The organism is Streptomyces sp. NPDC018610 (assembly GCF_044391765.1).
In the GTDB taxonomy this organism is placed as follows: Bacteria; Actinomycetota; Actinomycetes; order Streptomycetales; family Streptomycetaceae; genus Streptomyces.
Genome location: NZ_JBISAL010000005.1, coordinates 11112 through 237556 on the forward strand (window position 1 = coordinate 11112; position 226445 = coordinate 237556).

The 226445-nt window shown below is 73.9% G+C and carries 195 protein-coding genes and 1 pseudogene (1 of these 196 only partly in view); 92 read left to right on the forward strand and 104 right to left on the reverse strand.

The window, feature by feature from the left end; genetic code table 11:
* The 8 genes from ACH5A8_RS14215 to ACH5A8_RS14250 form a co-directional block, all read left to right on the forward strand.
* On the forward strand, positions 1 to 3564 hold a 3564-nt coding region (locus tag ACH5A8_RS14215), incomplete at its 5' end, for a HAMP domain-containing protein (RefSeq protein ID WP_399001552.1).
* 37 nt (positions 3565 to 3601) lie between these two features.
* The gene (locus ACH5A8_RS14220) at positions 3602 to 6046 is read left to right on the forward strand and encodes a SpoIIE family protein phosphatase (RefSeq protein ID WP_399001553.1); all 2445 of its coding nucleotides are present in this window, start codon (positions 3602 to 3604) and stop codon (positions 6044 to 6046) included.
* Positions 6047 to 6143: 97 nt separating this feature from the next.
* Positions 6144 to 7028 (forward strand): SDR family oxidoreductase, encoded by an 885-nt coding sequence (locus tag ACH5A8_RS14225; protein WP_399001555.1) that lies wholly within the window; start codon positions 6144 to 6146, stop codon positions 7026 to 7028.
* Positions 7029 to 7148: 120 nt separating this feature from the next.
* Complete coding sequence (locus tag ACH5A8_RS14230) at positions 7149 to 7580, forward strand: STAS domain-containing protein (protein ID WP_399001557.1); 432 nt, start codon at positions 7149 to 7151, stop codon at positions 7578 to 7580.
* Between the two features lie 828 nt (positions 7581 to 8408).
* The gene (locus ACH5A8_RS14235) at positions 8409 to 9551 is read left to right on the forward strand and encodes a SpoIIE family protein phosphatase (protein ID WP_399001559.1); all 1143 of its coding nucleotides are present in this window, start codon (positions 8409 to 8411) and stop codon (positions 9549 to 9551) included.
* The gene (locus ACH5A8_RS14240; protein ID WP_399001561.1) at positions 9548 to 11314 is read left to right on the forward strand and encodes a PP2C family protein-serine/threonine phosphatase; all 1767 of its coding nucleotides are present in this window, start codon (positions 9548 to 9550) and stop codon (positions 11312 to 11314) included. The genes ACH5A8_RS14235 and ACH5A8_RS14240 overlap by 4 nt, the downstream gene beginning before the upstream one ends.
* Before the next feature lie 320 nt (positions 11315 to 11634).
* Complete coding sequence (locus tag ACH5A8_RS14245) at positions 11635 to 13008, forward strand: NAD(P)/FAD-dependent oxidoreductase (RefSeq protein ID WP_399001563.1); 1374 nt, start codon at positions 11635 to 11637, stop codon at positions 13006 to 13008.
* Positions 13009 to 13153: 145 nt separating this feature from the next.
* Positions 13154 to 15376, forward strand: coding sequence for an FUSC family protein (locus tag ACH5A8_RS14250; RefSeq protein WP_399002376.1), 2223 nt, complete (start codon positions 13154 to 13156; stop codon positions 15374 to 15376).
* Between the two features lie 36 nt (positions 15377 to 15412).
* On the opposite strand, the gene ACH5A8_RS14255 is transcribed toward ACH5A8_RS14250, so the two are convergent.
* From ACH5A8_RS14255 to ACH5A8_RS14275, 5 genes are all read right to left on the reverse strand, one after another.
* Positions 15413 to 15853: a hypothetical protein gene (locus ACH5A8_RS14255; RefSeq protein ID WP_399001565.1), complete on the reverse strand. Its 441-nt coding sequence runs from the start codon at positions 15851 to 15853 to the stop codon at positions 15413 to 15415.
* Positions 15854 to 15881: 28 nt separating this feature from the next.
* Entirely contained in the window at positions 15882 to 16715 is an 834-nt protein-coding gene (locus tag ACH5A8_RS14260) for a DUF1206 domain-containing protein (RefSeq protein ID WP_399001567.1), read from the reverse strand.
* A gap of 171 nt (positions 16716 to 16886) precedes the next feature.
* Positions 16887 to 17156 (reverse strand): DUF5133 domain-containing protein, encoded by a 270-nt coding sequence (locus ACH5A8_RS14265; protein ID WP_399001569.1) that lies wholly within the window; start codon positions 17154 to 17156, stop codon positions 16887 to 16889.
* A gap of 42 nt (positions 17157 to 17198) precedes the next feature.
* Complete coding sequence (locus ACH5A8_RS14270) at positions 17199 to 18098, reverse strand: SigB/SigF/SigG family RNA polymerase sigma factor (RefSeq protein ID WP_399001571.1); 900 nt, start codon at positions 18096 to 18098, stop codon at positions 17199 to 17201.
* A gap of 252 nt (positions 18099 to 18350) precedes the next feature.
* Positions 18351 to 18797, reverse strand: a complete 447-nt coding sequence (locus ACH5A8_RS14275; RefSeq protein WP_399001573.1) for an ATP-binding protein — start codon at positions 18795 to 18797, stop codon at positions 18351 to 18353.
* Between the two features lie 236 nt (positions 18798 to 19033).
* On the opposite strand from ACH5A8_RS14275, the gene ACH5A8_RS14280 reads away from it, so the two are divergent.
* The 3 genes from ACH5A8_RS14280 to ACH5A8_RS14290 all read left to right on the forward strand — a co-directional run bounded on the left by ACH5A8_RS14280 (position 19034) and on the right by ACH5A8_RS14290 (position 21616).
* Positions 19034 to 19255 (forward strand): 3-deoxy-D-manno-octulosonic acid transferase, encoded by a 222-nt coding sequence (locus ACH5A8_RS14280; RefSeq protein WP_399001575.1) that lies wholly within the window; start codon positions 19034 to 19036, stop codon positions 19253 to 19255.
* Positions 19256 to 19338: 83 nt separating this feature from the next.
* A complete protein-coding gene (locus tag ACH5A8_RS14285) occupies positions 19339 to 20814 on the forward strand; it encodes an aminotransferase class I/II-fold pyridoxal phosphate-dependent enzyme (RefSeq protein ID WP_399001577.1) in 1476 nt (491 codons plus the stop codon).
* A 349-nt stretch (positions 20815 to 21163) separates the two neighbouring features.
* Positions 21164 to 21616 (forward strand): cyclic nucleotide-binding domain-containing protein, encoded by a 453-nt coding sequence (locus tag ACH5A8_RS14290; protein WP_399001579.1) that lies wholly within the window; start codon positions 21164 to 21166, stop codon positions 21614 to 21616.
* Positions 21617 to 21667: 51 nt separating this feature from the next.
* Here the strand turns inward: ACH5A8_RS14290 and ACH5A8_RS14295 are convergent, their stop codons facing one another.
* On the reverse strand, positions 21668 to 22975 hold the full coding sequence (locus ACH5A8_RS14295; RefSeq protein WP_399001581.1) for an MFS transporter: 1308 nt from the start codon (positions 22973 to 22975) through the stop codon (positions 21668 to 21670).
* A gap of 245 nt (positions 22976 to 23220) precedes the next feature.
* On the opposite strand from ACH5A8_RS14295, the gene ACH5A8_RS14300 reads away from it, so the two are divergent.
* On the forward strand, positions 23221 to 23475 hold the full coding sequence (locus ACH5A8_RS14300) for a WhiB family transcriptional regulator (RefSeq protein WP_399001583.1): 255 nt from the start codon (positions 23221 to 23223) through the stop codon (positions 23473 to 23475).
* 63 nt (positions 23476 to 23538) lie between these two features.
* Here ACH5A8_RS14300 and ACH5A8_RS14305 read toward each other — a convergent pair whose 3' ends face one another.
* The 5 genes from ACH5A8_RS14305 to ACH5A8_RS14325 form a co-directional block, all read right to left on the reverse strand.
* Positions 23539 to 25185, reverse strand: coding sequence for an IS1182 family transposase (locus tag ACH5A8_RS14305; RefSeq protein ID WP_399001585.1), 1647 nt, complete (start codon positions 25183 to 25185; stop codon positions 23539 to 23541).
* A gap of 172 nt (positions 25186 to 25357) precedes the next feature.
* Entirely contained in the window at positions 25358 to 25807 is a 450-nt protein-coding gene (locus ACH5A8_RS14310) for a DUF6098 family protein (RefSeq protein WP_399001587.1), read from the reverse strand.
* A 128-nt stretch (positions 25808 to 25935) separates the two neighbouring features.
* Positions 25936 to 27354, reverse strand: coding sequence for a M1 family metallopeptidase (locus ACH5A8_RS14315; protein WP_399002378.1), 1419 nt, complete (start codon positions 27352 to 27354; stop codon positions 25936 to 25938).
* A 330-nt stretch (positions 27355 to 27684) separates the two neighbouring features.
* A complete protein-coding gene (locus ACH5A8_RS14320) occupies positions 27685 to 29358 on the reverse strand; it encodes an FAD-binding dehydrogenase (RefSeq protein ID WP_399001589.1) in 1674 nt (557 codons plus the stop codon).
* Positions 29359 to 29375: 17 nt separating this feature from the next.
* Positions 29376 to 30077, reverse strand: a complete 702-nt coding sequence (locus ACH5A8_RS14325; RefSeq protein ID WP_399001592.1) for a TetR/AcrR family transcriptional regulator — start codon at positions 30075 to 30077, stop codon at positions 29376 to 29378.
* Positions 30078 to 30245: 168 nt separating this feature from the next.
* On the opposite strand from ACH5A8_RS14325, the gene ACH5A8_RS14330 reads away from it, so the two are divergent.
* The 3 genes from ACH5A8_RS14330 to ACH5A8_RS14340 all read left to right on the forward strand — a co-directional run bounded on the left by ACH5A8_RS14330 (position 30246) and on the right by ACH5A8_RS14340 (position 32982).
* Positions 30246 to 30878, forward strand: coding sequence for an alpha-ketoglutarate-dependent dioxygenase AlkB (locus ACH5A8_RS14330; protein WP_399001594.1), 633 nt, complete (start codon positions 30246 to 30248; stop codon positions 30876 to 30878).
* Between the two features lie 79 nt (positions 30879 to 30957).
* On the forward strand, positions 30958 to 31704 hold the full coding sequence (locus ACH5A8_RS14335; protein WP_399001596.1) for an MBL fold metallo-hydrolase: 747 nt from the start codon (positions 30958 to 30960) through the stop codon (positions 31702 to 31704).
* Between the two features lie 9 nt (positions 31705 to 31713).
* Entirely contained in the window at positions 31714 to 32982 is a 1269-nt protein-coding gene (locus ACH5A8_RS14340) for a DUF4032 domain-containing protein (protein ID WP_399001598.1), read from the forward strand.
* A gap of 13 nt (positions 32983 to 32995) precedes the next feature.
* Here the strand turns inward: ACH5A8_RS14340 and ACH5A8_RS14345 are convergent, their stop codons facing one another.
* Together ACH5A8_RS14345 and ACH5A8_RS14350 are read right to left on the reverse strand one after the other, a co-directional pair.
* Entirely contained in the window at positions 32996 to 33868 is an 873-nt protein-coding gene (locus tag ACH5A8_RS14345) for a universal stress protein (protein ID WP_399001600.1), read from the reverse strand.
* A gap of 203 nt (positions 33869 to 34071) precedes the next feature.
* Positions 34072 to 35868 carry a M4 family metallopeptidase gene (locus tag ACH5A8_RS14350; RefSeq protein ID WP_399001602.1) on the reverse strand — a complete coding sequence of 599 codons (1797 nt, stop codon included), beginning with the start codon at positions 35866 to 35868 and terminating at the stop codon, positions 34072 to 34074.
* Positions 35869 to 36178: 310 nt separating this feature from the next.
* Here ACH5A8_RS14350 and ACH5A8_RS14355 point away from each other — a divergent pair, with 310 nt between their 5' ends.
* The 6 genes from ACH5A8_RS14355 to ACH5A8_RS14380 all read left to right on the forward strand — a co-directional run bounded on the left by ACH5A8_RS14355 (position 36179) and on the right by ACH5A8_RS14380 (position 42659).
* Positions 36179 to 37492: a serine hydrolase domain-containing protein gene (locus ACH5A8_RS14355; protein WP_399001604.1), complete on the forward strand. Its 1314-nt coding sequence runs from the start codon at positions 36179 to 36181 to the stop codon at positions 37490 to 37492.
* Between the two features lie 38 nt (positions 37493 to 37530).
* Positions 37531 to 38208 (forward strand): AIM24 family protein, encoded by a 678-nt coding sequence (locus tag ACH5A8_RS14360; RefSeq protein WP_399001606.1) that lies wholly within the window; start codon positions 37531 to 37533, stop codon positions 38206 to 38208.
* Positions 38209 to 38290: 82 nt separating this feature from the next.
* Positions 38291 to 39250 (forward strand): threonine/serine dehydratase, encoded by a 960-nt coding sequence (locus ACH5A8_RS14365; RefSeq protein WP_399001609.1) that lies wholly within the window; start codon positions 38291 to 38293, stop codon positions 39248 to 39250.
* A gap of 107 nt (positions 39251 to 39357) precedes the next feature.
* On the forward strand, positions 39358 to 41040 hold the full coding sequence (locus ACH5A8_RS14370) for a serine/threonine-protein kinase (protein WP_399001611.1): 1683 nt from the start codon (positions 39358 to 39360) through the stop codon (positions 41038 to 41040).
* A 41-nt stretch (positions 41041 to 41081) separates the two neighbouring features.
* The gene (locus ACH5A8_RS14375) at positions 41082 to 42053 is read left to right on the forward strand and encodes an LLM class F420-dependent oxidoreductase (protein ID WP_399001613.1); all 972 of its coding nucleotides are present in this window, start codon (positions 41082 to 41084) and stop codon (positions 42051 to 42053) included.
* A 180-nt stretch (positions 42054 to 42233) separates the two neighbouring features.
* Entirely contained in the window at positions 42234 to 42659 is a 426-nt protein-coding gene (locus ACH5A8_RS14380) for an SsgA family sporulation/cell division regulator (protein WP_399001615.1), read from the forward strand.
* An 84-nt stretch (positions 42660 to 42743) separates the two neighbouring features.
* On the opposite strand, the gene ACH5A8_RS14385 is transcribed toward ACH5A8_RS14380, so the two are convergent.
* Complete coding sequence (locus ACH5A8_RS14385) at positions 42744 to 43169, reverse strand: DUF6328 family protein (protein ID WP_399002380.1); 426 nt, start codon at positions 43167 to 43169, stop codon at positions 42744 to 42746.
* 264 nt (positions 43170 to 43433) lie between these two features.
* Between ACH5A8_RS14385 and ACH5A8_RS14390 the strand changes: the two genes are divergently transcribed.
* Positions 43434 to 43796 (forward strand): hypothetical protein, encoded by a 363-nt coding sequence (locus tag ACH5A8_RS14390; protein ID WP_399001617.1) that lies wholly within the window; start codon positions 43434 to 43436, stop codon positions 43794 to 43796.
* Positions 43797 to 43829: 33 nt separating this feature from the next.
* Here ACH5A8_RS14390 and ACH5A8_RS14395 read toward each other — a convergent pair whose 3' ends face one another.
* From ACH5A8_RS14395 to ACH5A8_RS14420, 6 genes are all read right to left on the reverse strand, one after another.
* On the reverse strand, positions 43830 to 44813 hold the full coding sequence (locus tag ACH5A8_RS14395; protein WP_399001619.1) for an aldo/keto reductase: 984 nt from the start codon (positions 44811 to 44813) through the stop codon (positions 43830 to 43832).
* A 62-nt stretch (positions 44814 to 44875) separates the two neighbouring features.
* Positions 44876 to 45472, reverse strand: coding sequence for a TetR family transcriptional regulator (locus ACH5A8_RS14400; protein ID WP_399001621.1), 597 nt, complete (start codon positions 45470 to 45472; stop codon positions 44876 to 44878).
* A complete protein-coding gene (locus ACH5A8_RS14405) occupies positions 45469 to 46962 on the reverse strand; it encodes an MDR family MFS transporter (RefSeq protein WP_399001623.1) in 1494 nt (497 codons plus the stop codon). Before ACH5A8_RS14405 ends, ACH5A8_RS14400 begins: the two co-directional genes overlap by 4 nt.
* Positions 46963 to 47078: 116 nt before the next feature.
* The gene (locus ACH5A8_RS14410) at positions 47079 to 47780 is read right to left on the reverse strand and encodes a ribonuclease H (protein WP_399001624.1); all 702 of its coding nucleotides are present in this window, start codon (positions 47778 to 47780) and stop codon (positions 47079 to 47081) included.
* Positions 47781 to 48088: 308 nt separating this feature from the next.
* Positions 48089 to 48883, reverse strand: a complete 795-nt coding sequence (locus ACH5A8_RS14415) for a VOC family protein (protein WP_399001626.1) — start codon at positions 48881 to 48883, stop codon at positions 48089 to 48091.
* Between the two features lie 118 nt (positions 48884 to 49001).
* Positions 49002 to 49484: a VOC family protein gene (locus ACH5A8_RS14420; RefSeq protein WP_399001628.1), complete on the reverse strand. Its 483-nt coding sequence runs from the start codon at positions 49482 to 49484 to the stop codon at positions 49002 to 49004.
* Positions 49485 to 49707: 223 nt separating this feature from the next.
* Here ACH5A8_RS14420 and ACH5A8_RS14425 point away from each other — a divergent pair, with 223 nt between their 5' ends.
* Positions 49708 to 50346 (forward strand): ATP-dependent Clp protease proteolytic subunit, encoded by a 639-nt coding sequence (locus ACH5A8_RS14425; RefSeq protein WP_399001630.1) that lies wholly within the window; start codon positions 49708 to 49710, stop codon positions 50344 to 50346.
* A 1-nt stretch (position 50347) separates the two neighbouring features.
* Positions 50348 to 50950 carry a ClpP family protease gene (locus tag ACH5A8_RS14430; protein WP_399001632.1) on the forward strand — a complete coding sequence of 201 codons (603 nt, stop codon included), beginning with the start codon at positions 50348 to 50350 and terminating at the stop codon, positions 50948 to 50950.
* A 109-nt stretch (positions 50951 to 51059) separates the two neighbouring features.
* Here the strand turns inward: ACH5A8_RS14430 and ACH5A8_RS14435 are convergent, their stop codons facing one another.
* Positions 51060 to 51452, reverse strand: a complete 393-nt coding sequence (locus ACH5A8_RS14435; protein WP_399002382.1) for a helix-turn-helix domain-containing protein — start codon at positions 51450 to 51452, stop codon at positions 51060 to 51062.
* A gap of 719 nt (positions 51453 to 52171) precedes the next feature.
* On the opposite strand from ACH5A8_RS14435, the gene ACH5A8_RS14440 reads away from it, so the two are divergent.
* Complete coding sequence (locus tag ACH5A8_RS14440; protein WP_399001634.1) at positions 52172 to 53056, forward strand: RNA polymerase sigma factor SigF; 885 nt, start codon at positions 52172 to 52174, stop codon at positions 53054 to 53056.
* A 38-nt stretch (positions 53057 to 53094) separates the two neighbouring features.
* On the opposite strand, the gene ACH5A8_RS14445 is transcribed toward ACH5A8_RS14440, so the two are convergent.
* Entirely contained in the window at positions 53095 to 53550 is a 456-nt protein-coding gene (locus ACH5A8_RS14445; protein ID WP_399001637.1) for an ATP-binding protein, read from the reverse strand.
* Positions 53551 to 53696: 146 nt separating this feature from the next.
* Here ACH5A8_RS14445 and ACH5A8_RS14450 point away from each other — a divergent pair, with 146 nt between their 5' ends.
* The gene (locus ACH5A8_RS14450; RefSeq protein WP_399001639.1) at positions 53697 to 55004 is read left to right on the forward strand and encodes a streptophobe family protein; all 1308 of its coding nucleotides are present in this window, start codon (positions 53697 to 53699) and stop codon (positions 55002 to 55004) included.
* A gap of 22 nt (positions 55005 to 55026) precedes the next feature.
* On the opposite strand, the gene ACH5A8_RS14455 is transcribed toward ACH5A8_RS14450, so the two are convergent.
* Entirely contained in the window at positions 55027 to 55437 is a 411-nt protein-coding gene (locus tag ACH5A8_RS14455; protein WP_399001641.1) for a hypothetical protein, read from the reverse strand.
* Between the two features lie 313 nt (positions 55438 to 55750).
* Between ACH5A8_RS14455 and ACH5A8_RS14460 the strand changes: the two genes are divergently transcribed.
* Positions 55751 to 56134 carry a nuclear transport factor 2 family protein gene (locus ACH5A8_RS14460; RefSeq protein WP_399001643.1) on the forward strand — a complete coding sequence of 128 codons (384 nt, stop codon included), beginning with the start codon at positions 55751 to 55753 and terminating at the stop codon, positions 56132 to 56134.
* A 162-nt stretch (positions 56135 to 56296) separates the two neighbouring features.
* Here the strand turns inward: ACH5A8_RS14460 and mgrA are convergent, their stop codons facing one another.
* Entirely contained in the window at positions 56297 to 57289 is a 993-nt protein-coding gene (gene mgrA, locus ACH5A8_RS14465) for an L-glyceraldehyde 3-phosphate reductase (protein WP_399001645.1), read from the reverse strand.
* A 135-nt stretch (positions 57290 to 57424) separates the two neighbouring features.
* Here mgrA and ACH5A8_RS14470 point away from each other — a divergent pair, with 135 nt between their 5' ends.
* Positions 57425 to 58333 (forward strand): LysR family transcriptional regulator, encoded by a 909-nt coding sequence (locus ACH5A8_RS14470; protein WP_399001647.1) that lies wholly within the window; start codon positions 57425 to 57427, stop codon positions 58331 to 58333.
* Positions 58334 to 58419: 86 nt separating this feature from the next.
* Positions 58420 to 58935, forward strand: a complete 516-nt coding sequence (locus ACH5A8_RS14475; RefSeq protein WP_399001649.1) for a DinB family protein — start codon at positions 58420 to 58422, stop codon at positions 58933 to 58935.
* Here ACH5A8_RS14475 and ACH5A8_RS14480 read toward each other — a convergent pair.
* Both ACH5A8_RS14480 and ACH5A8_RS14485 read right to left on the reverse strand, forming a co-directional pair.
* Positions 58917 to 59987, reverse strand: a complete 1071-nt coding sequence (locus ACH5A8_RS14480; RefSeq protein ID WP_399001651.1) for an adenosine deaminase — start codon at positions 59985 to 59987, stop codon at positions 58917 to 58919. The genes ACH5A8_RS14475 and ACH5A8_RS14480 overlap by 19 nt on opposite strands.
* Before the next feature lie 26 nt (positions 59988 to 60013).
* A complete protein-coding gene (locus tag ACH5A8_RS14485) occupies positions 60014 to 60421 on the reverse strand; it encodes a VOC family protein (RefSeq protein WP_399001653.1) in 408 nt (135 codons plus the stop codon).
* Between the two features lie 239 nt (positions 60422 to 60660).
* Here ACH5A8_RS14485 and ACH5A8_RS14490 point away from each other — a divergent pair, with 239 nt between their 5' ends.
* A complete protein-coding gene (locus tag ACH5A8_RS14490) occupies positions 60661 to 61368 on the forward strand; it encodes a dienelactone hydrolase family protein (RefSeq protein WP_399001655.1) in 708 nt (235 codons plus the stop codon).
* Between the two features lie 451 nt (positions 61369 to 61819).
* On the opposite strand, the gene ssuE is transcribed toward ACH5A8_RS14490, so the two are convergent.
* The 6 genes and pseudogenes from ssuE to ACH5A8_RS14520 all read right to left on the reverse strand — a co-directional run bounded on the left by ssuE (position 61820) and on the right by ACH5A8_RS14520 (position 65851).
* Positions 61820 to 62374: an NADPH-dependent FMN reductase gene (gene ssuE / locus ACH5A8_RS14495; RefSeq protein WP_399001658.1), complete on the reverse strand. Its 555-nt coding sequence runs from the start codon at positions 62372 to 62374 to the stop codon at positions 61820 to 61822.
* A 172-nt stretch (positions 62375 to 62546) separates the two neighbouring features.
* A pseudogene (locus tag ACH5A8_RS14500) lies at positions 62547 to 62681 on the reverse strand (dimethyl sulfone monooxygenase SfnG); the annotation flags it as partial.
* A gap of 210 nt (positions 62682 to 62891) precedes the next feature.
* A complete protein-coding gene (locus ACH5A8_RS14505) occupies positions 62892 to 62975 on the reverse strand; it encodes a putative leader peptide (protein WP_399002384.1) in 84 nt (27 codons plus the stop codon).
* Between the two features lie 513 nt (positions 62976 to 63488).
* On the reverse strand, positions 63489 to 63656 hold the full coding sequence (locus ACH5A8_RS14510) for a hypothetical protein (RefSeq protein ID WP_399001660.1): 168 nt from the start codon (positions 63654 to 63656) through the stop codon (positions 63489 to 63491).
* Between the two features lie 130 nt (positions 63657 to 63786).
* Positions 63787 to 64245, reverse strand: a complete 459-nt coding sequence (locus ACH5A8_RS14515) for an SRPBCC family protein (protein ID WP_399001662.1) — start codon at positions 64243 to 64245, stop codon at positions 63787 to 63789.
* A gap of 145 nt (positions 64246 to 64390) precedes the next feature.
* The gene (locus ACH5A8_RS14520; RefSeq protein WP_399001664.1) at positions 64391 to 65851 is read right to left on the reverse strand and encodes a hydrolase; all 1461 of its coding nucleotides are present in this window, start codon (positions 65849 to 65851) and stop codon (positions 64391 to 64393) included.
* A 220-nt stretch (positions 65852 to 66071) separates the two neighbouring features.
* Here ACH5A8_RS14520 and ACH5A8_RS14525 point away from each other — a divergent pair, with 220 nt between their 5' ends.
* Positions 66072 to 66338: a GlsB/YeaQ/YmgE family stress response membrane protein gene (locus ACH5A8_RS14525; protein ID WP_399002386.1), complete on the forward strand. Its 267-nt coding sequence runs from the start codon at positions 66072 to 66074 to the stop codon at positions 66336 to 66338.
* Between the two features lie 123 nt (positions 66339 to 66461).
* On the opposite strand, the gene ACH5A8_RS14530 is transcribed toward ACH5A8_RS14525, so the two are convergent.
* Both ACH5A8_RS14530 and ACH5A8_RS14535 read right to left on the reverse strand, forming a co-directional pair.
* Positions 66462 to 67241 (reverse strand): GNAT family N-acetyltransferase, encoded by a 780-nt coding sequence (locus tag ACH5A8_RS14530; RefSeq protein ID WP_399001666.1) that lies wholly within the window; start codon positions 67239 to 67241, stop codon positions 66462 to 66464.
* Between the two features lie 107 nt (positions 67242 to 67348).
* Complete coding sequence (locus ACH5A8_RS14535; protein ID WP_399001668.1) at positions 67349 to 68005, reverse strand: chaplin; 657 nt, start codon at positions 68003 to 68005, stop codon at positions 67349 to 67351.
* Positions 68006 to 68257: 252 nt separating this feature from the next.
* On the opposite strand from ACH5A8_RS14535, the gene ACH5A8_RS14540 reads away from it, so the two are divergent.
* A complete protein-coding gene (locus tag ACH5A8_RS14540) occupies positions 68258 to 69895 on the forward strand; it encodes an alpha/beta hydrolase (protein ID WP_399001671.1) in 1638 nt (545 codons plus the stop codon).
* 326 nt (positions 69896 to 70221) lie between these two features.
* Here the strand turns inward: ACH5A8_RS14540 and asnB are convergent, their stop codons facing one another.
* Positions 70222 to 72063, reverse strand: a complete 1842-nt coding sequence (gene asnB / locus ACH5A8_RS14545) for an asparagine synthase (glutamine-hydrolyzing) (protein ID WP_399001673.1) — start codon at positions 72061 to 72063, stop codon at positions 70222 to 70224.
* 429 nt (positions 72064 to 72492) lie between these two features.
* Here asnB and ACH5A8_RS14550 point away from each other — a divergent pair, with 429 nt between their 5' ends.
* Positions 72493 to 73593, forward strand: coding sequence for a chemotaxis protein (locus ACH5A8_RS14550; RefSeq protein WP_399001676.1), 1101 nt, complete (start codon positions 72493 to 72495; stop codon positions 73591 to 73593).
* An 82-nt stretch (positions 73594 to 73675) separates the two neighbouring features.
* Positions 73676 to 74701: a Gfo/Idh/MocA family protein gene (locus ACH5A8_RS14555; protein WP_399001678.1), complete on the forward strand. Its 1026-nt coding sequence runs from the start codon at positions 73676 to 73678 to the stop codon at positions 74699 to 74701.
* A 159-nt stretch (positions 74702 to 74860) separates the two neighbouring features.
* Here ACH5A8_RS14555 and ACH5A8_RS14560 read toward each other — a convergent pair whose 3' ends face one another.
* Positions 74861 to 75274 carry an SsgA family sporulation/cell division regulator gene (locus ACH5A8_RS14560; RefSeq protein ID WP_399001680.1) on the reverse strand — a complete coding sequence of 138 codons (414 nt, stop codon included), beginning with the start codon at positions 75272 to 75274 and terminating at the stop codon, positions 74861 to 74863.
* Positions 75275 to 75689: 415 nt separating this feature from the next.
* On the opposite strand from ACH5A8_RS14560, the gene ACH5A8_RS14565 reads away from it, so the two are divergent.
* Positions 75690 to 77162 (forward strand): SpoIIE family protein phosphatase, encoded by a 1473-nt coding sequence (locus tag ACH5A8_RS14565; protein ID WP_399001682.1) that lies wholly within the window; start codon positions 75690 to 75692, stop codon positions 77160 to 77162.
* Between the two features lie 42 nt (positions 77163 to 77204).
* Here ACH5A8_RS14565 and ACH5A8_RS14570 read toward each other — a convergent pair whose 3' ends face one another.
* Positions 77205 to 78698, reverse strand: coding sequence for a hypothetical protein (locus ACH5A8_RS14570; RefSeq protein WP_399001684.1), 1494 nt, complete (start codon positions 78696 to 78698; stop codon positions 77205 to 77207).
* 59 nt (positions 78699 to 78757) lie between these two features.
* Positions 78758 to 78934 (reverse strand): hypothetical protein, encoded by a 177-nt coding sequence (locus ACH5A8_RS14575; RefSeq protein ID WP_399001686.1) that lies wholly within the window; start codon positions 78932 to 78934, stop codon positions 78758 to 78760.
* On the opposite strand from ACH5A8_RS14575, the gene ACH5A8_RS14580 reads away from it, so the two are divergent.
* The gene (locus ACH5A8_RS14580) at positions 78933 to 80075 is read left to right on the forward strand and encodes an aminoglycoside phosphotransferase family protein (RefSeq protein ID WP_399001688.1); all 1143 of its coding nucleotides are present in this window, start codon (positions 78933 to 78935) and stop codon (positions 80073 to 80075) included. The genes ACH5A8_RS14575 and ACH5A8_RS14580 overlap by 2 nt on opposite strands.
* Before the next feature lie 300 nt (positions 80076 to 80375).
* Positions 80376 to 82388: an N-acetylmuramoyl-L-alanine amidase gene (locus ACH5A8_RS14585; protein ID WP_399001690.1), complete on the forward strand. Its 2013-nt coding sequence runs from the start codon at positions 80376 to 80378 to the stop codon at positions 82386 to 82388.
* Positions 82389 to 82442: 54 nt separating this feature from the next.
* Here ACH5A8_RS14585 and ACH5A8_RS14590 read toward each other — a convergent pair whose 3' ends face one another.
* From ACH5A8_RS14590 to ACH5A8_RS14600, 3 genes are all read right to left on the reverse strand, one after another.
* Positions 82443 to 82940, reverse strand: coding sequence for a hypothetical protein (locus ACH5A8_RS14590; RefSeq protein ID WP_399001692.1), 498 nt, complete (start codon positions 82938 to 82940; stop codon positions 82443 to 82445).
* A 424-nt stretch (positions 82941 to 83364) separates the two neighbouring features.
* Complete coding sequence (locus ACH5A8_RS14595) at positions 83365 to 84276, reverse strand: universal stress protein (protein ID WP_399001694.1); 912 nt, start codon at positions 84274 to 84276, stop codon at positions 83365 to 83367.
* Positions 84277 to 84411: 135 nt separating this feature from the next.
* Positions 84412 to 84654: a DUF397 domain-containing protein gene (locus ACH5A8_RS14600; RefSeq protein WP_399001696.1), complete on the reverse strand. Its 243-nt coding sequence runs from the start codon at positions 84652 to 84654 to the stop codon at positions 84412 to 84414.
* A 307-nt stretch (positions 84655 to 84961) separates the two neighbouring features.
* Here ACH5A8_RS14600 and paaK point away from each other — a divergent pair, with 307 nt between their 5' ends.
* Positions 84962 to 86254 (forward strand): phenylacetate--CoA ligase PaaK, encoded by a 1293-nt coding sequence (gene paaK / locus ACH5A8_RS14605; protein WP_399001698.1) that lies wholly within the window; start codon positions 84962 to 84964, stop codon positions 86252 to 86254.
* Here the strand turns inward: paaK and ACH5A8_RS14610 are convergent.
* From ACH5A8_RS14610 to ACH5A8_RS14635, 6 genes are all read right to left on the reverse strand, one after another.
* The gene (locus tag ACH5A8_RS14610) at positions 86226 to 86831 is read right to left on the reverse strand and encodes a GNAT family N-acetyltransferase (RefSeq protein WP_399001700.1); all 606 of its coding nucleotides are present in this window, start codon (positions 86829 to 86831) and stop codon (positions 86226 to 86228) included. The genes paaK and ACH5A8_RS14610 overlap by 29 nt on opposite strands.
* A 43-nt stretch (positions 86832 to 86874) precedes the next feature.
* The gene (locus ACH5A8_RS14615) at positions 86875 to 88377 is read right to left on the reverse strand and encodes an acyl-CoA synthetase (protein ID WP_399001702.1); all 1503 of its coding nucleotides are present in this window, start codon (positions 88375 to 88377) and stop codon (positions 86875 to 86877) included.
* A 152-nt stretch (positions 88378 to 88529) separates the two neighbouring features.
* Entirely contained in the window at positions 88530 to 88721 is a 192-nt protein-coding gene (locus ACH5A8_RS14620) for a DUF2795 domain-containing protein (protein ID WP_399001705.1), read from the reverse strand.
* Positions 88722 to 88820: 99 nt separating this feature from the next.
* Positions 88821 to 90422 (reverse strand): phytoene desaturase family protein, encoded by a 1602-nt coding sequence (locus ACH5A8_RS14625; RefSeq protein ID WP_399001707.1) that lies wholly within the window; start codon positions 90420 to 90422, stop codon positions 88821 to 88823.
* 53 nt (positions 90423 to 90475) lie between these two features.
* Positions 90476 to 91351 carry an oxygenase MpaB family protein gene (locus ACH5A8_RS14630; RefSeq protein ID WP_399001709.1) on the reverse strand — a complete coding sequence of 292 codons (876 nt, stop codon included), beginning with the start codon at positions 91349 to 91351 and terminating at the stop codon, positions 90476 to 90478.
* Between the two features lie 37 nt (positions 91352 to 91388).
* The gene (locus ACH5A8_RS14635; RefSeq protein ID WP_399001711.1) at positions 91389 to 91781 is read right to left on the reverse strand and encodes a ferredoxin; all 393 of its coding nucleotides are present in this window, start codon (positions 91779 to 91781) and stop codon (positions 91389 to 91391) included.
* A 125-nt stretch (positions 91782 to 91906) separates the two neighbouring features.
* Between ACH5A8_RS14635 and ACH5A8_RS14640 the strand changes: the two genes are divergently transcribed.
* Genes ACH5A8_RS14640 through ACH5A8_RS14655 form a run of 4 tightly spaced genes read left to right on the forward strand, consistent with a single transcriptional unit; the run spans position 91907 to position 94825 of the window.
* Positions 91907 to 92311: a ChaB family protein gene (locus ACH5A8_RS14640; protein ID WP_399001713.1), complete on the forward strand. Its 405-nt coding sequence runs from the start codon at positions 91907 to 91909 to the stop codon at positions 92309 to 92311.
* 60 nt (positions 92312 to 92371) lie between these two features.
* Complete coding sequence (locus ACH5A8_RS14645) at positions 92372 to 92737, forward strand: DUF6479 family protein (protein WP_399001715.1); 366 nt, start codon at positions 92372 to 92374, stop codon at positions 92735 to 92737.
* A gap of 57 nt (positions 92738 to 92794) precedes the next feature.
* A complete protein-coding gene (locus ACH5A8_RS14650) occupies positions 92795 to 93148 on the forward strand; it encodes a hypothetical protein (protein ID WP_399001717.1) in 354 nt (117 codons plus the stop codon).
* A 51-nt stretch (positions 93149 to 93199) separates the two neighbouring features.
* Positions 93200 to 94825, forward strand: coding sequence for a cytochrome bc complex cytochrome b subunit (locus ACH5A8_RS14655; protein ID WP_399001719.1), 1626 nt, complete (start codon positions 93200 to 93202; stop codon positions 94823 to 94825).
* Here the strand turns inward: ACH5A8_RS14655 and ACH5A8_RS14660 are convergent.
* Together ACH5A8_RS14660 and ctaD are read right to left on the reverse strand one after the other, a co-directional pair.
* Entirely contained in the window at positions 94774 to 95271 is a 498-nt protein-coding gene (locus ACH5A8_RS14660) for a cytochrome c oxidase subunit 4 (RefSeq protein ID WP_399001721.1), read from the reverse strand. The two genes, ACH5A8_RS14655 and ACH5A8_RS14660, sit on opposite strands and share 52 nt — an antisense overlap.
* 175 nt (positions 95272 to 95446) lie before the next feature.
* Positions 95447 to 97129, reverse strand: a complete 1683-nt coding sequence (gene ctaD, locus ACH5A8_RS14665) for a cytochrome c oxidase subunit I (RefSeq protein ID WP_399001723.1) — start codon at positions 97127 to 97129, stop codon at positions 95447 to 95449.
* A gap of 208 nt (positions 97130 to 97337) precedes the next feature.
* On the opposite strand from ctaD, the gene ACH5A8_RS14670 reads away from it, so the two are divergent.
* From ACH5A8_RS14670 to ACH5A8_RS14685, 4 genes are all read left to right on the forward strand, one after another.
* Positions 97338 to 97826 carry a DUF1360 domain-containing protein gene (locus tag ACH5A8_RS14670; protein ID WP_399001725.1) on the forward strand — a complete coding sequence of 163 codons (489 nt, stop codon included), beginning with the start codon at positions 97338 to 97340 and terminating at the stop codon, positions 97824 to 97826.
* Between the two features lie 313 nt (positions 97827 to 98139).
* Entirely contained in the window at positions 98140 to 99843 is a 1704-nt protein-coding gene (locus ACH5A8_RS14675; RefSeq protein ID WP_399001727.1) for a GMC oxidoreductase, read from the forward strand.
* Positions 99844 to 99911: 68 nt separating this feature from the next.
* Entirely contained in the window at positions 99912 to 100460 is a 549-nt protein-coding gene (locus tag ACH5A8_RS14680; RefSeq protein WP_399001729.1) for a gluconate 2-dehydrogenase subunit 3 family protein, read from the forward strand.
* 31 nt (positions 100461 to 100491) lie between these two features.
* Positions 100492 to 101424 (forward strand): ferritin-like protein, encoded by a 933-nt coding sequence (locus ACH5A8_RS14685; protein ID WP_399001731.1) that lies wholly within the window; start codon positions 100492 to 100494, stop codon positions 101422 to 101424.
* A 444-nt stretch (positions 101425 to 101868) separates the two neighbouring features.
* On the opposite strand, the gene ACH5A8_RS14690 is transcribed toward ACH5A8_RS14685, so the two are convergent.
* Positions 101869 to 102951: a ferritin-like protein gene (locus ACH5A8_RS14690; RefSeq protein ID WP_399001733.1), complete on the reverse strand. Its 1083-nt coding sequence runs from the start codon at positions 102949 to 102951 to the stop codon at positions 101869 to 101871.
* A 560-nt stretch (positions 102952 to 103511) separates the two neighbouring features.
* Between ACH5A8_RS14690 and ACH5A8_RS14695 the strand changes: the two genes are divergently transcribed.
* Positions 103512 to 104918 carry a Dyp-type peroxidase gene (locus ACH5A8_RS14695; RefSeq protein ID WP_399001735.1) on the forward strand — a complete coding sequence of 469 codons (1407 nt, stop codon included), beginning with the start codon at positions 103512 to 103514 and terminating at the stop codon, positions 104916 to 104918.
* A gap of 78 nt (positions 104919 to 104996) precedes the next feature.
* Here the strand turns inward: ACH5A8_RS14695 and ACH5A8_RS14700 are convergent, their stop codons facing one another.
* Positions 104997 to 106703 (reverse strand): M4 family metallopeptidase, encoded by a 1707-nt coding sequence (locus ACH5A8_RS14700; RefSeq protein WP_399001738.1) that lies wholly within the window; start codon positions 106701 to 106703, stop codon positions 104997 to 104999.
* Between the two features lie 878 nt (positions 106704 to 107581).
* Here ACH5A8_RS14700 and dhaK point away from each other — a divergent pair.
* The 3 genes from dhaK to ACH5A8_RS14715 are packed head-to-tail and all read left to right on the forward strand — an operon-like array spanning position 107582 to position 109641.
* A complete protein-coding gene (gene dhaK, locus ACH5A8_RS14705) occupies positions 107582 to 108574 on the forward strand; it encodes a dihydroxyacetone kinase subunit DhaK (protein WP_399001740.1) in 993 nt (330 codons plus the stop codon).
* Positions 108575 to 108620: 46 nt separating this feature from the next.
* The gene (gene dhaL / locus ACH5A8_RS14710) at positions 108621 to 109229 is read left to right on the forward strand and encodes a dihydroxyacetone kinase subunit DhaL (RefSeq protein WP_399001742.1); all 609 of its coding nucleotides are present in this window, start codon (positions 108621 to 108623) and stop codon (positions 109227 to 109229) included.
* A gap of 1 nt (position 109230) precedes the next feature.
* The gene (locus ACH5A8_RS14715) at positions 109231 to 109641 is read left to right on the forward strand and encodes a PTS-dependent dihydroxyacetone kinase phosphotransferase subunit DhaM (protein ID WP_399001744.1); all 411 of its coding nucleotides are present in this window, start codon (positions 109231 to 109233) and stop codon (positions 109639 to 109641) included.
* 387 nt (positions 109642 to 110028) lie between these two features.
* On the opposite strand, the gene ACH5A8_RS14720 is transcribed toward ACH5A8_RS14715, so the two are convergent.
* On the reverse strand, positions 110029 to 110751 hold the full coding sequence (locus ACH5A8_RS14720) for a glycoside hydrolase family 75 protein (protein ID WP_399001746.1): 723 nt from the start codon (positions 110749 to 110751) through the stop codon (positions 110029 to 110031).
* A gap of 454 nt (positions 110752 to 111205) precedes the next feature.
* Between ACH5A8_RS14720 and ACH5A8_RS14725 the strand changes: the two genes are divergently transcribed.
* Positions 111206 to 112153 carry a fibronectin type III domain-containing protein gene (locus ACH5A8_RS14725; protein WP_399002388.1) on the forward strand — a complete coding sequence of 316 codons (948 nt, stop codon included), beginning with the start codon at positions 111206 to 111208 and terminating at the stop codon, positions 112151 to 112153.
* 189 nt (positions 112154 to 112342) lie between these two features.
* A complete protein-coding gene (locus ACH5A8_RS14730; protein WP_399001747.1) occupies positions 112343 to 112876 on the forward strand; it encodes a hypothetical protein in 534 nt (177 codons plus the stop codon).
* A gap of 124 nt (positions 112877 to 113000) precedes the next feature.
* Here ACH5A8_RS14730 and ACH5A8_RS14735 read toward each other — a convergent pair whose 3' ends face one another.
* The 3 genes from ACH5A8_RS14735 to ACH5A8_RS14745 form a co-directional block, all read right to left on the reverse strand.
* A complete protein-coding gene (locus ACH5A8_RS14735; RefSeq protein WP_399001750.1) occupies positions 113001 to 113552 on the reverse strand; it encodes a PadR family transcriptional regulator in 552 nt (183 codons plus the stop codon).
* 36 nt (positions 113553 to 113588) lie between these two features.
* The gene (locus ACH5A8_RS14740) at positions 113589 to 115604 is read right to left on the reverse strand and encodes an FAD-dependent oxidoreductase (RefSeq protein WP_399001752.1); all 2016 of its coding nucleotides are present in this window, start codon (positions 115602 to 115604) and stop codon (positions 113589 to 113591) included.
* A gap of 185 nt (positions 115605 to 115789) precedes the next feature.
* Complete coding sequence (locus ACH5A8_RS14745) at positions 115790 to 116161, reverse strand: hypothetical protein (protein ID WP_399001754.1); 372 nt, start codon at positions 116159 to 116161, stop codon at positions 115790 to 115792.
* Between the two features lie 288 nt (positions 116162 to 116449).
* On the opposite strand from ACH5A8_RS14745, the gene ACH5A8_RS14750 reads away from it, so the two are divergent.
* Complete coding sequence (locus tag ACH5A8_RS14750; protein ID WP_399001756.1) at positions 116450 to 118528, forward strand: SpoIIE family protein phosphatase; 2079 nt, start codon at positions 116450 to 116452, stop codon at positions 118526 to 118528.
* Here ACH5A8_RS14750 and ACH5A8_RS14755 read toward each other — a convergent pair.
* Together ACH5A8_RS14755 and ACH5A8_RS14760 are read right to left on the reverse strand one after the other, a co-directional pair.
* On the reverse strand, positions 118521 to 119327 hold the full coding sequence (locus ACH5A8_RS14755; RefSeq protein ID WP_399001758.1) for a putative protein N(5)-glutamine methyltransferase: 807 nt from the start codon (positions 119325 to 119327) through the stop codon (positions 118521 to 118523). The genes ACH5A8_RS14750 and ACH5A8_RS14755 overlap by 8 nt on opposite strands.
* A gap of 199 nt (positions 119328 to 119526) precedes the next feature.
* Entirely contained in the window at positions 119527 to 120678 is a 1152-nt protein-coding gene (locus ACH5A8_RS14760; RefSeq protein WP_399001760.1) for a hypothetical protein, read from the reverse strand.
* A gap of 80 nt (positions 120679 to 120758) precedes the next feature.
* Between ACH5A8_RS14760 and ACH5A8_RS14765 the strand changes: the two genes are divergently transcribed.
* Complete coding sequence (locus tag ACH5A8_RS14765) at positions 120759 to 121265, forward strand: MarR family winged helix-turn-helix transcriptional regulator (RefSeq protein WP_399001762.1); 507 nt, start codon at positions 120759 to 120761, stop codon at positions 121263 to 121265.
* Positions 121266 to 121388: 123 nt separating this feature from the next.
* On the opposite strand, the gene ACH5A8_RS14770 is transcribed toward ACH5A8_RS14765, so the two are convergent.
* The gene (locus ACH5A8_RS14770) at positions 121389 to 122141 is read right to left on the reverse strand and encodes a GNAT family N-acetyltransferase (RefSeq protein WP_399001765.1); all 753 of its coding nucleotides are present in this window, start codon (positions 122139 to 122141) and stop codon (positions 121389 to 121391) included.
* On the reverse strand, positions 122138 to 122446 hold the full coding sequence (locus ACH5A8_RS14775) for a hypothetical protein (protein WP_399001767.1): 309 nt from the start codon (positions 122444 to 122446) through the stop codon (positions 122138 to 122140). The genes ACH5A8_RS14770 and ACH5A8_RS14775 overlap by 4 nt, the downstream gene beginning before the upstream one ends.
* Before the next feature lie 274 nt (positions 122447 to 122720).
* On the opposite strand from ACH5A8_RS14775, the gene ACH5A8_RS14780 reads away from it, so the two are divergent.
* From ACH5A8_RS14780 to ACH5A8_RS14790, 3 genes are all read left to right on the forward strand, one after another.
* Positions 122721 to 123326: a sulfite oxidase-like oxidoreductase gene (locus ACH5A8_RS14780; RefSeq protein WP_399001770.1), complete on the forward strand. Its 606-nt coding sequence runs from the start codon at positions 122721 to 122723 to the stop codon at positions 123324 to 123326.
* Positions 123319 to 124074, forward strand: coding sequence for a ferredoxin reductase (locus ACH5A8_RS14785; RefSeq protein ID WP_399001772.1), 756 nt, complete (start codon positions 123319 to 123321; stop codon positions 124072 to 124074). The genes ACH5A8_RS14780 and ACH5A8_RS14785 overlap by 8 nt, the downstream gene beginning before the upstream one ends.
* 202 nt (positions 124075 to 124276) lie before the next feature.
* On the forward strand, positions 124277 to 125032 hold the full coding sequence (locus ACH5A8_RS14790) for a GntR family transcriptional regulator (protein ID WP_399001774.1): 756 nt from the start codon (positions 124277 to 124279) through the stop codon (positions 125030 to 125032).
* 32 nt (positions 125033 to 125064) lie between these two features.
* On the opposite strand, the gene ACH5A8_RS14795 is transcribed toward ACH5A8_RS14790, so the two are convergent.
* Positions 125065 to 125787: a class I SAM-dependent methyltransferase gene (locus ACH5A8_RS14795; RefSeq protein WP_399001776.1), complete on the reverse strand. Its 723-nt coding sequence runs from the start codon at positions 125785 to 125787 to the stop codon at positions 125065 to 125067.
* A 348-nt stretch (positions 125788 to 126135) separates the two neighbouring features.
* Here ACH5A8_RS14795 and rho point away from each other — a divergent pair, with 348 nt between their 5' ends.
* Both rho and ACH5A8_RS14805 read left to right on the forward strand, forming a co-directional pair.
* Positions 126136 to 127284, forward strand: coding sequence for a transcription termination factor Rho (gene rho, locus ACH5A8_RS14800; protein ID WP_399001778.1), 1149 nt, complete (start codon positions 126136 to 126138; stop codon positions 127282 to 127284).
* 344 nt (positions 127285 to 127628) lie between these two features.
* Positions 127629 to 128834, forward strand: a complete 1206-nt coding sequence (locus ACH5A8_RS14805) for a D-alanyl-D-alanine carboxypeptidase family protein (RefSeq protein WP_399001780.1) — start codon at positions 127629 to 127631, stop codon at positions 128832 to 128834.
* A gap of 104 nt (positions 128835 to 128938) precedes the next feature.
* Here the strand turns inward: ACH5A8_RS14805 and ACH5A8_RS14810 are convergent, their stop codons facing one another.
* The 5 genes from ACH5A8_RS14810 to ACH5A8_RS14830 all read right to left on the reverse strand — a co-directional run bounded on the left by ACH5A8_RS14810 (position 128939) and on the right by ACH5A8_RS14830 (position 133759).
* A complete protein-coding gene (locus tag ACH5A8_RS14810; protein ID WP_399001782.1) occupies positions 128939 to 129862 on the reverse strand; it encodes a glutaminase in 924 nt (307 codons plus the stop codon).
* A gap of 329 nt (positions 129863 to 130191) precedes the next feature.
* Positions 130192 to 131211 carry an asparaginase gene (locus tag ACH5A8_RS14815; RefSeq protein WP_399001784.1) on the reverse strand — a complete coding sequence of 340 codons (1020 nt, stop codon included), beginning with the start codon at positions 131209 to 131211 and terminating at the stop codon, positions 130192 to 130194.
* A gap of 142 nt (positions 131212 to 131353) precedes the next feature.
* Positions 131354 to 132082 carry a FadR/GntR family transcriptional regulator gene (locus ACH5A8_RS14820; protein WP_399002390.1) on the reverse strand — a complete coding sequence of 243 codons (729 nt, stop codon included), beginning with the start codon at positions 132080 to 132082 and terminating at the stop codon, positions 131354 to 131356.
* Between the two features lie 191 nt (positions 132083 to 132273).
* Complete coding sequence (locus tag ACH5A8_RS14825) at positions 132274 to 133110, reverse strand: undecaprenyl-diphosphate phosphatase (protein WP_399001786.1); 837 nt, start codon at positions 133108 to 133110, stop codon at positions 132274 to 132276.
* Positions 133111 to 133468: 358 nt separating this feature from the next.
* The gene (locus ACH5A8_RS14830) at positions 133469 to 133759 is read right to left on the reverse strand and encodes an ArsR family transcriptional regulator (protein WP_399001788.1); all 291 of its coding nucleotides are present in this window, start codon (positions 133757 to 133759) and stop codon (positions 133469 to 133471) included.
* Between the two features lie 349 nt (positions 133760 to 134108).
* On the opposite strand from ACH5A8_RS14830, the gene ACH5A8_RS14835 reads away from it, so the two are divergent.
* Both ACH5A8_RS14835 and ACH5A8_RS14840 read left to right on the forward strand, forming a co-directional pair.
* A complete protein-coding gene (locus ACH5A8_RS14835) occupies positions 134109 to 134453 on the forward strand; it encodes a VOC family protein (protein WP_399001790.1) in 345 nt (114 codons plus the stop codon).
* Positions 134454 to 134630: 177 nt separating this feature from the next.
* A complete protein-coding gene (locus ACH5A8_RS14840) occupies positions 134631 to 135020 on the forward strand; it encodes a MarR family winged helix-turn-helix transcriptional regulator (RefSeq protein WP_399001792.1) in 390 nt (129 codons plus the stop codon).
* Positions 135021 to 135071: 51 nt separating this feature from the next.
* Here ACH5A8_RS14840 and ACH5A8_RS14845 read toward each other — a convergent pair whose 3' ends face one another.
* From ACH5A8_RS14845 to ACH5A8_RS14865, 5 genes are all read right to left on the reverse strand, one after another.
* Positions 135072 to 135476, reverse strand: coding sequence for an SseB family protein (locus ACH5A8_RS14845; protein ID WP_399001794.1), 405 nt, complete (start codon positions 135474 to 135476; stop codon positions 135072 to 135074).
* Between the two features lie 439 nt (positions 135477 to 135915).
* Complete coding sequence (locus tag ACH5A8_RS14850; protein ID WP_399002392.1) at positions 135916 to 136977, reverse strand: PP2C family protein-serine/threonine phosphatase; 1062 nt, start codon at positions 136975 to 136977, stop codon at positions 135916 to 135918.
* Positions 136978 to 137166: 189 nt separating this feature from the next.
* Positions 137167 to 137910 (reverse strand): GNAT family N-acetyltransferase, encoded by a 744-nt coding sequence (locus tag ACH5A8_RS14855; RefSeq protein WP_399001796.1) that lies wholly within the window; start codon positions 137908 to 137910, stop codon positions 137167 to 137169.
* A gap of 498 nt (positions 137911 to 138408) precedes the next feature.
* Positions 138409 to 139923, reverse strand: coding sequence for a glycerol kinase GlpK (gene glpK / locus ACH5A8_RS14860; RefSeq protein ID WP_399001798.1), 1515 nt, complete (start codon positions 139921 to 139923; stop codon positions 138409 to 138411).
* Positions 139924 to 139974: 51 nt separating this feature from the next.
* Positions 139975 to 140739, reverse strand: a complete 765-nt coding sequence (locus tag ACH5A8_RS14865; protein ID WP_399001800.1) for an IclR family transcriptional regulator — start codon at positions 140737 to 140739, stop codon at positions 139975 to 139977.
* 146 nt (positions 140740 to 140885) lie between these two features.
* On the opposite strand from ACH5A8_RS14865, the gene ACH5A8_RS14870 reads away from it, so the two are divergent.
* Entirely contained in the window at positions 140886 to 141329 is a 444-nt protein-coding gene (locus tag ACH5A8_RS14870) for an ATP-binding protein (RefSeq protein WP_399001802.1), read from the forward strand.
* Positions 141330 to 141458: 129 nt separating this feature from the next.
* Here the strand turns inward: ACH5A8_RS14870 and ACH5A8_RS14875 are convergent, their stop codons facing one another.
* Entirely contained in the window at positions 141459 to 141962 is a 504-nt protein-coding gene (locus ACH5A8_RS14875) for a GNAT family N-acetyltransferase (protein ID WP_399002394.1), read from the reverse strand.
* A gap of 295 nt (positions 141963 to 142257) precedes the next feature.
* On the opposite strand from ACH5A8_RS14875, the gene ACH5A8_RS14880 reads away from it, so the two are divergent.
* Complete coding sequence (locus ACH5A8_RS14880; protein ID WP_399001804.1) at positions 142258 to 143064, forward strand: thioesterase family protein; 807 nt, start codon at positions 142258 to 142260, stop codon at positions 143062 to 143064.
* 53 nt (positions 143065 to 143117) lie between these two features.
* On the opposite strand, the gene ACH5A8_RS14885 is transcribed toward ACH5A8_RS14880, so the two are convergent.
* Positions 143118 to 144083, reverse strand: coding sequence for a TIGR03943 family putative permease subunit (locus ACH5A8_RS14885; RefSeq protein ID WP_399001806.1), 966 nt, complete (start codon positions 144081 to 144083; stop codon positions 143118 to 143120).
* Positions 144080 to 145135, reverse strand: coding sequence for a permease (locus ACH5A8_RS14890; RefSeq protein WP_399001808.1), 1056 nt, complete (start codon positions 145133 to 145135; stop codon positions 144080 to 144082). The genes ACH5A8_RS14885 and ACH5A8_RS14890 overlap by 4 nt, the downstream gene beginning before the upstream one ends.
* A gap of 197 nt (positions 145136 to 145332) precedes the next feature.
* Here ACH5A8_RS14890 and ACH5A8_RS14895 point away from each other — a divergent pair, with 197 nt between their 5' ends.
* From ACH5A8_RS14895 to ACH5A8_RS14905, 3 genes are all read left to right on the forward strand, one after another.
* Positions 145333 to 146337 (forward strand): TIGR01777 family oxidoreductase, encoded by a 1005-nt coding sequence (locus ACH5A8_RS14895; RefSeq protein ID WP_399001810.1) that lies wholly within the window; start codon positions 145333 to 145335, stop codon positions 146335 to 146337.
* A gap of 116 nt (positions 146338 to 146453) precedes the next feature.
* A complete protein-coding gene (locus tag ACH5A8_RS14900; RefSeq protein WP_399001812.1) occupies positions 146454 to 147479 on the forward strand; it encodes an alcohol dehydrogenase in 1026 nt (341 codons plus the stop codon).
* A 228-nt stretch (positions 147480 to 147707) separates the two neighbouring features.
* Positions 147708 to 148199, forward strand: coding sequence for a lamin tail domain-containing protein (locus tag ACH5A8_RS14905; RefSeq protein ID WP_399001814.1), 492 nt, complete (start codon positions 147708 to 147710; stop codon positions 148197 to 148199).
* A 90-nt stretch (positions 148200 to 148289) separates the two neighbouring features.
* Here the strand turns inward: ACH5A8_RS14905 and ACH5A8_RS14910 are convergent, their stop codons facing one another.
* On the reverse strand, positions 148290 to 149228 hold the full coding sequence (locus ACH5A8_RS14910) for an MIP/aquaporin family protein (protein ID WP_399001816.1): 939 nt from the start codon (positions 149226 to 149228) through the stop codon (positions 148290 to 148292).
* 368 nt (positions 149229 to 149596) lie between these two features.
* On the opposite strand from ACH5A8_RS14910, the gene ACH5A8_RS14915 reads away from it, so the two are divergent.
* From ACH5A8_RS14915 to sbnA, 5 genes are read left to right on the forward strand one after another with little or no spacing between them, the layout of a single operon-like run.
* Complete coding sequence (locus ACH5A8_RS14915; RefSeq protein ID WP_399001818.1) at positions 149597 to 152119, forward strand: Pls/PosA family non-ribosomal peptide synthetase; 2523 nt, start codon at positions 149597 to 149599, stop codon at positions 152117 to 152119.
* Positions 152120 to 152133: 14 nt separating this feature from the next.
* The gene (locus ACH5A8_RS14920; protein WP_399001820.1) at positions 152134 to 155454 is read left to right on the forward strand and encodes an amino acid adenylation domain-containing protein; all 3321 of its coding nucleotides are present in this window, start codon (positions 152134 to 152136) and stop codon (positions 155452 to 155454) included.
* 37 nt (positions 155455 to 155491) lie between these two features.
* The gene (locus ACH5A8_RS14925) at positions 155492 to 156496 is read left to right on the forward strand and encodes a TauD/TfdA family dioxygenase (protein ID WP_399001822.1); all 1005 of its coding nucleotides are present in this window, start codon (positions 155492 to 155494) and stop codon (positions 156494 to 156496) included.
* Positions 156493 to 157572, forward strand: coding sequence for a 2,3-diaminopropionate biosynthesis protein SbnB (gene sbnB, locus ACH5A8_RS14930; protein ID WP_399001824.1), 1080 nt, complete (start codon positions 156493 to 156495; stop codon positions 157570 to 157572). The genes ACH5A8_RS14925 and sbnB overlap by 4 nt, the downstream gene beginning before the upstream one ends.
* Positions 157573 to 157624: 52 nt before the next feature.
* Positions 157625 to 158650, forward strand: a complete 1026-nt coding sequence (gene sbnA, locus ACH5A8_RS14935) for a 2,3-diaminopropionate biosynthesis protein SbnA (protein WP_399001826.1) — start codon at positions 157625 to 157627, stop codon at positions 158648 to 158650.
* A gap of 204 nt (positions 158651 to 158854) precedes the next feature.
* On the opposite strand, the gene ACH5A8_RS14940 is transcribed toward sbnA, so the two are convergent.
* From ACH5A8_RS14940 to ACH5A8_RS14960, 5 genes are all read right to left on the reverse strand, one after another.
* The gene (locus ACH5A8_RS14940) at positions 158855 to 160576 is read right to left on the reverse strand and encodes an MFS transporter (protein ID WP_399001828.1); all 1722 of its coding nucleotides are present in this window, start codon (positions 160574 to 160576) and stop codon (positions 158855 to 158857) included.
* Positions 160577 to 160667: 91 nt separating this feature from the next.
* Positions 160668 to 161129 carry a MarR family winged helix-turn-helix transcriptional regulator gene (locus ACH5A8_RS14945; RefSeq protein ID WP_399002396.1) on the reverse strand — a complete coding sequence of 154 codons (462 nt, stop codon included), beginning with the start codon at positions 161127 to 161129 and terminating at the stop codon, positions 160668 to 160670.
* A gap of 69 nt (positions 161130 to 161198) precedes the next feature.
* Positions 161199 to 163568, reverse strand: a complete 2370-nt coding sequence (locus ACH5A8_RS14950; protein WP_399001830.1) for a glycoside hydrolase family 65 protein — start codon at positions 163566 to 163568, stop codon at positions 161199 to 161201.
* Positions 163569 to 163572: 4 nt separating this feature from the next.
* Positions 163573 to 164463 carry a universal stress protein gene (locus tag ACH5A8_RS14955; protein WP_399001832.1) on the reverse strand — a complete coding sequence of 297 codons (891 nt, stop codon included), beginning with the start codon at positions 164461 to 164463 and terminating at the stop codon, positions 163573 to 163575.
* A gap of 123 nt (positions 164464 to 164586) precedes the next feature.
* Complete coding sequence (locus tag ACH5A8_RS14960; RefSeq protein WP_399001834.1) at positions 164587 to 165657, reverse strand: zinc-dependent alcohol dehydrogenase family protein; 1071 nt, start codon at positions 165655 to 165657, stop codon at positions 164587 to 164589.
* A 525-nt stretch (positions 165658 to 166182) separates the two neighbouring features.
* On the opposite strand from ACH5A8_RS14960, the gene ACH5A8_RS14965 reads away from it, so the two are divergent.
* Positions 166183 to 166584, forward strand: a complete 402-nt coding sequence (locus tag ACH5A8_RS14965) for an STAS domain-containing protein (RefSeq protein WP_399001836.1) — start codon at positions 166183 to 166185, stop codon at positions 166582 to 166584.
* A 580-nt stretch (positions 166585 to 167164) separates the two neighbouring features.
* A complete protein-coding gene (locus tag ACH5A8_RS14970; protein WP_399001838.1) occupies positions 167165 to 168313 on the forward strand; it encodes a glycosyltransferase family 4 protein in 1149 nt (382 codons plus the stop codon).
* Positions 168314 to 168393: 80 nt separating this feature from the next.
* Here the strand turns inward: ACH5A8_RS14970 and ACH5A8_RS14975 are convergent, their stop codons facing one another.
* Positions 168394 to 168822: a cold-shock protein gene (locus tag ACH5A8_RS14975; RefSeq protein WP_399001840.1), complete on the reverse strand. Its 429-nt coding sequence runs from the start codon at positions 168820 to 168822 to the stop codon at positions 168394 to 168396.
* Between the two features lie 260 nt (positions 168823 to 169082).
* On the opposite strand from ACH5A8_RS14975, the gene ACH5A8_RS14980 reads away from it, so the two are divergent.
* Complete coding sequence (locus ACH5A8_RS14980; RefSeq protein WP_399001842.1) at positions 169083 to 169961, forward strand: DUF305 domain-containing protein; 879 nt, start codon at positions 169083 to 169085, stop codon at positions 169959 to 169961.
* Positions 169945 to 170619: a class F sortase gene (locus ACH5A8_RS14985; RefSeq protein WP_399001844.1), complete on the forward strand. Its 675-nt coding sequence runs from the start codon at positions 169945 to 169947 to the stop codon at positions 170617 to 170619. The genes ACH5A8_RS14980 and ACH5A8_RS14985 overlap by 17 nt, the downstream gene beginning before the upstream one ends.
* Before the next feature lie 169 nt (positions 170620 to 170788).
* On the opposite strand, the gene ACH5A8_RS14990 is transcribed toward ACH5A8_RS14985, so the two are convergent.
* The 4 genes from ACH5A8_RS14990 to ACH5A8_RS15005 all read right to left on the reverse strand — a co-directional run bounded on the left by ACH5A8_RS14990 (position 170789) and on the right by ACH5A8_RS15005 (position 178951).
* Positions 170789 to 175321, reverse strand: a complete 4533-nt coding sequence (locus ACH5A8_RS14990; RefSeq protein WP_399001846.1) for an AAA family ATPase — start codon at positions 175319 to 175321, stop codon at positions 170789 to 170791.
* A gap of 27 nt (positions 175322 to 175348) precedes the next feature.
* The gene (locus tag ACH5A8_RS14995; protein ID WP_399001848.1) at positions 175349 to 176296 is read right to left on the reverse strand and encodes a hypothetical protein; all 948 of its coding nucleotides are present in this window, start codon (positions 176294 to 176296) and stop codon (positions 175349 to 175351) included.
* Positions 176297 to 176390: 94 nt separating this feature from the next.
* Positions 176391 to 177710, reverse strand: coding sequence for an aKG-HExxH-type peptide beta-hydroxylase (locus ACH5A8_RS15000; protein ID WP_399001850.1), 1320 nt, complete (start codon positions 177708 to 177710; stop codon positions 176391 to 176393).
* Positions 177701 to 178951, reverse strand: coding sequence for an FxsB family cyclophane-forming radical SAM/SPASM peptide maturase (locus tag ACH5A8_RS15005; protein WP_399001852.1), 1251 nt, complete (start codon positions 178949 to 178951; stop codon positions 177701 to 177703). The genes ACH5A8_RS15000 and ACH5A8_RS15005 overlap by 10 nt, the downstream gene beginning before the upstream one ends.
* 225 nt (positions 178952 to 179176) lie before the next feature.
* Here ACH5A8_RS15005 and ACH5A8_RS15010 point away from each other — a divergent pair, with 225 nt between their 5' ends.
* From ACH5A8_RS15010 to ACH5A8_RS15020, 3 genes are read left to right on the forward strand one after another with little or no spacing between them, the layout of a single operon-like run.
* Positions 179177 to 179386, forward strand: a complete 210-nt coding sequence (locus ACH5A8_RS15010; RefSeq protein ID WP_399001854.1) for a hypothetical protein — start codon at positions 179177 to 179179, stop codon at positions 179384 to 179386.
* 41 nt (positions 179387 to 179427) lie between these two features.
* Positions 179428 to 183114 (forward strand): FxSxx-COOH system tetratricopeptide repeat protein, encoded by a 3687-nt coding sequence (gene fxsT / locus ACH5A8_RS15015; RefSeq protein ID WP_399001856.1) that lies wholly within the window; start codon positions 179428 to 179430, stop codon positions 183112 to 183114.
* A gap of 52 nt (positions 183115 to 183166) precedes the next feature.
* Positions 183167 to 184147, forward strand: coding sequence for a hypothetical protein (locus ACH5A8_RS15020; protein WP_399001858.1), 981 nt, complete (start codon positions 183167 to 183169; stop codon positions 184145 to 184147).
* On the opposite strand, the gene ACH5A8_RS15025 is transcribed toward ACH5A8_RS15020, so the two are convergent.
* The 5 genes from ACH5A8_RS15025 to ACH5A8_RS15045 form a co-directional block, all read right to left on the reverse strand.
* Positions 184107 to 186449, reverse strand: coding sequence for a hypothetical protein (locus tag ACH5A8_RS15025; protein WP_399001860.1), 2343 nt, complete (start codon positions 186447 to 186449; stop codon positions 184107 to 184109). The genes ACH5A8_RS15020 and ACH5A8_RS15025 overlap by 41 nt on opposite strands.
* On the reverse strand, positions 186446 to 187573 hold the full coding sequence (locus tag ACH5A8_RS15030; protein ID WP_399001862.1) for an ATP-binding protein: 1128 nt from the start codon (positions 187571 to 187573) through the stop codon (positions 186446 to 186448). Before ACH5A8_RS15030 ends, ACH5A8_RS15025 begins: the two co-directional genes overlap by 4 nt.
* A 320-nt stretch (positions 187574 to 187893) precedes the next feature.
* Positions 187894 to 189201 carry a hypothetical protein gene (locus ACH5A8_RS15035; protein ID WP_399001864.1) on the reverse strand — a complete coding sequence of 436 codons (1308 nt, stop codon included), beginning with the start codon at positions 189199 to 189201 and terminating at the stop codon, positions 187894 to 187896.
* A 420-nt stretch (positions 189202 to 189621) separates the two neighbouring features.
* The gene (locus tag ACH5A8_RS15040) at positions 189622 to 190347 is read right to left on the reverse strand and encodes an alpha/beta fold hydrolase (protein ID WP_399001866.1); all 726 of its coding nucleotides are present in this window, start codon (positions 190345 to 190347) and stop codon (positions 189622 to 189624) included.
* 24 nt (positions 190348 to 190371) lie between these two features.
* Complete coding sequence (locus tag ACH5A8_RS15045) at positions 190372 to 191343, reverse strand: alpha/beta hydrolase (protein WP_399001868.1); 972 nt, start codon at positions 191341 to 191343, stop codon at positions 190372 to 190374.
* Between the two features lie 352 nt (positions 191344 to 191695).
* Between ACH5A8_RS15045 and ACH5A8_RS15050 the strand changes: the two genes are divergently transcribed.
* The 4 genes from ACH5A8_RS15050 (at position 191696) to ACH5A8_RS15065 (ending at position 195764) form a co-directional block, all read left to right on the forward strand.
* Positions 191696 to 193576: an amidohydrolase gene (locus ACH5A8_RS15050; RefSeq protein WP_399002398.1), complete on the forward strand. Its 1881-nt coding sequence runs from the start codon at positions 191696 to 191698 to the stop codon at positions 193574 to 193576.
* Between the two features lie 218 nt (positions 193577 to 193794).
* Positions 193795 to 194457 carry a hydrolase gene (locus tag ACH5A8_RS15055; protein WP_399001870.1) on the forward strand — a complete coding sequence of 221 codons (663 nt, stop codon included), beginning with the start codon at positions 193795 to 193797 and terminating at the stop codon, positions 194455 to 194457.
* A 64-nt stretch (positions 194458 to 194521) separates the two neighbouring features.
* Positions 194522 to 195046 carry a DoxX family protein gene (locus ACH5A8_RS15060; RefSeq protein ID WP_399001872.1) on the forward strand — a complete coding sequence of 175 codons (525 nt, stop codon included), beginning with the start codon at positions 194522 to 194524 and terminating at the stop codon, positions 195044 to 195046.
* Positions 195027 to 195764: a YoaK family protein gene (locus ACH5A8_RS15065; RefSeq protein WP_399001874.1), complete on the forward strand. Its 738-nt coding sequence runs from the start codon at positions 195027 to 195029 to the stop codon at positions 195762 to 195764. The genes ACH5A8_RS15060 and ACH5A8_RS15065 overlap by 20 nt, the downstream gene beginning before the upstream one ends.
* A 78-nt stretch (positions 195765 to 195842) precedes the next feature.
* Here ACH5A8_RS15065 and ACH5A8_RS15070 read toward each other — a convergent pair whose 3' ends face one another.
* Together ACH5A8_RS15070 and ACH5A8_RS15075 are read right to left on the reverse strand one after the other, a co-directional pair.
* Positions 195843 to 196184 carry a GNAT family N-acetyltransferase gene (locus tag ACH5A8_RS15070; RefSeq protein ID WP_399001876.1) on the reverse strand — a complete coding sequence of 114 codons (342 nt, stop codon included), beginning with the start codon at positions 196182 to 196184 and terminating at the stop codon, positions 195843 to 195845.
* Between the two features lie 27 nt (positions 196185 to 196211).
* Entirely contained in the window at positions 196212 to 197195 is a 984-nt protein-coding gene (locus ACH5A8_RS15075; RefSeq protein ID WP_399001878.1) for a pirin family protein, read from the reverse strand.
* An 87-nt stretch (positions 197196 to 197282) separates the two neighbouring features.
* Between ACH5A8_RS15075 and ACH5A8_RS15080 the strand changes: the two genes are divergently transcribed.
* The 4 genes from ACH5A8_RS15080 to ACH5A8_RS15095 all read left to right on the forward strand — a co-directional run bounded on the left by ACH5A8_RS15080 (position 197283) and on the right by ACH5A8_RS15095 (position 202542).
* Positions 197283 to 197765 carry a carboxymuconolactone decarboxylase family protein gene (locus ACH5A8_RS15080; RefSeq protein ID WP_399001880.1) on the forward strand — a complete coding sequence of 161 codons (483 nt, stop codon included), beginning with the start codon at positions 197283 to 197285 and terminating at the stop codon, positions 197763 to 197765.
* A gap of 426 nt (positions 197766 to 198191) precedes the next feature.
* Entirely contained in the window at positions 198192 to 198767 is a 576-nt protein-coding gene (locus tag ACH5A8_RS15085) for a Dps family protein (RefSeq protein WP_399001882.1), read from the forward strand.
* 105 nt (positions 198768 to 198872) lie between these two features.
* Positions 198873 to 201164: an ATP-binding protein gene (locus ACH5A8_RS15090; protein ID WP_399001885.1), complete on the forward strand. Its 2292-nt coding sequence runs from the start codon at positions 198873 to 198875 to the stop codon at positions 201162 to 201164.
* A 337-nt stretch (positions 201165 to 201501) separates the two neighbouring features.
* Positions 201502 to 202542: a helix-turn-helix domain-containing protein gene (locus ACH5A8_RS15095; RefSeq protein WP_399001886.1), complete on the forward strand. Its 1041-nt coding sequence runs from the start codon at positions 201502 to 201504 to the stop codon at positions 202540 to 202542.
* Here ACH5A8_RS15095 and ACH5A8_RS15100 read toward each other — a convergent pair.
* The 9 genes from ACH5A8_RS15100 to lnt all read right to left on the reverse strand — a co-directional run bounded on the left by ACH5A8_RS15100 (position 202491) and on the right by lnt (position 213715).
* Positions 202491 to 203147: a TMEM175 family protein gene (locus tag ACH5A8_RS15100; protein ID WP_399001888.1), complete on the reverse strand. Its 657-nt coding sequence runs from the start codon at positions 203145 to 203147 to the stop codon at positions 202491 to 202493. The two genes, ACH5A8_RS15095 and ACH5A8_RS15100, sit on opposite strands and share 52 nt — an antisense overlap.
* A gap of 182 nt (positions 203148 to 203329) precedes the next feature.
* Positions 203330 to 204145 carry a carbohydrate ABC transporter permease gene (locus tag ACH5A8_RS15105; RefSeq protein WP_399001890.1) on the reverse strand — a complete coding sequence of 272 codons (816 nt, stop codon included), beginning with the start codon at positions 204143 to 204145 and terminating at the stop codon, positions 203330 to 203332.
* A gap of 11 nt (positions 204146 to 204156) precedes the next feature.
* On the reverse strand, positions 204157 to 204717 hold the full coding sequence (locus ACH5A8_RS15110) for a carbohydrate ABC transporter permease (protein ID WP_399001892.1): 561 nt from the start codon (positions 204715 to 204717) through the stop codon (positions 204157 to 204159).
* On the reverse strand, positions 204606 to 205856 hold the full coding sequence (locus tag ACH5A8_RS15115) for an ABC transporter substrate-binding protein (RefSeq protein WP_399001894.1): 1251 nt from the start codon (positions 205854 to 205856) through the stop codon (positions 204606 to 204608). The genes ACH5A8_RS15110 and ACH5A8_RS15115 overlap by 112 nt, the downstream gene beginning before the upstream one ends.
* A gap of 202 nt (positions 205857 to 206058) precedes the next feature.
* Positions 206059 to 208803, reverse strand: a complete 2745-nt coding sequence (locus ACH5A8_RS15120; protein WP_399001896.1) for an AAA family ATPase — start codon at positions 208801 to 208803, stop codon at positions 206059 to 206061.
* Positions 208804 to 209174: 371 nt separating this feature from the next.
* Positions 209175 to 210296, reverse strand: a complete 1122-nt coding sequence (locus ACH5A8_RS15125; protein ID WP_399001898.1) for a helix-turn-helix domain-containing protein — start codon at positions 210294 to 210296, stop codon at positions 209175 to 209177.
* Positions 210297 to 210560: 264 nt separating this feature from the next.
* Entirely contained in the window at positions 210561 to 211361 is an 801-nt protein-coding gene (locus tag ACH5A8_RS15130) for a 3-hydroxybutyrate dehydrogenase (RefSeq protein ID WP_399001900.1), read from the reverse strand.
* Positions 211362 to 211415: 54 nt separating this feature from the next.
* Positions 211416 to 211895, reverse strand: a complete 480-nt coding sequence (locus ACH5A8_RS15135) for an NUDIX hydrolase (protein WP_399001902.1) — start codon at positions 211893 to 211895, stop codon at positions 211416 to 211418.
* A gap of 209 nt (positions 211896 to 212104) precedes the next feature.
* Entirely contained in the window at positions 212105 to 213715 is a 1611-nt protein-coding gene (lnt, locus tag ACH5A8_RS15140; RefSeq protein ID WP_399001904.1) for an apolipoprotein N-acyltransferase, read from the reverse strand.
* Between the two features lie 307 nt (positions 213716 to 214022).
* On the opposite strand from lnt, the gene ACH5A8_RS15145 reads away from it, so the two are divergent.
* Positions 214023 to 215069: an O-antigen ligase family protein gene (locus tag ACH5A8_RS15145; protein ID WP_399001906.1), complete on the forward strand. Its 1047-nt coding sequence runs from the start codon at positions 214023 to 214025 to the stop codon at positions 215067 to 215069.
* Positions 215070 to 215098: 29 nt separating this feature from the next.
* Here ACH5A8_RS15145 and ACH5A8_RS15150 read toward each other — a convergent pair whose 3' ends face one another.
* Both ACH5A8_RS15150 and ACH5A8_RS15155 read right to left on the reverse strand, forming a co-directional pair.
* Complete coding sequence (locus ACH5A8_RS15150; protein WP_399001908.1) at positions 215099 to 215638, reverse strand: hypothetical protein; 540 nt, start codon at positions 215636 to 215638, stop codon at positions 215099 to 215101.
* 56 nt (positions 215639 to 215694) lie between these two features.
* Positions 215695 to 216480: a glutamate racemase gene (locus ACH5A8_RS15155; RefSeq protein WP_399001910.1), complete on the reverse strand. Its 786-nt coding sequence runs from the start codon at positions 216478 to 216480 to the stop codon at positions 215695 to 215697.
* Positions 216481 to 216519: 39 nt separating this feature from the next.
* Between ACH5A8_RS15155 and ACH5A8_RS15160 the strand changes: the two genes are divergently transcribed.
* Positions 216520 to 217716 carry a glycosyltransferase gene (locus ACH5A8_RS15160; protein WP_399001912.1) on the forward strand — a complete coding sequence of 399 codons (1197 nt, stop codon included), beginning with the start codon at positions 216520 to 216522 and terminating at the stop codon, positions 217714 to 217716.
* A 19-nt stretch (positions 217717 to 217735) separates the two neighbouring features.
* Here the strand turns inward: ACH5A8_RS15160 and ACH5A8_RS15165 are convergent, their stop codons facing one another.
* Complete coding sequence (locus ACH5A8_RS15165) at positions 217736 to 219175, reverse strand: TerD family protein (RefSeq protein ID WP_399002400.1); 1440 nt, start codon at positions 219173 to 219175, stop codon at positions 217736 to 217738.
* Positions 219176 to 219474: 299 nt separating this feature from the next.
* On the opposite strand from ACH5A8_RS15165, the gene ACH5A8_RS15170 reads away from it, so the two are divergent.
* From ACH5A8_RS15170 to ACH5A8_RS15185, 4 genes are all read left to right on the forward strand, one after another.
* On the forward strand, positions 219475 to 219906 hold the full coding sequence (locus tag ACH5A8_RS15170; protein WP_399001914.1) for a DUF6643 family protein: 432 nt from the start codon (positions 219475 to 219477) through the stop codon (positions 219904 to 219906).
* Positions 219907 to 219947: 41 nt separating this feature from the next.
* Positions 219948 to 220772 (forward strand): MOSC domain-containing protein, encoded by an 825-nt coding sequence (locus ACH5A8_RS15175; protein ID WP_399001915.1) that lies wholly within the window; start codon positions 219948 to 219950, stop codon positions 220770 to 220772.
* Positions 220773 to 220933: 161 nt separating this feature from the next.
* Complete coding sequence (locus ACH5A8_RS15180; protein WP_399001917.1) at positions 220934 to 221539, forward strand: hypothetical protein; 606 nt, start codon at positions 220934 to 220936, stop codon at positions 221537 to 221539.
* A gap of 151 nt (positions 221540 to 221690) precedes the next feature.
* Positions 221691 to 224141: a right-handed parallel beta-helix repeat-containing protein gene (locus ACH5A8_RS15185; RefSeq protein ID WP_399001919.1), complete on the forward strand. Its 2451-nt coding sequence runs from the start codon at positions 221691 to 221693 to the stop codon at positions 224139 to 224141.
* Here ACH5A8_RS15185 and ACH5A8_RS15190 read toward each other — a convergent pair.
* A protein-coding gene (locus ACH5A8_RS15190; RefSeq protein ID WP_399001921.1) for a hypothetical protein crosses the window boundary here: on the reverse strand, positions 224111 to 226445 show its 3' portion. Its footprint extends 272 nt past the window's final position; only the last 2335 of its 2607 coding nucleotides appear in the window; its start codon lies off the right edge, out of view; the stop codon is at positions 224111 to 224113. The two genes, ACH5A8_RS15185 and ACH5A8_RS15190, sit on opposite strands and share 31 nt — an antisense overlap.

Here is a 226445-nt window from a genome sequence, read left to right on the forward strand (position 1 = left end):
AACACGATGGTCGACCAGCTCTCCGCCTTCGCCGACGAGGTCACCCGCGTCGCCCGCGAGGTCGGCACCGAAGGACGCCTCGGCGGCCAGGCCGACGTCAAGGGCGTCAAGGGCACCTGGCGGGACCTCACCGACTCGGTGAACTCGATGGCGGGCAACCTCACCAGCCAGGTCCGCAACGTCGCCCAGGTGGCGACCGCGGTGGCCGAGGGCGACCTGTCGCAGAAGATCACCGTGGACGCGCGCGGCGAGATCCTCGAGCTGAAGAACACCATGAACACGATGGTCGACCAGCTCTCCGCCTTCGCCGACGAGGTCACCCGCGTCGCCCGCGAGGTCGGCACCGAAGGACGCCTCGGCGGCCAGGCCGACGTGAAGGGCGTCTCCGGCACCTGGAAGGACCTCACCGACAACGTCAACGTGATGGCGTCGAACCTGACCGGTCAGGTCCGCTCCATCGCCCAGGTCGCCACCGCCGTGGCCCGCGGCGACCTGTCCCGCAAGATCACCGTGGAGGCCAAGGGCGAGGTCGCGGCCCTGGCCGACGTGATCAACACGATGGTGGACACGCTGTCCGCCTTCGCCGACGAGGTCACCCGCGTCGCCCGCGAGGTCGGCACCGAGGGACGCCTCGGCGGCCAGGCCCATGTGCCGAACGTGGCGGGCACGTGGAAGGACCTCACCGACAACGTCAACTCGATGGCGAACAACCTCACCGGCCAGGTCCGCAACATCGCGCTGGTGACGACCGCGGTGGCCCGGGGCGACCTGTCGAAGAAGATCGACGTCGACGCCCGCGGCGAGATCCTGGAGCTGAAGACCACCATCAACACGATGGTCGACCAGCTCTCCGCCTTCGCAGACGAGGTCACCCGCGTCGCCCGCGAGGTCGGCACCGAAGGACGCCTCGGCGGCCAGGCCGAGGTGGAGGGCGTCTCGGGCACCTGGAAGCGGCTCACCGAGAACGTCAACGAGCTGGCCGGCAACCTGACCCGCCAGGTGCGGGCGATCGGCGCGGTGGCCAGCGCCGTGGCGGAGGGCGACCTGACCCGGTCGATCACCGTCGAGGCCTCCGGCGAGGTCGCCGAGCTCAAGGACAACATCAACTCCATGGTGGAGTCCCTGCGCGAGACCACCCGGGCCAACCAGGAGCAGGACTGGCTCAAGACGAACCTGGCGCGGATCTCCGGCCTGATGCAGGGCCACCGCGACCTGCCGGTGGTCGCCGAGCTGATCATGGAGGAGCTGACGCCGCTGGTGTCGGCCCAGTACGGCGCGTTCTACCTCGCCGAGGACGGCGAGCGCGGCCCCGAGCTGCGCCTGGTCGGCTCCTACGGCAGGCCGGACGACGACGAGCGGCCCACCCGCTTCTCCTTCGGCCGCTCGCTGGTCGGCCAGGCCGCCCGCAGCCGCCGTACCATCACCGTCGACGAGCTGCCCCCGGGCTACGTCACCATCACCTCAGGGCTCGGCCGGGCCGTGCCCAGCGCGCTGGTGCTGCTGCCCATCCTCTTCGAGGACCAGGTCCTCGGCGTCATCGAACTGGCCTCGGTCACCGCGTTCACTCCGATCCACCGGGACTTCCTGGAGCAGCTGCGGGAGACCCTCGGCGTCAACGTCAACACGATCGTGGCGAACGCCCGTACCGACGAGCTGCTGGACGAGTCGCAGCGGCTGACGGCCGAACTCCAGGCCCGTTCGGCCGAACTCCAGGCCCAGCAGGACGAACTGCAGCGCTCCAACGCCGAGTTGGAGGACAAGGCCTCGCTGCTGGCGACCCAGAACCGCGACATCGAGGCGAAGAACCTGCAGATCGAGCAGGCGCGGCAGGAGCTGGAGGCCCGCGCCCAGCAGCTGTCGCTCGCCTCGAAGTACAAGTCGGAGTTCCTGGCGAACATGAGCCACGAGCTGCGCACCCCGCTCAACAGCCTGCTCATCCTCGCCCAGCTGCTCGCCCAGAACCCCTCGCGCAACCTCACCCCCAAGCAGGTCGAGTACGCGGGCATCATCCACTCGGCCGGCAGCGACCTGCTCCAGCTGATCAACGACATCCTGGACCTGTCGAAGGTCGAGGCCGGCAAGATGGACGTCACCCCGGAGCGGGTGCCGCTGAGCCGGCTCATCGAGTACGTCGAGGCCACGTTCCGGCCGATGACCACCCAGAAGGGCCTGGAGTTCGGCGTCCACACGGCGACCGGCGCCCCCGCCGATCTGTTCACCGACGACTCCCGGCTGCGGCAGATCCTGCGCAACCTGCTGTCCAACGCGGTGAAGTTCACCGAGCAGGGCTGTGTGGAGCTGTCCATCGAGCCCGCGGCGGACGAGGAGGTCCCCGAGGGGGTCGTGCGGGGCGGCGCGGTCGTGGCGTTCCGGGTGAAGGACACCGGCATCGGCATCCCCGAGCGGCACCTGGAGTCCATCTTCGGCGCGTTCCAGCAGGCGGACGGCACCACGAGCCGCAAGTACGGAGGCACCGGACTGGGCCTGTCCATCACCCGGGAGATCGCCCATCTGCTCGGCGGCGCCGTCGTGGTGGACAGCGCCCCCGGCCGGGGCAGCACCTTCACGTTGTTCCTCCCGGTGGCCCGCCCCGACTTCGAGCAGACGCTCCTCGCCGGGCGGTCCGCCGAGCGCATGCCGGCCGAACTGGCCGCCGCCGCGGACCCCGTCGCCGTCGCTCCGTCGGCGGGCCCGGCACGGCAGCGACCGCGCCGGCTGCTCGTCGTGGAGGAGCGCTCTCGCGGCCTGCTGACGCTGGTCGCCGAGAGCGTGGTCGCGGACCTGGCCCGGCACAGCCCGGACGACGGCGTCGCGCTGCCCGCGGTGGACGTCATCACCGCCGTGGGAGCCCAGGAGGCGGCGGGCGCGCTGGCCGCCGAGCCGTGCCACTGCGTGGTCCTGGACCTCGACATGCCCGAGGGCGAGGCGTCCCACTTCCTGCGGGCGCTCGCCGGCGACTCCGCCCTGGCCGGCGTGCCGGTGCTGATCCACAGCGGCAACCGGCCCGACGTGGCCCGCTCGGAGGCGCTGCGCTCGCACCGGGACGACGGCTCCCTGGAGTTCCTGTCCAGCCTGGACGAGCTGCGCGAGCGGATCGCCCTGCACCTGTCGGCCGAGGAGCCGGGCGACGTGCTGTCGCTGGTGCGCTCCGAGGAGCCGCAGGAGCTCGCGCCGCCGGTCGACGGCCTCTTCCAGGGCCGTACGGTCCTCGTCGTCGACGACGACGCGCGCAACCTCTTCGCGCTCAGCGGGATCCTGGAGCTGTACGGCTTCCGGGTGCTGCACGCGGAGAACGGCCGCAAGGGCATCGAGACGCTGCTGGCCCACCCCGACATCGCGCTGGTGCTGATGGACGTGATGATGCCGGAGATGGACGGGTACACGGCCACGGCCGAGATCCGCAAGCTGCCGCAGTACGCCGGGCTGCCCATCATCGCCGTCACCGCGAAGGCGATGCCGGGCGACCGGGAGAAGTCCCTGTCCTCAGGCGCGAGCGACTACGTCACCAAGCCCGTGGACACCCACGACCTGATCGCCTGCGTCCGGCGCTGGCTGTCCGCGTGAGCACACGAACGTCTTCCGGCCGAGGAGCAACCGCATCGTGAGCACGACCGAGCAGCCGCGCGAACCGGTTGGGGCCGAGCTGCGCCCGGAGCCGTCCGCGCACGTCGCACAGGCGGCGGCCGCGGACCCGGCGCACCCGGACCTGGCGGGCGTCTCCCCCACCTCGCCGGTGGGCAGGCTGGCCGCCACGGTGGACCGGCTTCGCCGCGAGGTGCGCACGGCGCAGGCGGAGGCCGAGGGCCGGGCCCTGGTCGAACTGGCCAAGGGCATCCTGGTCGAGCGCCTGGGCTGCGGCCCCGCCCACGCCGCCCGGCAGCTGGCGGAACTGGCCGAGCAGGCCGGCGTGTCGCCGCTGGAGTTCGCGGTCGAGGTCATCAACCAGGCGGCCCGCGACCGGGTGTCGGAGGTCACCGACGCCTTCCTCGCCGCCGCCGCGGGCGCGCCCGAACGCGACGCGGCCGCCGTACGGCTGCGCGCCGCCGAGAGCGGGGCGCTGGCCGCCGACGACACGCAGGCCGTGGCCGACTCGCTGCTGGAGCACGCGCTGCGCCCCCTCGGCGCGGTGGCCGTCGCCGTGTGGGCGGCGGGCGCGGACGGGTCGCTGACCCTGGCCGGCAGCGCCGGCTTCTCCCCTGCGGAGGCCGCCCGGTGGCGTTATGTGCCGCCGGAGGTGGCCACCGTGGCGCGCCGGGGGCTGACCGAGCGCACCGGCCAGTGGTTCGCGTCGCTGGCCGAGACCGGGCTGCCCACCATCGGCCGGCACGTGCACCCGGACGGAGGCCGGGTGGCGGTACCCGCGGGCACCGGGGGCCGCATCCACGGAGTGCTGGAGATCGCCTGGCCGGGACCGCTCGAGCCGCAGTCGCCGCAGGTCGTCCGTCAGGTCGACGCGCTGGCCGAGCTGTGCGCGCACACGCTGGAGACGTACGCCCCGCGTCATGACGTGGGGCACGAGCCGAGGGTCCTGCCGGACGCCGCCGAGCTGATGGACCTCGCCGACGGGCTGCACGACCCGGCGCTCGTCCTGGTGCCGCACATCGACGGCTCGGGCCAGCTGGTCGACTTCCGGATCCAGCACGTCAACAGCCGTTTCCTGGACCCGGCGGGCCGGTCCCGCGCGGTGGTCAGCGGCGCCCTGCTGCTGGAGGCCTACCCGATGGCCGCCGGCAAGAGCGAGTTGTTCCAGCGCGTGGAGCGGGTGTACGCCACCGGTGAGGCGTTCCGGGCGCACCGCATGCAGCTGACCGCGCTGGTGGACCAGGTGTCCCTGTCGGCGGTGGCGGACATCAGCATCAGCCGGCACGGCAACAGCGTGCTGCTGATCTGGCGCATCGAGGACGAGACGGCACGCCTGGCGAGCCTGCTCCAGCACGCCCAGCGCCTCGGCCGCATCGGCGGCTTCGAGGAGAACCTGCTGACCAGCGAGATCACCTGGAACGACCAGTTGTTCCACCTGTACGGGCGGGCGCCGACGAGCACGCCGGTGCCGCTGGAGGAGCTGCCCGCGCACGCCCACCCGGACGACGCGGTGGCCCTCGGCCGGTTCCTGCGCACGGTGCTGAACCAGCGCAGGCCGGCCTCGGCGGCGTTCCGGCTGCAGCGGCCCGACGGCGTGACCCGGCACATCCGCGTGGTCGCCGAGCCGGTGCTGGACACCGACGGCCGGCTGTTCGTGGTGCGCGGGGCCTATCAGGACATCTCCGCGCAGCACTGGACGGAGGTCGCGCTCGCCGCCACCCGGGACCAGCTCGCCCACACCGAGCAGCAGGCGACCGAGCGCAACCGGCTGACCCTTCAGCTGCAGCACGCCATCATGCCGCCGACGCAGGCGCCGCTGAAGGTGTCCGGCCTGGAGGTCGCGGTGCGCTACCGCCCGGCGGAGACCGAGCAGCTGGTGGGCGGCGACTGGTACGACACGGTGGTGCTGCCGTCCGGTCCGGTGCTGCTGTGCGTGGGCGACGTGGCCGGGCACGGCATCGAGGCCGCGACCAGCATGGTGGTGCTGCGCAACGCGCTGCGCGGGCTCGCCGTGACCGGCGCCGGTCCGGGCCAGCTGCTGTCGTGGCTGAACATCGTGGCGCACCATCTCACCGGCGCGGTCACCGCGACCGCGGTCTGCGCGCTGTACGACCCCGAGCGGCGCGTGCTGCGCTGGGCGCGGGCGGGTCATCTGCCGCCCGTGGTGGTGCGCGGTGCGGAGGCGGCTCCGCTGCCGCTGGTCAAGGGCATGCTGCTGGGCGCGGTGCCGGAGGCCGTCTACGAGGAGGCGGAGGTGCAGTTCGCGCCGGAGGACACGCTGCTGATGTACACCGACGGTCTGATCGAGCGCCGGGACCGGTCCGTGGAGGAGTCGCTGACGCATCTGCTGACCACGGCCCGCTCCGCGCCCAAGACACTGGACCAGCAGCTGGACCGGCTGCTGACCTACAGCCGGTCGGACACGGACGACGACACCTGCATCGTGGGCATAAGGGTGGCCTGAGGCGCGCGTGCGGATCTCACCCGTTCGCCGGGTGTGCGCCGCACGCGCCGGGGCACTTGAAGTCGGCGGCAGTTGCCCCGCAGACGAAAGGTGCACCATGTCAGACGACCGGCCGCAGGACCCGACGACCCGGCACCCGCAGCCCGACTTCCCGCAGCAGGGCCAGGAGCACCCGGGCTGGACCGGGCCGATGGACCCCCCGCCGGACCACGGCGAGGAGTCGTACCGGGGCAGCGGTCTGCTCACCGACCGGGCGGCGCTGCTGACCGGCGGCGACTCGGGCATCGGCCGGGCGGTGGCGCTGGCCTTCGCCCGCGAGGGCGCCGACGTGGTCTTCACCCACCTGCCCGAGGAGGAGAAGGACGCCCGGGAGACGGCGCGGCTGGTGGAGGAGGCCGGGCGCACGGCGGTGCCGGTGGCGTGCGACATCCGCGAGGAGCGGCAGTGCCGCGAGCTGGTGGACCGGGCGGTCGCCGAGTTCGGCCGCATCGACGTGCTGGTCAACAACGCGGCGTACCAGATGTCGCAGCCGGAGGGCATCGGCGCCATCTCCACCGAGCAGTTCGACCGGGTGGTGCGCACCAATCTGTACGGCATGTTCTGGCTGTGCAAGATGGCGCTGCCGCACATGCGGCCCGGTTCCTCGATCATCAACACGACGTCGGTGCAGGCGTACAAGCCGAGCCCGCACCTGCTGGACTACGCGACCACCAAGGGCGCCATCGTGACCTTCACCCAGGGGCTGGCGCAGATGGTGGCCGGGGACGGGATCCGCGTGAACGCGGTCGCCCCGGGGCCGGTGTGGACTCCGCTGATCCCGGCGACGATGCCGGACACGCGGGAGTTCGGCAAGCAGGCGCCGCTCGGCCGTCCGGCCCAGCCCGCGGAGATGGCGCCGGCCTACGTCTTCCTCGCCTCGCAGCGCGCGAGCTACATCACGGCCGAGGTCCTCAACGCCACCGGCGGCACGCCGCTGCCGTGAGGTCTCCGGGCGGCCGGGCATGAGCGATTGAATCAGGGGTAGGCGCGGGTGCGCGGTGCGGGTCAGCGTGTCGTCGACACGGTGGCCCGTTCCGGCCGTCAGCTCTCGTTGGAGGTACTCGTGCCCATTGCCCAGAACCCGTTGTCCGTCGAGGTCACCGTCCCTCGGGAGGATGTCGCCCTGCTCACGGTCGAGGGCTACCTGGACGTCGACACGGCGACCGAGTTGCAGGCCCATCTGGCCAATCAGCTCCACCACGGCAGGCGGCACTTCCTGCTGGATCTCACCGGGGTCCCCTTCATGGACTCCTCCGGCATGAACATCATCCTGCGGGCGTACCAGGAGGTCCGCGACCGGCCGGGCAGCGTGCACATCATCGCGCCGACGCCGGCCGTGCGGCGGATCCTCGACCTGACCGGGGTCAGCATCACGGTGCCGGTCTCCGACACCGCGGACGAGGCGCTGGCGCTGGTCGACCGGCAGCCGGACGGGCGGCCCGGCCCGCCCGAACAGTACGCCGAGGAGGCGGAGCCGACGGAGCGGCAGGCCTGAGCCTTCCGCGGAGCGGTGCCCTGAGGCTTTCGGCCGGAACCGTCGGCCGAAAGCCTCAGGGCACCGTGGGTCCGGCCGTCTCCCCCCGCCCTGGCCCGGTCCCGCGGTGGTCCCGGCCCTGTCCCGCCACGGTGACGGCCGGCTGTGGGCGCCTGACGGCTCGTCGGCGGCCGGGGCCCTGCGCGGCCTCCCGGCGACGCCCGTGCGGGAAGTCCATGATGGGGACGGCGGCGGACGGCGGAGTTCTTGGGCTGCCGACCGGTTCGCACACGGCTCCCGCACGGGTGCCGCCGCACGTCAGGCGGGCGGTGACCCGGGCCGAGCGTGGTGGACCGGTGGGTCGGACCGGACCAGGACGCCTCGGCGGGCGAACCCGACCGCCTAGGCGCTGGTGCACGAAGAGACGGAACGGACGGAGGCGGCACAGGTGATCTACGGGCTGGTGTCCGGTCTCCGGCCGGGCTTCGGCGGCGAGGGTCCCGGCGGCGCCACCGCCGAACGCGCGCCGGCCGGAGGCCGCACGCGCCGGGAGGGCCCGGGCGAGGCCCGTCGGCCGGAACGCGGTCGGAGCGCGGGCACCGCGCCCGCCCATGACCTCGGCACCGGCCGAGGCGGCGGCGCGGGCGCCGTGCGCCGGGAGGCCCCGGGCGCGGCCGGCCGGTCACGGCACGGCCTTCGCGCTGACGCCGTGCCCCGCCGCGTCGGCTCCGTCCCCTGCCGCGTCGGCTCCGTGCCCGGCCGCGTCGGCTGCGCCGCCGGCCGCCGGGGTGCCGCGGTCGCCGTGCCGTCCTGGACGGTCCGGCCGGCGCGTCCCCGGGAGGAGCCCTGATGCCGCGGGTGTGGGACGTGCCGGTGCACGAGACCGCGCGGGCGCACGACGCCCGGGTCGCCGCCGAGGACGCCGCGGCGACGGCGGGACTGGACGAGCGGCGGGCCGACGCCGCCGCGCTGGTGGCGTCCGAACTCGCCACCAATCTGCTCAAGCACACGCGCGGAGGCCGGATCCTCGTCGAGGTCGTCCCCCCGCCCGTGGCCCGGGAGGGCGGACAGCGGGGCCCGGTCGTGCAGATCCTGGCGGTCGACGACGGGCCGGGGATGGCCGACGTGTCCGCCGCCCTGCGTGACGGCTACTCGACGGCCCGGTCGCTCGGCGCGGGACTCGGCACCTGTCTGCGCCTCGCCGACGAGTTCCGGCTGCACAGCACGCCGGGCCGGGGCACGGTGGCGCTGGCCCGGATCGGCGCCGCCGCCCGGACCGACGGACCCGCCACCGAGTCCGAGACCCACGCCTCCGGGAACACCGGGCCGGGCACCGAGACCGGCGGGCACGCCACCGAGGGCACCGGACACGGCGCGGCCGGCGCCGTACGGGCGGGCGGGGTCGGCATCCCCCGCACGGGCGAGGACCACTCGGGTGACGCCTGGGGCTGGGTACGGTCCGGTGACCGGCTGACGCTGATGCTGGCGGACGGCCTCGGCCACGGGCCGGAGGCCGCCCGTGCCTCCAGCGCGGCCGTCGAGGCGCTGGACCGCTTGGCCCACCTCGCGCCGGCCGAACTGCTGCGGCGGCTCGACACGGTGCTGCGGGGCACCCGGGGGGCGGCCGTCGCGGTGGCCCAGCTCGATGTGCGCGCCGGGCTTCTGCGGTTCGCCGGGGTCGGCGACGTGGGAGCGCGGCTGCGCGAGGGCGATCACTGGCGTCCCCTGCCGTCCCGGCCCGGCGTCGTGGGCGGGCACCGGCCGGCGACGCCGCCCGGGACGGAGGCGGCCTGGGCTCCCGACCGGATGCTGGTCCTGCACAGCGGCGGCCTGCCCAGCCGCTGGACACCGCCCGCCGAACCCGGTCTGCCGACGGCCGACCCGGCGGTCACGGCCGCCGTGACCGTCCGCGACGCCTGCGGCACGGACCGGCCGGTGCGGGACGACACCACCGTGATCGTGCTCGCCCCGACCTTGCCGGAGCGCCCATGACACGCGCCTGGCGGATCAGCACCGTCACCGACGCGGCCCGGGCCCGCATCGCCACGGCCCGCCTGGCCGCCGCGTACGGGGTGCCGACGCTGGACCGCACACGGCTGACCACCGCCCTCAGCGCCCGGCTGCGGCAGTGCCTGACCAAGGGCGGCACCTGGCGGCTCGTCCTGGACGGCCCCGGACACGGCGAGGACGAGGGACTCGTACGGGTCACGCTGACCCCGGACCTGGAGGCGAGCGCCGCCGGCGAACCACCCTGGCGGACGTCGGTCGCCTGCGCCGGGGCCCCGGTCGCGATCGGGCCGGACGAGGAGGCTCCGGACGACCCGGCCTCCCTGGCGGAGGCGCTGCTGGGCGCCGACGAGGACACCGCGCTGGCGCTGGACAGACTCGCCGAGCAGGAGGAGCTGGTCGCCGCGCACCGTGAGGAGCTGCACCAGACCAACCAGGGCGTCCTGGTGCTGCACGCCGAGCTCGACGCGGCCGGCCGGGCCCAGCGCGAGGCCTTCGCCGCCGAACGCAAGGCGCGCACCGAGGCGGAGGACGCCCGGCGCAGGCTGATGTTCCTGGCGGACGCCAGCGCGGTGCTGACGGCCTCGCTCAACCACGAGGAGATCGTGCGCCGGCTGCCGGAGCTGCTGGTGCCCCGGTACGCGGGCAGCGTCGACGTATGGCTGTTCGACGACGAGGACGAGCGGGGCCGGTCGTCGCCGCCGCCGGCGGCGGCGGTGCTGGCCGCACGCACCGGCCGGGCCCAGTACTCCGCCGACCATCCCGGACGTCTGCCCGGGGTCGAGGACCGGCCGCCGTCCGCGCTGGACCCGACGCGCCCGCTGCTGTGCGTCCCGCTCCCCACGCGGCGGGCCCCGCTCGGCGTGCTGACGCTGTCGCCGCCCGGCGCGCGCTGGGACCCCGACGACGCGGTCATGCTGATCGAGCTGACCCGGCGGGCCAGCACCGCCCTCGACAACGCCCGACGCTTCGAGCGCAACAGGGACATCGCCGAGACGCTGCAGCGGGCGCTGCTCACCGAGCTGCCCGCCCCGCCCGGCCTGGCGCTGGCGGCGCGCTACCTCCCGGCCACCCGCGGGCTGAACATCGGCGGCGACTGGTACGACGCCTTCCGGCAGCCCGACGGGAGCCTGATCACGGTGATCGGCGACGTCACCGGGCACGGGCTGCACGCGGCCGTGATGATGAGCCAGCTGCGCACCGCGCTGCGCGCCTACGCCGTGGACGGCGGCAGCCCCGGCCGGCTGCTGACCCGGCTGCACGACTTCCTGCACCATCTGCAGCCCGACCTGTTCGCCACCGCGGTCATCGCCCGTTTCCGGCCGGGCGATCCCGAGGTCACCTGGGCCGCAGCGGGGCATCCGCCGCCGGTCGTGCGGACGCCGGACGGGCGGGTGCGGGTGCTGGACGACAAGCCGGGCGCGATGCTCGGCATACCGCTGCGCCAGGAGATCGGCGACCACACCGTGCGCCTGCCCCCCGGCTCGACGCTGGCGCTCTACACCGACGGTCTGGTGGAGCGGCGCGAGCGGGGCATAGACCCCGGCATCGAGCGGCTGGCGGCGGCCCTCGGCGCCTTCGGCCCGACGGAGCCGGACGCCGATCTGGAGCGCGCGGCCGACCGGGTCCTGGAGCCGATGCTGAGCGACTCCGAACGCGACGACGACGTGTGCCTGCTGCTGTGCCACCTCGTCGGCGGGGCGCGGCCGGAACGGATCGCGTCGACGCGGGTGTCCGCCCACCGCTGACCGGCGCGCGCACGCACGGTCTCGTCCACCGGGCGGATCATCGCCGCCATAGGGCACCCGATCCCGGGAACCCACCCCTGCGGACACGCGGACCCGCCGGGCGGCGGCGTACGGTGCGGCCGGTCGTGGCCGTGCCGTGCGCTCCCGGCCCGAGCGGGGCATGGTGGTGACCGACGCGTGTGTCCGGCCCGCCGGGTCCGGCCGCCGTGCCCGGCCGAGGCGTCGGCGCGACGGCACGGCGGGAGCGACGAGGTGCGAAAGCAGCGGTCCAGGGGCAGGCGCATGAGGTCGAGGCAGACCGCCCGGAGCCGCAGAAGGGAATGAACACCGTGACACGACCCAGGATCCTGGTGGTTGGCGCAGGCTTCGCCGGAGTGGACTGCGTCCGCCGTCTGGAACGCAGGCTCTCCCCCCACGAGGCCGACGTCACCCTGGTGGCGCCGTTCGCCTACCAGCTCTATCTGCCGCTGCTGCCGCAGGTCGCCTCGGGCGTGCTGACGCCCCAGTCGATCGCCGTCTCCCTGCGGCGCAGCCAGAAGTACCGCACCCGGATCATCCCGGGCGGCGCGATCGGCGTGGACCTGAGGGCCAAGGTCTGCGTCATCCGCACCATCACCGACCGCATCGTGAACGAGCCGTACGACTACATCGTGCTGGCCCCCGGCAGCATCACCCGTACGTTCGACATCCCGGGGCTGACGGACCACGCGTTCGGCATGAAGACCCTCGCGGAGGCCGCCTACATCCGCGACCACGTCATCTCGCAGCTGGACCTGGCCGACGCCAGCGAGGACCCCGCCGAGCGCGCCTCGCGGCTGCAGTTCGTGGTGGTCGGCGGCGGCTACGCCGGCACCGAGACGGCCGCCTGCCTGCAGCGTCTGACGCACGCCGCGGTCCGGCGCTACCCCCGGCTGGACCCGGCGCTCATCAAGTGGCACCTGATCGACATCGCGCCGAAGCTGATGCCGGAGCTCGGCGACAAGCTGGGGCGCAGTGCCCTGGAGGTGCTGCGCCGACGGGGCATCGAGGTGTCCCTGGGTGTGTCCGTCGCCAAGGCCGGCGAGGAGGAGGTCACCTTCACCGACGGCCGGGTGGTGCCCACCCGCACCCTGATCTGGACGGCGGGCGTGGTGGCCAGTCCGCTGATCGCCACGCTGGACGCGGAGACCGTCAAGGGGCGTCTCGCGGTCAACGCCGACATGTGCCTGCCCGGCCACGACGGGGTGTTCGCCGTCGGCGACTCGGCGGCCGTGCCGGACCTCGCCAAGGGCGACGGCGCGGTGTGCCCGCCGACCGCGCAGCACGCCTCGCGGCAGGGCAAGGCGGTCGCGGAGAACGTCATCGCGGCGCTGCGCGGCCGACCCATGCGGCCCTACGAGCACAAGGACCTGGGGCTCGTCGTGGACCTGGGCGGCTCGGACGCGGTGTCCAAGCCGCTGGGCGTGGAGCTGCACGGGGTGCCCGCCCAGGCGGTGGCCCGGGGCTACCATCTGGCGGCGCTGCGCACCAATGTGGCCAAGACCCGGGTGGCGACGAACTGGCTGCTCAACGCGGTCGCCGGCGACGACTTCGTGCGCACCGGCTTCCAGGCCCGCAAGCCCGCCAAGCTGAAGGACTTCGAGTACACCGACGCGTACCTGACGAAGGAGCAGGTGCGCGAGCACGTCGAGAAGGCCCGGTCGCGGGCGCTGTGACGCCGGGCGGGGCACGCCCGCCACGGCCGGCCGCGACGGGCGGCGGGGCCGTGGCGGGCGCGTGCGATGCTGGGGAAGCGGATCATCGAGGACCGGGAGAGAGTACGACGGCGTGAGTGCAGCTGATGGGTCGGTCTGGGCACGGCTGCGGGATCGCGTCACGGCGTTCGATCCCGGGCTGCTGCGGCTGGCCGCGGGGTCCCGGACGGCCGGTTCGATCGCGTTGACGCTGATGGTCCTCGGCGCGCTGCACGCACCGGTGCCGCATCTGGTGGCCGGCGCGATCGCGTCGATGGCGGCCACCTTCGCCATCCGGGAGAAGGCGCGTTCCCGGCAGGCGGTCACCCTCGCGCTCTGCCTGCCGGTGGCACTGGTGTCGGTGTCGCTGGGCGCGCTGCTGAACTCCCGCGTGGTGGTCGGCGACATCTTCTTCGTCCTGGTGATCTTCAGCGCGGTCTACGGCCGCCGGTTCGGGGACCGGGGCAACGCGCTCGGTCTGATCGGCTTCCAGATCTACTTCATGTCGCTGTTCGTCGGCGCGACGCCCGCGACGCTGCCGGGGCTGTATCTCGTCCTCACGGTCGCCTTCGCGTGCAGCGCCCTGGTCCGCTTCGTGATCGTCTACGAGACCCCGGCGGGCGTGCTCGAACGGCTGCGCGAGGCGTTCCGGGTGCGCCTGGCCCAGCTGGTGTCCGCGCAGCTGGAGCTGCTGGACGCCGGGCCCGACGAGGTGGACAAGGTGCTGGAGACGGTGCGCCGGCGCACCGCCCGCCTGCACGAGACGGCGCTCATGATCCAGGGCCGGCTCCAGGAGGGCACCTCGGACGAGTCCGTGGCGCGCCTGGTGCAGCGGCGCATCGCGGGCGCCGAGATCGCCGTCGAGCGGCTCGGACTGCTGCTGCTGAGCGCCCGCAGCAGCGAACGGGCCGACACGCTGACCCTCCATCTGCCCGGCGCGCCGCTGCCCTCGGGCGTCCGGCTGCCGGTGCGGGAGGAGGCCACGGACACGGTGCGCCGCGATCTGCGGGCGCTGCGGATGCTGGTGCTGCGGCCCGTCGGGGCGGGCGGCGGAACGGCGATGCCGCATGTGCGCAACCGGCTGCTGGGCTACCGCGACGAGGAGAACCTGCCGCCCGCCTCGGCCGCCGTGCAGGACGTCTTCCGCGGGATCGGCGAGACGGCGCGGGCGGTCCTGGGGCTCAGGGTGGCGCTGGACGGGCCGCAGGACGAGTCCGACGACACGCCGGCCACGACCCGGTCGCGGGAGGAACTGGACGCCGAGGACGCCGCCATCGAGGGCGCCGAGGCGGACGAGCGGGAGCCGGCCCAGGCCGCCGCTGGGCTGCGGCGGCCCACCACGCGTGCCGCGGTGCAGGTGGCGCTGGGTTCGTCCCTGGCCATCGTCGGCGGCGAGTTCCTCTCCAGCCAGCGCTGGTACTGGGCGGTGCTGACCTGCTGGATCGTCTTCATCAACACCTCCTCCACGGGCGAGATCCTGGTCAAGGGCTACCGCAGGCTGCTGGGCACCGTGCTCGGCGTGGTGGCCGGCATCGTGCTGGCGGGTCTGGTCGGTCCGCACACCTGGCCGGCGCTGGGGCTGGTGCTGGTGTTCGTCTTCGCGATGTTCTACACGGCGCCGCTGTCGTACACGCTGATGTCGTTCTTCGTCACCGCGGCGCTGGGACTGCTCTACACGCTGCTGCACACCTACAGCCTCGCGGTGCTGGTGCTGCGCATCGAGGAGACGGCGCTGGGCGCGGCCTGCGGGATCATCGCGGCCGCGGTGGTGCTGCCGGTGCGCACCGACCGGCGCACGAACGAACTGCTGGTGACGGTGCTGGAACGGCTCGCCGACGTCACCGGGGCGGCCGTCGAGCAGCTGAGCGGCGGACCGGAGACGGACCTGCTCGACCAGGCCCGTGACCTGGACCAGGCGCTGAGCGACCTGCGCTCGGCGGTCCAGCCGCTGACGCACCCGATCACCCCGCTGCGGGCGCGGCGCGACACCGCCCAGTACCTTCTGGCGCTGCTGGAGACCTGCGCCTACCACGCGCGTTCGCTGGCCGCGACCGCGGAACTGCTGCCCACCCATCCCTCGATCGCGGCGGATCCGCGGCTGCGCCGGGCCTGCGCGCGGATCACCCACAACATCGCGGCGCTCACCGCGCATGTGACGGACGAGCACTCCGGGGCGGAGATCGAGACGGGGCCGAGCATCGCGTCCCTGCTGGAGACGGGCGGTGTGCCCGGCACGCCCCGCTACGGCCGGATCACCGACCGCGTGCTGCGCCATCTGCAGCGCCTGGACGAGTCGGTGGCGGGCCTGGCCCGGCCGCTGGGGATACGGGTGCCCACGCCGAAACGGTGACGTGGGCGGGCCGTGCGCGGTGCCGGGCGGGACCGGTCAGAAGTCGGTGGGCAGGTCGCTCGCCTCGGCGATGCCCCGCAGTTCCTCGGTGTCCCGGTGGCGGTCGCGGATGTAGTCGGCGATCTCGGTGAGGCGGGCGGGGTCCGAGGCGGTCGCGGCGTCGGTGACGACCCGGACCGGGCCGGTCTCCTCGATGTCCAGGACGACCAGCTCGTTGTCCAGTCTGCCGGTGACGGCGGTGGCGATGACCAGGGCGGCCTCGTCCCGTATCTCCTGGGGCAGCCCCTGCGACTGGGGGCCGTCCAGCGGGAAGTCCGCGGTCGGCACACCCTGCTCGCCCTGTTCCTGGATGGCCTGCAGGACGGGGTCGACGACGGTGAGCAGGAGTTCGTAGTCCTCTTCGGGCATCCGGACTCGCAGAAGGTCGAGATACACCTCCACGGCCCGGTCCTCGGGCGGAAGCTCGTTCTCGTTCATCTGCTCCGTGTTCCCCGCCCGGGCGACGTCAGACGCGACGCCAGCGGGCCAATGCGAAGGAGAACAGTCCGAAGAGCACCAGACCGGCCGCGACCAGTACCAGCAGCCAGGGCCCGACCGGGGTTCCGGCCAGCGAGCGCAGCGTGTCGTCCAGGCCCTTGGCCTTCTCGGGCCGGTAGTCGACGGCGGCCCGCACCGCGAAGGCCCCGGCGGCGGCGAACACCAGTCCGCGCGCGGCGCCGCCGCCGACCCCCGTGACGTCGACCAGGCGGCGGGCCCGCGAGGACAGCTCGCCGGTCTTGAGGTGCTTGCGGTAGTGACGCCGCACCGCCTGGACGCCGGTCCACACGCCCGCTATCGCGATGCCGACCCCCACGGCGCCGACGAGCCACTGCCCGGCGGGCACGGCCAGGGCCCTGGCCGTCAGGTCCCTCGACTGCCGGTCGCTCGACCGGCCGCCGCCGGAGCCCGCCGCGAACGACAGCACGGACCAGGCGCCGGAGACGTAGAACAGGCAGCGGACCACCGCCAGCAGCCGCTTGCGCGGCTTGCGCCCGTCCGGCCCGGCGGATCCGAACACGGCCTCCGACAGCCGCCACAGCACCATGCCGGCCAGCCCGGCCCCCAGCGCCCACAGCAGCACGGCGCCGAACGGCTTGTCCGCGATCGCGGCCAGCGCGCCGCTGCGGTCGGCCTGCCGGTCGCCGTCGCCGAAGGCCACGCGCAGCGCCAGCACCCCGACCAGCAGGTAGATCACACCGCGCGCGGCCAGTCCGGCCCGCGCGGCCCCTTCCGTCACCGAACCCCTCGCCGCCCGCCGGGCGGCCGTCCGCCCGGGACGGACCATGGCACTCGTCTCCATCGCCACCTCCGGATCTGCGGATGCCCCGACGGCGGCCCGGCACTCGTCCCGCGCCGTACGACCGCCGGTGCGCCGCGCCGCCCGCCGCCCGGACACGACGCTGCCCGTACGCGCGTCGTGGCGCGTACGGGCAGCGGGTGCGGCCGGGCCCCGCAGGCCCCGGCCTGCCGGTCAGGCGGGGACCGGGGCGGGCGCGGTGACGCCTGGGCGGCGGGCGGGCATCCGCCGCTCACCGGCGCCGGCGCCTGCACCGGCGGCCGCGAGCATGCGGCGGGCCGCCTCCAGGGCCGCTCCCACGTCGCGGGTGCCGGTGGACACGCACAAGGTGTAGGCAAGGTCCTGCGCTCGGGTGTTCCGGCCGGCCGCCGCGGTCGCGGTGTCCTCGGCCAGCGCCGTCTCGTACTCGTCCACGAGCTTGCGCAGGAACTCGGGGTGGGGCATCAACACTCGGTCACTCTCCATGGGTGGTCGTGCGGGGATCGTTCAGAAGGCCGCGGTGCGGGGCCCGTTGCCGCGCCGGTTCGACCGCTCCGCCAGCACCTCGTCCCGGACGCGGGCGCAGCTGCGGCTGATCAGCCGGGAGACGTGCATCTGGGAGATGCCCAGCCGGTCGGCGATACGGCTTTGGGTCATGTCCTCGAAGAAACGCATGTAGAGGATGGCCCGTTCGCGTTCGGGAAGCCTGCGCAGCCCTTCCTTGGCGGACTCCCGGTCCACGACGACGTCGTAGGAGGAGTCGGCGGCGCCGAGGGTGTCCGCGAGGCTGTAGCCGTCCGCACCGGTGGACATCTCGGCGTCCAGGGACAGGGTGCTGAAGCTGTCCAGCGCCTCCATGCCGGTGTTGACCTCCTCCTCGGTCAGTCCGGTGTGGGCGGCGACGTCGGCGACGGAGGGCTCGGGGCTGCCGGGGTTCTGGGTGAGCTCGCGGCGCGCCACACGCACCTTGTTGCGCAGCTCCTGGACGCGACGGGGCACCCTCAGCGCCCACATCCGGTCGCGGAAGTGCCGCTTGACCTCGCCGGTGATGGTCGGCACGGCGTAACTCTCGAAGGCGCCGCGGTCCGGGTCGAACCGGTCGATCGCCTTGACCAGCCCGAGCGCCGCGACCTGCCGGAGATCCTCGATCGACTCCCCGCGGTCGCGGAAGCGGCCGGCGATGCGGTGGGCCATGGGCAGCCACGCGGTCACGAGCTCGTCGCGGACGCAGTCGCGTTCGGGACCGTCCTCCAGTCCGGCCAGGCGCCGGAAGAGGGCGGCGGTGTCGGGCGCGTCGTCGTGCGGGCGGCGGGTGGGAGCGGGTGCGGCGGTCGGGTCGGTCGTGGTCCGGTCGACGGTCTGGTCTTCGGGGGCGCCGGGACGGCTTGTCGACATATCGATGAGCATGCGGAATCGCTCCTGAACGGGTGGTTTCAGGGATGTACCGCGGGAGGTGCGGGCTCTCCGGTTCACCGGGGTGCCTTTGGAGCAGCCGTACCGCTCCCGCTGGCGCGCCTCCGGTCCGAAGCACGAAATTCCGTCTGCCCGGGCGCAGGAGCGACAAACTCCGCTTCACCCGATTCTTTGCAGCGGGCAACGCTCCACCCGGTCGAGCGCGCCGCGCACCTGGTCACGGGCGGTGACGGCCGGACGGAAGCCTCAGTTCAGGGGGACCACGACGCTGATGCACTTGCCTCCGGACGGCAGGTCGCAGACCTCCACGTCCCGCGCCAGCCGGCACACGATCGGCCAGCCGCGGCCGCCGACCGGACGCCGGCCCTCCCGGTCCACGGACGGCCGGGCCACCGGCAGCCGGTCGCTGCGGTCGCTCACGCAGACGCGGACGCCGGGCCCGACGACGTCGACGTGGAAGTCGGTCACGCCGCCGCCGTGCAGGATGGCGTTGGTGGTGAGTTCGGAGGCGACGAGCTGGGCGTCGGAGACGGCGTGCGCGTCGCACGGGGCGTGGCGGGCCACGCAGCACTCATTGATCACGCGTTCCACCGCCCGGCGGGCGTCGGCCGGTTCGCACGGTCCGCGCCGCCCCGGCAGGCCCGCGCCCAAGGGCGCCTCGACTACGGGTGTGGTCCTGTGCTTATCGCACATCTCATCGCTCCCAGCGTGGTGAAGGCCGATGTGATGGAGACCGAAGGTGGAGACCGCTGTGCGGAGAACCTCAGGGCGGGCCGGCGCGGTGGCCGCCGACGCGGTGGAAGGCCGACGCGCCGTTCGGTTCTCCCTGTCCGGCTAGCCCTGGCGGGCCCCCCGAAACATCCCCGTGCCCGGGGAAGAGGCGTCGCCCCGGGGGCCATCGGAGCGCGGCGAGCGGGTACGCGTACCGCATGACCGAAGTCGTGGACTCAGACGAGCTGTTGCGCCGGATCCAGCGGGCCAGGGCCTGCGCCGAGGAGGAGGAGCGCCGGTGGCGCGGCCGCCGCGACAGCCTCGGGACGGACGATCCGGACCGGGCCGGGGAGGCCGCCGGACGGGTGCTCGCCTACGAGGCGGTCGGGCGGGTGCTGGACGAGATCCTCACCCCCGGCAGGCACGACGGGCACGGCTGACCGGCCGCCCGGCGCACCCGGAGGGCGCCGCGCCGCCGTCGGCCCGCGGCATGAAAGCCGCGGGCCGGGATACGCGCCAGGGCATGGCTGTCGATCACACCCGAGCCCCGGTCCTGGAAGCACTCGTCGACTACCGCCGCGACGGCCGGCTCTCCTTCACCCCACCCGGGCACAAGCAGGCCCGCGGCGCGGACCCGGCGGTGCGCGAGGTCCTCGGCGACGCGGTCTTCCTCGGCGACGTGCTGGCCTCGGGCGGCCTGGACGACCGGCTCATGCGGGGCCGCGTGCTCCAGCGGGCCGAGGAGCTGATGGCGGACGCCGTCCACGCCGACCACACCTTCTTCACCACGTGCGGCAGTTCCCTGTCGGTGAAGGCGGCGATGCTGGCGGTGGCGGGCCCGCACGAGAAACTGCTGATCGGGCGGGACGCGCACAAGTCGGTCGCCTCCGGCCTGGTCCTGTCCGGCATCGAACCCGTCTGGGTGGACCCGCGCTGGGACGCGGAGCGGCACCTCGCCCACCCTCCGTCGGCCGAGGACTTCGAGCGGGCCTTCGCCGCGCACCCGGACGCGAAGGGCGCGCTGATCACCAGCCCGACCCCCTACGGAGCCTGCGCCGACCTGCGGTCGGTCGCCGAGGTCTGCCACCGGCGCGGGGTGCCGCTGATCGTGGACGAGGCGTGGGGCGCGCACCTTCCGTTCCACCCGGATCTGCCGTCCTGGGCGATGGACGCGGGCGCCGACATCTGTGTGACGAGCATCCACAAGATGGGCAGCGGACTGGAGCAGGGCTCGGTGTTCCACCTGCGGGGCGACCTGGTCCCGCCGGAGCTGCTCAAGACGCGCGCGGACCTGCTGGGCACGACCAGCCCCTCGGCGCTCATCTACGCCGGGCTGGACGGCTGGCGGCGCCAGATGGCCCTGCGCGGCCCGGAGGTCATGGGCGGCGCGCTGGAGCTGGCGGGGCGGGTGCGGTCGGCCATCGAGGAGATCGACGGTCTGCACGTCGACGACCGGGACGACTTCTGCGGCCCCGGCCTCGCCGACGACTTCGACCCGCTGCCCGTCGTCATCGACGTCACCGGGCTCCGGATCACCGGGTACCGGGCCGCCGACTGGCTGCGCGAGCACCGGAACCTGGACGCTCACCTGACCGACCACCGCCGGATCGGCGCGCAGATCACCCACGGCGACGACCAGGAGACGGCCGCCGAGCTGCTGGCCGCGCTGAAGGACCTGGCCGGTGCGGCGCCGGGGCTCGCCGACGGCCCTCGGGTCGACGTGCCGGCCCCGTCCGGGCTGCGCATGACGCAGGCACTGCTGCCGCGGGACGCCTTCTTCGGACCGGCCGAGAACGTGCCCACGGGCGAGGCCGCCGGACGGATCGCGGCCGAGATCATCACGCCGTACCCGCCCGGCATCCCGGCGGTCCTGCCGGGCGAGCGCCTCACGGAGCCCGTGCTGCGCTATCTGACCAGCGGCCTGGCCGCGGGCATGAACCTCCCTGACCCGAGCGATCCTCGACTGGAGACGGTCAGAGTGGTGTCGGATGCCGGGTGAAAGCGAGTGAAACCGGTCACGTGAACCCGTCCCGGCTGCGAGAAACGGCCGGAGATGGTTTACGGTTCATCCATAAGCGGCGACGGGGTCGAACCGAAGAATCCCCCGTACGCCGCCGCATACGGCCCTGGCTGGCTTCCCCCGTCCAGCCAGGGCTTTTTCCTGCCCTCGTGCGGTTTCCCGGACGCCGCCGGACGCGCCGTCCGGCGGCCCGCCGGCCGCCGGGAGCGCGGGCGGCACGGCCCCGTAGGAAGCGCGTCGCTCCGCCGAGGTGCCCGGGGCGCTCGCAGCGGCTGAAATGGGCGTAGGCACATCCGCGGAACCGATCGTCTGCGAGGAGCCCCGGGTCATGACCAAAGCGATAAAACTGCTGACCGCCCTCCCCCACAAGCAGCGCGAACGTCTGATGGAGCTCGCGAAGGAGGTGTCCTTCCCGGAGGACACGAGGATCTTCGAGGCGGGCGGCACCGCCGACCGGTTCTGGGTCGTCCGCACCGGCGCCGTCCACCTCGACCAGCAGGTCACGCCCACCCGCCGGGTGACCGTGGCCGGCCTCGGCGCCGGCGACCTGCTCGGCTGGTCCTGGCTGTTCCCGCCGTACCGGTGGGACTTCGGGGCGGAGGCCTTCAGCCAGGTGCGGGCCTACGAGTTCGACGGGCCCGCGGTGCTGGCGCTGTCCGTGGAGGACCCGCTGCTCGGCCTGTCCCTGGTGCGGACCGTGGCCGAGATCCTCGCCCACCGGCTGGAACTGACCCGCGGCCGCCTCCTGGAGCAGTACACGATCCCGCGCCGCGGCCTGTAGGCCTCCGGCGGGCGCCCGCGTCCCGCACCGCGGCGCGGGACGCCGCGGCCGTCAGACGCGGTAGCGGCGCAGCGCCGGCACCGCCGCCGCCAGTCCCAGCGTCAGCACGACGACGAGCAGCCCGCCGCCGGCGACGGCCGCGCGCGGTCCGAAGGCGGAGCCGGCCGTGCCGTGCAGCACGTCGGCCAGACGCGGACCGCCCGCGACGACCACCGTGAAGACGCCCTGCATCCGGCCGCGCATCTCGTCGGTGGCGGCGGACAGCAGGATCGCCCCGCGGAAGACCATGGAGACCATGTCGGCCACGCCCGCGGCGGCCAGGAAGGCGACGGCGATCCACAGGTTGCGGCTCGCCCCGAACCCGGCGACGGCCACCCCCCAGGCCACGACCGCGCCGATGACCATCCAGCCGTGCCGGCGGGCCCGGGAGAAGGTGCCGGAGAGCAGGCCGCCGATCACCGCGCCGATGGGGATGGCCGCGAACAGCAGACCCAGCGCCCGGCCCTCGCCCCAGGAGGCGTACGTCTCGGCGGCGAGCTGCGGGAAGAGGGCGCGCGGCATGCCGAAGACCATGGCGATGATGTCGGCGAGGAAGGACAGCAGCAGCACCTTGTGGCCCGAGATGTAGCGGAACCCGGCGGCGATCTCGCGCACGCCGGCGCGGCGGGCGGCGGAACCCGCCAGGGGCGGCAGCGCCGGCAGCCGCACCACGGCCCAGACCGTGGCGCACAGGGCCACGGCGTCGATCAGGTACAGCTCGGGCAGCCCGATGACGGGTATGAGCGCGCCGGCGAGCAGCGGTCCGGCGACGAGGCCGGTCTGCATCACGGTCGACCCCAGCGCGTTGGCGGCGGGGAGCTCGTGCTCGGGGACCAGACGGGCGATGGAGGCGTTGCGGGCCGGGGAGTTCAGCCCGAAGAAGGCCTGCTGGAGGGCGAGCAGCACCATCAGCACCGCCACCGAGTCCAGTCCGGTGACCGCCTGCGCCCAGAACAGCAGCGAGGTGACGGCGATGCCGATGTTGGTGACCAGGAGCAGCTTGCGGCGGTCCACGGTGTCGGCGACGGCGCCGCCCCACAGCGCGAACACGACCATCGGCACCAGGCCGGCGAGGCTGGCGTAGCCCACCCACGCCGAGGAGCCGGTGATGTCGTAGATCTGCTTGGGCACGGCGACGGCGGTGAGCTGGCTGCCGACCGCGGTGACGATGGTCGAGGACCACAGCCTGCGGTAGGCGGGGCGCCGCAGCGGGCGGGTGTCCATGGCCCAGCGGCGCCAGCCGCGCCGCTCGGCTCCGGCCGGTTCCGGACCGTCCGCCCGGGGTTCGGCGCTGCTGTCGGTGGTCTCGCTGGTGTCCACGGGCTTCCTGGTTGCTCGTTACATCTTTTTGTCGGAGTTCACTATCGCAGTACCGGCTGTGCCGCTGGAACCGGCGCTCGGGAAGCGGACAGGCGGGAGTGCGGGCGCGGCGGTGCGCCTGTGCGGATTCTGCGAAGGTCGGCGGCGTGCGCTTCCGCACGGTTTCGCACCGTCGCGGTCGGTGACCCGAAGCCGGGTACGCACTTTTCAGGGCACGGACGACTTTCGATCGCAGGTGACTTCTCATGGACAACTGGCGAGACCACGCCGCGTGCCGCCAGGAGGACCCCGACCTCTTCTTCCCCATCGGCACCACGGGTCCGGCGCTGATGCAGACCGAGCAGGCCAAGACGGTGTGCCGTCGCTGTCCCGTCCAGGAGCAGTGTCTCGAGTGGGCGCTGGACACGGACCAGGCCATCGGCGTCTGGGGCGGCACGAGCGAGACCGAGCGGCGCGCGCTGAAACGGCGGCGGGCCGCCGCCCGCAGGCGCTCGGGCTGACCGCGCACGTCGGGGCCCCGCCCGGAGGACCGGACGCTGTTGGTAAATCCGCCCCGCTGGATCTCATCCAGCGGGGCGGAGTGCTGCGAAGGGTGAGACGCGGGTGCGGGCGAGGGGTCTGCCGGTGAGCCAAGCATCGAGGCGGGCGAGGTTGACGGCGGCGCCGGTGAAGTGGTGTTGCAGCCGGGTCTTGGCAAGGCCGCGGTAGCGGGATCTGCGCAGGCCGAAAGCCTGGACGCCTTGTGAGATGGTGCCCTCGACGCCGGCGCGGTGTCTGTAGCGTCGTCGCCAGTGGTCGGTGTCCTGCTCGGGTCGGGCCTGCTGAAGGATCTCGTGCTCTTCCCTCGGCCGGAAGGTAAGGGAGCGGCCATGCCGGGAGTCGGTGCAATCGGCCCGCAGTGGGCACGGGCCGCAGTCTCGTGGGGAGAAGCGGACGCGGGTGACGGGAGTGCCCCGGTGGCTGTGGGTGGCACTCCAGACCGTGTTGGTCCTGCCGCCCGGGCAGGTGACGGTGGACTGGTCCCAGTCGACGGTGAAGCGTGTGTTGTCGAAGAAGTCTCCTGTGACCTGCTTCCGGTTGGTCACTTTCCCGACCGGGCCGATGAGCTCAATGCCGTGATCGCGGCGGGCGTGGTGGACCTGCTCGGCATCAACGTATCCGGCGTCCACCAGGTGCTCGTCCGGCGCGAGTCCGCGTTCGGCCAGGGCGGTGTGGATGCCCTTCAGCACGGCATCGTCGGTGACCGGTGCCTGGGTGGTGTGGATGTGGGTGATCAGGTGCGGGGCGTCGGGCTCGCAGGTCTCGCTGAGGTGGACCTTGTAGCCGGACCAGCCCAGATCCCGCTTCGCCCCGGTTCTCGCCTCGGGCTCGTGCGGGGTGCGTAAGCGGATCAGGCCGGGCGGGGTGTTCTTCGGCTCACGCCAACGCACCACACCGTCGACGTGGTGGAACTGCTGCACCCAGGTCTGACGCAGGAGCTCCACTGCGGGCAGAGCCCGCAGGCCGGGCGGAGCCTCGGGGGACCAGACGGCCTGAAGCAGCACCGTGCCGTCGGCCCCGCACTGGTCACCGTGCTCGACACGAGCGGCCCACCGGGAAGGGAAACGGCTGTCCTCGGGCCGGGCCGAGTAGCAGTCGAACCACTCCGGTGCCGCCACCATGGCCAGCCACTCACCGGCCGTCTCTGCAACCTGGTTCAGCGCCGCACGCAGCGTCTCGACCACGAACTCCAGCCGGCTCAGGTCCCTGGTCGCTGCCAGGACATGAGTGGCGTCTGTGCGTTGCCGCCTGCCCGCCTTGACCAGCCCCACCTTGCCGGCCGCCCGCAGCACGGCATCGAACACCGCCCGGTCTGCATCCGCCTCGGCCAGCCGGGCGCGGAACTCGCTGAGTACGGAGAAGTCGAACCCGGTGTCGGCCAGCTCCAGCGAGAGGGCGTACTTCCAGTCGAGACGTGAGCGGACCGCGTGCGCGGCCTGCCGGTCGGTCAGCCCCTCCGCGAACTGCAGCACCGACACCAGCGCCAAGCGCGCCGGCGACACCGCCGGCCGCCCTCGCACCGGGAACAACTCCTCGAACTGTGCGTCGGCGAAGACCGGCCCGAGCGCGTCCCGCATCCGCATCGCCAGACAGCCCTTCGGGAACACCGCACGCGCCAGCCGCACGGTCTCCTCCGGGATCTCCGCCAGCTCCACCCCACGCAACGACACGAACCCACCCCAAAACACGACGACGGCCTGCACACCCCCAACGGGGTAGTACAGGCCGTCGTCACGCAGGCCCCGCATTTACCAACAGCGCCCGGAGGACCGGGCGGGGCCCCGACGTGTGGGCGGCGGGCCCGTGCGCGGGCTCCGGGAGGCGGACGGAACGACAGGGGACTCAGCGGCCCGAGCGGCGCAGGGTCCCCCACCGGGCCTCCTGGCGGGACACCTCCGTGCGGGCCTCCTCGATGACGGCGGAGTCGATCCAGCACATCGGTTCCACGTCGACGACCAGCGGCTCATTGTCCGGGCCCCGGCCCGTCTCGTGGCCTCTGAGGACCCAGGGGCGCACGCCGGGCCCCTTGTCGTGGGGCAGGTGCGCGTAGTCGTGGAGCCGGCGCGCCACCCACAGCGGCACGGAACGGTCCTGCCACCACTTCTCCACGTCGAGCGGGTTGGCCGACAGCCCCGGCATCGCCACGCCCGTGAGCTCGTCGGTGCTGGACGTGGCGCCCAGGTCGGTGCCCGGTCCCCGCGACCAGCGGACGTACAGGCCCCGGTGGCGCCCGACGAGGCCGGCGAGTTCGGCCAGCGAACGCACGACCGGCAGGTCGTCCGGTGCGCTCATCTCATGACCTCCCTCTCGCCTCAGGCGCTCGGGGTACCCGCCCGGAGCAGCCGGAATCGGTCCGGGACGACTTGTTCCGGCGGCGCGGCGGCACCGTCCCGCGGTGCGGGCGCGGCGCCGCCGGACGCTCATGGCGTGTCCGGCCTGCCCTTCGTGAACAGCCAGGTGTGGAACAGCCGGTCCAGGTCCTTGCCGGATACCTTCTCGGCCAGGGCGGTGAACTGGGCGGTGGTCCCGTTGCCGTGGCGGTGGCCGGCGGCCCAGTCGCGCAGGATCCTGAAGAACGCCGGGTCGCCGACGGCCCGGCGCAGTTCGTGCAGCGCCATGGCGCCGCGGTTGTAGACGGGGCTCGCGAAGATGTTGCCGCCGCTGCCCGGGTCGCCGGGCGGGAACTCCCACAGCTCGTCGCCGGCCGGGCTCTCGTACAGCGCGTCGAAGCGGTCCTGGGCGCTGCGGCCGCCGTGCTGCTCGGTGTAGAGCCACTCCGCGTAGGTCGCGAAGCCCTCGTTGAGCCAGATGTCCTTCCAGCGGGTGACGGAGACGGAGTCGCCGAACCACTGGTGGGCGCTCTCGTGGACGAGCGTGCTCAGGCTCGGCGCGGAGTCGTACAGCGGCCTGCCCTGCGTCTCCAGCGCGTATCCGACGGACCGGGCGTGGTCGACGACGGCCCCGGCGGCCCGGAAGGGGTAGGGCCCGAACAGCTTGCTCTCCCACTCCAGCACCGAGGGCAGCTTCTTCAGGACGGAGGCGGCGTCGGCGGCCTCGCGCGGGTCGACGGCGTTGTAGACCTCGAGACCGTCGCGGGTGGTGTACCGCTCGACCTGGAACTCGCCCACGGTGGCGGTGGCGAGGTAGGCGGCCATCGGCTCCGGCTGGCGCCAGCGGAAGGTGGTGCGGCCGGCGGCGGTGCGGCTGCCGAGGTAGAGGCCGTTGGCGACCGCGGTGTGCCCCTGGGGGACGGTGATGGTGAAGTCGTACGACGACTTGTCCGTCGGGTGGTTGTTGGCCGGGAACCAGGTCATGGCGCCCTGCGGCTCCCCGGCGACGAAGGCCCCGTCGTCGGTGGGGATCCAGCCGTCGTCGGAGCCGTCCGGGTCGGTGACCGCTTCGGGTGTTCCGTCGTAGGCGACGGTGACGCGGAAGCGGTGGCCCTTGGGCAGGGTGGTGCGCGGGGTGACGACGAGTTCCTGGCCGTCGCGCCGGAAGACGGCCGGGGCGCCGTCGACGGTGAGCCGGGTGACGTCGAGGCCCTTGAGGTCGAGGTCGAACCTGGCCAGGCGCTGCGTGGCGCGGGCGGTGAGCACCGCGGTGCCGTCGAGGTGGCCGCTGTCCGGGTCGTAGCCGAGCGTCAGGTCGTAGTGCTCGACGTGGTAGCCGCCGTTGCCGGCGAGCGGGAAGTAGGGGTCGCCCGCGCCGACGGAGCCGGTGGTGCGGGCCGCGGCGTGGCCGGGGGCCGTGTGACCGGCGGGGGCGTGGGCGGGGCCCGCCGCCGCGGGGCCGCCGGCCGCCAGCAGGGCCGCGAGGGCGACGGGAACGGTGGCGGCCACGGCATCACGGCGCGGGACCGCGCTGCGTCCGGCTCCGGCGGGCCGCTCGGGGGGTGGCGTCACGTGCTCTCCTAGGAGTTTCGGGGGGATGGCGCGCGATCAACGCCCCACAGACTAGGGGCTGTCCCGCCGCGGATCGGCGGAGTTTCCGCGACACGTCGTACCGCGTCGAGCCTCACGGCCGCCGGAGGTGGGCCGACGCCCGGTCCGCGCGCGACCCCGCACCGCCTCGTCCGCCGAACCGGTCCGTCGCGCGACGGCCCTGATGTCGTGTCACCTGGCACCGCGACGCCGCTGGAGCGGCCCTTCGCCGAGGGGCGGGCCGCTTGGTCAGGCCGTCTGCTCGGCGGCGGCGCGGCCGGCCGCCCGGCCCGAGAAGAGGCATCCGCCGAGGAAGGTGCCCTCCAGGGCGTTGTAGCCGTGGACGCCGCCGCCGCCGAAGCCGGCCACCTCGCCGGCCGCGTACAGACCCTCCACGGGCCGGCCGTCCATCCCGAGGGCGCGCGAGTCGAGGTCGGTCTGGATGCCGCCGAGGGTCTTGCGGGTCAGGATGTGCAGCTTGACGCCGATGAGCGGGCCCGCCGCCGGGTCGAGGACGCGGTGCGGGGCGGCGACCCGGCCGAGCCGGTCGCCGATGTAGCGGCGGGCATTGTGAATGCCCTGGACCTGGGCGTCCTTGCTGTAGGGGTTGGCCATCTGCAGGTCGCGGGCCTCCACCTGGCGGCGTACCCCGGCGGGGTCGAGCAGCGGCTCGTCGGTGAGCTTGTTCATCTTCTCGACGAGCTGTTCGAGGGTGTCGGCGATCACGAAGTCCGCGCCGTGCCGCAGGAAGTCCCGCACGGGGCCGGGCGCGCCCTTGCCGAGCAGCCGGTCGCGCAGCACCGCCTTGCGGTCCTTGGCGGTGATGTCGGGGTTCTGCTCGGAGCCCGACAGGGCGAACTCCTTTTCGACGATCTTCCGGGTGAGCACGAACCAGGAGTGGTCGTGCCGGGCGATGTCCTCGGTGGTGCGCAGGTGCCGGAGGGTGCCGAGCGTGTCGTAGCCGGGCAGGCAGGGGTCGGGCAGCCGGCGGCCGAGGGCGTCGAGCCAGATCGAGGACGGCCCGGGCAGGATGCGGATGCCGTGGCCGGGCCAGATCGGGTTCCAGTTCTGGATGCCCTCGGTGTAGTGCCACATGCGGTCGCGGTTGACCAGCCGTACGCCGGCCCCGGCGCTGATGTCCAGCATCCGGCCGTCGACGTAGGCGGGGACGCCCGTGACCATCCGGGCCGGCGGGGTGCCCAGGCGCTCGGGCCAGTAGCGGCGGACGATGTCGTGGTCGGCGCCGATGCCGCCGGAGGTGACGATCACGGCCTGGGCGGTGAGTTCGAACTCGCCGACGGCGTCCCGGTTGGAGGCGACCCCGCGGGGCGAGTCGTCCGGGGCGAGGACGGTGCCGCGCACCCCGCGCGCCGTGCCGTCCTCGACGACCAGCTCGTCCACGCGGTGGCGGTGGTGGAAGGTGAGCAGCCCGTCCCGCGCCGCCTGCCGGGCGTAGTCGGCGAAGGGCTCCACGACGCCGGTTCCGGTGCCCCAGGCGATGTGGAAGCGGGGTACGGAGTTGCCGTGGCCGTCCGCCCGGAGGTCGCCGCGCTCGGCCCAGCCGACGGTGGGCAGCAGCGAGATGCCGTGCCCGGCGAGCCACGACCGCTTCTCCCCGGCCGCGAACTCGACGTAGGCGCGCGCCCAGCGCACCGCCCAGGAGTCCTCGTCCTCGGTCCGGTCGAAGCCGGCGCTGCCCTGCCAGTCGTTCCAGGCCAGGTCGAAGGAGTCCTTGACGCCCAGGCGGCGCTGCTCGGGCGAGTCGACGAGGAACAGCCCGCCGAAGGACCAGTAGGCCTGCCCGCCGAGGTTGGCGGCGTTCTCCTGGTCGACCAGGGCGACCCTGCGGCCCCGGCTGGTCAGCTCGTGCGCGGCGACCAGACCGGCCAGACCGGCTCCGACGACGATGACGTCCGCGTCCATGGCGACCGTCTCCTTCCTCAGTCTTCTTCTGCGGGGGTGGTGAGGTTCTCTGCCGCGGGGGCGGCGGGGCCCGTCCGGGCGGGCTCGCCGTGTCCCGCGCGCGCGGGCGCGCCGCCGGCCAGCAACGCGGTGAGCAGCTGCCGCAGCCAGGCGCGGGCGGCGTCGACGTCCTTGTCCAGCAGCAGCTGGACGGTGACCCCGTCGTACGCGGCGACGACCGCGTGGGCGGCGCCGTCCGCGCCGCCGAGGACGGGGGGCAGGGGGGTGTGGCGGTGGGCGCGGGCGAGCCGGCCGGCGATCGCCCGGCGCAGGTGGGCCCGGTGTTCCAGCAGCGTCGCGGCGACGGCCGCGTCGCGGGCGGCGTGCACCAGGAAGTCCGTCTTGACCAGGAGCCAGTCCAGGTCGAGCAGCAGCACCTCGGTGACCCGGTCCACGGCCGCGGGCACGTCGAGGTCCGGTCCGTCGGCGGCCAGCGCCCCGGCCACCTGGTCGGCGATCAGGCCGGCCCGGTCCCGGTAGAGGGCGAAGAACAGCTCGTCCAGAGTGGCGAAGTTGGAGTAGAAGGCGCCCCTGCTGTACCCGGCGGCCTCGCAGACCTCCTCGATCGAGACCCGGCCGAATCCCTTGGCGGCGAAGACGCCGAACGCGGCCTCCAGCAGCCGCGCCCGTGTGCGCACCCGGCGCTTGGTGACACGCCGCTCCGTCTCCTCGCCCGCCATGCCCGGTCTCCGTCCGCCGCCGTTCGATACGTCAACGTATCCGATGCATCGGTGTATCGAAAGAGGTTCGAGGTCCGCCGACACGGCGGCGACCGACTGGCGGAGGCTCCCGTCGACGGCCACGAAACAAAAGGGAACACGTTTTCGATTAAGGAGTAGGCTGGACCCATGACCGCGCACCACCTCCAGTGCTCCCTCTTCGACCAGGCCGACGAGCTCCGGCTCGGCCCCCTGGACGGTCTCCGACGCACCGGGCTCGGCCTGGGCGCCTGGATCGACGTCCTGCCCGGCTGGCTCACCGGGGCCGACGACCTGTTCGAACAGCTGGCCGCCGAGGTGCCCTGGCGGGCCGAGCAGCGCAAGATGTACGACAACGTGGTCGCCGTCCCGCGCCTGCTCGCCTTCTACGCCTCAGGCGCCCCGCTCCCCCACCCGGTGCTCGCCGAGGCCCGGGACGCCCTCTCCGCGCACTACGGCGACGAACTGGGCGAGCCGTTCACCACGGCCGGGCTGTGCTACTACCGCGACGGCCGGGACAGCGTCGCCTGGCACGGCGACCGGATCGGGCGCGGCGCGCGCGAGGACACCATGGTCGCGATCCTCTCCGTGGGAGCGCCCCGGGACCTGCTGCTGCGCCCCGCGCACGGCGGCGGGGCGACGGTGCGGCGCCCGCTCGGGCACGGCGACCTGATCGTCATGGGCGGCTCCTGCCAGCGCACCTTCGAGCACTGCGTGCCCAAGAGCACGCGAGCGACCGAGCCGCGCATCAGCATCCAGTTCCGCCCCTCGGGCGTGCGCTGATGCCTCCCCCGTCCACGACGTGCCGTCGTCTGGTTTGCTGTCCTGCGGCAGACGGCGGACCGGGACGCGGGGAGACGCGATGCGGGCGGGAGTGCGGCAAGTGGCCGACGGCACCTACCTGGTGCACGGCAGCAACACCAACTGGGTGATCCTGACCGAGGGCGACGCGGTCACGCTCATCGACACCGGCTACCCCGGCGACCGGCGGCAGGTGCTCGACTCGCTGGCGGAGGTGGGCGGTTCTCCGCAGGCGGTGGCGGCGGTGCTGATCACCCACGCGCACAACGACCACCTGGGCTCCGCCCAGTACCTGCGCGAGGCCTACGGCACCCCCGTGCGGGCGCACGAGGCCGAAGTGCCGCATGCGCGCAGGGAGTTCCTGCATCAGGTGACCATCGGGCAGGTGCTGCGCAACGGCTGGCGGCCGGGTGTGCTGCCTTGGGCCGTGCACGCGCTGCGGGTCGGCGGCACCGCGCACGTGCCCGTCGCCGAGCCGGAGCCGCTTCCGGCGGCGGGCCCGCTGGACCTGCCGGGACGGCCGGTGCCGGTGCACACCCCCGGTCACACCCGGGGCCACACGGTCTTCCACCTGCCGCAGGCCGGCGTGGTCGTCTCCGGCGACGCCCTGGTCAGCGGCCACCCCACCTCGCGCGTCCAGGGGCCGCAGCTGCTGCCCGACATGTTCCACCACGAACGGGCCCAGGCCCTGGCCTCGTTGGACATACTCGCCGAGCTCGACGCGGACGTGCTGGCGCCCGGCCACGGACCCGTGCACCGCGGCCCGATGGACCGGGCCGCGCAACGGGCCCGGGAGCACGCACTCTAGGGTGCGGCCATGGCCTTGCAGATCAGCGCCACCAACCCGGAGCACCCCGCCCTCCTGCTCGCCCTGCCCTGGGAGACGCCGCTCGAACAGTGGCCCGAGGAACACCTCGTGCCGCTGCCGCGCGGCATCTCCCGGCACGTCGTGCGCTACGCCCGCGCCGGCGAGGAGGTGATCGCCGTCAAGGAGCTCGCCGAGCGGCCGGCCCTCAGGGAGTACGAACTCCTGCGCGACCTGGACCGGCTCGGCATCCCGGCGGTGGACGCGCTCGGCGTGGTCACCGGCCGCACCGACCGCTCGGGCGCTCCGCTGGAACCGGTGCTGATCACCCGGCACCTGGGCGGCTCGATGCCGTACCGCTCGATGTTCGAGACCACGCTGCGCCCGGCCACCATGCACCGGCTGATGGACGCCCTGGCCGTGCTGCTGGTGCGGCTGCACCTGGCCGGGTTCGCCTGGGGCGACTGCTCACTGTCCAACACGCTCTTCCGGCGCGACGCGGGCGCGTACGCCGCCTATCTGGTCGACGCCGAGACCGGCGAGCTGCACCCCCGGCTGAGCGACGGACAGCGCGAGTACGACCTGGACCTCGCCCGGGTGAACATCAGCGGCGAACTGCTCGACCTGGAGGCCTCCGGGGCGCTGCACCCGTCCGTGGACCCGGTCGAGTTCGGCACCGAGATCTGCGCCCGCTACCGGGGGCTGTGGCAGGAGCTGACCCGCACCTCGGTCTACCCGGCGGGCAAGTACCACTACATCGAGCGCCGGATACGCCGGCTCAACGACCTCGGTTTCGACGTCGCCGAGATGCAGATCGAGTCGTCCTCCACCGGCGACACGGTCACCTTCGTGCCGAAGGTCGTCGACGCCGGCCACCACCAGCGGCAGCTGTTGCGGCTGACCGGGCTGGACACCGAGGAGAACCAGGCGCGGCGGCTGCTGACCGACCTGGAGAGCTGGATGGCCACCCAGGACGACTACGTCCCGGGCGGCCTCGCGTCCGGCTCCCGGCTCGGCGCCGGGAACTCCCACGCCGCCCGTCCGGAGGTGCTGGCGCACCGCTGGGTGCGGGACGTGTTCCGGCCGACCGTGCGGGCGGTGCCCAGCGAGCTGCGCGGCGCCATGGACGCGGCCGAGCTCTACCACCAGCTGCTGGAGCACCGCTGGTACCTGTCCGAGCGGGCGCAGCACGACATCGGCCTCGACACCGCCGTCGCCGACTACGTCGCCCGCATCCTGCCCAAGGCGCGCGACACGCTGGAGCCGCCGGAGCCGGAGTGAGGGCGGGCGCCGGTCAGGTGTGCGGGACGACGGCCACCGGGCAGCCGGCGTGGTGCAGCACGCCGTAGGCGACGGAGCCGATCCGCGCGCCCACCGCCGTACGGCGCGCCCGGCGGCCCACGACCAGCAGCTGGGCGTGTCCGGCCGTCGACAGCAGGACCTGGCCGGCGCTGCCCATCTCCACGTGCTCGACGACGGGCACGTCGGGGAAGCGCTCGCGCCACGGCCTGAGCGCCTCGGCCAGCGCCTTCTTCTCATACGGCTCCAGGCCGCCGGCCTCGTCGAGGAGCTTGAGCGAGCCGGGGCTGTAGGCGAACACCGGCGGCAGGGTCCAGGCGCGCACCGCCCGGACGGTGGCGCCGCGGGCGGCGGCGGTCGCGAAGGCGAACCGGAGGGTCTCGGCGCTGTCCTCCGGGTCGCCGTGCTGGCCGACGACGACCTCCCGGCCGGCGGCCTCCGCGGCGGGCTCGTCGTCGGCGCGCACCAGGACGACGGGCCGGGTCGCCTCGGCGATCACCTGCTGGCCGACGGAACCGACGAGGAACCCGACGAGGGGGCCCCGGCCGCGTGAGCCGAGGACCAGCGCCTCGGCGTCCGCGGCCGCGGCGACGAGCGCGTCGACGGCGCCGTCCTCCACGGCGTCGGTCGTGACGGTCAGCCGGGGGTGGCGGTCGGCGAGGGTCCGGGCGGCGTCGGCGAGCCGGTCGCGCACCCGTTCCCGCTGGGCGTCCCGGTCGCCGAGGTCGAAGGCGTCGTGCGTCTCGAAGCGCCAGGCCTGCACCACGCGCAGCGGCAGGGCGCGCCGCTCGGCCTCCCGGCCCGCCCACGCCAGCGCGGCGAGGCTCTCCTCGGATCCGTCCACCCCTGCCGTGATCGGCCGCGTCATGCCGTCCGCCTCTCTGTGTCGCCGTCCCGCCCGTGGGTCTTCCCCGCCCAGTCTTCCGCATGCGGTGGACGGGACCCGGCACGGGTGTGGTCGGGTACCGGACGGCGGTCCGGGCGGCCGGTCCGGGCGGCGCCGCACCGCGCCGGACACGGAGATGCCCCGCCCGGAGGCGGGGCATCCGTGTCACCGTGGCCGGCGGGCCGTCAGTTGCGGGCGGCCGGGGTGTTGGCGGCGGTGACGTTGACCGCGGCCCAGGCCTGGTCCACCGTCTTGTACTCGGTGCTGCTCGCGCCGTAGAGGTCCTTGGCCGCCTGCAGCGTCGCGACACGCGCGTCGTGGAAGTCGGTCGAGGAGACCATGTAGCGGGTCAGCGCCCGGTAGAAGATGGCGGTGGCCTTGGTACGGCCGATGCCCTTGACCGTGAGGCTGTGGTACGTCGGCGAGTCGTAGGCGACGCCGCCGATCGTCTTCTTGCCGCTGCCCTCGGCGAGCAGGTAGTACGCGTGCGAGGAGACGCCGGAGCCGGCGTGCACCTCGGTGTAGTACGTGTCCGACGACCAGTAGTCGACCGTGCCCTCGAGCTTGTCGAGGGAGGGGTGGTCGAGACGGCGCAGGAACTTCTGGGACAGGCCCAGCTTCTCGCCGATGAGGTAGTTCGGCGGGTTCTTCGCGTTGTTGGCGTAGAACTCGACGTTGGAGCCGAAGATGTCGGCCAGCGACTCGTTCAGCGCCCCGGGCTCGCCGTACTGGTTGCCGTAGACGTCCACCATGGTGGGCTCCAGCTTGGCGGTGGCGTCCACCACGCCGTGGGTGAGCTCGTGGCCGGTGACGTCGAGCGCCACCAGGGGCTTCTTGAACGTCTGCCCGTCGCCGTCGCCGTACAGCATGCAGCCGCACGTCGGGTCCCAGAACGCGTTCGCGATCCGGTTGCCGAAGTGGACCATGGCCTGGGCGCCCTTGGAGTTGTTCTCGATGCCCTTGCGCCCGAAGGTCTTGCTGTAGAAGTCCAGCGTCTTGGTGACGCCGTACTGCGCGTCCACGGCGGCGCTGACGCGGCTGGAGACCGCGCCGTTGCCCCAGGTGTTGGTGCTGCTGACGATCTTCTTGCCCTTGGCGAAGCTCTCCGACTCCGTGTTCTGGGCGTCCCGGGTCTCGGTGCCGTAGCGCGTCGGGTCCTTGAGCAGGAACCAGGGCTTGGACGTCTGGGTCGTGGTCAGCGAGACCTTGCCCACGAACAGGGACGAGCCGGTGCCCGTGACCGTCTTCGGGAAGGTGTTGGCCACGGCGGTGCCGATGGAGCCGAGCGATCCCGCCGGCGGCGTGCTGTACGTGGCCGGGTCGATGACCTGCCCGCTGCCACGCAGGACGGAGAGCAGCTTCGGCGACAGGAACTCGTCGCTGTCGGGGGTGTTGCTGCGCACCGCGCCGGTGACGGCGTCGACGACGACGGTCCGGGAGCCGGTGGACTCCGAGGTGGCGGCGTCGGTGACCCGGACCTGATAGGCGAGGGCCGAGGCGCCGTCCCGGGCGTCCACCACGAGCTGGGCGCCGCTCGCGTCGCCCTGGGTGACGGCGGCGGCCTTGGCCGCCGCCTGAGCGGCCGTCAGCTTCGGCTTGGCGGTGCCGGGCTCGACGGTGTGCTCGGCGCCCCGGGTGACACCGGTGTAGGCCAGCGTCCGGCTCAGGTGGACGACGAGGTCGCCGCCGAGCACGGGCATGCCCTGGTGGGTACGGGTGAACCGGACGTGCCGCGCGCCCTCGGGGTCGATCATGACGTCCTGGACGCGCAGTTCGTCCCCCTGGACGACGCCGGTCGCCGACCCGTGGGCGAAGGCGGCGGCGCGGGCGGCGCTCGCCACCAGGGCGGTGGAGGCGCTCGCCGACGCCGCGGTGCGGCTCGGCCCCGCGGCGGGGGCGGCCAGCGCCTGGCCGGCCAGGCCCGTGACGGCCGTCGTCGCGACGACGGCGACCGCCACGCTGCGTATGTGGGGTCTTTGCACTCTGTGGAGTTCCTTCGTTCGTGCAGGCGGCCGGGAAGGCCGGCCGCCCCGACGCGTGGCGCGGTCGCGCCACGGGGGCCGGACGGCCCCGGACCGTACACTTATGGATCAGTCATGGGCATGTAAAGCACGAATGGACCATTCCGTGCGCCCGATGACAATCCTTTGCCAATCCGTCCCACTCGGTGATCGATGGGTGACCAACTGTGTGTCGCCTGTGGAGATGTGACGCGATGCGAGATGGTTGCGTGGCTCACATGTGATCGATCTCGCACGGACCACGCGCGCACGGAGACGGGAGAGGAATCCTATGGCCTCACGGAGGATGTGCCGGAGCACGGTGCTCGGGTCGCTGGCGCTGGCCCTGGTCGCGGGACCGGCCCACGCGGTGGACCGCCGTCCGGACACCGCCACGCCGACGCCGTCCGCCGCGCCCGCCAAGCCCGCCGCGCCCGCCAAGCCCGCCGCGCCCGCCAAGTCCGCCGCGTCCGCCAAGTCCGCCGCGTTGCCGGCGCCGGACCCGGCGGCCCTCGGGCGCGTGCTGCGCACCGCCGTCGCCCAGGGCGCGCCCGGCGCGATGGCGCTGATCGACGACCACCGCACCGCCTACGACGACCACGCCACGGTCCACCACGCGACCGAGGGGCTCGCCGACCGCGGCGCCGGCGAGGCGATGGCGAGCGCCGACCGGTTCCGCATCGGCAGCGTCACCAAGACCTTCTCCGCCGTCGTCCTGCTCCAACTGGCCGCCGAGGGCCGGCTGAAGCTCGACGCCTCCGTGGACCACTACCTGCCGGGCCTGCTGCCCGACGACCGGATCACCGTGCGGCACGTGCTCGGCCACCGCAGCGGCCTGTACGACTACACGTACGACATGTTCGCCGAGACCGTGCCCGGCTTCGAGGCCGTGCGCACCAAGGTCTTCACCTACCGCGACCTGGTGGCCCGGTCCCTGCGGCACCCGCTCACCCACGCGCCCGGCACCGCCTACTCCTACTCCAACACCAACTTCGTGGTCGCCGGCCTGCTCATCGAGAAGCTGACCGGCCATCCGGTGCGCACCGAGTACGAGAACCGGATCATCGAGCCGCTGAAGCTGACCGACACCTTCTACGTCCACCCCGACACGAAGATCCCCGGCCGCCACGCGCACGGCTACCTCACCCCGGACGCGGCGAAGTCCGCCCTGGTGGACGCCACCGACCAGACGGCGTCCTGGGCGCAGAGCGCGGGCGCCCTGATCTCCTCCACCCGCGACCTGAACACCTTCTTCTCGGCCCTGCTGGGCGGCCGGCTGCTCCCGGCGGACCAGCTCGCCCAGATGCGGCGGTGGATGCCCGCGGGCACCGGTCAGGCCTACGGGCTCGGGCTGCGCCGCCGCGACCTGTCGTGCGGGGTCTCGGTCTACGGGCACACGGGCGCCGTGCAGGGCTTCTACACCTACGCCTTCACGAGCGAGGACGGCCGACGCAGTCTCTCCGCGCTCGCCAACACCTCCAACAACGCGGCCGTGCAGGAGACGATGCTCGGCACGCTGGAGTCGGCGTTCTGCGGCAAGCAGGCCGAGGCGCCCGCCGCCGCCGGCGCCTCCCACCCGGCCGGAGCCGACGACTTCGCCCAGTGACCTTGGCGGAAGCCGGTCCTCCGGGCCAGGATGCCCGGATGCAGAGTGATCTTTTCTCCAGTGAGCACGTCGTACGGCCCGCGACCGCGCCGGGCATGTACCTCGAGAACGCCAAGTGCGTGAAGTACGCGGTGGATGGCGAGATGTTCGCCCGGCAGGGCTCGATGGTGGCCTTCCGCGGCGACCTGGCCTTCGAGCGCAAGGGCCAGGGCGTGGGCGGCATGCTCAAGCGCGCGGTCACCGGTGAGGGCCTGCCGCTGATGGCGGTGCGCGGGCGGGGCGAGGCCTGGTTCGCGCACGAGGCGCAGAACTGCTTCGTCGTCGCGATCGGCGCGGGCGACGAGTTCACCGTGAACGGCCGCAACGTCCTGTGCTTCGACGCGTCGCTGGCGTACGAGATCAGGACGGTGAAGGGCTCGGGCATCGCGGGCGGCGGGCTGTTCAACAGCGTGTTCACCGGTCAGGGCCGGCTCGGCCTGGTGTGCGACGGCAACCCGCTCGTCATACCGGTCACCCCCGAGCAGCCGGTGTACGTCGACACCGACGCCGTCGTCGGCTGGACCGCCCGCCTGCAGACCTCGCTGCACCGCTCGCAGTCGATCGGCTCGATGCTGCGCGGCGGCTCCGGCGAGGCGGTGCAGCTGATGCTGCGCGGCGAGGGCCATGTCGTCGTCCGGCCCAGCGAGGCCACTCCGCACAAGGCGCAGCAGCACTGAGGGATCTTGACCGGCGCGGTCCTGCCGGGTGAGGGTCGAGACGGTGCGGATCCCCAGCCCCGCGCCGAAGGGGTGAACTGCCGTGATCGGCATCTCGGAGATCGAAACCGCGGCCGGGCGGATCGCCGGACACGTCGTGCGGACCCCGACGGTGCCGAGCCCCGGCCTGTCCGCGCTGCTCGGCGTCCCGGTGACCGCGAAGCTGGAACTGCTCCAGCGCACCGGCTCGTTCAAGGCGCGCGGCGCCACGGCGAAGCTGCTGTCGCTGGACCCGGCGGAGCGCGCCGCGGGCGTGGTCGCGGTCAGCGGCGGCAACCACGGGATCGCGCTCGCGGTGATGGCCGCCGCCCTCGACGTGAAGGCCACGGTGGTCATGCCGCGCACGGCCCCGGCGCGCTCCATCGCGATCGCCGAGGAGACGGGCGCGTCGGTGCGGCTGACCGACGGCATGGACGAGGCGTTCACGACGGCGGCCCGGCTGCGCGACGAGGGGCTGACCCTGGTCCACCCCTTCGACGATCCGGTCGTGATCGCCGGACAGGGCACGGTCGGCCTGGAGCTGGCCCGGGACGCCGGCGAACTGACCGACGTGCTGGTCAGCGTCGGCGGCGGCGGACTGATCGCGGGCGTCGCCGCGGCCCTGCGCGCGCTGCGGCCCGGGGTGCGGGTGTGGGGCGTGGAGACGGAGGGCGCCGAGGCCATGTCCCGGGCGCTGACGGCCGGCGGCCCGGTGCCGGTGGCGCTCTCCTCGGTGGTCACCACGCTGAGCGCTCCCTCCGTGTCCCAGCTGACCTACGACCACGCCGCCGCCCTGGTCGAGGAGGTGCTCGTGGTCCCCGACCGGGAGGCCGTGCGGGGCTGTCTGGACCTCGCCGAGCACGCCAAGGTGTGGACGGAGCCCGCCGCGGGCTGTCTGCTGCCGGCCGCCCGCCGGGTGCGCGAGCGGGTCGGTGCGGACGCCCGGCTCGGGCTGGTGGTGTGCGGGGGCAACGCGACGGTCGCGGACATCATGGCCTGGACCGAGCGGTTCGCCCGGCGCTGAGGCCGCGCCGGCCGGTCCTCGTCCACACCGGCGGCGGTCGTCCTGAACGCACCCGGCGCCCGCGCCCGTACCTCTGGGAAAGGTGACAGCCCGAGGTCCGGCGAGGGATGACCATGGTCGACGAACAGGCGTTGGCACACGAGCTGTTCGCCGGGCGGTACCGGCTCGTCGAGGTTCTCCACCGGAGCAAGGGCCACGTCTGCTGGTACGGCGAGGACCGCACCACGCGGCGCCCCCGCCTGGTGACGAGGACCGGGCTGCCGGCCGGCGCCGGACCGAAGGACGCCCGCCGGATCACGGCACGCGTGCTGCGCGCCTCCGAGACGATGGCACTGCTGCGGCCGGGCCGGGTCGCCCGGGTCGTCGACGCCGGCGCGGGGGCGGACGCGCTGTGGACGGTCGTCGAGTGGGTCGACGGCACTCCGCTCGGTGAACTCCTCGACCAGGAGGGGCCGTTGCCGCCCCTGCGGGCGGCCCGTATCGGCCTGGGCCTGCTCGACGTGCTGGCGAGCGCGCACGCCGAGGGCATCACCCACGGCGAACTCGGCCCCGGTCAGGTGTACGTCCGGGACGGCGGCCATGTGGTGGTGACCGGCTTCGGTCTCGCGGGCGCGACCGGTGCGGCGCGGCTCACCGCGCCGTCGTACGCCGCTCCGGAGCAGGCCCGCGGCGAGCGTTTCGGGCCGGCCGCCGATCTGTGGGCGCTCGGCGCCCTGCTCCACCACATGGTCGAGGGGCGGCCGCCGTTCCGTGACCGGGGCCGGCCCGAGGCGACGCTGCGGGGTGTGGAGCGGCTCCCGCCGCGCGGCCCGCTCAGGGCGGGGCCGCTCACCCCGGTCGTGCGGGGGCTGCTGCGCAAGGACTGCCTGGAGCGGCTGCCCCGGCCCGTGGCCCGCGACGCGCTCGTGCGGGTGCTGAGCGAGAACACCGCGCCGATCGCGGACGACGACGCACGGCCGCGGGAGGCCGGCGCGTACGCGTCGGTGCTTCGGCGGGCGGGGCGGGCCCGCGGCCGGGGCGCGTACCCGCCGGTGCTCCGGCGGGCGGGGCGGCTCCGCGGCCGGGGCGCGTACCCGCCGGTGCTCCGGCGGGCGGGGCGGCTCCGCGGCCGCCGGCCCCTGGCCGCGGGCGCCGTACTGGCCGTCGTCGCCGTCGTCCTCGCCGGCCTGACCGCGGTCCATCGGCTCCCCGGCGTGTCGGGCACCGCCGCCGCACCGCCCTCCCGCACCGCCACCGCCGCCGCGCCCGGCGCCGGGACGGCGGGCGGCGCCCCGCGGTCGCCCGCGGCTCCCACCGGGGCCCCCTCGGCGCCGGCGGCCGTCCCGCCGGCCGGCTACCGCCGCTACGACGCCCCCGAGGGCTTCTCGGTCGCCCTGCCCGCCGGATGGCGGCGGCTGAGCACCTCGCGCGCGGCCGACCGGGGGTACCGCGTCGTCTTCGGGGCGGCCGGGGACGCCCGCACCCTCGCCGTCACGCACAGCGAACGCCTCGGCGCGGACCCGGTCGCCGTGTGGCGGGACGACGTCGAACCGGACCTCGAACGGCAGCCCGGGTACCGGCGGATCGGCACGGTACGCGCCACCGCCTACCAGGGCCGTCCGGCCGCCGACATGGAGTGGCTGTCCGACGCCGGCGGGCGGACGCTGCGCACCTTCGGACGTGGCCTCCTGCTCGGCGGACGGCGCGGATTCTCGCTGCGCTGGACCGTCCCGGCCGACGCCTTCGGGACGGCCGCGAACCGGCGGGTCCTCGACGTCCTCCTTCGGACGTTCCGCCCGGCGGCTGGATGAGCCGTCCGTTTTCGTCCCGGCCGGGCGGGGACTCGGACGGCATGGTGCAAATCGGATACACGATGATGACCGAGCAGGCCGGGCCCCGTGAGCTGGTGGGCCATGTGGTGCGGGCCGAGGAGGTCGGTTACGACTTCTCGGTCATCTCGGACCACTACTTCCCGTGGCTGCGCTCGCAGGGACACGCGCCGTACGCGTGGAGCGTCCTCGGAGCGGCCGCCCAGGCCACCTCGCGCATCCCGCTCATGACGTACGTGACCTGTCCGACCTTCCGCTACCACCCGGCGGTCGTGGCGCAGAAGGCGGCGACGGTGCAGCTGCTGTCCGAGGGCAGGTTCCGCCTCGGCCTGGGCGCGGGCGAGAACCTCAACGAGCACGTGGTGGGAGGCGGCTGGCCTTCCGTCGACGTGCGCCACGAACGCCTGGAGGAGGCCGTCGAGATCATCCGCGCGCTGTTCGGCGGCGGTCATGTCACCCGGCACGGCGCGCACTTCGACGTGGAGTCGGCCCGGCTGTGGGACCTGCCGGACCAGCCGCCGCCCATCGGCATCGCCGTCTCCGGCGAGCAGTCGTGCAGGCTGGCGGGCCATCTCGCCGACCTGGTCATCGCCACCGAGCCCAAGGCGGGGCTGGTGGAGGCCTTCGACCGGCACGGCGGCGAGGGCAAGCCGCGGGTGGGCCAGCTGCCGGTGTGCTACGACACCGACCGGGACGCGGCGATCAAGCGGGCGCACGCGCAGTTCCGCTGGTTCGGCAGCGGCTGGAAGGTCAACTCCGAGCTTCCGCACCCGGACGCGTTCGAGTCCGCCACCCAGTTCGTCACCCCCGACGACGTCGCCGAGTCGATCCCGTGCGGCGACGACCCGGAGGCCTTCGTCGAGGCCGTCCGTCCCTACGCCGACGCCGGATTCACCGAGGTCGCCCTGGTGCAGATCGGCGGCGACGCGCAGGAGCCGTTCCTCGACTGGTCGGCGAAGACCCTGCTGCCCGCGCTGCGGGACGCCCTCGGCTGATCCGGGGCGGGACCAGGGCCGGAGGCGGGGCGACACCGCCCGCCCGATAAGGACCGTGCGGGGGCGGGAGCGGGCGGGCGCGGGCGCGCGGGACGCGATTCACCCGGTCGCCTGAGCATCTTGCGCGTTCCGGGGGTACTAGAGGGCCCTACGTCCTGATGTCCTCGGAGGGCCCTTCTCGTGAACTGTTTCGTGCACAAGTCCTTGGTCGTGCAGCTGCAGGCGGGCGGCACGGAACGCTTTCCCGTGCTGGCGCACCTGAGTTACGACGCCGAGGACCCGTTCGCGGTCACGGCCGTCTTCAGCCACGACGGGCGGGTGCTCGCCCGGTGGAAGCTGGACCGGGAGATGCTCGGCGAGGGGCTGACGCACCGGGTGGGCCTCGGCGACGTCCGCTTCCACCCGGTGACGACCGGTCCGTGGGAGGAGCTGTGCATGGAGTTCTTCGGCGACGTCCACCCGGACGGCGGCCGGCATCACGCGGCGGTGTACGTGTGGGCGCCGGCCGTGACGGAATTCCTCAGGGAGACGTGCGAGGTGGTGGCGCCGGGCGAGGAGCAGGTCGGCGTGGACGACTTCCTGGCGGAGGTCATCGCGGGGAGCTGACCGGGACGGGCGGCGGGGGCGCGTCCATGGCCGGGCCGAACGGCCGGGTGCCCCCGCCCGGCCTCGGGCGCCCCGTGCGCGGTCTCAGCGGGACGTGTAGCGGCGCCGGGTCCACAGCGGCAGCACGAACCAGCACAGCAGGTACCAGGCGACCACCAGCGCGACCAGCCAGGGCACGAGGCCGCCGTGCGTGGCCACCCTGAGGATCAGCAGCAGCGCCGCGGCCATGGTGGCCAGCAGCAGGACCAGGCCGACGAAGGTCAGCCGCGACGCCCAGCGCACCGCCTGGGGTTTCACCCGCCGCCCGGAGACGAGGCGGTGCAGGGAGACCGGCCCGATCAGCGCGCCGGTCGCCGCGGCGCCCAGGACGACCGTGACGATGTAGATGGTCCGGTTCGTGTCGTTCAGGCTCTCGTACTTGGGCTGGAAGGCCACGGTGAGCAGGAAGCCGAAGAGGATCTGCACGCCGGTCTGGGCCACCCGCACCTCCTGGATGAGCTCCACCCACATGCGGTCGGCCCGCTCCTCCTCCGTCTCGTCGCGCCCCCGCCGTCGCGCCTCTCCCGGCCCGCCTGCCGCCACCGTCACACCGCCTCCCGCCTCCGCGCACCCGCGTCCTCGTCGTCCGGGTCATCCGAGTCGTCCGTGGTCGTCCGACATCGCGGGTTCCCCGAGGACGGCGGATCCTGCCTGGTCGGTGCGTTGTTTGAGCGATCAGCGGCCGGTTACACGGTCCGGTGACGAACGGCAGCCCAGTCGAGGAGGTCCTGGCCGATGCCCGGCACGCAGCTCACGGTGACGCTCAGCGGTGGCGAGGTCGCCGACGCCCAAGCGGTCGTCAGGGCCCTGGAGGCGACCTTCGGGGCGCCGGACGAACTCCCCGGCGACGAGAACGCGACGGTCCGTACGGCGACCTTCTCCGCCCCGGCCGGAGAAACCGGCGGGGCCGCCGGTCAGGAGTCCGGCGGTTCGCCCGGGGGCGGACGTCTCACCGCGCCCGTCACCGTCACGGTCCAGGGCACCCCGCAGGCCGTGCGGCGGGCCGGCGACACGCTCAGCCGCGCCTTCAACGCGCACGACGAGGGCGCCGCCGCCGGTGACCAGGAAGAGGAGCGGCAGCTGCGCCTGGAGCCGTGAGCGCGCTCCGGTGCCCGGGCGCCCGCCGAAGGCCTACCAGCGGGCCTCGACCTGGTCCTTGATCCGGCGCTCGTACAGGTCCCGGATCGCCGTCAGGGTCTCGTCGGTGAGCGGCGGCATCTTCCCGGCGGCCGCATTGGCGCGGGCCTGCTCCGGGGACCGGGCGCCCGGGATGACCGTGGTGACGCCGGGCTGCTGGATGATCCAGCGCAGCGCCAGTTGGGCCGGGCTGCACCCCTCGGGGGCCAGCGCGGCGAACTCGGCGGCGGCCTCCACGCCCGTCCCGTAGTCGACGCCCGAGAAGGTCTCGCCCTGGTCGAAGGCCTCGCCGTGCCGGTTGTAGGTGCGGTGGTCGTCGGCGGCGAAGACGGTGTCCTTGGTGTACTTGCCCGACAGCAGGCCGGAGGCCAGCGGGACCCGGGCGATGACGCCGACGCCCGCCTCGCGAGCGGCGGGCAGCACCTCGCGCAGCGGCTTCATCCGGAACGGGTTCAGGATGATCTGCACACTGGCCACGTTGGGCCGGGCGATCGCGGTGAGGGCCTCGGCGCAGGTCTCCACGCTGACGCCGTAGGCGGCGACGCGCTCCTCCTCGACGAGGGTGTCCAGGGCGTCGAACACCTCGTCGGTGGAGTACACGGGCGTCGGCGGGCAGTGCAGCTGCACCAGGTCGATCCGGTCGACGCCGAGGTTGCGCCGGGAACGGTCGTTCCAGGCACGGAAGTTGTCCAGCACGTAGTTCTGCGGGATCTGCTCGACGCGCCGGCCCATCTTGGTGGCGACCAGCACGTGCAGGTCGGGCCGGGTGCTGAGGAAGGTGGCGATGGTCTGCTCGCTGCGGCCGTCGCCGTACACGTCGGCCGTGTCGAAGAAGGTCACCCCCGACTCGGCGGCGGTCTCCAGTACGGCGAGGGCTTCCTTGTCGTCCACGTCGCCCCAGTCGGCGCCCAGTTGCCAGGTGCCGAGCCCGACGACCGACGCATGCTGGTGCGACCTGCCGAATTCACGTTCGTCCATGGGGCCAGTCTCGCACCCGCACGCGGCGCGCCCGGACCGTCGGTACGGCCCGCCGCGGCCGCTCACCCGGGCAGGGGCGTCAGCTGGCCCTGCACGGCGGGCGCGTACCGCTCCACCAGATCGTCGATCGCGCTCGCGCGCAGCGCCGGGCCGCGTGCGATGCCGTACATCGCGCTGAGGCCGAGCAGGACGCCGACGGCGAGTTCGGCGCGCAGCGGGGCGTCCGGGCCGGTGAGCCGTTCGGCCAGGCGTTCGGTCACCTGGGTGCGGAAGTTGGCCCGCAGGAGGTCGCCGCGCTCGCCGTGCAGGGGTGCGAAGACGATCCGCAGAACGGGGTCGGCGCCCCGGTCTCGCTGGCTCAGCAGGACGTGACGGACCATGTGGCGGCCCAGTTCGGGAAGCGGTGCGTCCAGCAGGCCCGCCGCGTCGCCCTCGAAGGACATGACGCGGGCGAAGAGGGCGTCCTTGGAGCCGAAGTACTTCAGGATCAGCGGCGGGCTCACACCGGCGCGTTCGGCGACCGCCTTGAGCGTGATGCCGGCGTGCCCCTGCCGTGCCAGGAAGTACCGGGCGGCCCTGAGGATGGCCGCCTTGGTCGCCTCGGCGTCGCGCCGGGCGGGGAGGGCGGCGCCCGGCGCCGTGTCCGGCGGAGTGCTCACGCCTCCTCCAGCGCCTGGTCCCGCGCCTCGCGTGCGTCGGCGCGGACGCGGGTGGTGCTGCCCTGCCCGTCGTCGCCCGGGATGCTCAGGGCGGCGGCGCACGCGACGAGGGCCACGGCGGCGGCCATCGCGAAGGCCAGCAGGTAGCCGTGCAGGGTGGGGACGGACGCCCCGCCGAGCGGGCTGCTGTGATGGACGAGGACCGCTGCGACGGCGGCGCTGGAGACGGCCTGGCCGATGGTGCGCATCAGAACGTTGACGCCGTTCGCGGAGGCGGTCTGGGCGGCGGGGACGGCCCGCAGGATCAGGGTGGGCAGCGCGGAGTAGGCGAGGGTGGTGCCGGTCGCCACGACCGTCGCGCCGAGGATGACCATCCACAGGTCGCGGCTGTCGGCGATACGCACCATGTACCCGCAGGCGATGACCGCGGCCCCGAGCGCCAGTGTGACGCGCGGGCCGCGGGCCGCCGAGATGCGGGCCGACAGCGGCGAGAACAGCAGCATGGTGACGCCGCCCGGCAGCAGGCACAGGCCTGTCTGCACGATCGACAGCCCGAGCCCGTACCCGGTGGCCTTCGGCGCCTGCACCAGCTGGGCCGTCACGAGGGTGTTGGCGTAGAACGCGAAGCCGGTGAGCAGGGCGGCCACGTGGGACAGGCCCACCCGGGGACGGCTGACGAGGCGCAGGTCGACCAGCGGGCGGGCCGCGCGCAGCTGTTGCCACCACCACAGGGCGAGGACGACGACGGACCCCGCGAACAGGCCGAGGACCCGCGGCCCGGTCCAGCCCCACTGGCTGCCCTGGGACACGCCGAGCAGCAGGCAGACCAGGCCGGCGGCCAGGCCGAGCGCACCCGGAACGTCGAACCGGCCCGGCTCGCGCACGGGCGACTCGCGCACCGCCCACCACACCGCGCCGACCCCCAGCGCGCCGAGGGCGCTGGTCAGCCAGAACATGGTGTGCCAGTCGGCGTACTGGATGACCAGCGCGGCCAGCGGCAGACCGAGCGCTGCGCCGATGCCGACGGTGGAGCTCATCAGCGCGACCGCCGAGCCCCGGCGCTCCGGCGGCAGTTCGTCGCGCAGGATGCTGATCGACAGGGGCACCACGGAGGCCGCCGCGCCCTGCAGCGCGCGGGCGGTGATGAGCACGGCGATGTCGGAGGACAGCGCGCACATCACCGAGCCGAGAGTCATGAGGGCGAGGGCGGAGGTCAGTACCCGCCGCTTGCCGTACATGTCGCCGGCGCGGCCGAGCACGGGGGTGAGGACGGCGCCGGAGAGCAGGGTCGCGGTGACCGTCCAGGAGACCGCGCCCGGCGACGAGCCGGTCAGCCGGGGCAGGTCCGGCAGGAGCGGGACGACCACCGTCTGCATGACGGCCATGAGGATGCCGCCGTACGCCAGCACCGGGATGGTGAGCCGGTCCCGCAGGCGCGGGCTCCCGGGGAGCGCGCCGGACGGGTCGGATATCGGTGCGGGCTGTTCCATCGGCACTCCAGCGGCGGGGGTTGACGCGGGGTGAACAGCCATTCACCTTATCGGGTGAATGGCTGTTCACCAACGTCTGCCGGCCGTCGCCCGCCGTCCCCGAAGGGCGCGCCGGGCTATCCGGCGGTCGCCGCCGTGCGGCACTCCGGGTGGCCCCAGCCCTGGTCGTTCTTGGCGATGGGTTCGCCGGCGGCGTAGGAGCGGCCGCACACGCAGCGGCCGGGGAACTTCGCCTTGATCGTGCGGGAGGCCCCCGAACCGGCGGCGCGCGTCCGCTTGGCGCCGTTGCCCTGGCCGGTGCGGCGGCGGGGCGCGGCGGGGGCGGTGGGCGAGGGCGGCGGTTCCGGCGAACCGAGGGCGCTGCCCGCGGGCACCTGGGCGGTCGCCGCCTGGCTGGCGGCGCGGTCGGCGAAGTCGTTGAGCGGGTCGCCGTCGACCTGGTGGGCGGGCACGTAGCGGAAGTCCACGGTACGGCCGTCGAGGAGCTCGTCGATCCGCACGACCAGCTCCTGGTTGGCGACGGGCTTGCCGGCCGCCGTCTTCCAGCCGTTGCGCTTCCAGCCGGGCAGCCAGGTGGTGACGGCCTTCATCGCGTACTGCGAGTCCATCCGCACCTCGAGCGGCACGCCCGGGTCGGTCGCCGTCAACAGCCGTTCCAGCGCGGTGAGTTCGGCGACGTTGTTGGTGGCCGTGCCGAGGGCGCCGGCCTCCCAGCGGGCCGCCGTCTCGGCATCCTCGGAGACCACCCACGCCCAGCCGGCCGGTCCTGGATTTCCCTTCGACGCGCCGTCGCACGCGGCCACCACTCGTTCAAGCATGGCCTCGATGATGCCACGGCCGCACGGGCCCCCGGGGCCACGATCCGGCCTGGTCGGGAGGGGAGGGCCCCAGGGCCTGTCCGACACATCCCCCGTCGTTCGCCCAGAGGGCGGGCCTCGCGGGTCCGGTGCGTGCGAGCGCAAGGCGCCGAAGCGTCCTCGACGGGGGTCCCCCTGCTCGTCGAGAGCTCGGGGGAGGAGCCACGTGGGCGCTTCGGCGACGCGACCTGGGGGTTCCCCCTGCTCGAAGAGCTTCGGGGAGTGCGCGCCAGGCACCGCGAGGCAGGCGGACATGCGTCAGGCAGGCCCTAACCCTCGGCGGCCTGCGGCATCTCGCCCCGTCTCGTCGTGACGTCGATCACGGAGAAGTTCGCGCCCTGCGGGTCGCTGAGCGCGGCGACCCGGCCGAAGGGACTGTCCGCCGGGCCGAACCGCACCACCCCGCCGAGCCCGGTGGCGGCGGCCACGGCCGCGTCGCAGTCGGGGACGGTGAAGTACACGTTGACGTACGGGGGCACCTCGGGCGGGAAGTCGTCCGTCATCCGCATCCGGCCGAGGACGGGATCGCCGCCGAGGTCGAAGACGCGGAAGTCGATCGCCTCGTCCTCGATCCGCTTCGCGCGGTAGCCGAACACGGCGGTGAGGAAGGGGTCGGTCCTGTCGGGCTCTCGGGTGAAGACCTCGGCCCAGCAGTAGGCGCCGGGCGTACCGACCGCCTCGAAGCCCTCGTGGGTCCCACCCTGCCAGACGCCGAACACGGCGCCGCTCGGCTCGCGGGCCAGGCACATGGTGCCGAAGTCACCGACGCGCATCGGCTCCATCAGCAGTTCCCCGCCGTGGTCGCGGATCCGCGCGGCGGTGGCCGCGGCGTCCGGCGAGGCGAAGTAGAGGCACCACTGCGACCGGCCCTCCTGACCGGGCGCGGGGGGTACGACGGCGGCCACCGCCTTGCCGTCCGCGTACGCCTCGGTGTAGTTCCCGGACTCCGACGACGACTCGCCGAAGCTCCAGCCGAGGACGTGCCCGTAGAAGCGCCGGGCCTGCTCGACGTCGGTGAACATCGCGTCGGCCCAGCAGGGTGTTCCCTCAGGTCGTACGGCCATGGCCGCGGTCCTCCGGTCCGGTGGTGTGTCCGGTCTCTCACGCTAGTCATCCCCGTCACCGGGCGCACGGCGGCCGGCCCACTCCCCCGATCGGGTGGGCCGGCCGCTCGGCCGCCCGCTACCCGCCCGCGTGGGCCCTCTTCAGGGCGGCGATGTCGAGCTTGCCCATGGCGAGCATCGCCCGGGTGGCGCGGGCCGCTTTCTCGGCGTCCGGGTCGGAGATCATCTCGGCGAGCCCGTCCGGGACGACCTGCCAGGACACGCCGTACTTGTCCTTGATCCAGCCGCACGGGCCGGGTTCGCCGCCGTCCTCGGTGAGCCTGGCCCAGTAGTGGTCGACCTCCGCCTGGTCGGCGCAGTGGATCTGGAAGGAGATCGCCTCGTTGAACGTGAACTGCGGGCCGCCGTTCAGCGCGATGAACCGGTGGCCGTTGGCCGTGAAGTCGACGACGACCACGGAGCCGGCGGGGCCGGGGCCGGCCTCGGTGGAGCGGCTGATCCGGCCGATGGCGGACTTCTCGAACACCGAGACGTAGTAGTGGGCGGCCTCCTCGGCCTGTCCGTCGAACCAGAGGCAGGTGGTGAATCCTTCGTCGGCCATGGGGTGCTCCTGAGGGTGCGGGGTCGCTGCCACATGTATCGACCGCCGTGCTCCCCGAAACTCATCGCTCCGCCGCCGATTTCCGACAGATCCGCTGGTCCGCGCGCCTGCCGACGGGCGCTTCGCCCGTGGCGAATCTGCCGCGGGCAGAGAAACCGCCTCGGGGTCCCGGCCCTGGCCGACAGTGGTGGCGACGGCATCCACGCCACGAGGAGGAGACCCGATGACACCACCGACCGCGTTCGCGCCACGGGCCGAGGAGGGCGACACTGCGCCCAGCCGCTTCGACGACCACCTCGCGGCCCAACTGCTCACCCAGCGCATCGTGTTCCTGGGCACCCAGGTCGACGAGGTGTCGGCCAACCGGGTGTGCGCCCAGCTGCTGCTGCTGTCCGCCGAGGACCCGCGCACCGACATCAGCCTCTGCATCAACAGCCCCGGCGGCTCCGTCACGGCCGGCCTCGCCATCTACGACACGATGCGGCTCATCCCCAACGACGTGTCCACGCTGGCGATGGGCTTCGCGGCGAGCATGGGCCAGTTCCTGCTGACCGTGGGGACGCCCGGCAAGCGGTTCGCGCTGCCGCACGCGCGGATCATGATGCACCAGCCCTCGGCGGGGATCGGCGGCACCACCGCGGACATCGAGATCCAGGCGGAGAACCTGGAGTACACCAAGCGGACCATGGAGCGGCTCACGGCGCGGCACACCGGGCAGAGCGAGGAGACGATCTCGCGCGACGGCGACCGGGACCGCTGGTTCACCGCCGAACAGGCCATGGAGTACGGGATGGTGGACCGGGTGGTGGAGTCGCTGGACGACGTCCGCCCGGCCACGTCCCGCCGACGGATGGGGCTCTGACATGGGGTCGTACACGGTTCCGTACGTGATCGAGCGGACCGCGCAGGGCGAGCGGTCCTACGACGTGTTCAGCCGGCTGCTGAACGAGCGGATCATCTTCCTCGGCACCGAGATCGACGACGGGGTCGCCAACGTCGTCATCGCGCAGCTCCTGCACCTGGAGTCGTCGAACCCGGAGCACGAGATCGCGATCTACCTCAACTCCCCCGGCGGATCGTTCACTTCACTGATGGCGATCTACGACACGATGACGTTCGTGCAGTCGCCGATCTCCACCTTCTGCGTGGGTCAGGCGGCCTCCACGGCGGCTGTGCTGCTGGCGGGCGGTGACCCGGGGCGGCGGTTCGTGCTGGACCACGCGCGCGTGTTGCTCGGGCAGCCCGCCAGCGGCGGCCGGCAGGGCACGGTCTCCGACCTCGCGCTCCAGGCCAAGGAGATGGTCCGGGTCCGCGCGCAGGTCGAGGAGGTGCTGTCCCGGCACACCGGGCGCGACACCGCCGCGCTGCGCGCCGACATGGACCGTGACAAGGTGTTCACCGCGCGGGAGGCGGTGGCGTACGGACTGGCCGACGAGGTGCTGAGCCGCCGCCTCGCGATGGTCTGAGGCGCCGGCCGACCGGCGGTGCGCCCCGCCTGCCGACCGGCTCCGCGGCGCGCCCCGCCTGCCGGCCGGCTCCGCGGTGCGTGCAGGTCGCCGGCCGGCGCGGCGGTGCTCAGGCCGCGAGGCAGAGCCCGTCGAAGCGGGAGCCGGACGGGCCCCGGCCGCGGCCCGCGGTCAGGCTGGTGATCCGGACCAGCTCGCCCTGCGCCAGCGCCAGCAGGTCGGCGAGACCGAGGCCGAGGGCCTGGGCCGCGGCCGCCAGGACCTCCGAGGAGGCCTCCTTGCGGCCGCGCTCGACCTCCGACAGGTACGGCATCGAGATCCGCGCCGCGTCCGCCACGTCCTTGAGAGTCCGCTCCTGGGCCAGCCGCTCACGGCGCAGCACGTCACCGACGAGATCGCGCCAGAGGGGTTCGCGCACGGCGGGCCGCGCGGCGCGGTCCTCGGGCCGACCGGAGACCGGCCGCTCGCTCTCCGGACGGCCGGAAACCGCGCGTCCGGACACCGCGGGGCCGGACACGTGACGCCCCGACACCACTCGGCCGGTGGCCGGACGCCCGGCCACCGGGCCGCCGGAGAGCGGGTGTTCGGGAGCCGGGCGGGCAGGGACGGGCCGTCCGGGGGCCGGGGCGGTCTGCGCCGGGCGGGTGCTCCCCGGGCGGGCGGCCGGCGGGCGCAGGGGGACGACGCGGGCTTGGTTCGGCGCTTGGTCGGTCATCTTCCCAGCCTAGGAGTCCCGGACGCGGAGGGAAGGGCGCGGAATTCCGCCCTCGGTGAATCACCGGCGCGCAAGAGGCGGAGGCGGCGCCTCGGGACACCCGCGACGACAACGAGGAGCCGTACGGCCGAGCCGGCCCCCGTCACCCGGGCACGCCGGCCGCCGAGCCGGCCCGCACCGCCGCGGCGCTCCCCGCACGAGCCGATCACGGCGGCCCGGCCGGGGCCCACCGTCCGGACCGGGCCGCAGGCGTCCTTTTCGCGCCGCGCGGGCACACGGTGGGCATGCGCCGCGTCACCCGGGGTATCCGCAGGGCAGGCCCCGCCGGGAACCAGGGGCCCGGCACGACGCCGTACGAACCGGCGGCCGCCGACGGGCATGGCTTCCCGCGTCTCGGGTACTCGGGGGTGCCGGGGCCGGTCGGCGCCGGCGCACAACCGCTGCACAGACATGTACATGAAGGCCGAAGAGGCAGGGGTCGAACCGTGACTTTCGCAGGAGAGGCAATGGACACCGCCGTGACCCGGTCCGACGCGACGGCCGAGGAGACCCGGAGGAACGGGACGGACGGCGCGCCCGTGCCGACGGTCACGGACCCCCGCTCGGTCGCCCCGCGCGACGCGCGCGAACTGTCCCGGCACTTCTTCCGGCGCCTGACCGAACTCGAAGAGGGCACCCACGAGTACCAGTACGCCCGCAACACGCTCATCGAGATGAACATGTCGCTGGTGCGCTTCGCGGCCGGACGGTTCCGCAACCGCAGCGACGACATGGAGGACATCGTCCAGACCGGGATGATCGGCCTGATCAAGGCCATCGACCGGTTCGAGCTGTCGCGCGAGGTCGAGTTCACCTCGTTCGCCCTGCCGTACATAGTCGGTGAGATCAAGCGCTTCTTCCGGGACACCACCTGGGCGGTGCACGTGCCGCGCCGGCTGCAGGAGCTGCGCGTGGAGCTGGCCCGGGCCCGCGAGGAGCTCTCCAGCCGTCTCGACCGCGACCCGACGGTCGCCGAGCTCGCCACCTTGATGAACCTCTCCGAGAACGAGGTGATCGAGGCGCAGATCGCCTCCAACGGCTACAACTCCTCGTCCCTGGACGCCGCCCTCACCGGGGACGGCCCCGAGGGCGGCGAGGCGGTGCTGGCCGACTTCATCGGCGTGGAGGAGCACGGGATCCGGCTCGTCGAGGACTTCCACGCGCTCGCCCCGCTGGTCGCCGGGCTCAGCGACCGGGACCGGCAGATCATCCATCTGCGGTTCGTGGAGGAGGCCACCCAGGCCGAGATAGGGGAACGGCTCGGCTGTTCGCAGATGCACGTCTCACGTCTGATCAAGCGGATCATCACGCAGCTGCGCCAGGGCATGCTGGGGGACCTGGGCCGCGCCTGACCCGCACCGGAACGCGGCGGCCGAGAGGAGCGGCGGGCTCAGTCGTCCTGGAGGCGCACCCGGGCGCGGACCCGTTTGCCGACCGGGACCCGGTCGGCGGTGACCTCGGCCGCCAGGGCGTGCACGATCTCCAGTCCGTGCCGGCCGATGCGTTCCGGGTCGCGGGGGTAGCGGCGGGGCAGCGACCCGTTGCTGTCGTACACGCACACGCTCACGGTCGTGTCCGTGCCCTCCAGCTCCAGGATGTACGGTCCGTCGCTGTGCCGGTCCGCGTTGGTGACCAGTTCGCTCACCACCAGCAGCAGGGCCTCGCCGGAGCGGGGGCCGATCGGTGCGCACCACTCGGTCCTCAGCTCGTCGAGGAAGTGCGCGGCGAAGGAACGCGCCTCGGCGATGCAGCCGGGTTCGCCGGTGTAGTGCGTCGCCCGCCGAAGCGGTTCCACGGGTACGTCGAAGCCAGTGGGTATCACTGCCCCGTCCGGGTGCTCGATCATGCGTTTCTCTCTCGGAAGCCGGTCCGACCGGACGCTACTGCACCTGTCCTGTTACCCAAAGCCGCGCCCGGCAGTCCCCGGCGGTCCGCCGACGCGGACGGACCTCCCGGCGGGCGTGGGGCCGGGGCCCTGCTTAGCGTGACAGCGTGAGCCGCCCACCGAATCCCGCCCCGTCCCCCGGTCCCCCGCAGGCGCCGGTCACCGCCCGTCCCGGCTGGGTCCTGGCCCTGGCCACGGTGCTGGGCGCGATGGTCGCCATGGGCGCGGTGGCGGCGCTGGGGCTGTGGGCGGCGGGCGCCGCGGACCTGCCCGACACCGCCTTCCCGAGGGTGGTCGTGGCGACCGTGGTCACGGCGGTCGGCGGGAGCATGGAGCTGTCGGGCGACGCGGGCGTACTGGCCGAGACCCACGCCGGGGTCACGGTGATGCCGCTGTCGGTCACGCTGACCGGGGCGCTCGTCGTCGGCGCGGGTTTCCTGCGCCCCTGCGGGCGCCGGACGGTGGCCGGGGCGCGGCAGCTGGCCTGGTGGGCGGCCCGGATCGCCGTCCTGTGGGCGGTGGCCCTCATCGCTCTGGCGTTCGCCGCCCGCCAGACCTTCGCCGTCGACCTCGGCGACGGGGTGCTCGGGGCGATCGGCTCTCTGTTCGGCGCGGAGCCCGAGGTGGGCTTCACCACCGATGTGCCGCTGACGGTCGCGTTCGGGCTGCTGTGGCTGGCGGGCGTGCTGGCGATCGCCCTGCTGGCGGCGCGCGGGGCGCCGGTACCGGTGCGGCTGCGCCGCCCGCGTGCCTCGGTGCGTCCGGTGGCGTACGCCATGGTCGTGCTGCTGCTCACGTACGTGGTCGTGGGTCTGGTCGTCGCGCTGGTGACGGCGGCGGTGCGCGGCCACGCGGCCCGGACGTTCGCCCTGGTTCTGCTCGGGCTGCCGAATCTGGTGTGGCTCGCGCTGACCATCGGTCTGGGCGCCACCTGGAAGGGCAGGGTGGACGGCCCCTTCGGGCTGCCGGTGCCCCACCTGCTCGACGAGGTGCTGCGCACGCCGGACGTGTCCACGCTCAACCTGGGCACGCTCGCCGAGCACGACCACCGGGTGTGGTGGCTGGTGACCGTGGACGCGGTCCTGTTGCTGGCCGCCGCCTTCCTGGCGGCGGCGCGTTCCCCGGCCCGGCTGCGCCTGTGGGAGCACGCCCTGCGGATGGCCGTGGCGCTGGTGCTGACGGTGCTGCTGATCTGCCTGTCGGGCCGGATCTCCGCGCACTACGGGCTGTCCCTGCTCGGCATCGGCGACGTGGGCGGCGGGCTGTCCGGGGAACTGCTGCTGCGTCCACGGCTGTGGGGCGCGCTCGGCCTCGCCGCGCTGTGGGGCCTGGTCACCGGGCTGCTGGGCGCGCTTCCGGCCCGCGTGGTCCGGCGGCGCCACCGGGCCGTGCGGGAGGCGGCCGGCGGTCGCTGAGCCCGTCATCGCGGCGGGGCCGTCAGCCCATCGGCAGCAGGAGTGCCGGGAGGGTCCGCTGCATGCGCAGGGCGTCCACCGACTCGGCGAGCAGTTCGTACTCGGTGGTGTCGTCGCCGGCGGCGATCCGCACCAGGCGTCCGCCGGCCAGCTCGTCGGCCACGAGTTCCTGGCGGACCGGGTCGGCGCACCAGGCGCGCAGGATGCCGGGCACGTCGGTCACGGTCTCCGGGACGGGGACGAGGGCGCCCGTGGGGACGTAAGGGGTCTCGGGGCCGGGGTCGAGCCGCTCGGCGATCCAGGAGGCCCGGTCGCGCAGCCACCACAGGGCCAGTGCCAGGGTGGGGGCCCGGTAGGTGCCGAGCGGGACGCCGATGCGGCGGCCGCCGCACACGCCGTACCCGGTGACATGGCACAGGAATTCGTCGTGCACTGCTCCTCCCCCGTGGCATGGTTCGCCTGCTGGTCGTGCCTCGCTCCCGGTGCGGCTCCTGTGCGGTGAAACGTCCCTGACGTTCGAGTATGTTGACTCCTGAAACAGTGTCACCACGACTTTCCGGCCAGTCTCCTGGCATATTCCGCGGGCCGGTTGGCCAAAACCGCGCGGACCGGCCGCCGACCGGGCATTACCCCTGCGGTAATCGACCCCTCCCCCGCCGCCCGGGCATGGTGGAGCCATCGGATCACCGGTCACGGAGATCCGAATCCCGATCGAAACCGACGCCCTCGATGGAGGCTGATTTCCCATGTCCGCACAGACCGACCGTTACGAGAGCGCCGTCGCCCGTTACCTGGAGGCCTGGAACGCGAGCGGCCAGGAGGCGCTGGAGAAGGCGGTGTCGGCCGCCTGGACCCCGGACGGCAGCTACACCGACCCGCTCGCCGACGTCAGCGGACACGAGCAGATCGCGGCGCTGATCACGGCAGCGCAGGGGCAGTTCCCGGGCTTCGCCTTCCGGCTCAGCGGGGCCGTGGACGGCCACCACGACACGGCGCGCTTCACCTGGGAACTGGTGAGCGCGGCGGACGGTTCCGCTCCGGTCGCCGGGTTCGACGTGATCACCCTGGACGGCGAGGGCCGGATCCGGACCGTGCTCGGGTTCCTCGACCGGGTGCCGGCCGGGGCCTGAGCAGCCCGCCGCCCGCCCCGGCGGCGGGCGGCGGACACACAGGACGGCGGACGGCCGTCCACCCCACGGGGGAGGGTGGACGGCCGTCCGCCGTCGCCCGGACACCGCCGGGGCGACCCACCGGGGCGCGGGCCCGCCGCGGTGGCCGCCCCGGCGGGGCCGTCACCGGCGTACGATCGCGTCGATCCGGGCGAGTTCCGCCGCGTCGAAGTCGAGGTTGCGCGTCGCGGCGACGCTGTCCTCCAGCTGCCGCGGGCTGCTCGCGCCGACCAGGGCCGAGGTCACCCGGCCGCCGCGCAGCACCCAGGCCAGCGCCAGCTGGGCCAGCGACTGGCCGCGGGACTTGGCGATCTCGTCGAGGGCGCGCAGCCTGCCCACCAACTCCCCCGTCACAGCGTCGGAGTCGAGGAAGGGGCTGTCGCTCGCCGCGCGGGAGTCCTCGGGGATGCCGTCGAGGTAGCGGGCGGTGAGCAGGCCCTGCTCCAGCGGGGAGTAGGCGATGGAGCCGATCCCCAGCTCGTCGAGCGTGTCGAGCAGTCCCTGCTCCTCGGGTCGCCGGTCGAGCATCGAGTAGCGCGGCTGGTGGATCAGCAGCGGGGTGCCCAGCTCGCCGAGGATCCGGGCGGCCTCGCGGGTCTGCTCGGCGGAGTAGTTGGAGACGCCGACGTAGAGCGCCTTGCCCTGCTGCACCGCCGAGTGCAGCGCGCCCATCGTCTCCTCCAGCGGAGTGTCCGGGTCGGGGCGGTGCGAGTAGAAGACGTCGACGTAGTCCAGGCCCATCCGCTTCAGGCTCTGGTCGAGCGAGGACAGCAGGTACTTGCGCGAGCCCCATTCGCCGTACGGGCCGGGCCACATCAGGTAGCCGGCCTTGGTGGAGACGACCAGCTCGTCGCGGTACGGCGCGAAGTCGGCCCGCAGCGCCTCGCCGAGCGCGGACTCCGCGGCGCCGGGCGGCGGGCCGTAGTTGTTGGCCAGGTCGAAGTGGGTGACGCCGAGGTCGAAGGCGCGGCGCAGGATGGCACGCTGGGTCTCCGCGGGGCGGTCCGGGCCGAAGTTGTGCCACAGGCCGAGCGACAGCGCGGGGAGCTTCAGGCCGCTGCGTCCGGTGCGCCGGTAGGGCATGTCGGCGTAGCGGTCGGGGTGGGCGGTGTACAACGCGACTCCATGAGGGGTGGGGCACACAGATGACCGGTTCCGGCACAGCCGGATCCGTCTCCCACTCTCGCGCGACCTGCGTGCAGTGGTCCAACAGAAGAATCCGATGGAATTGAGCGGATAGGCTTCTCAATCATGGAACTGCGCCACCTTCACCACTTCGTCGCCGTCGCCGAGGACCAGCACTTCACCCGGGCGGCGGAGCGCCTGATGGTGTCCCAGTCGGGTCTGTCGGCGTCGATCAGGGCGCTGGAGCGGGAGCTGCAGACCACGCTGTTCGTGCGCACCACCCGCCGGGTCACCCTCACGGAGGCCGGGCGGGCGCTGCTCGGCGAGGCGGAGCGGATCCTCGCACAGGTGCGGGCGGCGCACGAGGCGGTGGCGGCGGTGCAGGGCGTGCTGCGCGGCACGCTCTCGCTGGGCACCGAGCAGTGCATCGCGGGGGTGCATGTGGCCGGCCTGCTCGCCGCGTTCCGGCGGCGGCACCCGGACGTGGAGGTCCGGCTGCGGCAGGCCGGGTCCGGGGCGCTGGCGGAAGGGGTCGCGGCCGGCCGGCTCGACCTGGCGTTCGCCTACCGGACGCAGCCGGACACCGACCAGCTGCGCTCGGTGGCCCTGGCGGGCGAGCCGCCGACCGTGCTGTGCCACCCGGGGCACCGGTTCGCGGCGGCGGGCGCGGCGCTGGGCCCGGAGGACGTGAGCGGCGAGGTGTTCGTCGACTTCCACCCGGACTGGGGCCCGCGCCGCACCACGGACGCGGCCTTCACCGCCGCGGGCGTCCGGCGCACGGTGGCCCTGGAGGTCAACGACGTGCACAGCCTGCTCGACCTGGTCGACGAGAACCTGGGCATCGCGGTGGTCCCCCGGCACTTCCGGCACAAGCGGCCCTCGCTCGCCGCGCTGCCGTTCAAGGGCGTGGGCGAGACGGCGTACGAGACCGTGGCGCTGCTGCCCGCGGAGCAGGCCACCAGCCCCGCGGCCCGCGCCCTGATCGAGCTGCTGGAGGCCGAGGGCTCGTTCTCCCGGGACGTCCTGCCCTCCTGACCCCGCCGCCTCGCGGGCGCGCCCTCCCGGCGACCGCGGCCGGGATTCCGGACGCGCGAGCGGCCGCGATGCGCGATGGTGGACGCATGCATGCGAAGGACATCCTCATCGAGGGCTACGGCCGCATCCAGGAAGAAGTCCACTCCGTCGTCGACGGCCTGTCCGCCGACCTGTTGAACGCCCGCCCCGCCGACGACGCCAACTCCGTCGCCTGGCTCCTGTGGCACCTCGCCCGGGTGCAGGACGACCACTTCGCCGAGGCGTTCGACCTCGAACAGGTGTGGCTGTCGCAGGACTGGGAGAAGCGCTTCGGGCTCGGCCTGGGCCGTACCGACACCGGGTACGGGCACACCCCGGCCGACGTCGCCGAGGTGCGGGTCGCCTCCGGCGACCTGCTGACCGGGTACTACGACGCCGTGCACGAGCAGAGCCTGCGGGCGCTCGGCGGCCTGGCCGCCAAGGACCTCGAACGCGTCGTCGACGAGGGCTGGGACCCGCCCGTCACCCTGGGCGCGCGCCTGGTCAGCGTCCTGTCCGACGATCTCCAGCACGTCGGACAGGCCGCCTACGTCAAGGGGCTGCTTCAGAGCGCGGAGGCGTAGCCCGGCAGGATCACGTCCTCGATGAGGGCCCTGCGCTCGTCGAACGGGATGAAGGCGCTCTTGACGGCGTTCACCGTGACGGTGCGCAGGTCCTCCACCGTCCAGCCGGCCTGCTCGACCAGCAGGGACATCTCCCGGGTCATGGTCGTGCCGGAGACCAGGCGGTTGTCTGTGTTGAGGGTGACCCTGAAGCCGAGGTCCTTCAGCACGGTGATGGGGTGGTCGGCGATGGAGGTGGCGGCGCCGGTCTGCAGGTTGGAGGTCGGGCACATCTCCAGGGCGATCCGGCGGTCGCGCACCCAGCCGGCCAGGCGGCCGAGCTTGCCGCCGACGATGTCGTCGGTGATGCGCACGCCGTGCCCGATGCGCTGGGCGCCGCACACCTGGAGCGCCTGGTGGATGCTGGGCAGGCCGTGCGCCTCGCCGGCGTGGATGGTGAACGGCACGCTCTCGCGGCGCAGGTGCTCGAAGGCGTCAAGGTGGTCGGCGGGCGGGAAGCCGTCCTCGGCGCCGGCGATGTCGAAGCCGACCACGCCCGCGTCGCGGTAGGCGACGGCCAGGTCGGCGGCCTCGCGGACCCGGTCGAACATGCGCATCCCGCACAGCAGGGTGCCGACCCGGACGGGCGTGCCGGCGGCGGCCGCCTTGGCCATGCCGGCGGCCAGGCCCTCCTGCACGGTCTCCACGACCTCGGCGAGCGACAGCCCGCCGTCGGTGTTCAACTCGGGGGCGTAGCGCACCTCGGCGTAGACGACGCCGTCGGCGGCGAGGTCGAGGACGTACTCCTCGGCGACCCGCAGCAGGCCCTCGCGGTGCTGCATGACCGCGAGGGTGTGCTCGAAGGTGGCTATGTAGCGCACCAGGTCACCGGAGTTGGCCGCCTCGTAGTACCAGGCGGCGAGCTCGTCGGGGTCGTCGGTGGGCAGGGTGTGGCCGACCGCGTCCGCGAGTTCGACGACGGTGGCGGGGCGCAGGCCGCCGTCGAGGTGGTCGTGCAGCACGGCCTTGGGGAGCCGGCGGAGGGTGTCGGTGTCGATGCTGGGCGCGGTCATGGGTGTTTCCTCGGGCAGGTGGGTGGTCAGTCGGTGGCGGGCTGGAGCAGGTCCCAGCGGTTGCCGTAGAGGTCCTGGAAGACGGCGACGGTGCCGTACGGCTCGTGGCGCGGCTCCTCCAGGAAGGTCACGCCGGCCGCTCGCATCCGGGCGTGGTCGCGGGTGAAGTCGTCGGTGTGCAGGAAGAAGCCGACGCGTCCGCCGGTCTGGTCGCCGGTCCGGGCGCGCTGCGCCTCGCCCTTGGCGCGGGCCAGCAGCAGCGCGGAGCCGGAGGCCCCGCCGGGTTCCTCCGGTCCGGGGGCGACGACGACCCACCGGGAGCCGTCCGGGCGCGCGGCGTCCTCGACGAGCCGGAAGCCGAGGGCCTCGGTGTAGAAGCGGATCGCCTCGTCGTAGTCGTCGACGACGAGGGTGACCAGGGCGATGCGTCTCATCGGGGCCTTTCGGGACGGGCGATCGACGGGTGAGGTTATACGTAAAACGTCATGGACGCCAGTCCGCTTCCCGGGATGCGTGCGCAGGGGTCCGGCCGGCCCGGTTCCGCCGCCGGGCGGTACAGGCGGTGCGGATGGTTCCGCGGACTCACCCGGGGGAACCCCTTTCGTCACCCATGGCGCACGCGCCCCGTCGCCCCCGGCGCGCGCCACGACGAGACCCACAGGAGCTGAGCACGATGCCCGAGCGGCCCAGGATTGGGGAGACTCCCGCCCGCCAGAACGTCAGCTTCCCGAGCGCGGGGGCCACCGCCCACGGGTATCTCGCGCTGCCGCCGTCCGGGAGCGGCCCGGGCGTCCTCGTCATCCAGGAGTGGTGGGGCCTGACGGACCACATCGCCGACGTCGCCGACCGGCTCGCCGCGGCGGGTTTCGTGGCGCTGGCGCCCGACCTGTACGGCGGCAGCGTCGCGCACGACAGCGACGAGGCCGGCCGGATGATGAAGGCGCTGCCGGTCGCCCGCGGCGTCGAGCTGCTCTCCGGCGCGGTGGACCACCTGCTGTCGCTGCCCGAGGTCACCTCGGACACGGCCGGCGCGGTCGGCTTCTGCATGGGCGGCGGCTTCGTCCTGTACCTGGCTGCCGTCGAACCGCGGGTGAGCGCGGCGGTGCCCTTCTACGGCGTGATCCGCGGCGAGCTGCCCGACTTCTCCGCCCTGCGCGCCCGGATCCTCGGCCACTACGGCGAACAGGACGGGAGCATCCCGCCGCGGAAGGTGGACGAGCTGCGCGAGACGATCCGCGAGCAGACCGGCGCGGCCCCGGACCTACGGCTCTACCCGGCCGGCCACGCCTTCTTCAACGATCGCCGGCCCACCCACGACCCCGGGTCGGCCGAGCGCGCCTGGCGGAGCACCGTCGAGTTCCTGCACGAACGGCTCGGCTGAGCGGCGACGCGAGAGGGGCCCCGGTCGGACGGCCCGGGCCTGCGGCTCGCCGGCCGGCCGGACGGCCCGCCCGGGGCGGGCGGGCCATCCCCTGTTCACACCGCCCGTCCCCCGGCCGTCCCGCGGCCGGGGCTCAGCTCGCGAACGGCACCCGGGCCTCGGCGACGGCACCGGCGCCCGCCGGATGCCGCCACAGCCCCTGGGCGGCCAGGCGCGGCGGCACGCCCTCGCCGGGGTGCCGGACCGGTGTCCGGCCGGCATCTCGGCGAGGAGCGACTTCCGCCTTGCGCGGCGCTGTGACGACGTATCACGTTCCGGTGGACGAAGTGGCTCTGCGGGTTCCGGGCGAGGCCGGCGTCGGCGGCGCCGAGCAGGCGGAAGACCTCCGCGACGGTCGCGGCGCCGGCGTCCGCGCCGCCTTGCCCGGTAGGCACATGTGCGGTCACGGTGCTCAGCTCGCCGCGGCCAGCAGCGGGGTCCGGCCGAGGGCCGCCGAGAACTGGTCGATCACCTGGGCGAGGGCCTCGTTCGCCGCGGGCTCGACGGACAGGGCGCCGTCCTCGTGCAGGGTGACGTCCTTGTCCAGGGTGAACCAGCCCTGCACGATGTGCGCCGCGCCCATGGAGGTGAGGACGGGACGCAGGGCGTAGTCGATGGCGAGGACGTGGGCGACGGAGCCGCCGGTGGCGAGCGGCAGCACCGTCTTGCCGGTGAGGGCGTACTGCGGGAGCAGGTCGAGCAGCGCCTTGAGGACGCCCGAGTACGACGCCTTGTAGACGGGGGTGCCGACGACGACCCCGTCGGCACGGGCGAACAGTTCGGTGGCCTCGACGATCGCCGGGTGACGGAAGTCCGCGCCGAGCAGAGCCTCGGCGGGGACGGTGCGCACGTCGAGCGGTATGACGTCATGGCCCTGGGCGATCAGCCGCTGGTCGAGGTGGCGCAGCAGGCGGTTGGTGCGCGAGGAGACGGAGGGGCTGCCGGAGACGGACAGGATCGTGGCCATGGGAATCCTCATTTCTGGGGCTGCGGGGCGGGCACCGCCGATGGGGCCGGGTTGGGGGGCCGGCGGGCGGTGCCGGCGGTGTGACGGCGTCGCCCGCCGGGCGGTGGGCGGGGTGTGGCACGTCAGGCAGGCACCAGGGCGTCGGCGGGGCCGGGGGCGGGCAGCCGGGCCTCGCGCGACGGTGCCGCTCGTCGTGTTCGAGCCAGGGCCCGCCGAGCGCGGTGAGCTGCTGCTTTAACCGTCCGGAGACGATGTGCACGGCGAACCGGCCGCCGGACAGGTGGCCGGCGGTGGCGCCCAGTTCGGCGGGGGCGGGCATGCGGAACTCCTGCTCGCGTGAAAGCGCGGGATATTCGGGGGCCTTCTGGACAGCGATGTCTTTCACGCGCGCGCCGAATTCACCCCGGCACGACGGAAAGGCGCGCGGGGCGGGTGGAATTCGGGCGGCGCGGTGAACGCGCGGCGCGGCGGCCGTTCGGGAAAAGCCGCGTACGCGGGCGGGAGAACCGGCGGCGGATCAGGCCGCGATGCGACAGGAGGCGCTGGAGACACGCGCGAGGTCGACGTGGCGTCGCCGCGTGAGGACCAGTCGCATCTTCATGCCGTCGATCGTGGCAGCCGCCGGTGAGGCCGGTCAAGGAAAACCCGACCGGTCTCGTATCGCGGACCATTGGAATTCATGAAGGTGTGACAGCAAAACCCTTGAGCGGGCCGCGGAAAAGCGCGCACTGTGCCGCGGTGCGAACAGAACAGCTCGAATACATCGCGCGGAGACGGGCGAGCCGCCGGCCGCCGAGGGCCTCGGGGCGACCGTCCTGCCCAAGTGCAGCGTCCTCCGGGATCGGCTGGAGCGGCAGGACCTGATCATCCGCCGGCCGGTCGCCGGGGACGGCACACGGGTGCCGCTCATGCTCCAGAGGCGCCGGGCGGAGCCCGTGCCGCGGGCGGCACGAGACCTGCACGAGGTCTTCGTGCGCACGGCACGGGAACCGGCCGAGGACGCCGGCCTCCCGCGCCGGACCCCCCGGCCGCTCGGCCGGTGCCGTCGGTCGACGTCGTCGGTCGGCGTCCTCGGCCGGGTGTCGCCAGTCGGCGTCCTCGGCCGGGTGTGTCGTCAGTCGGTGTCGGAAGAGGGCACCACGACGAGGAAGGCGTCGTCCTCCAGATCCATCACCACGGTCGCGGGCTGCCCCTCCGCCCTGCGTCGTGCCGCGTACTCCTCCGCGGGCCACGATCCGCGCGGCGACCCCGCGGGAAACCGTTCCAGCACCTTCGCACCCATACCGGCCGACACCTCCGCGTCTCGTCACCCACTGCCCGAAAGGGGCAGACCTCGTACGATCCGCCTGCCCGCTGACGGCGGGAGCATGTACGCGCCCGTCCGAAGCCGTCCGGCGACCGTCTGCGCTCGGTCAGTCCGGCGGGATCAGCCAGGGGTCCAGCGGCAGCGGACTGCCGGTCTCGATGAGGGACTTGAGGTTGGAGAGCACCGCGGGCCAGCCGTGCGACGCCTGCGCCAGTTCCGCCTCGTCCGCGAGGTCCTCATGGGTGACGGTGAGCCGGACGACGTCGCCGTGCGGCCGGATGGCGAAGGTCACCCGGGAGGGGCGTCGCCGCTCCTCCCCGCCGGGCGCCGACCAGGTGGTGACCAGCCGGGTGGGGCGCTCGGCGGCGACGACGGTCCCGACGACGTCCGCGATCCGGGAGCCGTCCGTGCGCAGGTGTTCCCAGCGGGAGCCCGGCTCCCAGTCCGAGACGTTGCTGTGCCCCCAGTAGGCGGCGGTCAGGTCGGCGTCCGTCAGGGCGTCCCAGACCGTCTCGGGCGTGCTCTCGATGTAGATCACGTAGACATGGCTCAGCCGGTCGGTCATGGCGTCCTCGGCGGCGACGGGGCGGGGCAGTGCAGTCTCTCCCGGCCCTGCCCGCCGTCCCGGCACGCGGACCTCGTCCGCGTGTCGACCCGGCCGGGCGGGCCCGCCGGTCGAACCGCGAACCCGCCTGCCTGCCTGCCTGCCGTCAGCCGACGTCGAGCGCCGTGTCGTCGAGGACGAACGACGTCTGCAGCTTGGAGCCCTCGGTGCCGGTGAACCTCACGGTGATCTTCTGCCCGGCGTAGGCGCCGAGGTCGAAGCTGCGCCGGGTGTACCCGGACGCGGCGTCGAGGTTGGAGTAGGTGGCCAGAGTGCTCAGCACGGTGCCGGAGCTGTTCAGGACCTGCGTCTTGAGGGTGTCGTAGGCGGTGGCGGTCGTGGTCTCCGCGGTGTCGACGTGCAGGTAGAAGCTCAGCGTCGCCCCGCAGCCGGCGGGGACGGTCACCGACTGGGAGAGGGTGTCGGTGGTGGCGACGCCGTTGCCGTCGAGCCAGGCGTAGTGCGAGCCCGAACGCGCCTTCTCCCCGGTGGAGTCGGTGATGACGCCGCTGGTGGCGCTCCAGGTCGAGTCGCCGGACTCGAAGCCGTTGTCGCCGAGCAGCTGGGCAGCGGTGCAGGAGCCGGTGCCGGGGTCGCCGCCGCCGCTGTCGGCGCCCGAACCGGCCAGCCAGGCGGTGGCGTTGAGGGCGAGGGCGGCGTTGGTGGCGCCGGAGTCGTTCCAGCCGTCGTAGAGCGTGTTGCCGGACTGGCCGGTGCCGTCGTCGATGGGCGAGCTGTCGCCCCAGAAGGCGACGCGGCCCTTGCCGAAGGCGCTGGTGACGAAGAACGCCCCGGTGTTGCCGGAGTATCCGCCGCGGTAGACCAGGCCCTTCACGGCGGAGTTGTCGGACGGCTTGAGCGTGGCCGTGGTGCCGTTGGCGAACAGGCTCTTGGTGACCGTGCCGAAGGAGCCGTGCAGCACGGGGTCGCCGCTGTCGCCGATCGCCGCCGGGTAGCCGGAGTCGATGTTCAGCGAGTCGATGGAGAAGCCGAACGGGTCGGTGGAGTCGACGCTGTTGTTGCTCATCAGGTCGTTCAGGATCTGCACCGAGTCCTTGCCGTCGTTGTTGCGGTCGGACCCGGTGTGGTCGGAGATCATGAACAGTCCGCCGCCGTTCTTGACGAAGTTCATGATGGCGGTCTTCTCGGCCGCCGTGAACACCGTGTTCGGCTCGGGCAGGACCAGCGTGTCGAAGTTCGACAGGTCGGTGGCGGACGAACCGCCGTAGGCGAGGCTCGAACCGGACGGCAGCGTCTTGAGGCTGTAGCCGCCGGTCTTCTGCAGGGCGACACCCCAGGAGGAGAGGGCGCCGGTCCAGTCCTTCTCGGCGGACGGGGAGGAGTTCTGGCCGAGCGGGTCGGGCTGGCTGGTGGAGATGATCCAGTCGGCGTTGCCGGCCGTCTCGGCGTGGGCGTTGTCGAACAGGACGCGATGGGTCGTGGCGGCGGTGGCCGCGTGGGCCGGCGCGGGACCGGCGGAGAACTGCAGGGCGGCCGAGGCGGCGAGCAGCCCGAGCGCGGTCAGAGCGGTGGGGAGCCTGCGGGGGGACCTTCTGTATCCGAGCATCCGGCGGACCTCCGAGTGGGGTGAGGGGGCGGTGCGGGTGCTGCTCTGCGCGCGTAGAGCAGTCGAGCGGGTCGAAGTGTTCTACACGCGTCGACTGATTGAAAGGTACATGGCATAGCTGAACGGTGAACAGAAAGTCCCGGCAATGACACGAACGGAGTGGCCGAGGTCCCAGCGGGCATGCGAACACCGCAAGGGCGTACGACGAAGAGGGGCGAAGATGGAGATCAGCGGCATCATCAGTGCCATCGTCATCGGCATCATCATCGGTGTCCTGGGACGGCTCGTCGTCCCGGGCCGACAGCACATCGGCGTCCTCTGGACGATCCTGATCGGCATCGTGGCGGCGCTGATCGGTGCGGCCATCGCGAGCGCGCTCGGGGTGGACGACACCAAGGGCGTCGACTGGATCGAGTGGCTCATCCAGATCGCCCTGGCCGCGGTGGGCGTGGCCGCGCTGGACCGGGCGAAGACGGCACGCCGCTGAACTCGGGCCGCCGAGGGGCGCGCCGCGGGACGGCGGCGACGCGCGCGGGGGCGGGCCGGCCGTTCACGTACGGCTCGGCCCGCCCCCGCGCCGAAGCGGACGACGCCCTACGTCCGCCGGCCGTCACGGCCGGCGGACGTAGGGCGTCGTCGTCGTGAGCGCGGCGAACCCGAGGCGCTCGAGGACGGGACGGCTCTGGTCGGAGGCGTCGACGTGGAGGTGGCGGTAGCCGCGGTCGGCGGCGACACGGGCGCGGTGGGCGACCAGGGCGCGGTAGACGCCGCGGCCCCGCCAGCCCTCGACGGTCCCGCCGCCCCACAGGCCCGCGAACCCCGTACCGGCCGTCAACTCCATGCGGCCCCCGCTCACCGGCTCGTCACCGGCGAGGGCGACCACGGCGACGAACGTGTCCGGATCGGCGGCGAGCCGGGCCAGGACGCGGTGGCGCAGCCGGGAGCCGTCCGTGCCGAAAGCCCGCTCGTGCGCGGCGACCAGCAGGTCGACGCCGGCGGCGTCGGTGACGGTGCTCAGCCGGACCCCCTCGGGCAATGCGGCGTCGAGGTCCAGGTCCGCGATCTCGGCGACCATCAGCGTCTCCGCCGGCCCGGGGGCGAAACCGGCCGCCCGGAGCCGCCGGCCCAGGTCGGCGGGCCGGTCGTGCCCGTACAGCTTCCACTCGAAGGCTTGGCCCAGCCCGCCGAAGCGGGCGATCTGCTCGGCGATCGCCGCGTCGGCCCGCTCGGCGTCCAGCGCCGACCACAGCACGCCGTTCCAGTCCTGGTCGCTGTCGCCGACCTGGCGCACCACGTCACCGACGCGCTCGATACGCGCCCCGGGGTCGTCGGGCCGGGCGCCTTCGCGCAGCGTCTGGTCGTAGCGGGCGAGTACGGCGGCGTGATCCATGGGCCCACCCCAGCAGACCGTCCCGCCCGCGGCAACGGGATCACGGGACGGGCCCCACCGTCACGTCCTGGACGCGGTGGGGCCCGTCAGCGGGGCCCGGGTCCGCTTCAGCGGACGGCGCCGGGCCTGAAGCGCCGGTACAGGACGGCTCCGCCGAGCAGGAGCGCCGCGCTCGCCGCGGCGGCGGGCAGGGTGGCGTCCGCACCGGTGTGGGCGAGCGAGGGCTCGGTGCGCGGCGCGGCCACGGGGTGCGGCAGCGGCTCGGGCGCAGGCTTCGGCGCGGTCCGCTCCGGCGGCGCGGTGGGCGCGGGCCGGTCCACGGAGCCGTTCGTGGACGTGTTGCCGGTGGCCGGGTTGCCGACCCCCACCACGTTCACGCTGTTGCCGGTGACGTTCACCGGGACGTGCACCGGGAGCTGGACGACATTGCCGGAGAGCACCCCCGGCGAATCCTTTCCGCTCGCCTGTGCGGCCGCTCCCCCGGCCGAGGGCGCCCGATCCTCCCCGGCGGACGCGTTGGCGCAGTGGTTGCCCGCGGCGGGGTTCAGCAGACCCACCACGTTCACCGTGTTGCCGCACACGTTCACCGGGATGTGCACCGGGAGCTGAAGGGTGTTGCCCGAGAGCAATCCCGGCGAGCCGACGGCGGCGCCGTCCGCCGCGGCGCCGTCGGAGGCGAACGCGGCGGACGCCGGCACCGCCATCACCATCGCGCCTGAGGCGGCGGCGACGGCGATCACACCGTTTCGGGTAACCCGTTTCATAGGTTCTGTGCCTTCCAGACATGGTCGCGGGCGCTCGCCCGCACCGGGTAGAACGCCGGCGAACGATCGGGGTTATGGCCGACCGGCCTTTCACCCCTTCGGGCGGCCCCGTTTTCGAATGCCGCGCCCAGCCTCGTACGGACGGCCGACGGGGCGGGGCGCCGCACCGCCGGGAGGCGGCCTTCGCGGGGGCCGCTTATGGTGTTCGAGGGCGTTGTCCCGGTCCGCGGTGACGCGTCCCTGGAGGCGACGATGCCGGTGAAGCTGTCGACGCGGTTCGCGGCCCGGCGTCGCGCGGGCGCGGGAGCCGTCGCACTGACTCTGCTGGGCCCGGTCCTGCTCGGCCCGGCGCCCTGGGCGGCCGCCGCGAACGGCGGGCAGCCCGGCCTGGAGCGCTTCTACCGCCAGAAGGTGACGTGGTCGGCGTGCGAGGCGGGCGCGCCGAAGGACCTGCAGTGCGCGAAGGTCACCGTCCCCGTCGACTACGCCCGCCCGGGCGCGGGCACCCTTGACCTGGCCCTGGCCCGCTACCGTGCGACGGGACCGTCCAAGCGGGGTTCGGTGGTGCTGAACTTCGGCGGTCCCGGCGGCTCGGGCGTCTCCGAACTCGCCTCCGACGGCAAGCAGTTCATGGACCTGACCAACGGCTACGACGTGGTCTCCTTCGACCCGCGGGGCGTCGGCAGGTCCTCCCCCGTCAGCTGCGGCGCGGAGCCGGGCGGGTCCTCCTCGGACACCGGCGGCACGGCCACGGGCGACCTGCGCGACGCGCGGGCCGCGCGCCGGGCCCTGGACGAGTGGAAGAAGGTGGCGGCCGACTGCGCCCGGCACTCGGGCCCGGTGCTGCCCCACATAGGCACCGTCGACGCGGCCCGCGACCTGGACGTGATGCGCCAGGCGCTGGGTGACAAGAAGCTCAACTACCTGGGCTTCTCCTACGGCACCCGGCTGGGCGCGGTGTACGCCGCCGAGTTCCCGGACAAGGTGGGGCGGGTGGCCCTCGACGGGGTGGACACACTGACCGAGCCTTTGGCGGAGCAGGGCCGGGTGGCGGTGGAGGGCCAGCAGACGGCGCTGGACGACTTCCTCGACTGGTGCGTGCAGGACATCGCCTGCCCCTTCGGCCAGGACCGGCGCCGGGCCGGCGACCAGGTGACGCAGCTCGTCCGGTCGCTCGACGAGAACCCGGTGCCCACGGGTTCCGGCGGCAAGCTGTCCGGCCAGGACCTGGTGGGCGCGATCGGCCAGGCGCTCTACAGCAAGTCGCTGTGGCCGTCCCTGGAGCGGGCGATCGCCTCACTGGTGGAGGACGGGGACACCCGGGGCATCCAGGCCTTCTCCCCGACCGGGACCGGCGGCCCGGCCCCCGCGGTGCGGCAGCGCCTCGCGGCCCGGCCGGGCGGCGGGCTGGTGGACACCGGGCAGGTGCCGCCGGACAACATGGTCGCGGCGATGATGGCGATCGACTGCGCGGACGACCCGGACCGGCCCGGCGCCGCGCGGATCACCGCGGACCTCGGCCGGCTGGGCGCCGAGTACGAGGAGGCCTCCCCCGTCTTCGGCCGGTACCGGCTCAACGAGCTGCTGATGTGCTACGGCCGGCCCGCCGGCACCGACTTCATCCGCGACGAGGTGAAGAACCTGCACACGGCGAAGATGCTGCTCGTGGGCACGCGCGGCGACCCGGCGACGCCGTACCGGTGGACCGTGGAGACCGCCCGCCGGCTGGGCTCGCCGGCCGTGGTGCTCGACAACCGGGGCGACGGCCACACCGGGTACGGCTCCTCCTCGTGCGTGCACCGCAAGGTGGACGACTTCCTGCTCTACGGTTCCCTGCCGCCCGACGGCAGCTCCTGCGCCGCGGACACGCCGCCGGACATCGGAGGGTGAGGGGGCGGCGGCGGGCACGGGCCGTCGACGCGGCTCCAGGGCCGGGCGACGGGGCCGCCGCCTGGGCCGGAGCGCCGGTGGCCCCGGTCTGCGGGAAACCGGGCGTCGGCGGGCTCCGGCCCCGGACGGGCGCGGGTGCCGTGACCGCGACCGCGACCGCGACCGATCCGATCGCCCCATCGGCCTCACCGGCCACGTCGGCCTCCGCCTCGGCCAGGGGTACGGCGTCGTGCTCGCCCACGGCACGGTGCTCGGCGGGTGACCGTGCCGTGCCGGGGCGCCGGCCGGGGAGACCGCCCTCGGCCGGCGGCCCCGTGCCGCCGAGCTCAGCCGGTGACGATCTCCGGGCTGTACAGGTCCAGCCACAGGGCCAGGTCGAGGGTCTTCTCCAGGCCGCGCCGGGCCGCCTGGGTGCCGGCCGGCACGTCCCGGTGGGCGGCCTCGCGCACCCGCTCCCGGTCGACCAGCTCGAACACCGGGTGCCCGGGGCGGGCGAGCAGGTCCCTGACGTGGGCCTGCAGGGCGCGCGCGTACTCGGGGTCCTGGGTGGACGGGTAGGGGCTCTTGACCCTGTCGTACACGGACTTGGGCAGCAGGTCGGCGGTCGCCTCCCTGAGCAGGCTCTTCTCCCGGCCGTCGAACGACTTCAGGGACCACGGCGCGTTGTAGACGTACTCCACGAGCCGGTGGTCGCAGAAGGGGACGCGGACCTCCAGGCCCACCGCCATGCTCATGCGGTCCTTGCGGTCCAGCAGGACGCGGACGAAGCGGGTCAGGTGCAGGTGGCAGATCCGCCGCATCCGGTACTCGAAGTCGCTCTCGCCGTCGAGGCGGTCGACGCCGGCGACGGCGGTGCGGTAGCTCTCGGCGACGTACGCCGGCAGGTCGAGGGCCTGTGCGAGGTCCGGCCGCATGACGTCGCCGTCGTCGCCGAAGTCGCGCTGGTAGCGGACCAGCCAGGGGAAGGTGTCGGCGCGGCGCGCCTCCTCGTCGAAGAACTGCTGGTAGCCGCCGAACACCTCGTCGGCGGACTCGCCGGAGAGGGCCACGGTGGAGTGGTCGCGGATACTGCGGAACAGCAGGTACAGCGACGCGTCCATGTCGCCGAAGCCCATGGGCAGGTCGCGGGCGCGCAGGACCCGCGCCCGGACCTCCGGGTCGGCGAGGGTCTGCGAGTCCAGGACGATGTCCTGGTGGTCGGTGTCGGAGGCCTCTGCCACGTCGTGCACGAACGGGGTGTCGGGGGTGGCCCGCAGCTCGTCGGCGACGAAGCGGTCGGTCTGGCCGACGAAGTCGACGGCGAAGCTGCGCACCTTCTCGCCGCGCTCGGCGAGTTGCCGGGCGGCCAGCGCGGTCATGGCGGAGGAGTCCAGCCCGCCGGAGAGCAGGGTGCAGCGGGGCACGTCGGCGACGAGCTGGCGGCGCACGATGTCGTCCAGGAGGGTGCGGACGGTGGCGACGGTGGCGTCGCGGTCGTCGGAGTGCGGGCGGGTCTCCAGCCGCCAGTAGGCGCGGGTGCGGTGGCCGGTGCGGTCGACGGTGACGACCGTGCCGGGCTCGACCTCGCGCATGCCGTCCCACACGGCGTGCCCGGGGGTCTTGACGAAGGTGAAGAGCTCGCGCAGGCCGTCGAGCGTCACCCGGCGGCGGGCCAGCGGGTTGGCGAGGATCGCCTTGGGCTCGGAGCCGAACAGGACGCCGTCGGGGGTCGGGTGGTAGTAGAAGGGCTTGATGCCCATGCGGTCGCGGATCATGACGAGCCTGCCGTGGCGGCCGTCCCAGACGGCGAAGGCGTACATGCCGTTGAGCCGCTCGGCGACGGCGTCGCCCCACTCGAGGTAGCCGCGCAGGACGACCTCGGTGTCGGAGTCGGTGGTGAAGCGGTGGCCGCGGGCGGCGAGGTCGGTCCGCAGTTCGGTGAAGTTGTAGGTCTCCCCGGAGTACACGAGCGCGACCGTGCCGTCCGGGGTGGCGGCGGTCATGGGCTGGCGCCCGCCGGGCAGGTCGATGATGGCGAGCCTGCGGTGGCCGAGGGCCGCGGGACCCTCGGCCCACGTCCCGCGGTCGTCCGGGCCGCGGCAGGCCATCGTCTCGGTCATCGCGTCCAGCGTCGCGGCCTCGGCGCGCAGGTCGCGGTCGAAGGAGATCCAGCCGGTGATGCCGCACATGTCATAACCTCCTGGCGAACCAGTTGCATGTTGCACCTACATGACGAGCGTGTGTCACCGGTGGCGGGCCGGTCAACGCGGCCGTGACCCGAACGGCCTTGCCGACCCCGCGCTTTCGGCCGCTCTTTGCTTCCGCGACACCCGCACGGACGCCCGGCGCCAGGGGCGGCACGCCGGAATCCGGCCGCGGGCAAAGTCTTTCCCAACACCGCGCCGCGTCCGGCCGGACACCCGCGTCGCATGCGATCCGGCGGACCAGGGCGGGCCGGACACCCGCGTCGCATGCGCTCCGGCGGACCAGCGCGGACCCGGTGGAACCGGTGGAACCGGCCCCGTGACAACCGGGTGGCCCCAGCAACCAGTTACCCCGCACCGGGCGTCCCGATTACTCCAAATGCCCGATACCTGAATCCGCCCTATGGTTCTGTCATGGAGCACGATCTGAGTCCCGCGACCCTTGCCGAGCTGCGGCGTCCGCGCAGCTACCCCGCGGTGTCCGTGCTGACGCCGACGCACCGCCGGGAACCCGACAACGCCCAGGACCGCCTGCGGCTGCGCAATGCCGTGACCGAGGCGAAGAAACAGCTGGAGAGCGACCCGGCGGTCACCCGGGAGCGGCGGGCCGACGTCGAGCGCCAACTCGAACAGGCCCTCGCCGAGGTGGACCTGACCTACGCCGAGGACGGCCTGCTGATCTTCGCCGCCCCGGGTGAGCACCAGGTGTGGTCGCTGGGCCGCAGCGTGCCGGAGCGGGTGGTCCTCTCGGACACCTTCCTGACCCGCAACCTGGTCTCCGCGCACGCCGCCGAGCGCCCCTTCTGGGTGCTGTCGCTGGCCGCCGACCGCGTGACCCTGTGGAGCGGCGGCGGCGGCCGGGTCACCGAGGACCGCGTCGGCGGCTTCCCGCGCACCCGGGACCTCGCGGAGAACTTCGACGCCGAACGGCAGGAGCAGATCGGGGACGCGCCGAGCACGTTCCGCGACGAACGCACCCACCGGTTCCTGCGCGAGGCCGACACGGCGATGAGCGCGGTGCTGCGCCGTCACCCGCGCCCGCTGTACGTCACGGGCGAGCCGGGGGCGCTGGCCGTCCTCGACGAGCTGGGCGGCGTCGCCCGCGACGCGGTGCACGTCCCGCACGGCGGTCTGGCGCACGGCTCCCCCGACGCCGTGTGGCGGGCGATCCGGCCGGTGCAGGAGGAGCAGGCCCGCCGGGAGACGGAGGCCGTGGCCCGGGAGCTGGAGGCGGCCCGGGGACGCAAGGAGTTCGCGGCCGGAGTCGACGAGCTGTGGCGCACGGCCCGGGAGGGCCGGGTACGGCTGCTGGCCGTCGAGGAGAACTGCCGGGTTACGGTGCGCGACGACGCCGGCGACCACCTGGTCCCGGCCGAGGGCGGGGACCTCGACGCCCGCGAGGACATCGTGGACGAGATCGTCGAGCGATGCCTGGAGACCGGGGCCGAGGTCCGCTTCGTCCCGGACGGCATGCTCGGCCATGAGCAGGGCATCGCCGGGGTGCTGCGCTACTGACACCTCCCGGATCCCGCCCAGGGCCCCTCGTTCGGCGTCTACGCTACGCGTGCGTGATCATCGGCGAGGAGGGAGTGCGCGCGTGGGTGACCTGCTGGGCGTGGCCGTGCTGGGTGCCGGGCACATGGGAGCCGATCACATACGGCGCCTCGACCAGGTGGTGAGCGGGGCCAGGGTGGCGGCGGTGGCCGACCCGGACACCGACCGGGCGGCCGAGGCCGTGGGCGCGATCGAGGGGGTGTCCGTGCACGCCGAGGCGGCGGCCGCCCTGGACGCCCCCGGCGTCGACGCGGTGCTGGTCGCCTCTCCCGGACCCGCGCACGAGGAGGCGCTGCTGGCGGCCTTCGAGCGCGGGCTGCCGGTGCTGTGCGAGAAGCCGATGGCGCCCGACTCGGCCGGCGCGCTGCGGGTCGTGGAGGCCGAGGCGCGCCTCGGGCGACGGCTGGCCCAGATCGGCTTCATGCGGCGCTACGACGCCGGCTACCGGCGGCTGAAGTCGCTGCTGGACGGCGGTGGGCTGGGGCGTGCGCTGATGCTGCACTGCGTCCACCGCAACGTCTCCTCCCCGCCGCACTTCACCAGCGCCATGCTGATCAACAGCTCGGTGTCGCACGAGATCGACGCCGCCCGCTGGCTGTTGGCGCAGGAGCTGACGGCGGTGACCGTGCTGCGCCCCGCCGCCTCCTCGGGCGCGCCCGAAGGGCTGGTGGACCCGCAGTTCGTCCTGTTCGAGACGGAACGGGGCGCGCTGGTGGACGTGGAGGTCTTCGTCAACTGCGGTTTCGGCTACCAGGTGCGCTGCGAGGCCGTGGGCGAGGCGGGCAGCGCCCGGATCGGCGACGACCACGGGATGGTCGTGACCGCGCGGGGCGCCGCGCGCGAGGAGGTGCCGCAGGACTATCTCGTGCGCTTCGCCGACGCCTACGACCGCGAGGTCCAGGCGTGGGTCGACGCCAGCCGGCGCGGGCAGGTAACCGGCCCCGGCGCTTGGGACGGCTACGCCGCCTCGGCCGTCGCCGAGGCGGGCGTCCGCTCGCTGCGGGACGGCGGCCGGGTGACCATCGGCCTCGCCGACCGCCCGGACCTGTACGCGCCGGCCGGCCGCTGAGACCGGCGGCCGCCGAGACGGGCGGCCGGCGCGCCGAGGCGGCGTCCTGACGGCCGAGGCAGGCGCCCGGCGGCTCGGGACGGTGGAGGGACGGCGGGCCCGGCGGGCCGGTGACGCCCGTACCGCCGGTGCCGCCGGTACGTCCCTCCCCCGCGCCCCTCACACCGTGCCGAACAGGGCGTCGAGCCCCCGTTCGACGGCCGCGCCGATGTCCTCCCGGCCGGGCGCGACCACCGCGTGGGTCCGCAGCAGGAAGCGGCGCAGGACCGGGGTGTCGAAGCGCAGCAGTGCCATGCCGGAGGGCGAGTGCAGTTCGAGCACCGTACGGGCCTCGCCGCAGGGCCACAGCCGCACGTCCCCCGTTCCGGCGGGCCGGCCGAGCCCTTCCTCCAGCAGGGACCGGGCGAACGTCCAGGAGACGTCCTCGCCGTCGAGGGAGGCCTCGGGCGGGAAGTCCACGTGCACGGCCAGCGGATCCGCGGCGGCGTAGCGCAGTGTGGCGCGCACGGCGAGTTCCCGCTCGTCCATGGTGATCAGGCGGGCGCTGGCGGGCTGTTCGAGGGTGATGTCCATGATCGGTTCCCCCCTGCGGGTCGACGGTCGGCCGGTTTCGCCGTGTCTTTTTAGGACCCCGAGGGTGCCGTTCCCGGTACGCCCCGACCGACGGCAATTATGTGACCTGCATCACATTTTCTCGGGAGCGCGCCGGTGGCCGGTCGAGAGGGAACACATAACCGTCGAACGCACTCTTGATTGCCTCGCCGAGCTTACGTACGACACGTCAATTCACGTACTCCGCATACGATTCGGGTGCCCGGCCGCGTACACGGAAGGGGTCGTGGGGCCGCACCCGGAAGACGCTGGCATATGCCAGAAGCACCACCGTATCGGGTGTCGCCGAATCCCTTACGGGCCGTCGCCCGCTGTGCCAGAGTCGTAACGGCCCTCCCGCCGCCCCGGCCCTACCGTCCTCGCATCGGAGTGCGTCATGCCGTTCCCCCTCTCCGCGGGCCGCTCACCCGCCCGGCCGCCGGACCGCGGCGCGGTCGACGCCCTGATCTCCCAGGCGCGCCGGCTCCAGGGCGAGGTGGACGCCGTGCGGCGCGAGGCTCCGGAGGACACCGCGGATCCGCAGGGCCGGTGGGAGCGCGCCCTGTGCGACCTGGCGCTGCACCAACTCCAGGACCTCGACGAGCACTTGGCTCAGCTGAGGGACGGCCCGCCCCCGCTGCCCGTCGCCGCCCCCGGCGACGCGGCGCCCACCGGATCCGGGGAACCGGCCGGAGCCCCGCGGGGTTCCCTTCTCAGCCGGGTCGGCAGCGCGGAGTGGAATCTGCTCACGGACGAGGCGGGCTGGTCCGCCGAGCTCTACCGGATCCTCGGCCTCGACCCCGCCGGCCCCGCGCTCACCCTCGACGAACTGCCCTCCCTGGTGCTCGACGAGGACCGCCCCCGGCTGACCGCGCTGGTCACCGACTGTCTGGTCGACGCCCGGCCCGTCGACGGGGAGTTCCGCGTCGTACGGCCGGACGGCGCGGTGCGCACGGTGCACATGATGGGCGAGCCCGTGCTCGACGCCGACGGCGCCACCGCCTCCATGTGGGCCGTGCTGCGCGACGTCAGCGAACTGCGCCGGAGCCAGTCGGCGGTGCGCGAGACCCGTGACTCGCTGCGCCACCACCGGCACCTGACGCACACCGGGCACCGGCTCGCGGTCGAGCCGCGGGAAACCGCCCCGCCCCTGTGGCAGGCCTTCCCGCGGCTCCCGCGCCAGGGCCGCCCCGCACTCGACCTGGCGGCCGGCCGCCCGGCCGCCGCGGACGGGCCGTCGCCGGAGGGCTGGTGCGACGCGCTCGAACTGGCCGACGGCGACACCATGCTCACCGTAGGCGGCCTCACCGGCCCCGAGCAGGCCGGCGGGGCCGACACGGCCATGCTGCTGGGCACCCTGCGCGGCATGGCGATGGCGGGCACCGGCCCGGCCCGGCAACTGGCCCGGCTCGACCGGCTGCTGGACACCGCCACCGCCCGGCCGGTCCTCGTCGGCGCCGTCTGCTGCCGCTACCGGCCGGCCTCCCGCACCCTCCTGTGGGCACGGACGGCACACCCCGCCCCGCTGCTGTTCCGCGACGGGACGGGGCGCGTGCTCGAGGCGCCGGAAGGCCCCCCGCCCCGCGCCGCCTCGCGGACACCGGACGGCGCCCCGTCCACCGTCCCCCGGGACGCCGTCCCCGGGCAGGCCGAGGAGACCCTCGACGCCGGTGACCTCCTCCTGCTGCACACCGGGAGACCCGCGCCCGGGCTCGACGAGGCGGGCACCGTGGACCGCCTGCTCCGGCTCGCCCCTCGGTTCCGCACGGCGCGCAGCGCGCAGGACTGTGTGCGGGCCGTCGTGGAGGAGTTCGGCGAGGACGGGTACGCGGACGGCTTCTGCGTGCTCGTCGCCAGGGTGATGCCGTAACCGGCGCACAGGTGCGAGGCGCTCCGCCGGAGCGCGGCACCGCTACGCCGGTGCGCTGCCGGGGCCCTTGCCCCTCGGCTTGGGCAGGACCTGCCGGATCTCCTCCCGCAGCTCGTGGATCTTCGGGTAGTTCGCGTACTGGGCGGTGAGCCGGTACATCTCCCGCAGCCGGTCCCAGGTGCGCCGCGAGGAGTTCGACCCCATCGCCATCAGGGCCAGCCGCGCGTACCCGACCGCCTGTTCGGGATCGTCCGCGATGAAGCAGGCCGAGGCCATGGACAGATGGTCGAAGATCTTCGACCGCTCCCGGCCGTCGACCCGCAGCGCGAGGGCCTTCTCCGCGTAGTACCGGGCGTGCGCCGCCGCGGCCGGGTCGGACTCCGCGAGCGTGCGGTACGCGAGCGCCTGCATCCCGTACAGGTCCTCGTCCTTGAAGGTCTGCATCCAGTCCAGCGGCTCCGCGTCGCCCCGCGCGGAGACGAAGAGGTCCTCCGCCTGGCCGAGGGTGCGCCGCATGGCCTGTCCCTTGCCCATCGCCGCCTGCGCCCAGGCCTCGATGGTGTGGAACATGGCCTTGGTGCGCGGCTGCAGACGGTCGCCCGAACCGGACTGGGCGAGTTTCATCAGGTCCAGCGCGTCGTCGGGCCGGCCCAGGTGCACCATCTGGCGTGCGGCGCGGGACAGCGCCTCGCCGGCCCGCGGCCGGTCACCGCCCTCCCGCGCGGCGTGCGCGGCGATGACGAAGTACTTCTGGGCGGTCGGCTCCAGGCCCACGTCGTGGGACATCCAGCCCGCCAGGACGGCCAGGTTGGCCGCGACGCCCCACAGGCGGCGCTGGAGGTGGGGCGGGTGACGGTAGGCGAGCATGCCGCCCACCTCGTTCAGCTGGCCGACCACCGCCTTGCGTTGCAGTCCGCCGCCGCGGGCCGCGTCCCACGCCCGGAACACCTCCACGGAGTGTTCCAGTTCCTCGACCTCCTGCGCCCCGACGGGGGCGGCGTCGTAGCGGTCGAACCCGGCGGGGTCGGCGTGCAGGGGTCGGTGGAGTTCGGGGGCGTCGGCCTTCAAGGTCGGGTCGGTGTGCAGCCAGTCGTGCATGGCGCCGCTGAGTGCGGATCCCGCGGTGAGCGCGGCACCCGCGCCCACCAAGCCGCGTCGGTTGAGCATGAGGTCCATTCCCGTGAATTCGGTGAGGACCGCGGCGGTCTGCTCGGGCGCCCACGGCACACCGTCGGGATGTTCCACGTCCCCGGCGCCCTGCCGTTTCCCCGCACGCCCGTGCCGTACCAGACCGAGGTCCTCGATGGTCACGACACGGCCGAGACGCTCGGTGAACAGGGCCGCCAGCACCCGGGGCACGGGATCGCGCGGGATCTCTCCCATGTCGATCCAACGCCGTACCCGGGAGGTGTCGGTCGCCAGCTGGGGGTGGCCCATGGCCGCCGCCTGCCGGTTGACCAGCCTCGCGAGTTCTCCCTTGGACCAGCCGGCCAGGCCGAACAGGTCCGCGAGACGGGTGTTGGGTTGTCCTGTCACGTCAAGCCCCCAGGTACTCGGCTGAGTTGACAGTAGACCCGGTGGGAGTTGCCGGGCGACTATTCGCCAGGGTTCGCCAGGGTGCGCCAGATGGTGTGCCACTGGGCGCCGGGTGTCAGGTAGGAACGCGCCACCCCGACCCGGTCGCCGAGGGACATTCCCCAGGGTGCACCCGGGTGACCGGGCCGGGCAGCGCGCGTCAGCAGCAGGCACACGAAGGGATCTGTCTCGCCCATGTACGCAGCATCGTCCTCCGTGTCCGCCCCGCCCCGGCCGCTGCGCCCCCGCCCGGGCGTCGGCGTCCCCTACCTCGACCCCGCGCGTCCGGCGGCGGCCCCCGCACTCGGTGTGGGCCGGCCGCGGCGCGCCCCGGGGCCCGGCACGCAGCCGCTCAGCGGCCGGCTGGACCTGTCCGGCCCGCAGGGCGCCCAGCTGCGCACGGCGCTCGCCTCGGTGCAGCGGATCTGCCCGGAGTTCGCCCCGGTGCAGGTGCTGCGCCGCAGCGGGCGGTCCGTCCTCCTGGTCGGAACGACCGGGCGCAGCACGGCCGTCGCCAAGTGTTTACTGGACCACTCCCCCGCCTGGGCCGAGCGGTACCGGCACGAGATAGCGGCATACCGCTCGTTCGTCCGGCACCGGCCTCCGGTCCGCGTGCCCCGGCTGATCGCGGCGGACCCGGACAACTGCACGCTGGTCGTCGAGCGCACACCGGGCCGGGTGGCCGCTCTCCAGCGGCACCCGGTGGAGACCCCGCCGCGGGCGGACATCCGGGCGGCCCTCGCCGCCATCTGCCGGCTCAACGCCTGGCGGCCCCCGGCGGGCACCTTCGACGCACCGCTGGACTACGCCGCCCGCATCTCGCGCTATCACGAGTTGGGGCTGCTCACCGACCGGGATCTCGGCGATCTGCAGAAGCTGCTGCACGGCATCGCGCACGCCGCCGGCCGCCAGGGCATGGGCCAGTTCTGCCACGGCGACGCGTTGCTCGCGAACATCCTGCTCTCACCGGCCGGTCCGGTGCTGGTGGACTGGGAGCACGCGGGCTGGTACCTGCCGGGCTACGACCTGGCGACGCTGTGGTCGGTGCTCGGGGACGCGCCGGTGGCGCGGCGGCAGATCAGCCAGCTCGCCCAGGCGGGCGGCCCGGCCGCCCGGGACGCGTTCCTGGTGAACCTGATGCTCGTGCTCACCCGTGAGATCCGCACCTACGAGACGGCCGTGCAGCGCTCGATGAGCGATCCCGCCCCGGCCGCCGCGAGCGGCACGCACCCGGGCGCCGTGCCGTCCGGGGAGGAGCAGCGGCTGCTGCTGCGACGCCTGCACGACGACTGCCAGCTGGCCCGCCGGGCCGTGCGCGCGGCGGTCGGCACCCGCTGACGCGGACGGAGGTCCGCGGCGCTTCCCGCCCTCGGCGGCGCGTCGCGGACCTCCGTCGTGTCCGGCCTGCGGCCGTGTCGCGGACTCCTGTTTCCGCGACGCTCACCGTGGCGGCCATTGGTGTACGCCACTGACGCTCCGCAGGCCTGCGGGCCGCCGCCCGGAAACTCGCCGGAACCCCGCTTGACATGGGAAATCGCCTTCGCGCCCGCATGATTGACGGATCGTCGGCCAGCCGGTACCACTGATCCACGCCGGCCCCGCACGCCCCGCCACGCCCGAGCGCCCCAGGAGGCTGCATTGCGAGGATCCGCCACCGACCCCAGTACCGCCCCCGGCCGCAGACCCGCGCTGGTCCGCGGGCGCACGCGCAGGACGGCGGCCGCGGCCGTCGCCTCCGCGGCGCTGCTGCTGCCGCTGCTCGGCGCGGCCCCGTCCGCCGGCGCGACCGCGTCGGGCGCCGGGGACGACACCGGGCGCCTGCAGCGGGCGTTCGCCTCCGCCGCGGCCGAGTACCACGTGCCGCTCAGTGTGCTGCTGGGCGTCTCCTACCTCCAGTCGCGGTGGGACGGGCACGACGGCGCCCCGAGTGTGACCGGCGGCTACGGCCCGATGCACCTGACCGACGCGCGCACCGCCCTCACCCGCGTCTCGCACCACGGCGGGAGCACCGAGGACGCGCGCGGCGACAGCGCACGCCCCGCCCTGCACCCCACTGCGACAGTGCCCACCCCCTCCCAGCTGCCGGCCCGGCTGAAGACCCTCACCGCGGCGGCCGGGCTGACCGGCATCGCCGCCGAGCGGCTGCGCACCGACGAGTCGGCGAACATCGAGGGCGGCGCGGCCCTGCTGGCCGACGCCCAGAAGAAGCTCGGCGAACCGCTGAGCGCGGACCCGGCCGACTGGTACGGGGCCGTGGCCCGCTTCTCCGGCGCGGACGACAGCGCGACGGCGGCGGCCTACGCGAACGACGTGTACGACGTGATCCGCTCCGGCGAGCGGCGCACCACGGACACCGGGCAGCGCGTCGTCCTGGCCGCCCGGCCGCGGCTCGCCGCGCACACCGCGCAGCTGGCGCGGACCGGCCTCAGGCAGGTCTCGGCGGCCGGCACCGAGTGCCCGTCCACGGTGTCCTGCGAGTGGATCCCGGCGCCCTACCAGGAGTTCGGGGGCGACGACTACGGCAACCACGACCTGGGCCGGCGGCCTCAGTCGGAGCGCATCCGGTACATCGTCGTCCACGACACCGAGGGCACCTGGGACGGTGTGATCAACCTGGTGCAGGACCCGACCTATGTGTCGTGGAACTACACGCTGCGCTCCACCGACGGCCACATCGCCCAGCACGTGAAGGCCGAGGACGTGGCCTGGCACGCGGGGAACTGGTACGTCAACGCCACCTCGATCGGCCTGGAGCACGAGGGCTTCCTCGCCGCGCCGGACGCCTGGTACACGGAGGCGATGTACCGCTCCTCGGCCCGGCTGGTGAAGTACCTCGCCGGCAAGTACGGCATTCCGCTGGACCGGCAGCACATCCTGGGCCACGACACGGTGCCGGGCCCGACCACCTCCTCCATCCCCGGCATGCACACCGACCCGGGCCCCTACTGGGACTGGCGGCACTACTTCGAGCTGCTGGGCCGTCCCTTGGAGCCGAGCGCCGGCAAGAACGGCGGCCTGGTGACCATCCGCCCGGACTACGCGGCCAACCGGCCCGACTACACCGGTTGCGACACGCCCGGACAGCCGTGCGCCGCGCACGGTTCCAGCGAGGTGCGGCTGTACTCGCAGCCCGACACCTCGTCACCGCTGATCAAGGACATCGGCCTGCGTCCGGACGGCGGCGACTCCACGACCGACGTGAACGACGTGGCCTCGCGGGTGGAGACCGGGCAGCAGTACGCGGTCGCCGGGCGGCAGGGCGACTGGACGGCGATCTGGTACCTGGGCCAGAAGGCCTGGTTCCAGAACCCGGCGAAGCAGGCCACGGCCGTGAACGCGGCCGGTCTGGTGGTGACGCCGAAGGCCGGGGTGGACAGTGTGCCGGTGTACGGACGGGCGTACCCGGAGAAGGAGGCCTACCCGGCGGACGTGCCGGCGCAGGCGGTCAGCCCGCTGCCGTACAAGCTGCTCGCGGGCCAGAAGTACGTGGTCGGCGACGTGGTGCCGGGCGAGTACTTCTACTCGGTGACCTTCACCGAGGACTCGCACAAGGTGGTGGTCGGCAAGGACCTCTATTACGAGATCCAGTTCGGCCACCGGGTGGAGTTCGTGCGGGCCGCGGACGTGCGGCTGCAGCCGTCGGGGCTGTGACGGTGCGCGGGACCGGCCCGGGCGGGGCCGGTCCCGCGTGTCACGTCCGCCCGGTCAGCCCTGCTGGAAGAGTTCGGCCGGCAGCGGCTTGAGGAGGGCGTAGAGGTCGTCGGTGATCGGGCGGTCCCAGGCGGCGATGGTGACCAGGACGCCGTCGCTGCGGTCGAACTGGACGCAGGAGATCCGGCTCTCCGACAGCTTCAGGCGGCGCACGATCAGGAGGTTGTCGCCCTGGAGCACCGGCATGTCCTCGGTGCCCACGACGATGACCTCCTCGTCGTTCTCCAGGGCCAGCAGCAGTTGGGCCACCTCGAAGGGGACCTCGCCCTCGGAGACGTCGCGGGCCGGGGATCCCTCGGGGAGATTCCCGATGATCATCGCGGTGCCCCGGCCGCCGAACAGGTCGTAGCGCAGGAAGACGCCCTGGCAGCTGCCGTCGGGAGCGGGCAGCAGCCCGGCGCCGAGATTGCCGGGCCAGTCACCCGGGTCCATGGCCAGGACGTCGAAGTCGGGCCCGGCGGGGGTGGCGCTGCGGCGACGGAGGAACGACATGCCGCCATGGTACGTGCCCACGCCCGCCCCGCGACGTACGGGCGACCCCCGACCGGGGGGCCCTGCCGGGGACTTCGGCGGGGCTCCCCCGGGGCGGCCGCCTGCCGGGGCCACGATCTGCCGGGGTGCCTCCCCGCCGGACCACGGGTCCGCCGGGGCTGCTCCAGCCGGGGGTCGTCCTTCCACGGTCTCCCCGCCAAGGGCGCGCTCGGGTCCGGAGGTCGCCGGCGTCGGGCGCCTCCCGCCGGGCGCCCTCCCGGCCGGGCGGACCCGCCGGGACTTCATCCGGAGGGACGACTCGCGAGGGGACGCCCGTGAGTAGCGGACCACTGTGTGCGGCGGCCGTGCTCGTGTGCCGCGCCCGGCCGGTCCGTCCGCCGGCCCCCGGGCGTGATCGGCGGGCGGGCCGGGCGGGAGGCCGTCTTCACTCCTCCGGCGGGGCGGGGGGCACGACCGCGATGGGGCTCACCGCGTGCAGCAGCACCGCGTGGGTCACGGAGCCGAGCATGCGGGCCGGCGCGAGCAGCCGCCGCCGGTGGCGTCCCACCACGACGAGGTCGGCCTCCTGGGAGGCCGCGACCAGTTGGCCGGCCGCGTCGCCTGGCGCCACGGTCAGATCGGCCGGCACCTCGGCGTGCCGGGCGCGGTGCGGGGCGAGGAAGCCTTCGACCAGGGTCCGGGTCTCGTTCTCCACGGCGTCCTGGTCGATGACCGGCGGAGCGATCTCGCCGGGCATCAGCCACTGCTGCCCGGGCCACGGATAGGCGGCGAGCACCTGGAGCCGGGCCCCGCGCAGGGCTGCCTCGGTGAAGGCGAAGGCGAGCACGGCCTCGTCGGGGCTGTCGACGTTCACGCCGACGACCACGCGCGGTCCCGGACCGGCCTGCGCCTCGCCCTGCGCCGCACGGCCGGGCCGGGGCACCACGACGACCGGGCAGTCGGCGTCGCGGGCGACGGCGAGGCCGTTGGAACCGAGCAGCAGGCTCGCGAAGCCGCCGCGCCCCCGGGAACCGAGCACCAGCAACTGTGCGGTGGCGCCCAGCTCGGGCAGCAGGGCGCCCGGCAGCCCGTCGAGGCCGACGTACCGCACCTCCACGCCCGCCGTGCCCGGGCCGTGCCCCGCCATGTGGGCGCGCGCCTGGTCGAGCACCGGATCCTCGTCGCCCTGCGGCGGCCCCGCGACCAGGACGTCCGGCTGGAACCAGGCGGCGTACTGGCGCACATGGACGGCGTGCAGCGGCGCCTGCCGGCGCCCGGCGGCGTCGAGAGCCCATTCCAGGGCGCGCAGACTGTCGTCGGAGCCGTCGACGGCTGCGACGACCGGAGGGGTGCTCATGGATTCCTCACCTTCGGGTGGCGACCTCGCCCCAGCCGGGGCCGGCCTCAGCCTCGCTCAGGCCGGAGCCCCCGCGGGGCCTTCCTGGCCGCGTGTCCGCGAAAGCGCGGGGAACACCCCCGGATCGGCGTCCCCTCAGGTGAGGTCGAACTCCCCCTCCCGGGCCCCCGACACGAACGCGCCCCACTCCGCCGGGGTGAAGATCAGGGAGGGACTCTCCGGGCGGCCGCTGTTGCGCATCGCGATGAATCCCTCGACAAAGGCGATCTGGACATCCCCCAGGCCACGGCTGCTGGACTGCCACTCGGCGCTGCTGAGGTCCAGCTCCGGCTTGTCCCATCCCGCGAGCGGGTGCTGCTGGACAGTGCTCTCGGCCACGTCCGTGCTCCTCCCGATTCCGTCGTCCGCGGGCCAGCCTAGCGATCGCGCCGGGCCGCCGACAGGCCACGTGAGGGGGACCTTTGAGGAGCCAGGGCGTTCGGAAGGCGCGGTCGGGGCGCCGCCTCTCCCGCCGTGGGCCGCACGGCTCCTGACGGTCCTCGGACAGGGGCGGGGCGGGGCCCCTCGCCAGGACTTTTCTCCGCCGGCCTCTTGCCTGCCGCCCGACGGCCTGGATTACTGTCCCCAACACAACGACCGAATGATCGGTCGACCGTATTGTCATGGTGGGTGAGGGAGAGTCCCGATGGCGGATGCGACGGAGCTGCTGGACTCGGGGGAACGGCTCGACGCCGAAGGGCTGCGGGCGCTGCAGCTGGAGCGGCTGCGGGCCTCGCTGCGGCACGCGTACGAGAACGTGCCGTTCCACCGGGAGTCGTTCGACAAGGCGGGTGTCCGCCCCGAGGACTGCCGCTCCCTCGCCGACCTGGCCCGTTTCCCGTTCACCACCAAGGCGGACCTGCGCGAGAACTACCCGTACGGGATGTTCGCGGTGCCCCGCGAGCGCGTGCGCCGCATCCACGCCTCCAGCGGCACCACCGGGCTCCCCACGGTCGTCGGCTACACCGAGGGCGACCTCGCGATGTGGGCGGACATGGTGGCCCGCTCGCTGCGCGCGGCCGGCGCCCGCTCCGGCGACGTCGTGCACGTGGCGTACGGCTACGGGCTGTTCACGGGCGGGCTGGGCGCGCACTACGGCGCCGAGCGGCTCGGTTGCACGGTCGTCCCCGCCTCCGGCGGCATGACCGCCCGCCAGGTGCGGCTGATCCAGGATCTGAAGCCGAGGATCATCATGGTGACGCCGTCGTACATGCTCACCCTGCTCGACGAGTTCGAGCGGCAGGGCGTCGATCCGCGCTCCACCTCGCTCCAGGTCGGCGTCTTCGGGGCCGAGCCGTGGACCGAGGGGATGCGGCGGGAGATCGAGGAGCGGTTCGGGATCGACGCGGTCGACATCTACGGGCTGTCGGAGGTGGTCGGCCCGGGTGTCGCTCAGGAGTGCGTGGAGACCAAGGACGGCCTGCACATCTGGGAGGACCACTTCTTCCCCGAGGTCGTCGACCCGATCACCGGCGAGGTGCTGCCCGAGGGCGAGGAGGGGGAACTGGTGTTCACCTCGCTCACCAAGGAGGCGATGCCGGTGATCCGCTACCGGACCCGGGACCTGACCCGGCTGCTGCCGGGCACGGCGCGGGTCTTCCGGCGCATGGAGAAGATCACCGGCCGCAGCGACGACATGGTCATCCTGCGCGGGGTGAACGTCTTCCCGACCCAGATCGAGGAGATCGTCCTGCGCACCCCGGGCGTCGCCCCGCACTTCCAGCTGCGGCTGACCCGCGAGGGCCGCCTCGACGCCCTCACCGTCCGGGCCGAGGCCCGCCCCGACGCGGCTGCCGAGGTGCGGGAGGCCGCCGCCCGGTCCATCGCGGCGGCGGTGAAGGACGGCGTCGGGGTCTCGGTCGCGGTGGAGATCGTGGCCCCGGAGTCCCTGGAGCGGTCGGTGGGCAAGATCAGGCGGATCGTGGACCTGCGCCCGTGACGCGTGTGCGCAGGTGCAGGTGGCCGTCGAGAGGATGCCGCGGGGGCGCGGCCGGCAAGGTCGCGGTCAGGTCGTAGGCGCACTTGTGGGCGACCCGGCAGGACGCCGTGTTGTCGATGCTGTGCAGGAGTTCCAGGCGGGTGAGCCCCTGGCCGGCGAACGCGGTGAAGGCCCAGTCGGTCAGGGCCTCGAGGGCCCGGGGCGCCACGCCCCGGCCGCGCGCGTGCGCCGCCGTCCAGTAGCCGACCTCGGCCGTGGCCGCGCCGGGGGTCACGCCCTTGACGACCGCGTGTCCCGCCAGACGCTCCTGTCCCTCCCGCCCCGCGGTGTCCGGGCATTCGACGACGGCGAACGCGAACCGGTCGCCCGCCTCCCAGTGCCGCCCCTGCTCCTGGATCCACCGGGCCGCGCCCGCCTCGTCGGCGACGGTGTGCAGCAGATGGCGGCGCAGGGCCTCGTCCCGGTGCAGCCGGGCCAGTTCGGCGGCGTCCGCGGGGCCCCACCGGCGCAGCAGGAGCGCGGGGGCCGTCGCGGTGGCCCCGGCCGTCAGTCGGTCGGCGATCTCGTTCGTCGGCATGCGCGTCATCCTGCCGCACGCGCGTTCGGCCGCGCCGGGGGCGTCACTCGGGGCCGCGGGGCCGGTCCCGCAGCTCCCGCTTGAGGATCTTGCCGCTGGCGTTGCGCGGCAGCTCCCGCACGAAGAAGACCCGCTTGGGCGCCTTGAAGGAGGCGAGCGCCTCGCGGGCGTGGGCGATCAACTCCGCCTCGGTGACCTCGCCGCGCCGGACGACGAACGCCGTGACGGCCTCGATCCAGCGTTCGTCGGGAAGGCCGACCACGGCCGCCTCGGCGACCTGGGGGTGCGTGTACAGCGCGTCCTCGACCTGGCGGGAGGCGACCAGCACGCCGCCGGAGTTGATGACGTCCTTCACCCGGTCGACGATCGTGTGGTACCCGTGCGCGTCGCGTACGGCGAGGTCGCCGGAGCGGAACCAGCCGTCGCGGAAGGCCGCGGCCGTCTCCTCGGGCTTGTCCCAGTAGCCCTCGCACAGCTGCGGGGAGCGGTAGACGATCTCGCCGGGTGTGCCGTCGGGGACGTCCTTGCCGTCCTCGTCGACCACCCGCGCGTCCACGAAGAGCACGGGGCGGCCGCAGGAGTCCATCCGGCCGGTGTGCTCGTCGGGGCCGAGGACCATGGCCAGCGGGCCGATCTCGCTCTGCCCGAAGCAGTTGTAGAAGGCCAGTCCCGGCAGGCGGGCGCGCAGCCGTTCCAGGACGGGCACCGGCATGACGGAGGCGCCGTAGTACGCCTTGCGCAGCCCGCCGAGGTCGCGGGTGGCGAAGTCGGGGCGGCCGGCCAGCGCGATCCAGACCGTGGGCGGGGCGAACAGGCTGTCCGCGCGTCCCGCCTCGACGAGGTCGAGGATCCGGTCGCCGTCCGGGGCGTCGAGCACGATGTTGGTCGCGCCGACGGCGAGGTACGGCAGCAGGAACACGTGCATCTGGGCCGAGTGGTAGAGGGGGAGCGAGTGCACGGGCCGGTCCCCCGCCCGCAGGTCGAGGGCGGTGATCGCGCTCAGGTACTCGTGGATCAGTGCGCGGTGGGTCATCATCGCGCCCTTGGGCAGGGCGGTGGTGCCCGAGGTGTAGAGCAGCTGCACCAGATCCTCGGCGCGCGGCTCGGGCCCGTCGTACGGCAGGGTGTCGGGCAGCCGGGCGAGCAGCGAGTCGGCGGTGTCGCGCAGCGGGAGCGACGCGGTGCCCGCCGGCAGCCGCCCGGAGAGGTCCGGGTCGGCGAGGACGAGGGCGCTGCCGGACTGCGCGACGACGTAGGCGAGGTCCGCGCCGGTGAGGTTCTGGTTGACCGGCACGTGCACCAGGCCGGCGCGGGCGCAGGCGAGGAAGGCGATCAGGTAGGCGTCGGAGTTGTGGGCGTAGGCGCCGACCCGGTCGCCGGCGGCCAGACCCCGGCCGAGCAGGACGTTCGCCGCGCGGGAGACGGCGTCGTCGAGTTCGGCGTACGTCCAGGAGCGCGCGCCGTACTCGACGGCGACCCGCGCCGGGGTGCGGCGGGCGCTGCGCCGCAGGATTCCGTCGACCGTGCTGCCGTGACCAGGCGTCATGGCAGGAGATCCTGGGCCCCCGGCGGGACGAGGTCAAGCACTCGTGTCCCGGCTCCTCGCGGCGGGCCGCCGACGGCCGGGGGGAGCCTGCGGTCACGGGCGAGGCCCGCCGTCCGGTGAGGGCGGCGGGCCTGCCGAGGAGAGCGGGGGCGTCACTCGTTGAAGACGGCTTTCTGCACCTCGTTCGGTCCGTCGAAGTGGTCCTGCTTCAGGCCGTCGAGCCGACTGACGATCTTGTCGTTGGCCTTGTTCTCGCGGGCGCGGTCCACCAGGTGCTGCTTGTCCGTGGGGTAGTCCATGCCGCTGAGGGCCTTCTGGAGGTCGATGGGGCTGAGGTCGGCCATGGGAGCCTCCCGGGGGGGGTGGTGCGGCCGCCGCGCGGGCGGCCGGGTCGTACTGGGTCGTCCTTCGCCTGTCGGAGTGCCCAGTGCGGGCGGAGGCATTCAGCCGCCCGGTCGCCGCGGTCCCTCCAGCACCGCCATGGCCGCGTTGTGCCCGGGCACCCCGCTCACGCCGCCACCGCGCACCGCGCCCGCGCCGCACAGCAGCACGTTCGCGTGCCGGGTCTCCACTCCCCAGCGGCCCGTACCGTCCTGGGCGTAGGGCCAGCTCAGCGCGCGGTGGAAGATGTGGCCGCCGGGCAGGCCGAGGTCCCGTTCCAGGTCCAGCGGGGTCTTCGCCTCGATGCAGGGCCGTCCCTCGGCGTCGGTCGCCAGGCAGTCGGCGAGCGGTTCGGCGAGGTGGGCGTCGAGCTGGGCGAGCGTGGACTTCAGCAGTTCCTCCCGGACGGCGTCGTTGTGGTCGGTGAAGAGCCGGGCGGGGGTGTGCAGGCCGAAGAGGGTGAGCGTCTGGCAGCCCCGCTCGGCCAGGCCGGGGCCGAGGATCGTGGGATCGGTCAGGGAGTGGCAGTAGATCTCGCAAGGCGGCGCGGCGGGCGGCCGGCCTGCGGCGGCCTCGGCGTGGGCGGCGGCGAGCTGCCGGTAGCCCTCGGCGATGTGGAAGGTGCCGGCGAACGCCTCACGCGGGTCGACGGAGGTGTCGCGGAGCCGGGGCAGCCGCTTGAGCAGCATGTTCACCTTCAGCTGGGCGCCCTCGGCCGGCTCGGGCGGCTCCTGGCCGGTCAGTGCGGCGAGGGCCTGCGGGGAGGCGTTGACCAGGACGTGCCGGGCGCCGACGGTGCCCTCGCGGCCGTCGCGGCCCCGGTGGACGACCTCGGCGTGGCGGCCGTCGGTCGCCACCCGCAGCACCTCGTGGCCGGTGACGATGCGGGCGCCCGCCGCGCGTGCCGCGTCGCCGAGGGCGTCGGTCAGGGCGCCCATGCCGCCGACCGGCACGTCCCAGGCGCCGGTCCCGCCGCCGATCACGTGGTACAGGAAGCACCGGTTCTGCGCGAGGGACGGGTCGTGGGCGTCGGCGAAGGTGCCGATGAGGGCGTCGGTGAGGACGACCCCGCGCACCAGATCGTCGGCGAAGCGTTCCTCGACGGCGACGCCGATCGGCTCCTCGAACAGGATCCGCCAGGCCTCCTCGTCGTCGACGCGGCGGCGCAGTTCCCCGCGGGTGGGCAGCGGCTCGGTGAGGGTGGGGAACACACGCCGGGCGACACGGCCGGTCATGCCGTAGAAGCGCCGCCAGGACTCGTACTCCCGGTCGGAGCCGGTCAGCCGGGCGAAGGAGTGGCGGGTGCGTTCCTCACCGCCGCCGACGAGCAGGCCGGTGGGCCGGCCTGACCGCTCGACGGGCGTGTACGAGGAGATGGCGCGGGTGCGCAGCCGGACGTCGAGGCCGAGATCCTGGACGATCTTGTGGGGCAGCAGGCTGACCAGGTAGGAGTAGCGGGACAGCCGGGCGTCCACGCCGGTGAACGGGCGGGTGGAGACGGCCGCGCCGCCGGTGTGCTCCAGCCGCTCCAGCACCAGCACCGAGCAGCCGGCCCGGGCCAGGTAGGCGGCGGCGACCAGCCCGTTGTGCCCGCCGCCGACGATCACCGCGTCGTAGGTGCCGTCCGGGACGGGTGTGCCGCCCGGTGCCACGTGTGCGCTCATGGCTCTTGGTAGCACGCGCTGATCCGCGTCGGCCAGGGTGCGTGCCGGGCGGGCTAACGGCCGGTTCTGTTCGGTGCCGGACGCTTTCCGTACGGCGCCGGACGCGCCTGGGGCCCGAGTCTGGCCACCGCCCGCAGGACGTGTCGGGGCGGGAGCTGCCAGCGCACTCCCGCGGGGATGCCGCGCAGCAGGGTGCCGGTCGTCCGCAGCCGGCGGGTGACCACGGCGGGCGCGGGCGCGGCTCTGCCGTACAGCTCGTGGGCGTACGGCGGCAGGGAGGCGTACGCCAGGTGCGCCACGCGCCGCCACAGCACCTCGCGCGCCGGGACGAGCAGGGGGTGTGCCGGCGGCCGGAGCAGGAAGTCGTCCACCGCGCGCGCGTCGGCTCCGGCGGCGAGCCCGGGGCGCACCGCCTCGAAGTAGGCGGCCAGCTCGGCGCGGCTCGCGGGCACGGCGGCGGGGTCGAGGCCGACCAGCCGGGCGCTCACGCGGTGTTCGGCGACGTAGCGGTCCGCCTCGGTGTCGGTGAGCGGGAATCCGGAGCGGCGCAGCACGTGCAGATAGGAGTCGATCTCCGCGCAGTGCACCCACAGCAGCAGCTCGGGCGCGTCGATCGCGTACCGCTCCCCCGTGGACGGGTCGCCGGCCGACAGCAGGCGGTGGATCCCGCGCACCCGTGCGCCGGCGCGTTCGGCGGCCTCGGTGGTGCCGTACGTGGTCGTCCCGACGAAGTCGGCGGTGCGTCTGAGCCGGCCCCAGGCGTCGCGCCGGAAGTCGGAGTTCTCCATCACCCCGCGGACCGCGCGCGGGTGCAGGGCCTGGAGGTACAGCGCCCGGATGCCGGCGATCCACATCATGGGGTCGCTGTGCGCTTGCCAGGTCACCGAGTCGGGGCCGAAGAGCCCGGGGTCCGCGGGTATGGTCTCCATCCGCTCCATCCTGGCAGGCCAGCGCCGCGGGGGCGGTTCAGTTCAGGGTCGCGAGGAACTCGCCGCAGGCCTTGGCGCAGGTGCGGCAGGCGTCGGCGGTCTGTTCGGCGCCCGGGTGCCGGTCGAAGACGTGCGCGCTCTCCAGGCACACGGTCCGGCACCACTCCAGCTGGGTGCGGATCCCGGCCTCGTCCTGGCTGTTCTGCTCGGACAGGACGCGGCAGGTCGTGTCGCAGACCTCCGCGCACATGATGCCCTTGCGGCGCACGAGCTCCTGGTCCTCGTTGCCGCCGGGATCAACCAGGCTCGCGCGCAGCGCACACGCCCGCGCGCACTCCGTGCACGCCTGGGCGCAGGCGAACCGGTCCTCCAGGAACCGTATGAGTTCCTGTTGCGAAGTCGTCGATGGTGTCGTAGATGTCGAAGTCACGTTCGGGCGGGTAGCCGGTGCCACACCCGCCAAACCCTGTCCCCCCAAGGGCTGCGACCGTTTTCCGCCGCCCGCCGAGGGCACCCGTCCGGCCCTGGGGGACACGTACGACGAGAGGTGGATCCGTGCCCGGACGACAGGAGCTGCCGTCGACGCTGGAGCGCTCTTCCGAGGAAGCCCAGCGCACCTGGATCAAGGCCCACGACTCGGCCGTCGACACGTACGGCGAGGGCGAACGGGCGCACCGGGTGGCGTACGGCGCGTTGAAGCACATGTACGAGAAGGTCGGCGATCACTGGGAGCGCAAGGAGGGCGGCCGCAAGGGCCCCTCCGACCCGCAGTCGGCCCGGCCCCGCGGGCAGGGCGGGCGCAGCGGCGAGGGCGTCGACGAGAGCGCGTCCAAGGAACATCTCTACGACGTGGCCAAGCGGCTGGACGTCGAGGGGCGCTCCCGGATGTCGAAGGGGGAGCTGCTGGACGCCATCCGCAAGGCGAACCGTTCCAGCACGCGGCAGGCGCGGGAGGAGTGAGGCGGCGGCCGCGCGCCGAGTGGGCCGGTTCGCGGCGGTGACCAGGGGTACCCGCGTTCCATGAGTACCGCATCGCTGGACATCGCCGCGGCCCAGGGCACTGACGTGTGGCCGTTCGCGGGTGTGGGTCTGCTGGTGGTGGCGCTGCTGGTCGGCGCCTTCCTCCTCGGAGCCCGCATCCGCCGTCGTGAGCCCGCCCCGCCGCGCCCGGAGGAACAGCCGCGCCTGCCCGACTCGGGACCCGTGGGCGACGTACTGGAGAATCGCGAGCCCGACGAGGTGCCCAGGAGCGGCGACCGCCTGACGCCGCACCGGCTCAAGGCGCACGGCAACCTCGGATCCCGGACCAGCCCCACCCAGGCGCGTCCCCGCTGGAACGAGGGCGGCAGCGGCTCGTTCGGCAGCGGAGGGCCCGGCGGTCACTGACCGCGCCGGTCCGGCCGGCCTCCCCATGAGGCCGTCGCACGGAGGGAAGTGAGATCCATGGCCGACGACCCCGGCCGCAGCAGCCTGCCCCTGCCCGACTACGACCACCTGCCGCTCGGCTCCCTGGAAAGCCGGGTGCGCTCGCTGAGCGCCGGGGAGGTGGAGGAGCTGCTCGCCTATGAGCGCACCCACGCCGACCGGCTGCCGGCCACGGAGGTGCTGACCGCCCGTCTGGAGCAGTTGCGCTCCGGCGCCGAGCCCAGCCAGGGCGACCCGGCGGCGCTGCGGCCCGAACAGGGCGGGAGCCGGGCGGGCTCCCCGGTGACCCCCGCGACCTCGCCGCAGCCCTCCAGCCCGCCTCCGCACGGCACACCGGACCAGCGGGGCAAGCCGAAGGGCGACCGCACGTAGAGCGGGCGTCACGCCTGGTTTCCGGCACCGGCCCACGGGCACCCGTGCGCCGTGCTGTTGCGGAGGACGAGGGCCCGGGCGTCAGCCCGGGCCCGACATACGGTGAAACGGACCACGGGCTACCTCGACGGGCGGCTGCCGCTGTCCGAAGGGGGCGGCCTTCTGCGGAAGGCCTTCCCCGAACACTGGTCGTTCCTGCTGGGCGAGATCGCCCTGTACAGCTTCGTGGTGCTGATGCTGACGGGTGTGTGGCTGACCCTGTTCTTCCACCCGTCGATGAACGAGGTCGTCTACGACGGCTCGTACACGCCGCTGGACGGCATCCGGATGTCGGAGGCGTACCGCTCGGCGCTGCACATCAGTTTCGACGTCCGCGGCGGGCTGATGATCCGGCAGCTGCACCACTGGGCGGCGCTGGTGTTCGTCGCGGCGATCGGCGTGCACATGCTGCGCGTCTTCTTCACCGGCGCGTTCCGCAGGCCGCGCGAGGTCAACTGGGTGATCGGCGTGACCTTGTTCGCGCTGGCGATCGCCGAGGGCTTCGCCGGTTACTCGCTCCCCGACGACCTGCTGTCCGGGACGGGCCTGCGGATCATGCAGGGGGTCATGCTGTCGGTGCCGGTGTTCGGGACGTACATCAGCTTCTTCGTCTTCGGCGGGCAGTTCCCGGGGCACGAGCTGATCCCACGGCTGTACTCGCTGCACATCCTGCTGATCCCGGGTCTGCTGCTCGCCCTCGTCACCGCTCACCTGGTCCTCGTCTTCTACCTCAAGCACACCCAGTGGGCCGGCCGGGGCCGCACCGACGACAACGTCGTGGGCAAGCCGCTGTTCCCGCAGTTCATGGCGAGTTCGCTCGGCCTGTTCGCCATGGTGTTCGGAACGCTCGCACTGCTGGCGGGGCTGGCGCAGATCAATCCGATCTGGACCTACGGCCCCTACCGTCCCGACGTGGTGTCGTCGGGCTCGCAGCCCGACTGGTACGTCGGCTTCCTGGAGGGCTCGCTCCGGCTGGTGCCGCCGTGGGAGACCGACGTCCTCGGACACACCGTCATGTGGAACGTCCTGCTGCCCGCCGTGGTGCTGCCGCTCGCCCTGTTCGCGGTGCTGTACGCGTATCCGTTCTTCGAGGCGTGGATCACCGGCGACCGGGAGGAGCACCACCTCGCCGACCGGCCCCGTGACAATCCGGTGCGCACCGGGCTCGGCGTCGCCGCGATCCTCTTCTACGCCGTCCTGCTCGCCGCGGGCGGCAACGACGTGATCGCGCACACCTTCAAGGTGTCCCTCAACGCCCTGACCTGGATCTTCCGGGTCTGCCTGATCGTGGGGCCGCCGCTGGCGTTCATGGTCGCCAAGCGGATCTGCCTGGCCCTGCGGGAGGCGGAGCTGGAACGCCTGACCGAGGGCGAGGAGACGGGCGTCGTACGGCAGACGGTGGCCGGCGGCTACGCCGAGGGCCACGCGCCCGTCGACGAGGAGACGCGCTACGTGGTGGAGACCCGGCGGGTGCCGAGGCCGCTCGCGTCACCCGAGGGGAGCGGCGGCGACGTACCGCAGCTGCAGCGCCTGCGGGCGACGCTGAACTCCTGGTACCACGTCGAGGACGCCGGGGATCCGCGGGTTCAGGACGCGGAGCCGCCGGAGCTGGACTCCGGGCACGAGTCGGCGCGCTGACCGTCGCGCTGTCCGGCGATGTGGACGGCGACGTCCGGGCCGGTCGGCGCGCTGCCCGGGTCGTCCCGGCCCGCGTGCTGGAACACGAGGCCGAGGATCCCGCATCCGAGCACGCCGAAGCCGATGAGCGCGAGCCACAGGCCGAAGACCACGCCGAGGGCCAGGAGGACGGCGCCGAGGGCGACGACGACCGGCCAGGGGCTGTGCGGGGAGAAGAAGTCCAGGGGGCCCGCCGTGTCGATCACCTCCGCGTCGGGCCGGTCCTGGGCGCGCGGACCGCGCCTGCGGTGCTGCACCCGCAGGTAGAAGGAGACCAGCACGGCCATCAGGCCGGTCACGACGAGGGCCGCGGTGCCGGCCGGCTCGGCGGACCACCAGCCGTAGCCGGCGCCGGCGACGGCGAAGAAGGCGGCCACCCCGGCGAAGAGCCGGGCCTCGGTCCTCACGGCGCGTACTCCTCGTCCGTCACCTCGTCGGTGTGCATGGCGTGTGTCTCCCTTTCGTCAGTGGCTCGCCGGTCAGTGGCGGGCGCGTCGGTGACCGACCGTCAGGGCTCGTCCGTGACGGCCGAGGCGGCTCTCGGGTCGGCTGCTCGTCCGTCAGACGGTCCCGCCGCCCGGGTCACCGACTGGTCCGCTGTCCGGCGCGCTGTCCGGCCACGTCGGGGTGGTGCAGGTCGAACGCCGGGGACTCGGAGCGGATGCGGGGCAGCGCGGTGAAGTTGTGGCGCGGCGGCGGGCAGGAGGTCGCCCACTCCAGGGAACGGCCGTAACCCCAGGGGTCGTCGGTCTCCGCCCTGCGCCCGGTCCGCGCCGACTTCCAGACGTTGTAGAGGAACGGCAGCGTGGACAGCCCCAGCAGGAACGCGCCGATCGAGGAGACCATGTTGAGCGCGGTGAACCCGTCGGCGGCCAGGTAGTCGGCGTAGCGGCGCGGCATGCCCATCTCGCCGAGCCAGTGCTGGACGAGGAAGGTGGTCTGGAAGCCGACGAACAGCGTCCAGAAGTGGATCTTCCCGAGGCGTTCGTCGAGGAAGCGGCCGGTGAACTTGGGCCACCAGAAGTAGAACCCGGCGAACATCGCGAACACCACGGTCCCGAAGAGCACGTAGTGCAGGTGGGCGACGATGAAGTAGCTGTCGGTGAGGTGGAAGTCGAGCGGCGGGGAGGCGATCAGCACCCCGCTCATCCCGCCGAGCAGGAAGGTCACCATGAAACCGAGCGACCACAGCATCGGCGTCTCGAACGACAGCGACCCCTTGTGCATGGTGCCGATCCAGTTGAAGAACTTCACCCCGGTCGGCACCGCGATGAGGAACGACATCAGGGAGAAGAACGGGAGCAGCACCGCCCCCGTGGCGAACATGTGATGGGCCCACACCACCGCCGACAGCATGGTGATCGCGATGGTCGCTCCCACCATGCCGACGTAGCCGAAGACGGGTTTGCGGCTGAAGACCGGGATGATCTCCGTGACGATGCCGAAGAACGGCAGCGCGACGATGTAAACCTCGGGGTGCCCGAAGAACCAGAACAGGTGCTGCCACAGCAGCGCCCCGCCGTCGCCGGCCTCGAAGATCCGCGCGCCGAACCTGCGGTCCGCCTCCAGCGCGAGCAGGGCGGCGGTGAGGACCGGGAACGCGGGCAGCACGAGGATGGAGGTGAACAGCGCGTTCCAGGTGAAGATCGGCATGCGGAACATGGTCATGCCGGGGGCGCGCAGGCACAGGATGGTCGTGATGAAGTTGACCGCGCCCAGCGTGGTGGAGACCCCGGTGACCACCAGTCCCATCACCCACAGGTCGCCGCCCGTGCCGGGGCTGCGGATCGCGCTGTTGAGCGGCGCGTAGGCGAACCAGCCGAACCCCGCCGCTCCCCCGGGCGTCAGGAACCCGGACACCACCATCAGTCCGCCGGACAGGTACAGCCAGTACGACAGGGCGTTGAGCCGGGGGAACGCCACGTCCGGGGCACCGATCTGCAACGGCATCACCGCGTTGGTGAACCCGGCGAACATCGGCGTCGCGAACAGCAGCATCATCACCGTGCCGTGGATGGTGAAGAGCTGGTTGTACTGCTCGTTGCTGAACAACTGCAGGCCGGGACGGGCGAGTTCGGCCCGCATCAGCAGGGCGAGCACCCCGCCGAAGAGGAAGAAGGAGAACGCCGTCGCCATGTAGAGGTTGCCGATCACCTTGTGATCGGTCGTGGTGGCCCAGCGCAGCAGGGCCTTGCCGAATCCCGGATCCGTCCGCCGCACCGACGCCCTGTGCGGCCGTTGCGCGATTCTCCTGTCCACCGCCATGCACGGGTGGGTACCCGGCGAGATCGCCTCCAAGCCGTCCGGCGCGGGCGGGGCGCCGCCGCGCCGGGCGGTCCCGCCCGGGGCGGACCGTCGGGGGCGGACCGTCGGGGGCGGCCGTGCGGGTGTGGCCGGGAGCCGAGCGGGGCACTCGGGGCCGCGTGACGACCGGGCCGGAGCCTACGGCCCGGCACTGGCGAGGGAGGCTTTCATGGCGGCCGGAGAGCGGTCCTACGACGGGGGCCAGGCACCCCTGGGCGGGTACGCGGCGCTCGCCGCGACCTTCACCACGGGCGCGGCGCTGTTCGCCGTGACGGCCCGGCGGTCGGGCGTGCGGCTGCCGGAACGGGTCCCGCCCTGGGACGTGGCACTGCTGGGCGCGGCCGTCTTCAAGGGGTCGCGGCTGCTGACCAAGGACAAGGTCACGAGCTTCCTGCGGGCCCCCTTCACCCGCCGCACGGAGGAGATCCCGGCGGGTGAGGTGATGGACGAACCGCGTGGCGAGGGGGTGCGGCGGGCCGTCGGCGACCTGGTGTCCTGCCCGTTCTGCAGTTCGATGTGGGTGGCCGGCGCCCTGGTCTGCGGCTACGCGTGCGTGCCCCGGGCCGCGCGGCTGGTGTGCGCGGGACTCGGCGCGGTGACGCTCGCGGACTGGCTGCAGTACGCCTGGAGCTTCACGGAGCAGCGCGTGGAGGGCTGAACGCACGAGGGCCGGGGGCGGGCCGGAGCCGGGGCGGCCCCGGGCCGCCGTGCTCGTCGGCGCCCCCTCGCGGCCGTCGAAACGGGACGCCCCCTGTCCGCCCCGTGCGGGCGGCGCGTGCTCCTGGTGTTCTTCGGCGCTCTTCACCTGCCTCCTGCGGCGGCGCGAGCCCGTGCCCAGTGGCTCGAACCCTTCGATCACTCCTGGATCCACCGGTCGCGGGCTGTCGCAGCCTCGGCAAGACTTGTCACGATATCATCACCGTTAGTCACATCTATGCGATGTGCACTGATATCCGGTGAAAGGTGACCTCTTGTCCGATATTCAGGCGTTCGACGTCATCATCGTCGGCTCCGGGGCCGCCGGTGGAATGGCGGCGCACGAGCTCTGTGTGGCGGGTGCTCGCGTCCTGATGCTGGAGGCGGGCCGGGACTACGATCCGGGGACCGAGACGCCGATGTTCAACACGCCGCAGGACGCGCCTCTGCGGGCGGCCTCGACGTCGGACAAGCCGCAGGGTTTCTACGACGCCACCGTCGGTGGCGGCTCGCAGATCGCCGGTGAGCCCTACAGCCAGGCAAACCCCCCGAATCCGGACGGGTCGAATCAGTTCAGCTGGTGGCGGCCGCGGATGCTGGGCGGTCGCACCAACCACTGGGGTCGGGTGGCACTGCGCTTCGGACCGTACGACTTCAAGCCGAAGACCCGTGACGGACTGGGTTTCGACTGGCCGATCGAGTACGCCGACCTGGCGCCGTGGTACGACAAGGCCGAACGCCTCATCGGTGTCACCGGCCTCCCCCACGGGATCGAGAACGCCCCCGACTCGCCGCCCGGCGTCCAGCTCCCGCCGCCGCCCCCGCGCGCCTTCGAGATGGTCCTCAGTCGGGCGTTCGAGCACCTGGGCATGAAGACGGCGGCGATCCGGGCGGCCGTACTCACCCGCCCGTTGAACGGCCGCGCGGCGTGCCTGTACTCGACCCAGTGCACCCGCGGCTGCTCCAGCCGCTCCAACTTCCAGAGCACGACCGTCCTCATTCCTCCGGCCCACGCCACCGGCAATCTCACCGTCGTGTGCAACGCCATGGTGTCCCGGGTCGACGTCGACGCGACCGGGCGGGCCGCCGGGGTCACCTACAACGACCGGGTGACCGGCTCCGAGTTCTCGGTCACGGGGCGGGTGGTGGTGCTGGCGGCGGGAACCTGCTCGTCAGTGCGCATCCTGCTCAATTCGCGAAGCGCCGCGTTCCCCAACGGGATCGGAAACGGCCACGGGCTGGTCGGCAAGTACCTGATGGACTCGGTTGAGTTCTCGCGCTCGTCGCGCATTCCGATGCTCGAAAAACTCCCCGTGCTGAACGACGACGGCATCTTCACCCCGCACATCTACGTGCCGTGGTGGCTGCTGCCCGAGCAGGCCGCCGGGCAGCTCGGGTTCCCGCGCGGGTACCACATCGAGCCGCGTGGGGGGCGCAGGATGCCGACCACCGGCATCGGAAGCCTGATCGACAACAGCAGCGCGCTCTACGGCGACGACTTGCGGGCGGAGGTACGGCGGAGGTACGGCACCGCCGTCACTCTCATCGGCGAGGGCGAGATGATCCCGAACGAGGATTCCTTCTGCGAACTCGATCCGACGGTCAAGGACAAGTGGGGCGTTCCGGCCCTGCGGTTCCACTGGAAATGGGGAGATTCGGAAGTCCAGCAGGTCTCGCACATGCGCGACACCTTCAACCAGGTCTTCAGCCTGCTCGGCGGCGCGCCGGACACCAGTCCCGTCGCGATGCCGCAGGGCGGCGGGGCGGTCCACGAGGTCGGCGGCGCGCGGATGGGGACCTCGCCGCAGAACTCCGTGCTCGACGCCTACAACCAGTGCTGGGACGTGAGGAACCTGTTCGTCGTCGACGGCGCCTCATTCACGTCGAGCCCGGACAAGAACCCCACGCTCACCATCCTGGCCCTGGCCGCGCGGAGTTCGGCCCGCATCCTCGAACTGCTGAGGAGCGGTGGCATCTGACCACGCCAGGCACCTGACAGCCGAGCGAGCGCGACCGGCCGACGGTACGACGGAAGCGAAAGGAAGAGATGGACCAGCACAGTGCCGCCGAGGCCGGCACCGCACCGCAGGGCTACGGAACCGATCCCAACCTCGTGACGCCGCACACGCCGTGGTCGCGCACCCTCTCGGAGCGTGAGCGCGCACTGGTCGGGACGCTCGCCGACATCGTTCTGCCGGGTACCGCCGAGTACCCGGCGCCGAGTGCGATGGGGATCACCGACTTCTTCGACGACTGGGTAAGTGCTCCCTACACGACGCAGCAGGGCCACAGGACCGTCATCACGGTCGGCCTCGCCATGGTCGACGCGGAGGCTCAGCGCCAGTTCAAGACGGGGTTCGTCGAACTGGACGGCTCCCGGCAGCGCACGATCGTCGACCAGATCGCGTCGACCACCGCGACGGACCGGAGCTTCTTCACGAGGTTCCGGTCCCTGCTGCTCGCCGGCTACTTCACCTCCGACATCGGCTTCAAGGCGATCGGCTATCCCGGGAACGTGCCGCTGCTCGCATTTCCGGGCGTCCCTCCGGAGGCGCGGCGCATCATTGACGACGAACTCAGAAAGCTGGGGCTGTAGCGTGAATTCGGTGACCGCAGGCACACCACGCATGAAGACCATCAGGGAGTACGTCGAGGCGGAAGTTCTGCCACTGGACGACCTCAAAGGCGCCTTGCAGCTCGCGATGCGGCTGGAATTCGCCACCATCCCGCCGTATCTGTGTGCGCAGTGGTCGGTCAAGGACGACCCGGACCGCACTGAGGGTGTGCTGCACAGAATCGTCAGCCAGGAGATGAACCACTTCGCACTGGCCGGAAACCTGCTGGCCGCGATCGGCGGCCGGCCGTCGATCGCGCACCCGGACTTCCTGCCGACCTATCCGGCGAACGAGCTGCCCGGCGGCATCCCGCAGCAGCTTCCGGTCGATCTGAAGCCGCTGGTCAAGGACCAGCTCGCGGTGTTCATGCAGATCGAGCACCCGGAGTTCCCCCCGATCGCCCTCCTGCCCGAGCGGCCGCCTGCCACGATCGGAGCCTTCTACGACACGATCACCCAGACGTTCCAGAAGCTCGAGCCGGCGATCGACCTGAAGGCCCACGCGGTGGAGGTGCCCTTCGCGAAGCCGATCAGAACGATCGCCGACGCGGTCGACACCATCGACCGGATCAAGAGCGAAGGGGAGGGGACGCAGGGCTCCCCCGATCAGCCGCCGGAGGAGGGGGGCAGCGGACACGCGCACTACTACCTGTTCAAGGAGCTCTACGTCCAGAAGCGGCTGGTCGAAACCGGCGGCCAGTGGAGTTTCAGCGGAGCTCCCGTCACCCTGCCGGACGTGTACGACTTCGCTTCGTCACAGGCCCGGCCGAACCCCTCGACCGAGTTCAACCGCACCCTGTCGAAGCTGCTGGTCGACCTGGAGACGTGCTGGACCTCTGGCGCCCCGCCGAACGTGGCGGCCATGTTCCAGCTTCAGACCCTCGGGCGGGACCTGATCAAGCGAGGGATCCGTCCGGAGTTCCGGTGGGACGACGGAGCGGCCTGAGCGGGCTACGCGCGTGCCGGCGGGACCGGCCGGACACACAGCGACCCGGAGGCGGGCTGTGAAGTCCGCCCCGGGCACGGCGGGTATGTCGACCGGTCAGAAGGGCTTTGGGGCCCGCGAGTCCGCGGACCTGTTGACCTCCGCCGGCCGGCGGCTCGGCGATGTCCCGCCGATCGTGGTCTGGGACAACGCGGGCACCCATCACGGCGAGCCCTTGCGGGAGTGCTGTGAGCACGACAGCGACTGGCTGACCATCGCCAAGCTCGCTCCCGCCCTACGCGCCCGACCTCAACCCCGTCGAAGGCGTCTGGCCCCACGTGAAGAAGTCCCTGGCCGACCTCGCACCCCGCGCGATCGAAGAACTCACCCCGCTCGTGAAGAACCGCGGCGACAGTCACGATGCCGTGAAGGGGTGCGTATGGTGTGCCGTTCCGATCTTCTCTGTCACCCTCCGGCCTCGACGTACCGGAATTCCGGACCGAAGGTCATCTCGCTGCCGTCCGACAGAGGGATCTGCATCAGCCGCCGCGCCGGATCCTCCAGTTTGCGCATCTCCTTGACGGCTTGATTCAGCAGTTGCGCCGGTGTCGGAGTACTTGACGGATCAGCCTGCCAGGCGTTTTCGAGGGACCGAAGCATCGCACTGTAGTGCTGATCGAAGGTGTCAAGGAGACCACGCACCTCACTGGAGACCGGGACCCCTCCCTGCTCCCAGCCACCGCTGGGGACTGTTCCCATGCGGGAGGCCCGTGGCATGGGGATCTCGTCGCCTTGGAACTCGAACCGCTGCGGGTCGCTTGACACCGGGACCAGTTTTCGGCCGTGGAAGATCTCCCGGAAGGAGTAGAAGTGGGCCAGCTCCCCCGGTTGTCCCGGGAAGGGGTTGTCCGGCGACGCGGCAGTTCCCTCCCCCTGTTCCTTGATGATGGTGATGGCAGCGTCTACGTCATCCAGCGATGTGAGTGCGAAGACGTCGTTCCCCTTGCCGTGGAACGACATGTCCCTGGTGACCTGCTTGGTTCCCTTGATGAGCTGCGGCTGGTTCCGGAACGCTTCAAGGATCTGCGTGTAGAAGGCCCCGATGGACGTGTGGACTTCCGCCTCCTCGACGACAGGGTCGTCGGGCCTCTCGATCTGGGAGTACATGTCGACCGCCTCCCTGGTCAGGCCGGTGAGGGAAACGGACAGTTCAGGCCGTACGCCGCCGGGCAGTGGGCCGGGATATTTCGGCACCAGTGCCGCGTCGGCCATCCGGGGGGCGCCGCCGATGGTGGTGAGCATGTTGCAGACCAGACCCATGTGGGACATCTCGTCGAAGATGATCTCCTTGATCGTTTCGGAGACGTCGCCGTCACGGTCCGGATCTTCGATCGACCAGAGACCGCACAAGTAAGGGGGAAGCGTCGCCAGCTCCAGCAGGACCGCCTGCTGCAGTGCGTTTTTCAACCACAGCTCGTCATGTTCCTCGGCGGGCATCCGCATCAGTTCGACGATCATATTGCTTCGATAGTTGAGAACCGTGGACACGGTGGTCTCCTTCTCACTCACGGGGGATTCTGATGCATTGTGAAATACGACAGGTGTACGTCACCGGAGGTGCGAGACCGCGCCGGCAGAGTTCATCCGTACGGTCGGCGTGAGTTGTGATACGTCGAAGCGGCGCTCGGAAAGGAACTCCTGTGGCCCGGGGAGGATTCCCGTGTCGACTGCTGTCACATTCACCTGGTCGGCCGCGGCTCGTCGGAGTGCGAACCGGCACGACAGCACCTCCGCGGAGGTGACCGTAGAAGAGGAACGGTGCTCCTGGAGCCCGCCTTCACTCGGGAAGCTGTCGGGCGACCTCGTGCTCAGGTGAACGCAAGTCGGCAGTCGGGAGCAACTGAGGACGTGATGGCCGAGTCGCGTATCACCGAATGATCCACCAGGCTGGGCATCAGGTCCTGCACCGCCCACGACAGCCTTCTGCCGCCTCCGACTGATCCAGGTCAGACGGCCCCATGCACGGTGCGGGCTTCTGTTCGGGCACCGGCCACCCTGTAGGCCGGCCCGGAAGACGTCACGTCCCAGGCTCGATGAAAGGGGCCCGCATGCCCGTCGATCTCAACAATCCCCTGTCGTGGAAGAACGCCACCGGTGACGCCGACACGATGCTGCAGAATCTGCAGGCCAACATTCTGAAGAGCCACGTACGCGAACACCTTCACATTCTGCTGCTGCAGTTCGGTCAGAGCGCGGAAGCCATTGCGGAGGCGCGGGCGTTCCTGACCGGGCTGGCCCCGCTGGTGAAGTCGGCCAAGACGCACTTTCAGGAAGTGAAGGCCTTCAAGGAGAACGGGCCGAAGGACGTGTCGGACGTGCCCTACGTCGGTGTGGGGCTGACTTTCGCAGGCTACGACCGGCTGCAACTGGCGGACCGGGCTCCCTCCGACGATGCGTTCAAGAGGGGGATGCGGGACGACAGGACCCGGGAGAAGCTGGGAGACCCGGAGGTCGCGCAGTGGGAAGCCGGCTTCCAGGAGACGATCCACGCCGTCGTTCTGGTCGGCGGCGCCGAAGCCGGCCCGGTGGACAGCAGGCGCCAGGAGATCGAGGGTCTGCTGACGGGCTCGATCCGTGTGCTCGGCAGGGAGACGGGCCACGGCATGCACAATGCGAACGGTGATGGGATCGAGCACTTCGGCTATGTCGACGGCCGCAGCCAGCCGCTGTTCCTCACCGAGGACCTGGAGGAAGAGCTGCGCCGGACCGACGGAGTCTCCGTATGGGACCCGACCCAGCCACTGGAACGCGTACTGGTCGCGGATCCGGCCGCACCCGACCCCTCGACGGACTTCGGCAGCTACTTCGTGCTGCGCAAGCTGGAGCAGAACGTCCAGGCGTTCAGGCAGGCGGAGGAAGCCCTCGCCGATGCGCTGAAACTCGAGAACAACGACCGCGAGCGAGCCGGCGCCATGCTCGTCGGCCGCTTCAAGGACGGCACTCCGCTCACGCTGCAGGCCACGCCCGGAGCACACAGCCCGGTGATGAACAACTTCGACTACGCGAGCGACGGCGCCGCCGACAAGTGTCCGTACCAGGCACACATCCGCAAGACCAACCCGCGCGGCTCCGGCGGCTTCGGGCAGCCGCCGGAAGCCGAACGCCGCCACCTGATGGCGCGGCGCGGGCAGACCTATGGCGAGCGGTCCGAGGGCGACCTTCCCGAGACCGGCGTCGGCCTGCTCTTCATGGCATTCAACTCCGACCTGAGCAAGCAGTTCGAGTTCACGCAGCAGACCTGGGCCGACAACCCCGGCTTCCCAGAGCCCGGTGAAGGTGAGTCGGCCCCCGGTCTCGACCAGGTCATCGGGCAGGGCGAGCGCCCGCCGGCAACCTGGCCGCGGGTGTGGGGCGAGGCGGAGGGCCAGGAGGTCCCCGCAATGGTGCAGGCCGTGACCATGAAGGGCGGCGAGTACTTCTTCATGCCCTCGCTCTCCTTCCTGCGCGGTCTGTGACCGGCACGCACCGACCGACCTACGGCCTCGCCTCGCCCGACGTCTTCCTCGGCTCACCGGTAGAACGTGCCGCGAGGCTCAAAGGATCCCGACCGCGGCGAAGGCTGCTTCGACTGCGGCGACCTTGAGGGCCAACTGGTTCGCGGGCAGCGCTCGGAACAGAGTCCGCGCGCTGGCCACGGCCGCGCGTCGGCTGTCTGTGAACTGCGAGGTTCGCGACAGCCGCTGCGTGAGGGCCAGGTAGAACGTGGCCGCCACCTCAGCCGGGCTCAGTTCGAGTGAGCCGTCGTCGGCCTGTGCGGTGAACAAGTGGAAGGCCGCCTTGTTGTGGATCCCGCTGTTGACGTGCACCCCGCCCCAATCACCAGCCTGGGTATTGGGCAGCACGCGGAACTGATCCATGTGTGCCGGCTGCCCGAATCGAGGCGGATCCGACATGTCACGGAACGGCTTGTCCCCGGGCAGGAGGTTCTCACCCAGCAGCCAGTCCCAGGTGCGGGGATCCTCATTCCCCGAGTTGGCGATGATCGTGCCGAAGATGTCGGAGTAGGACTCATTGAGGGCTCCCGACTGGAATGCGTACTCCAGGCGTGCGGTGTGGTCCGTGACACCGTGGAACATTTCGTGCCCCACCACATCAGGATTGGCACACAGAGAGCGTAGTTCGTCTCCACGCAACACTTGGCCGTAGACCATCTGCCGGCCGTCCCAGAAGGCATTCTTCCATTGCTTGGGGCCGGGACTGCTGTCGGCGACGACGCAGTTGATGGTCGACCGCATCGGACCACCTCGTCCGTCGATGTTGTCCCGTCGCAGCACATTGCGCAGAAACTCGGATACCGTGACGGCGTTGGCGTGGGCGCTGACGGCGCTTGGCGTCCAGGTCGGCGGATTGGTGATGAGGGCACCTGGCAGCCGATCACTGTGGACGGAGGGGTCACCGAAGTCGAAGTCGAAGGTTTGCACGTTGTGGACGGGGTCGTCCATCACCAGGCTTTCACCTTGCCGTGAGGCGACGAAGGTGCGCTTGACGTCGAAGCTGTCGGCCGCCGTCTGCTCTTCACCAGTGGTCATGCTGGGTGTGCGCGGCAGGACGGATACGACTTGCCCGTCGTGGGCGTCCACCACGTAGTCGACGAACCGGGGTGGCTCGAATGCGCCTTCCTGGCCGAGGGGAGGTTCAACCGTGTGGTCCAGGGTCACCGGCACGTCCTGGAGGATGTACACGAGCCGCCAGCGAGACGCGGTGGCGTCGAAGTAGTGGTGCAGGTGAGGAACCACACCGGCCAGGACAGGTACATAACCATGCGGCGCGGTGGCGGCCGCCGTCAGGGCGTCAGCCGCCGAGACGGTGGCGACCGGGTCGATCTCCTCGGGCTCCCCGAGAGCTGAGTCGATGCCGATCAGATCGTTGGCCTTGTCGAGTTCCACGGTCACCAGCGAGCCGTAGACCGGGATGTCGTTCAGTGTCTGACGGAACTTCACCGTGCGGGTGTCGGTGAGCGGGATCGTCTCTGTGCCGATCGTCTTGAACCGGCTGGTGACTCCGTTCGCCACGGGGGCAGTGAGGGACGGCACCCTCGCGCTTTCCAGGGCCTGGTCGAGGTAGCGACGCGCCGCCGTCTCGGGATCGAGGTCACGCTCACTTTCGAGCCCCTCCGGCCTGAGGCTGGGACGTGCAGCCTGCTCCTCCTGCAGTTGCGCGATGGCGCGGGACGACGACTCGTCGAATGTGTGCAACGAGAGGCTGCTCAGACCGTTGTCTGCGGCTTGCTGGCTGGGCATGACGCTCTTCCTTCACGAGCAGGGTTCGGGGTTGTGCGCTCGTTCTCGACGAGGTGCGGCGTATGTAGTGGATGGGGCGATACCCGGAAGCCGGCTGAGGTTGCAACCGTCCTCTCCGTCGCGCTCCCACCCACGAACAGGCGGTGGGCGACGGGGACAGCGGCGCGCTCTCGTGCGAGGGAAGAAGGCAGGCTGGGGCAGCCGTTTCACCGGGACCGAAGCGCCCGCCGGGGTCACCGCTCCACCAGCGTGGTGAGTGAAGCTCCCACATGTCCAAACTAGCTACGGCGCAACCGCGCCGCATCCGGGAGAGTGATCGAGGAGATCCGACGACGCATGCAGAGCACGAACTGCCCGTTCACCAGGAAGACTTGCGCGATGGCTTGCCCTTGTTCAGGGAGCATTCCGTCTTCGGCCACGGGCCCTTGCACGGCCCCGATCAAGAAACCTCGATCAGATGACCGCCATCGTGGCAGTACACGGACCTCCACCGGGGCAGACCGGTCTCGCAAGGTGCGGACCCTCTGGACCAACTCGAGCGGGAACACCCGGAAGATGCGCCGACCCGCCGATCAGAAGCTCGACCGCCTCCACAAGCGGCCCTGGGATCATCACACAGCGTGAAAGGCGGCGATCGCAGGTGACCTTCGCTGATGCAAGGTCGATACTGCCATTGGACGGAGCGGGCGACGCACCGATGGGGGTACCCACCAGGACCTGACGCCTCGTCACGAAAGTCGGCTTCTACTCAGCATCGGACCCGCCGCAACCCGCCTCCGACCGCCACGAAGCGCCACGATCGTCAACCGCCCTTCATGCCGGTGACCTGCAGAAGCGCAGGTCCTGGGCCCAAGTGTTAAGCTCCCTAGGAGGCACCTATGAGGATGCTGATCAACGTCGCCGAGACCGTCGTCGCGGACGCCCTGCGCGGCATGGCCGCCGCCCATCCCGAACTGACGGTCGACGTGGAGAACCGGGTGGTCGTACGGCGGGACGCCCCGGTTGCCGGGAGGGTCGCCCTGGTCTCCGGCGGCGGCTCCGGGCACGAACCGCTGCACGGGGGGTTCGTGGGCCCGGGAATGCTGTCGGCGGCCTGTCCTGGCGAGGTCTTCACCTCGCCGGTGCCCGACCAGATGGTGCGGGCCGCGGCGGCGGTGGACAGCGGGGCGGGCGTGCTGTTCGTCGTCAAGAACTACACGGGTGACGTGCTCAACTTCGACATGGCCGCCGAGCTCGCCGAGGACGAGGGCATCCAGATCGCGAAGGTGCTGGTCAACGATGACGTCGCGGTCACGGACAGCCTGTACACGGCCGGGCGACGCGGCACCGGCGCCACCCTGTTCGTGGAGAAGATCGCGGGCGCGGCGGCCGAGGAGGGGCAGCCGCTGGAGCGCGTGGAGGCCATCGCCCGGCAGGTCAACGAGAACTCCCGCAGTTTCGGCGTCGCGCTGAGCGCCTGCACCACCCCCGCCAAGGGCAGCCCCACCTTCGACCTGCCGGCCGGCGAGCTGGAGCTGGGCATCGGCATCCACGGCGAGCCCGGCCGGGAGCGGCGGCCGATGATGACGTCGGGCGAGATCGCCGACTTCGCGGTCGACGCGATCCTGGAGGACATGAGCCCGCGCAACCCCGTGCTGCTGCTGGTCAACGGCATGGGCGCGACCCCGTTGCTCGAACTGTACGGCTTCAACGCCGAGGTGCACCGGGTCCTCGCCGAGCGCGGGGTGGCCGTCGCCCGCACCCTCGTCGGCGACTACGTCACCTCGCTCGACATGGCGGGCGCCTCGGTCACGCTGTGCCAGATCGACGAGGAGCTGCTGCGGCTGTGGGACGCGCCGGTCAACACGCCCGGTCTGCGCTGGGGCATGTGATCCTGCGGCAGTGTCCGCACCGTACCTATCACGCAAGGGAGACCCAGTGCTCGACGCCGACTTCTTCCGCCGTTGGATGACGGCGGCCGCCGTGTCCGTCGACCGCGAGGCGGAACGGCTCACCGCTCTCGACTCGCCGATCGGGGACGCCGACCACGGCAGCAATCTGCAGCGCGGGTTCGCGGCCGTACGGACCGTACTGGAGAAGGAGGCGCCGGACACGCCCGGCGCGGTCCTCACCCTGGCCGGGCGGCAGCTGATCTCGACGGTCGGCGGGGCGTCCGGCCCGCTGTACGGGACGCTGCTGCGCCGCACCGGCAAGGCGCTCGGCGACTCCGCCGAGGTGAGCGAGGCGCAGCTCGCCGAGGCGCTGCGGGCCGGGGTGGACGGGGTGATGCAGCTGGGCGGCGCCGCGCCGGGCGACAAGACCATGGTCGACGCGCTGGTCCCGGCCGTGGAGGCGCTGGGCGACGGTTTCCCGGCGGCCCGCGCGGCCGCCGAGGAGGGAGCGACGGCGACGACTCCGCTGCAGGCCCGCAAGGGCAGGGCGAGCTATCTGGGTGCGCGCAGCGTCGGGCACCAGGATCCTGGGGCCACGTCGTCCGCGCTGCTGATCGCGGCGCTCGCCGAGACGGCCGAAGGGACGGAGGGCTGACATGGGTGACGGCAAGCTGGTGGGAATCGTGCTGGTGTCGCACAGCGCGGCGGTGGCCGAGTCGGTGGTCCAACTGGCGAGGGGTCTCGCGGGCGGCGGGGTGACGGTGCCGGTGGCCCCGGCGGGCGGCCGGGCGGGCGGCGGGCTCGGCACCAGCGCCGAGCTGGTGTCCGCCGCGGCGGCGTCCGTGGACCAGGGCGCGGGGGTCGCGGTCCTGACCGACCTCGGCAGCGCCGTGCTCACCGTGAAGGCGCTGCTCGCCGAGGGCGACGAACTGCCGGAGGACACCCGTCTGGTGGACGCCCCGTTCGTCGAGGGCGCGGTCGCCGCGGTCGTCACGGCGGCCACCGGAGCCGACCTCGACGCGGTGGCGGCGGCGGCAGCGGACGCGTACAGCTACCGCAAGGCCTGAACCGGCCCCGGGGCGGTGGCCGTCCGGCCGCCGCCGGGTGCGCACGGCGCGGTCGCGCGCGGCTGTCACGCGGGGCCGTCGCCTCCTGCTGTCCCGCACGGCCCGCGCACGGCCGTCGTCGGGTCCGAGCCGGGCGGAAGCCGTGTGCCCGGCCAGGCGCGTGCGACGGTGGACGCCCGGGTGGCGGTCGTCGTGCCGGGCTCACCGGGGCGGCCGAAGGCCGGGCCAGGGGAAAGGCGCGTGCGGGGGTGCGCGCGGTGACGGGCGCCTCGGCGGTGGTCGCCGTGCCGAGCCCGGCGGGCGGTCCCGCCCCAGGACGCGGACGGGTGGCGGCTTCGCGGCGAGGGACCGGGGGCGGCTCGCCCGGGACGGGTGGTGGCTCGCGGGTCAGCCGGTCGGCACCGCGGCGCCGGCGCGGTCCACGAGGCGTCGCGCCAGCCGCTCCCCCTCCGCCACGGCGGCCCGGTGGTTCTCGATGGGGCGGACCCGGGAGTGCTTGAAGACGATGTAGGTCACGCCCGACCCCGCGCCCCCGGCACTCGGGTCGGCGGGGATGCCGAGGCGCCGGGCGGCGGCGTAGGAGGCCTCGCCGATGAGGTTGCGCGGGCCGGTGTCGCCCACGACGGCGTACTGCACCCGGCCCCGGTAGACGACGGCCGCGACCGATCCGCCGCCCACCCCGTGGTCGCGGTGGTCCCAGACGCGGCTCGGTGCGGGCAGCACGATGTAGGGCAGCCGCTCGGCGTTCAGCCGGCGGCCGTCGGACTGCGCGTAGGCGGCGGCCGACGAGAAGTGCGGGTCGGTGCGGTGGTTGCAGCGGCGGGTGGGCCGTCCGTCGCAGTCGATGTCCATGTCGGCCTTCCAGAAGACGGCGCCCGGCAGTCCGCAGACCGGGATCGTGGCGGGCGCGCCGGCGTCCGGGCGGAACCGGCCGCGCGAGACCTGCGCGCACCCGCGCACCAGGGCCAGCAGGTCGGCGGCGCGGACGTCCCCCTCGCTGCGCGCCGTCGGCTCCTCGGGGGGCCGGTACGGCGCGGGAGCGGCGGGCAGATTCGTCGGAGCGAGCAGAGCGGCGCTCGCCGCGACGAGCGTCAGCGACTGGACACGCACGATGCGGAACCCTCTCCTCGGGGACATTGATGGACATACCTCATATATCGGATGAATATGATCGTGCGGCCCACGTTAGGGGACCGGGCGGCGCATGGCTCGCAACACGTGCGGGGCGGTCGGGGGCCCCGGGCGGCGCCGGCCAGGCCCCCGGCCGCCCTCGCGGCGCGGCATCAGCGACGACAGCGGTCCGCGCCTCGGCCTGAACTGGTCTTTCACGGACGGCAGTTCGACCGGGATGGGGTCAGCATACGTAACGCGCCCGCACGGCCGCCAAAGACCGTCCGGAATCGCCCTCTTGATGCGTCCTCAGCAAGAGGGCATATTGGTCCGGACCAATGACCGTGCGGTGGGCGGGCCGTCCGCGCCGCAGTCGACGGGGGAGGCGGGCCTCGTGCGAGGTGTATCGGAGCCCGTTCACCGCCGTGGCCGCGTTCCCGGGCGTGTCGTCGCGGTGTGCGGCGCGCTGGCCGTCCTCGCCGGCTGCTCGCGGGGCGCCGCGGACGAGGGCGACGGCGGACTGCCCGGGGCGCCGACCGGGGTGACGGCCACGGCGGGCAGCGCGACCAGCGTGCACGTCATGTGGAACGCGGTGTCCTCGGGACCGGGCGTGCGCCGCTACGAGGTGTACCGCGGCCCGACGAGGGTGAAGGACGTACCGGCGTCCGAGCACATGACCGACGTCACCCGGCTCAGCCCCGCGACCACGTACGTCTTCACCGTGCGCGCCCGGGACGCCGACGGCCGGCTCGGGCCGGCCGGCCGGGAGGCGCGGGCCACGACGCCGGCCGCCGGAGCGGCGGACCGCTCGGCCCCGACCCGCCCGCTCGCCCCGCGCGGCCGGACGGTCGGCAGCCGGGCCGTGCAGCTGTCCTGGTCCGCTTCGACGGACGACCGCGAGGTGGCCTCGTACGACGTCTACCAGGGCTCGACGAGGATCCACAGCGTGGGCGGGAACCAGACGGCGACCGTGGTCACCGGTCTACGGCCGGGCACCCGCTACTCCTTCACCGTCCGGGCCCGCGACGCGGCCGACAACCTCTCCCCCGCGAGCGCGCCGGTCCGCCTCACCACCGCGCCCGGCTCGGACGACGGCCACGGCACCGCCCCGGCCTCCTTCCACGCGGCGACCCACCGCACGGACGGCGCGTACTACCTCGACCTCACCTGGATCGCGCCCACGGTGGACGGTGTGGTGACGGAGTATCAGGTCCAGCTCGACGGAGAAGCGGCCACCTCCCTCGTCTGGGGCGGCCCCGCACCGCGCGGGAAGGCGTCGTACAGCTTCTACCTGGGACGCGAGGCCGGTGTCGGTCACCGGGTGCGGCTGCGCGCCCGGCTTCCCGACGGCACCTGGGGCGGTTTCACGGCCGAGCGCACGGTGATCACGGGGCTGCCGTAGTCCGGCGCGGCGCCGCCACCGGCCCCGGCGTGCCGCCGGCGGGCGAGTCCGGTGTCACCCGAGTGGGCTCGCCGGGGGTGCGGCAGGCGGGCGGGAGGCGTTGGCTGCCCCTGAGGCAGCACGGGCGATTCCCTATCTCCGGCGGCACATGGGATGGTCCGCCGACCGTGCCGCCGGAGGAGAAGTCCCATGCACAGCACACAGCCGCTCCTCCGCTCCGCCCCGGCCGTGGCGGCCGCCGCCCTCACCCTCGGGCTCGCCGCCGGGCCGGCCGCCGCGGGACCGGGCATCTCCGTGAAGGCCATCGGCTCCACGGTGTCGGTCACCACCAGCGCGTGCACCCTGGTCGACGGCGGCTGGGGCACGGCCTCGCTGCTCGGCAAGGGACAGACGAGCTTCGCCCAGGGTCTCCGGGTGGCACTGGCGGGTACGACCATCAGCCAGTCGGCCGCCTGGCAGAGCGTGCGCCCGGGGACGTACACGGTGATCGTCGTGTGCGCCAACAACGTCACCGCGGGCACCCAGTCCGTCGTCGTCCCCACCGGCTCGGCCCCGGCGGTCTCCGCCACCACGGCGCCCTCGCGCGGTGTGATGGGCGGCCTGGGCGGCGCCGCCAGGGACTACGGGCCCCTCACGCTCGCCGTCGGCGGGTCGCTGGTCGGCCTGGGGCTCATCGCCACCGGCTGGGTGCTGCGCCACCGCTCGAAGCCGTACCGGCTCTGACGGGCCGTGGACGCCGGATCGGCCCCGACGGAGGACGGCGACGGATCGGTCCGGACCGTACGGCAGCCCGTCCCGCGGGTCGGGGAACCAGCGGTCAAGGACCCGCAGGTGCCGGTACGCGTTCTCAGGGCCGGTCGTCGGGCGGCAGTTCGGCGAACTCCGCCAGGGCGTGCCGCAGCCACCGCGTCCAGAAGGTCTCCAGGTCGATGCCGGCCCGCAGCACCAGATGGCGCAGCCGGTCCGGGGACGTGTCCCTGCCGGGCGGGAAGTCACGGCTCTCGATCTCCCGGTACTCCGCCAGCTGACGCTGGTGCAGCTCCAGATGGCGTTCGAGGTCGTGTGCCAGGCCGTCCGTCCCGACCACCGCCGCGGCGCGCAGCCGCAGCAGCAGGGCGTCCCGGTGCGGCTTCGGCTCCTGGGACGCCGCCGTCCAGCGGGCCAGCTCCGCACGGCCCGCCGGCAGCACCTCGTAGCTCTTCTTCTGCCCGCGGGCCGGCTGCTCGGCCGGCAGGGCGCGGATCAGTCCGTCCGCCTCCAGCCTGCCCAGCTCCCGGTAGATCTGCTGGTGCGTCGCCGACCAGAAGTAGCCGATCGACTTGTCGAAGCGGCGCGTCAGCTCCAGCCCGGACGAGGGTTTCTCGAGCAGGGCGGTGAGGATCGCGTGCGGGAGTGACATGCGGTCATCCTAGGGAAGGCGGGACGCCGCCCCGCACTAGAGCGCCGCCGCCAGTTCCGTGCCCTGCTTGACGGCGCGCTTGGCGTCCAGTTCGGCGGCCACGTCCGCGCCGCCGATGAGGTGCACCTCGCGCCCCGCGGCGAGCAGTTCCTCGTACAGGTCGCGGCGCGGGTCCTGTCCGGTGCACAGCACGACGGTGTCCACCTCCAGCACCGTGCTCGCGCCGTCCACCGTGATGTGCAGGCCCGCGTCGTCGATCCGGTCGTAGCGGACGCCCGGGACCATGGTGACCCCGCGGTGCTTGAGCTCGGTGCGGTGGATCCAGCCGGTGGTCTTGCCGAGTCCGGCGCCGACCTTGGTGGCCTTGCGCTGGAGCAGGTGCACCGTGCGCGGCGGCGCGGGACGCTCGGGCGCGGCGAGCCCGCCGGGCGCGCGGTAGTCCATGTCGACGCCCCAGGCGCGGAAGTACGCCGCCGGGTCCTCGCTCGCCTTGTCGCCGCCGTCGGTCAGGTACTCGGCGACGTCGAAGCCGATGCCGCCCGCGCCGAGGATCGCGACCCGGTCGCCGACGGGCGCGCCGTCGCGCAGGACGTCGAGGTAGCCGACGACGCTGGGGTGGTCGACACCGGGGATCTCGGGGGTGCGCGGAGTGACGCCGGTGGCGAGGACCACCTCGTCGTAGCCGTCGAGGTCGGCGGCGCCGGCCCAGGTGTTCAGCCGCACCTCCACGCCGTGGGCGTCGAGCTGGTGGCGGAAGTAGCGCAGGGTCTCGTCGAACTCCTGCTTGCCGGGGACCTTGCGGGCGACGTTGAGCTGGCCGCCGATCTCGCTCGCGGCGTCGAACAGCGTGACCCGGTGGCCGCGTTCGGCCGCCGACACGGCGCAGGCGAGGCCGGCCGGACCGGCGCCGACGACGGCGACCTGCTTGCGCCGCCGGGTCGGGGAGAGCACCAGCTCGGTCTCGTGGCAGGCGCGCGGGTTGACCAGGCAGGAGGTGATCTTGCCGCTGAAGGTGTGGTCGAGGCAGGCCTGGTTGCAGCCGATGCAGGTGTTGATGGCCTCGGGCCGGCCGGCGGCGGCCTTGTTGACGAACTCCGGGTCGGCGAGCATCGGGCGGGCCATGGAGACCATGTCGGCGCAGCCGTCGGCGAGCAGCCGCTCGGCGAGTTCGGGGGTGTTGATGCGGTTGGTGGTGACCAGCGGGACGGAGACCGCGCCCATCAGCTTCCTGGTCACCCAGGTGTAGGCGCCGCGGGGCACGGAGGTGGCGATGGTGGGGATGCGGGCCTCGTGCCAGCCGATGCCGGTGTTGATGAGGGTGGCCCCGGCGGCCTCGACGGCCCGGGCGAGACGGACGACCTCCTCCAGCGTGGAGCCGTCGGGCACCAGGTCGAGCATGGAGAGCCGGTAGACGACGATGAAGTCCTCGCCGACCGCCTCGCGCACCCGGCGGAGGATCTCGAGCGGGAAGCGGGTGCGGTTCTCGAACGAGCCGCCCCAGCGGTCGGTGCGGTGGTTGGTCCGCGCGGCGGTGAACTCGTTGATCAGGTAGCCCTCGGAGCCCATGATCTCCACGCCGTCGTATCCGGCCTGCCGGGCGAGGCGGGCGGTGCGGGCGTAGTCGTCGACGGTGCGCTCGATGTCGGCGTCGGTGAGTTCGCGCGGCACGAAGGGGCTGATGGGGGCCTGGAGGGCGCTCGGGGCGACCAGGTCGCGGTGGTAGGCGTAGCGGCCGAAGTGCAGGATCTGCAGGGCGATCCGGCCGCCCTCGCGGTGCACGGCGTCGGTGACGGTCCGGTGCTGGGCGGCCTCCTCCTCGGTGGTGAGCTTGGCGCCGCCCTCGTAGGGGCGTCCCTCGTCGTTGGGGGCGATGCCGCCGGTGACGATGAGGCCCACTCCGCCGCGGGCCCGGGCGGCGTAGAACTCGGCCATCCGCTCGAAGCCGCGCTCGGCCTCCTCCAGGCCGACGTGCATGGAGCCCATCAGGACGCGGTTGGGCAGGGTGGTGAAGCCCAGGTCGAGCGGGCTCAGCAGGTGCGGGTAACGGCTCATCGGGCCCTCCGTGCGCGAAGTCGTACCCGCCAGTTGTAGAGGACGCCGGGGGTTTTATGCAACTAGTTGCACAACTGGTGGGCGCGACTGCGTGGCCGACGGGGGCGGGCCCGGTCGGGACTCAGGTCATCACTCGGACGGCCGTACGGCCGCCCTCTTCCGCGCGGGACGGCCGTACGGGTCGCTCAGCGGGTCTCCAGACGCACGTGCAGCTCCCGCTCCTGGTCGCCGGAGGCCGTGCACAGGTCCTGGACGGTGAACAGGGAGTCCAGGGTCGTGCGGAACCGGTCGATCGCCCAGTAGCCGCCCTGCGCGTCGGCCGTCACCGACGCCCCGAGCCGGGTCGGGCCGCAGTCGGCCCCGTGCGTCTCGGCCACGTCGAAGGTGCCGAGCCAGACCGTGGGGCGCACCTCGTGGAAGTCCCGGGGCACGTCGCCCTCGCACCGGTCGGACGTGTAGCAGGCGCACAGGGCGTCGAACACGATCCGGGCGTCCTCCTTGCTGCAGCCGCTCAGTTCCACCGACACGGACTCCGGGTGGGCTCGCTCGCTGTCCATCGTGATCGCTCCTCTCATGACCGCGCCGTGGTGCCGCGCGGGGTCCTGCGAAGCCGGCCCCACCCCTGTCCTCAGCAAAGCACCACCTCCCAGGAGAGCACTACCGGCGGCACTCCACATCCGCGCGGGAAGCGGTCCTTCCGGCCGATTCGGCGGGACGGCCACCCGGATGGTGAGGGATGGTGGAGGAAGACGACGGCCCCTCGGAGAGGTGAGCGTGGGCGCGGTGCAGCAGGGTGTGTCGGCAGCGGCGGCGGGCCGCGTGGACGGGCGAAGGCGGTGCGTGGCATGACTGCAGCCGGGGCTCCCTCGGCCGGCGGCGACGAGTCGGTCCGTGGCCCGGTGCCGCCCAGCGGGTTGCTCGACGTGCTGGGCGTGGCCTCGGTGGTCCTGGACGCCGAGGGCCGCATCGTGCTGTGGAGCCCGCAGGCCGAGGAGCTGTTCGGCTACTCGGCGCAGGAGGCACTGGGCCGGCTGGCCGCCCGGCTGATGGTCCACAAGGAGCACCTGGACGTGGTGGTCAAGCTGTTCGCCGACGTCCTGACCACCGGGCAGGGCTGGGCCGGGGCCTTCCCCATCCGGCACAAGGACGGCAGCACGCGCCTGGTGGAGTTCCGCAACATGCGGCTCCTGGACGACCGGGGGGACGTCTACGCGCTGGGGCTGGCCGCCGACCAGTCGACGGTGCGGCGCCTGGAGCGGGAGGTGGCGCTGTCGGAGCGGATCGTCTCGCAGTCCCCGATCGGGCTGGCCGTCCTGGACACCCGGCTGCGGTACGTCTCCGTCAACCCGGCCCTGGAGCGCATCGACGGCGTCCCGGCCGCGGAGCGCATCGGCCGTACGGTCCCCGAGGTGCTGCCCCGGCTGGAGGCGGGCGAGGTGGAGTCCGCGACCCGCCGGGTGCTGGAGACCGGGCAGCCCGTCGTCGACGTCTTCACCGTCGGCCGGACCCCGGCCGAGCCCGACCAGGACCACGCCTGGTCGATCTCGATGTACCGGCTGGAGGACACCGTCGGCACCATCCTGGGCGTGGCGGTGTCCATCGTCGACGTCACCGAGCAGTACCGCGCGGGCATCGAGGCGGAGGCCGCGCGCCACCGCCTGGCCCTGATCGCCGACGCCTCCGCCCGGATCGGCACCACCCTCGACCTGGACCGCACGGCCCGGGAGCTCGCCGACGTCGCCGTGCCGGAGCTGGCCGACGTCGCGGCCGTGGACCTGCTGGACGCGGTGGTCGAGGGCCGCCGCAGCAGTCTGGGCCCGACGGAGCCCGCGGTGTTCCGCGCGCTGGCCGTGCGGGCGGACCACGCGGTGGACGCCCTGGAGGCCGCCGACCCGCCCGGCCAGATCGCCCGCTACGGCCCCGACCGCCTGGTCACCCAGTGCGTGCGCACCGGGCAGCCGGTGCTGGTGGCGCGGGTCAAGGACGAGGACCTCAGCTGCATCGCCCGCTCCCCCGAGGCGGCCGTGCTCCTGGCCCGCGCGGGCGTGCACTCGTATCTCGCCGTGCCGCTGACCGCGCGCGGCGAGGTGCTGGGCGCCCTCGACCTCAAACGCACCCGCAATCCGCAGCCCTTCAGCGAGGACGACGTGCTGCTGGCCCGGGAGCTGGCGGCCCGGGCCGCCGTGCAGATCGACAACGCCCGCTGGTACCAGAACGCCCGCGACACCGCCCTCACCCTGCAGCGCAGCCTGCTGCCCCGCCATCCGTCCGTCACCGGCGGCCTGGAGGTGGCCTCCCGCTACCAGCCGGCCGGGGCCACCATCGAGGTCGGCGGCGACTGGTTCGACGTGATCCCGCTGGAGGACGACAAGACGGCGCTGGTGGTCGGGGACGTCATGGGCAGCGGCATCGGCGCCGCCGCCACGATGGGCCGGCTGCGCACGGCGACCAAGGCGCTGGCCTCGCTCGACCTGGACCCCGCACGGCTCCTGGAGCACCTGGACCGGATCACCGAAGGCCTGGACCACTCCATCGCGACCTGCCTGTACGCCATCCACGACCCGCACCTCGGTCAGTGCCGGATCGCGAACGCCGGGCACCTGCCCCCGGCCCGGGTCCGCCCGGGCCGGGCCCCGGAGCTCCTCGACCTGCCCACGGGGGTGCCGCTCGGCGTCGGAGGGATCCCGTTCGCCACCACCACCGTGGACCTGGAACCGGGCGACGAGCTGGTCCTGTACACCGACGGGCTCGTCGAGACCCGCCGGCATCCGCTGGACGAGCGGCTGGACATGCTGCTCTCCCTGCTGGACGACCCCGGGCGCTCCCTGGAGGAGCTGTGCGACCTGCTGCTGCGCACCCTCCACCAGCCCGACAACCACGACGACGTGGCCCTGCTCGTGGCCCGCGCGCAGCCGCTCAGGTAGGCGTCTCGCCGGGCGCCCGGCGCCGGGTGCCGACGACCACGTTGGCGTACAGCTCATGGGAGACGGCGAGGCGCGGGGCGAGGCCCGCCGCGGCGAAGGCCTCAACGGCGGCCGGCGCCTGCCGCTCGCTCGTCTCGACGAGGAGGCAGCCGCCGGGGGCGAGCCATTGGGGCGCCTCGGCGGTGACGCGGCGCAGGACGTCCAGGCCGTCGGCGCCGCCGTCGAGGGCGGCCGTGGGCTCGTGGTCGCGGGCCTCCGGCGGCAGCAGGGCGACCTCGTGCGTGGGGACGTAGGGGACGTTGGCCGCGAGGATGTCGACGCGGCCGCGCAGTCCGGCCGGGAGCGCCTCGAACAGATCACCCGTGTGGACCCGGCCTCCGGCGAAGGCCACGTTGCGGCGGGCGCAGCGCACGGCGACCGGGTCGATGTCGGCGGCGTGCAGTTCGACGGGGCCGAGCGCCGCGGCCAGCGCGGCGCCCACCGCGCCCGATCCGCAGCACAGGTCGACGACCAGGGAGGCGGCCGGGACCTGGGCGAGGGCCTGGTCGACGAGGAGTTCGGTACGGCGCCGGGGCACGAAGACACCCGGCTCCACGGCGATCCGCAGACCGTGGAACTCGGCCCAGCCGAGGACCTGTTCCAGCGGCAGACCGGAGGCGCGCCGCCGGACCAGGGCGGTCAGTTCGCGCGGTGTGCGCGCCGCCGCGAGGATCAGCTCCGCCTCGTCCTCGGCGAAGACGCAGCCGGCCGCGCGCAGCGCGGTGACCGCCGCGGCGCGTGCGGACTCGGAGAAGGACATGGCGGAAGCGGAAGGGAGTTCGGGCATGACGGGCCGAGACCTTTCGGGAGGCGAAGGGCGCTCCCTCGGTCACCCGGCGGTGTGATCCGCGCCGTTCCGGGAGGAGAGCACCCGACCTGACACTGCGGTAATGGGTCTCACCTCCTTGGTTCCCCGCGGCCGGGAACGTCCGCGGCCGCAGGTCACCTTACCCCAACCGTCAGACGGCGACGGTCTCCTCGATCTCCTCCTCGGCCGCCTCGCCCGCCGGCCTGGGCTCCCCGGAGCGGGCCTCGTCGACGGTGCCGCGCGCCGGGAGGGCGGGCGCGGAGCGGGTTCCGGCGGGCGCGTGCGCGGCGCCGGCCGCGTGTCCGGCCGCGTGGGCGCCGGCGGCGTGCGCGCCGTGGGACGCGGGGGTGCGCAGCCGCTCGTAGCCCGCCGCGAGCGCGCTGACGGCGAGGCCGAGCAGCAGCCACACCACGAGCGTCCCCACGCTGCGGCCCAGGCCGTCGCCGTCGAAGTACAGCAGGCTGCGGGCGCCCTCGACGAACCCGGCGCCGTTCCAGAAGGCGTGCAGGGCGCCGAAGAACCCGTTCTGCAGCTCGGGCCTGAACAACCCGCCGGAGCTGGTGAAGTTGAGCATCACGAAGAGCACCATCATGGTGAGCGTGGTCCACCGCTTGAGGAAGGTGTGCAGGCCCACGCCGATGAAGAGGATGCCGGCGGAGTAGAGCCAGGCCATGCCGAAGACGCCCGCGAGGTCGTGGTGCGCCAGGTGGAAGACCGGTCCGGCGAGCAGGGCGCCGATCCCGCTCACCACGACGGACACGCCCAGCGTGAGCAGCGCCCGGACGCGCGTGGACAGGGCCGCGCCGGCCGCGCCGAGGGCGGCGACGGAGGCGTAGGAGCCGATGCTCAGCGCGATCAGCAGGAAGAACAGGCCCTGTCCGGTGGGGTCGTCGGCCACGGGGCGGGCCACGTCGGTCACCTTCAGCGGCCGGCCCTGCTGTGCGGCGACGGGGGTGAAGACCTTCTCGACCGCCGTCGCGCCCATGTCGGAGGCCGCGGTGGCGACCACCAGTTCGGGGGCCTTGGCGTCCGGCACGTAGGCCCCGGTGATGTCCCGGGACTTCAGCAGGTCGACGGCCCGGGCGCGGGTGCCGACGGTGCGGACGTCGAGCCGGTCGCCGGCCTGGTCCTTGACCGTCTGGGCGAAGACCTTGGCCCGCGGCCCCTCGCCGACGACCGCGACGGGCAGGTGGTGCGGCTCCGGGGTCACGAACGCGCCCATGTACGCGAGCCCCATGCCCAGGCACATCAGCAGGGGGGTGATCAGGTGGGTGAGCACATGGCGCAGCGCAGGCGACCTCATCGCTCGCTCCCTCCATTGGTTGGCTTATACAACTCTCTTTTCAGTTGTACTATACAACCAGAACTGGGGAGGTTGGTTCCGTGACTGCAGCCGAAGGTCCCGACGAGAGTGCCGTCGTCCCCGACGGGGGCGCCGTGGCCCCCGGCGCGCCCGCCGGGGAGACGGCCGTGGAGACCATCCAGCGCGAGATGACGGTCTTCGCCCGCCGGGCCAGGGCCTCGGCGGGCCGGATGCACCCCGAGCTGTCCCTGGTGTCGTACACGCTGCTGGGGCACCTGGAGGAGCGGGGCGGCTGCCGCGCCACCGATCTGGCCGCGCACTACGCGCTGGACAAGTCCACGGTCAGCCGCCAGGTGGGCGCGCTGGAGCGGACCGGGCTCATCGAGCGGCGCCTGGATCCGGAGGACCACCGGGTGCAGGTGCTGCACCTGACCGACACCGGCCGGCAGATCCTCGCCCAGGTCACCGAGAGCCGTCGGGCGGCCTTCGAGGAGCGGCTGGCGGACTGGCCGGCCGAGGACCTGGAGCGGTTCGCGGGCTATCTCACCCGCTACAACGCCTGGACCCCGCCGTCCGACGTCCGCTGAGGCCGCGGCGCGGAGGTGATCGCGGACCCCGGTACGGCGGCGGCGCGGGGTGACGGCGCCCGTCGGCGCGGCGGTGGCGCGGGCGTGATCGTGCCCGCGCCACCGCTGCCGTCCGGGGGACGGCTACGCCACCGGCACGGCCTCCCGCCCGTCGGCCAGGCGTTCGGGCACCCGCGCCGCGAGGAACGCGGTGCGCCGCCGCAGCCGGAAGCCCAGGGACTCGTACAGCCGTATGGCGTTCGTGTTCGCGGCGCCGGTGTGCAGGAACGGCGTCTCGCCGCGCTCGCGGATGCCGTGGGCGACCGCGAGCACGAGCCGGGCGGCCAGGCCCCGGCCGCGGAAGGCGGGGTCGGTGCAGACCGCGCTGATCTCGGTCCAGCCGGGCGGCCGCAGCCGCTCCCCCGCCATCGCGATCAGGGCCCCCTCATGACGTATGCCCAGGTAGGTGCCCATTTCGATGGTGCGCGGCAGGAAGGGGCCGGGCCGGGTGCGGGCGACCAGGTCCAGCATCTCGGGCACGTCGGCCGGGCCCAGGCGGACCGCCTCCGCGTCGGGCGCGGCGGCCAGTCCGTCGTCCACGAACTGCACGCCCTCGATGTGGAACGTGACCTCCCACCCGTCCGGGACGCGTCCCCGGTAACCGAGCAACGGGACCTCCTCGCCGGGCCCGGCGAGGGCGGCCAGCTCGGCCCAGTCGCCGGCGTCCGGCTCGTCGGGCAGCGCCAGCCAGGGGGACACGTCGACGGGGTAGCGCAGCACCCGTCCGCGCCGCTCGGCGAAGTGGGCGTGGGGTCCGGTCAGGGCGGCCAGGGCCGGGTTGTCGAGGACGTGGCCGCCGGCCGGTCCCGCGGGGCCGGGGTCGGTCGTGACGCTCACGCGGCCACCTCCGGCACGGCGGCCTCGACGCCGGCCCGCGGCGCGGCGGCCCCGGGAGCCCCGCCGTCGACGACTCCGCCGCCGAGGGTCGCGCCGCCCGGCGCGGCCGGGACGACCGGCCCGTTCCCGCCCGGTCCGCGCGAAGCCGTGCGGGCCCCGAGGCCGGCCGGGTCCGTCCGTCGCGCCGGTCCGGCCGCCGGCGTCGTGGCCGGTGTCCGCTCCCCCTCCGGCCGGAACCGGTCACCGCCCATCGGCGCCCCGGACTCCGGGCCGCCGTACCGGGTGAACACGTGCACCTTCGGCATCTCCACTCTCCTGCCTTCGTTCTCACCGCGTCACCGGCCGCGGGGCGAACCGCGCCGGCACGCCCCGTGCAAGAAGGACCGACGGGCGGCTATTCCCGGGGAGCGGCAGAGTTCACACGGCTGTCACGACACCGGTGCGCTCCCGGTCCGGGGCGGCCGTGACGAGCGCGTACGGTGGTGTGGGTGCGCAAGCACCCTCCCGCCCGGCCGGCGGGAGATCCGTACCGCTCGACCAGCGGGCCGCCGCGCCCGGCGGCCTGGAGGCATCACCCGCATGAACGTCACCCGAGGCTTCACCGGGCGTCCGCGCGTCGACAATCCGGGCCTGCCGCCCGGGCAGTACGACGCGGGCGAGGACTGGCCCGTGCTGTCGGCGGAGGTCACCCCGGACCTCGCGCCCGCCGACTGGACCTTCCGCGTCGACGGCCTGGTGGCCGAGCCGCGCACCTGGGACTGGGAGCAGGCGCGGGCGCTGCCGGAGTCGGCGTACGAGGGCGACATCCACTGCGTGACGGGCTGGTCGAGGTTCGGGACGCGGTTCGGCGGCGTGTCGCTGGACGTGTTCCTGGACGCGGTGCGGCCCGACGCCGCCGCCACGCACGCCGTGGCCTACGCGCACACCGGGTACACGGCGAACCTCCCGCTCGCGGACCTGCGCGGCGGACGCGCCTGGATCGCGTTCACCCACGACGGCTCGCCGCTGGCCGCCGAGCACGGCGGTCCGGCGCGGCTGCTGGTGCCGCACCTCTACTTCTGGAAGAGCGCCAAGTGGGTAGCGGGCCTGCGGATCCTCGGCCACGACGAGCCGGGGTTCTGGGAGCGCAACGGCTACCACGCCCGCGGCAACCCCTGGCAGGAACAGCGGTACTCCGGTGACTGAGACCTTCACGCCCCCGACCCGGTTCGCCGTTCCCGGGCGCATCGCCGTCGGTGAGCAGACCGCCGCGGTGTGGCAGACCGCCACCCTCACCGAGATCCGCCGGGAGACCCCGCGCGCGGCCACCTTCCGCTTCGCGGTGCCGGCCTGGGCGGGGCACCTGCCCGGACAGCACCTGATGCTGCGGCTGACCGCGCCGGACGGCTACGCGGCCCAGCGCCACTACTCGATCGCCTCCCCGCCCGACGACTCGGGCCACATCGAACTGACTTTGGATCACGTGGAGGGGGGCGAGGTCTCCGGCTGGTTCCACACCGTGGCCCGGCCCGGCGACCGGGTGGAGGTGCGCGGTCCGCTCAGCGGTTTCTTCGCCTGGCCCGGCGACCGGCCGGCGCTGCTGGTCGGCGCGGGCTCCGGGGTCGTGCCGCTGATGTCGATGGTCCGGCACCACCGGTCCCGGCGGCTCGATGTGCCGCTGCGGCTGCTGGTGTCCGCCCGCAGCCCCGAAGACCTCATCTACGCTGCGGAGTTGGGAGCGGAGACCATACCGGTCTTCACCCGCCGCGGCCCCGTCGGCGCCCCCGTGGGGCGGCTGTCGGCGGCCCACCTCGCGCCGCTGGTCTCCGAGCGGCCCGCGGGCGGCTGGGAGGCCTATGTGTGCGGTTCCAACTCCTTCGCGGAGCACGCCTCCCGCCTCCTGGTGGCGGCCGGTCTGCCCGTCGACCGCATCCGCGTCGAGCGTTTCGGCTGACCGGATCGGACCGGACCGCGGGCGTCGGCAGGCTCCTCGGCAGCACCTCCGACAGGCCCCTCGACGCGTCCTTCCGCGGATTCTGCTGAAAGGTTTCAGCCGAATCACCGGACCGGCCTTCCCTGGTGGTTTAGACCAATGTTAGACCTGGTGGCACAATGAGCCCGAGCGGCTACGGTACGTCATCAACAGGAGGCGCGGCATGGCCCGCACCACCCCCCACGACCACCTCAGGACACGAGCGAGGGCCGAAGGAGGTCCGCTGTACTGGAAAGTCGCCGCCCAACTCCTCGACGAGCTGCGCGACGGCACCATCCCGCCCGGTGAACGGCTGCCCGCCGAGCGGCGGTTGGCCGCGCACTTCCATGTCAGCCGGGAGACGGTGCGGCAGGCGCTCCAAGTGCTGCGCCGTGACGGGCTGGTCGCCACCGACCGGCGCGGCAGCCATGCGACGCTGACCGGCCCGCCCGTCGGGCCGCCCTTCCGCCTGGCCTTCCCGATCGGCGCCCGCACCACCGACCCGGACGCCTTCGACCGGACCACCGTGACCTGGGAGACGCCCCCGCCGGAGCACGCCGCCGCGCTCGGCCTCGCACCGCACCGGCCCACCCTGGTGCACCGCCTGCGCTCCACGGCGGCCGACGGCACCACCCTGCGCACGGCGGTGACATCGTTTTCCGCCGTGGCCCTCGCCGAGGTCGCGGAGCTCGCCCGCTACCGGGACCGCGCCGACGGCACCGGCGGCGCCCAACTGGGCCGGGCCTACGACTGGATGCGCCGAGCCGGCCTGACCCTGCACCATCGCGACTCGATCACCCGGCTCGCGGACGGCCCGTCGGTCCGCGTGACCCGGCACGTCCACGACCAGTACGCCCGCCCGCTGGAGATCACCGATCTGCTCGTGAACGCCCGACAGGACGCCCTCGTCTACGAGTTCACCGTGCCGGCGGCGGTCTAGGCCCACCGCCCCTCATGACGGCCGACGCGCCGTCAGGGCAGTCCGCGGGCCGCGATCAGCCGGGCCCGCGGGCTGCCGTCGGCGCGTCGGCCGAACTCGGGCAGCGCGTACAGATCCACGCCGAAACCGGCTCGTTCCAGCTCGCGCAGCACGTCGCCGAAGCGGTGGGCCCGGTAGTACATGACGAACCGCGGCCGCCACACGGCGTTGCGCACCCGCATGACCGCGTCGAAGCCGAGCAGCGTCCAGAACGCGGCGGAACGCGGCCGGGGAGGGGCGAGGACCGGGAGCGCGAACAGGCCGCCGGGGCGCAGCACCGAGTGCACCTGGCCGAAGAGTCCGGGCAGTTCGGCGGGGAGGAAGTGCCCGAGCGCGCCGAGGCTGACGACGAGGTCGAAGGCCGCGGTGAAGGGCAGGGCGCGGGCGTCCGCGCGCACCCAGGAAGTCCGGACGGCCCGCGGGGCGCGTCCCGCGGCGACGCCGAGCATCCCGGCGCTGAAGTCGACGCCGGTGACCGTCCCGCGGCACACCCAGGACAGCACGTCCGCTCCGGCGCCCGTGCCGCAGCACAGGTCCAGCCCGTCGTCGTACGGCCCGGTCCGCTGCAGCAGCGAGCCGACGGCGTCGAGCACCGCACCCGGCGTACGGAAGGGGGTGTGGTCGAACTTCGGCGCGAGCAGGTCGTAGCCGTGCTCGACGGAGGACAGTGCCTGCACGGCGAGTTCACGGAGGGTGGGGCCTTCGGGGCTGAACACCCACGTCAGCCTAGCCTTCCGCACACTCCGGGAACACGCGGGCCCGCCGCGGGGCGCTTGTGTGGTACTTTGCATGCAGCACCTTTCTGAGCCCTCTCTTCGGGTCAGGTGCGAGCGGGTTCCCCGCTGCTCCGTCCGCCGCTCCGGCCAACCAGTCCGGCGATCGGCACATCGGCTTTCACCACCTCGTACGCCGGGCGCTCCACCCTTCCGGGCCGCCGTACCCGAGGTGAGTCTCCCGCCGCCGAAGGCAGCCGTGCGCGCCTTCCCCTCGCGGCCGTTCCCCCCTCTCCGCTCCTTCTCCCCGCACGGGTTCCGTGCCAGTCGTCCGCGAAAGGACACTCACCCATGACCACCACACTCGAACACCCTCCCGTACGTCAGCGGCCCGAGAAGGCCGCCCAGCTGGTGACCGGTGTCCTGGACGTCGACCGGAGCGGAGCGGGCCGGCTGCGCGGCGCGGACTGCCTGTCCTCCCCCGCCGACCCCCAGGTGCCCGCCGCGCTGATCCGCCGTTACGGGCTGCGCAGGGGCGACGTCGTCGAAGGGCTGCCGGGCGACCGGGGCGCCCTCGCCTCCGTGGCCCGGGTGGGCGGGCGCGCTCCGGAGGCGGCCCGCGACCGCCGCCGCTTCGCCGACCTCACCCCGCTGCACCCGCGTGAGCGGCTGCGCCTGGAGCATCCGGCCTCCGGTCTCACCGGGCGCGTCATGGATCTGGTCGCACCCGTCGGAAAGGGCCAGCGCGGCCTGGTCGTGGCGCCGCCCAGGACGGGCAAGACCGTGCTGATCCAGCAGATCGCCGCCGCCGTCGCCGGGAACCACCCCGAGTGCCGGCTGATGGTGGTGCTGCTGGACGAGCGGCCCGAGGAGGTCACCGACATGCGGCGCTCCGTGCGCGGCGAGGTCTACGCCTCCACCTTCGACCGCACGGCCAAGGAGCACATCGCCCTCGCGGAACTCGTCGTGGAGCGGGCCAAGCGGCTGGTGGAGGCCGGCGAGGACGTCGTGATCCTGCTCGACTCGCTGACCCGGCTGTGCCGGGCCCACAACAACGCGGCCGCCCCCGGCGGGCGCACCCTCAGCGGCGGTGTCGACGCGGCGGCGCCGCTGGGCCCCAAGCGGCTCTTCGGGGCCGCCCGCCTGGCCGAGGAGGGCGGCTCGCTCACCATCCTCGCCACCGCGCTGGTGGAGACCGGGTCCCGCGCCGACGAGTTCTTCTTCGAGGAGCTGAAGGGCACCGGCAACATGGAGCTCCGGCTGGACCGCGAACTCGCCTCCCGCCGCCTCTTCCCGGCCGTGGACATCAGCGCCTCCGGCACCCGCCGAGAGGAACTCCTCCTCTCCCGCGCCGAGTCGGCGGCCGGGGCCGGTCTGCGCCGCGCCCTGCTCAGCCGTGACGGCCGGGCCGGCCTGGAGACCCTCCTCGACCGGCTGCGCGCCACACCGGACAACGCCACGTTCCTGCGCCGTGTCCAGCCGACGCTGCCGAACGTCTAGGGCGTGTTTCGAAAGTGGCGCTGTCCGCCCGAAGGGCGGGCCCCGGGGCGTCTGGTGCGTGTGATCGCAAGGCGGAGGGTCGTCCTCGTACTGGGCGTACGTGGACGATCCCGACAACGCGGCGAGCGCGCGTGCCAGGCGTCGCGAGGCAGGCGGGACTTTCGAAACACGCCCTGGGGCGGTCCCGAGGGACGCGGGAGCCGGCCGTCCCGCCCGCGTCGCGGACGTGCCGGGGACGTGTCACGGCCCGAACAGCCGCACGCGCTGGGGCATCCGGGTGCTCGTGGCCCCGTTCGGCCCCCGGCAAGGTCACGCCTTTGTCGGTTCGTTCCTACGTTTGCGATATGACGAACGGATTCCCCTCTCGCGCCGCCCTGTCCGCCTGTGCCCTCTGCGCGACGGGCCTGCTGATAATGACCTCCCCGGCCGCCGCCATGGGCCGGGCCGGGACGGACCCGGGAGCGCCGGGGCGGCCGAAGGCGGCGATGCCGCGGCCCGCCCTGCTGGAGCAGGAGGGCACGCAGGTCCGGCCCCGGGCCGGAGCGCCCGAGACACCGGAGCTCTCCGCCCTGTCCTGGCTGGTGGCCGACGCCGGCACCGGCGAGGTCCTGGCCGCGCACGACGCGCACGAGAAGCTGCCCCCCGCGAGCACACTCAAGACGCTGTTCGCGCTGACCGTGCTGCCCGCCTTCCCCGGCGGCCTGCGGCACACCGTCAGCGGCGCCGAACTGGCGGGCATCGGGGAGGGCAGCAGCCTGGTCGGAGTGGTCGAGGGTCACACGTATCAGGTGGCCGACCTCTGGCGCGGGGTGTTCCTCAACTCCGGCAACGACGCCGTGCACGTCCTCGCGTCGCTCAACGGCGGCTGGGACCGCACCGCCCGGCAGATGCAGGCCAAGGCCCGGTCGCTGGGCGCCATGGACACCCACGTCGTCTCCCCCGACGGCTACGACGCGGACGGACAGGTGTCCTCGGCCTACGACCTCGCGGTGTTCGGGCGTGCCGGGCTGCGCAACCCCGACTTCGCCCGCTACTGCTCCACGGCGGACGCCTCCTTCCCCGGCAACGACGGCGGCACCTTCGGGATCGCCAACACCAACCGGCTGCTGACCGGCGCCGACGGCGTGGCGCCGTACCCCGGGCTGATCGGCATCAAGAACGGCTACACCAGCAACGCGGGCAACACCCTGGTCGCCGCCGCCCACCGCGGCGGGCGCACCCTCATCGTGACGCTGATGAACCCTCAGGAGGGCGACGGCTTCGAGGTGTACGAGGAGGCGCGCCAACTGCTCGACTGGGGGTTCGACGCCTCCGGACACGTCGACCCGGTCGGTTCGCTCGACGCGCTGCGCCCGGTGGCGCACGCCGCCGCGGCCCCGGCCGCGGCCCCCTCGCCCGTGCCGGTCGCGGCGGCCAAGGCCGGGTCGGCGTCGGAGTGGTCGGCGTCGGACTGGTCGGAGACCGGCGCGATCGCGGGCGCCGTCGGGCTGGGCGCCGGTGCGGTGCTGGTGGGACTGCGGCGCAGGCGTTCCCGGCACGGCCGCGGCTGACCGGCCGGGACGGCCGCGTCCGGGGATCCGCCGGGACGGCTGTGTCCCGGTGACCCGCCGGACCGCCGCCCCGGGTCCGGTCGGGGCGGCTGCCCGTGCCGGGCTCAGAACACCGACAGCCCGGTGAGGGTGGTGAAGCGGTCCAGCGCCGCGACCCCCGCGACGGAGTTGCCCCGCTCGTCCAGACCGGGGCTCCACACGCACAGCGTGCACCGGCCGGGCACGACGGCGATGATGCCGCCGCCGACCCCGCTCTTGCCCGGCAGCCCGACCCGGTAGGCGAAGTCGCCGGCCGCGTCGTACGTCCCGCACGTCAGCATGACCGCGTTGACCTGCTTGGCCTGGCTGCGGCTGAGCAGGCGGGTGCCGTCGGCGCGGACGCCGTGCCGGGCCAGGAAGGTGGTGGCCAGCGCGAGGTCGGCGCAGGAGGCCGCGACGGAGCACTGGCGGAAGTACTGGTCGAGCAGGACCGGCACCGGGTTGTCGATGTTGCCGTAGGACGCCATGAAATGGCCGAGGGCGGCATTGCGGTCGCCGTGCGCGGTCTCCGAGGCGGCGACCTCCGGATCGAAGTCCAGGTCCGGGTTGCCGCTCTCGGCGCGCAGCAGCCGCAGCAGTTCGCCCGCCGCGTCGCCGGTACGGGTCTGGAGGCGGTCGGTGACGACCAGGGCGCCGGCGTTGATGAACGGGTTGCGCGGGATGCCGTTCTCGTACTCCAGCTGCACCAGGGAGTTGAACGGGTTGCCGGAGGGTTCGCGGCCCACGTGCTCCCACAGTTCGTCGCCCTCGCGGGCCAGGTCGAGGGCGAGGGTGAAGACCTTGGTGATGGACTGCGTGGAGAAGGGCTCGCGCCAGTCGCCCACCCCGTACACCGTGCCGTCCAGCTCCGCGACGGCCATGCCGAAGGCGCGCGGGTCGCGGGCGGCGAGCGCCGGGATGTAGTCGGCGGGCCGCCCGCGGCCGGGCGTCCGCTCGATCTCCTCGGCGATGCGCTCCAGGACCGGCTGGAAGGTCATCGAGGACGTCATGATCCTTATTGTGCCCGCGAGCGGCACCGCCCCGGCGCGAACCGGCCCGGACAGCCTCTCTGAGCGGCCCCGGACGGCCTCTGCCGAACGCCCGCCACGGAGAACGGCCTCAGCGGGACGGACGGTCGCGAACGGCCTCAGCGGGACGGACGGTCGCGAACGGCCTCGGCGGGACGGCCCCGAGCGGACCCCTCCCCGGGCGGGCGGCTCCTGGGCGGCCCGCCCCGAGGCGGCTCGGTACGGACACGGGTGTGCCCGGCGCTGCGGCGCCTGCCGCCGCACCGGCGCGGCAGGCGACACGGAAGGCGAGGCGGCGACAGGCCGTGTGCTCAGGCCTGGGCGCAGGCCAGCGGTTCGGGGACGAGGGCGTCCACCGGGCGGACGCGGCCGACCGGCACGCCGCCGCCGAGCAGCGGCTCGCCCGCGAACCGGGTCAGCAGGGCCGGGTCGACGCCGGCCCGGGCGAGGGCCGCGGCGGCGACCGGGATCCGGGCCCGGTCCGCGCCGTCGGCGATCTTCAGCGCGACGGCCCGGCCGTCCGGGAGGGCGGCGACCTCGACGCCCTCGAAGCCGTCCTTGGCCAGCAGCCCGGGCACGGCCCGCATCAGCGCGGCCACGTCGCGGCCGGCGCCGGAGGCCGTCTCGGCGTGCTCGCGCATCGCGTCGGCGACGCGTGCCTCCGGGGTGCCGGAGGCGGCGGTGGTGATGCAGGCGGCGGCGCGGGCGAGACCGTGCAGGGAGACCGCGAACAGGGGCGCGCCGCAGCCGTCGACGGTGACGCGGGCGACGCGCTGCCCGGTGAGCTCCTCGACGGTCTCGGCGACGGCCCGCTGGAGCGGATGGGCCGGGTCGAGGTAGTCGTCGAGGGACCAGCCGTTGAGCCGGCAGGTGTAGAGCATGGCGGCGTGCTTGCCGGAGCAGTTCTGGGCCAGCCTGGAGGGCAGTCGGCCCGCGCGCACCCAGGTGTCCCGGACGGCCGGGCCGAAGGGCAGGTCGGGGACGTTGCGCAGGTCGTCCTCGGTCAGGCCGGCCAGCTCCAGGATGCGCCGGGCGCCCGCGAGGTGACGCTCCTCGCCCGAGTGGCTGGCGGCCGCGAGCGAGAGCAGGTCGCCCTCCAGCGGCAGCCCGGCCCGCACCATGGCCGCGGCCTGTACGGGCTTGAGCGCCGAGCGCGGGTAGAAGGCGGCCTCGACGTCGCCGAGCCGGAAGCCGATCTCGCCGTCGGAGTCCAGGACGACGACGGAGCCGTGGTGGACGCCCTCGATGACGCCGCCGCGTATGAGGTGGGCGACGGGGGTGTGGCGGGGTTCGCGGACGGGCGGCGCCGCCGCGGGGGAAGTGGTGTGCATGGTTGCCTGCGTCACTGGTGAGTGGGTGGGTGGGGCTGCGCGGGGTGTGCGCGGGGGCCTCGTCCGAGGCGTGCGCGTCCGGCCGCGGGGGCGTGCCGGCCGCGTCGTGCGGGGGTGTGGCGCGCTGCGGGCGGGGTGTGCCTCACACGTCGCCGGACCCGCCCGGGGCGGGGTGGTGCGCCGGGCGCACGATGGCGGTGAGGGTGGTCTCGACGCGATCGAGGTGGTGGGTCATGGCCTGGACGGCGTCGTGCTCGCTGCCGGCGGTCAGCGCCTCGACGAGGGCCCGGTGCTCCCGGTTGGACTGCTCGCGCCGGCCGCCCAGTTCGGTCAGGAAGGCCGACTGGCGGGCCAGGGCGTCCCGGATCTCCTCGATGACCCGTCGGAAGACCGGGTTGCGGGCGGCTCGGGCGACACCGAGGTGGAACAGGGTGTCCAGCGCGACCCAGGAGGTGGTGTCGGTCTCCTGCTCCATCCGCTCCAGCAGGTGGAGCAGGTGGTCCAGGTCCTCGGGGGTGCGTCGCAGCGCCGCGTAGCCGGCGACCGGCACCTCGACGTGCCGGCGCACCTCCATCAGATCGCCGGCCGCGTAGTCCCCGAACGTGGGGTCCTCCACGACGGCCGCGACGACGAAGGTGCCCTTGCCCGTCTTCGAGACGGTCAGGCCCATGGTCTGCAGGGCGCGCAGCGCCTCGCGCAGAACGGGCCGCGAGACGGCGAGGGTGCGGCACAGCTCCGCCTCGGAGGGGAGCTTGTCGCCGATCGCGTACTCACCGCGTTCGATGGCGCCGCGCAGGTGGGTGAGCACCGCCTCCATGGCGCTCACGCGCCGCGGTGCCACGCCACCTGTCTGGCTGCCTGACAGGTTCAGGGTCACAGGGGTGATGGTCCGGGTTGCGGAGGAGAACTGTCAAGCGCGAGAGCCGTCAGGCGCGAGAGCCGTCAGGCGCGGGGCCCGGCCCGCGCGGGCGGCCCGGGGACGGGGATCCCGCGTCCGGGACCGCCCGGCGCCGCGGTCCGGCCCCGCGCGTCCGGGAGGCACGGGGCGGGACCGAGGGCCGTTCAGGCGTCGAGCACGCCGGCGCCCAGCAGGCCGAAGAGGAGCACGCCGACGGCGATCCGGTAGAGGACGAAGGCGTTGAAGGAGTGCTTGGCGACGAACTTCAGCAGCCAGGCGATGGAGGCGTAGGCCACCACGAAGGAGACGACGGTGCCGACGGCGAGCGGAGCGGCGCCCACGCCCGCGCCCAGGGCGTCCTTCAGCTCGTAGATGCCTGCTCCGGTCAGGGCCGGGATGCCCAGGAAGAACGACAGGCGGGTGGCGGCGACGCGGTCCAGGTCCAGGATGAGCGCGGTGGACATGGTGGCGCCGGAGCGGGAGAAGCCGGGGAAGAGCAGGGCGAGGATCTGCGAGGCGCCGACCAGCATCGCGTCCTTGAAGGACGTGTCGTCCTCACCGCGCTTGTGCCGGCCCATCTGGTCCGCGCACCACATCACACCGCTGCCGACGATCAGCGAACCGGCGACCACCCACAGCGAGCCGAGCGGCCCGTCGATCAGGGGCTTGGCCGCCAGGCCCACGAGGACGATCGGGATCGTCGCGTAGATCACCCACCAGGCGAACTTGTAGTCGTGGTGGTAGCGCTCCTCGCGGTCGGTGAGGCCGCGGAACCAGGCCGAGACGATCCGGACGATGTCCTTGAAGAAGTACACGAGCACGGCGGCGATGGCGCCCACCTGGATGACGGCGGAGAAGCCGACGACGGAGCTGTCGTCGACGGGGATGTCCATGAGACCTTCGGCGATCTTGAGATGGCCGGTGGAGGACACGGGGAGGAATTCGGTCACCCCCTCGACGACTCCGAGGACGACGGCCTGACCGACGGAGATGGCGCTCATGGGATCCAGTTCTGGGGATGGCGGGTCGACAGTGGCGCAGACACGCCCGCGCCGCAGACACTCTTACTGCGCGGAGGTGACATCCCGATGACCTGCGGCCGGCGCCCCGCTGAACGCGGGATCCCGCGCGAGGACCGCTCCCGGGCCCGTGAAGTCCCGCCCGCGCCCCGTCCACGTTCCGCCCGCACCCCCGCCCCCTCCGCGCCCCGCCCGCGGCGGCGGCCCGACCGGGTGTCCGGGGCCCGTCGGCCGCCGCGAGCGGAGTCCGGGGCGGGGCCGCGGCGCGGTCGTGCCGGGCCCGGAGCACCGAACGGGGCGGTGGGCGTCGGGGCCCGCGGCCGCGCGTGTCCCGCCCCGGTCACCAGCCCTTCTCGAACAGTCGGCACACCTCGGCGATGCGGAACTCGTCCCGCCGGTAGTACGTCCGGCGCAGCACGCGCCGGGTGCGCAGCAGACCGAGGTCCGCGAGCAGTGCGAGGTGCGTCCTGGCAGTGCGCAGGGGGATGCCGAGGCCGGCGGCGACGGCCCGCGCGGTCGCGCCGCGCCCGTCCGGCGGCCGGCGGGACCGGCCTCGGGGAGCGTGCCCGGGCGGGTCCTTCAGCCACTCCAGGATGGCCGTGCGCGTCCGGCCGGCGGGAGTCCTCGGCATCTCCGCCCCCTTGTCGTCCGTCGTGGCCGCCCCGTCCTGAGGTTTCCCACTGTGGCGCGGAGGGACCCGCCGTGTCCGGGACTCGCCCACTCTTGTCCGGTACCGGACGGCCCGGGGTCCCAGCCGTGCACGACTCGACGACAGGGGCCCGGCGGCGTGCCGTGCCGCCGGCGGCACGGCCACCGGGGCGGTGTTCCGTCCGCTCCGCCCGCCCGTCACCACCCGGAGCCGCAGGCGGTCAGGTTTCGAGAAGCGGTCCGGCGTTCCCCCCTCATAACGTGGAACCACCGACGCACCCGTCGGCCCAGTCACCACCGCCCCCGCCCCTTCCACCGCCGAGGAGCACGCCATGACCGCCGGCCTCCAGACGATCATCTACCCCGTGAAGGACCTCGCCCGGGCGAAGGCCCTGTTCAGCGCGCTGCTCGAAGTCGAACCGTACGCGGACGAGCCCTACTACGTCGGCTTCAAGGCGGCCGGCCAGGACGTCGGCCTGGACCCGAACGGGCATTCCAAGGGCATGACCGGTCCGGTCCCCTACTGGCACGTCGCGGACATCAGGAGCCGGCTGGCGGCCCTGGTGTCGGCGGGCGCCGAGGTGCTGCACGACGTCCAGGACGTCGGCGGCGGCCGGCTGATCGCCTTCGTCAAGGACGCGGACGGCAACCTCGTCGGGCTTCTCCAGGACGCCTGAGCCGGCCGCCGCGCCGCCGGTCCGCACCCCACCCATCAGCACCGCGCCACGTCGGTCCGCACCGCGTCACCCAGCCCCGCACCAGGTCGGTGCGCACCGCGCCACGTCGGTCCGCACCGAGTCCGCCCGGCATCCGGCCGCCGCTGCCGTGCCCCCCGCCGCACTACCATGCGGTGCATGGGAGCGAACGCGGCCGGCGCCCGGCTCGGGGAACAGTGGCGGGACATCCTGTCCGTGCACGCGCGGACGATGTGCGAGATCGACCGCGTGCTGCACCCCTACGGCCTGGGCGCGAGCGACTTCGAGGTGCTGGACATCCTGGCGTCCGAGTCGCCCGCCGACGGCGACCTGTGCCGGGTGCAGAACATCGCCGGGCGGGTCCACCTCAGCCAGAGCGCCCTGTCCCGTCTCATCGGGCGGCTGGAGAAGGACGGCCTGGTGATCCGCTCGGTGTGCGCGGAGGACCGGCGCGGGGTGTGGCTCTCGCTCACCCGCAAGGGCCGCGAGCTGCACGCCGAGGTGCTTCCGCTGCAGCGCGAGGTGCTCGCGCGCATGCTCGGCGGCTGACGCCGCGGCCCCGCTTCGCGCTCCGCCCCGAGGCTGACCGTACGGCCCGGCCTACGGCCGGGCCAGCAGGGTGCGTACGCCCTCCGAGGTGAGGGTCAGGCCGTGCGGGGAGCTCGCGTCTATGGTCAGCGACAGGTCCTCGGCCGGCCACTGCGAGGCCAGGGCGCCCAGGGGCACCAGGCGGTAGCGGGAGACGAAGGGCAGCAGCTCCGACATCTCCAGCTCCGAGGTGAACACCGGCACCACCGGCACCCCGCCGGGCTGCTCCAGGACGGGCAGGGCCACCGACGACGGGTTGGTGGCGTCCTCGTCGCTCACGTCGTCGGGCACCGGGATCAGCACGTCGCTGTGCGCGAGGGCCTCCAGCGCCGCCGTGTCCTCGGCGTTCTCGGCGAGGACGTCCAGCGCCTGCTGGGCCTGTGTGGCGGCGATGCGGTCGTTCTCGGGTGTGTCCATGGCAGATTCCCTGGTAGCGGCGGTAGGGGGTCCGCCCGGGGAGCTGATCGCCCGGGCACGGCCCTGGACGCGTACCCGATCGCACCCGGCGCAACCGCCCGTGACCACGGCAATCGGCGCGACGCGCCCTCACCCGCGTGACGGCATGACGGTTACCCGATATGTCCCTTCGCCCCGTGGTCCGAGGAGGAAGAAGGGGAAAGGGAGATGCGGTCATGGCCCTCAGTGCGAGCGCCCGTGACGTGGTGAGGGCCGTCAAGGAGGTCGACTTCCCGGCCGGCGGGGACGACCTGATCGAGGCGGCGAACCGGTCCGGCGCCGCAAGTCGTGAAGGCGCCGCGCGGGATCCCGCCGGAGCGGTACGCCGACCGCGAGGAGGTGGCCCGGTCGGGGCGCGCCAACCCCGCCTCCGACCTGGGTTCCAGCCCCTCGCGGTCGGTCACAGCTCCTCGCGGCTGATCGCGACGGCCGCCGTGTCGTCGCCGAGCCGGCCCCGGGTGTGGGCGAGGAGATCGTCACGGAGCCGTGCCAGCAGGTCGTCCGGCGCCGTGACGCCCTGGGCCGAGGCCTCGTCGCGGGCCCAGACGGCCGCGCGCGCGGAGAGGGGGAAGAAGGCGCCGTCGGCGTCCCGCGCCTCCAGTACGCCGTCGGTGTGCAGCAACAGCGTGTCGCCGGGCCGGAAGGGGAACGAGGCGACGGCGTAGGCCGTGGCCCCCGTGAGGCCGCCCAGTCCCAGCGGGGGCGCGACGGTCTCGGCGGCCAGCGTGTCGGCGCGGCCCTGCGCGAAGAGGACCGGAGCGGGATGGCCGCAGCTGACCACGCGGACGACGTCCTCCCGGTCGGGTATGTCGATGAGCAGCGCGGTGGCGAACGCCTCGTCGGTGTCGGGCGCCTCCTCCGCCTGCCACTGCCGGGAGTCCCATCGCATGGCGCCGTCCAGGTGCACGGCCAGGCGCGGCAGCGTGGGCCGGCGGTGCGAGGCCGCGCGGAACGCGCCGAGCAGCAGGGCGGCGTGGCTGATCGCGGCGAGCCCCTTGCCCCGTACGTCCGCGATGAGCAGCCGGGTGCTGTCGTCGGTGCGGGCGGCGGCGTACAGGTCGCCGCCCAGGGACGCCTCGTCCTGGGCCGCCAGGTACAGACTGGACATCCGCAGCGGGCCGCTGCGCTCGGGCAGCGGCGGGAGCAGCACCTCCTGCACCGCGTGGGCCACGGTCCGGCTCTGGTCGAGCTGGTGCCGACTGCGCTCCCGGACGACGCAGAACAGCACGATCAGCGCGGAGACCAGGATCAGGGCGGCGATCTGGGCGAGGAGGTTCTCGGTGCCGAGCGTGCCCCGGGCCAGGCCTATGGCCACCTGGCCGGCGACGGCCAGGGCGCCGATCAGCGCGGTGGTGCGGGGACCGGAGAACGCGGCGGTCAGCGCGGGGGCCCCGACCAGCAGGGGGCCGAGGTGCACGTCCGGCGGAGCGAGGACGTCCACGAGGCATACGGCGACGATCATTCCCAGCGGGGCGAGAACCAGCGCCCGCCCGGAGAGGGAACGCCGCAAGTGCTGCAGCGGCACACGTCATGCTCTCATCCCTGGCCTGCCGTCACCACTTCCGTCACGGCGCGGCCCGCCACACGGGGAGTCACGTCCTGCGCCGCGGAGCGCCCGTCACACGCCCGGCCTCCCGCCGCCCGGCGCGGACTACGCCCGCACGAGACGGCCGGCGGCGTCGTCGGATCGCGGCCCGGCGACGTCCGGGGCGGCAGCGGCGAGCGGGGCGGGCCCGGCGGCGGCCGGCGGGCCCGCGGCGAGGCGGAGTTCGATGACGGAGCGGGCGGTGGGCCACTCCTCGTCGAGGACGGAGTAGAAGGCGGTGTCGCGCACGGCGCCGTCCAGCCCGCGCGAGTGGGCCCGGCGGATTCCTTCGCAGCGGGCGCCGAGCCGTTCGATGGCGGCGCACGAGCGGAGGTTGCGGGCGTCGGCGCGGAAGGAGACGCGGCGCACCCGCCAGGTCTCGAAGGCGTGGCGCAGCAGGAGCAGCTTGGTCTCGGTGTTGATCCCGGTGCCCTGGGCGGAGGCGGCGAGCCAGGTGTTGCCGATCTCGGCGGCGTCGGGCACCGCGGTGCGGGGATCGCCGTACGGGACTCCGGGCGCCGGGGGCCACACGAGGGGGCCCTGCCAGTAGTCGAGTTCGAGGAAGCGGGTGGAGCCGACGACCCTGCCGTCGGCGGCGCGGATCACCGCGAACGGCAGGGCCCGGCCGGCCGCCTGGTCGGCCAGGGCCCGCTCGACGTAGGCGCGGGCGGCTTCCAGCCCGTGCGGCACGGGGGTGAAGGCGTAGGAGGCGCGGTCCTCGGTTCCGGCCTGGGCCAGGCCCTCGGCGTGGTGCGGGGCGAGGGGTTCCAGCCGCGTCCTGCGGCCGGTGAGAACGACGGGTTCGGGCACAGGGCCTTCGGTCTTTCTGGGAGCGGGGAGAGGCGTCGTCGCCCGGGGCCGGCTGCGCGGCGCGGGGCGGTGGTACAGCATGTGCCGCGGGTGTCGTTGGGTGGGAAACGGAGGGGTGAAGAACGGGAAACGGTCGGATGAAGCCCGGCGGGGGGCGATCACGCCGTATCGCCGCCGGTCAGCGGGCCGGGCGGGCACGTTGCCGCGCGGTCGCGTCCGGGCGCGTCGCTAAGGGCCCTCCGCGATGATCCACCGCGCGGAGAGCCCGGGGGCTCACTTCCGAACCCTCGTCCTATGAGTAACCACGGTCTCCGGGCCGATGCGCCGCCGGCCGCCGAATCCGTCGCGCCCGGCGGGCGACGGCACCGGGCCCTGGCGGGGGTGCGCGCCGGCCCGGGTGGGGCACTGGGCCGGGCCGGCGCGGGGCGCGGGGGCCAGGCGTGGGCGCGGGGACTGACGACAGGTCCTGACAGGTGTGGGCGCCGGGCCCGGCGGGCCTCAGCGCGGGCCGCCCGGGCGGACCCAGCCCAGGGAGCGTTCCACGGCCCGCTGCCAGCTCTCGTACTCCCAGGCGCGCCGCTCGGGGTCCATGTCCGGCAGCCACTGGCCGGCCCGGTGCCAGTTGCCGCGCAGCACCTCCAGGTCGGACCAGTAGCCGACGGCGAGCCCGGCGGCGTAGGCGGCGCCCAGGGAGACCGTCTCGGCGACCAGGGGCCGTACGACGGGGACGTCCAGTACGTCGGCGAGCATCTGCATGAGCAGGTGGTCGGAGGTCATGCCGCCGTCCACCTTGAGCTGTTTCAGGGCGAGGCCGGAATCGGCGTTCATGGCGTCGACGACCTCCCGGGTCTGCCAGGCGGTGGCCTCCAGCACGGCCCGGGCCAGGTGCCCCTTGGTGATGTAGGAGGTGAGGCCGACGACGACGCCGCGGGCGTCGCTGCGCCAGTGCGGGGCGAACAGGCCGGAGAAGGCGGGGACGATGTAGCAGCCGCCGTTGTCCTCCACGGTGCGCGCCAGGGTCTCGATCTCGGGCGCGGTGTTGATCATGCCGAGCCGGTCGCGGAACCACTGGACCAGGGAGCCGGTGACGGCCATCGGGCCTTCGAGGGCGTAGACCGTGGGCTGGCCGGCGATGCGGTAGGCGACGGTGGTCAGCAGCCCGTGCCGGGAGCTGACCAGGTCGGTGCCGGTGTTCATCAGCAGGAAGCTGCCGGTGCCGTAGGTGCACTTGGCCTCGCCGGGCGAGAAGCAGGTCTGCCCGAACAGGGCCGCCTGCTGGTCACCGAGGGCGGCGGTGATGCGGACCCCGGGGAGCAGCGCGCGGGCCTCGCCGTAGCTCTCGGCCGAGGAGCGGATCTCGGGCAGCAGGTCGCGCGGCACGCCGAAGAAGTCCAGCAGCTCCGGGTCCCAGGTCAGGGTGCGGAGGTTGAGGAGCATGGTGCGGCTGGCGTTGGTGGGGTCGGTGATGTGCAGTCCGCCGTCGGTGCCGCCGGTGAGGTTCCAGATCAGCCAGCTCTCGACGGTGCCGAACAGCACGTCGCCGTCGCGGGCGCGCCGCTCCAGGTCGGGGGTGTTGTCGAACAGCCAGCGGATCCTTGGGGCGGAGAAGTACGTGGAGGGGGGCAGGCCGCAGCGGTCGAGGAAGAACTCGTCGCCGGGCCGGTCCCTGAGCGCTTCGACGAGCGCAGCGGTGCGGGTGTCCTGCCAGACGATGGCCCGTCCCACCGGGTCGCCGGTGCGCGGATCCCACAGCACCGTGGTCTCGCGCTGGTTGGCGATGCCGATGGCGGCGATCTGCTCCGCGTCCACGCCCGCGGAGGCCAGCGCCTCGGGCACGATGCGCTGGACGTTGCGCCAGATCTCGACCGCGTCGTGCTCGACCCAGCCGGGCTTCGGGAAGTGCTGCTGGTGCTCGCGCTGGGCGACCGAGCACAGTCGTCCGCGATGGTCGAACAGGATGCACCGCGTGGACGTGGTGCCCTGGTCGATGGACATCACATACCGGTCAACCATGTTCGGGCCTGCCTTCCGATGCGTGGGGCGGCTGCGAGGTCCTGGCGGGAGCTACCAGCGGGTCGCCCCCAGGTCCCGGGAGATCGCCCGTGCGGCCTCGCGGAGCAGGGCGGTCAGCGCGGGCACCGGCCGGCCCCTGGGGTCGCAGATCCGCTCGACGGGGCCGGACAGGCAGACGGCCCCCACCACGAGCCCGCCGTGCCCGCGGATCGGGGCGGCGATCCCGGCGTCGCCCATGGTCATCTCCTGCACCTCCGCTCCCCAGCCCTGCTCGCGGATCTCGGCCAGCGCCCGGTCCAGGTCCTCGCGGACGACCAGGGTGTGCCGGGTGTACGCCGCCAGGTCCTCCGCCGGCGAGTCGAGAGTCGCGGCCCCGAAGGCCAGCAGCACCTTGCCCAGGGAGGAGGCGTGCAGCGGCAGCAGCGCGCCCACGTCGAGGGTCTGCAGGGTGTCGTCCGGGCGGAAGACGTGGTGGACGACGAGAACCTGGCCCTCCAGGGGGGCGCCCAGCCGGACGGCCTCCCCGCTGCGGGCGGCCAGCGCGTCGGCCCAGTTGACGGAGCGCGAACGCAGTTCGTTGACGTCGAGGTAGCTGGTGCCCAGGTGCAGCAGCGCCGCCCCGAGCTGGTACTTCCCGGTCGCTTCGTCCTGTTCGACGAAGTCGACGTGCTGAAGAGTGCGCAAAATGCCGTGGGCTGTGCCCTTGGCTAGTCCGAGGGACGACGCCACCTCGCCGAGCCCGAGCCTGCGCGGCCCGCCGGCCAGCAGGCGCAGGATCGCCGCCGCACGTTCGATCGACTGGACGGGTCCGGCCATGGAGCGATATTAATCCTATTTGCCCCGTTCAGGACTGCCGTTCGGCAATGCCGACCGCGATTCATTGACCGCCCCGTATACGTTCCCTAGCGTTTCCTGTCGCGCCCGACTTCCGGTCGGCAGCGCCGCCCGGAGAAGGAGGCCACATGACCGCAGCGCAGCTCGACGCGGCGCCCCGCGGGGAAGCCGGCCACGCCGACCACGCCCGTCACGCTTTCCCGCTGCCGCCCACGCCCGGATCCGTCCCCTCCGTACGCCGTCGCGTGCGTGCCGTGCTCGGCGGCTGGAACCTGCCGACCGGCGTCGCCGACGACGTGCTCCTGGTGGTCTCGGAGCTGGTCACCAACGCGCTGGTGCACGCCCGGCCGCCCGCGACGCTGCGCCTGTGGCGGGTGCCGTCCGAGGGGCACGGGGCGGTCCACGTCGAGGTGAGCGACCTGGGGCCGGCCGCACCGCCCGGACCGGCCTCGGCGCCCGACCCGGACGAGCACGGCCGCGGCCTGGGCATCGTGACCGCCCTGTCGGCCCGGTGCGGGACGTGGACGGGTCCCGGCGGCACCCACCGCTGGGCGGAGGTGCTCGCCGGCTGACGGGCCGCGCACGCCCCCGGTCCACCATCCGCCCGGGCGTGTCCCCTCTCCCCCGCCGCACAGGCACGCCCGCGGGCGTGTCCGCCCCTCCTCCTTCGCGCCCGGACCCGCCCGTCCGCCCGGACCCGCTCAGCGGGGCGGGAGGTCGGTGCGCGGCGTGACGGCCCAGTGGTTGCCGCGCAGCACCCGCCCGGCGAACGGCACGTCGCGTCGGCCCAGCAGCCCGAAGCCGAGGGAGCGGCAGCCGCCGTTCGAGGCCGAGTTGTCCGTCGCCGGGAACGCGTGCGCCGTGCCCCAGCGATCCTCGTCGCGCGCCTGTTCGAGCAGGGTGCGGGTCGCGAGCTTTCCCAGGCCGCGCCCCTGGAACTCGGGCAGGACCATCCAGCCGATCTCCGACACGGGCCCCTCTCCGTCGTCGTGGGACCACAGGCTCACCGTCCCGGCCACCTCCTCGGGCCTGGCCGGGCCGAGGACGATCATCTTGATCCACGCGGTGTCGGCCGCCGCGGAGGCGGCGTCCCTGCGCACCTTGTCGGCCATGCCGTCGGCCGGCAGCGGTCCGCCGAGCCCGGCCATCATGACCGGATCGCACCGCATCCGGACGTAGGGCCTGTCCGGCGGATCATGCCGCAGACGCGGGGCTCGGCACGCCCCTGTGCGGCGTTGTCGTCGGTTGCCGACGCTCCGCGTCGACGCCCTCCTCCGCCTTGCGCAGGGACGCACCAAGCCCCGCTCACCTCGGTCGATCCGGCACCGCCGCTCACCTGCGACATGATCCGCCGGGCAGGCCCTGGGCGGCGACGCCGTCCCGCGTGACGTTCCTCAGCCGCACAGATCCTCCCGGAAGTCGTGGCGCTGCCCGCGCTCCATACCCTGTGCAGAGGCCAACGATCCGGCAGGCCCCGAAGATCCCGAGGAGACGAACCCGTTGAACACCGGCCGCGCGGTCCCCGACAGCTACTACGTGCGCATCGACGAACACCGTTTCAAGCCCACCGCCCACGCGAGCGGCGCCTGGGACGAGAACGAACTGCACTTCAGCCCGCTCGGCGGGCTCGTCGCCCACGTCATCGAGCGGCACCTCGCCGCGCGTCCGGCCGGCGGACTGCTCGTGTCCCGGATCAGCTACGACATCCTGGGCCGCCTGGCCCTGGAGGAGTGCGAGATCCAGGTGGAGACCATACGCCCCGGCCGCACGATCGAACTCCTCGAGGCGGTGGTGCGCGTCGGCGGCCGCCCGGTGGTCCGGGCCCGGGCCTGGCTCCTGGCCGAGCTGGACACGGCCGCCGTCGCCGGCGGCGCGGACGACCGGCTCACCCCGCCCGAGGCGCTCGCGCCGTGGCCGATGGCCGAGGTGTGGCCCGGCGGCTACATCGCGTCGCTGGACGTGCGCCCCGTCGCCCCGCCGCGGCCGGGCCGCGCCACCGCGTGGGTGTCGACGCCGCTCGCCCTGGTCGCCGGTGAGCCCGTCGGCCCGCTCGCCTCCTACCTGGCCCTCGTCGACACCGCCAACGGGATCGCGGTGCGCGAGCGGCCGACGCGGTGGATGTTCCCCAACGTCGACCTCACCGTCCACCTGCACCGCCGGCCGGAGGGCGACTGGACCGGCCTGGACACCACGGTCGTCTTCGGCCCGAGCGGCCAGGGACTGACCAGCACGGTCCTGCACGACGTGCACGGTCCGGTCGGCCGGGCCGAGCAGATCCTCACCGTGCGGCCCGCGCCGGGCGCCTGACCGCCCGGCGCCTGACCGCCCGGCGGCCGGGCGCTCGGGCAGCCGGGCGGCCGTCAGCGGGACGGGACGAGCGGAAGGTCGTCGGTGTACCCGTTGACCGGCCGCTCGATCCGCCGGACGGCACCGGCGTCGAGGTCGGCGGGCGCGGAGGCGGTGCCCAGGGTGCCGCCTGGGTGCCAGGTGCCCGTGACGGACACCCAGGTGTCGGCGGGCAGGGTCCGGGCCCCGTGGATCCGCACCTTCACGGACTGGGCGTCCGCGGCGCAGCAGGACAGGATGATCCGGGTCAGGTACCAGGTGTCCGGTCCCTTGTCGGGCGTGACGAACCCGGTCAGCAGGACCGTGCGCCCCTCGATGGCCCGCTCGCGGTCCTGCTGCACGCGGCGGGTGAAGTCGGTGAGCGTCATCGGCAGCGGCGAGGTGGCGGGCAGCGGGTCGAAGTGGCGCTCCCCGGCCGTGACGGCCTTGGGCGCCTCACGGGAGGCGGTGTACGCGCCGAGGGCCGGCGGGGCGTGGAAGAGCAGGCTCAGCGCGGGCAGGAACAGCAGCCAGGCGACGCGGGGCACGGTGGAGTGGTCGTGGCCATGGCCCGCTCCCCCACCGCGGCTCTCCCCTTCGCCGTGGCCGTACGCTCCGTCCTCTCCGTGGCCGTCGCCGTGGCCGTGGGCCGCCGGGACAGGGCCGTGGTCCGCCGCGTCGAGGCCGTCGGCGTGGTCCGCCAGGACAGGGCCGCCGCCGTGATCGCGGTCGTCGCGCTCGCCGCGGGCGCGGTCGGGCCCGTGCTCGTGGTCGGGCCCGTGCTCGTGGCCGGGACCGTGCTCGTGGCCGGGGCCGCGGCCCTCGGCGCGCTTGGGCCAGGCCTCCGCCACGCCCAGCAGGAGCAGCAGCGTCCCGGAGGCGACGAGCAGCGGGCGCATCCCCTCCTTGACGTAGCGCAGGAAGAGGTCGGTGAAGAGCGCGGCGTGCAGCAGGCCGAGTCCGCTGAGGACGAGCAGGGTCACCTGAAGGGGGCGTTTCACAGCAGGATGCCTCCGACGAGGGTGCTGCACAGGACGGCCACGACGGCGGTCGCGGCGGAGAAGCGGACGGCGAACGCCCGGCCGAAGGTGCCCGCCTGAAGGGCGATCAGCTTCAGGTCGACCATCGGGCCGACCACCATGAACGTCAGCCGCGCCAGGGGTGAGAATCCGGTGAGGGAGGCCGCGACGAACGCGTCGGCCTCCGAACAGACCGCGAGCAGGACGGCGAGGGCCGCCAGGAACAGCACGGAGAGCCAGAGCGAGCCGGAGAAGGCGTCGAGCACGGTGCGCGGGACCGTCACGTTGAAGGTGGCGGCGGCCATCGCGCCGAGCACCAGGAAGCCGCCCGCGTGCAGGAAGTCGTGCTGGAAGCCGAGCCGGAACTCCGTCCAGCGGCTGTGGCCGGGCCGGTGCCCGGTGTGCCGCACGGTCGACCTCAGCCACTCCTCACGGCCGAACAGGAGCCAGAGCCATCCCATGGCGGCGGCGGTGACCAGCGAGGCGACCAGCCGGGCCAGCACCATGGCGATGTCGCCGGGGAACGCGATCGCCGTGGCGGTCAGCACCACCGGGTTCACGGCGGGCGCCGACAGCAGGAACGCGAACGCGGCGGCCGGGGTCACGCCCCGGTTGATCAGGCTGTTCGCCACGGGCACCGAGGCGCATTCGCAGCCCGGCAGGACGACTCCGGCGACGCCGGCGACCGGGACGGCGAGCGCGGCCCGCCCGGGCAGCACACGACTGAACACATGGGCCGGGACGAAGGCGTTGATGGCGCCGGACAGCGCGGTGCCGAGCAGCAGGAAGGGCAGCGCCTGCACGGTGACGGCGAGGCAGACGGTCCGCCAGGCCTGGAAGGCCTGTCCGTCGCCCCACCGGCCGGCGACGAAGACCACCGTACCGGGCAGCACGGCCGCACCCAGCAGCAGCACCGGCCAGAGGCGGGGCCAGCCGCGCCCGGCGGCGTCGCCGGCCCGCGCGGACGCCGGGGAGTGCGCCGAGGCGGCCGGGGACGCCCCGGGCTCCTCGGCCAGTACTTCGGTCTTCTGCATGGCGGCTCCGAACGTCGCTATGTCCGCAGCGAACATAGCGGGCCCCGGCCCCCCGCCCGTGCGCGGGACGCGCCGCCGGACGCGTACGCCGGCGGGCGATCCGGGTGACGCTCCGTCGGAGGAACGGCGGACAACTTTTTGAACGCGTTCAGTTCTTCGGTTAGAGTCGTCCTGACCGACAGAGGGGGACGAGTCCGATGAAGATCGTGCTGCCCGGCGGCACCGGGCAGGTGGGTACGGTTCTGGAGCGCGCGCTGACCGCCGCCGGACACGAGGTCGTGGTGCTCACCCGGCGGCCGGCGCGCCGGGGGCACATAGCGTGGGACGGGCGGACGCTCGGCCCGTGGGCCGCGGCGATGGACGGCTGCGACGCGGTGGTGAATTTGGCCGGACGCAGCGTCAGCTGCCGTTACACACCCGCCAACCTGCGGGAGATGATGGACTCGCGGGTGCGGTCGGCCCGGGTCGTGGGAGAGGCGATCGAGGCGGCCGCCCGGCCGCCGCGCGTCTGGCTGCAGATGAGCACGGCGACGATCTACGCCCACCGTTTCGACGCGCCGAACGACGAACGCGACGGGCTGATCGGCGGTTCGGAGCCCGGCGTCCCGGACTACTGGTCCTTCAGCGTCGACATCGCCCGGGCCTGGGAACGCGAGCAGGAACGCGCCCGGACCCCGCACACCCGCAAGGTCGCCCTGCGCTCGGCCATGGTGATGAGCCCCGACCCGGGCGGCGTCCTCGACGTGCTGCTGGGCCTGGCCCGGCTCGGCCTGGGCGGGCCGGTCGCGGGCGGCGCGCAGTACGTGTCCTGGATCCACGACCGGGACTTCGTGCGCGCGGTGCGGTTCCTGATCGAGCGGGAGGACATCGCCGGAGCGGTGAACCTCTCCTCGCCGGCGCCGCTGCCGCAGCGGGCGCTGATGCGCGCGCTGCGCGCGGCGTGGGGTGTCCCGGTCGGCCTTCCGGCAACCGGGTGGATGGCGGAGATCGGCGCGTTCGTGCTGCGCTCGGACACCGAACTGCTGCTCAAGAGCCGGCGTGTGGTCCCCGGCCGCCTGCTGGAGGCGGGCTTCGCGTTCGAGCACCCGCACTGGCCGGAGGCGGCCGACGACCTGGTGCGGCGGGTGCGGACCCGGCCTCGCGCCGAGCGGCCCGGGTCCCGGGGTGCGGTGGGCGCGCCGCGGGGCGGCCGGGCGGGTTGACGCCTGCCGGCCCGTGGGCCTGGCGGGCGGGTTCGGCGCGCGCGATCGGCCCGGAGCTGGTGTGCTGGAGGGCGGGGGGCGTCGCGTCGTACCCGTTGCCGTTCCGGGAGGTCCGGATGAGTGCCTACACAGTCGCGCAGGTGGCCACCGCCGGCGGGCCGTTCGAGATCGTCGAGCGCGAGGTCCCCGAGCCGGGGGCCGGCCAGGTGCGGATCGCCGTGGAGGCGTGCGGGATCTGCCACAGCGACGCCTTCTTCGTGGACGCGGTGATGCCCGGCGTACGGTTCCCGCTGGTCCCCGGGCATGAGGTCGCGGGGCGGGTCGACGCGCTGGGCGACGGAGCGGCGGAGTACGGCTGGCAGCCGGGGGACCGGGTGGCGGTGGGCTGGTTCGGCGGCAGCTGCGGCCACTGCACCGCGTGCCGGCAGGGCGACTTCGTCGTGTGCGAGACCCTGAAGGTTCCCGGATGGGCGTACGACGGCGGCTTCGCCGAGCGGATGATCGCACCGGTCGACGCCCTGGCCCGGATTCCCGAGTCCCTGGCGGCGGCCGACGCGGGGCCCATGGCGTGCGCGGGCGTGACCGTGTTCAACGGGCTGCGGCGCAGCGCCGCCCGGCCCGGCGACCTGGTCGCGGTGCTCGGCATCGGCGGGCTGGGGCACCTGGGCGTGCAGTACGCGGTGGCCATGGGCTTCGAGACCGTGGCGATCGCCCGGGGCGCCGGCAAGGCCCGGTTCGCCGAGCAGCTGGGCGCGCATCACTATGTCGACAGCACGGCGGACACGCCCGTCGGTGAGGCGCTGCAGGCGCTCGGCGGGGCCAAGGCCGTGCTGGCCACCGCCGGCAGCTCGGAGGCCATCTCGGCGACGGTGGACGGGCTGACGCACCGCGGCGAGCTGGTGGCCATCGGGGCGACGCCCGATCCGCTGGGGATCAGTCCGCTCCAGCTGATCACGGGCGGCAGGGTCGTCCGCGGTCATCCGTCCGGCACCGCGCAGGACGTCGAGGACACCATGGCGTTCAGCGCCCTGCACGGGATCCGGCCGATGACCGAGGTGGCGCCCCTGGCCGAGGCCGACGAGGCGTACCGCAGGATGCTGTCGGGCTCCGCCCGCTTCCGCATGGTGCTCACGACGGGTTGACGCCCCGTCGGTGCGAAGGGCGCCCGCTCCCCGGGGAGCGGGCGCCCTTCGTCGTGCGGTGCGGAGGCGCGATGCGCGGGAGGCGCGCCGTGTGACACCGGAGCAGAAGAGGACACAACGGGCTCACCGGCCACTGGCCTTCACATTTCGCGCACATCACCGTCACGCGTCGGCCATGTGTTGTGTATGCTCCTGGCGCCTCATCCGCATCACCGAGGGGGGAACCTCATGCGTATACGCTCCGCGCTGGCCGTCGTCGCCACGGCGGGCACGGTCGCCGTCGTCGCCGCCGTGCCGGCCCAGGCCACCGAGTACTCGTCCGCGCTGAAGATCAAGGGCGTCCAGTACGACGCGCCGGGACGGGACTCCAACAGCTGCACCAAGGGCAACACCAGGAGCGAGTACCTGACGATCAAGAACTACTCGCACACGACCGTCAACCTCAAGGGCTACGTCGTCAAGGACGCCACCGGCAACCGGTACACGTTCCGCTCGAACCACTACCTCGAGTACGGCGACTACGTGAGCCTGCGCGGCGGCAAGGGCACGGACTCCGACGCCAAGAACGTCGCCTACCGCCAGAACTGCAACTTCATCTGGAACAACGACAAGGACACCATCTACCTCTACAAGCCCTCGGGCGCCCGCGCCGACGTCCACGCGTACACCAAGTCCCGCGACGACCGCGACGGCAACGGCTACATCACGTACCACGGCTGAGCCCGCTCCCCCGGCCGGCGGACGGACGGCCGCCGGCAGGCGAGCGCCCCCGGCGGCCCCACCGGGCCGCCGGGGGCGCCGGAGCGGTGACTAGTCCTCCTCCACGGGCCGGGCGCGGCCGACCTCGGGGAGTTCGTTCTGCTGGGCGCGGATGTGCAGGACGTCGCCGATGAACAGGTCGTAGACCAGGACCCCGACCAGCCCGCCCACGAGCGGGCCCACGATCGGGATCCACCAGTAGTCGCTGAACGCGCCCGCCTCGCTGCCCGGCAGGGCCAACCTGCCCCAGCCGGCGGCGAAGGTGAACAGCCGCGGTCCGAAGTCACGGGCCGGGTTGATGGCGTAGCCCGCGTTCGCGCCGTAGGACATGCCGATGGCGGCGACGGCGAAGCCGATCACCAGCGGGCCGAGGTTGGCCTTCACAGCGGTGTTGCGCAGGTCGACGATCGCCACGATCAGCATCACCAGCAGGGCGGTGCCGACGATCTGGTCGATCAGCGGCCCCCAGTTGCCGCCGTGGAAGTAGGGCGCCGGGAAGGTGGCGAAGATCGAGAACGAGGCCACGGTGTGCCCGTTGGTCTTCGGTCCCTTCATGGCCTGGTCGAAGGTGTTGATGGCGTCGTGGTAGACGCCGTACACCAGGGCGGCGCCGGCGAACGCGCCCACCACCTGCGAGGCCCAGTACGGAAGCACCTTCGCCCACGGGAACCCGCGCCGCGCCGCGAACGCCAGCGTCACCGCCGGGTTGAGGTGCGCGCCGCTGACACCGCCGGCCACGTACACGCCGAAGACCACGGCGAACGCCCAGCCCCAGCAGATCAGCAGCCAGTCGCCGGCGCCCAGGAAGAAGGTCGTGGGGCCCTCGGTACGGCCCGATCCGGGCAGCGCCGCGACCGCCATGGCCACCACGCCCGCTCCGAAGGCGATGAGGACGAACGTCCCCAGGAACTCCGCCAGGCATTCACCCCACAGACCTCCACGGCGCCTGAGACGGGAGGGTTTGATCAGGGGCGGGATTTCTACGGCCATATCGGCCCCCTCCACGAACGGTCCGGCGTACGAGCCGGCACAGCCCGGCTCCGGGGCGGCCCGCGCCACAGCCCGGTCACGGCCCCGCGCACTGCTCAGTCTGCGCGCCCGGACCGGTGGCGGCCACTCGGCCCGCGTTCGGACGTCTGTCGGGTGGCGTCCCCCGCGCTCCATGCCCTCGTGCCCCTCCCGCGGCGCCGGGGAACCGCGTCCCGCCTGCCCAGAACTCCATACGGACGCACCCGAGTGGCACCCCGGCCGGGACCGCACAAAACTGATCCATGGTTTCGTGATCAGGCGAAAACGCTCGGTCTCGGGGACCGGCCACCGCTGGCCGACGGTTTTCGACCTTTCCTCAGGGAGCTCGCATGGTGGAGAAGTCTGCCGACATCCTGATGCCCGGGCCGGACGGACCTGCGACGGCCCGCGACGCGCGCGCCGACCCCGCCGCGGCGGACACCGAACGGGAACTCGCCGGCATCCTCGCCGAGGTCGTGCACGCCGAACACGTGCCGCCCGACAGCCACTTCTTCACCGAACTCGGCGCCAACTCCCTGGTGATGGCCCAGTTCTGCGCGAGGGTGCGCAAACACCCCGGTCTGCCGTCCGTGTCCATGAAGGACGTCTACCGGCACCCGACCCTGCGCGACCTGACCGCGGCGCTCACCGAGGCGCCTCCCGCTCCCCCGGCCGGCCGGACCCCGGCGACGACCGGCGCCCCTGCCGCGGAACCGGCCCCCGCCGTCCCGCCGGGCGCCGCGCGCCACGTACTGTGCGGGACCGCGCAGGCGCTCGTCTTCCTCTGCTATTCCCTCGTCCTCGGAATGTCCACCGCCTGGGCCTACGAGTGGGTCGCGGCGGGATCCGGCCTCGCCGACGTCTATGTGCGGTCGTTCCTGTGCGGCAGTGCCGGGTTCCTCACCGTGTGCGCCTTCCCGGTCGCCGTCAAATGGATCCTCGTGGGGCGCTGGAAACCGGGGGAGTTCGCGATCTGGAGCCCGGCGTATCTGCGCTTCTGGATCGTCAAGACACTGCTGCACGCCAATCCCATGATCCTTTTCGTGGGGAATCCGCTGTACGTCATGTATCTGCGGGCGCTGGGCGCGCGGATCGGCAAGGACGTCACGATCCTCAGCCGCACCGTGCCGGTCTGCACCGACCTGCTCACCGTCGGCGCCGGCACGGTCATTCGCAAGGACGCCTTCCTCCTCGGCTACCGGGCCCACTCCGGGCGCATCCAGACCGGCCGGATCACCCTCGGCCGGGACGTGTTCGTCGGCGAGAAGACGGTGCTCGACATCGACACCGCGATGGGCGACGGCGCCCAGCTCGGGCACGCCTCCGCCCTGTACCGGGGCCAGGAGATCCCGGCCGGGGAACGCCGGCACGGCTCCCCGGCCCAGCCCACCCAGGTCGACCACGTGCGGGTCCCGCCGGCCCGGTGCGGCACACTGCGCAGGGCCGGCTTCGCGCTCACCAGCCTGCTCCAACTCCTCTTCCTCTACCTGCCGATCGCGGTCGGCGGTGTGTACATGGTGTTCGCGGAGGTGCCCGCGCTCAGCAGACGGCTGGACACGGCGACGAGGACCGCCACCGCCGCCGAGTTCGTCACCGACACCCTGGTCGTGGCCACCGTGCTCTTCCTCGGGGCGCTCGTCCTCGGCCTCGCCGCCCTGTACACCGTGCCCCGCCTGCTGAGCCTGGTCGTCCGGCCCGACCGCGTCTACCCGCTCTACGGCTTCCACTACGCCGCGCACCGCGCCGTGGCGGCCCTGACGAACGTCAGGTTCTTCCCCTGGCTCTTCGGCGACAGCTCCTACATCGTCCCCTACCTGCGCGGTCTCGGCTACGACCTGTCCAAGGTCGAGCAGACGGGCTCGAACTTCGGCACCGAGGTCCAGCACGAGACGCCGTTCCTGGTCTCCGTCGGCAGCGGCACGATGGTCGCCGACGGACTGTCCGTCCTCAACGCCGAGTTCTCCAGCACCTCGTTCCGGGTGGCCCGGGCCACGATCGGCGCCCGCAACTTCCTCGGCAACAACATCGCGTACCCGGCCGGGGCGAAGACCGGCGACAACTGCCTGCTGGCGACGAAGGTGATGGTCCCGCTCGACGGAGAGGTCCGCGAGGGCGTCGGACTGCTCGGCTCGCCGTGCTTCGAGATCCCCCGGACCGTGGAGCGCGACACGCGCTTCGACCACCTGCGCACCGGCGACGAACTGCGCCGCAACCTCGCCGCGAAGAACCGCTACAACCTCCGCTCGATGGCGCTGCACCTGCTCCTGCGCTGGCTGCACACCACCGTGCTCACGGCGATCGGACTGGCCTCCGTCGACCTGTACGGCACGCTGGGGCACGTGGTGATCGCCGCGTATCTGGCCCTCACCCTGGCCCTCACCACCCTCTTCTACGTCCTGGTGGAGCGGACCATCACCTCCTTCCGGGCGCTGCGCCCCCGGCTGTGCTCGATCTACGACCCGTACTTCTGGTGGCACGAGCGGCTGTGGAAGGTGCCGGACCGGTATCTCGCCGTCTTCAACGGGACGCCGTTCAAGCCCCTGGTGTGGCGGTTGATGGGGGTGCGGGTGGGCCGCCGGGTCTTCGACGACGGCTGCTACATCACCGAGCGGACGCTCGCCGCCATCGGGGACGACTGCACGCTCAACGCCGGCAGCAAGATCCAGTGCCATTCGCAGGAGGACGGCACCTTCAAGTCCGACCACACCACGCTCGGCACCGGCGTCACCCTCGGTGTCGGCTCACACGTGCACTACGGCGTGACGCTGGGCGACGGCGCCGTGCTGGCGCCCGACTCCTTCCTGATGAAGGGCGAGGAAGTCCCCGCGAACGCGGCCTGGGGAGGCAATCCCGCGGCGCCGACGGCGAACTGAGGAAAGGGCATTCGATGGGAGCGCTCGTGGCAGCGGACAGGGACTTCTGGACCGAGGTGCTCACCGCCGGCGGGTTCACCGCCGTTCCGCGGTGGACGCGGCGGCCCGTGCCGGGCGTGGCCGAGCACGGCCGGCCCGTGCCGCACGAGACGGCCCGGGCGGTACGCGCCCTGGCGGCCGAGCTGGGCGTCCCGGTGAGCGCGGTGCTGCTGGCCGCCCACGCCAAGGTGCTGGCCGCGCTCTCGGGCGAGCAGGACGTGGTGACCGGGCACGCCACCGGCGCCGCCGGCCCGCTCCCCTGCCGGCTCACCCTCGCGCCGTCGACGTGGCGCGGGCTGGTGCGCAGCGCCCGGCGGGTCGAGGCGGACCTGCTGACGCACCGGGACTTCCCCGTCTGCGGGCTGCGCCGGGAACTGGGGCTGACGGGGCCGGCGTACGAGGTGGTGTTCGACCCGGAGGCACCCGACGCTCCGGAGGACGGCGAGGACGACGGGCCCACCCGCGGCGCCCTTCCCGAGGACGTGGTGCTGAGCGTGGGCTGGAGCGACCCGGACGGGCGGACGGCGCTGCGGCTGCGCTACCGCACGGACGCGCTGGACGCCCGGGCGGCGGCCCGGATCGGCGGCTACCACCTGACCGCCCTGCGGCTGATGGCGGCCGACGCGGACGCCGAGCACACCCGGCAGAGCCTGCTGTCCCCCGACGAGGTGCGCGAGCAGCTCGACCGACTCGCCGGTCCGGCACGTGAGTTGCCCGACGCGCGGGCGCACGAGCTGTTCGAGCGGCGGGCGCTGGAGCACCCGGACGCGGTGGCCGCGGCGCACGGCGCGAGCTCGTGGACGTACGCGGAGCTGAACGCGCGGGCGAACCGGCTGGCGCGGGCGCTGCTGGCCCGTGGGCTGGGCCGGGAGGACGTGGTGGCGGTGGTCACCGAGCGCAACCTCGACTGGCTGGCCGCCGTGTTGGCGGTGTTCAAGGCCGGCGGCGTCTACCTGCCGATCGAGCCGCACTTCCCGGCGGGCCGGATCGAGGCGACGCTGTCCCGGTCCGGGTGCCGGCTGGTGCTGACCGAGTCCGGCAGCACCGCCTCCCTCGACCAGGCCCTCGCCGCGCTGCCGGCGGGCGTGCGCAAGCTGGCGGTGCGGGCGGCGTACTCGGAGGAGCACGACGACGGCGACCTCGGGGTGGAGGTGACACCGGAGCAGCTGGCGTACATCTACTTCACCTCCGGCTCCACGGGTGAGCCGAAGGGGGCGATGTGCGAGCACGCGGGCATGCTCAACCATCTGTTCGCCAAGATCGACGACCTGGGGATCGGGCCGCGCACGGTGGTGGCGCAGACGGCTCCGCAGTGCTTCGACATCTCGCTGTGGCAGTTGCTGGCCCCCCTGCTGACGGGCGGGCGCACGCTGCTGGTGGAGCAGGACGCCATCGTGGACGTGGAGCGGTTCGTCGACACCCTGGTGCGCGGCCGGGTCGGCGTGGCGCAGCTCGTCCCCTCCTATCTGGAGGTGGTGGCCTCATATCTGGAGCGGCACCCGCGCGAACTGCCCGACCTGTCCTGTGTGTCGGTGACCGGCGAGGCGCTCAAACGGGAGCTGGTGCAGCGGTGGTTCGCCCTGGAGCCCGGCATCCGCCTGGTGAACGCCTACGGGCTCACCGAGACGTCGGACGACACCAATCACGAGGTCATGGACGCGGTCCCGGAGCGGGTGCTGCTGGGCCGCCCGGTCAACAACGTCCGGGTCCTCGTCGTGGACGAGCAGCTGTCGCTGGTGCCTCTGGGCGCGCCCGGACTGATCGCGTTCTCCGGGGTGTGCGTGGGACGCGGGTACGTCAACGATCCCGAGCGCACCCGTGAGGCCTACCGGCAGGACCCGTACCGGCCGGGCGAGCGGCTGTACCTGGGCGGCGACTGGGGGCGCTGGCACCCGGACGGCAAGCTGGAGTTCCTCGGCCGCCGCGACAGCCAGGTCAAGATCCGGGGGTTCAGGATCGAGATCGGGGAGATCGAGAACACGCTGCTGCGCGTCGGCGGGGTGCGGGACGGCGCGGTCGTCGTGGCGGAACTGGCGGGCGGCGGGCCGCACCTGGTCGCCTTCTACACCGGTCGCCGGCTCACGGCCGAGGAACTGCGGCGGGCACTGGGCGCCGGGCTGCCGGCCTACATGGTCCCGACGGCGTTCCACTGGCAGGAGGCCCTGTCGCTGACCGCCAACGGCAAGATCGACCGCAAGGCCCTGACCGCGGTGGCCGAGCGGACGGCGCGCGCGGACGCGGCCGAGGCGTCCGAGGACGCGGAGGCCGCCGGCGCGGAGCGCGAGGACGCCCCGCGCACCGCGACCGAGCGCACTCTGGCGGACGCCTGGGCCGAGCTGCTGGGCCTGCCCCGGCACCGGATCGGCCGCCGGGACCACTTCTTCGACCGGGGCGGCACCTCGCTGACGGCGGTGAAGCTCACCATCGCGCTGAACCGCGCGGTGTCCCTCAAGGACATCACCCGCCATCCGGTGCTGGCCGACCTGGCCGCGCTGCTGGACGGCACCGCGGGCCGGCGCACGGAGCTGCTGCAGCCGCTGTCGGGATCCGCCGACACGCGGGAGTGCGCGCTGGTGTGCTTCCCGTACGCGGGCGGCAACGCGGTCAACTTCCAGCCGATGGCGAGCGCCCTGGCGGGCAACGGGGTGGCGGTGTACGCCGTCGACCTGCCCGGCCATGACCTGGCGGCGGCCCAGGAGCCGTTCGCTCCGCTGGAGCGGGTGGTCGAGGACGTCACCGCCGAGATCACCGGGCGCGGACTGCGCAGGGTCATGCTGTGGGGCCACTCCTCCGGCGCCGCCCTGGCCCTGGCGGCGGCCCGGCGCCTCGGCGAGGCCGACGTGGAGGTGGTCCGGGTGTTCGTCGGTGCGCAACTGCTCGGCACCGCCGACGAACGGCGCGCCGCCGCAGCTGAGTTGGAGCGGACGGGCGACGCGGAGATCGCCGCGCGGCTCGGCGCGGACAGCGGATACAGCGAGCTGGGCGAGCTGAACGCGCCGCACGCCGAGCACATCGGCGCCGCCTACCGGCACGACTGCCTCGCGGCGCACCGGTACTTCGCCGACGCGCTGGAGAGTCCGCCGGCGGTACGGCTGGCCGCGCCCGTCACCGTGGTCGTCGCCGCCGACGACCCGCACACCGCCGGCTTCCGCGACCGTCACCGTCAGTGGCGGCTGCTGGCCGAACGGGTGGACCTGTGCGAACTCGCCGAAGGCGGCCACTACTTCCCCCGCACCCGACCGGCCGAGGCGGCACGGGCCGTGCTGGGCGCCGCCGAGCTGCTGGCGTCCTCCTAGGGCCGTGCGGCCACCCTGCGAACGAAAGGAAACCCAGATGTCGTTCTCGTCCCCGGCGTCGCTGCTGGAGGTGGAGCTGCGACCGGACCGGCCGCCGATCCTGAACGTGGAGCCCCCGCTCGACGTGACCGGCTGGGCGGCCGAGTACCGCGAGGCGTTGCGGGCACAGGTCACCGAGCACGGCGCGCTGCTGGTGCGCGGCCTCCGGCTGCGCGAGCCGGACCAGGTGCGGGCCGTCTTCACCGCGCTGGCCGGTGAACTCATGGCGGAGCGGGAGGCGTTCGCGCCGCGCACGTCGTACGGCGGGGGGCTCTACTCCTCCACCGCCTGGCCGGACAACCAGCCGATGTGCATGCACCACGAGCTGAGTTACGCCCAGCGGGTGCCGACCCTGATGCTCTTCGCCTGCCTCACCGCTCCCGACCAGGGCGGGGCGACCGCGGTCTCCGACGCCGAGGAGGTGCTGCGCGCACTGCCCGCGGAGCTGACCGAGCGGTTCGAGCGCGAGGGCTGGCTGCTCACCCGCAGCTACAACGACGAGATCGGGGCGTCGCTGGCCGAGTCGTTCGGCAGCGAGGACCGCGAGACGGTGGAGAACTACTGCCGCGCCCACGCCATCGACTTCGAGTGGCAGCCGGACGGGGCGCTGCGCACCCGGCAGCGCCGGAGCGCCGTGGTGCGGCACCCGGTCACCGGCCGCCGCTGCTGGTTCAACCAGGTGGCGTTCCTCAACGAGTGGACGCTGGCGCCGGAGGTGCGCGAGTACCTGGTGGACGAGTACGGCGAGGACGGGCTGCCGTTCAACACCCGTCACGGGGACGGCACTCCGATCGACGCGGACGTCGTCCGCACGCTCAACGCCGTCTACGAGGACCACACCCGGCGCGCCCCCTGGCAGGACGGAGACCTCATGCTCGTCGACAACATCCGCACCGCGCACAGCCGGGAGGCCTTCACCGGTGAGCGCGAGGTGCTGGTCTCCATGGCCGGGCCCTGGCATCCGGCCGAGGGCCGCCCCAGCCCCGAGGGGAGCCGGCGATGACCTCTGTGACGTCCCCCGTCGGCGCCGCCCGCGCCGGCCGGCCGCCCCGGGCGCCCTCCTTCGCGGTCATTCCCGGTGCGCGGGTCCAGGAGGCGCTGCGGGGCCGCGAGAAGGAGATCGTGGAGCTGGTCGAGGCGACCTACCGGCTGCACGCCGCGGGCGAGACGGTGAACCCGCCGTCGTACTTCCTGCGGTTCCCGGACCGCCCCACGTCCCGGATCATCGCCCTGCCGGCGTCGGTCGGCGGCCCGGTGGGCGTGGACGGCCTGAAGTGGATCTCCAGCTTCCCGGACAACGTCGCCGCCGGTCTGCCGCGGGCCTCGGCGGTCCTGATCCTCAACGACCGCGACACCGGCTACCCGTTCGCCTGCCTGGAGAGTTCCATCATCAGCGCCACCAGGACGGCGGCGTCCGCGGCGCTGGCCGCCGACCGGCTCACCCGCGGCCGGCCCCGCCCCACGCGGGTCGGGTTCTTCGGCACCGGACTGATCGCCCGCTACATCCACACGTATCTGGCGGCCACCGGCTGGGAGTTCGACCGGGTCGGGGTGTACGACGTGTCCGCCGACAGCGCGGCGGGCTTCAGCGGCTACCTGCGGCAGGCCGGCACCACCGGGCAGGGCGCGCGCGTCACCGTCCACGACAGCCCCGAGGAGCTGGTCCGCTCCAGTGACCTGGTGGTCTTCGCGACCGTCGCGGGCGAGCCGCACGTCACCGATCCGGACTGGTTCGGCCACCACCCGGTGGTCCTGCACGTGTCACTGCGCGACCTCGCTCCCGAGATCCTGCTCGCCTCGGCCAACTTCGTCGACGACGTCGAGCACTGCCTGAAGGCGAACACCTCACCGCACCTCACCGAACAGCTCACCGGCGGCCGGGACTTCCTGGACGGCACCCTGGACGACGTCCTGTCGGGACGGGTGGCGCCACCGGCCGACCGGACCGTGGTCTTCTCCCCCTTCGGCCTCGGGGTCCTCGACCTCGCCGTCGGCGGTTACGTCCACGACGAGGTGGCCCGGAGCGGTGACCTGCGTGTCATCGACGACTTCTTCCACGAGCTGCGGCGGTACGGCTGACGCTCCTCCCGGCTGATCGTCCGCTACTCGGCCCGAGCATCAGGAGGCCAGCGTGCCCGTCATCTCCTCCCCCCACGCCTTCAACGAAGGCCAGCTCTACGTCGACCTCCGGCCGATCTTCGGGCGCTCGCTCTTCCTGAAGTGCGAGGGCTTCAACTTCGCGGGCTCCATCAAACTGAAGGCCGCGATCGAGATGGTGGAAGCCGCGGAACGGGACGGACTGCTGACGGAGGACTCGATCCTGGTCGAGTCCTCCTCCGGCAACCTCGGCGTCGCGCTCAGCATGATCGCGGCCAGCAAGGGCTACCGGTTCCTGTGCGTCACGGACTCCCGCTGCAACCTCTCCACCAGACTGCTCATGGAAGCGCTCGGCAGTGAGGTCCAGGTCATCGCCGACCTGGACGCCAACGGCGGCTTCCTCGGCGCCCGGATCGACTACGTGCGCGCGCTGTGCGCCTCCGACGACCGGTACGTGTGGCTGAGCCAGTACACCAACCCGGGCAACTGGGGGGCGCACTACCGAAGGACGGCGCCCGAGATCGCCGCGCAGTTCCCGCGTCTTGACGTGCTCTTCGTGGGAGCGGGCACCACGGGGACGCTGATGGGGTGCGCGCGCTACTTCCGCGAGTGGCACCGGCCGGTGCGGATCGTGGCGGTGGACACCGTCGGTTCGGTGGCCTTCGGCGGCGAGCCGGGCCGCCGGATGATCCCCGGGCTGGGCATGAGCATGCGCCCGCCGCTGCTCGACGAGTCCTACGTCGACGAGGTCATCCGGGTGGAGGAGGCGGACACCATCCGCGCCTGCCACCGGCTGGCCCGGAGCGGCTTCCTGTTCGGCGGCTCCACCGGGACGGTGGTCAGCGGCGCGATGGAATGGCTGGCCCAGCACGACGAACGCGACCTGACGGCGGTGGCCATCGCCCCGGACCTCGGCGAACGCTACCTGGACACGATCTACCAGTCGACGTGGCTGGAGGACCTGTACGGCGATCAGGTGCTGAACTCGCTGAAGGCCTCCAAGGGTCCCCGCGGCGCCGAGCGCGTCGCCGGGGCCCCGGACCGGCATCAGAAACCCTAGGGCCGCTCGTCCGGACCGGGCCGGGCGCGGGAAGCCGTCGGTGCGGCCGCCCGGGCGGCGGTCCGGCAGTCCGGCAGTCCGGCAGTCCGGCAGTCCGGCAGTCCGGCAGTCCGGCAGTCCGGCAGTCCGGCAGGAAACGCCGACGGGTCCACGCGGTGTACGCGTGGACCCGTCGGCGTTCGCCGCTGTGCGGGCGGGCGCCGGTCAGCCGGCGCCGCCGCGCAGGGCGGGGAGGGTGGCGGCGGTCAGCGGCCGGGGGTCGCCGTCGGGGTCCACGAGGACGACGGTGCAGGCGGCCGCATGGGTGAGGGCGGTCGTGAGGCTGCCGTCGGCGAACTGGGTGAGGGGGCCGCGCGGCGAGCGGCCGACCGCTATGGTGCGGGCGCCCACGTCGGCCGCGTGCCGGGCCAGGACCCGGCCGGCGGCGGCATGGTCGCCGACGCTGGTGAGGATCTGGCCGGTGGCGGCCGTCCCGGCGGCGGCGAGGCGGTCGAGGTGGGCGGTGACGGCGGCCCTGGCCTGGTCGTGGGTCTCGGTGTCGGCGGCCTGTTCCTCGACGACGGCGGTCTGCCGGACGTGGACGACCTCCAGCGGGCCGCCGGTGTCGCGGGCGATGCGGGCGGCCGCGTCGACGATGGCGGCGGCCCGCTCGTGGCCGCCGACGGCGACGATGACGGGCGACACGCCGGCCGTGGCCGCGGCGCCCACGGCGGTGAGCGACGGCTCCACGGGCTCGGCCTCGGCGGTGTGCTGCTCCGCCTGCCGCAGCAGCCGGTGTCCGCTCGCCAGCACGGGGACGGCGAGCAGGAAGGTGGCGGCGCCGACGTAGAAGGGGACGCTGAGGTCGGTGGCGTCGGCGAGCTTGCCGGCGACGTAGGGGGCCAGGCCGCCGCCGATGAAGCGCAGGAAGCCGTAGGCGGAGGAGGCCACCGGGCGCTCGACCGGGGAGACGAGCATGACGGCCTGGGTGGTCAGGGTGTTGTTGATGCCGATGAACGCGCCGCTGACGACGACCGCGACGATCACGGTCGTGGGCGTCTCGACACCGGCGGCTATGACCGCCATGACGATGCCGAGGCCCAGGAGGTTGGCGTAGAGGACCGGGGCGGTGCCGTAGCGGGCCTGGAGCCGGGGGGCGAAGAAGACGCTGAAGGCGGCGACCAGCAGGCCCCAGCCGGTGAAGACCAGACCGAGCTGGTGGGCGCTGAGCTCCATGGGGTACGGCGCGTAGCCGAGCATGGTGAAGAAGCCCCAGTTGTACAGCAGGGCCATGATGCCCATGGTGAGCAGGCCGCGGTGGCGCAGCGCCCTGAGCGGGGCGAGGGGCGAGGTGACCCGTGCGGGCCTGGGCAGCGAGGGCACGAAGAGGAGGGTGGCGACCAGCGCGACGGCCATGAGGACGGCGACGCCGAAGAACGGCCCGCGCCAGCTGATCGCGCCCAGCTCGCCGCCGAGCAGCGGGCCGACGGCGATGCCGAGGCCGAGCGCGGTCTCGTACAGGATGATCGCGCCGCCGAAGCCGCCGCTGGCGGAGGCGACGATCACGGCCAGGGAGGTGGCGATGAACAGGGCGTTGCCCAGTCCCCAGCCGGCCCGGAAGCCGACGATGCCGTTGATGGAGCCGGAGGCGCCGGCCAGGGCGGCGAAGACGACGATGACGGCCAGGCCTATGACGAGGGTGCGCTTGGCGCCGAACCGGCTGGAGAACCAGCCGACGAACAGCATCGCCACGGCGGTGACGATCAGGTAGCTGCTGAACAGCAGCGAGACCTGGCTCGGTGTGGCGTGCAGGCTCTCGGCCAGGGCGGGCAGGATCGGGTCGACCAGGCCGATGCCCATGAACGAGATCACACAGGCGAAGGCGACGGCCCAGACGGCCTTCGGCTGCTTGAAGGGGCTGGCGGCCTTTCCATGGGGTGCGCTCATGTGCGTTTCTCTTCCGCAGAGTCGATGGGGACGGTGAGCGGTCGGAGGGTGGCCGGCGCGGAGCGCCGTCGGGGGTGCCGGGCTCCGCCGGTCAGGAGCGCGAGCGGCGGTCCTGGACGGCACGGGCCAGGGCCGGCAGCGCGGTGCGCACCGCGAGCCGTTCGGGTTCGGTCAGCTCGTCGACGAGCCGGCCGAGCGCCTCGGCGCGTTCGGCCCGCCGCCGGTGGAAGACCTCCAGACCGGTGTCGGTGACCCGCACGAGCACGCCCCGGCCGTCGCTGTGGTCCGCGGTGCGCCGTACCAGGCCCGCCCGTTCCAGCCGGGTCACGAGCTGGGTCATGCCCGGTTGGGAGACCCCTTCGGCGCGGGCCAGCTCGGTGAGCCGCTGCGGGCCCTCACGGCCGAGGCGGGCCAGCGCGGAGGAGGCCGCCGTGCTCAGGCCGCCGGCGGTGGCGCTGTGGCGCACGTGGCGGACGAGTTGCTCGACGGCGGTCATCAGCTCTTCCGGCGTCGACGCCCCGGCGCAGGCGCCCGGGGCGCCCTCCCGGTCCATAACGCGCTTATGCACAAGTGCATGATGCACTTAGATGTAGCGTGAATCAAGATTCGCTGGTCGCGGCCCTCACCCGGGCAGGATCAGGCGGCAGGTCTCCCCCGGCTCGACGCAGACCGCCCGGCCGGCCAGGCGGACGTCGACCGGCGCGTGGTGGGAGCGGGGCACGGCGATCTCCATCCGGCCGTGTTCCAGCCGCAGCCGGACCCCCCAGTGGCCCCGGTAGCGGATGGCGAAGCCGCATGAGGACAGTTCCGGCAGCGGGGCCGGGTCGAGCCACAGCGCGCCGTCCCGCGCCTCCAGTCCGGTCAGTCCACGCTGGACGAGGTCGAGGGTGCCGGCCATGGCCCCGAGGTGGATGCCCTCGCCCGTGGTGCCGCCCTGCACGTCGGCGATGTCGCCGCGCAGCGCCTCCTGGACGAACGTCCACGCCTCGGCGCGGCGGGCGCGGGCCAGCACCCAGCCGTGCACCAGGCCGCTGAGGGTGGAGCCGTGGCTGGTGCGGTCCAGGTAGTAGTCGACGGTGCGCGTCCACAGCTCCTCGTCCAGGTGGTGGCCCAGTCTGCGCAAGAGGGCCTGGAGTTCGGCGGGCGGGAAGAGGTAGCCGAGCATCAGCACGTCGGCCTGCTTGGACGCCTTGTACCGGTTGACGGTGTCGCCCTCCGCCTCCAGGATCCGGTCCAGCCGGCGGATGTCGTCGTAACGGCCGCGGTAGCCGGCCCAGTCGAGCTCGGCGAGATCCTCGTAGCCCGCGAACTGGCTGATGACGCCGTCGTGGAAGGGGACGCGCAGCGTACGCGAGACCTCCTCCCACCGCTCCAGTTCGGCGGCCTCGACGCCGGCGCGTTCGAGGAGGTCGCGGCGGCGCGGCTCGGGCAGGACGCGCAGCGCCTGCAGGGCGCGGACGAGCACCCAGGCCGCGGTGACGTTGGTGTAGGTGTTGTCGTCGAGGCCGGGGCGTTCGGCGTCCGGGTAGGCGTCGTGGTACTCGTCGGGCCCCATCACCCCCAGGACGCGGTGGCGTCCGAGACGGTCGTCCCAGGTGGCCGAGTCAGCCCAGAAGCGGGCGATCCGCACCAGCATCTCGGCGCCCTTGGTGTGCAGGAACTCGGTGTCCCCGCTCGCCTCGCAGTACTGCCACACGTTGTACGCGACGGCCGAGCCGACGTGGCGCTGGAGGTGTGAGTGGTCGGGCAGCCAGCGTCCGGAACGGGGGTTGAGGTGCACCCGCTGAGTCTCCTCCCGGCCGTCGCTGCCGCTCTGCCACGGATACATCGCGCCGCGCCGGCCGGCCGCGCGCGCTGCCGAGCAGGCCTGTTCGAGACGCCGGTGACGGTAGTCGAGCAGACCGCGCGAGACCTCCGGCAGACGTAGGTTCAGATACGGCAGGACGAACAGTTCGTCCCAGAAGACGTGCCCGCGGTACGCCTCGCCGTGCAGCCCGCGGGCGGGCACCCCGACGTCCAGGTCGGCGGTGTGCGGGGAGAGGGTCTGCAGCACGTGGAAGAGGTGCAGGCGCAGGATGCGTCCCGGCTCCCCGGGCACGTCGATGCCGGCCCGGCGCCACAGCTGCTCCCAGGCCGTCCGGTGGCCGGCCAGCAGTTCGCCGAAGGCGGGCGCGGCGGCGGCCCGGTCGGTCGCGGCGCGCAACGGGTCGCTGATGGCCCGGTCGTGGGAGGTGTGCAGGGCGGCGGTCTTGTCGACGGCACGGGTGCGGCCCGCCTCCACGCGCAGCCGCGTCTCCTGGACCGCGCGCGTCGGCTCGTGCCGGACGGTGACCTCGGCATCGCAGGCGAGACGGGCGGCCATGCCGATCTCGATGCCGGAGGTGCGGGTCCGGCAGCCCAGCCACACCGTGTCGGGCGCGGCGGCGCCGGTGCGGACCGCGGTGAGGTGCCGGCCGTCCAGGTCCCGGTACCGGGCCACGCCGGAGTTGGTGACGCCCCCGTCGATCGCCGCCTCGACCTCCAGTTCGGCCGCGCCGCCCTCGGCCGTGAACTCCGTGCGCAGGGCGGCCAGGCACGGGTCGGCCATGTGCACGATCCGCAGCTGACGAACCGTCAGGCTTCGTTCTCCGCCCAGCGCGTACCGGGTACGGCGCTCCAGCAGGCCCGTGTCGAGGTGGAGCGTCTGCCGGTGCTCCAGCACCCGCGCCGTGTCCGGGGTGAGCCAGGCGCCGCCGGCGAGCCGGAAGCGCAGCGGAAGCCAGTTGGGGAGGTTGACCATGTCCTCGTTCTCGACGGCGCGGCCGGCGACCTGGGAGACGAGCCGGTCGTAGCATCCGGCCAGATACGTCCCCGGGTAGTGCACGTCGTCCGCGGCGCACTCCGGCAGGGCGCCGCGGGTGGCGAAGCGGCCGTTGCCGAGGGTGCACAGCGACTCCCTGAGACGTTCCGCCGCGGGGTCGTAGCCGTCGTACGTCCAGGTCCCGGCCGTCACGGTGTCACACCTGCTGCGGCACGACGGCCACCGGGCAGTGGGCCCGGTGCAGCAACGTGTGCCCCGTGCGGCCGAGTTGGAGGCCCAGGTGTCCCACCCTGCGCCGCGCGCCGACGACGACCAGGTCGGCGGCGGCCGAGCGGTCCACGAGCACCTGGTGCGCCGGCCCCTCGACCGCCCGGCCGCGCACCCGGACGGCCGGGCGGGCCGCCGCCGTCTCACGCAGCAGTTCCTCCAGCAGGGCGGCGGCCCGCTCCTCGGGCCCCTCGGGCGGCGGCCCGTCCGGCGGGTGCGCGGGACGGCGTGTGAGCCGTACGACGTCCACGGGGCGGCGCCAGGCCCGTACGACGTCGAGGACGCAGCCGCGCGCCTCGGCCTCGCGGCACGCGAAACCCACCGCCTCGCCGGCGCTGTCGAGGGTGCCGGCGCCGAGCAGGATGCGCTCGTGCGCACCGGCCCGACCCGCCCGGTCGCCGCGGACCACGAGCACCGGGCAGTGGGCCCGGGCCGCGACCGCCAGGCACGTGGAGCCCAGCAGCGGAGCCGTCGACGCGCCCCGTCCCCGTACGCCCGTGACCAGGGCGAAGGCGTTGTTTCCGGCGCGCAGCAGGGCATGGACCGCGTCCTCGGGGAGGATGTCGCAGCTCACCTCCACCTCCGGGTCGCGCAGCCGGGCACGCCGCGCCGCGCGGTCCACGAGGTGTTCGGCGATCGTCCGCTCCGAGGCGTCCTCGGCGTCGTCCGTGGGGACGGCGCCTTCGTACCGTTCCCACAGGAAGGCGTGCACCAGGCGCAGCGGCAGACCGTGCCGGGCGGCCTCGTCCACCGCCCAGTCGACCGCCGTCAGGCTCGGCTCGGAACCGTCGACGCCCACGACCAGGGGCAGCAGCTCCATCCTTCGCACCGCCTTCCGCCCGTCCTCCGTCCGGCCGCCGTCCGGTGCGGCGGGATCCGGGCCGTCTCCCGCCGCCGGCGGGCGAGGGCTCCGCGGGCCGGGGCCGCCGGGCGCGGGGCCGGTTCACTCGGTGGTCACCGGGACCACCTCGCGCTGCGGCCCGCCGAGCACCACCTTGAGCGCGCCCGTCTCGGCGGCGTGCCCGAAGACGTCGTACGCCTCCTGCATGCGCTCCAGCGGGAAGGTGTGGGTGACCAGCCGCGAGGTGGGCAGCCGGCCCGCGGCGGCCATCTTGAGCAGGGTGGGGGTGGAGTGGGTGTCGACCAGGCCCGTGGTGATGGTCACGTCCTTGATCCACAGGTCTTCCAGGTGCAGCGTCGCGGGCGCGCCGTGCACACCCACGTTGGCCACGTGTCCGCCGGGCCGCACCATACGGGTGCACATCTCGAAGGTCTCCGGCAGGCCCACCGCCTCCACGACCACGTCCGCGCCCAGTCCGCCGGTGAGGTCCGCGACCAACTGCTCGGGGTCCTCCCGGGCGTCGGCCACCGCCTCGGCGCCGAGTTCGCGGGCGGCCTCCAGCCGGGCCGGGGCCACGTCCACGGCGATGATCCGTTCAGGCGCGAACAGGTGGGCGGTGGCGATCACGGCGAGCCCGACGGGTCCGGCCCCGACCACCGCCACCGTGTCCCCGGGCCGGACCCGCCCGTTGAGCACGCCCACCTCGTAGGCGGTGGGGAAGATGTCGGCCAGCAGGACCGCGTCCTCGCTCGCGACCGCGGCGGGCAGCGGATGCACCGAGAGGTCGGCGAAGGGCACGCGGACGTACTCGGCCTGGGTGCCGTCGACGAGATGGCCGAGGATCCAGCCCCCGCCGCCGCGACACTGGCCGTACACGGCCTCGCGGCAGTACCGGCAGCGCCCGCAGGCGGTGACGCAGGAGACCAGGACCCGGTCCCCCGGCCGTACGGTGCGTACGTCGGCGCCCACCTCGACCACCTCGCCGACGGCCTCGTGCCCCAGCACGGTGCCCGGGCGCACCTCGGGCACGTCGCCCTTGAGGATGTGCAGATCGGTGCCGCAGATGGTGACGGTGTCCACCCGCACGATGGCGTCGGTGGGGTCCTTGACGTCCGGGTCGGGGACGTCCTCCCAGGAGGACTGCCCGGGGCCGTGGAAGACATAGGCTCTCATGCCGGTCCTCACCCTCTCTTCTCGGGCGGATGTCCGGGGCCCAGCGGCACTCGTGTCCCGCGGGGACGCGTCACCGGGATGGCCCCTCACTCCATCTTGGCCGGTGACGGGCGGTTCCGCTCGGGCCGGACGGCCCGCCCGGGCGGGCGGGCGGAAAAGGCCCCTCGGGGGCGGCTCCGCGCGGTCCCGGGCCGTCGGCGGTTCCGCGCGGCCCACAGGACGTCGGAGCTCCTGCGCGGCTCCGGGCCACCGACGGGCCGGGGCGGCGGTGGGCCGAGGTGGCTCCGGGCCGGGGTGGCTCCGGGCTGGGGTGACAGTGGGCCGGGCGGTCCGGCGGGTCAGGGTCGGGTCCGGTGGGTCCCGAGGGGTTGAGCCAGGCGGGGTCCGGTGGGTCTCGACGGGGTTGAGCCAGGCGGGGTCCGGTGGGTCTCGACGGAGTTGAGCCAGGCGGGGTCCGGTGGGTCCCGGGCGGTCGGGGCCGAACGGCCCTACCGCCGGACCGGCCGGGCGCGGTGTGCTTTCAGCATGTCCAAGAGCCACACCTGGACCCTGAACGGTCACACCGAGCGCACGGTCGGCGGGGCGACCGTCGTGACGCTGAGCGGCGACGTCGGCTTCGCCACGCGGCTGAGCCTCGGCGCCCGCCTGGACGCGCTGAGCGCGGGCCCCCGCCCCGACCTGGTGCTCGACCTGCGCGGCGTGCCGTTCATCGACTGTGCCGGGCTGGGCCTGCTGTGCCGGGTGCGCAACCGGGTCGCGGCCCGTGACGGCCGGCTGCGCCTGGTCAGCGACAGCGCCTTCTTCCGGCGGATCCTGCGCCGCACGGGGCTGTCGGGCGTCTTCCAGGTGGTGCCGGAGTTCGCCGGGACGCCGGCCGCCGGCCGGGCGCCCGCGGAGCGTCCGGTGGTTCCCGCGGGGCAGGACTGATCGGTGCCGGCCTCCTGAAGGCGGGAACGGCTGGGGGCACGCGGACGAGGTGACGCGCGCGGGCGGGTCAGGTGGTGGGCAGGGGGAGGTATGAGGGCGGGGCCAGGTGTGGCGGCCCACGCGGGAGTGTGGGGACGAGGAGAGGGTGTTCCGGACCGCCCCGGTCCGGAACACCCTCTCTCGTCGCCCTGTCGCCCTGTCACCCCGACCGCAGGTCTGAGTCGTGGGTCCTTCTCAGGGCGGACCATGTGTGCGGGTCTCCGCCTCTGGGTGGATGAGACGGACGGCCGCTCGATGATCCGATGAGATGTCGATCTCCAAGGGCGGCACGCCACGCAGCGGGGCCGTTCGCCCGGTCAATCGGAAGGCCTCGGATGAGCGGTACGCCGACGCGGCGAAGGGCTGCCCGCCCCTGGACTCCGAGACGCCCCGCGCATCCCCCGGCCGGGCGGCCCCCGGCGCGCCGAGCGCTCACGGCCCCCCGGCCGCCGGCGGAGCACCCCGGAGATCGACGACGACCGCCGCGACCACCCTGTCACGGCTCGCTCGCCCACCTCACTCCGAAGGATCCGCCACACTTATGGGCTCCACCCTCGTCATCACCAATGACTTCCCGCCCCGCCAGGGAGGAATCGAGACCTTCGTGCACGCCCTGGCCACCCGCCTGCCGGACGTCGTCGTCTACACCTCGCACGAGGAGGGCGACACGGCCTACGACGCGACCCTTCCCTTCCCCGTGATCCGGGACACGACCCGCATGCTGCTGCCGACCGGGCGCGCCACCCGCAGGGCCGTCGAGATCGCCGGGGCCCACGGCTGCGACCGGGTCTGGTTCGGGGCCGCGGCGCCCCTGGCCCTGATGGCGCCGGCCCTGCGCGAGGCCGGTGTACGCCGCGTCGTGGCGACCACGCACGGCCACGAGATCTGGTGGGCCCGGCTGCCCGGCGCGCGGTCGATGATGCGCCGGATAGGCGACGGCGTCGACGTCGTCACGTATCTCGGCGACTACACACGTAGCCGGATCGAGCCGGCCCTCGGCCCGCGCCCGCTCATGAGCCGCCTGGTGCCCGCGGTGGACGCGAGGGTGTACCGGCCCGACGCCGCCGCCCGGGAGGCCTTGCGCACGCGGCTCGGGCTGCGGGACCGGCGGGTGATCCTGTGCGTCGCGCGCATGGTTCCGCGCAAGGGTCAGGACATGCTGATACGGGCCATGCCGCTGCTGCGGCGCGCGGTTCCCGACGCGGTGCTGCTGCTGGTCGGCAAGGGGCCCGACGAGGCCCGGCTGCGCAGGCTGGCCCGGCGGCACGCCCCGGGCGCGGTGCGTTTCGCGGGCGGCAAGCCGCACACCGAGACGCCCGGCTACTACGCGGCGGCGGACGTGTTCGCCATGCCGTGCCGCACCCGCAAGGGCGGACTGGAGGCGGAGGGCCTCGGAATCGTGTTCCTGGAGGCGGCGGCGAGCGGACTGCCCGTGGTGGTCGGGGACTCGGGCGGCGCTCCCGACACGGTGCTCGACGGCTCGACCGGCACGGTCGTGGACGGCACCGACACCGCGGCCGTGGCGGACGCGCTGACCGGCTTACTCGTCGACCCCGGCCGGGCCGCCGCGATGGGCGCCGCGGGCCGCGCATGGGCCCGCGAGTCTTGGTCGTGGGATGCGTCGGCCCGCCACCTGGCGCGGCTGCTGACCCCTGGACAGACGGCGGTGCCCACGCCGGACGACGAGTAGCCCCGGGCGGGCCGCACCCGACCGGACGGGAACGGGACCCGGCCCCCTCGCGGCGTCGGCGCCCCGGTCCCGTCCGTCCGTCAGCCCTCGATCCAGCCCCGCTTCGTGGCGAACTCCAGCAACCCGGCGCGCACCTGCAGAATCTGACTCCCCGTCAGCGACGGGGCGGCGGACAGCAGGATCTCCGTCACTTCACCGACGTACTCGTCGTGGCGGAGCACGTCGCACAGTCCGTCGTCGCCGGCGCCCGGCCTGCCCGCGGCGGCGGAGACGGCGGCCAGGGGTGTCACCAAGGTGCCGTCGGCCTTCCTGGCCAGCCGCACCGACGACGCCTTCGGGCCCCGGTCGCCCTCCTCGATCTCGAACTCCACCGCCACCCCTGTGCGGACCTGAGCCTCCGGCATCAGCATGTCGTTCACATGGAGGAAGACGTCCTCCCCACCTTGATCGGGCGCGATGAACCCGTAACCCCTCGTGCTGTCGAACCGGACCACACGGCCACTGACCACACCAACCCCCAACACCTCGTCGGGCGACCTGCCCGAGCCATCAGGGGAGAAGGTTAGTACGCGGCGTCCGCGGCGCGGCCGGCCACCACCGGATGGAGTACACCGTCGAGGCGTCCGCCCGGCCGGCGCCCTACGGTGAGTACCGAGCCGGTCACGGCTCGGTCACCGGGCCGGACCACGGTCCCGGCCCGTCCTCACAAGGCTCCCCCGCTCCGGTGCGGGCGTCGCCCGCGCCGGCCTTCTGGCAAAGGACCCTTTTCGTGCACATATCCAGCCTTCGGCGTGGCGGCGTCCTGCTGCTCGCCCTGGGGGCGTTCGTCTGCGCGCCCACCGCCGCGGCCGTCGCCGTCACCGCTCCCTCCCCCTCCTCCACCGCACGCGCCCAGGGCTGTCCGGCCGGGTCGACGGCCGCCTCGCAGGCCGCCCGCGCGTTCGGCGACAGCCTGGCGAAGCTGCAGGGCAAGCAGTTGGAGGTCGCCTTCCTCGCCGGGATCGTGCGGCAGCACCAGGCGGCCGTCGAAATGGCGCAGCGGGAGCTCCAGCGCGGCACCGACCGCGACCTGCGCGCCCGCGCGCAGGACATCGTCTCCGGGCAGAAGAGCCAGATGGAGCAGTTCACCCGCTGGCTGAGCCAGTGGTACGGGATGACGCCCGACCAGGCGATGGCGCGACTGCCCGCCGAGGTCCGTCAACAGGTGCAGGGCCTGGCGGACGAGGCCCGGCGCACACTCGGCATGCTGGACCGCACGGGTCAGGGTCCCGGCTTCGACACCATGTTCGCCTGCATGATGGTGCCGCAGCACAGCTCGGGCGTACTGGAGTTCCTCCAGACCCAGGCCCGCGCGGACCACGCCGAACTGCGGACGGCCGCCGCCACCGGGACGATGACCCAGATGAAGCAGATCACCGACTTCCTCGCCTGGCTGTCGGGCCGGGCCGGGAGCCTGGACGTCCGGCCGAGCGTCCAGGCCACGAGCACGCGACCGGGCGCCGTGCCCGAGGGCGCGGCCGACACCGGTGACGGCGCCACCCAGGGGTCCACCGCACCGCTGATCGCGGCCGGGTGCGCGCTGGCCGCCGCCGGCACGGGCGTGGGAGCCGTGGTGCTCCGGCGTCGGCGCGGTGCCGGAGAGCGCTGAGGGCGACCGGGACCCGGCCAGGGGTGACGCCCTGCTGCTGTGGCCGGCCGCCACCGCGCTGGTCGCGGGACTGGCGACGGCCGTCTACGGGGTGGCGTCGATGCCCGATCCCCCGCCGCAACCGGCCGCGGCCGCCGCCTCCCCCACGGCCGTCCCCTCCGAGGCGGCGTCACCGGTGCCGGTGCTGGGCTTCTCCCCGCCGGTCGCGATCGCCGTGCCCCGCCTGGGCATCAGGGCGGACGTGATACGCCTCGGACTGGACGAGGACGGTTCCGTCGCGGTGCCCCGCCCGGAACAGGCGCGGCTCGCCGGCTGGTACGAGCACAGTCCCGCACCGGGGCAGCGCGGGGCGACGGTCGTCCTCGGCCATGTGGACTCCGCGCGGCTGCCGGGCGGCAAGGCGGTGTTCTACCGGCTGGGCTCCCTGCGTCCCGGGGACCGGGTGGACATCCGGCGCGCCGACGGCGTTACCGCCTCCTTCGCCGTCGACCGGGTCACCACGGTGTCCAAGGACCGCTTCCCGACCGAGGCCGTCTACGGGCCCGCCACCACCCCGCAGTTGCGGCTGATCACCTGCGGCGGCGCCTACACCGCGGGCCGCGGATACACCGGGAACGTCATCGTGTTCGGCCACTACACCGGCGCCCGCTCCGGTTGAACCGGCCCCGTGCGCGCGGCGTGCCGGGGGGCGGCCGCCGGGTCACGGGCGCAGCAGCGCGGCCGGCTCCCGCTGGTGCGGCCCGTCGGCGCACGGCGGTGTTCCCGGGCGGACCGGGCCTGGCCGCCGGGCCGGTCGACCGGCGTCCGGGGCACGATCGCCCGGCCGGTCAACCGGTGGGCGGGGCCGAGGCGTCGAGGGCGGTGTCCCAGGTGAGGGAGGCCGTGCCGGCCGCATGCGCGACGACGAAGCCCGTGGGGGACGCGGCGAGCGCGCACACGGCCGCGGGCAGGTGGTACGCCGCGGGCAGCCGCGTACCGTCGAGCAGGTCCCAGGCGCGGACCCGGCAGTCGGCGCCGCCGCCGAGGACCACGGTCCGGCCGTCCGGCAGCCGGGCCGTCGTCAGAGCGGTCACCGGCCTTTCCGTGGCGTCCAGTGGGCGCGTGGGCGCGGTACGGCCGAGGTCCCACAGCCGCGTCTCGCCGGTGGCCTCGGCGGTGACGGCGACCGTGCGTCCGCCGGGCAGGGCGGCGGTGGCGATCGCGTCGACGCGGCCGGCCGACCGGGTCAGCACGGCGATCTCCTCCCCGCCGCGCGCGTCCCACATCAGCAGAGTGCCTGCGTCGTCGCCGCTGACGACGGCGCCCGGTGTGCCGGGGACGGCGGCGAGGGCGAGGATCCGGGCGCCGTCGTGCCCGGCGAAGGCTGTCACGCGCCGCCCCGTCGCGGGGTCCCACACCGTCGCCGTGCCCTCGTCGCCGCCGGCGACGACGACCGCGCGCCCGTCGTCGGCGCAGCCGGTCGTCATGGCCCGCACGCGTCCGGTCCCGCAGTCCCACGACCGCAGCAGCGATCCGCCGGCCGGGTCCCACACCCGCAGCAGGCCGTCCCGGCTGCCCGTGACCACGACCGGGCCGTGCCGCGGCAGTACGGCGGTGGTCACGGCCCGTGCCAGCAACGGCCGACCGTCGTCCCGCAGTCGGCGCAGTATCCGGCCGCCGGCGAGGTCGCGCACCTCGGCCGTCCGCTCGCCGCCTACGGCCACGAGCAGCGCGCCCCCGCCGTGCGGCACACCCCCGCCGTGCGGCGCCCCCTCGACGTGCGGGGCACCCTCGACTCGCGGCCCTACGCCGGGAAACGCGCCTCCGCCGTGCGGCACGGTGACGGCGACGGCGGTGACCGGTTCGGCGGGGCCGGCGCCCGGCGCGTCCGGTTCGGGCGCCGTGACGTCCCACACCACGGCCCGTCCGTCGGCGCCTCCGCTGACCGCCACCACCCGCTCGCCGATCCGGCCCACGTCCACGTCGTGCACCCCGTCGGCATGGGCGGCGAACCCATGGGTGTGCCGCCCGGTGCCCAGGTCCCACACGGCGACCCGGCCGTCGGCGCACCCCGTGACCGCCACGCCGTCCCCCGCGCCCTCGCCCAGGACCGCACACGTGATCACCCCGTGCTGTTCGTGCAGGTCGTGGAGGAGGTCGCCGGTGTCGAGGTCCCACACCAGCACCCGGCCCGAGCGGTCCCCGCTGACCGCCAGGCACCGGCCGCCGACCGTGCCGGCGGCCACCGCGGTCACCCACTCCCCGTGCCTCCGCAGGGTGTGCGCCACCGACCCGTCGGCCAGGTTCCACACGAGTACGGCGGCGTCCCGGCCGCCGGTCACGGCCACGGCGGCGCCGTCGCCGCGGCGGGCGGTGGCGACGGCGCGTACGAAGTCCCGGTGCGGGCCGAGGCCGCGCAGCCGCCGGCCGGTGCGCAGGTCCCACACCATGGCCTCGTACTCGTCGCCCGCGGCCACCGCCACCGCCTGGCCGCCGGGCAGTTCGGCCGCGGTCAGGGCCCGTACGACGACGATGGGGCCGTCCTCCTCGTGCACGAGCCTCCCCGTCTCCAGGTCCCAGAAGCGGAACTCCTTGTCCTTCCCGGCCGTGACGGCCCGCGCGCCGTCCCGCAGGGCGAGCGCGGCGAGCAGGCCGACCGGTCGTCCCCCGGGGGCCGCCAGGGAGCGCACCAGGGCGCCGGTGCGCAGGTCGTGCACGAGGAGTCCGCCGTCGTCGCCGCCGGAGACCAGTACGTGCCGGCCGTCGGACAGCCGGGTCGGCGCCAGCGCGCGGGCGGGGCCACCGGACAGCACGGGCAGGGGACGGCCGCGCAGCGCGTCCCAGCGACGCAGCCGGCCGTCGTCGCCGACGGTGACGACGAGGTCCGCTCCGTCGCCGCCCTCGCACGTGCGGGCCAGGGTCACCCGTGTGACGTGTTCGCCGTGCGGTCCCAGCGTGTGCAGCCGTGCCGGCGACGCCGTCCGGCTGACCGCCCACCGCGGCCGGGCGAGCGCCGCGGGCGGGGCGGCGAGGGCTTCGGCGAGGGCGGGGCGGCGCCACACCGACGCGTCCAGGTCCAGCAGGTCCCGTCGTACGGCCAGGTCGTGGCGGCGCGGGTCGTGGGCGGTGCTGTGCCGGTAGACGTCGGCGTGCGACCGGGCCAGGGGGCCGCGCGCGCGGTGCAGGTGCGGCGTGAGCCGGTCCGGGTCGGCGTGCAGCAGGTAGCGCGGGTCGGCGAGCAGCCCCTCCAGCTCTCGCGGGCCGGCCTCGGCCGCGTGGTCGGCGAGGTGGCGCAGCAGGTAGGGGTCCGTGTCCGCCCAGAAGCGGGCCGCGTCGCCGGCCGGTGTACGCGCCAGCAGGGCCCGCAGGACGACGCCGGCGTCCGCCCGTGGCGCCAGGTGTTCGGCCAGGGAGCGGTGGAAGAAGCGGTAGAGCCGGCGGTCGCCGTCGGCGGTGACGCGCAGATAGAAGCGGCCGCGTTCCAGCGACCGCCGGGTGTCCTCGGGCCGGGGCGGCGGGTTCCGGGCCGCCCCGGGGGCCAGGGCGAGCGCCACCGCGTGGATCGTCTCCAGCGGCATGCCGGGGCCGGCCGCGCGTCCGACCGCGGTCAGCACGGGGCCGGTCCAGGGGTCCCCGGCCAGCAGTGTCCGCAGGTTCAGGTCGAACATGCCGGGCAGGTCGCTCGGCAGGTCGCTCAGGATCCGCGCCGCGGAGGGCGGGGCGCCGGCGGCGGCCAGGGCGCGCACGTGGGAGCCGTGCAGGAAGGCGGTCAGGAACGCGCCGTGCCGCGGGGGGTCCTGCGGGGTGTGCGCCAGGCGGTGCCCGAGGGTCTCGGCGACCTCGTACGCGTACTCCGGGCCCAGCATGCGGTCCAGGTAGGCGGCCAGGTCGCGGGCGAGGACGTCCCGGTCCTCCCGGTCGAGGTCGATGCGGTCCCGCGGCCGGCCGGAGAGGGCGGCGTGCAGGGCGGGCAGGGTGTCCGGCCACAGGCGGGTGCCGATCAGGACGCGGCAGCCGGGCGCCGGGTCCCGCGGGGCGTGGCCCGCCAGCGGCAGCAGGACCTCCCGCAGCAGTTCCTCGGGGTCGGCGGCCTCGTCCAGGGCGTCCACGGCGACCGTCACCGGCGGGCGTGCGCCGAGGGCCTCCAGCAGGCGGGCGGCGGTGACGGCGGTCCGCCGTTCGCCGGGCGCGGCCGCGGGGGCCTCGCCGTGCGCCTGCCGGTACAGGGAGGCGGCGACCTGCTGAGTGGTCAGGCCGCTGGCGTGCACGGCGACGAACCCCGGGTCGGCGCGGGGCCGGAAGCCGTCGACGGCCATCTCGGTCCGCAGCGCGGCGAACTGGGGATGGACCGTGCACACCGCCGCCCCGAGCAGCGCGGACTTCCCGGCGCCGGGACTGCCGGTCACCACCAGCAGCCGGCCCTGCTCGCCGTCGGGGTCGTCGAGCCATCGCCGCAGGTGTTCCAACTGCCGTGCGCGGCCACGGAAGAAGGACGGTCCCGCGTGGCCGGTCCCGGTCGCCCGGGTGACGAAGTGGAACGCGTCCAGGCGGGGGTCGAGGGCCGCGGCGAAGTCCAGCAGTCCGGTGTCGTAGACGGCCCACAGCCGCTCGGCGCGAGTGGCCCCGTGCCAGGGGTTGGGCAGGATCGGCGCCGGGGCCGGCGCGGCCTCGTCGTGCGGGGTGCGTACGACGTCCTGCTTGGGCTCGCCCTGTGCGCGGTCCGCCCGGGCGAGCGCCGTGTCGATCTCCTTGGCGAGCAGTTCCACCGGGACGTGCTCGAACTCCGGCGGGACGACCAGGCGGCGCCGGGCGAGGCGGTCGAGGACGGTGGCGGTCGCCGTGCTGAAGCGGGCGCCGTAGGTGATCGCGTCGGCGCCGCAGGCCGCGACGACCCAGGTCCTGCGGTCGGTCACGCCGCTCAGCCGGGCGGCGAGCTGCCGGCCCAGCGCGGCCCCCGCGTGGCACACGTCCAGCAGGAACAGCACGGGCCCGCCGTCGCCCTGGCGGACGTCCTTGAGCAGCGCCTCCACCTCGACGGCCGTGTCGCGGATCCGGCTCCTGACCGTGCTGGTGCCGGACACGGCGAGGTAGAGGTCGGTGTCGACCAGGAGGCCGTGGCCGCAGAAGTGGACGACGAGGGGGTCGTGGCCGGCCCGCTCGCGTGCGGTGCGCCACGCCGTCTCCCACTCCAGGCGGGTGGGATCGGCCAGCACGGGCGCGACCTCGGCCCCGACGGCGGCCAGTGCCCGCGCCATCCCGGCGACGGCTTCCGTCACCTTGGGCAGGCGGCGCAGCGGCACCGCGCCCGAGGCCCGTTCCTCTTCCGTCATGGAGCGCGCCGGGAAGTTCCCGGCGCCCGCCACCAGCGCGTGCAACGTCACCTGCCGGGCTCCTCCGCGCGTTCGGGGTCAGGAGAGATGGGGTGCGAGCGCGGCCGCCACGAGTCCTTCGGAGAGGTAGCCGCCGAGGGTGTGCGGGTCGAACAGGCCGATGTCGGTGGTGTCGTGCAGGTCGACGGGGAAGGCTCCGCCCAGGCGCGGCGGGATGGCCACCAGGTCGCCGACGTCGGCGATGTTCACCCAGTGCCGTACGCCGGGCGGCCGGGCTCCGCGTCCGTCCACGGGCTCCGGGTCCAGTTTGCGCAGCATCGCGGGCAGGCCGAGCGGCGAGCCGAGGGTGAGCAGCAGGTCCAGCTCGATGTCCCGGTGGGCGTGCAGTGTCTCGTAGGCCACGACGCTGCCCAGCGAGTGGGCCACCACCACGCGGGCGCCGCTGTCCCGGATCGCCGTGGCGACGGTCTCCCGGACCCGTGCGCGGCGGCCCGGACGGGAGGTGTAGGCGTCCAGGTCGCGGATGGTGGCGACCACCAGCCGCGACAGCAGTTCCGTCAGTCTCTGCCGGGCGCCGGGTGGGGCGCCGGGGGCGCGCTGCGTCACCAGCCGCCCGAGCGTCCATCGCACCGGGGCCAGGAACGCGGCCTGGGAGTCGTCCGGTTCCGTCGCGCCGGCCGCGTGCAGCCATTCCAGCGCCTCGGCCACCTGATCGGGCGTCAGGTCGTCCAGGCTGTCGCCCTCGGCCGACTGCGGGTCCTCGGGTACGTATCCGTCGGCGAGCTGGTGTGCGTAGTAGGCCATGACCAGGGGCGGTACGGCGATGTGCGGCAGGTGTGCGGCGTCCAGACCGGCGCGCAGCCGGCCCGCCGCCTCCGCGGCCTTCTCCCGCGCGACGTCCTGCGGGGGCATCCCCGGTTCCTCGTTCCAGATACCGTGCACCAGCACCACGGCGCCCATCCCCACCACCCCCATGGCCGAGCCGATGTGCGGGTCACTTACCCGGTCCGCGCCCACCCGACGCACGGGTGGTCACCTGTGACGCCGCCTCACACGTGGCACGCCGCCCCGCGTCCGAGCCAGGATATGACCGACGTGGCGTCAGCACACCTGTGGATCGTCAGGGTTGTGAGCGCTCGCTCCACCGTCCCCGGTGTTCCTCGGCCTGCCGGTCCGCCTCGCGTACGGCGCTCGCCGGCAGCGGCTGCTCGCCCAGCCGTGCCAGGGCGCGGGCCGTCCCGGTGACGAACCGGCGGCCGGCCGGTGTCAGCCGGTCGTCGCTCCCGGCGAGGATGGCCCCGGCCGTCCCGGCCGCCGCCGCCCGCCACCGCGCGCACCGCACCTGGGCCCGGTGACGCTCCAGCGGATCGGACTCCGCGGCCGCCTCGACGGCCCAGAACCGGGCCACGGCCAGGAAGGCGTACGTGCCGTGCAGGAGGCCGGGCAGCGGCCTGGGATCCTCGCGCCAGGGCGCGTAGTGCAGCGGCTCCTCGTCCATGGGCCCGATGGGGGCCAGCAGGTCGACCAGGTGCGTCACGGCCAGCAGCTTGCTGTGCTGCATCTCGTGCACCAGCGTCTCGGCGAAGGCGCGCGGGCCGGCCGGGCGGCTCAGGGCCACGCCGCCGAACATCTCCGCGGAACTGCCGCTGTGGTGCGCGGTGTCGCCGTCGTCCCGCGTCACCGGCGTCAGCGCCCGCAGCCCTGCCGCCACCTCACCGGCGTACTCGGCGTGCCGGGCGCGCAGCAGCCGCAGGGCGGCGCCGGCCTCCGCCCGCCAGGACCGCAGTTCGGCGCCGGTGAGCCGGGCCGGAGCCGCTTGGGCCGTGGTCACGGCGTCGGCGTCGTCCAGCACCGCACCCCCGTCGGTCACCGCGCGCAGCGGCCACCAGCCGGGGTGCTCGCGTCCCAGTCGGGCGGGCGGCGGCAGCGGCGCCCGGGTGCCGTCGTCGCACTCCAGCAGCCCGCCGCGCAGCCGTACGACGGTGTTCGGCGCGGCGCCGGGCAGGGGCACCGCCCCCACCCCGGGCAGGACCGCTCCCGGTCCCGCGGCCGACAGGGTGAGCGAGGCCCGCACCCCGGCGGCGACGGCGGCGGCCGCGGCGACGGACGCCAGCGGCAGGGGCTCCGCGCCGACCGGCCCGTCCAGGGCACGCCAGGTGATCACCAGCCGTGGCCCGACCGAGGGGTGGGCGAGCACCCGCCGGGTCGCCGCGGGCGCGGCGCGCCGGGCCCGGGCGAGGACGTCGAAGAGGCGCCGCACCCGGGTCTCCGTGGCCCCGCCGTGCTCCCGCGCCCGGTCCAGCACGGCCCGCAGGAGCAGCAGGCGCCTGCCGTACTCGGCGTCCGAGAGCAGGCCGACCGCCGGCGCGCCGCCCCCGCCCTGGGCCAGCGCCTGGAAGACCGGGCCGCTCAGACGGTAGGCGCGCAGGGTCACGGGCACGCCTCCCGCACCGCCGCCCGGCGGCGCAGCCGCGCGGTGTCCGCCGACACCCTGCGGTGCACGTGCCGGATGAGACCGGCCAGGTCGGGGCAGTAGACGCTGGGGTTGCGGAACCCGCTGCCGTCGGCGCGGTAGCGGTGGACGTAGTGGCCGCCGCCGCACACCGGGAGCAGCGGACACGCCCGGCATGCGGCGGCCAGCGCCGCCGCGCCCGACTGGCGCACCCTGACGTCGGGGTGGCCGAGCGCCCGGTCGAAGGAGTCCCGGGCGACGTGCAGGCCCGTCCGGGTGGCGCCGGAGCGTGCCACCCGCAGGGTGTCGTCGAGGGCTATGGAGCCGTCGGTCTCCACGACGACGTAGCGGACCGGTTCCAGGCCCAGTCCCTCGGTGCGGGAGCGCCCGCCGAGCACCAGCGAGACCACGTTGTGCAGCACCCTGACATCCGTCTCGCGCACCGGGGCCGCGTACCAGTGGTCGAACACCGCGGCCAGCCAGTCGCCGTACGGCGTGTCGGGCCGGCCGGCGACACGGCCCGGCGGGGGCGCGGCCCAGGTGCCCAGCGGGAGCAGGAAGTCGATCATCGGGGGCCGGTAGCGCAGCAGTTCCTCGTAGGTGCCGCGCGGGTCGTTGCGCAGGTCGACGGTGCACAGCAGTCCGGCGAACAGGCGCCGGTGGGGGCCCTCGGCCAGCCGTTGGACGGCGGCGGCGACCCGCCGGTGGCTGCCCCTGCCGCCGGGCCGGGTGCGGTGCCGGTCCTGGGCGGTGCGGTCGCCGTCCAGGCTCACCCCTATCCGCACGCCCAGTTCGCCCAGCGTGTCGAGCCACGCCTCGTCCAGGCGCAGCGCGTTGGTCTGCACACAGGTGTCGACCCGCACCCCGGGACCCACTGCGCGGGCGATCTCCGTCACCGCCAGGCGCAGCAGCCGTGGTCCGGCCAGCAACGGCTCGCCGCCGTGCAGGACCACGGTCACCGCGCGCAGGCGGTGCGCCCGGACGTGCTCGGCGATCCGGCGCGCCGTCCAGGCGATCACCGCCGGCGACATCGACCGGGGCTGGTGCCGCCAGCTCTGGTCGGCCGCCCGGTACATGTAGCAGTAGTCGCACGCCAGATCGCAGCGGCTGTGGAACTTGAGGACGAAGGTGTGGAACGGGAATTCCTCCGCACTGTGGGGGGAAGGGGGCTCGCCGCTTTGTGAGGGAACGGTCGTCCGTCCGTACCACTCACCTGTTTCAGCGCCCATGGATCTCCCGTGTGCGAACGTATTCGCGTCCCGCCCGGGGCCCCGGACGGCCGTGTGGCGCGCCGCCGTCACTGGGCGCTCCAGGCGCCGCCCTTGCCGGTAGACTCAGAAGTGTGGCAGCAAGTCGGTTGTTTGGCAGCCGGGTTCACCGGCCAAACCACAACTGTCCGGCACTCCTCCACACCGTGGCGGATTCTCGACAGAAACGGGATGACGGGGCTCCGTATGGATGATCAGACCGAAGCGCGGAACGTCGTGGAATCGCCATTGGTCGACCTGTCCGAATTTCCCTTTGAGGAAATCGCCGCGCTGCCGGAATCCGCGCTGGTTCTCGCCCTGCGCCGGGTGCGGGACGACGCCGCCCGTCCCGAGGCCCTGTTCCACACCAACTACACCCAGCAGCCCGATCCCCCGGCCCTGCCCGAGGCCGACTAGCGGCAGCGGACGCACCCACCCCGAAGCGAAGTGGAGCCGAGATGTCCGAGGCGGACGGCCGGAACCAGCGCCCCCGCGTGACGGTGTTCTGTTCCACGGCGGAGAACATCGGCCAGACCACGACCCTGCTCAACACCGCCGTCCTGCTGGCTCGTTCCGGCCGCCGCGTGCTGGTGCTCGACGCCCGCAACGCGGACGCCCGCACCCGGTACTACGTCCGGTCCGTCACCCCGGGCCCGGCCCTGCTCGCCGACAGCGAGGGCGGCCCGACGGTGGAGGAGTGGAGTCCCGCCGGCGCCGTGCGGCCCATCGGCATCGTCACCCTCAAGGGCCACGACGCGCTGACCGCGCTGCCCGCGCCCCGGAGCCCGGTGTTCGGGGCCTACGACGACATTCTGGTCGACGCCCCGCTGATCCGCACCGACCAGCAGGCCGCCGACCTGGCCCGGCTGCCGTCCGTACTGGTGATGTGCTTCACCGCGGCGTCCTCCTTCATCGAGTCCGCCGTCGCCCTGGCGGAGCGGCTGCGCGGACACGCCGACCGGCCCTTCGACGTGCTGGCGCTCGCCCTGCAGACGGATGCCGCCCACGAGGACCAGCTGCGCCTGGCCCGTGACCGGGCCCGCGAGCGCTTCGCCCCGCTCGGCGGCGACCGGGCCGCGCGCTATCTGGAGATCCCCTACCACGCGCTGTCGGAGCGCAGCCCCCGCCTGGGCATGGAGCTGGAGCCCGGCAACGGCTTCGCCGAACGGGTCCGCCCCGCGCTGGAGCGGCTGGTGGCCGCCCTGTCCCGGCCCCGTTTCACCCGGCCCGCCAGGGCCCTGCTGGTCTGCGCCCCCCGGCACGCGGTGTGGGCGGAGTGGATCGAGGACCGGCTGCGCGGCTCCGGGACCGAGGTCGTACGCCGCTCCTACGGAGACTGGGCCCCCGAGCCGCCCGGCGAGGACGAGGTGCTGCTGCTCCTGCCGCCCGCGGCTCCCGGCCCCGAGGACCGGCAGGCGCTGCGGGCCCTGTCCGACCCCGGCGTCCGCATGGTGCTGGTCGACGACGAGGCGCTGCCCCGCGAGTTCGCCCACCACCAGCGCGTCGATCTGCGCCGGCTCCCCGAACAGCGCGCCGCCGAACGGCTGCTGCGCGGCCTGGACCTGCCCGCCGGCAACGCCCGGCCGTCCCGCGGGCGCCGCTTCCCGAGCCTGCCCAACAGCACCAACCTCGTCGCCCGCAACGTCGCCTTCGTCGGCCGGGACGCGCTCCTCGGCGAGGTCCGCTCGGCCGTCGCCGAGCTGGCCCGCGAGCACCGCCCCTGTCTGGTCCTGGGCACGCCGGGGATCGGCAAGAGCGAACTGCTGCTGGAGTTCTGCCACCGCTTCGGCGGCTCCTACGACGTGGTGTGGTGGCTGACCGCCGACGACCGGGGCGAGGTCCTCTCCGGTCTCACCGCGCTCGGCAACGCCCTGGGCGAGCCCTCCGTGCAGGACGCCGCCGCTCATGTGCGGGGGCTGCGCTCGCGCGCCGACGCGCTGGGCGAGCGGTGGCTGCTGGTGTGCGACGAGGTCGACGAGCCGGTGACGGCCGAGGAGGTGGCCCGGCTGCTGCCGGAGCCGTCCGAACACTGCCATGTGCTGATCGGCGCCCGCGGCACCGCCGAGGAGGCCGCCCGCAGCGCCGTCGAGGTGCCGCCGTTCACGCGGGCCGAGAGCGAGGCGCTGGTCACCACCATGGTGCCGGGTCTGACCCCGCTGTCCGCGCGGACCGTCGCGCAGCGGGTCGGCCCGCTGCCGCTGGCCCTGTGGCTGGCCGCCTGCTGGCTGGGCGTGGCCGCCGAGCGGGCCCAGGCCGCGAACCAGTCCGGCGCGCCCGCGCTGCTCGGCGCCGTCGACGAGTTCAGCCGGACCTTCGACCAGCGCCGTCAGGCGCACGGCGCGGGACCGATGTCCAGCGTCGAGGTCCTGCTTCACCTGGCCCGCGCCTCCCTGCTGAAGACCCCGGCGGCCGAGGCGTGGGGCCGGGAGCCGGTGGGCAGCCGGGCGCTGCTGTGGCTGCTGGAGTCGTGCGCCCTGCTCGCCGGGGCGGGCACGGACCTGCGCCTGCTGCACTCCCGGCAGCTGGCCACGGCGCTGGCCCGCGGCGGAGCGGATCCCTCCGACGGGGATCCCGGCGGCCCGGCCGTGCCCGTCCGGTCGGGCGACCAGCTGCTGATCGACGCCTCGCTGTGGGCGATGAACCGCCACGGCCTGCTGGACTTCGACTTCGCCCGCCCCGACCAGCCCGTCCGTCAGCACCGCGTGCTGCGCGACCTCGTCGTCGCGGGCATGGACGCGGCGGACCGGGACGGCCGGGAGGCGGAGCTGCGGGCCGCGATCGGAGAGACCCTGCTGGTGACCGACCGGGACCGGCCGACGCCCGCCCCGCAGACGATCGTCCGCCGCGGCCGGCAGATCGACGCGCTCCGGCTCTGGGCGGACAGCCGCCCCGAGGTCCGCCAGGCCCTTCTGAGTCATCTGTCGGACCTGATCGTCAGTCAGGAGAAGCAGCACCTCCAGGACGCCCGGCGGCTGGCCGAACTCGCCGAGCCGTACTGGGAGCCCGACTCGTTCGAAGGGCTGCGGCTGCGCTCCATGCTGTCGCAGACCCTGCGCCACCTCCAGGTGTACGGCCTGTCCGCGCGGATGGCCCGCAGCGTTCTGCAGAGCTACCGCACCCGCCTCGGCCTCGGCCACCCCCGCGCTCTGCTGATGGCCGACGGCTACGCCGCGAACCTGCGCACCTTCGGCCGCTTCGGCGACGCCCTGGACGAGGGCCTGCACGCCGCGCGCACCATGACCAGGCTGCTCGGGCCGCGGCACTGGACCACCGAGCAGATGCGCCGCAACCTGGCCTGGCGCTACGCCGTGCTCGGCAACTGCGCCGAGGGCCTGCGCATCCTGCGTCTGCTCTACGACCACCGCCGCGCCGTCGGCGGCGACGAGGATCCGGTGGTCGAGGGCCTGGTCCCCGAACTGGCCGAGATGCACCGGCTGCTGGGCCAGAACATCGAGTCGTACCAGCTGCTCAAGCGGGCCGGCGTGCTGGGCGGCGCGCGCCCCGGGATCAGACGGGTGCCGCTCGTCGTGCAGGCCGAGAACGGGCTGGCGGTCAGCGAGCGCCGGCTCGGCGACCACGAGCGCGCCCAGGAACGCGATCTGCGCACGCTCGACATGGCCGCCGCCATGCTGGGCGAGCGCAGCATCACCACCCTGCGCTGCCGGTTCAGTCTCGCGGCCGACCACCATGTGCTCGGCGACCACGACAGCGCCGTCGCCGAGTCGGAGCGCTGCCTGGAGGGTCTGGAGACGTCGCTGGGCCGCGAGCACCCGTTCTCCGACCTGTGCCGGGTGCGTCTGGGCGTCCATCTGCGGGGCGCCGGCCGGCTGGACGAGGCCCGGGACGTCGGCCGGGCCGCGCAGGAGAACCTGCGGCGGCGGCTCAGCGACCACCACCCCTGGGTGCTGGCGGCCGCCGCGTCCGTCGCGAACACCCTGGTGGAGCTCGGCGAGCTGGACGAGGCGGTGCGCCTGGAGGAGTTCGCCCGGCTGGGGTACGACAGGACGGGCTTCGCACGGCACCCGGACCGGGCCGCCGTGGCGGACAATCTCGCCGTGACCCGCGCCCGGCGGCTCGGGGCCCCGCCCACCGGCGAGGAACCCCGCCGGCGCACGGACATCGACCTCGAACTGCCCGATCTGTGAAGCGGTCCGCGGCGCACCGGTGCGCCGGGGACCGGAAGGAGCGTGCAAGCGGATGAAGCGGGACGCCGACGGGGCGGTGAGCGATCCGAAGGCCCTGGTCGCCCCCCACGCCGAACGGGGCTACGACCATCTGATCGAGGCCTGCCGCACGACGGCCGCGGCCTGCCCGGAGGTCCGGTCCCTGACCCATCTCACCCTCAACACCGTCGACTTCTGCGTGCGGGCCGCCGCGGCGGCGCCCTTCGAGGACGCCCTGCCCTGGGAGGACGAGGTGGAGGTGGAGGGGCGGCCAGCGCGGCGGCTGGTGCGCTGGGTGACGGAGATGGACGCCGCGATGCGGCCCCTGAACACCGGCGAGCTGATGCGGGTCCTCGCGGTCACCCGCTCCGCCGGGGCGCAGTGCTCCCGGCTGCGGGACGGGCAGTACGTCGTCGGCATCAGCGCGACGGGCCCGGGCAGCGACGCCGTGGACGGCGCCGTCAGCACGATGGTCACCGGTCTGCGGACCGACCACTACCAGCAGGGCGACGAGTTGCCGGGCGGCGAGCCGGGCCGGCGCAAGCGCGCACTGGACGGGCACGTCCCGCTGGTGATGCACGTCCTGACGCCCGACAGGGACGAGGAGAGCCGGCTGCGCGGCATCTGGCAGCGCCATGTGAACCCCTACGACCTGCAGTACGCCGGCTACTACCGCCGCCGGTCCGCGGTCTGCGTCGGGGACGCCTTCGAGCACGGGGAGCTGGCCGACACCTTCCTCGTCGTTCCCGTGCAGACCCGGCGCGCGCTCTACCGGGACCTCGTCTTCCGGCTCGGCTCGGCGCTCGTCGACCTGGCGGACATCCTGCGGCCCCTGACCGGTGACCCGTTGGAGCGGCTCGTCCTCGACGTGCAGGAGGGAGCCGTGTACGTGCACTGGCTGGATCCCGCCGCCGGCGACTTCGTGGTGGGCGTCACGGTGCGGCAGAAGGAGGTCGCGGTGGCCGAGGAACGGCTCACCGACCTCGTCGCCGAGCTCCGTCCGTACGCGCGCTGACCTCGTCCCGCAGCGAGCGCCACACCTTGTCGGCCAGGTCGGTGAGCACCTCCTCCACCCCGCCGCCGGGCCCGGCGTCCGGGCCCGGCCCGCCGGTGTCGACCCGGGGCAGGACCTCCACCGAGATCTCGAAGCTGCGGCAGACGGTGAACAGGTCCTGGCCGCTGCGGCCGTCGGCGCCGCCGCTCTCCCACCAGTGGGTGATCGCCTCCCGGAACGCCTCCACCAGCCGACGGGCGTACAGCAGGGCGCCCATGGCCTGCAGCGCCGCCTGCTCGGTGGTGGCCCGGCGCGGCACCGACGCGCCCGCGCCCCCGGCGCGGGACCCGGCCGGCCCCAGCCGCGGCCGGGGGCCGACCCCCTCCTCCAGCAGCCGGTCGAGCGCGGCCTGGGCCTGCCGGAAGGGCTCCCGGACGGGCGGCGGCACCCGCGGGTCGGCCGTCTGCGGCCCGGGCGGCTGGGCGGGCAGCCGCGGATGGTTCACCGCGTGGTCGACGGCGTCGATCCGGTCCACGAGCATGGCCTGCTGCGTCGTGATCGTCTCCAGCTGGTCCCGTACCTCCCCCAGCACCGCGTTGCGCCGGTTGGCCCGCAGCCGCTCGATGAGGCTGCGGACGCCGTTGAGCAGCATGGACTCGAACCGGGGATCGTCGAACACCAGCGGCGCCGTGCCGCAGTGCTCGGCGACGCGGTTGCGCATCTCCCGGCAGGCGTGGCCGTTGACGACGACCAGCACCTCGACGTTCTCGGGCGCCAGGACGGAGCGCACCCGGTCGACGAACCGCTGGATGCCGCCGACGTCGCCCTGCGACAGCACCGAGGGCACCGGAAGCAGCGCGATCCACGCCGTCCGGGTCACCTGGACCCAGCGCGGCTCGCCGCCCTCCCTCGGCGCGGACAGGCCCCGGACGGAGACCGGCGGCATGTGGTGCCACCACTGCCGGGGTGCGAGGACGTGCTGGAGCCGGTGGGCGACCTCGGCCATGTTCCGCTTGCCGTGCGCGGAGCGCAGGGCCGTGTGCACGTCGGTCAGGCCGATCTCCTGCGGCGGCGGGCCGCCGAGCGGCTGCCGGTCGTCGGCGGCGTCCGCCTGGCGGGCCGCCGCGCGGTCCCAGGCGCCCTCGCAGATCTGGAGGATCTGGCGCGGCACCCCGTCGGACTGCAGGACGATCTCCCTGAGCGCGGGTTCGGCGAACGGCGCGCCGTCCGCGGCGGACGGCGGCTCGTCCCCCGGGCGGCGGACGCGGTGGACGTGCTCGGCGATCAGCCGGTTGGTCTCGGCGGGCCCCCAGCTGTCCAGCCACAGCGGCAGCACGCGTTCGTGCAGCGACAGGGGCAGCCGGCCCCACAGTTCCGGGCGGACGCAGAACAGCAGCAGGCCGCCCTGGTTCACATAGCGCTCCACCAGCATCTCGAACGCGTTGATGAACACGGCCCGGTCCTGCTCCGGCCACTCGGTGGTCTTGTCCAGTTCGTCCAGGACCAGTGCGTAGGGCCGGCCGCTCTTGCCGTAGACGAGACTGAAGACGGCGAGCGCGTCGAAGACCTGCTGGATGCTGCGGATCGGCTCGCGGATGCCGCGCTCCTGGAGGTAGGCCACGGGTTCGCCGCCCGACAGCCAGTTCCAGACGTCGTTCTCGAAGGGCCTGTTGAACAGCTGGGCGAGCGCGATGGCGAACGTGCGGTGGGCGGTGACGCCCCGCAGGTGCCGCCGCAGCCGGTGCTGGATCTGCTCCTCGTCCAGGTTGAAGGCCTGGACGATCTTCTGCGGGTCGAGCCGCCGTGCCCGCAGCCCGTCCAGGAACGCGTCACGGTCGGCGCCGAACCGGCCGGTCTCGTCGTCGCGCAGGATCTCCGCGGTGACGTCGGCGTAGAAGTCGGTGATGGCCTGCTTGAAGTCCACGAAGGCGTCGAAGTCGTCGCGCGGGCTGGTCAGGCGCTCCTGGTAGACGGTCCGCATGTCGATGGAGGGCTGGCTGATCACCCACAGGGGCAGGGGCGGCGTGTGCTGCCTGAGCAGCCGGGTGGCCTCCCGGGCCAGATGGCTCTTGCCGAGTCCGAACTCGCCGACCAGGGCGATGGCGCGCCCGCGCGTCTCGGGCTCGCCCCGGTGTCCGAGGTAGGCCTCGATGTGTTCGGTGAGCCAGGCGCTGGTGCGTCCCGGGATGTGCACGCCGGCGCCGGCCGGTCCGGCGCCGATCTGGATGCTGTCGTCGAACGCCTCCAGCTGGGCGACGGTGCTGTTGCGGAAGGGGTTCCTGGGCGCGGCGCCCTCAGGGGGGCGTGCGGGCGGGGAGGTCATCGCGACTCCTGTCCGTGACGAGGGGTGCCCGGCTCGCGCAGGAAGGCCGCCGGTGTGGGCCGGTGCGCCTCGAACCAGTCGGCCACATGGCTCTTGCGCAGTTGGCCCTCGTCGTTGAGCACCGCCTCCTGGGAGACCTGACGAAGGCAGTCCTGAAGCCTGGAGATACTGAGGAGCGCCCAGGGGTCGGGCTGGTACTCGAGCACGTCGTCATGGATGACGATCTTGGGGGCCGGTATGTCCCGGACCTCCATCCAGTGCCGCAGGTACTTGCCCCAGTCCTGCGGTCCGAGGGCCGAGGTCTGCAGGTGGGTGATGCCCGAGCGCTCCTTCTGCGTGAAGAAGGTCTCGATGTCGCGTCCGACGTCCGTACGCTTCGTCTCCACGAAGAACACCACCCCGCGCGTGGACCGGTCGTAGCAGAACCGCAGGAACCGCCGGGCGATGTCGGCGTCCTGCCAGTCGATGTGCGGCACGATCACCACGAGGGCGCGGCCCTGTGCCTCCAGCGTGGCCGTCAGTTCCCGCCAGGCCAGGTACGGGTCGGGTTCCTGCGGCCGTGCCCCGCTCAGCCAGGCGGCGGCGAACTCCCGGTCCGCGCACAGCTTCTCGACGATCAGCCGGGCGATGCGGTGCACCGTCATGTCGTACTGCGGGACGAAGGGCTTGGCCCCCGGCGGCGAGCCGAGACCGCGGCCCTCGTTGCCGTGGCCGTCGACCGTGACGACGTGCACCGACCTCGCCGGCCTGCGGCGGCTCCACGGCCGCTCCGGTTCGGCGGGCGCGGAGGCCTCCTGCGGCGGCGCCCCGGCCGGCTCGTCGAGGTCGTCGAGCCACTGGACGAGTTCGTGGACGCAGCGGTGCAGCAGGCTGCTCTTGCCGGTGCCGGGCAGGCCGCTCACCACGACCAGGTGCCCGTGACCGTCCTCGCCGGGCCTTATGGCTCGGGCCACGGCCCCCACCTCGTTCCGGAAAGTGAGCAGAGCGTTCGGCAGATGGTCGATGTCGACCCAGAGGTCCTCGTGACCGGTGATGTGCCAGGGCGCCAGCGGCTCGTACGTGGGCCAGGGGGCATGGCCGTCTTCGGGAGGCGTGCCGAAGAGAGAGCAGTTGGCGTTGGGCATGCGCGTTCCCCCGTGTCCGTGCTCCGGGCCGCCTGAGGACGCGGGCCGCCCGATGGCGTTCTCGGTGCGTGGTGCGGGACGCGCGGTGCCGGCCGGCCGGTGCCCCGTACCGGGGGCGTCGCGGCGCGGCGCGGCCCGCGTGCGTCCCCTTCTCGCGCGGGCGTACGCCGCCCGCGGCGCTGAGTGGCTGTGTCACGAGTCTCCCCTGCCGGTCGGGCCTCCGTGAAGAACGTGTTCGATGGTGGGTCGGCCGGCGGAGCCGCCCGCCGGACCCGGCCGGGGATCTCGTCAGGGCGATCCCCGCTCCCGCGGTCCGGTACTCATCCCGCCCGGATCCGGCTGCGGTCCTTGACGCGCCGCCTGATCCCGTGGGGGCGGTGTTCGGGCGGGGGCAGGGGGCGGGCGGGACCGGCGCTCCGGGGGTGGCCCCGGGAGCCGGCCGCAGCCCATCGCCGGGCGTCGGCGCGGGCCAGGCGGAAGCCGTAGTGCAAGAGGTTGACGGTCACGATCGCCGGGCCGACGACGCCGACCGTCCCCGGGAACGCCGGCTCCAGGGAGAGCGCCAGCAGGATGGCGGTGATGCCGTTCTGCTGTCCGAGGCCGAGGTGGGCGCGGTCCGCTCGGGTCAGCGCGGGCCGTACCAGCAGCCGACCGATCAGCAGGGTGACCAGGAACTGCGCGGCGAACGCGGTGACGCCCAGCACCACGCCCTGGCAGAGGGACACGCCGCCGGAGAGCAGTACGCCGAGGGCGGCCGAGGCCAGCAGGAACGCGACGGCCACGGCGCCCCGCAGGACGCCGGCGAACCGGCCCAGACGGACGGCCAGTCCGGCCAGCGCGACCGCGAGGACAAGGGTGGTGCGCGCGGCCACCGCCAGGAGCGCCACGACGAGGACCAGCGCCGCCACGTCCAGGAACAGCGGCCTGTCGTGCGCGGGCCGCGCCCGGTCCGGGCCCGCGGACGGCGCGGCCGGTCGCCGCGGGGTCCCGCCCGCGGCGCGCGACCGGAGCAGGTACGCCAGCCGGATCAGCCACCACAGGGCCAGCGCGGCCGTGAACAGCGCGATGTTGGACAGCAGGCCGCCGAAGACGCCCGCGGAGTCCGAGACCAGCGAGCCGGTGGCCGGGCCTAAGTCGCCGAGGCGCAGGGCCAGCGCGGAGAAGTACACGGTGAGCAGGACCGTCATGGGGTCGTCGAAGGACGCCCAGATCGACAGGATCGCCTTGGCGCGCGGGGTGACGCGCGGGTCGTCCTGCATGGCGGCGACGGACAGCGGGTCGATCTGGGCCACCGCGATGCCCAGGACAAGGTACTCGGGCCTGCGGAAGGCGAGCACCATCACCGACGCGATGAGCGCGGCCTTGAGGAGCACGCCGGCGGTCACGGCCACCAGCACGACCCGTAACGACCTGCTGACCTCGGCCGGTTCGATGTCGTGGGTGCTGCCGTACAGGCCGATGCCCAGCAGCAGGGCGGCGGCGTAGCCGTAACCGGGCGTGTCGAGGAGGGAGCCGGCCGGCCAGAACGCCCCGGCGACGAGGCCGCCGACGAGGGCGGCGCAGACGGCGATGACCAGGTACGGCACGGCGAGGCGGCGTGTGTGCCCGCTCAGCAGGTTCACTCCCAAGGCCCGCGCTCCGTTCGGCCTCGTGACGACGGGTCCGGTCGCGCGGCGGGAGGACGGTCGTGGCCGGGATCGTCGTCGCGGCGGCGCGAGGGGCCCATCATGCCGTACGCACGGGTCCCACTCGCCACATACGAGTCAACACGCAACACCCACTCACCCCCCGGAGCGGCTGCCCGACAAGGCGCACCTGACTTCAGGGTATCGGGGCGGTCACCGCCCGCACAGGGCGCTCGGGCATCTCGGGGTCCTTTCCGGACGGCGGCGGGCGACGGCCGGTGCGCCCCCGGCCGCCGGGAGCCACCCCGAGGGCCGGGAGCGCCCGTCCTGGCGCCCCCGAAGGCGCGACGGGCGCACTCCGGTGCGGGCGCCGCGCGGGCGCACCCGGCCGGGTGCGCCCGCGCGGTCGTCCCCGGCTTCCGCTCAGCCGGTGGCGCGCACGGCGTCGATCACGATCCGCGCGACCGCCTCGGGCTGCGAGAGGGCGACGGCGTGCGAGGCGCCGTCGAGTTCGACGACGGTCGCCGCGGCGCGTTCGGCGCCGAAGCGCTCGACGTCGGGGTCGATGGCCCGGTCGGCGCCGGCCACCAGGGCCCAGGACGGCTTGGACTTCCAGGCCGCCGCCGCGGCCTTCTCGGCGAACACCCCCAGGGCGAGCGGACGCTGGGCCGCCGCCAGGACCTTCGTCACCTCTTCCGGCAGATCGGCGGCGAAGACGGAGGGGAACGCCTTCTCGGCGATGGTGACCTCGGTGGCCCGGTCGCCCTCGGCGGTGGGGTAGGACCACTCCTCGAGGTTGCTCACCAGGGGCGAGTCGGGGAAGCGGCCCTGCAGTTCGCCGAGGCTCTCGCCCTCGTCCGGGACGTAGGCGGCGATGTAGACGAGGCCGACGACGTTCTCGGCCGTCCCGGCGACGGTGATGACCGCGCCGCCGTAGGAGTGGCCGACCAGCACGACGGGGCCGTCGATCCGCGCGGCCACGGAGGCGATGTAGGCGGCGTCGGCGGCCAGGCCGCGCAGCGGGTTCGGCGGCGCGAGGACCGGGACGCCGGCGCGCTGGAGCCGGTCGATGACCCCGGACCAGCCGGCCGCGTCGGCGAAGGCGCCGTGGACCAGGACGGCGGTGGGGGTGGGACGGGAAGCGGACATGGCCGGATGTTCTCCTCGGGGCTCTCAGGCGGTGTGCAGGGCGGCGCGCAGGACGCCGGCGGCCTGGGCGACGGCGGCCCGGGCGGCGTGGGTCTCGCGCAGGGCGTCGAGCATGACGAAGTCGTGGATGACGCCCTGGTAGCGGACGGCGGTGACGGCGACGCCGGCCTGGCGGAGCTTGGCCGCGTAGGCCTCGCCCTCGTCGCGCAGCACGTCGGCCTCGGCGGTGACGACCAGCGCCGGCGGCAGCCCGGTGAGCTGCTCGGTGGTGGCGCGCAGCGGCGAGGCGGTGATCTCGGCCCGCTCCGACTCGCTGGTGGTGTACTGGTCCCAGAACCACCGCATGCCGTCGCGGCGCAAGAAGTAGCCCTCGGCGAACTGGTGGTAGGAGCCGGTGTCGAAGCTCGCGTCGGTGACGGGGTAGAACAGCACCTGCTGCGCCAGCGGAAGTCCGCCGCGCTCCTTGGCCATCAGCGTCAGCGCGGCGGTCATGTTGCCGCCCACCGAGTCGCCGGCGACGGCCAGTCGCGTGCCGTCCAGACCGTGGGCGCCGCCCTGTTCGACGATCCACCGGGCGACCGTGTAGTTCTGCTCGACGGCCACGGGGTAGCGGGCCTCGGGCGAGAGGTCGTACTCGGGGAAGACCACGGCCGCCTCGGCGCCGACGGCCAGTTCGCGGACGAGCCGGTCGTGGGTGTGGGCGTTGCCGAAGACCCAGCCGGCGCCGTGGATGTAGAGGATCACCGGCAGGGTGCCGGTGGCGCCGGCGGGACGGACGACGCGGGCGCCGACGCTGCCCGTGGGGCCGCCGGAGACGGTGACCCACTCCTCGTCGACGGCCGGCTTGTCGACCGGCCCGGACTGCACCTCGTCGACCGCCTTGCGACCCTCGGCGGGCGGCAGTTCGAAGAGGTAGGGCGGATTCGCCGTCGCCTCGGCGAAGGCCGCGGCCGCGGGTTCCAGTACCGGCTGAACCGGCTCGGCAGCATGGGACACAGCTATCTCCTGATGATTCACGGGGCGCCGGTGCCTCCGGCGGAATCGGCCCGGATCGTGCTCGCCGCACGGTTTCCCGGAGTCCGTCGTCCGCCACGTTAGGGGCCGTGCGGCCGCGCCGATTGCCCGGCAGCGCACCGCGCTTTCTCTCCCAGCGCACCGGCCCGGGAAGCGGGAGAGAACGAACAGCGCGCCGGATGCCGTGCATGCCGCACGAAGTGCGCTGACGGAACGCGGCCGGTGCGCTCACGGAACACAGTCGCCGGCCGGGCCTGCCTACGTTGACGGCGCAACAGCGGCGGCGCATTCACGACAATGCGCTTTCAGGAGGGGGTTTCACAAAGTGGCAGCGATGCCGGTCGGCGGTCTGGTTCCCCGGGCCGCCGACGACGCCGCGGAACTGGTGGTCCGCAACGCGAAGATCCACACGGGCGACCCGGACCGGCCGGCGGCCGGGGCGGTCGCCGTCCGGGACGGCGTCATCACCGTCGTCGGCGACGACCGGGACGTGGCGCCGCACATCGGCCCCGCCACCAGGGTGGTCGACGCGCTCGGCAGGCGCGTGGTCCCGGGGCTCAACGACGCGCACCTGCACGTGATCCGCGGGGGCCTCAACTACGTGCTCGAACTGCGCTGGGACGGCGTTCCGACACTGCGGGAAGGGCTGGCGATGCTGCGTGAGCAGGCCGCCCGGACGCCGAAGGGCCAGTGGGTGCGCGTGGTCGGCGGCTGGTCGGCGGAGCAGTTCGCCGAGCGGCGGCTGCCGACCGTGGCGGAGCTGAACGCCGCGGCCCCGGACACTCCCGTGTTCGTGCTGCACCTGTACCAGTCGGCCGTGCTCAACCGCGCCGCGGTCGAGGCGGTCGGACACGGCAAGGACACGCCCGACCCCCCGGGCGGCCAGATCGTCCGCGGGCGGGGCGGCGAGCCGACCGGCATGCTGCTGGCCGCGCCCAGCGCGCTGGTGCTGTACTCGACCCTGGCCAAGGCGCCGGTGCTGGAGGGCGAGGACCGTAGGACCTCGACCCGGCACTTCCTGCGGGAACTGAACAGGTTCGGACTGACCTCGGCGATCGACGCCGCCGGCGGATTCCAGAATTTCCCCGACAACTACTCCACCGTCATGGAACTGGCGCGGGCCGGACAGCTCTCGCTGCGGATCGCCTACCATTTGTTCCCGCAGACGGCCGGTCAGGAGATCGACGACCTCGCCCGCTGGATCAGTACGGTGCGGCCCGAGGACGGCGACGAATGGCTGCGCCTGAACGGGGCGGGAGAGAATCTCACCTGGGCCGCGGCCGACTTCGAGAACTTCGCCCAGCCACGCCCGGAACTCACCGCGGACTACGAGGTGGATTTCGAGAAGGCGGTACGCCTCCTCATGGAGAACGGCTGGGGATTCAGGCTGCACGCCACCTATGACGAGACGATCCGCCGCGATCTGGCGGTGTTCGAGAAACTCGCCGCGGAAGGTCTCTTCCCGGCCGGGAACCGCTGGCTGTTCGACCATGCCGAAACGGTTCGTCCGGACAGTCTGGACCGCATCGCCGCGCTCGGCGGAGCGGTGTCCGTGCAGAACCGGCTCTCCTTCCAGGGCGAGGCGTTCCTGCGCCGCTACGGCGCCGGGGTCGCCGCCGACTCCCCGCCGATCGGGGCCATGCTGGAACGCGGGCTGACCGTGGCCGCCGGCACGGACGCCACCCGTGTCTCCACCTACAACCCCTGGGTCGCCCTGCACTGGCTGGTCAGCGGCCGCACGGTCGGGGACCTGGCGCTGCGCCGGCCGTCCCACCGTCCGGGCCGGCGGACGGCCCTGGAGCTGTTCACCCGCGCCGGCGCCCGGCTGACCGGCGAGGCCGACGTCAAGGGCAGGCTGCGGCCGGGGAGTTACGCCGACCTGGCGATCCTCTCCGAGGACTACTTCACGGTCCCGGAGCCGGAGATCCCGCACATCGAGTCGGTGCTGACCGTCACCGGCGGCCGGATCGTGTACGCCGCCGCCGAGTACGAGGGCCTGGACGAGGAACTGCCTCCCGTCAGCCCCGCGTGGAGCCCGGTCGCGCACTTCGGCGGGTACCGGAGCACACCGGGGACGGAGCGCCGCGGCGTGCGCCAGGCCGAGTCGCTCGGCGAGGCGGTCGCCGAGTCCGAGCGGCACCGCCGGTGGCGGGTCGGGCGCGGTCTCACCCCGGAGGGCACTGCCCCCGTCTTCGACCCCTGCTTCGTCCTGTGAACGTCCCCGGCGCCACCACGGCGCCGGCCTGAGGGCCCCGGCCCCGGCCCGCCGTCGACGGCGGCTTCCGGCGGCCTCCCTCTCCTCCCGGCCTCCCGGAAGGGGCCCGGCCCGATGCCGCCCCTTCCGGGACACCACCACCGATTCCCGTCGCCGGGACGGTTCCCACCGGCGCGGACGCCCGTGCGCGCCCGTACCCAGAAAGGCACGCCACCACCATGACCGACATCTCCGAGGTCACCACCGCCCCCAGCCCCGACCTGCTCACCCCCGACAACTGCGCGGTGCTGTTCGTGGACCACCAGCCGCAGATGTTCTTCGGCACCGGCAGCGGCGACCGCACCGCGATCATCAACGCCACGACGGGCCTGGCCAAGGCCGCGAAGGTGTTCGACGTCCCGGTCGTGCTGAGCACCGTCGCCGCCGAGTCCTTCTCCGGCCCGATCATGCCGCAACTCCCGGCGGTCTTCCCCGACCACGAGATCATCGACCGCTCGACGATGAACGCCTGGGAGGACGTCGCCTTCGTCGAGGCGGTCAAGGCGACCGGCCGCCGCAAGCTCGTCGTCGCCGGACTGTGGACCGAGGTGTGCGTCGTGCTGCCCACGCTCTCCGCGCTGGCCCAGGGCTACGAGGTCTACGTCGTCACCGACGCCTCCGGCGGCGTCAGCCCGCAGGCCCACGAGCACGCCGTGCAGCGCATGATCCAGGCCGGCGCGGTGCCGGTGACCTGGGTGCAGGTGCTGCTGGAGCTCCAGCGGGACTGGGCGCGCACCCGGACGTACGCCGCCGTCACGGACGTGGTCAAGGAGCACGGCGGCGCCTATGGCCTCGGCCTCCTCTACGCGCAGGCCTTCATCGGCGCGCACGCCGCCGGCTGATCCGCCCGCGCGGATTCGCACGGCAGCAGTCACCGAGTCAGGAACAGGCAGGAACACGGACACGATGAACACTGGACTGTTGGTCCTCCGGCTGGCGGTGGGGTTGCTCGTCGCCGGGCACGGGGTGCAGAAGGTGAGCTTCCACCTGGGGGGCGCGGGCCTCGCCGGGGGAACCGAGGAGTTCCGTCACGACGGCTTCCGCGGTGGCCGGCTGACCGCGGTCGTGGCGGGCGGCAGCCAGATCGGGGCCGGCCTGTTCCTGGCCGCGGGGCTGCTGACGCCGCTCGCGGCGATGGCCGCGGCGGGCGTCATGACGGTCGCGGGCACGGTCAAGCTGCCCAAGGGGCTGTGGGTGCAGAACGACGGGTACGAGTACCCGCTGGTCCTCGTGCTGGTCTCGGCCGCCCTGGCCCTGACCGGGCCCGGCCGGTGGTCCCTGGACGAGGCCGCAGGACTCACGCCGTGGCCGCTGTGGACCGGCGTCGCCGCCGTCGTGGCCGGCCCGGCGAGCGGACTGCTCACCCGTGCGGTGCTGCACCGGCCGTCCGCCGCGCGGGAGGGGGCACGCCGTGCGCGCGCTGCTGGCTGACGCGGTCCGCACCCTTTCGCCGCGCGGAGAGGAGCGCCACGGGCCGCTCCCCCCGCTGATGCTGGTCCTGACCGTCGTCACCGGCCTGGTCGACGCGGTGAGCTATCTGGCCCTCGGGCACGTCTTCGTCGCCAACATGACCGGCAACGTGGTCTTTTTGGGCTTCGCGCTCGCGGGCGCCGAGGGCCTGTCCGCGGTGGCGTCCGTCGTCTCGCTGGCGTCCTTCCTCCTCGGGGCGCTGGCGGGCGGGCGGCTCGGCTCCCGGTACGCCGGGCACCGCGGGCGCCTGCTGCGGGCGGCCACGGCCGTACAGGTGCCGCTGATGGCGGTGGCCGCGGCCGCCGCCGCGTCGGCGGGCGGCGATGTGGGCACCGGAGTGCGGTACGCCCTCATCGTCCTGCTCGGGCTCGCCATGGGGCTCCAGAACGCGGTCGCCCGGCGCCTGGGGGTCCCGGACCTCACCACGACCGTGCTGACCCTGACGCTGACCGGGCTGGCCGCGGACTCCGCTCCGGCCGGCGGCGCGGGGCCGCGGCCGGGACGCCGGACGCTGTCCGTCCTCGCGATGTTCCTCGGCGCCCTCGGCGGGGCCCTGCTCGTCCTGGGCGGGCATCTCGTCCTCGCCCTGCTGCTCGCCCTGCTGCTCCTCGCCGCGACCTGCCTGGCCGCCCACCGGCTCTCGGCGGCCGACGCCGCGTGGGTGCGGCAGCAGCCCTGACGGCGCCCTCGGCCCACCCGAAAGGCCGGGCCCGTACCTCGGTACGGGCCCGGCCTCGTGGGTCACCATGGGCGCGGGTCAGGCCTGGTCCCCGTTGCGCAGCCAGCTCAGGACGTCGGGGGTCACCGGATCGGTGATGTCGGCGAACTCACCGTGCTTGGTCAGGTACTTGGCCACGTACGGGCACACCGGCACGATCCGCAGGCCCTGGGCGCGTACGTCGGCGAGGGCGTGTCCGACCAGCTGTGCGGCCAGGCCGCGGCCGGCGAAGGCGTCGCCGATCTCGGTGTGGTAGAAGACGCGCTGCTCGCCGCGGTCGCGGAAGGCCGTCAGACCGGCGCGCTCCCCCTCGACCAGGATCTCGTAGCGGTGTCGGTCGTCCCTGCGCTCGACGGTGGGTTCGGTGGCGGGCCGGGTCATCGTTCTTCCTCTCGGTCGGTGACGGGTTCAGCGGCGCGGCGGGTTGCGGCGCGGCCTGATGGTGGCGTTGGGCAGGGCGGGGGCGGGCAGGCGGCCGGCGGGGCAGCCCTCGACGACGCCGAACCGGTCCGAGCCGTCCTCCCACTCCTGCCGGGCCCGGACGATGTCGTCGTGGTCGCGTCCGACGAAGTTCCACCACATGACGATCTCCTCCTCGAAGGGGGTGCCGCCCAGCAGAACGGTCCGGGCGGGTTCGGCGGACTCGTTGCGCAGCGTCAGCGCCCTCTCGCCGGGACCGGCGTATCCCAACTGCGCCGGACGGAGCACGGTCCCGGACAGGCGCACGTCGCCGCGGTCCACGAGGAGCCCGTGTTCGAAGCGGGGGTCCACGGCGAGGGTGAGCGAGGCGTACGGGCCGAGGGTGATCTCGGCGCCGAGGAGGGGGGTGAAGGTCCGCACCGGCGAGACGGATCCGGCCAGTTCTCCGAGGAACACCCTGATCTCGGCGCCCTCGGTCCGCACGGGCTCGGGCACGTGGTGCCGGAAGTCGCGCGCGGTGTGCCGGTGCTCCTCCGGCAGCGCCACCCACAGCTGCACGCCGTGCAGGACGGTGGTCCGCCCGGTGGAGAACTCCGAGTGGCTGATGCCGTGTCCGCCCGTCATGAGGTTCAGCTCGCCCGGCCGCACCAGGGCGTGGCTGCCGAGGCTGTCGCGGTGTTCGATCTCCCCGCTGAACAGCCAGCTCACCGTCTGCAGCCCGGTGTGCGGGTGCGGGGCGACGCGCATGCCTCCGGTGCGAGCGACGTCGTCGGGGCCGTAGTGGTCGGCGAAGCACCAGGCGCCGATCAGGGGCCGGGACCGCTGCGGCAGCGTACGCCGCACCGTCATGGCGCGCGGGCCGCCCAGGGGCACGTCGCGCGGGGTCAGCACCTCGATCCCTCCCCGCGCCCCGCCCCCGTCCGGCCCGCCCTCCCGGGCCATGTCCACCGTCTCCGCTTCCGTCCTGCTCATCGAGCACCACCTTTCACCGTCATGATACTTTCATATTCAACAACTTTTGGCGCCGTCAACAGCGATCACGTCCGGAGGAATTCCGCGTTGAGCAGCACCGCACCCGGGCCCGCGGCCCGGCGGATCTTCATCGACAAGCAGAGCCCCGACGCCTACGACGCGCTGGTGCGCACCTCGGAGGCGGTGCGGAAGGTCGCCGCCGGGGCGGGACTCGACCGGTCCCTGGTGGAGCTGGTCAACCTGCGCGTGTCCCAGATCAACGGCTGCGCCTACTGCCTGCACGTCCACACCCGCGCCGCCCTGCACGCCGGCGAGACGACACAGCGCCTCGGCGTGCTGGCCGCCTGGCGGGACACCGAGGTGTTCACCCCCGCCGAACGCGCGGCGCTCGCCCTCGCGGAGGCGACCACCGAGCCGGCCGCCGGCGCCGCGCACGACGCCGCCTACGCGGCCGCCCGCGACGTGCTCACCGACGACCAGGTCTCCGCGGTGATCTGGATCGCGGTCACCATCAACGCGTTCAACCGGGTGTCGGTCATGAGCAGGCATCCGGTGCGCCCCGAACGGTGACACGCAAGGCCGTCGCAGGTGACGCGGGCGCCGTCGGACGAGGCTAGTGCCGCAACAGGCGACGTTCGCCCCGTCGCGACGCCCGGCACGCCTCCCCCAAGCTCTTCGAGCAGGGGGACCCCCACTCGCCGCACCGGCCGAAAGCCCGAGTACGTCCAGTACCAGGGCTTCCGGCCGGCACGGCGAGAGCACGCACCGGACGCCGCTCCTTGACGGGCAAACGTCACCTGCCGCGACACTAGTGCGCCGCGGGACGGCGCCTGGCCCGTCCGCGCACGGACACCGCACCAGGAGCGCACGGCTCCCACCGCGCCGCGCACGGTGCGCTCAGGGGCGCCACCGCATGCGCTCGCGGGCAAACCGTCCCTGGTCACAGCCCCTAGCGTCCCTCGGGTACACACAGCGAGGCCCCGCAGGAGGCACCCCATGAGCACGGTCACCCGGTCCCAGAGCAGCCAGCCGTGGCTGCATCAGAAGGGCGCGGTCATCCAGGAGTTCGGGACCGTCAAGCAGTTCCCCCTGGGGCTGTCCCACGACGCCCGCATGTACTCCTGCCAGCGCCTGAACAAGGTCCTGGCGGACACCCAGATCCTCTACGGCCTGTACAAGAAGCACCACTGGCTGCTGCGCGGCGCGACCTTCTACCAGCTGCACCTGCTGCTGGACAAGCACGCCGGGGAACAGCTCGCCCTCGTCGACACGATCGCCGAGCGGGTCCAGACGCTGGGCGGGGTGGCGGTGGGCGATCCCCGGCACGTCGCCGAGATCACCTCGATCCCGCGGCCGCCGGACGGCGTGGAGGAGGTCCCCGCCATGCTCTCCCGTCTGCTGGAAGCGCACGAGGCGATCCTGACGCAGGCGCACGACGCGGCCGCCCGCGCCGCCGGCCTGGGTGACGACGGCACCAACGACCTCCTGGTCTCCCAGGTGATCCGCACCGGCGAGCTCCAGGCCTGGTTCCTGGCCGAGCACCTGGTCGACACCCCCCTGGTGCGGACCTGACCCCTGCCGCACGGAAAGGGCCGTGACCTGCGGCTCCACCCGTTCCTCCTACAATCGTGCCGACCGTGCTCGGGGCGAGCGACGGCGTAGGGCGGGAGGACCGGGTTGGCCGGCGGGCAGGAGGCGTTCGGAGCGCTGCTTCGGGAACTCAGGATCGCCAGATCGCTGACGATCGAGGGCCTCTCCGAGGCGTCGGGCGTCAGCGTCAGGGGCGTCGGGGACCTGGAGCGGGGCCGGCGGGCGGCCCCGCAGCGGCGCACCGTGGCCGCGCTCGCTGACGGCCTCGGGCTCGACGAGGCCGAGCGGGAACGTCTCCTGGCCTCCGCCAGGAGCGGACGGAGCCCGGCCTACCGCCCGGCGGGGGTACGCGCCTTCCCCCGCGGCGTCGACGACTTCGTCGGCCGGGCCCGCGAGCTGGAGCGGCTCACCGAACTCGCCGAGCGCACCGCCGCCCGCGCCCCGTCCCACGGAAGCGGCGGTGGCGGGACGGCGCACCCGGTCGTGGTGGCCGTCTCCGGGCCCCCCGGCACCGGGAAGACCACACTCGCGCTGCACGCCGGCCGCCGGTTGGCCGACCGCTTCCCGGACGGCCAGCTGGTGCTGGACCTGCGCGGCACCGACGAGAGCCCGCCCGCACCGGCCGAGCTGCTGCTCCTCGTGCTCAAGGCCTTCGGCGTGCCCGACCGCGACCTCGCGAAGGCGGGGCCGGAGGGTCACCCCGGGCTGTACCGGCAGCTGCTGGCCGAGCGGCGGAGCCTGCTGGTCCTCGACAATGCCCGGGACGAGGCCCAGGTGCGCCCGCTGCTGCCCGGGACCGGCGCGGGCATGGTCGTGGTGACCAGCCGGCGGATGCTGACGGGCCTGGAGAGCGTGCACCGGATGCCGCTGGGCGAGCTGGGCTTCGAGGAGGCCACCGCGTTCCTCTCCTCGCTCGTCGGCACCGAGCGCGCCGCGGCCGATCCCGCGGCCCTCGCCGACGTCGCCCGGCGCTGCGGGCGTCTGCCGCTCGCGCTGCGGGTGGCCGGCAACTGGCTGGCGACCCGCACCGGCTGGACGGTGCGCCGGCTGGCCGACCGCCTCGCCCTGGAGGAACGGCGACTGGACGTGCTGTCCGCCGGTGACGTCCGGGTGGCGGCCGCCTTCGACCTGTCGTACCGTCAGCTCACCCCTCCCGCCGCGCGCATGTTCCGGCGGCTGTCGCTGGTGCCGGGGCCGGACGTGAGCGCCGCCTGCGCGGCCCGGCTGACCGGCCAGGAGCTGTTCGACGCCGAGGACACCCTGGAGGAGCTGGTCGAGACCGGGCTGCTCGGCACGGACCGCGACCGCTACCGCCTGCACGACCTGCTGTGCCTGTACGCCCGCGCCCGGCTGGCGGCGGAGGAGGGGGCCGCGAAGGCCGACGGGGCACGGGCGAGCATGTACCGGTGGCTGCTGGAGACGGCCGTCGTGGCGGGCCGCTGGTACGAGCCGGACCACGGGGCCCCGCCGGCGTCCTGGCAGGGCACGGTCGATCTGTCCAGCGCCGACCGGGCGCGCGCGTGGCTGCAGGCCGAGGGGACCAACTGGCTGGCCGCGCTGCGTGCCGCCGCCGCGGCGGGCGAGCACACCACGGTGGTGGAGGTGGCCGAGTCCCTGCACTGGTTCTCCGACCAGTGGATCTTCTGGGGGCACTGGCACGAGATATTCGACACCGCCGCCCGCTCCGCACGGGCCCTCGGGGATCCGCTCCTGGAGGCGACCCAGCTCAACTACCACGCCTGGTCCCTGCTGCTGTGCGAGGGCCGCCCGCGGGACGGTCTCGTCAGGTCCGAGCAGGCCCTGGCCGCCGCCGAACGCTCGGGCGACCTCGAACAGCAGGCCTGGGCCCACCACTACACCGCCTGGGCCCACCGCCTCCTCGACCGGCCCGAGCGGGGGGTCGCCCACAACGAGCGGGCCGCCCTTCTGTTCGAGGCCGCCGGTGACCTCCACGGCCTCCTGCAGTGCATGCACACCCGCGCGCTGCTGCTGGGAGGACAGGACCGCCACGAGGAGGCCATCGTGGCCTACCGGTCCATGCTGACCTGGCTGGAGGAGGCGGGCGCCGGCATCGAACCGCACGCCGCCGGGATGACCCGGCTCGGCGTGCACGGGGGCATCGGCACGAGCTGCACGCGGCTGGGCCGGTGGGACGAGGCCGTGTCCCACCTGCGGATCGCCCTCGACCTGTGCCGCGCCGGCGGCAACACCGCGCTGGAGAGCCGCCACCTCATCCATCTGGGCGAGGCCCTGCTGGCCGCCGGGAGGACGGCGGAGGCGCGCGAGGCACTGGCCGGCTGCCTCGCCCTCGGTCCGGACGCCGACCCCCGGTGCGTCGCCGAGGCCCGCGAACGGCTCGCCCGCCTGGACACGGACTGAGCGCCCGCCCGCGCGGCACACCCGGCCGGTCGCCGTCCGCCGCGCGTCCCGTCCCCGCACCGCACGCCGTGGGGCGATGCCCCTCACGGTAGGCCGTGGCGCCGTGCGCGGCCTGTCCCTCCAGCGCACTGTCCTGTTCCGTCGGCGCACAGCCGGAAGGCGCGCCTGTTGACCTGCGCTTTCTGCCCATTTCCTGCCTGGAGCAACGGGCGGGCCCACTGATTGGCTGACCGTGGCGGGGAACGGGACGGCGCTGCCGCCGTTCACACCTGGCCGGTCCGCGCGTGCAGCGGCTCCAGGTCTCCGCCGGTACCGCACGGGTGGAGAGGAGAGCCAGGTGAGCCTGGTGCTGACGACGGATTCCGTCCCCGACGAGGAGAAACTCGGCTACTGGCGCGCCGCGGTGAGCAAGGCGCTGGTGCCGATGGCCGTCACACCGCGGGGCGGCGGACCGTTCGCCGGCCGGGTCGCCGCCGGCCGGCTCGGATACGTCAGGGTCTGTTCCGTCGAGGCGGACGCGCAGCGCACGAGCCGCACCGCGGCGCACATCGCGCGCTCCCCCGAGTCCTTCGTGGCCGTGGCCCTCCAGATGCGGGGCACCGCGGCCCTCGTCCAGGACGGCCGGCACACCGCCGTCGGCGAGCGGGACATCGTCGTGTACGACACCGCCCGCCCGTACTCCCTGGACTTCCCCGAACGGTTCTCCGCCCGTGTCGTGCACCTGCCGCGTCGGGCGATCGGTCTGCCGGACGAGCGGCTCCGCCGGATCACCGGCACCGTCGTCGACACCTCGGACGGCATCGGCTCGGTGCTGATGCCCTTCCTGGCCACCCTGGTCGCCTCGGCGCACACGTGTGCCCCGGCCGTCGCCGGGAAACTGGCCGCCACCGTCGTCGACTTCTTCGCCACGCTCGTGGCCGAGCGCACCGGGCCCGGTGACGAGGCGGGGCCGGACGGCGCGCGTCGGCAGCTGGTGCGGCGCATCCGCGACCACATCGACCGCAACCTGGCCGACCCGGCCCTCTCCCCCCAGGCGGTCGCGGCGTCGCTCCACATCTCCGTGCGCTATCTGCACCGCGTCTTCGAGGACGAGGGCGTCACCGTCCACCGGCTCATCCAGCGGCGCCGGCTGGAGGAGAGCGCCCGCGAACTGGCGCGCGGCGGCGCGAACGCCCCGACCGTGTCCGCGGTGGCCCAGCGATGGGGGTTCGTCAGCCCGGCGCACTTCAGCCGGGTCTTCCGCACCTCCTACGGCCGCTCCCCGCTCGAATGGCGCCGGCTGCGCGCCTCGCCGGACGCCCGGGCCTCCTCGACGGCGGCGGTCGCTCAGGAGGAGCCGTCCCGCGCTTCGGGCAGCCCTTCGCTGGTGACGAAGTAGAAGACGGGCAGGGCGACGAAGACCGCGATCGCCAGCAGCGGCGCGACGAACACCCCGAGAAGCCCGGCGGCCGTGTAGGCGAGCGCTCCCGTCCACGAGCGGATCCGCCCGTGCCGTACGTAGGCGTCCTCCACGTCGGGGTGCAGCAGCTCGGGCCGGCGGGCGAGCTGCCGGTAGAGGGCCACCCAGCTCAGGCACATCGTCGCGGCGAGGCCGGCGTAGAGGGCGACGGCGACGCGTGCGTCGGCGTCCGTGAGGTCGGCCTGCAGCGCGTCCGCGACCACCGCGGTGGGGAAGGAGAGCGCCCCCGTGGTGAGCAGGAGGAACAGGTTGGCCGCATGCAGGCCGCGGTCCATGGTCCGGATGCGGACGAAGGCCTGGTGGTGGTTGAGCCAGATCACCGCCACGTAGCCGAAGGAGGCCAGGTAGCCGAGGTAGGCCGGCCACTGGGCCAGCAGGGCGCGGCCGAGGCCGCCCGGTCTGTGCGGCGGGTCGGCGAGGTTGAGGACCAGCAGCGTGACGGCGATGGCGAACACCCCGTCGCTGAAGGCCTCGGCCCGGGTGGTCTCGGAACGGGAGAACTTGCGGGGCCGGGTGGGGGACAAACTGGCTCCTGGAGTACGCGGTTCGGGGCACAAGTATCCGTGCGGTCCCCCTCGTGGCGTCATGGGCCAGGGGGCGGAGTGCGCTCCCGGACAAGAAGAGGGCGCGGACGGAGCACACGGTCCCGTCGGCGGCTCTCACACGTGCGGCCGTGGGCCCGGCGGGCTCGTGGCGCTCCGCGGGCTCATGTGACGGCCCCGTCCGTGGCGCCGGCGGTGATGTGACGTTGCGCGAGGGCGAGCAGCACGGCCGAGGGGATCGAGGCGAGGACGGCGGTGGCCATGACGGCGTTCCACCGGTCGGTGTGGGCGCCCAGGTACTGGTAGATGCCCAGGGTGACCGGCTGCACGTCCCCGGTGGTGGTCAGCGTGAGGGCGAAGAGGAAGTCGCTCCAGCTGAACAGGAAGGTGAAGACCGCCGCGGTGACCAAGGTGTTCACGCTCAACGGGAGGACCACACGGCCCAGGACGCGCAGCCGCCCGGCGCCGTCCACGCGCGCGGCCTCGATGATCTCCCGCGGGATGTTCCGCATGGACGACCGCAGGATGATGATCGCGAAGGGGACACCGGCGGTGGAGTCGGCGAGGATCAGCCCGAGGCGGGAGTCGACGAGTCCCAGGTCGCCGTAGGCGCTGTAGAGCGCGTCGGCCACGGCGATGCCCGGGACGGTCTGCGCGACCAGGACGCCGAGGAGCACCAGGTCGGCGCCCCGGAGGGTGAACCGGGCCAGTGCGTAGGCGGCGGGGACGGCGAGCGCGAGGCTGAACACGACGCTGCCGAGGGCCACGACGAGACTGGTGACGAGGTTGCGTCCCTGGTCGCGCAGGGCGGTGGCGTAGCCGCTGAGGTCCGGGTGGGAGGGGAACCAGCCCGCCCGCAGGGCGTTTCCCGTCGGCTGCAGGGAGGCGTCGACCATCCAGTAGACGGGGAACAGCATCACCGCCAGCAGGAGGATCCCGATGACGGTGGACGGCCAGGTGCGGCGGGGTGTGCGTTTCACCGGTTCCGCTCTCAGGTGTCGCGGGCGCGCCGGACGGCGCGGAGGTGCAGGAGCGCGAAGGCGAGCGAGAGGACGATCAGCACGTTGCCCATCGCGGCGCCCTCGCCGAACGCGAACTGGCGGAAGGACAGTTCGTAGGCCCGGGTGGCGAGGGTCTCGGTGGCGCCGGCCGGTCCCCCGCCGGTCAGCACGAGGACGACGTCCAGGGCCCTGAGCGTGTAGACCGCGCCCAGCACCAGCACGACGCCGGCCACGGGCCGCAGCAGGGGCCAGGTGACATGGCGGAAGGCGGCCACCGGCCCGGCGCCGTCCAGCCGCGCCGCCTCGTGGATCTCCGCGGGGATGTCCTGGAGCCCGCTGTAGAGGATCGTGGTGTTGAAGGGGACGCCGACCCCCGAGCGGCGCGCCGCCGTTGCTCTTCTCCGCCTTCGCCGCCTCGGTCCGGGACGGCGGGGCGCGGTCAGGAGCCGGCCGCGGTGCGCTGCGCACGCTTCAACGCCTCGGCCGGTGTCCGCTCGCCCGTCAGCGCCGACTGGATCGCGGTGTACATCGCGCTCGCCGCCGCGGGCCACTCGACCCCGAGTTCGCCGGTCCGGGCGCGGGCGCTCTCGGCGCTTTCGACGAAGGCGGCCATGGACGGGACGCGTTCGGCGTACCGCGCGGCCACCGCGGTGCGGGACGGCACGGTGAACCGCTGCTCGGCCTGGTCGAGCATGTGCGCGGGGTCGTTCAGGCACGCGAGGATCCGTGCGGCCTTCTCCTGCCGGGCCTTGGAGCCGCTGCGCGGGAGCGTCCACACCTCGCCGCCCAGCGGTGTGACGGGTCTCTGTCCGGCGTGCGGCACGGGGACGGGCGCCACGCCCCAGTGCAGGTCCTCGGCCTCGTTCATGGCGGGGATCCGCCAGGGGCCGTTGATCATCATGGCCGTCCGGCCGGCGACGAACTGGTCGTGGAGGTCGGCCTGGTTCCAGTTGAGCACCGACCGCGACATGGACCCGCTCTTCACGAGGTCGACCCACAACTGGAGCGCCTGAGCGGCCTGCGGGGTGTCCAGGTGCTTCTCGTCCCCGCCGTTGGACCACAGGAAGGGGAGGTACTGCCAGCTGCCCTCGAAGGTGGCGTCGGCGTCGACCGCCATGCCGTAGCGGCCCGGGCGCGTCAGCCGGGCCGCCGCCGACTTGAGCTCGTCCCAGGTCTTCGGCACGGCGACCCCGGCCCGGGAGAGCATGTCCTTGTTGTAGAAGAGGACGGTCGTGCTGACGGTGGGCGCCAGCCCGTACACCTTCCCCTTGTAGGTGCCGGTCGACAGGATGCCCTCGGCGAAGCCGCCGACGTCGACGTGGTACTCGTCCAGCGGGGTCAGGGCGCCGGTCCGGGCGATCTGCTGGAGGTCGGGGTTGTCGAGCATCAGCAGGTCGGGGAGGGTCCGCGACGACGCCTGCCGCAGGACCTTGGGGACGAGCGACGGCCCCGGAACGCTGCGGTGCTCGACCGTCACCCCGACGGTCGTGGCGCAGTCGTCGAGCCACCGGCTCCACTGGGCGTGTTCGGTCTCGTCGGTGTAGTAGTCGAGCACGGTGACGGAGCCGTCCGCGCCCGGGCCGGCCCCGCCCGCGGCGCCGGCCCCGCAGCCGGCGGCGACCAGCGTCAGAGCGGCGGCGCCCAGGGCGGCCGCGACGCGCCGCGCCGACGGGCCGAGCAGTGAGGTCATGGCGTCTGTTCCCGAGTGACATCTGTGGTGAATGCCGGTCCCGGGAGGTGGAGGACGAGCCCGAGGGTCCCGTGACGACCAGGTCAGCCTAACCGGCGCTCCGTCCCGCGCCTGCCGCCCGGTCCGCCCGGCGGAGCCGGCCGGCCGTCGCCCGCACGGCCGGTGCGGCGGGGCCCCGGGGGGAACGCGCCTCCGTAGGCGGTCAGTCGGCGGGCCGGGCCATGACCAGGTTGGCGAGCTGCACGCGGGAGTTGACCGACAACTTGCGGAAGACGGAGGTGAGGTGGGTGTTGACCGTGTGCGGGGAGACGAAGAGCACCCCGGCGGCCGACCGGTTGGTGTGGCCCTCGGCGACCAGACGTGCCACCTTCCGCTCCGAGACCGTCAGCGCCGCCCAGCCCTGGACGGGCCGCGTGGCCGGCGCCCCCCGGCCGCCGGCCCCCGCCCGGTCCAGGTCGTGCCGCACGTGTGCCGCCGCGGCGTGGGCGCCCGACTCCTCGAACAGGGCGTGAGCCTCGGTCAGAGCGGTCACGGCCCGCGGCCCGCGGCCCGCCGCCAGGAGCGCGCGGCCCAGATCCGCGCCGGCGGCGGCCCGGACGAGGGGGCGGGGGCTCGGCCCGAGCAGGGCCACCGCGCGTTCCAGCAGGGCGACGTCGTCCCGCGCCAGCCCGAGGGCGTGCGCCGCGACGCCGGCCGCGGTGGGCACGGCCGGGTTGCGTCCGGCGTGGGCGGCGGCCTGCTCGGCCAGGTCCTCCGCCAGGTCCTGGTCACCGCCGCGCAGGGCCATGCGCACCGCCGCGTCGACCCAGTCGCGCAGCAGGCGCCAGCGCATGAACATCCCCTCCCGCTGCACCTGCCGGATCCTCTCCACGGCGAGCGCCGGGTCCCCGTCGGCCTCGGCGTGCACGGCTTCCAGGAAGCGCACGGCGGCCGTGTTCCCCGGGTTCGGTTTGACCGCCAGCCGTTCCCGCGCCGCGGTCAGGTGCTGCCGCGCCGCTTCGCGCTCGCCGCGCAGCAGGGCGATCCGGGAGCGGATCACGCGGGAGTTCACCTGCTGGACGGGGACCTGTACGTCCTCCTCCAGGCGCTCCATGGTCGCGAAGCCGGCCTCGGCGTCGTCGAGTCTGCCCAGTCCCAGGTGCTGCTGGGCCTGGGCCCACAGCAGCATCGGCTGACGGGGCGAGGCGGCGTTGTCCGCCGCCCGCAGCAGCAGCCGCTCGCCGGCCCGGAAGTCGTCCAGGTGCTGGCAGGCGACGATCTCTTCGGGCAGGAAGGCGGGATCGACCGCGCTGAGCGCGGCGAAGCGCTCCAGCGCGGCGGCGTTCCGTCCCGCGTTGAGCGCACTCTCGCCGAGCGCGGACAGGGCCAGGACGTGCGCCTCCCGGTCGCCGATCGCGACGGCGGCGCGCAGCGCGCTCTCGCCCGCCACGCGCGCCGCGGTGAGGTCCTCGCCCCGGGACAGGGCCAGCGCGCGCAGGGCGGCCAGCCGCGCCGCGACCTCGGGGTCGGCGCCTCCGACCGCGAGGGCGGTCTCGGTCCGGCGGCGCAGCTCGTCGGCGAGGTCCATGTTCCACAGCGTTCCGCCGAGGGCCGCCTGGAGCCGGCCGTACGCCTTTGGAGCCGGCCGCTGGGCCAGCAGGCCGTCACCGACCGACAGAGCCTGCCGGTTCCGTCCGGCCCGGGTCAGAACGGTGATGGCCTGCTCCCCCACCGCGAAGCCCGACGGCCTGCCGGGCGGCACCAGTTCCATGGCGCGCGTCATCAGGTCGGCCGCGAGTCCCGGTGTGACCGGCAGGATGTCGTCGGCGGCCCGCCGCAGCAGCAGCACCGCCTCCTCGTCGCCCACCTGGGCGCCCTTGAGGATGTGCGGCACCGCGTCGATGGGGCGCCGGCCCGCGGCGAGGAGGTGGCCTGCAGCCTCCCGGTGCAGCGCCTTGCGGGCCGACGGCGGGATGTCGACGTAGACCGCCTGGCGCAGCAGGTCGTGCCGGAACACCAGTCGGTCGCCGTCGTCCTCCAGCAGCCCGGCGCGCACCGCCTCTTCGAGCGGTGCGACGAGCTCGGTGGGCGTCCGGCCGCAGAGCGCGGCGACCTCGGGGAAGCCGAACCGGCGTCCCAGGACCGCTCCCATCCGCAGGAAGCGCAGGGTGGCGGGTCGCAGGGAGTTGAGCCGTGCGCGCACGCCGACGACGAGCCTCGGGTGCACGGGCGTGCCCGAGGCGCCGACGGCCCGCAGCCCGGCGAGCATCTCGACCGCCAGGAACGGGTTCCCGCCGGCGCCGTCGAGCAGGTCGCGCACGCGCTCGTCGACGGCCGGGCCCAGGGTGTCGTCGGCCAGTTGGCCGATGGCGTCACCGGACAGGGGCCCGAGTCGTACCGTGACCGTCGGCAGTTCGCCCGTCGCGGCCGCGACGATCTCCTCCGCCGGGCCGGCGGGTCCCAGCCGCCCGGTCAGCAACCACAGCACCGGCGAGGTCCGCAGGCGTGCCGGGAGCTGCTTGAGGGCGAACCGGCTCAGCGGGTCGGCCCACTGCACGTCGTCGAGGGCGATGAGCACGGGTGCGCGGCCGGCCCTGGCCTCGATCGCCTCCGCGAGGCGTTCGACCAGCCAGATGCGCTGGTCGTGGTTGCGGGCGAGTTCGGCGACGGCGTCGCCGGACAGCAGTGGCTGATCGCCGTGCAGGACGCAGCCCGCCAGCGACGAGAGCGGCACGATGTCGTGCAGTTCGTCGGCCCTGCCGACGCCCACCGAGAACCCGGCCGCCCCGGCCCCGGCGACGACCTCGGCGAGCAGCGTGCTCTTGCCGATCCCGGGCTCCCCCTGGATCAGGGTCAGCGCGCCGCTCGCGGACCGGGCCACCGTGGCGACCAGCGTCCGCAGGCGCGCCAGTTCCTTCTCCCTGCCGCGCAGACCGCTCCGGGACAGCGACCCGCCTGCCCTCGCCACTCGCGACCCTCCCTGTCCGCACGCGCCGGCCGGACTCCGGCTCGACCCGTACCGACCGGCGACTCAGCCGTCACCGTCGAGCGCCGGCGGCCGACGCCCAAGGGCACTCCGGCGGACGCACACGACGCATCGGGGACCACTATCGCAAGCCCGCCCGGACGTCGGCACACCCGGCCCGGAGGGTGGGGCGGCGGCATGGGCCACCTGGCACACAGCGAGCGCCGGGCGCTCGGGCGGCGGCAGGGCGCCCGCGGGCAGGTGGGGTCACGCGGCGCGAGGCCGCATCGCGACGGGCGCGTGCGCGCCGTGCCGGGCCGCGGGGACCGGAGGCGGCGCGCTCCGCGCCGGGACGGCGGGCGCGACGGGCACCGTCACGCCGCCGTGTCTCCCGCCTCGTCGCCGAGGCGGGGGCGCCGGTCGGCCGGGGGTGGGGCGGGGCGGCGGGGCCGCAGGGCCGTGGCGGTTCCGGCCGTCTTCCGCGTCGGACTCGGAGCCGGGGCCGGGGCCGGGGGCGAGGTCGGGGTGGGGGCCGGGGCCGGGGGCGAGGTCGGAATCGGGGCCGGGCCGAGCGTCCTCGTCCCGGAATCCCGCCATTCGGCCGGAGACATCCCGTACGCGGCCCGGAACACCCGGCTGAAATGGGCGGCGCTGGCGAAGCCCCACCGGCGGGCCACCGCGGCGATGGTCCGGTCCGAGGCGGCCTGGTGCGCCAGCTCGCGTCTGCACTCCCGCAGCCGGCGGCGCTGGATCCACCGGGAGACGGTGACGCCCTCCGCCTGGAAGAGCCGGTGCAGGTAGCGCACGGAGATCCGGTGGGCGCGGGCTATGGACTCCGGGGTCAGGTCCGGATCGGTGAGGTGCTCGTCGATGAAGACCTGGATCCGCGGCAGCCACACGCGCGCCGGGCGCCCCGTGTCGTCCGCCTGCCGGTGGAGCCGTTCCTCGGCCAGGACTCCGAGGAGGTCGACCACGTTGCGGGCCAGGGCCTCCGCGGTGGCCGTCGCGTACGTCTCCGCCGTGTCGACGAGCCGGGTCACCAGCGGAGCCAGCAGCGCGCCCGGCACGGTGTCGGGAGGCCCGGGCGCCGCCGTCAGCCGGCGCAGTTCGTCCTCGCCGAGTCCGAGGAGCAGTCGCGGCACGACGAGGCAGTTCACCCGGGAGGCGCGGGCGAACTCCAGCCGGAGCGGTCGGGTCAGATCGCAGAAGACGATCTCGCCCGGCCGCAGCGGCGCCTCGTGTCCGTCCTGTTCGACCGCGGCGAGCCCCTGGGTCAGGAACAGGACGAGCAGGCGCCCGTCGTCGCGCCGGGCGATCAGCCCGGAGGTCCGCCGCACGCTCAGCGGGCCGCCCTCGGCGGTGACGACCCGCAGATGCCCGAGCCGGACGGACCGGACGGTCCGCGGACCTGTCTCGTCCAGGTCGGCGAGGTCGACGGCGTCGAACGTCCGGGACAGGACCGCGCGCCAGGCCTCCCGCGCGCGCCGGGCGGACACCGGCTCCCCGGCGGGCCGGGGACGGGACGTCCCCCTTCCCGGTTCCGGTACGGATGACTCCGGCGACATGATCTCCACCCTTCGGCCTCTGTGCTCTCGCTCCACCGTGCCGAGTGCGGGTGTGCCTGCGCATCGCGTGAACACGCGAGATCCGGAGCATGGGGCCGTCGGGCCGTTCGCCGTGCCGGGCGGAGCGGGACGGGAAGGCGGCGGGCGCGGAGCCCGGGGGGCCGGCCGGGGGCGGTGCGGCGGGCGCGGAACGGCTCAGTGGGCGGTCCAGCCGCCGTCGAGGACGAGCGAGGTACCGGTCACGGCGGACGCCTGCGGGCCGCACAGGTACGCCACGGCCTCCGCGACCTCCTCCGGTTCGATCAGGCGTTTGACCGCGCTGTCCTGCAGGAGCACCTCGGTGAGCACACGGTCCTCGGGGATGCCGTGGGCCTCGGCCTGGTCGGCGAGCTGCCGTTCGACCAGGGGGGTGCGCACGTACGCCGGGTTGACGCAGTTGGAGGTGACCCCGTGCGCCGCGCCTTCGAGGGCGGCGGTCTTGGACAGGCCCTCCAGGCCGTGCTTGGCCGCCACGTACGCCGACTTGTAGGCGGAGGCGCGCAGGCCGTGCACCGAGGAGATGTTGACGATCCGGCCCCACCCCTGGCCGTACATGTGCGGCAGGGCGCCGCGGATGAGCCGGAACGGCGCCTCGAGCATCACGGTCAGCACGGTGTGGAAGACCTCGGGCGGGAACTCCTCGATGGGCCGCACCAGCTGGATCCCGGCGTTGTTGACCAGGACGTCCGCGCCGGCGGCCACCCGCTCGGCGGCGTCCAGGTCGGTGAGGTCGAGCACGTACGGACGCACGGCGCCCGGGAGCGGGGCGGACCGCTCGGTCAGCGCGTCCAGGCCGGCCGCGTCCCGGTCGACGGCTCTCACCTCGGCCCCGGCGGCGGCCAGCCGGAGCGCGCAGGCGCGGCCGATGCCTCCGGCGGCGCCGGTGACGAGCGCGGTGCGACCGCCGAGGTCGAGCGCGGGAGCCTGAGGGGCGGGGAGCGGACGGGGCGGGGTCATGGACCGACCCTAAGCAGCTCCACCGCCCCGCCCCATGGGGGCACGCCCCATGCCTCAGCCGATTTCCGTGGGGTCGAACCACGCGGGCTCGTCGGTCATGGCCTGTTTGATCCGGAACAGGCCGAACTCGTCGAGCCGGGGCAGCGCGTCCACCGTGAACCAGCCCACCTCCAGCGACTCGTCGTCATTGACCCGCGCCTCGCCGCCGACCGCGCGGCAGCGGAAGGTGATGTCCATGTACTGGCAGATGTCCCCGTTGGCGTAGGTGACGGGTTTCAGCGCCTGGGCGAGGACCAGCCGCTCCGCCACGCAGCGCACCGCGGTCTCCTCGTACACCTCCCTGACGGCACAGGCGGCCGGCTGCTCGCCCGGGTCGGGGATGCCGCCGATCACCGACCACTTGCCGGTGTCGGAGCGGCGGCCGAGGAGTACGCGGCCCTCGTCGTCGAAGACGATGGCGGTGACCCCGGGCAGCCACAGCAGCTGGTTGCCGGCGGAGGCCCGGATCGTGCGGATGAAGTCGGGAGTGGCCATGCGGCCGACCCTAACGGGCCACGGCTCCGGCCACGGTCACGGCCGCCCCGGCGGCCACGTTCACGGCCGCCCGGTGGACCCGGTCACGGCCGCCCGGCGGCGGGCGGGCGGCCGACCGCGGTCGGGCCGCCGGGCGCGCCGCCCGCGCGCACCCGAGCCGACCGCCCGGCTCGGGCAGCCGACGGGCAGGGGCCGCCGTCCGGCCCAGGTCAGGCCCGCGCCGCGCGCCGTCCGCGGACGCCGGACCCGATCGCCCAGCCCAGGCCGCCCGCGGCGAGCAGCACCAGGGCGATCTCCGGCAGCACGCCCAGTTCGGTGGCGGGTGTCTCCGAGGAGCGCAGCGGCACCTTCTGGACCAGATGGGCGGGCACGAACATGCCCGTCTTCTGCGAGATCCGCCCGTCCGGCATGATGATCGCGCTGACGCCGCTGGTCACCGGGACGGTGACGGCCCGGCTGTGCTCGACCGCGCGGATCCGGCTCATGGCGAGCTGCTGGTAGGTCATCTCACTGCGGTCGAAGGCGGCGTTGTTGCTCGGCACGGAGATCATCTGCGCGCCGTGGGTGACCGTGTCGCGCACGGCCCAGTCGAAGGCGGCCTCGTAGCAGGTCGCGAGGCCGACCTTGGCGCCGTCGACGGTGAACACGCCCGGCTCGCTGCCGCGGCTGAAGTCCTGGCGGACCATCGCGGTCCAGTTCTCGTTGATCGCTCCGATCAGCGAGCGCAACGGGAGGTACTCGCCGAACGGCTGGATCTGCCGCTTGTCGTACGTCTGCAGGGGACCCTTGACCGGGTCCCACAGGATCTGCTCGTTCCACAGCCTGCCGTCCCGCTCGACGACGCTGCCGATCGAGATGGGCACGCCGATCGTCTTGGCGGCCTGGTCGACGACGAGTCGCGCGTCGGGGTATTCGAGCGGGTCGATGTCGGAGGAGTTCTCCGGCCAGAGCACGAAGTCGGGCCGGGGCGCCTTGCCGGCCTTCACGTCCTTCGCCAGCCGCGCCGTCTCGCGCGCGTGGTAGTCGAGGACCGCGCGGCGCTGGGCGTTGAAGTCCAGGCCCTCGCGCGGCACGTTGCCCTGGACGAGGGCGACGGTGGCGGTGCCGTCCTCGGCCTTGTCGCTCACCAGGGTGCGGGCCGCCAGCGCGCCCACCACCGGTACGGCCACGCCGAGCAGGGCCGCGGCGGCGGCCGACCGTCGCAGGACACGGGTGCGCCGCCCCTCCACGGCGAGGCGGACCGCCTCGCCGAGGCCGAAGCCGCACAGGACGACCGCGAAGCCGAGCACCGGTGTGCCGCCCACCGCGGCCAGCGGCAGGAACACCCCGTCCGCCTGGCCGAAGGCGACCTTGCCCCAGGGGAAGCCGTGGAAGGGCACGCGCGCGCGGGCCGCCTCGCCGGCGATCCAGACGGCCGCCGCCCACACCGGCCCGCCGGGCAGCTTCGAGACGGCGGCGACGCCCGCGCCCACCAGGGCGACGAAGAGCGCCTCGATGAGGACGAGGGCCAGCCACGGTACGGGGCCGACCTCGACGCCGGTCCACACCAGCAGCGGGAGCAGGAAGCCGAGGCCGAAGAGGTAGCCGAGACCGAGCGCCGCCTTCGGGCTCCGGCCGCGCAGCACCCAGCCGAAGGCGGCGAAGGCGGGCGGTGCCAGCCACCACAGGGTGCGGGGCGGGAAGCTGACGTAGAGGAGGAGGCCGGCCAGCGTCGCGGTCACGGCCGGTGCGAGCCGGACGAGCCTGGCGCTCCACGGCGCCGGAGCGGACTGCGGACGCAGGCCGTCCGACTCGTCGACGGAAGTTGCGGTGACGGTCACCCCGGGAGTGTACGGCGGGTGACCGGGCCCCTCACAGGACGGTCCGCGGGGCTCGTCCGCGGCCCGCTCCCCGCCGCGGTCGAGTCCTGTCCGAGCGGTCCACATTCCGGTCGGCAGCCGCTACGGTGTGCCGGAGCCCTGGCCGGCCGCCCTACGCGGCCGCTCGCGCCGGGGCATGGGCAGGGGTCGGGGGCGGCCGGGTTCCGGGGGGCGACGGGTGCGGTCCATCGAGGTGGGGTCCGCGGACGGGGCGGGCGGCGGAAGACCGTCCGGCAGCGAGCGGAGAAACGTTTCCGACGGGGCCGGTGTGGCGGTGCTGGGCGTCTGCGCGGCCTGGTCGCTGATCACCGGCGCGGCACACGAGGGCCGTCCCGAGGGCGTGCTGCTCGCGGTGCTCGCCGTGGCCGCCGGCCACGCGGCGGGGCGCATCGGCGGCGCGCTGCTGCCGGTCGCCGCGCCCTGCGCCGGGGCGCTCGCCGGTACGGCGTTCGCGGTGGCGGTCCCCGGTCCGGCGCCCGGGCCGGGGACCACGAACCCGCTGGGACACGCCGGCGCGACCGCCTGCGTGCTGGCCCTGGCCGTGGGCGGCGCCTGCTGTGCCGCCTGGGCGGCGCCCGCCCGGGCGGTGCGGTTCGCGCTGCGCGCGCTGGCCGTCGCGATCACGGTGACCGCCGCCGCGCTCGGCTCCGGCGCCGGGGCCGTCTGCTGCTGCGCGGTGCTGCTCTGCTCGCTCGCCGCCGGCCGGGTGCGCCGCCGGGGTCCCGCCCTTCTCAGCCTCGCCCTCGCCCCGGTCGCGGTCGCCGGGCTGGTCTGGGCCGTCGCCGCGCGGACGCTGCCCGGCGGGCTCGCCGGGGCGCCGGCGGGACCGCTGACCCGGCGCCGCGTGCTTCTGTGGCGGGACGCGCTGCTCCTGGTCCACCGGAACGCGGGACTGGGGGTGGGGCCGGGCCGCTTCGGCGAGTTCAGCCCCACGGCCGCGCGGTCGCCGCAGTTCGCCGGCAGGCCGCATTCGGCGCTGCTCCAGCAGGCGGCGGAACAGGGGCTGATCGGCGTGCTGCTGCTGGGGGTGGCGTACGGCTGGCTGGTGTACGCGCTGTGGCGCACCGCGCGGCCCACCCCGGTCGCGTTGAGCGCGGGCGCGGCACTGACGGCGCTGGCGGTGATCGCCACGGTCGGCGACGCGCTGAGTTTCACGGCCGTGCCGGTGGGCGCGGGGCTGCTGGCCGGACTGGCCACCGCACGCCCGATGACCGAGGGGAGACCACCGATGGCCGACGGACGACCGACGGTGGCCGACGGGGCGCCCGGGGCGGCGGCCGGCCCGCGCCGTCGGCGGGACCGTCTGACGCCCTGACGGGAGGCCGTCCGCGGACGCGGCGGCGGTCAGGCGGGGTCGGGGGCCGGGCGCAGCCGCGCCCTGATCACGCGGACGGCCGACTCGGCGTTGTCGATGGTGATCGTGAACGTGTGACCGTCCCACAGGCGCAGCACGATGCCCTCGCCTCGCCGTACGACGACCGCGGTGCCCTTCTCGGGGCGCCAGCGATAGCCCCAGCCGCCCCAGTGCCGCGGGGTGACGTGCGGCGCGAACTCGGCGCCCGCGACATGGGCGAGGGGGATCCGGCGGCGCGGCAGGCCGATGTGGCCGCAGCGCACCTCCAGGGACTCCCGGTCGACCCTCACCGCGACGTGCACGAAGGCGAGGGTCCCGAAGAGGACCAGCAGTCCGGCCGCGATGCAGCCCACGACGGACATCACCAGGGGCGCCACCCCGGAACTCCAGGCCGAGTCGACCGCCAGTTCGATGCCGAGCGCCAGACAGGCGGCGCCCACGGGCGCCAGCAGCCACTGGAACCGGTTGGTGGCCCGGCCCGTCCACACCTCGGTGTGCGGGCCCGTCTCGCTGCGGGAGTGGTCCCTCATGGCAACGAGGTTACTAAGGTTTCGCCGCGCGGGTAGCGCGTCGCACACGGCGCGTGTCAGCGGGCGGGGGTGGCCGCCCGCAGGAGGCGGCCCTCGGCGTAGGACAGGGCCGGCGCGGGGAGCGGGCCTTCCACGCCGTTGAGCAGCACGGTCACGGCGCCCTCGACCGGGGCGTCCGGCTCCGGCCGGGCGCCGATCCGGCGCAGCGCCTGGGCCGCGACCGCGCCCGCCGAGCCGTGCAGGACCAGCGGCGGGCGACCGGGCCGCTGCACGGCGGTCCTGATGCGCTCGGCGACCAGTTCGTAGTGGGTGCAACCCAGGACGACGGTCGTCACTTCCTCGGGGGTCAGCGCGGCGGCGGCGGTGACCGCCTCGTCGATCGCCGCCTGGTCCGCGTGCTCGACGGCCTCGGCCAGCCCCCAGCAGGGCACTTCGGTGACCGGCACGCCCTCGGCGAAGTCGCGGACGAGGTTTCGCTGGTAGGGGCTGCCGGTGGTGGCGGGCGTGGCCCAGATGGCGACGGGCCCGCCGCCGGCCGCGGCCGGCTTGATCGCGGGCACCGTGCCGATGACCGGGACGTCCGGTTCGAGGCGCTCGCGCAGGGCGGGCAGCGCGTGCACGGTCGCGGTGTTGCAGCCGACGATCAGGGCGTCGGGCCCGTGGGCCGCGGCGGCCTCGGCGACGGCGACGGCGCGCGCGGTGAGGTCCTCGGGAGTGCGCGGCCCCCAGGGCATGCCGGCGGGGTCCAGGGAGAGCACGAGATCGGCGTCGGGTCGCAGACGCCGCACCGCGGCGGTGGCCGCCAGCAGCCCGATTCCGGAGTCCATGAGCGCGATCTTCACCCCGCAACGATAGACGATCCCCTCGAAGGGGCCGCGCGGGTGGGGCAGACTGCCGGGGTGACCGTGATCGTGTGGACCGCCGTGGGATCACTCGCCGCCTGGCTGTGGCTGCTGCTCGGCCAGGGCTTCTTCTGGCGCACGGACGTCAGGCTGCCGCCCGGGGAGGATCCGCCGCCGGACGGCTGGCCGGCCGTGTGCGTCGTGGTGCCCGCGCGGGACGAGGCCGGCGTGCTCGGCGAGAGCCTCCCCTCGCTGCTCGCCCAGGACTATCCGGGCCGCGCGGAGGTCTTCCTGATCGACGACGGCAGCTCGGACGGCACCGGGGAGCTGGCCCGGGCGCTCGGGCGGCGTGGCGGACTGCCGCTGACCGTGGCCTCGCCGGGCGAGCCGCCCGCCGGCTGGACCGGCAAGCTGTGGGCCGTGCGGCACGGCATCGGCCTGGCTCGCGCGCGCGATCCCGAGTACCTGCTCCTGACGGACGCCGACATCGCGCACGCCCCCGACAGCCTGCGCCGGCTGGTCGCGGCGGCGCGCACCGGCGGCTTCGACGTCGTCTCGCAGATGGCCCGGCTGCGGGTGGAGACGCCGTGGGAGCGGCTGGTCGTGCCGGCCTTCGTCTACTTCTTCGCGCAGCTGTACCCGTTCCGCCGGATCGGCCGCCGGGGCGCGCGGACCGCGGCGGCCGCCGGCGGCTGTGTGCTGCTGCGCTCCCGGACCGCCGTGCGGGCCCGGATCCCGGACGCGATCCGGCACGCGGTGATCGACGACGTGGCCCTCGCACGGGCCGTCAAGGGCGGCGGCGGGCACATCTGGCTGGGGCTCGCCGAGCGGGTGGACAGCGTGCGTCCGTACCCGCGCCTTCGCGACCTGTGGCGGATGGTCTCGCGCAGCGCCTACGCGCAGTTGCGGCACAACCCGCTGCTGCTACTCGGCACGGTCGCCGGGCTGGCGCTGGTGTACCTGGCGCCGCCGGCGGCGCTGGCGGCGGGCCTCGCCTCGGGCGGCACCCCGGCGGCGCTCGCCGGCGGCGCGGCCTGGCTGGTGATGACGGCGACGTACGTGCCGATGCTGCGCTACTACCGCCAGCCGCTGTGGCTCGCGCCGCTGCTGCCGTTCACCGCGTTCCTCTACCTGCTGATGACAGTGGACTCGGCGGTGCGGCACTACCGGGGCCGGGGCGCGGCCTGGAAGGGCCGCACCTACGCGCGCCCGGACGCGCTGCCCGAGGAGGGCTGAGGTCCGGGCGCACGGGCCCTCACTTGCGGCCCGGGGTCCAGTTCATGCCCCAGCCGTAGGCGTGGTCGACGGTGCGCTGCGGGCTGACGCCGCGCTGGGGCACCAGGTAGCGGGCCTCCCGCTGCACCACGAGATCGCCCCCGATGTCGGTGATCAGGGCGAGGGCGCACACGGTCGAGGGCACCGTGCACTCGTCGAGGGAGAAGTCGACGGGTGCGCCGTGCTGCGGCTGGAGGGTGACGGTGGCGTGCAGGTCGGCGAAGGAGCGGGCGCCCTCGTAGATGGTGACGAAGACGAGGATGCGCCGGAAGTCGCGTGCGTGGTCGAGGTTGACGGTCAGGTTCTCGCCACCGTCGACGGCTCCGGTGCGGTCGTCGCCGTCGAGGTGGATGTACGGGGGCCGGTGCAGGGCCCCGAAGGCGTTGCCGAGGGCCTGTACGACGCCCTTGCGGCCGTCCGACAGTTCGTAGAGGGCGCACAGGTCGAGGTCGAGGTCCGAGTGGGTCGCGAACGCCCGTCCGCGTTTGCCGGCCCAGCCGGAGAACTGTTTGCGCACCTGCCAGTTGAGGTTCACGCGCAGGGCGCCGGAGGTGCCGCCCTGCTTGGCCAGCGACACCGAGGGCGCCGCCTTGGTGAGCGTCACCTTGGCGAGGCTGACGGGGGCGGTGAGCGGGGGCGCGGCCTGCGGGGGCGGTGGCACGGGCGCCCCGACGGGCGGCGGCGGGAAGGGCGCGGGGGCCGCCGTGGGCGGGGGCGGGGGCGGCGGCAGCGGTACGGGAGCGGCCGTGGGGGCCGGGGGCGGCAGCGGTGCCGGGGTGGCGGTGGGCGCGGGCGGCGGCCACCCCGCCCCCGTGGCGGGTCCCACCCCCGGCGCGGGTGCCGCCCCCGTCGGGGAACCCGCCGACGGGCCGGGTCCCGGTGACGGCGCCGGGCGCTGCGGCTCGTCCACGGTGATGCCGTAGTCCGTGGCCAGGCCCTCCAGCCCGCTGCTGTAACCCTGGCCCACGGCGCGGAACTTCCAGGCGCCCTGACGCCGGTAGAACTCCCCCAGTACGAAGGCGGTCTCCACACTCGCGCCGGCGCTGTCGAACCGTGCGGCCACCGCGTCCGAGGCGGCCTCGCGCACCTCGATGTACAGGTCCGGCACCCGGCCGAACGTGCCGCCGTCCGCCGACGCGGCGAGGACGACCCGGTCGACCGCGGGCTCCACGCGCGCGAGGTCGACGACCAGTGTGTCGGTCGCCCGGCCGCCGGCGTCGCGCTTGCCCTCGTGCCGGACCGAGCCGGAGGTGTGCGCGGGCTGGTTGTAGAAGACGAAGTCGGCGTCGGAGCGCACCTTCCCTTCCGTCGACAGCAACAGCGCGGAGGCGTCCACGTCGGGGACGCCCGGTCCGGACCGCCGGCCCACCTCGACTCGCAGGGCCGTGACCGGCACCGGCGTGTTGGACCCCTTCGGCATTGACATGTTCGCCCCCATCACCTGTGTCCCGGCCGCACCGGCGGTGCGCCGGCGGCCCGCGGCCCGCGTCGCGCCCAGTCTGCTCCCGTACGGGCCGGGCCCTGACCAGGAGCAGTGGAACACGCCGTCCGACCGCCGGTAACCCCCCAGAAGCTCGCCTTTTACAAGATGCGGCGCTCCCGCGACGCCCCTTTTTGCCAAATTCGCTCGCATTGGGGATCCCGCGTCACCGCGGACACGGAAAACAACCCTCTTATCGGTCTCCCCAACCAGCACATCGTGGGCTTAACTTATGTGCCATGACCTCCCCCCGTCCCACTTATGGTGGCGGCTACTATTCCGCCTCCTTCCCGGACACCCCGATCTACGACTCGCTCGTCGCCGAGCGGGGCACACCGCAGATCGCCCCGATCCGGGTCCCCGCGCCGTACGACACGGGAAGCCACCTCCCCGCGCTCCCCTCGGCACTGCCCGCCCTCCCGGCGGCCCCGTCCCAGCAGTACTACGGCTACCCGCAGGCGCAGCAGCCCGCTCCGCTGCAACAGGCGCCCACGGCCTACATCCCGCAGCAGGCCTCGGCCCCGCGCGGGTACCCCGGTCCGCAGCAGCCGATGCCGCCGCGCCCGATGGCGAACGGCACCGGCTACGAGGCCATGCGCCCCGCGGCGCCCCGGCCCGCCGCGGCGCCGTACCAGGACCCGTACAACAACCAGCAGTACCGCGGTTACTGACCCCTCCCCCGCCCGTCCCTGCCCCCTGGCAGGATGAGGTCATGGGGAATGCGGAGCTGCAATCGATACACATCCACCCGGTCAAGGCGTTCCGAGCCGTGGGACTCCGGCAGGCCGTGGTGGAGCCCTGGGGGCTGGCCGGGGACCGGCGCTGGGTGCTGATCGACCACGGGGGAAAGGTCGTCACCCAACGCCAGCAGCCGCACCTCGCGCAGGCCGCCGCCGAGCTCGTGCCCGGCGGCGGCCTGCGGCTCTCGGCGCCCGGGCGCCCTCCGATCACGGTCGCCGTGCCTCGGCCGGAAACCACGGTGACGGTGGACGTCTTCGGCGTCCGGGTGGAGGGCGTGCCGGCGGACGAGGCCGCGCACACCTGGTGCAGCGAGTACGTGGGCGCCGGCGTGCGCCTGGTCCACATGGACGACCCCGCCACGCGCCGGCCCGTCGACCCCGGCCTCGGACTGCCGGGCGAGACCGTGAGCTTCGCCGACGAGTCCCCGTTGCTGCTCACCTCGCGGTCCTCCCTGGACTCCCTCAACTCGCTGATCGCCGAGGGCGACCGCCCCGACGAGGGGCCGCTGCCGATGGACCGCTTCCGGCCGAGCGTCGTGGTGTCCGGCGCCCCCGCGTGGACCGAGGACGACTGGCGGCGCGTCGCGATCGGCGACGTCACCTTCCGGGTCGCCAAACCGTGCGGCCGGTGCGTGGTCACCACGGTCGACCAGGACACCGCACTGCGCGGTCACGAACCCCTGCGCGCCCTCGCCCGCCACCGCCGCCTCGGCAACGAACTGCTCTTCGGGCGGCACATGGTCCCCGAGTCGACCGGCACGCTCCGGCTCGGCGACCCGGTCACGGTCCTCGAGTGACGTTCCGGGGAACACGGGAACCCTGAGCCGGTGCCCGGTCGTTGGGGTCTTCCGAGGGGTGTGCGCAAGTCCCCGGACGACGGGGGTCCTTCCGCTCCCCTCGGCCGGCCCGTGGCCGGCCGCGCGACGGGTCACGGCGGAGCGGGAAGGGGTGGCGGACGGTGCGGGTCATCGGCGGACTGTGGCGCTGGCGGCACAATCCCGTGCGCCGCACGACCGATCTGGTCGAGTCCTGGGTGGCGTTGGCGGCCCTGTTGCTCGTCCTGGTCGCCGCCCCGGTGGCCGGTTCCCTCGTCGGCTCGGCCGCCCAGGACGCGCTGCAGCGGTCGGTGCGCGACCAGCGCCAGTCCCGGCACCTGGTGCGGGCCACCGTCGTGGCGCGGGCCGACGAGAGGACGCCGCGGCCGGACCCCGAGATCTCCTCGCGGCGGGCGGCCCGCAGCCGGGTCGTCGCCGACTGGACCGCCCCGGACGGCACACGGCGGCACGGCCCGGTGACGACCGGCCTGAAGGACCCGCGTCCCGGCGACCGCTTCGCGCTGTGGACCGACCGGCGGGGCCGGATCGTGACCCGCCCGCTGGACTCCGGCACGGCCACCGCCCACGCCGCCCTGGCCGGGCTCGGCACGGCCATGGTGACGGCCGGGCTGGTGGAGAGCATACGCAGACTGGTCCTGTGGCGTCTGGTCCGCCGCCGGTACGCGTGCTGGGACCGGGCCTGGGAGCGTGCGGGACCGGACTGGGGCCGCGCCGGCGCCGACAGCTGACCGCCTTCCGGCTCCGGTCAACCCACGGTCCGCGCTCACGCTACGGTGGACCGGCCGGCGCATCGGGAAACGACGCGCGCACGGGCGAACCACAGCGGCGCGCCGCGAAGGCGAACGGGCCATCAGTACGAGGTGGGGGCACAGCAACGCCATGGCACAGGGCACGGTCCAGGTGACGCACACCGGCACATCGCGGTGGCGGCGCCGCACGGGTGAGTACGCATCGCTCGCCGCCGCCCTGGAGGCCGCGGCGGACGGTGACGTCCTCACCGTCGCCCCGGGCACCTACCGCGAGAACCTCGTCGTCCAGCGCGCGGTGACGCTGCGCGGCCCGGAGGGCGCCGCCGGCTCCGTGCGGATCGCGCCCGTCGACGGGGTGCCGCTGACCGTGCGCGCCTCGGCGGTGGTGCAGGACCTGCACGTGGAAGGCCAGGACGCCGCCGCGCCCGCCCTGTTGGTGGAGGAGGGCGCGCCCGAGCTCAGGGACGTGCGGATCGTCACCCGGTCCGCCTCCGGCATCGAGGTGCGTGGCGGGGCCCGGCCCACCGTGCGGCGCTGCACCGTGGACAATCCGGCCGGCGTCGGCATCGCCGTGCTCGACGGCGGCGGCGGAGTGTTCGAGGAGTGCGAGATCGTCGCGGCCGGGCAGTCGGGCGTGGCCGTCCGCGGCGGCGCGCATCCCCGGCTGGAGCGCTGCCGGGTGCATCACACCTCGGGCGCCGGCATCACCGTGACCGGCGACAACTCGGCCCTGGAGGCGGTGGGCTGCGAGGTCTACGAGGTGCGGGGCAGCGGTATGCAGGTCACCGGGCGGGCCACCGCGCACCTCACCGACTGCGAGGTGCACCGCAGCACCGCGGACGGCGTCACCCTCGACACGGACGCCGTCCTCACCCTCGCCGACTGCCGCATCCACGACATCCCGGAGAACGCGGTGGACCTCAGGTCGCGTGCGGTGCTGACGCTGACGCGCACCACCGTGCAGCGGTTCGGGCGCAACGGCCTGTCGGTGTGGGACCCGGGCACCCGCGTGGACGCCAACCGGTGCGAGATCTCCGACAGCACGGGCGACTATCCCGCCGTGTGGGTCAGCGACGGGGCGACCGCGGTCCTCGACTCCTGCCGGGTGCACGACGTGCCGGACGCGCTGTTCGTCCTGGACCGGGGATCACGCGTGGACGTCGTCGACAGCGACCTGTCCCAGGTGCGCAACACCGCGGTGTCGGTGAGCGACGGGGCCACCGCGCAGCTCGACGACTGCCGCATCAAGGAGGCGGCCACCGGCGCCTGGTTCCGCGACCACGGCAGCGGCGGCACGCTGAACAACTGCACCGTGGACGGCGCCCAGACCGGCGTGATCGTCACCAAGGGCGCCGACCCGACCGTCGAGCGCTGCACCGTCGACTCCCCCGCCGAGGCCGGGTTCTACGTCTCCGCCGGGGGCCGCGGCAGCTTCCTGGGCTGCCGGGTCACGGGCAGCGGCGGCTACGGCTTCCACGTGATCGACGGCTGCCGTACGACGCTGCGCAAGTGCCGCACCGAGCGGTGCGCGCGCGGCGGGTTCGAGTTCGCCGACGGCGGGGCGGACGCGGCGGCCGGTTCGGGTCCGGTGGTCGAGGACTGCACCAGCGACGAGAGCGGCGGCGTGCGCACGCCGGCGGCCCGCGAGACGGCCGCGCAGACGGTGACCCCGCCGCCCGGTCTGCTGGGCGCGCTCCCCGGGCAGCGCGCCACCGAGCCGGAACCCCCTCGATCCGCGCCCGGGCCGGCGCCGGAGCCGGAGCGGTCCGAGCGCAGCGCGAAGGACGTGCTCGGCGAACTCGACGCGCTGGTCGGCCTGGACAGCGTCAAACGGGAGGTGCGGGCCCTCACCGACATGATCGAGGTGGGCCGGCGCCGGCAGCGGGCCGGGCTGAAGGCCGCGTCGGTCAAGCGGCACCTGGTCTTCACCGGCTCGCCGGGCACCGGCAAGACGACCGTGGCCCGTCTGTACGGCGAGATCCTCGCCTCGCTGGGCGTCCTGGACAAGGGCCACCTCGTGGAGGTGTCCCGGGTCGATCTGGTCGGCGAGCACATCGGCTCCACCGCGATCCGGACCCAGGAGGCCTTCGAGCGGGCGCGCGGCGGTGTGCTGTTCGTCGACGAGGCGTACGCGCTCTCCCCCGAGGACGCCGGGCGCGACTTCGGCAAGGAGGCCATCGACACGCTGGTGAAGCTGATGGAGGACCACCGCGACGCGGTGGTGGTGATCGTGGCCGGCTACACGGCCGAGATGGAGCGCTTCCTCTCCGTCAACCCGGGGGTGGCGTCCCGTTTCTCCCGCACCATCACCTTCAGCGACTACGGCCCCGAGGAGTTGCTGCGGATCGTCGGGCAGCAGGCCGAGGAGCACGAGTACCGGCTGGCGCCGGGCGCCGAGGAGGCGCTGCTGGCGTATTTCGCGGCGCTGCCGAGGGGTGCCGCGTTCGGCAACGGCCGTACCGCGCGCCAGACGTTCGAGGCGATGGTGGAGCGGCACGCCGGCCGGGTGGCCCAGTTCGCCGAGCCCAGCACGGACGACCTGACGCTGCTCTACCCCGAGGACCTGCCGGCACTGCCCTGAGCACCGGCGCCGTCCGGGCCGGCGGGCTTCCCGGTCGCGGGGCGCGGCGCGGGCAGGTCCGGGCGCAGTCGCGAAAGGAGCCGCCGGCGCTCCTCGGCGAAGGCCGGGTCGGCCCGGTAGTCGCCGTGGCCGAGGATCGGGGCGGGCAGCGGGTGCGCTGCGCTGCGGCCGCCGACGAGCGGGTCCTCGAGCGGGGCGCGGTCCACGTCCGTGTCGTGCCCGCCGTCGGGCGGCGGGACGGAGTCGGGGCGGTGGCCCGTGCCGGGACTGGAGCCGGCGGCGGGATCGCGAGACGCATCGGGAACGGGAGGGGCGCCGGGATCACGTGGGGAGTCGGGATCACGTGGGGAGTCGGAGCCGGATCGGGCGCCGGGGTCGGCGCCGGGCGGCGGGACGGGCTCCGGGCCACGGCCGACGGCGATGCGGACGGGGCCGCCGATGGGGTCGGTGAGCCGGTACAGGTTGCGCCAGCAGCCCACGTCCCGCTGCAGGACGGCGAGGGCGGCGGGCCCGAAGTGGGCCGGGAACCAGCGGCCGTAGAGCCGTTCGAGCGGGGAGTCGTAGGTCAGCAGCGCGACGCGGCGGCGCACCGGCGGGGGGAGCTGCCAGGCGGCGGCCGCGGCCAGCACACTGCCCTGGGAGTGGCCCGACAGGACGAGCCGGCCGCCGGTGGCGGCGGTCCAGGTCGCCATCCGCCAGGTGAGGTCCGGCACCGCGCGTTCGGCGTAGCAGGGTGGCGCGAAGGGGTGGGCCGCGCGCGGCCAGAAGGTGCCGACGTCCCAGAGGATGCCGATGGTGCGCCGGGCCGAGGCGTCCCGGTAGGCACGCCGGCCCCAGGTGACGAACAGCAGGAAACCGAGGCCGACCAGCCAGGAGCCCAGTGCCTGCGCGGTGTCGGCCGCGCCCTCGACGAGGGGCGGCGTCCCCGCTGCCGCCCGGGCGGGGGTCTCGTCGAGGCAGAGGCCGCCGACGAGGGCGGCGGCGCCCAGCAGCAGCGTCACGACGCACGTGACACCGACGACGTGCGGGGCGTCGTCGGTGAGGGCCGCCATCGCGCGGACGTGGGCGATCCGGTGGGTGCGCCCGGTGTCCGGCGGCTCGTGCGGGTACTCCCGTTCCACGTCTCGCTCCTGGGCGCGGGCCAGCCGCCGGGTGCGCAGGGCGAGCCGGGCGCAGAGCGCGAGCAGCACGACGAGCAGGGGCGGGATGACGGACGCCTGCCAGGTGAGCAGGACCGGCGGGCCCGGGATCGACCTACCGTCGCCGTCCAGCCGGTCGGCCACCCGCTGGGCGACCCCGCCGGTCATCACTCCGCCGAGCGTGCAGGCCAGCAGGGCGACCGCCGGTCCGCCGAGGCCGCGCAGGGCGGCCCGCGGATCGGGAAGCGTGCGGAACAGGGCGAGGGCGGCGAGGCTCAGGGCGATCACGAGGAATCCCTGCGTCAGGGCGATCGAGCCGAAGGCGGCGTCGGCCGCCAGCCTGCCCGTGGAGTGCCACGCGGGGCGCGGCCAGCCGGCGTACAGGACGGCGCACAGGAGCAGCCCGAGTGCTCCGAGCGGCAGCCGGCGCACCAGGCGGCGGTCGAGCCGCTGGTCGAGCCGGTGCTCGCTGCGGCCCCGGCGGCAGACCACGCCCACGACGGCGACGGCGGCGCAGACCAGCGCGGCTTGCAGGAGCCGGCCGAGGAGGTCGAGCGACGCCGGGCCGCCGGGGCGGCTGTCGAAGCGGGCGGCCGGGACGGTGAGCGCCGCGGCCACGGTCAGCAGGCCGGCCGCGGTGTGCGCGGCGCGCAGCCGGGCCACCAGGCGGCGCCCGTACCAGAAGCCGGGCCTGCTCAGGGAGCCGTCGGCGGACCCGGCCCCGGGCTCCGGGCCGGCGCCGTGGTCCGGGGGCGGCTGGGACTCGTAGGCGCTCCAGGTGCGGTGGGAGAGGTACCACAGGAGGCCGGTGAGCGCGCAGGGCAGCACGGCGGCTAGCGCGAGCCGACGGCCGGGCGGGCTCCACCAGCCCGCGCCGGGCGACAGGAAGCCCAGCCAAAAGTGGCGTGCGGCGCACACGCGGGTGCCCGCGCACTGCCAGGCCGCGAGGTCCAGCGCGACCTCGCAGGCCGCGGCGACGAGCAGCACCGTGAGGGTCAGACCCGTCAGCCGGACCAGCAGCCCGTACAGGCGCACGGTGCGGGGCCGGCCGCGGGCGGTGGGCCGCATCCAGTGGGCGAGGTTGACGACCATGAACGGCAGCAGCAACAGCCACAGGGCCCGGCTGCCGTCGCCGGAGGTGAGGTTGCACCAGACGTAGGCCTCG

Bases quoted from the DNA above. Each gene is read 5' to 3' on its own strand.
- ACH5A8_RS14225 (WP_399001555.1), top strand. From the start codon at position 6,144: ATGTCAGACGACCGGCCGCAGGACCCGACGACCCGGCACCCGCAGCCC.
- ACH5A8_RS14235 (WP_399001559.1), top strand. From the start codon at position 8,409: ATGCCGCGGGTGTGGGACGTGCCGGTGCACGAGACCGCGCGGGCGCAC.
- ACH5A8_RS14240 (WP_399001561.1), top strand. From the start codon at position 9,548: ATGACACGCGCCTGGCGGATCAGCACCGTCACCGACGCGGCCCGGGCC.
- ACH5A8_RS14245 (WP_399001563.1), top strand. From the start codon at position 11,635: ATGAACACCGTGACACGACCCAGGATCCTGGTGGTTGGCGCAGGCTTC.
- ACH5A8_RS14255 (WP_399001565.1), bottom strand. From the start codon at position 15,853: ATGAACGAGAACGAGCTTCCGCCCGAGGACCGGGCCGTGGAGGTGTAT.
- ACH5A8_RS14260 (WP_399001567.1), bottom strand. From the start codon at position 16,715: ATGGAGACGAGTGCCATGGTCCGTCCCGGGCGGACGGCCGCCCGGCGG.
- ACH5A8_RS14265 (WP_399001569.1), bottom strand. From the start codon at position 17,156: ATGCCCCACCCCGAGTTCCTGCGCAAGCTCGTGGACGAGTACGAGACG.
- ACH5A8_RS14270 (WP_399001571.1), bottom strand. From the start codon at position 18,098: ATGCTCATCGATATGTCGACAAGCCGTCCCGGCGCCCCCGAAGACCAG.
- ACH5A8_RS14275 (WP_399001573.1), bottom strand. From the start codon at position 18,797: ATGTGCGATAAGCACAGGACCACACCCGTAGTCGAGGCGCCCTTGGGC.
- ACH5A8_RS14280 (WP_399001575.1), top strand. From the start codon at position 19,034: ATGACCGAAGTCGTGGACTCAGACGAGCTGTTGCGCCGGATCCAGCGG.
- ACH5A8_RS14285 (WP_399001577.1), top strand. From the start codon at position 19,339: ATGGCTGTCGATCACACCCGAGCCCCGGTCCTGGAAGCACTCGTCGAC.
- ACH5A8_RS14290 (WP_399001579.1), top strand. From the start codon at position 21,164: ATGACCAAAGCGATAAAACTGCTGACCGCCCTCCCCCACAAGCAGCGC.
- ACH5A8_RS14300 (WP_399001583.1), top strand. From the start codon at position 23,221: ATGGACAACTGGCGAGACCACGCCGCGTGCCGCCAGGAGGACCCCGAC.
- ACH5A8_RS14310 (WP_399001587.1), bottom strand. From the start codon at position 25,807: ATGAGCGCACCGGACGACCTGCCGGTCGTGCGTTCGCTGGCCGAACTC.
- ACH5A8_RS14320 (WP_399001589.1), bottom strand. From the start codon at position 29,358: ATGGACGCGGACGTCATCGTCGTCGGAGCCGGTCTGGCCGGTCTGGTC.
- ACH5A8_RS14325 (WP_399001592.1), bottom strand. From the start codon at position 30,077: ATGGCGGGCGAGGAGACGGAGCGGCGTGTCACCAAGCGCCGGGTGCGC.
- ACH5A8_RS14330 (WP_399001594.1), top strand. From the start codon at position 30,246: ATGACCGCGCACCACCTCCAGTGCTCCCTCTTCGACCAGGCCGACGAG.
- ACH5A8_RS14335 (WP_399001596.1), top strand. From the start codon at position 30,958: ATGCGGGCGGGAGTGCGGCAAGTGGCCGACGGCACCTACCTGGTGCAC.
- ACH5A8_RS14340 (WP_399001598.1), top strand. From the start codon at position 31,714: ATGGCCTTGCAGATCAGCGCCACCAACCCGGAGCACCCCGCCCTCCTG.
- ACH5A8_RS14345 (WP_399001600.1), bottom strand. From the start codon at position 33,868: ATGACGCGGCCGATCACGGCAGGGGTGGACGGATCCGAGGAGAGCCTC.
- ACH5A8_RS14355 (WP_399001604.1), top strand. From the start codon at position 36,179: ATGGCCTCACGGAGGATGTGCCGGAGCACGGTGCTCGGGTCGCTGGCG.
- ACH5A8_RS14360 (WP_399001606.1), top strand. From the start codon at position 37,531: ATGCAGAGTGATCTTTTCTCCAGTGAGCACGTCGTACGGCCCGCGACC.
- ACH5A8_RS14370 (WP_399001611.1), top strand. From the start codon at position 39,358: ATGACCATGGTCGACGAACAGGCGTTGGCACACGAGCTGTTCGCCGGG.
- ACH5A8_RS14375 (WP_399001613.1), top strand. From the start codon at position 41,082: ATGGTGCAAATCGGATACACGATGATGACCGAGCAGGCCGGGCCCCGT.
- ACH5A8_RS14385 (WP_399002380.1), bottom strand. From the start codon at position 43,169: ATGTGGGTGGAGCTCATCCAGGAGGTGCGGGTGGCCCAGACCGGCGTG.
- ACH5A8_RS14390 (WP_399001617.1), top strand. From the start codon at position 43,434: ATGCCCGGCACGCAGCTCACGGTGACGCTCAGCGGTGGCGAGGTCGCC.
- ACH5A8_RS14395 (WP_399001619.1), bottom strand. From the start codon at position 44,813: ATGGACGAACGTGAATTCGGCAGGTCGCACCAGCATGCGTCGGTCGTC.
- ACH5A8_RS14405 (WP_399001623.1), bottom strand. From the start codon at position 46,962: ATGGAACAGCCCGCACCGATATCCGACCCGTCCGGCGCGCTCCCCGGG.
- ACH5A8_RS14410 (WP_399001624.1), bottom strand. From the start codon at position 47,780: ATGCTTGAACGAGTGGTGGCCGCGTGCGACGGCGCGTCGAAGGGAAAT.
- ACH5A8_RS14415 (WP_399001626.1), bottom strand. From the start codon at position 48,883: ATGGCCGTACGACCTGAGGGAACACCCTGCTGGGCCGACGCGATGTTC.
- ACH5A8_RS14420 (WP_399001628.1), bottom strand. From the start codon at position 49,484: ATGGCCGACGAAGGATTCACCACCTGCCTCTGGTTCGACGGACAGGCC.
- ACH5A8_RS14425 (WP_399001630.1), top strand. From the start codon at position 49,708: ATGACACCACCGACCGCGTTCGCGCCACGGGCCGAGGAGGGCGACACT.
- ACH5A8_RS14430 (WP_399001632.1), top strand. From the start codon at position 50,348: ATGGGGTCGTACACGGTTCCGTACGTGATCGAGCGGACCGCGCAGGGC.
- ACH5A8_RS14440 (WP_399001634.1), top strand. From the start codon at position 52,172: ATGGACACCGCCGTGACCCGGTCCGACGCGACGGCCGAGGAGACCCGG.
- ACH5A8_RS14445 (WP_399001637.1), bottom strand. From the start codon at position 53,550: ATGATCGAGCACCCGGACGGGGCAGTGATACCCACTGGCTTCGACGTA.
- ACH5A8_RS14460 (WP_399001643.1), top strand. From the start codon at position 55,751: ATGTCCGCACAGACCGACCGTTACGAGAGCGCCGTCGCCCGTTACCTG.
- ACH5A8_RS14470 (WP_399001647.1), top strand. From the start codon at position 57,425: ATGGAACTGCGCCACCTTCACCACTTCGTCGCCGTCGCCGAGGACCAG.
- ACH5A8_RS14475 (WP_399001649.1), top strand. From the start codon at position 58,420: ATGCATGCGAAGGACATCCTCATCGAGGGCTACGGCCGCATCCAGGAA.
- ACH5A8_RS14480 (WP_399001651.1), bottom strand. From the start codon at position 59,987: ATGACCGCGCCCAGCATCGACACCGACACCCTCCGCCGGCTCCCCAAG.
- ACH5A8_RS14485 (WP_399001653.1), bottom strand. From the start codon at position 60,421: ATGAGACGCATCGCCCTGGTCACCCTCGTCGTCGACGACTACGACGAG.
- ACH5A8_RS14490 (WP_399001655.1), top strand. From the start codon at position 60,661: ATGCCCGAGCGGCCCAGGATTGGGGAGACTCCCGCCCGCCAGAACGTC.
- ssuE (WP_399001658.1), bottom strand. From the start codon at position 62,374: ATGGCCACGATCCTGTCCGTCTCCGGCAGCCCCTCCGTCTCCTCGCGC.
- ACH5A8_RS14505 (WP_399002384.1), bottom strand. From the start codon at position 62,975: ATGAAGATGCGACTGGTCCTCACGCGGCGACGCCACGTCGACCTCGCG.
- ACH5A8_RS14510 (WP_399001660.1), bottom strand. From the start codon at position 63,656: ATGGGTGCGAAGGTGCTGGAACGGTTTCCCGCGGGGTCGCCGCGCGGA.
- ACH5A8_RS14515 (WP_399001662.1), bottom strand. From the start codon at position 64,245: ATGACCGACCGGCTGAGCCATGTCTACGTGATCTACATCGAGAGCACG.
- ACH5A8_RS14520 (WP_399001664.1), bottom strand. From the start codon at position 65,851: ATGCTCGGATACAGAAGGTCCCCCCGCAGGCTCCCCACCGCTCTGACC.
- ACH5A8_RS14525 (WP_399002386.1), top strand. From the start codon at position 66,072: ATGGAGATCAGCGGCATCATCAGTGCCATCGTCATCGGCATCATCATC.
- ACH5A8_RS14530 (WP_399001666.1), bottom strand. From the start codon at position 67,241: ATGGATCACGCCGCCGTACTCGCCCGCTACGACCAGACGCTGCGCGAA.
- ACH5A8_RS14535 (WP_399001668.1), bottom strand. From the start codon at position 68,005: ATGAAACGGGTTACCCGAAACGGTGTGATCGCCGTCGCCGCCGCCTCA.
- ACH5A8_RS14540 (WP_399001671.1), top strand. From the start codon at position 68,258: ATGCCGGTGAAGCTGTCGACGCGGTTCGCGGCCCGGCGTCGCGCGGGC.
- asnB (WP_399001673.1), bottom strand. From the start codon at position 72,063: ATGTGCGGCATCACCGGCTGGATCTCCTTCGACCGCGACCTGCGCGCC.
- ACH5A8_RS14550 (WP_399001676.1), top strand. From the start codon at position 72,493: ATGGAGCACGATCTGAGTCCCGCGACCCTTGCCGAGCTGCGGCGTCCG.
- ACH5A8_RS14560 (WP_399001680.1), bottom strand. From the start codon at position 75,274: ATGGACATCACCCTCGAACAGCCCGCCAGCGCCCGCCTGATCACCATG.
- ACH5A8_RS14565 (WP_399001682.1), top strand. From the start codon at position 75,690: ATGCCGTTCCCCCTCTCCGCGGGCCGCTCACCCGCCCGGCCGCCGGAC.
- ACH5A8_RS14580 (WP_399001688.1), top strand. From the start codon at position 78,933: ATGTACGCAGCATCGTCCTCCGTGTCCGCCCCGCCCCGGCCGCTGCGC.
- ACH5A8_RS14575 (WP_399001686.1), bottom strand. From the start codon at position 78,934: ATGGGCGAGACAGATCCCTTCGTGTGCCTGCTGCTGACGCGCGCTGCC.
- ACH5A8_RS14590 (WP_399001692.1), bottom strand. From the start codon at position 82,940: ATGTCGTTCCTCCGTCGCCGCAGCGCCACCCCCGCCGGGCCCGACTTC.
- ACH5A8_RS14595 (WP_399001694.1), bottom strand. From the start codon at position 84,276: ATGAGCACCCCTCCGGTCGTCGCAGCCGTCGACGGCTCCGACGACAGT.
- paaK (WP_399001698.1), top strand. From the start codon at position 84,962: ATGGCGGATGCGACGGAGCTGCTGGACTCGGGGGAACGGCTCGACGCC.
- ACH5A8_RS14610 (WP_399001700.1), bottom strand. From the start codon at position 86,831: ATGCCGACGAACGAGATCGCCGACCGACTGACGGCCGGGGCCACCGCG.
- ACH5A8_RS14615 (WP_399001702.1), bottom strand. From the start codon at position 88,377: ATGACGCCTGGTCACGGCAGCACGGTCGACGGAATCCTGCGGCGCAGC.
- ACH5A8_RS14620 (WP_399001705.1), bottom strand. From the start codon at position 88,721: ATGGCCGACCTCAGCCCCATCGACCTCCAGAAGGCCCTCAGCGGCATG.
- ACH5A8_RS14625 (WP_399001707.1), bottom strand. From the start codon at position 90,422: ATGAGCGCACACGTGGCACCGGGCGGCACACCCGTCCCGGACGGCACC.
- ACH5A8_RS14630 (WP_399001709.1), bottom strand. From the start codon at position 91,351: ATGGAGACCATACCCGCGGACCCCGGGCTCTTCGGCCCCGACTCGGTG.
- ACH5A8_RS14645 (WP_399001715.1), top strand. From the start codon at position 92,372: ATGAGTACCGCATCGCTGGACATCGCCGCGGCCCAGGGCACTGACGTG.
- ACH5A8_RS14650 (WP_399001717.1), top strand. From the start codon at position 92,795: ATGGCCGACGACCCCGGCCGCAGCAGCCTGCCCCTGCCCGACTACGAC.
- ctaD (WP_399001723.1), bottom strand. From the start codon at position 97,129: ATGGCGGTGGACAGGAGAATCGCGCAACGGCCGCACAGGGCGTCGGTG.
- ACH5A8_RS14670 (WP_399001725.1), top strand. From the start codon at position 97,338: ATGGCGGCCGGAGAGCGGTCCTACGACGGGGGCCAGGCACCCCTGGGC.
- ACH5A8_RS14680 (WP_399001729.1), top strand. From the start codon at position 99,912: ATGGACCAGCACAGTGCCGCCGAGGCCGGCACCGCACCGCAGGGCTAC.
- ACH5A8_RS14685 (WP_399001731.1), top strand. From the start codon at position 100,492: ATGAAGACCATCAGGGAGTACGTCGAGGCGGAAGTTCTGCCACTGGAC.
- ACH5A8_RS14695 (WP_399001735.1), top strand. From the start codon at position 103,512: ATGCCCGTCGATCTCAACAATCCCCTGTCGTGGAAGAACGCCACCGGT.
- ACH5A8_RS14700 (WP_399001738.1), bottom strand. From the start codon at position 106,703: ATGCCCAGCCAGCAAGCCGCAGACAACGGTCTGAGCAGCCTCTCGTTG.
- dhaK (WP_399001740.1), top strand. From the start codon at position 107,582: ATGAGGATGCTGATCAACGTCGCCGAGACCGTCGTCGCGGACGCCCTG.
- ACH5A8_RS14715 (WP_399001744.1), top strand. From the start codon at position 109,231: ATGGGTGACGGCAAGCTGGTGGGAATCGTGCTGGTGTCGCACAGCGCG.
- ACH5A8_RS14730 (WP_399001747.1), top strand. From the start codon at position 112,343: ATGCACAGCACACAGCCGCTCCTCCGCTCCGCCCCGGCCGTGGCGGCC.
- ACH5A8_RS14735 (WP_399001750.1), bottom strand. From the start codon at position 113,552: ATGTCACTCCCGCACGCGATCCTCACCGCCCTGCTCGAGAAACCCTCG.
- ACH5A8_RS14740 (WP_399001752.1), bottom strand. From the start codon at position 115,604: ATGAGCCGTTACCCGCACCTGCTGAGCCCGCTCGACCTGGGCTTCACC.
- ACH5A8_RS14745 (WP_399001754.1), bottom strand. From the start codon at position 116,161: ATGGACAGCGAGCGAGCCCACCCGGAGTCCGTGTCGGTGGAACTGAGC.
- ACH5A8_RS14750 (WP_399001756.1), top strand. From the start codon at position 116,450: ATGACTGCAGCCGGGGCTCCCTCGGCCGGCGGCGACGAGTCGGTCCGT.
- ACH5A8_RS14755 (WP_399001758.1), bottom strand. From the start codon at position 119,327: ATGTCCTTCTCCGAGTCCGCACGCGCCGCGGCGGTCACCGCGCTGCGC.
- ACH5A8_RS14760 (WP_399001760.1), bottom strand. From the start codon at position 120,678: ATGAGGTCGCCTGCGCTGCGCCATGTGCTCACCCACCTGATCACCCCC.
- ACH5A8_RS14775 (WP_399001767.1), bottom strand. From the start codon at position 122,446: ATGCCGAAGGTGCACGTGTTCACCCGGTACGGCGGCCCGGAGTCCGGG.
- ACH5A8_RS14780 (WP_399001770.1), top strand. From the start codon at position 122,721: ATGAACGTCACCCGAGGCTTCACCGGGCGTCCGCGCGTCGACAATCCG.
- ACH5A8_RS14790 (WP_399001774.1), top strand. From the start codon at position 124,277: ATGGCCCGCACCACCCCCCACGACCACCTCAGGACACGAGCGAGGGCC.
- rho (WP_399001778.1), top strand. From the start codon at position 126,136: ATGACCACCACACTCGAACACCCTCCCGTACGTCAGCGGCCCGAGAAG.
- ACH5A8_RS14805 (WP_399001780.1), top strand. From the start codon at position 127,629: ATGACGAACGGATTCCCCTCTCGCGCCGCCCTGTCCGCCTGTGCCCTC.
- ACH5A8_RS14810 (WP_399001782.1), bottom strand. From the start codon at position 129,862: ATGACGTCCTCGATGACCTTCCAGCCGGTCCTGGAGCGCATCGCCGAG.
- ACH5A8_RS14815 (WP_399001784.1), bottom strand. From the start codon at position 131,211: ATGCACACCACTTCCCCCGCGGCGGCGCCGCCCGTCCGCGAACCCCGC.
- ACH5A8_RS14825 (WP_399001786.1), bottom strand. From the start codon at position 133,110: ATGAGCGCCATCTCCGTCGGTCAGGCCGTCGTCCTCGGAGTCGTCGAG.
- ACH5A8_RS14830 (WP_399001788.1), bottom strand. From the start codon at position 133,759: ATGCCGAGGACTCCCGCCGGCCGGACGCGCACGGCCATCCTGGAGTGG.
- ACH5A8_RS14835 (WP_399001790.1), top strand. From the start codon at position 134,109: ATGACCGCCGGCCTCCAGACGATCATCTACCCCGTGAAGGACCTCGCC.
- ACH5A8_RS14840 (WP_399001792.1), top strand. From the start codon at position 134,631: ATGGGAGCGAACGCGGCCGGCGCCCGGCTCGGGGAACAGTGGCGGGAC.
- ACH5A8_RS14845 (WP_399001794.1), bottom strand. From the start codon at position 135,476: ATGGACACACCCGAGAACGACCGCATCGCCGCCACACAGGCCCAGCAG.
- ACH5A8_RS14850 (WP_399002392.1), bottom strand. From the start codon at position 136,977: ATGATCGTCGCCGTATGCCTCGTGGACGTCCTCGCTCCGCCGGACGTG.
- glpK (WP_399001798.1), bottom strand. From the start codon at position 139,923: ATGGTTGACCGGTATGTGATGTCCATCGACCAGGGCACCACGTCCACG.
- ACH5A8_RS14865 (WP_399001800.1), bottom strand. From the start codon at position 140,739: ATGGCCGGACCCGTCCAGTCGATCGAACGTGCGGCGGCGATCCTGCGC.
- ACH5A8_RS14870 (WP_399001802.1), top strand. From the start codon at position 140,886: ATGACCGCAGCGCAGCTCGACGCGGCGCCCCGCGGGGAAGCCGGCCAC.
- ACH5A8_RS14890 (WP_399001808.1), bottom strand. From the start codon at position 145,135: ATGCAGAAGACCGAAGTACTGGCCGAGGAGCCCGGGGCGTCCCCGGCC.
- ACH5A8_RS14895 (WP_399001810.1), top strand. From the start codon at position 145,333: ATGAAGATCGTGCTGCCCGGCGGCACCGGGCAGGTGGGTACGGTTCTG.
- ACH5A8_RS14900 (WP_399001812.1), top strand. From the start codon at position 146,454: ATGAGTGCCTACACAGTCGCGCAGGTGGCCACCGCCGGCGGGCCGTTC.
- ACH5A8_RS14905 (WP_399001814.1), top strand. From the start codon at position 147,708: ATGCGTATACGCTCCGCGCTGGCCGTCGTCGCCACGGCGGGCACGGTC.
- ACH5A8_RS14910 (WP_399001816.1), bottom strand. From the start codon at position 149,228: ATGGCCGTAGAAATCCCGCCCCTGATCAAACCCTCCCGTCTCAGGCGC.
- ACH5A8_RS14915 (WP_399001818.1), top strand. From the start codon at position 149,597: ATGGTGGAGAAGTCTGCCGACATCCTGATGCCCGGGCCGGACGGACCT.
- ACH5A8_RS14920 (WP_399001820.1), top strand. From the start codon at position 152,134: ATGGGAGCGCTCGTGGCAGCGGACAGGGACTTCTGGACCGAGGTGCTC.
- ACH5A8_RS14925 (WP_399001822.1), top strand. From the start codon at position 155,492: ATGTCGTTCTCGTCCCCGGCGTCGCTGCTGGAGGTGGAGCTGCGACCG.
- sbnB (WP_399001824.1), top strand. From the start codon at position 156,493: ATGACCTCTGTGACGTCCCCCGTCGGCGCCGCCCGCGCCGGCCGGCCG.
- ACH5A8_RS14940 (WP_399001828.1), bottom strand. From the start codon at position 160,576: ATGAGCGCACCCCATGGAAAGGCCGCCAGCCCCTTCAAGCAGCCGAAG.
- ACH5A8_RS14945 (WP_399002396.1), bottom strand. From the start codon at position 161,129: ATGGACCGGGAGGGCGCCCCGGGCGCCTGCGCCGGGGCGTCGACGCCG.
- ACH5A8_RS14955 (WP_399001832.1), bottom strand. From the start codon at position 164,463: ATGGAGCTGCTGCCCCTGGTCGTGGGCGTCGACGGTTCCGAGCCGAGC.
- ACH5A8_RS14960 (WP_399001834.1), bottom strand. From the start codon at position 165,657: ATGAGAGCCTATGTCTTCCACGGCCCCGGGCAGTCCTCCTGGGAGGAC.
- ACH5A8_RS14965 (WP_399001836.1), top strand. From the start codon at position 166,183: ATGTCCAAGAGCCACACCTGGACCCTGAACGGTCACACCGAGCGCACG.
- ACH5A8_RS14970 (WP_399001838.1), top strand. From the start codon at position 167,165: ATGGGCTCCACCCTCGTCATCACCAATGACTTCCCGCCCCGCCAGGGA.
- ACH5A8_RS15005 (WP_399001852.1), bottom strand. From the start codon at position 178,951: ATGGGCGCTGAAACAGGTGAGTGGTACGGACGGACGACCGTTCCCTCA.
- ACH5A8_RS15010 (WP_399001854.1), top strand. From the start codon at position 179,177: ATGGATGATCAGACCGAAGCGCGGAACGTCGTGGAATCGCCATTGGTC.
- fxsT (WP_399001856.1), top strand. From the start codon at position 179,428: ATGTCCGAGGCGGACGGCCGGAACCAGCGCCCCCGCGTGACGGTGTTC.
- ACH5A8_RS15020 (WP_399001858.1), top strand. From the start codon at position 183,167: ATGAAGCGGGACGCCGACGGGGCGGTGAGCGATCCGAAGGCCCTGGTC.
- ACH5A8_RS15025 (WP_399001860.1), bottom strand. From the start codon at position 186,449: ATGACCTCCCCGCCCGCACGCCCCCCTGAGGGCGCCGCGCCCAGGAAC.
- ACH5A8_RS15030 (WP_399001862.1), bottom strand. From the start codon at position 187,573: ATGCCCAACGCCAACTGCTCTCTCTTCGGCACGCCTCCCGAAGACGGC.
- ACH5A8_RS15040 (WP_399001866.1), bottom strand. From the start codon at position 190,347: ATGTCCGCTTCCCGTCCCACCCCCACCGCCGTCCTGGTCCACGGCGCC.
- ACH5A8_RS15050 (WP_399002398.1), top strand. From the start codon at position 191,696: ATGCCGGTCGGCGGTCTGGTTCCCCGGGCCGCCGACGACGCCGCGGAA.
- ACH5A8_RS15055 (WP_399001870.1), top strand. From the start codon at position 193,795: ATGACCGACATCTCCGAGGTCACCACCGCCCCCAGCCCCGACCTGCTC.
- ACH5A8_RS15060 (WP_399001872.1), top strand. From the start codon at position 194,522: ATGAACACTGGACTGTTGGTCCTCCGGCTGGCGGTGGGGTTGCTCGTC.
- ACH5A8_RS15070 (WP_399001876.1), bottom strand. From the start codon at position 196,184: ATGACCCGGCCCGCCACCGAACCCACCGTCGAGCGCAGGGACGACCGA.
- ACH5A8_RS15075 (WP_399001878.1), bottom strand. From the start codon at position 197,195: ATGAGCAGGACGGAAGCGGAGACGGTGGACATGGCCCGGGAGGGCGGG.
- ACH5A8_RS15085 (WP_399001882.1), top strand. From the start codon at position 198,192: ATGAGCACGGTCACCCGGTCCCAGAGCAGCCAGCCGTGGCTGCATCAG.
- ACH5A8_RS15115 (WP_399001894.1), bottom strand. From the start codon at position 205,856: ATGACCTCACTGCTCGGCCCGTCGGCGCGGCGCGTCGCGGCCGCCCTG.
- ACH5A8_RS15130 (WP_399001900.1), bottom strand. From the start codon at position 211,361: ATGACCCCGCCCCGTCCGCTCCCCGCCCCTCAGGCTCCCGCGCTCGAC.
- ACH5A8_RS15135 (WP_399001902.1), bottom strand. From the start codon at position 211,895: ATGGCCACTCCCGACTTCATCCGCACGATCCGGGCCTCCGCCGGCAAC.
- ACH5A8_RS15150 (WP_399001908.1), bottom strand. From the start codon at position 215,638: ATGAGGGACCACTCCCGCAGCGAGACGGGCCCGCACACCGAGGTGTGG.
- ACH5A8_RS15165 (WP_399002400.1), bottom strand. From the start codon at position 219,175: ATGCCGAAGGGGTCCAACACGCCGGTGCCGGTCACGGCCCTGCGAGTC.
- ACH5A8_RS15170 (WP_399001914.1), top strand. From the start codon at position 219,475: ATGACCTCCCCCCGTCCCACTTATGGTGGCGGCTACTATTCCGCCTCC.
- ACH5A8_RS15175 (WP_399001915.1), top strand. From the start codon at position 219,948: ATGGGGAATGCGGAGCTGCAATCGATACACATCCACCCGGTCAAGGCG.
- ACH5A8_RS15185 (WP_399001919.1), top strand. From the start codon at position 221,691: ATGGCACAGGGCACGGTCCAGGTGACGCACACCGGCACATCGCGGTGG.